209 protein-coding genes, 1 tRNA gene, 1 other RNA gene and 2 pseudogenes (1 of these 213 cut by a window edge) are annotated in these 228,565 nt (G+C 62.0%); 104 read left to right on the plus strand and 109 right to left on the minus strand.

Annotated elements, in window-relative coordinates:
* Positions 1-309: 309 nt before the first annotated feature.
* The 5 genes from pdxH to dinG all read right to left on the minus strand — a co-directional run bounded on the left by pdxH (position 310) and on the right by dinG (position 7,807).
* Positions 310-957 carry a pyridoxamine 5'-phosphate oxidase gene (gene pdxH, locus IDM28_RS17390; protein WP_188036552.1) on the minus strand — a complete coding sequence of 216 codons (648 nt, stop codon included), beginning with the start codon at positions 955-957 and terminating at the stop codon, positions 310-312.
* Between the two features lie 19 nt (positions 958-976).
* On the minus strand, positions 977-1,966 hold the full coding sequence (locus IDM28_RS17395) for an OmpA family protein (RefSeq protein ID WP_150570555.1): 990 nt from the start codon (positions 1,964-1,966) through the stop codon (positions 977-979).
* Positions 1,967-2,064: 98 nt separating this feature from the next.
* On the minus strand, positions 2,065-3,210 hold the full coding sequence (locus tag IDM28_RS17400) for a serine hydrolase domain-containing protein (RefSeq protein ID WP_101321809.1): 1,146 nt from the start codon (positions 3,208-3,210) through the stop codon (positions 2,065-2,067).
* A 133-nt stretch (positions 3,211-3,343) separates the two neighbouring features.
* Positions 3,344-5,581, minus strand: a complete 2,238-nt coding sequence (locus IDM28_RS17405; RefSeq protein WP_188036553.1) for a beta-agarase — start codon at positions 5,579-5,581, stop codon at positions 3,344-3,346.
* 81 nt (positions 5,582-5,662) lie between these two features.
* Positions 5,663-7,807, minus strand: coding sequence for an ATP-dependent DNA helicase DinG (dinG, locus tag IDM28_RS17410; protein ID WP_101321811.1), 2,145 nt, complete (start codon positions 7,805-7,807; stop codon positions 5,663-5,665).
* 97 nt (positions 7,808-7,904) lie between these two features.
* Between dinG and IDM28_RS17415 the strand changes: the two genes are divergently transcribed.
* Positions 7,905-8,369, plus strand: coding sequence for a CopD family protein (locus IDM28_RS17415; protein ID WP_101321812.1), 465 nt, complete (start codon positions 7,905-7,907; stop codon positions 8,367-8,369).
* A 41-nt stretch (positions 8,370-8,410) separates the two neighbouring features.
* Here the strand turns inward: IDM28_RS17415 and IDM28_RS17420 are convergent.
* From IDM28_RS17420 to IDM28_RS17430, 3 genes and pseudogenes are all read right to left on the minus strand, one after another.
* Positions 8,411-9,167: pseudogene (locus tag IDM28_RS17420) on the minus strand (collagen-like protein).
* Entirely contained in the window at positions 9,160-9,435 is a 276-nt protein-coding gene (locus IDM28_RS17425) for a DUF1145 domain-containing protein (RefSeq protein ID WP_101321814.1), read from the minus strand. Before IDM28_RS17425 ends, IDM28_RS17420 begins: the two are co-directional and overlap by 8 nt.
* A gap of 228 nt (positions 9,436-9,663) precedes the next feature.
* Positions 9,664-10,356: an OmpA family protein gene (locus IDM28_RS17430; RefSeq protein ID WP_103438335.1), complete on the minus strand. Its 693-nt coding sequence runs from the start codon at positions 10,354-10,356 to the stop codon at positions 9,664-9,666.
* A 158-nt stretch (positions 10,357-10,514) separates the two neighbouring features.
* Between IDM28_RS17430 and IDM28_RS17435 the strand changes: the two genes are divergently transcribed.
* The 10 genes from IDM28_RS17435 to pdeM all read left to right on the plus strand — a co-directional run bounded on the left by IDM28_RS17435 (position 10,515) and on the right by pdeM (position 21,951).
* Entirely contained in the window at positions 10,515-11,009 is a 495-nt protein-coding gene (locus tag IDM28_RS17435) for a DUF6231 family protein (protein ID WP_150572240.1), read from the plus strand.
* A 4-nt stretch (positions 11,010-11,013) separates the two neighbouring features.
* On the plus strand, positions 11,014-11,490 hold the full coding sequence (locus tag IDM28_RS17440; RefSeq protein WP_188036554.1) for a YchJ family protein: 477 nt from the start codon (positions 11,014-11,016) through the stop codon (positions 11,488-11,490).
* Between the two features lie 2 nt (positions 11,491-11,492).
* On the plus strand, positions 11,493-11,966 hold the full coding sequence (locus tag IDM28_RS17445) for an LEA type 2 family protein (RefSeq protein WP_101321818.1): 474 nt from the start codon (positions 11,493-11,495) through the stop codon (positions 11,964-11,966).
* Between the two features lie 6 nt (positions 11,967-11,972).
* A complete protein-coding gene (locus IDM28_RS17450; protein ID WP_101321819.1) occupies positions 11,973-12,176 on the plus strand; it encodes an SEC-C metal-binding domain-containing protein in 204 nt (67 codons plus the stop codon).
* A 118-nt stretch (positions 12,177-12,294) separates the two neighbouring features.
* A complete protein-coding gene (locus IDM28_RS17455) occupies positions 12,295-14,733 on the plus strand; it encodes a penicillin acylase family protein (protein WP_188036555.1) in 2,439 nt (812 codons plus the stop codon).
* A gap of 115 nt (positions 14,734-14,848) precedes the next feature.
* On the plus strand, positions 14,849-15,859 hold the full coding sequence (locus IDM28_RS17460) for a ligase-associated DNA damage response exonuclease (protein WP_188036556.1): 1,011 nt from the start codon (positions 14,849-14,851) through the stop codon (positions 15,857-15,859).
* Positions 15,856-17,514 (plus strand): ATP-dependent DNA ligase, encoded by a 1,659-nt coding sequence (locus tag IDM28_RS17465; protein ID WP_188036557.1) that lies wholly within the window; start codon positions 15,856-15,858, stop codon positions 17,512-17,514. Before IDM28_RS17460 ends, IDM28_RS17465 begins: the two co-directional genes overlap by 4 nt.
* Before the next feature lie 99 nt (positions 17,515-17,613).
* The gene (locus IDM28_RS17470; protein ID WP_188036558.1) at positions 17,614-18,729 is read left to right on the plus strand and encodes a succinylglutamate desuccinylase/aspartoacylase family protein; all 1,116 of its coding nucleotides are present in this window, start codon (positions 17,614-17,616) and stop codon (positions 18,727-18,729) included.
* 61 nt (positions 18,730-18,790) lie between these two features.
* A complete protein-coding gene (locus tag IDM28_RS17475) occupies positions 18,791-21,268 on the plus strand; it encodes a ligase-associated DNA damage response DEXH box helicase (RefSeq protein ID WP_188036559.1) in 2,478 nt (825 codons plus the stop codon).
* Positions 21,269-21,294: 26 nt separating this feature from the next.
* Positions 21,295-21,951 carry a ligase-associated DNA damage response endonuclease PdeM gene (gene pdeM / locus IDM28_RS17480; RefSeq protein WP_188036560.1) on the plus strand — a complete coding sequence of 219 codons (657 nt, stop codon included), beginning with the start codon at positions 21,295-21,297 and terminating at the stop codon, positions 21,949-21,951.
* Here the strand turns inward: pdeM and IDM28_RS17485 are convergent, their stop codons facing one another.
* Positions 21,952-22,182, minus strand: coding sequence for a hypothetical protein (locus IDM28_RS17485; protein WP_101321826.1), 231 nt, complete (start codon positions 22,180-22,182; stop codon positions 21,952-21,954).
* Between the two features lie 97 nt (positions 22,183-22,279).
* Positions 22,280-22,846, minus strand: a complete 567-nt coding sequence (gene dcd / locus IDM28_RS17490) for a dCTP deaminase (RefSeq protein WP_101321827.1) — start codon at positions 22,844-22,846, stop codon at positions 22,280-22,282.
* A gap of 325 nt (positions 22,847-23,171) precedes the next feature.
* On the opposite strand from dcd, the gene IDM28_RS17495 reads away from it, so the two are divergent.
* Positions 23,172-23,381: a cold-shock protein gene (locus tag IDM28_RS17495; RefSeq protein WP_101321828.1), complete on the plus strand. Its 210-nt coding sequence runs from the start codon at positions 23,172-23,174 to the stop codon at positions 23,379-23,381.
* A gap of 108 nt (positions 23,382-23,489) precedes the next feature.
* Here IDM28_RS17495 and apbC read toward each other — a convergent pair whose 3' ends face one another.
* Positions 23,490-24,584, minus strand: a complete 1,095-nt coding sequence (gene apbC / locus IDM28_RS17500) for an iron-sulfur cluster carrier protein ApbC (protein WP_101321829.1) — start codon at positions 24,582-24,584, stop codon at positions 23,490-23,492.
* A gap of 158 nt (positions 24,585-24,742) precedes the next feature.
* Here apbC and metG point away from each other — a divergent pair, with 158 nt between their 5' ends.
* The 3 genes from metG (at position 24,743) to IDM28_RS17515 (ending at position 27,805) form a co-directional block, all read left to right on the plus strand.
* Positions 24,743-26,785 (plus strand): methionine--tRNA ligase, encoded by a 2,043-nt coding sequence (gene metG / locus IDM28_RS17505; RefSeq protein ID WP_188036561.1) that lies wholly within the window; start codon positions 24,743-24,745, stop codon positions 26,783-26,785.
* A 97-nt stretch (positions 26,786-26,882) separates the two neighbouring features.
* Positions 26,883-27,521 carry an endonuclease III gene (gene nth / locus IDM28_RS17510; protein ID WP_103438356.1) on the plus strand — a complete coding sequence of 213 codons (639 nt, stop codon included), beginning with the start codon at positions 26,883-26,885 and terminating at the stop codon, positions 27,519-27,521.
* A gap of 104 nt (positions 27,522-27,625) precedes the next feature.
* Positions 27,626-27,805, plus strand: a complete 180-nt coding sequence (locus tag IDM28_RS17515) for a PA3496 family putative envelope integrity protein (protein WP_101321832.1) — start codon at positions 27,626-27,628, stop codon at positions 27,803-27,805.
* Positions 27,806-27,841: 36 nt separating this feature from the next.
* Here IDM28_RS17515 and IDM28_RS17520 read toward each other — a convergent pair whose 3' ends face one another.
* Complete coding sequence (locus IDM28_RS17520) at positions 27,842-28,468, minus strand: response regulator transcription factor (RefSeq protein ID WP_101321833.1); 627 nt, start codon at positions 28,466-28,468, stop codon at positions 27,842-27,844.
* A 369-nt stretch (positions 28,469-28,837) separates the two neighbouring features.
* Here IDM28_RS17520 and IDM28_RS17525 point away from each other — a divergent pair, with 369 nt between their 5' ends.
* Positions 28,838-29,320 (plus strand): hypothetical protein, encoded by a 483-nt coding sequence (locus IDM28_RS17525; protein ID WP_150572233.1) that lies wholly within the window; start codon positions 28,838-28,840, stop codon positions 29,318-29,320.
* Between the two features lie 31 nt (positions 29,321-29,351).
* On the opposite strand, the gene IDM28_RS17530 is transcribed toward IDM28_RS17525, so the two are convergent.
* Both IDM28_RS17530 and IDM28_RS17535 read right to left on the minus strand, forming a co-directional pair.
* Positions 29,352-30,569, minus strand: coding sequence for an argininosuccinate synthase (locus IDM28_RS17530; protein WP_101321835.1), 1,218 nt, complete (start codon positions 30,567-30,569; stop codon positions 29,352-29,354).
* Positions 30,570-30,706: 137 nt separating this feature from the next.
* The gene (locus IDM28_RS17535; RefSeq protein WP_188036562.1) at positions 30,707-31,642 is read right to left on the minus strand and encodes a flagellar protein MotY; all 936 of its coding nucleotides are present in this window, start codon (positions 31,640-31,642) and stop codon (positions 30,707-30,709) included.
* Positions 31,643-31,772: 130 nt separating this feature from the next.
* Between IDM28_RS17535 and pyrC the strand changes: the two genes are divergently transcribed.
* Positions 31,773-32,819, plus strand: coding sequence for a dihydroorotase (pyrC, locus tag IDM28_RS17540; RefSeq protein ID WP_101321837.1), 1,047 nt, complete (start codon positions 31,773-31,775; stop codon positions 32,817-32,819).
* 56 nt (positions 32,820-32,875) lie between these two features.
* Positions 32,876-33,478 carry a ribonuclease T gene (gene rnt / locus IDM28_RS17545; RefSeq protein WP_189691781.1) on the plus strand — a complete coding sequence of 201 codons (603 nt, stop codon included), beginning with the start codon at positions 32,876-32,878 and terminating at the stop codon, positions 33,476-33,478.
* 85 nt (positions 33,479-33,563) lie between these two features.
* Here rnt and IDM28_RS17550 read toward each other — a convergent pair whose 3' ends face one another.
* A complete protein-coding gene (locus IDM28_RS17550) occupies positions 33,564-34,166 on the minus strand; it encodes a peroxiredoxin (RefSeq protein WP_101321839.1) in 603 nt (200 codons plus the stop codon).
* 210 nt (positions 34,167-34,376) lie between these two features.
* Between IDM28_RS17550 and IDM28_RS17555 the strand changes: the two genes are divergently transcribed.
* Together IDM28_RS17555 and bfr are read left to right on the plus strand one after the other, a co-directional pair.
* On the plus strand, positions 34,377-34,598 hold the full coding sequence (locus IDM28_RS17555; RefSeq protein ID WP_101321840.1) for a bacterioferritin-associated ferredoxin: 222 nt from the start codon (positions 34,377-34,379) through the stop codon (positions 34,596-34,598).
* A gap of 202 nt (positions 34,599-34,800) precedes the next feature.
* A complete protein-coding gene (gene bfr / locus IDM28_RS17560; RefSeq protein WP_103438360.1) occupies positions 34,801-35,274 on the plus strand; it encodes a bacterioferritin in 474 nt (157 codons plus the stop codon).
* 89 nt (positions 35,275-35,363) lie between these two features.
* Here the strand turns inward: bfr and grxD are convergent, their stop codons facing one another.
* Positions 35,364-35,702 carry a Grx4 family monothiol glutaredoxin gene (gene grxD / locus IDM28_RS17565; protein ID WP_101321842.1) on the minus strand — a complete coding sequence of 113 codons (339 nt, stop codon included), beginning with the start codon at positions 35,700-35,702 and terminating at the stop codon, positions 35,364-35,366.
* Between the two features lie 108 nt (positions 35,703-35,810).
* A complete protein-coding gene (locus tag IDM28_RS17570) occupies positions 35,811-37,919 on the minus strand; it encodes a molybdopterin-dependent oxidoreductase (protein WP_188036563.1) in 2,109 nt (702 codons plus the stop codon).
* 362 nt (positions 37,920-38,281) lie between these two features.
* Here IDM28_RS17570 and argF point away from each other — a divergent pair, with 362 nt between their 5' ends.
* A complete protein-coding gene (gene argF, locus IDM28_RS17575) occupies positions 38,282-39,202 on the plus strand; it encodes an ornithine carbamoyltransferase (RefSeq protein ID WP_101321844.1) in 921 nt (306 codons plus the stop codon).
* Positions 39,199-40,308, plus strand: a complete 1,110-nt coding sequence (locus IDM28_RS17580; RefSeq protein WP_150570567.1) for an ABC transporter ATP-binding protein — start codon at positions 39,199-39,201, stop codon at positions 40,306-40,308. The genes argF and IDM28_RS17580 overlap by 4 nt, the downstream gene beginning before the upstream one ends.
* 49 nt (positions 40,309-40,357) lie before the next feature.
* Here IDM28_RS17580 and ybaK read toward each other — a convergent pair whose 3' ends face one another.
* Positions 40,358-40,828 (minus strand): Cys-tRNA(Pro) deacylase, encoded by a 471-nt coding sequence (gene ybaK / locus IDM28_RS17585; protein ID WP_101321846.1) that lies wholly within the window; start codon positions 40,826-40,828, stop codon positions 40,358-40,360.
* A gap of 304 nt (positions 40,829-41,132) precedes the next feature.
* On the opposite strand from ybaK, the gene IDM28_RS17590 reads away from it, so the two are divergent.
* The 11 genes from IDM28_RS17590 (at position 41,133) to IDM28_RS17640 (ending at position 53,395) form a co-directional block, all read left to right on the plus strand.
* Positions 41,133-41,984 carry an MIP/aquaporin family protein gene (locus IDM28_RS17590; RefSeq protein ID WP_103438365.1) on the plus strand — a complete coding sequence of 284 codons (852 nt, stop codon included), beginning with the start codon at positions 41,133-41,135 and terminating at the stop codon, positions 41,982-41,984.
* 68 nt (positions 41,985-42,052) lie between these two features.
* Positions 42,053-43,552, plus strand: a complete 1,500-nt coding sequence (gene glpK, locus IDM28_RS17595) for a glycerol kinase GlpK (RefSeq protein WP_188036564.1) — start codon at positions 42,053-42,055, stop codon at positions 43,550-43,552.
* A gap of 147 nt (positions 43,553-43,699) precedes the next feature.
* Positions 43,700-44,455 (plus strand): DNA-binding transcriptional repressor GlpR, encoded by a 756-nt coding sequence (glpR, locus tag IDM28_RS17600; RefSeq protein WP_101321849.1) that lies wholly within the window; start codon positions 43,700-43,702, stop codon positions 44,453-44,455.
* A gap of 175 nt (positions 44,456-44,630) precedes the next feature.
* Positions 44,631-46,169: a glycerol-3-phosphate dehydrogenase gene (gene glpD, locus IDM28_RS17605; protein WP_150570568.1), complete on the plus strand. Its 1,539-nt coding sequence runs from the start codon at positions 44,631-44,633 to the stop codon at positions 46,167-46,169.
* Positions 46,170-46,559: 390 nt separating this feature from the next.
* On the plus strand, positions 46,560-47,474 hold the full coding sequence (locus IDM28_RS17610) for a glutamate/aspartate ABC transporter substrate-binding protein (RefSeq protein WP_101321852.1): 915 nt from the start codon (positions 46,560-46,562) through the stop codon (positions 47,472-47,474).
* A gap of 97 nt (positions 47,475-47,571) precedes the next feature.
* Entirely contained in the window at positions 47,572-48,318 is a 747-nt protein-coding gene (locus IDM28_RS17615; protein ID WP_188036565.1) for an amino acid ABC transporter permease, read from the plus strand.
* The gene (locus IDM28_RS17620) at positions 48,318-48,989 is read left to right on the plus strand and encodes an amino acid ABC transporter permease (RefSeq protein ID WP_101321854.1); all 672 of its coding nucleotides are present in this window, start codon (positions 48,318-48,320) and stop codon (positions 48,987-48,989) included. The genes IDM28_RS17615 and IDM28_RS17620 overlap by 1 nt, the downstream gene beginning before the upstream one ends.
* Positions 48,986-49,720, plus strand: coding sequence for an amino acid ABC transporter ATP-binding protein (locus tag IDM28_RS17625; RefSeq protein ID WP_101321855.1), 735 nt, complete (start codon positions 48,986-48,988; stop codon positions 49,718-49,720). The genes IDM28_RS17620 and IDM28_RS17625 overlap by 4 nt, the downstream gene beginning before the upstream one ends.
* Before the next feature lie 68 nt (positions 49,721-49,788).
* On the plus strand, positions 49,789-51,693 hold the full coding sequence (locus tag IDM28_RS17630) for an ATP-binding protein (protein WP_188036566.1): 1,905 nt from the start codon (positions 49,789-49,791) through the stop codon (positions 51,691-51,693).
* Positions 51,694-51,706: 13 nt separating this feature from the next.
* Positions 51,707-53,035 (plus strand): sigma-54-dependent transcriptional regulator, encoded by a 1,329-nt coding sequence (locus tag IDM28_RS17635; protein ID WP_101321857.1) that lies wholly within the window; start codon positions 51,707-51,709, stop codon positions 53,033-53,035.
* A 33-nt stretch (positions 53,036-53,068) separates the two neighbouring features.
* Positions 53,069-53,395 (plus strand): GlpM family protein, encoded by a 327-nt coding sequence (locus IDM28_RS17640; RefSeq protein ID WP_178080841.1) that lies wholly within the window; start codon positions 53,069-53,071, stop codon positions 53,393-53,395.
* 13 nt (positions 53,396-53,408) lie between these two features.
* Here the strand turns inward: IDM28_RS17640 and IDM28_RS17645 are convergent, their stop codons facing one another.
* Complete coding sequence (locus tag IDM28_RS17645) at positions 53,409-54,407, minus strand: alpha/beta fold hydrolase (RefSeq protein WP_150570569.1); 999 nt, start codon at positions 54,405-54,407, stop codon at positions 53,409-53,411.
* 207 nt (positions 54,408-54,614) lie between these two features.
* On the opposite strand from IDM28_RS17645, the gene metR reads away from it, so the two are divergent.
* Entirely contained in the window at positions 54,615-55,532 is a 918-nt protein-coding gene (gene metR / locus IDM28_RS17650) for a transcriptional regulator MetR (RefSeq protein WP_101321860.1), read from the plus strand.
* Here metR and IDM28_RS17655 read toward each other — a convergent pair.
* On the minus strand, positions 55,516-55,929 hold the full coding sequence (locus IDM28_RS17655; RefSeq protein ID WP_188036567.1) for an NUDIX hydrolase: 414 nt from the start codon (positions 55,927-55,929) through the stop codon (positions 55,516-55,518). The two genes, metR and IDM28_RS17655, sit on opposite strands and share 17 nt — an antisense overlap.
* 122 nt (positions 55,930-56,051) lie before the next feature.
* Between IDM28_RS17655 and IDM28_RS17660 the strand changes: the two genes are divergently transcribed.
* The 5 genes from IDM28_RS17660 to IDM28_RS17680 all read left to right on the plus strand — a co-directional run bounded on the left by IDM28_RS17660 (position 56,052) and on the right by IDM28_RS17680 (position 66,717).
* The gene (locus IDM28_RS17660) at positions 56,052-60,332 is read left to right on the plus strand and encodes a DEAD/DEAH box helicase (protein ID WP_188036568.1); all 4,281 of its coding nucleotides are present in this window, start codon (positions 56,052-56,054) and stop codon (positions 60,330-60,332) included.
* A gap of 87 nt (positions 60,333-60,419) precedes the next feature.
* Positions 60,420-62,039: an FMN-binding glutamate synthase family protein gene (locus tag IDM28_RS17665; RefSeq protein ID WP_101321863.1), complete on the plus strand. Its 1,620-nt coding sequence runs from the start codon at positions 60,420-60,422 to the stop codon at positions 62,037-62,039.
* 130 nt (positions 62,040-62,169) lie between these two features.
* Positions 62,170-65,289, plus strand: a complete 3,120-nt coding sequence (locus tag IDM28_RS17670) for a transglycosylase domain-containing protein (RefSeq protein ID WP_188036569.1) — start codon at positions 62,170-62,172, stop codon at positions 65,287-65,289.
* A gap of 136 nt (positions 65,290-65,425) precedes the next feature.
* Positions 65,426-65,956: a PadR family transcriptional regulator gene (locus IDM28_RS17675; RefSeq protein ID WP_188036570.1), complete on the plus strand. Its 531-nt coding sequence runs from the start codon at positions 65,426-65,428 to the stop codon at positions 65,954-65,956.
* Positions 65,956-66,717, plus strand: coding sequence for a siderophore-interacting protein (locus IDM28_RS17680; protein WP_188036571.1), 762 nt, complete (start codon positions 65,956-65,958; stop codon positions 66,715-66,717). The genes IDM28_RS17675 and IDM28_RS17680 overlap by 1 nt, the downstream gene beginning before the upstream one ends.
* A 175-nt stretch (positions 66,718-66,892) precedes the next feature.
* On the opposite strand, the gene IDM28_RS17685 is transcribed toward IDM28_RS17680, so the two are convergent.
* Both IDM28_RS17685 and IDM28_RS17690 read right to left on the minus strand, forming a co-directional pair.
* Entirely contained in the window at positions 66,893-67,537 is a 645-nt protein-coding gene (locus IDM28_RS17685; RefSeq protein ID WP_188036572.1) for a Pr6Pr family membrane protein, read from the minus strand.
* On the minus strand, positions 67,538-67,759 hold the full coding sequence (locus tag IDM28_RS17690; protein ID WP_101321868.1) for a VF530 family DNA-binding protein: 222 nt from the start codon (positions 67,757-67,759) through the stop codon (positions 67,538-67,540).
* 128 nt (positions 67,760-67,887) lie between these two features.
* On the opposite strand from IDM28_RS17690, the gene IDM28_RS17695 reads away from it, so the two are divergent.
* From IDM28_RS17695 to IDM28_RS17715, 5 genes are all read left to right on the plus strand, one after another.
* Positions 67,888-69,930 carry a TonB-dependent receptor gene (locus IDM28_RS17695; RefSeq protein WP_188036573.1) on the plus strand — a complete coding sequence of 681 codons (2,043 nt, stop codon included), beginning with the start codon at positions 67,888-67,890 and terminating at the stop codon, positions 69,928-69,930.
* Positions 69,931-70,184: 254 nt separating this feature from the next.
* Positions 70,185-71,531, plus strand: a complete 1,347-nt coding sequence (locus tag IDM28_RS17700) for a carbohydrate porin (RefSeq protein ID WP_188036574.1) — start codon at positions 70,185-70,187, stop codon at positions 71,529-71,531.
* 25 nt (positions 71,532-71,556) lie between these two features.
* Positions 71,557-73,968 carry a glucose/quinate/shikimate family membrane-bound PQQ-dependent dehydrogenase gene (locus tag IDM28_RS17705; RefSeq protein WP_188036575.1) on the plus strand — a complete coding sequence of 804 codons (2,412 nt, stop codon included), beginning with the start codon at positions 71,557-71,559 and terminating at the stop codon, positions 73,966-73,968.
* A gap of 163 nt (positions 73,969-74,131) precedes the next feature.
* Positions 74,132-76,552, plus strand: a complete 2,421-nt coding sequence (gene lon, locus IDM28_RS17710) for an endopeptidase La (RefSeq protein WP_188036576.1) — start codon at positions 74,132-74,134, stop codon at positions 76,550-76,552.
* 121 nt (positions 76,553-76,673) lie between these two features.
* The gene (locus IDM28_RS17715; protein ID WP_150570578.1) at positions 76,674-77,066 is read left to right on the plus strand and encodes a protease inhibitor I42 family protein; all 393 of its coding nucleotides are present in this window, start codon (positions 76,674-76,676) and stop codon (positions 77,064-77,066) included.
* Between the two features lie 6 nt (positions 77,067-77,072).
* Here the strand turns inward: IDM28_RS17715 and IDM28_RS17720 are convergent, their stop codons facing one another.
* Complete coding sequence (locus IDM28_RS17720; RefSeq protein ID WP_188036577.1) at positions 77,073-78,011, minus strand: alpha-xenorhabdolysin family binary toxin subunit B; 939 nt, start codon at positions 78,009-78,011, stop codon at positions 77,073-77,075.
* A 14-nt stretch (positions 78,012-78,025) separates the two neighbouring features.
* Complete coding sequence (locus tag IDM28_RS17725; protein ID WP_188036578.1) at positions 78,026-79,222, minus strand: alpha-xenorhabdolysin family binary toxin subunit A; 1,197 nt, start codon at positions 79,220-79,222, stop codon at positions 78,026-78,028.
* A gap of 258 nt (positions 79,223-79,480) precedes the next feature.
* On the opposite strand from IDM28_RS17725, the gene cmoA reads away from it, so the two are divergent.
* The 4 genes from cmoA (at position 79,481) to IDM28_RS17745 (ending at position 83,414) form a co-directional block, all read left to right on the plus strand.
* Entirely contained in the window at positions 79,481-80,224 is a 744-nt protein-coding gene (cmoA, locus tag IDM28_RS17730) for a carboxy-S-adenosyl-L-methionine synthase CmoA (RefSeq protein ID WP_188036579.1), read from the plus strand.
* The gene (gene cmoB / locus IDM28_RS17735) at positions 80,221-81,177 is read left to right on the plus strand and encodes a tRNA 5-methoxyuridine(34)/uridine 5-oxyacetic acid(34) synthase CmoB (protein ID WP_188036580.1); all 957 of its coding nucleotides are present in this window, start codon (positions 80,221-80,223) and stop codon (positions 81,175-81,177) included. Before cmoA ends, cmoB begins: the two co-directional genes overlap by 4 nt.
* A gap of 180 nt (positions 81,178-81,357) precedes the next feature.
* Positions 81,358-82,032 carry a heavy metal response regulator transcription factor gene (locus IDM28_RS17740; protein ID WP_101321878.1) on the plus strand — a complete coding sequence of 225 codons (675 nt, stop codon included), beginning with the start codon at positions 81,358-81,360 and terminating at the stop codon, positions 82,030-82,032.
* Positions 82,029-83,414: a heavy metal sensor histidine kinase gene (locus IDM28_RS17745; protein WP_150572215.1), complete on the plus strand. Its 1,386-nt coding sequence runs from the start codon at positions 82,029-82,031 to the stop codon at positions 83,412-83,414. Before IDM28_RS17740 ends, IDM28_RS17745 begins: the two co-directional genes overlap by 4 nt.
* Positions 83,415-83,420: 6 nt before the next feature.
* On the opposite strand, the gene pdxJ is transcribed toward IDM28_RS17745, so the two are convergent.
* The 10 genes from pdxJ to rpoE form a co-directional block, all read right to left on the minus strand.
* Positions 83,421-84,143, minus strand: a complete 723-nt coding sequence (gene pdxJ / locus IDM28_RS17750) for a pyridoxine 5'-phosphate synthase (RefSeq protein ID WP_219855757.1) — start codon at positions 84,141-84,143, stop codon at positions 83,421-83,423.
* A gap of 61 nt (positions 84,144-84,204) precedes the next feature.
* Positions 84,205-84,888, minus strand: a complete 684-nt coding sequence (gene recO / locus IDM28_RS17755; protein ID WP_101321881.1) for a DNA repair protein RecO — start codon at positions 84,886-84,888, stop codon at positions 84,205-84,207.
* A gap of 54 nt (positions 84,889-84,942) precedes the next feature.
* On the minus strand, positions 84,943-85,845 hold the full coding sequence (gene era / locus IDM28_RS17760; protein WP_101321882.1) for a GTPase Era: 903 nt from the start codon (positions 85,843-85,845) through the stop codon (positions 84,943-84,945).
* Positions 85,838-86,527, minus strand: coding sequence for a ribonuclease III (gene rnc, locus IDM28_RS17765; RefSeq protein ID WP_101321883.1), 690 nt, complete (start codon positions 86,525-86,527; stop codon positions 85,838-85,840). Before rnc ends, era begins: the two co-directional genes overlap by 8 nt.
* A gap of 176 nt (positions 86,528-86,703) precedes the next feature.
* Complete coding sequence (gene lepB / locus IDM28_RS17770) at positions 86,704-87,558, minus strand: signal peptidase I (RefSeq protein WP_101321884.1); 855 nt, start codon at positions 87,556-87,558, stop codon at positions 86,704-86,706.
* 5 nt (positions 87,559-87,563) lie between these two features.
* Positions 87,564-89,363: a translation elongation factor 4 gene (lepA, locus tag IDM28_RS17775; RefSeq protein ID WP_103438390.1), complete on the minus strand. Its 1,800-nt coding sequence runs from the start codon at positions 89,361-89,363 to the stop codon at positions 87,564-87,566.
* A gap of 192 nt (positions 89,364-89,555) precedes the next feature.
* A complete protein-coding gene (locus tag IDM28_RS17780) occupies positions 89,556-90,956 on the minus strand; it encodes a DegQ family serine endoprotease (RefSeq protein ID WP_371918946.1) in 1,401 nt (466 codons plus the stop codon).
* Positions 90,957-91,158: 202 nt separating this feature from the next.
* A complete protein-coding gene (locus tag IDM28_RS17785) occupies positions 91,159-92,124 on the minus strand; it encodes a MucB/RseB C-terminal domain-containing protein (RefSeq protein WP_101321887.1) in 966 nt (321 codons plus the stop codon).
* Between the two features lie 12 nt (positions 92,125-92,136).
* Positions 92,137-92,727 (minus strand): RseA family anti-sigma factor, encoded by a 591-nt coding sequence (locus tag IDM28_RS17790; protein WP_101321888.1) that lies wholly within the window; start codon positions 92,725-92,727, stop codon positions 92,137-92,139.
* Between the two features lie 31 nt (positions 92,728-92,758).
* Positions 92,759-93,340: an RNA polymerase sigma factor RpoE gene (rpoE, locus tag IDM28_RS17795; protein WP_011535354.1), complete on the minus strand. Its 582-nt coding sequence runs from the start codon at positions 93,338-93,340 to the stop codon at positions 92,759-92,761.
* 438 nt (positions 93,341-93,778) lie between these two features.
* On the opposite strand from rpoE, the gene nadB reads away from it, so the two are divergent.
* A complete protein-coding gene (nadB, locus tag IDM28_RS17800) occupies positions 93,779-95,383 on the plus strand; it encodes an L-aspartate oxidase (RefSeq protein WP_188036581.1) in 1,605 nt (534 codons plus the stop codon).
* Positions 95,384-95,389: 6 nt separating this feature from the next.
* On the opposite strand, the gene IDM28_RS17805 is transcribed toward nadB, so the two are convergent.
* Both IDM28_RS17805 and IDM28_RS17810 read right to left on the minus strand, forming a co-directional pair.
* Positions 95,390-95,839, minus strand: coding sequence for a protein YgfX (locus IDM28_RS17805; protein ID WP_188036582.1), 450 nt, complete (start codon positions 95,837-95,839; stop codon positions 95,390-95,392).
* Positions 95,823-96,077 carry a succinate dehydrogenase assembly factor 2 gene (locus IDM28_RS17810; RefSeq protein ID WP_101321895.1) on the minus strand — a complete coding sequence of 85 codons (255 nt, stop codon included), beginning with the start codon at positions 96,075-96,077 and terminating at the stop codon, positions 95,823-95,825. The genes IDM28_RS17805 and IDM28_RS17810 overlap by 17 nt, the downstream gene beginning before the upstream one ends.
* A 133-nt stretch (positions 96,078-96,210) precedes the next feature.
* On the opposite strand from IDM28_RS17810, the gene IDM28_RS17815 reads away from it, so the two are divergent.
* Together IDM28_RS17815 and IDM28_RS17820 are read left to right on the plus strand one after the other, a co-directional pair.
* On the plus strand, positions 96,211-97,152 hold the full coding sequence (locus tag IDM28_RS17815; protein WP_188036583.1) for a YgfZ/GcvT domain-containing protein: 942 nt from the start codon (positions 96,211-96,213) through the stop codon (positions 97,150-97,152).
* 51 nt (positions 97,153-97,203) lie between these two features.
* Positions 97,204-98,010: an HDOD domain-containing protein gene (locus IDM28_RS17820; protein ID WP_101321897.1), complete on the plus strand. Its 807-nt coding sequence runs from the start codon at positions 97,204-97,206 to the stop codon at positions 98,008-98,010.
* A gap of 21 nt (positions 98,011-98,031) precedes the next feature.
* On the opposite strand, the gene IDM28_RS17825 is transcribed toward IDM28_RS17820, so the two are convergent.
* The gene (locus IDM28_RS17825; RefSeq protein WP_188036584.1) at positions 98,032-99,435 is read right to left on the minus strand and encodes a sensor histidine kinase; all 1,404 of its coding nucleotides are present in this window, start codon (positions 99,433-99,435) and stop codon (positions 98,032-98,034) included.
* Positions 99,428-100,099 carry a response regulator gene (locus IDM28_RS17830; RefSeq protein WP_101321899.1) on the minus strand — a complete coding sequence of 224 codons (672 nt, stop codon included), beginning with the start codon at positions 100,097-100,099 and terminating at the stop codon, positions 99,428-99,430. The genes IDM28_RS17825 and IDM28_RS17830 overlap by 8 nt, the downstream gene beginning before the upstream one ends.
* 210 nt (positions 100,100-100,309) lie before the next feature.
* On the opposite strand from IDM28_RS17830, the gene IDM28_RS17835 reads away from it, so the two are divergent.
* The 5 genes from IDM28_RS17835 to IDM28_RS17855 all read left to right on the plus strand — a co-directional run bounded on the left by IDM28_RS17835 (position 100,310) and on the right by IDM28_RS17855 (position 105,748).
* Positions 100,310-101,599, plus strand: coding sequence for an OprD family porin (locus IDM28_RS17835; protein ID WP_101321900.1), 1,290 nt, complete (start codon positions 100,310-100,312; stop codon positions 101,597-101,599).
* A 31-nt stretch (positions 101,600-101,630) separates the two neighbouring features.
* Positions 101,631-102,611 (plus strand): Bug family tripartite tricarboxylate transporter substrate binding protein, encoded by a 981-nt coding sequence (locus tag IDM28_RS17840; protein ID WP_150570590.1) that lies wholly within the window; start codon positions 101,631-101,633, stop codon positions 102,609-102,611.
* A gap of 130 nt (positions 102,612-102,741) precedes the next feature.
* Positions 102,742-103,200, plus strand: a complete 459-nt coding sequence (locus IDM28_RS17845) for a tripartite tricarboxylate transporter TctB family protein (protein ID WP_188036585.1) — start codon at positions 102,742-102,744, stop codon at positions 103,198-103,200.
* A gap of 3 nt (positions 103,201-103,203) precedes the next feature.
* The gene (locus tag IDM28_RS17850) at positions 103,204-104,718 is read left to right on the plus strand and encodes a tripartite tricarboxylate transporter permease (RefSeq protein ID WP_101321903.1); all 1,515 of its coding nucleotides are present in this window, start codon (positions 103,204-103,206) and stop codon (positions 104,716-104,718) included.
* Entirely contained in the window at positions 104,711-105,748 is a 1,038-nt protein-coding gene (locus IDM28_RS17855; protein ID WP_150570591.1) for an AbrB family transcriptional regulator, read from the plus strand. The genes IDM28_RS17850 and IDM28_RS17855 overlap by 8 nt, the downstream gene beginning before the upstream one ends.
* Before the next feature lie 42 nt (positions 105,749-105,790).
* On the opposite strand, the gene ung is transcribed toward IDM28_RS17855, so the two are convergent.
* On the minus strand, positions 105,791-106,480 hold the full coding sequence (gene ung, locus IDM28_RS17860; protein ID WP_101321905.1) for a uracil-DNA glycosylase: 690 nt from the start codon (positions 106,478-106,480) through the stop codon (positions 105,791-105,793).
* Positions 106,481-106,610: 130 nt separating this feature from the next.
* Between ung and IDM28_RS17865 the strand changes: the two genes are divergently transcribed.
* On the plus strand, positions 106,611-107,717 hold the full coding sequence (locus IDM28_RS17865) for an enoyl-CoA hydratase/isomerase family protein (RefSeq protein WP_188036586.1): 1,107 nt from the start codon (positions 106,611-106,613) through the stop codon (positions 107,715-107,717).
* 9 nt (positions 107,718-107,726) lie between these two features.
* Here the strand turns inward: IDM28_RS17865 and IDM28_RS17870 are convergent, their stop codons facing one another.
* Positions 107,727-108,170, minus strand: coding sequence for a hypothetical protein (locus tag IDM28_RS17870; protein WP_181107702.1), 444 nt, complete (start codon positions 108,168-108,170; stop codon positions 107,727-107,729).
* Between the two features lie 212 nt (positions 108,171-108,382).
* Between IDM28_RS17870 and IDM28_RS17875 the strand changes: the two genes are divergently transcribed.
* From IDM28_RS17875 to IDM28_RS17895, 5 genes are all read left to right on the plus strand, one after another.
* Complete coding sequence (locus IDM28_RS17875; protein ID WP_188036587.1) at positions 108,383-109,873, plus strand: diguanylate cyclase; 1,491 nt, start codon at positions 108,383-108,385, stop codon at positions 109,871-109,873.
* Positions 109,866-110,087: a cysteine-rich CWC family protein gene (locus tag IDM28_RS17880; protein ID WP_188036588.1), complete on the plus strand. Its 222-nt coding sequence runs from the start codon at positions 109,866-109,868 to the stop codon at positions 110,085-110,087. Before IDM28_RS17875 ends, IDM28_RS17880 begins: the two co-directional genes overlap by 8 nt.
* Before the next feature lie 32 nt (positions 110,088-110,119).
* Entirely contained in the window at positions 110,120-110,809 is a 690-nt protein-coding gene (locus IDM28_RS17885; protein ID WP_188036589.1) for a 16S rRNA pseudouridine(516) synthase, read from the plus strand.
* Between the two features lie 335 nt (positions 110,810-111,144).
* A complete protein-coding gene (locus tag IDM28_RS17890) occupies positions 111,145-112,029 on the plus strand; it encodes an alpha/beta fold hydrolase (RefSeq protein WP_188036590.1) in 885 nt (294 codons plus the stop codon).
* A gap of 154 nt (positions 112,030-112,183) precedes the next feature.
* Positions 112,184-112,257: transfer RNA gene (locus tag IDM28_RS17895), tRNA-Gly, on the plus strand.
* A 49-nt stretch (positions 112,258-112,306) separates the two neighbouring features.
* On the opposite strand, the gene IDM28_RS17900 is transcribed toward IDM28_RS17895, so the two are convergent.
* Positions 112,307-112,474 (minus strand): hypothetical protein, encoded by a 168-nt coding sequence (locus tag IDM28_RS17900; RefSeq protein WP_188036591.1) that lies wholly within the window; start codon positions 112,472-112,474, stop codon positions 112,307-112,309.
* On the opposite strand from IDM28_RS17900, the gene IDM28_RS17905 reads away from it, so the two are divergent.
* The 3 genes from IDM28_RS17905 to IDM28_RS17915 all read left to right on the plus strand — a co-directional run bounded on the left by IDM28_RS17905 (position 112,473) and on the right by IDM28_RS17915 (position 115,764).
* Entirely contained in the window at positions 112,473-114,176 is a 1,704-nt protein-coding gene (locus tag IDM28_RS17905) for a SulP family inorganic anion transporter (RefSeq protein ID WP_188036592.1), read from the plus strand. The genes IDM28_RS17900 and IDM28_RS17905 overlap by 2 nt on opposite strands.
* Before the next feature lie 154 nt (positions 114,177-114,330).
* Positions 114,331-115,347, plus strand: a complete 1,017-nt coding sequence (locus IDM28_RS17910; protein ID WP_101321913.1) for a DUF4917 family protein — start codon at positions 114,331-114,333, stop codon at positions 115,345-115,347.
* 51 nt (positions 115,348-115,398) lie between these two features.
* Positions 115,399-115,764, plus strand: coding sequence for a FecR/PupR family sigma factor regulator (locus IDM28_RS17915; protein ID WP_188036593.1), 366 nt, complete (start codon positions 115,399-115,401; stop codon positions 115,762-115,764).
* On the opposite strand, the gene IDM28_RS17920 is transcribed toward IDM28_RS17915, so the two are convergent.
* From IDM28_RS17920 to IDM28_RS17930, 4 genes are all read right to left on the minus strand, one after another.
* Entirely contained in the window at positions 115,753-116,217 is a 465-nt protein-coding gene (locus IDM28_RS17920; protein ID WP_101323096.1) for a helix-turn-helix transcriptional regulator, read from the minus strand. The genes IDM28_RS17915 and IDM28_RS17920 overlap by 12 nt on opposite strands.
* 47 nt (positions 116,218-116,264) lie before the next feature.
* The gene (locus IDM28_RS23935) at positions 116,265-116,540 is read right to left on the minus strand and encodes a hypothetical protein (RefSeq protein ID WP_101321915.1); all 276 of its coding nucleotides are present in this window, start codon (positions 116,538-116,540) and stop codon (positions 116,265-116,267) included.
* Between the two features lie 175 nt (positions 116,541-116,715).
* Entirely contained in the window at positions 116,716-117,942 is a 1,227-nt protein-coding gene (locus IDM28_RS17925; protein WP_188036594.1) for a class I SAM-dependent methyltransferase, read from the minus strand.
* A gap of 97 nt (positions 117,943-118,039) precedes the next feature.
* Positions 118,040-118,657, minus strand: coding sequence for a hypothetical protein (locus IDM28_RS17930; RefSeq protein WP_188036595.1), 618 nt, complete (start codon positions 118,655-118,657; stop codon positions 118,040-118,042).
* A gap of 219 nt (positions 118,658-118,876) precedes the next feature.
* On the opposite strand from IDM28_RS17930, the gene bglX reads away from it, so the two are divergent.
* The 6 genes from bglX (at position 118,877) to IDM28_RS17960 (ending at position 127,338) form a co-directional block, all read left to right on the plus strand.
* Positions 118,877-121,168 (plus strand): beta-glucosidase BglX, encoded by a 2,292-nt coding sequence (bglX, locus tag IDM28_RS17935; RefSeq protein ID WP_188036665.1) that lies wholly within the window; start codon positions 118,877-118,879, stop codon positions 121,166-121,168.
* 101 nt (positions 121,169-121,269) lie between these two features.
* Positions 121,270-123,027 (plus strand): ATP-binding protein, encoded by a 1,758-nt coding sequence (locus IDM28_RS17940; protein WP_188036596.1) that lies wholly within the window; start codon positions 121,270-121,272, stop codon positions 123,025-123,027.
* On the plus strand, positions 123,021-124,355 hold the full coding sequence (locus IDM28_RS17945) for a sigma-54-dependent transcriptional regulator (RefSeq protein ID WP_188036597.1): 1,335 nt from the start codon (positions 123,021-123,023) through the stop codon (positions 124,353-124,355). The genes IDM28_RS17940 and IDM28_RS17945 overlap by 7 nt, the downstream gene beginning before the upstream one ends.
* A gap of 269 nt (positions 124,356-124,624) precedes the next feature.
* The gene (locus IDM28_RS17950) at positions 124,625-125,944 is read left to right on the plus strand and encodes an MFS transporter (RefSeq protein WP_150570604.1); all 1,320 of its coding nucleotides are present in this window, start codon (positions 124,625-124,627) and stop codon (positions 125,942-125,944) included.
* 309 nt (positions 125,945-126,253) lie between these two features.
* Entirely contained in the window at positions 126,254-126,619 is a 366-nt protein-coding gene (locus tag IDM28_RS17955) for a heme utilization protein (protein ID WP_150572201.1), read from the plus strand.
* Between the two features lie 107 nt (positions 126,620-126,726).
* Complete coding sequence (locus tag IDM28_RS17960; RefSeq protein WP_101321922.1) at positions 126,727-127,338, plus strand: flavin reductase family protein; 612 nt, start codon at positions 126,727-126,729, stop codon at positions 127,336-127,338.
* Here IDM28_RS17960 and IDM28_RS17965 read toward each other — a convergent pair whose 3' ends face one another.
* Together IDM28_RS17965 and IDM28_RS17970 are read right to left on the minus strand one after the other, a co-directional pair.
* Complete coding sequence (locus IDM28_RS17965; protein ID WP_188036598.1) at positions 127,339-127,572, minus strand: hypothetical protein; 234 nt, start codon at positions 127,570-127,572, stop codon at positions 127,339-127,341.
* A 42-nt stretch (positions 127,573-127,614) separates the two neighbouring features.
* Entirely contained in the window at positions 127,615-127,911 is a 297-nt protein-coding gene (locus IDM28_RS17970) for an antibiotic biosynthesis monooxygenase family protein (RefSeq protein ID WP_188036599.1), read from the minus strand.
* A gap of 202 nt (positions 127,912-128,113) precedes the next feature.
* On the opposite strand from IDM28_RS17970, the gene IDM28_RS17975 reads away from it, so the two are divergent.
* Positions 128,114-129,025, plus strand: coding sequence for an AraC family transcriptional regulator (locus IDM28_RS17975; protein WP_188036600.1), 912 nt, complete (start codon positions 128,114-128,116; stop codon positions 129,023-129,025).
* Positions 129,026-129,037: 12 nt separating this feature from the next.
* Here the strand turns inward: IDM28_RS17975 and IDM28_RS17980 are convergent, their stop codons facing one another.
* The gene (locus IDM28_RS17980) at positions 129,038-130,675 is read right to left on the minus strand and encodes a 5-guanidino-2-oxopentanoate decarboxylase (RefSeq protein ID WP_188036601.1); all 1,638 of its coding nucleotides are present in this window, start codon (positions 130,673-130,675) and stop codon (positions 129,038-129,040) included.
* Positions 130,676-130,789: 114 nt separating this feature from the next.
* Here IDM28_RS17980 and IDM28_RS17985 point away from each other — a divergent pair, with 114 nt between their 5' ends.
* Positions 130,790-131,662 carry a LysR substrate-binding domain-containing protein gene (locus IDM28_RS17985; protein ID WP_150572107.1) on the plus strand — a complete coding sequence of 291 codons (873 nt, stop codon included), beginning with the start codon at positions 130,790-130,792 and terminating at the stop codon, positions 131,660-131,662.
* Between the two features lie 6 nt (positions 131,663-131,668).
* Here the strand turns inward: IDM28_RS17985 and IDM28_RS17990 are convergent, their stop codons facing one another.
* Complete coding sequence (locus tag IDM28_RS17990; RefSeq protein WP_188036602.1) at positions 131,669-132,538, minus strand: oxaloacetate decarboxylase; 870 nt, start codon at positions 132,536-132,538, stop codon at positions 131,669-131,671.
* A gap of 368 nt (positions 132,539-132,906) precedes the next feature.
* On the opposite strand from IDM28_RS17990, the gene IDM28_RS17995 reads away from it, so the two are divergent.
* The gene (locus IDM28_RS17995; RefSeq protein WP_188036603.1) at positions 132,907-134,358 is read left to right on the plus strand and encodes an MDR family MFS transporter; all 1,452 of its coding nucleotides are present in this window, start codon (positions 132,907-132,909) and stop codon (positions 134,356-134,358) included.
* Between the two features lie 70 nt (positions 134,359-134,428).
* Here IDM28_RS17995 and IDM28_RS18000 read toward each other — a convergent pair whose 3' ends face one another.
* Complete coding sequence (locus IDM28_RS18000) at positions 134,429-135,061, minus strand: TetR family transcriptional regulator (protein WP_101321929.1); 633 nt, start codon at positions 135,059-135,061, stop codon at positions 134,429-134,431.
* A gap of 256 nt (positions 135,062-135,317) precedes the next feature.
* Here IDM28_RS18000 and IDM28_RS18005 point away from each other — a divergent pair, with 256 nt between their 5' ends.
* The 6 genes from IDM28_RS18005 (at position 135,318) to IDM28_RS18030 (ending at position 144,307) form a co-directional block, all read left to right on the plus strand.
* A complete protein-coding gene (locus tag IDM28_RS18005; RefSeq protein WP_101321930.1) occupies positions 135,318-136,472 on the plus strand; it encodes an efflux RND transporter periplasmic adaptor subunit in 1,155 nt (384 codons plus the stop codon).
* A 3-nt stretch (positions 136,473-136,475) separates the two neighbouring features.
* Positions 136,476-139,628, plus strand: a complete 3,153-nt coding sequence (gene ttgB / locus IDM28_RS18010) for a multidrug efflux RND transporter permease subunit TtgB (RefSeq protein ID WP_150572109.1) — start codon at positions 136,476-136,478, stop codon at positions 139,626-139,628.
* Positions 139,625-141,079 carry an AdeC/AdeK/OprM family multidrug efflux complex outer membrane factor gene (locus IDM28_RS18015; protein ID WP_101321932.1) on the plus strand — a complete coding sequence of 485 codons (1,455 nt, stop codon included), beginning with the start codon at positions 139,625-139,627 and terminating at the stop codon, positions 141,077-141,079. Before ttgB ends, IDM28_RS18015 begins: the two co-directional genes overlap by 4 nt.
* Before the next feature lie 233 nt (positions 141,080-141,312).
* A complete protein-coding gene (locus IDM28_RS18020; protein ID WP_101321933.1) occupies positions 141,313-142,566 on the plus strand; it encodes an OprD family porin in 1,254 nt (417 codons plus the stop codon).
* A gap of 154 nt (positions 142,567-142,720) precedes the next feature.
* Positions 142,721-143,680 (plus strand): LysR family transcriptional regulator, encoded by a 960-nt coding sequence (locus tag IDM28_RS18025; protein WP_101321934.1) that lies wholly within the window; start codon positions 142,721-142,723, stop codon positions 143,678-143,680.
* A 102-nt stretch (positions 143,681-143,782) separates the two neighbouring features.
* Entirely contained in the window at positions 143,783-144,307 is a 525-nt protein-coding gene (locus tag IDM28_RS18030) for a DUF962 domain-containing protein (protein ID WP_150570611.1), read from the plus strand.
* Between the two features lie 51 nt (positions 144,308-144,358).
* Here IDM28_RS18030 and pcaC read toward each other — a convergent pair whose 3' ends face one another.
* The 9 genes from pcaC to pcaR form a co-directional block, all read right to left on the minus strand.
* The gene (pcaC, locus tag IDM28_RS18035) at positions 144,359-144,751 is read right to left on the minus strand and encodes a 4-carboxymuconolactone decarboxylase (RefSeq protein WP_101321936.1); all 393 of its coding nucleotides are present in this window, start codon (positions 144,749-144,751) and stop codon (positions 144,359-144,361) included.
* Positions 144,752-144,761: 10 nt separating this feature from the next.
* A complete protein-coding gene (pcaD, locus tag IDM28_RS18040) occupies positions 144,762-145,553 on the minus strand; it encodes a 3-oxoadipate enol-lactonase (protein WP_188036604.1) in 792 nt (263 codons plus the stop codon).
* Positions 145,554-145,563: 10 nt separating this feature from the next.
* Positions 145,564-146,928 (minus strand): 3-carboxy-cis,cis-muconate cycloisomerase, encoded by a 1,365-nt coding sequence (locus tag IDM28_RS18045; RefSeq protein ID WP_181107724.1) that lies wholly within the window; start codon positions 146,926-146,928, stop codon positions 145,564-145,566.
* A gap of 9 nt (positions 146,929-146,937) precedes the next feature.
* Positions 146,938-148,227 carry an MFS family transporter gene (locus tag IDM28_RS18050; RefSeq protein WP_101321939.1) on the minus strand — a complete coding sequence of 430 codons (1,290 nt, stop codon included), beginning with the start codon at positions 148,225-148,227 and terminating at the stop codon, positions 146,938-146,940.
* A 196-nt stretch (positions 148,228-148,423) separates the two neighbouring features.
* Positions 148,424-149,629, minus strand: coding sequence for a 3-oxoadipyl-CoA thiolase (gene pcaF, locus IDM28_RS18055; protein WP_181107725.1), 1,206 nt, complete (start codon positions 149,627-149,629; stop codon positions 148,424-148,426).
* On the minus strand, positions 149,626-150,405 hold the full coding sequence (locus tag IDM28_RS18060) for a CoA-transferase subunit beta (RefSeq protein ID WP_101321941.1): 780 nt from the start codon (positions 150,403-150,405) through the stop codon (positions 149,626-149,628). The genes pcaF and IDM28_RS18060 overlap by 4 nt, the downstream gene beginning before the upstream one ends.
* A complete protein-coding gene (locus IDM28_RS18065; protein WP_101321942.1) occupies positions 150,402-151,262 on the minus strand; it encodes a CoA transferase subunit A in 861 nt (286 codons plus the stop codon). The genes IDM28_RS18060 and IDM28_RS18065 overlap by 4 nt, the downstream gene beginning before the upstream one ends.
* 177 nt (positions 151,263-151,439) lie before the next feature.
* Positions 151,440-152,786: an MFS transporter gene (locus IDM28_RS18070; protein WP_188036605.1), complete on the minus strand. Its 1,347-nt coding sequence runs from the start codon at positions 152,784-152,786 to the stop codon at positions 151,440-151,442.
* A gap of 286 nt (positions 152,787-153,072) precedes the next feature.
* Positions 153,073-153,942, minus strand: coding sequence for a pca regulon transcriptional regulator PcaR (pcaR, locus tag IDM28_RS18075; protein ID WP_101321944.1), 870 nt, complete (start codon positions 153,940-153,942; stop codon positions 153,073-153,075).
* 553 nt (positions 153,943-154,495) lie between these two features.
* Here pcaR and IDM28_RS18080 point away from each other — a divergent pair.
* Entirely contained in the window at positions 154,496-154,696 is a 201-nt protein-coding gene (locus IDM28_RS18080) for a hypothetical protein (RefSeq protein ID WP_101321945.1), read from the plus strand.
* A 299-nt stretch (positions 154,697-154,995) separates the two neighbouring features.
* A complete protein-coding gene (locus IDM28_RS18085; protein WP_101321946.1) occupies positions 154,996-156,468 on the plus strand; it encodes an inorganic phosphate transporter in 1,473 nt (490 codons plus the stop codon).
* 69 nt (positions 156,469-156,537) lie between these two features.
* On the opposite strand, the gene IDM28_RS18090 is transcribed toward IDM28_RS18085, so the two are convergent.
* A complete protein-coding gene (locus tag IDM28_RS18090; protein WP_188036606.1) occupies positions 156,538-158,013 on the minus strand; it encodes a helicase HerA-like domain-containing protein in 1,476 nt (491 codons plus the stop codon).
* 166 nt (positions 158,014-158,179) lie between these two features.
* Between IDM28_RS18090 and IDM28_RS24280 the strand changes: the two are divergent.
* The 5 genes and pseudogenes from IDM28_RS24280 to IDM28_RS18110 all read left to right on the plus strand — a co-directional run.
* Positions 158,180-159,196 (plus strand): annotated as a pseudogene (locus IDM28_RS24280) (cache domain-containing protein); the annotation flags it as partial.
* A gap of 93 nt (positions 159,197-159,289) precedes the next feature.
* Positions 159,290-160,054: a methyl-accepting chemotaxis protein gene (locus IDM28_RS24285; RefSeq protein WP_371411621.1), complete on the plus strand. Its 765-nt coding sequence runs from the start codon at positions 159,290-159,292 to the stop codon at positions 160,052-160,054.
* A 198-nt stretch (positions 160,055-160,252) separates the two neighbouring features.
* Complete coding sequence (locus IDM28_RS18100; RefSeq protein ID WP_188036666.1) at positions 160,253-161,374, plus strand: glycosyltransferase family 4 protein; 1,122 nt, start codon at positions 160,253-160,255, stop codon at positions 161,372-161,374.
* A complete protein-coding gene (locus tag IDM28_RS18105) occupies positions 161,367-162,131 on the plus strand; it encodes a DUF2334 domain-containing protein (protein ID WP_188036608.1) in 765 nt (254 codons plus the stop codon). Before IDM28_RS18100 ends, IDM28_RS18105 begins: the two co-directional genes overlap by 8 nt.
* Positions 162,128-163,123: a lysylphosphatidylglycerol synthase transmembrane domain-containing protein gene (locus tag IDM28_RS18110; protein WP_101321951.1), complete on the plus strand. Its 996-nt coding sequence runs from the start codon at positions 162,128-162,130 to the stop codon at positions 163,121-163,123. The genes IDM28_RS18105 and IDM28_RS18110 overlap by 4 nt, the downstream gene beginning before the upstream one ends.
* On the opposite strand, the gene IDM28_RS23940 is transcribed toward IDM28_RS18110, so the two are convergent.
* Positions 163,026-163,265 (minus strand): hypothetical protein, encoded by a 240-nt coding sequence (locus IDM28_RS23940; protein ID WP_101321952.1) that lies wholly within the window; start codon positions 163,263-163,265, stop codon positions 163,026-163,028. The two genes, IDM28_RS18110 and IDM28_RS23940, sit on opposite strands and share 98 nt — an antisense overlap.
* 15 nt (positions 163,266-163,280) lie before the next feature.
* Positions 163,281-164,132, minus strand: coding sequence for a formyltetrahydrofolate deformylase (purU, locus tag IDM28_RS18115; RefSeq protein ID WP_101321953.1), 852 nt, complete (start codon positions 164,130-164,132; stop codon positions 163,281-163,283).
* A 300-nt stretch (positions 164,133-164,432) separates the two neighbouring features.
* Between purU and mvaT the strand changes: the two genes are divergently transcribed.
* On the plus strand, positions 164,433-164,810 hold the full coding sequence (gene mvaT, locus IDM28_RS18120) for a histone-like nucleoid-structuring protein MvaT (RefSeq protein ID WP_101321954.1): 378 nt from the start codon (positions 164,433-164,435) through the stop codon (positions 164,808-164,810).
* A gap of 66 nt (positions 164,811-164,876) precedes the next feature.
* On the opposite strand, the gene sbcB is transcribed toward mvaT, so the two are convergent.
* From sbcB to IDM28_RS18135, 3 genes are all read right to left on the minus strand, one after another.
* A complete protein-coding gene (sbcB, locus tag IDM28_RS18125) occupies positions 164,877-166,307 on the minus strand; it encodes an exodeoxyribonuclease I (protein WP_188036609.1) in 1,431 nt (476 codons plus the stop codon).
* An 89-nt stretch (positions 166,308-166,396) separates the two neighbouring features.
* Positions 166,397-166,759 (minus strand): PilZ domain-containing protein, encoded by a 363-nt coding sequence (locus tag IDM28_RS18130; RefSeq protein ID WP_101321956.1) that lies wholly within the window; start codon positions 166,757-166,759, stop codon positions 166,397-166,399.
* A 124-nt stretch (positions 166,760-166,883) separates the two neighbouring features.
* Complete coding sequence (locus IDM28_RS18135) at positions 166,884-167,264, minus strand: hypothetical protein (protein ID WP_101321957.1); 381 nt, start codon at positions 167,262-167,264, stop codon at positions 166,884-166,886.
* Positions 167,265-167,446: 182 nt separating this feature from the next.
* On the opposite strand from IDM28_RS18135, the gene pyk reads away from it, so the two are divergent.
* Positions 167,447-168,901 carry a pyruvate kinase gene (gene pyk, locus IDM28_RS18140; RefSeq protein ID WP_101321958.1) on the plus strand — a complete coding sequence of 485 codons (1,455 nt, stop codon included), beginning with the start codon at positions 167,447-167,449 and terminating at the stop codon, positions 168,899-168,901.
* A 297-nt stretch (positions 168,902-169,198) separates the two neighbouring features.
* Here pyk and IDM28_RS18145 read toward each other — a convergent pair whose 3' ends face one another.
* Positions 169,199-170,119, minus strand: a complete 921-nt coding sequence (locus IDM28_RS18145) for an iron-sulfur-binding ferredoxin reductase (RefSeq protein WP_150570619.1) — start codon at positions 170,117-170,119, stop codon at positions 169,199-169,201.
* Between the two features lie 236 nt (positions 170,120-170,355).
* Between IDM28_RS18145 and IDM28_RS18150 the strand changes: the two genes are divergently transcribed.
* Positions 170,356-171,879 (plus strand): fumarate hydratase, encoded by a 1,524-nt coding sequence (locus tag IDM28_RS18150; RefSeq protein WP_101321960.1) that lies wholly within the window; start codon positions 170,356-170,358, stop codon positions 171,877-171,879.
* Positions 171,880-172,003: 124 nt separating this feature from the next.
* Here the strand turns inward: IDM28_RS18150 and IDM28_RS18155 are convergent, their stop codons facing one another.
* The 6 genes from IDM28_RS18155 to colR all read right to left on the minus strand — a co-directional run bounded on the left by IDM28_RS18155 (position 172,004) and on the right by colR (position 176,433).
* Positions 172,004-172,594, minus strand: coding sequence for a GNAT family acetyltransferase (locus IDM28_RS18155; protein WP_150570620.1), 591 nt, complete (start codon positions 172,592-172,594; stop codon positions 172,004-172,006).
* Between the two features lie 131 nt (positions 172,595-172,725).
* Positions 172,726-172,953 (minus strand): hypothetical protein, encoded by a 228-nt coding sequence (locus IDM28_RS18160; protein WP_101321962.1) that lies wholly within the window; start codon positions 172,951-172,953, stop codon positions 172,726-172,728.
* Positions 172,953-173,651, minus strand: coding sequence for a lipopolysaccharide kinase InaA family protein (locus tag IDM28_RS18165; RefSeq protein ID WP_188036610.1), 699 nt, complete (start codon positions 173,649-173,651; stop codon positions 172,953-172,955). The genes IDM28_RS18160 and IDM28_RS18165 overlap by 1 nt, the downstream gene beginning before the upstream one ends.
* Before the next feature lie 5 nt (positions 173,652-173,656).
* Positions 173,657-174,337: a class I SAM-dependent methyltransferase gene (locus IDM28_RS18170; protein ID WP_150570622.1), complete on the minus strand. Its 681-nt coding sequence runs from the start codon at positions 174,335-174,337 to the stop codon at positions 173,657-173,659.
* A gap of 115 nt (positions 174,338-174,452) precedes the next feature.
* Positions 174,453-175,760 (minus strand): sensor histidine kinase, encoded by a 1,308-nt coding sequence (locus IDM28_RS18175; RefSeq protein WP_188036611.1) that lies wholly within the window; start codon positions 175,758-175,760, stop codon positions 174,453-174,455.
* Positions 175,750-176,433 carry a two-component system response regulator ColR gene (colR, locus tag IDM28_RS18180; protein ID WP_101321966.1) on the minus strand — a complete coding sequence of 228 codons (684 nt, stop codon included), beginning with the start codon at positions 176,431-176,433 and terminating at the stop codon, positions 175,750-175,752. Before colR ends, IDM28_RS18175 begins: the two co-directional genes overlap by 11 nt.
* A gap of 178 nt (positions 176,434-176,611) precedes the next feature.
* Here colR and IDM28_RS18185 point away from each other — a divergent pair, with 178 nt between their 5' ends.
* Positions 176,612-177,328 (plus strand): phosphatase PAP2 family protein, encoded by a 717-nt coding sequence (locus IDM28_RS18185; RefSeq protein ID WP_101321967.1) that lies wholly within the window; start codon positions 176,612-176,614, stop codon positions 177,326-177,328.
* A gap of 205 nt (positions 177,329-177,533) precedes the next feature.
* Here IDM28_RS18185 and groL read toward each other — a convergent pair whose 3' ends face one another.
* The 5 genes from groL to IDM28_RS18210 form a co-directional block, all read right to left on the minus strand.
* Positions 177,534-179,177, minus strand: coding sequence for a chaperonin GroEL (gene groL / locus IDM28_RS18190; protein ID WP_101321968.1), 1,644 nt, complete (start codon positions 179,175-179,177; stop codon positions 177,534-177,536).
* A 48-nt stretch (positions 179,178-179,225) separates the two neighbouring features.
* Positions 179,226-179,519, minus strand: a complete 294-nt coding sequence (locus IDM28_RS18195) for a co-chaperone GroES (RefSeq protein WP_053280666.1) — start codon at positions 179,517-179,519, stop codon at positions 179,226-179,228.
* 263 nt (positions 179,520-179,782) lie between these two features.
* Positions 179,783-180,244: an FxsA family protein gene (locus tag IDM28_RS18200; RefSeq protein WP_101321969.1), complete on the minus strand. Its 462-nt coding sequence runs from the start codon at positions 180,242-180,244 to the stop codon at positions 179,783-179,785.
* Between the two features lie 65 nt (positions 180,245-180,309).
* Positions 180,310-181,053 carry a HugZ family protein gene (locus IDM28_RS18205; protein ID WP_188036612.1) on the minus strand — a complete coding sequence of 248 codons (744 nt, stop codon included), beginning with the start codon at positions 181,051-181,053 and terminating at the stop codon, positions 180,310-180,312.
* Positions 181,054-181,142: 89 nt separating this feature from the next.
* A complete protein-coding gene (locus tag IDM28_RS18210) occupies positions 181,143-182,150 on the minus strand; it encodes a DUF481 domain-containing protein (RefSeq protein WP_150570625.1) in 1,008 nt (335 codons plus the stop codon).
* A gap of 153 nt (positions 182,151-182,303) precedes the next feature.
* Here IDM28_RS18210 and IDM28_RS18215 point away from each other — a divergent pair, with 153 nt between their 5' ends.
* Positions 182,304-182,657: an MGMT family protein gene (locus IDM28_RS18215; protein WP_101321972.1), complete on the plus strand. Its 354-nt coding sequence runs from the start codon at positions 182,304-182,306 to the stop codon at positions 182,655-182,657.
* A gap of 43 nt (positions 182,658-182,700) precedes the next feature.
* Positions 182,701-184,248: an AmpG family muropeptide MFS transporter gene (locus IDM28_RS18220; protein WP_101321973.1), complete on the plus strand. Its 1,548-nt coding sequence runs from the start codon at positions 182,701-182,703 to the stop codon at positions 184,246-184,248.
* A 47-nt stretch (positions 184,249-184,295) separates the two neighbouring features.
* On the opposite strand, the gene IDM28_RS18225 is transcribed toward IDM28_RS18220, so the two are convergent.
* The 3 genes from IDM28_RS18225 to IDM28_RS18235 form a co-directional block, all read right to left on the minus strand.
* On the minus strand, positions 184,296-185,540 hold the full coding sequence (locus IDM28_RS18225; protein ID WP_150570626.1) for an MFS transporter: 1,245 nt from the start codon (positions 185,538-185,540) through the stop codon (positions 184,296-184,298).
* Between the two features lie 183 nt (positions 185,541-185,723).
* Entirely contained in the window at positions 185,724-186,566 is an 843-nt protein-coding gene (locus tag IDM28_RS18230; RefSeq protein WP_188036613.1) for a mechanosensitive ion channel family protein, read from the minus strand.
* A gap of 109 nt (positions 186,567-186,675) precedes the next feature.
* Complete coding sequence (locus tag IDM28_RS18235) at positions 186,676-187,161, minus strand: YajQ family cyclic di-GMP-binding protein (protein WP_101321976.1); 486 nt, start codon at positions 187,159-187,161, stop codon at positions 186,676-186,678.
* A gap of 103 nt (positions 187,162-187,264) precedes the next feature.
* On the opposite strand from IDM28_RS18235, the gene IDM28_RS18240 reads away from it, so the two are divergent.
* Genes IDM28_RS18240 through IDM28_RS18250 form a run of 3 tightly spaced genes read left to right on the plus strand, consistent with a single transcriptional unit; the run spans position 187,265 to position 190,820 of the window.
* Positions 187,265-188,182: a putative 2-dehydropantoate 2-reductase gene (locus IDM28_RS18240; protein WP_188036614.1), complete on the plus strand. Its 918-nt coding sequence runs from the start codon at positions 187,265-187,267 to the stop codon at positions 188,180-188,182.
* Between the two features lie 39 nt (positions 188,183-188,221).
* The gene (locus tag IDM28_RS18245; RefSeq protein ID WP_101321978.1) at positions 188,222-190,252 is read left to right on the plus strand and encodes an ATP-binding protein; all 2,031 of its coding nucleotides are present in this window, start codon (positions 188,222-188,224) and stop codon (positions 190,250-190,252) included.
* A gap of 1 nt (position 190,253) precedes the next feature.
* The gene (locus IDM28_RS18250; protein WP_101321979.1) at positions 190,254-190,820 is read left to right on the plus strand and encodes a cob(I)yrinic acid a,c-diamide adenosyltransferase; all 567 of its coding nucleotides are present in this window, start codon (positions 190,254-190,256) and stop codon (positions 190,818-190,820) included.
* 116 nt (positions 190,821-190,936) lie between these two features.
* Here the strand turns inward: IDM28_RS18250 and IDM28_RS18255 are convergent, their stop codons facing one another.
* The 3 genes from IDM28_RS18255 to secA all read right to left on the minus strand — a co-directional run bounded on the left by IDM28_RS18255 (position 190,937) and on the right by secA (position 196,061).
* Positions 190,937-191,881, minus strand: coding sequence for a Nudix family hydrolase (locus tag IDM28_RS18255; protein WP_101321980.1), 945 nt, complete (start codon positions 191,879-191,881; stop codon positions 190,937-190,939).
* 65 nt (positions 191,882-191,946) lie between these two features.
* Positions 191,947-193,164, minus strand: coding sequence for a bifunctional glutamate N-acetyltransferase/amino-acid acetyltransferase ArgJ (gene argJ / locus IDM28_RS18260; RefSeq protein ID WP_101321981.1), 1,218 nt, complete (start codon positions 193,162-193,164; stop codon positions 191,947-191,949).
* Positions 193,165-193,325: 161 nt separating this feature from the next.
* Entirely contained in the window at positions 193,326-196,061 is a 2,736-nt protein-coding gene (secA, locus tag IDM28_RS18265) for a preprotein translocase subunit SecA (protein WP_101321982.1), read from the minus strand.
* A gap of 361 nt (positions 196,062-196,422) precedes the next feature.
* Here secA and IDM28_RS18270 point away from each other — a divergent pair, with 361 nt between their 5' ends.
* Positions 196,423-196,884 carry a DUF721 domain-containing protein gene (locus IDM28_RS18270; RefSeq protein ID WP_188036615.1) on the plus strand — a complete coding sequence of 154 codons (462 nt, stop codon included), beginning with the start codon at positions 196,423-196,425 and terminating at the stop codon, positions 196,882-196,884.
* A 60-nt stretch (positions 196,885-196,944) separates the two neighbouring features.
* Here the strand turns inward: IDM28_RS18270 and lpxC are convergent, their stop codons facing one another.
* From lpxC to rsmI, 18 genes are all read right to left on the minus strand, one after another.
* Entirely contained in the window at positions 196,945-197,856 is a 912-nt protein-coding gene (gene lpxC / locus IDM28_RS18275; protein ID WP_101321984.1) for a UDP-3-O-acyl-N-acetylglucosamine deacetylase, read from the minus strand.
* Positions 197,857-197,968: 112 nt separating this feature from the next.
* Positions 197,969-199,165 carry a cell division protein FtsZ gene (gene ftsZ, locus IDM28_RS18280; protein ID WP_101321985.1) on the minus strand — a complete coding sequence of 399 codons (1,197 nt, stop codon included), beginning with the start codon at positions 199,163-199,165 and terminating at the stop codon, positions 197,969-197,971.
* Positions 199,166-199,220: 55 nt separating this feature from the next.
* Positions 199,221-200,480, minus strand: coding sequence for a cell division protein FtsA (gene ftsA, locus IDM28_RS18285; protein WP_101321986.1), 1,260 nt, complete (start codon positions 200,478-200,480; stop codon positions 199,221-199,223).
* Positions 200,481-200,494: 14 nt separating this feature from the next.
* Positions 200,495-201,364 carry a cell division protein FtsQ/DivIB gene (locus tag IDM28_RS18290; protein WP_101321987.1) on the minus strand — a complete coding sequence of 290 codons (870 nt, stop codon included), beginning with the start codon at positions 201,362-201,364 and terminating at the stop codon, positions 200,495-200,497.
* A gap of 5 nt (positions 201,365-201,369) precedes the next feature.
* On the minus strand, positions 201,370-202,326 hold the full coding sequence (locus IDM28_RS18295; protein WP_150570636.1) for a D-alanine--D-alanine ligase: 957 nt from the start codon (positions 202,324-202,326) through the stop codon (positions 201,370-201,372).
* Complete coding sequence (murC, locus tag IDM28_RS18300; protein ID WP_101321989.1) at positions 202,323-203,777, minus strand: UDP-N-acetylmuramate--L-alanine ligase; 1,455 nt, start codon at positions 203,775-203,777, stop codon at positions 202,323-202,325. Before murC ends, IDM28_RS18295 begins: the two co-directional genes overlap by 4 nt.
* Complete coding sequence (gene murG, locus IDM28_RS18305) at positions 203,770-204,849, minus strand: undecaprenyldiphospho-muramoylpentapeptide beta-N-acetylglucosaminyltransferase (RefSeq protein ID WP_150570637.1); 1,080 nt, start codon at positions 204,847-204,849, stop codon at positions 203,770-203,772. Before murG ends, murC begins: the two co-directional genes overlap by 8 nt.
* Entirely contained in the window at positions 204,839-206,056 is a 1,218-nt protein-coding gene (ftsW, locus tag IDM28_RS18310) for a putative lipid II flippase FtsW (RefSeq protein ID WP_101321991.1), read from the minus strand. The genes murG and ftsW overlap by 11 nt, the downstream gene beginning before the upstream one ends.
* Positions 206,053-207,399, minus strand: a complete 1,347-nt coding sequence (murD, locus tag IDM28_RS18315; protein WP_188036667.1) for a UDP-N-acetylmuramoyl-L-alanine--D-glutamate ligase — start codon at positions 207,397-207,399, stop codon at positions 206,053-206,055. Before murD ends, ftsW begins: the two co-directional genes overlap by 4 nt.
* A gap of 6 nt (positions 207,400-207,405) precedes the next feature.
* Entirely contained in the window at positions 207,406-208,488 is a 1,083-nt protein-coding gene (gene mraY / locus IDM28_RS18320; RefSeq protein WP_101321992.1) for a phospho-N-acetylmuramoyl-pentapeptide-transferase, read from the minus strand.
* Positions 208,488-209,855 (minus strand): UDP-N-acetylmuramoyl-tripeptide--D-alanyl-D-alanine ligase, encoded by a 1,368-nt coding sequence (locus IDM28_RS18325; RefSeq protein WP_101321993.1) that lies wholly within the window; start codon positions 209,853-209,855, stop codon positions 208,488-208,490. Before IDM28_RS18325 ends, mraY begins: the two co-directional genes overlap by 1 nt.
* Positions 209,848-211,335: a UDP-N-acetylmuramoyl-L-alanyl-D-glutamate--2,6-diaminopimelate ligase gene (locus tag IDM28_RS18330; RefSeq protein WP_101321994.1), complete on the minus strand. Its 1,488-nt coding sequence runs from the start codon at positions 211,333-211,335 to the stop codon at positions 209,848-209,850. Before IDM28_RS18330 ends, IDM28_RS18325 begins: the two co-directional genes overlap by 8 nt.
* Positions 211,335-213,083, minus strand: coding sequence for a peptidoglycan D,D-transpeptidase FtsI family protein (locus IDM28_RS18335; RefSeq protein WP_181003854.1), 1,749 nt, complete (start codon positions 213,081-213,083; stop codon positions 211,335-211,337). The genes IDM28_RS18330 and IDM28_RS18335 overlap by 1 nt, the downstream gene beginning before the upstream one ends.
* On the minus strand, positions 213,083-213,376 hold the full coding sequence (gene ftsL / locus IDM28_RS18340; protein WP_101321996.1) for a cell division protein FtsL: 294 nt from the start codon (positions 213,374-213,376) through the stop codon (positions 213,083-213,085). The genes IDM28_RS18335 and ftsL overlap by 1 nt, the downstream gene beginning before the upstream one ends.
* Positions 213,373-214,320 carry a 16S rRNA (cytosine(1402)-N(4))-methyltransferase RsmH gene (rsmH, locus tag IDM28_RS18345; protein WP_410524683.1) on the minus strand — a complete coding sequence of 316 codons (948 nt, stop codon included), beginning with the start codon at positions 214,318-214,320 and terminating at the stop codon, positions 213,373-213,375. The genes ftsL and rsmH overlap by 4 nt, the downstream gene beginning before the upstream one ends.
* A complete protein-coding gene (mraZ, locus tag IDM28_RS18350; RefSeq protein WP_101321998.1) occupies positions 214,317-214,772 on the minus strand; it encodes a division/cell wall cluster transcriptional repressor MraZ in 456 nt (151 codons plus the stop codon). Before mraZ ends, rsmH begins: the two co-directional genes overlap by 4 nt.
* Before the next feature lie 307 nt (positions 214,773-215,079).
* An RNA gene (rnpB, locus tag IDM28_RS18355) (RNase P RNA component class A) lies at positions 215,080-215,439 on the minus strand.
* Between the two features lie 67 nt (positions 215,440-215,506).
* The gene (rsmI, locus tag IDM28_RS18360; protein ID WP_101321999.1) at positions 215,507-216,382 is read right to left on the minus strand and encodes a 16S rRNA (cytidine(1402)-2'-O)-methyltransferase; all 876 of its coding nucleotides are present in this window, start codon (positions 216,380-216,382) and stop codon (positions 215,507-215,509) included.
* 187 nt (positions 216,383-216,569) lie between these two features.
* On the opposite strand from rsmI, the gene IDM28_RS18365 reads away from it, so the two are divergent.
* The 5 genes from IDM28_RS18365 (at position 216,570) to IDM28_RS18385 (ending at position 220,292) form a co-directional block, all read left to right on the plus strand.
* The gene (locus IDM28_RS18365) at positions 216,570-218,384 is read left to right on the plus strand and encodes a penicillin-binding protein activator (RefSeq protein ID WP_188036616.1); all 1,815 of its coding nucleotides are present in this window, start codon (positions 216,570-216,572) and stop codon (positions 218,382-218,384) included.
* Positions 218,384-218,755: a YraN family protein gene (locus tag IDM28_RS18370; RefSeq protein ID WP_101322001.1), complete on the plus strand. Its 372-nt coding sequence runs from the start codon at positions 218,384-218,386 to the stop codon at positions 218,753-218,755. The genes IDM28_RS18365 and IDM28_RS18370 overlap by 1 nt, the downstream gene beginning before the upstream one ends.
* 88 nt (positions 218,756-218,843) lie before the next feature.
* Positions 218,844-219,437, plus strand: a complete 594-nt coding sequence (locus IDM28_RS18375; protein ID WP_101322002.1) for a phosphoheptose isomerase — start codon at positions 218,844-218,846, stop codon at positions 219,435-219,437.
* Positions 219,434-220,012 carry a BON domain-containing protein gene (locus IDM28_RS18380; RefSeq protein ID WP_101322003.1) on the plus strand — a complete coding sequence of 193 codons (579 nt, stop codon included), beginning with the start codon at positions 219,434-219,436 and terminating at the stop codon, positions 220,010-220,012. Before IDM28_RS18375 ends, IDM28_RS18380 begins: the two co-directional genes overlap by 4 nt.
* A 61-nt stretch (positions 220,013-220,073) precedes the next feature.
* Positions 220,074-220,292: a YgdI/YgdR family lipoprotein gene (locus tag IDM28_RS18385; protein ID WP_101322004.1), complete on the plus strand. Its 219-nt coding sequence runs from the start codon at positions 220,074-220,076 to the stop codon at positions 220,290-220,292.
* Positions 220,293-220,344: 52 nt separating this feature from the next.
* Here IDM28_RS18385 and IDM28_RS18390 read toward each other — a convergent pair whose 3' ends face one another.
* The 7 genes from IDM28_RS18390 to rplM all read right to left on the minus strand — a co-directional run bounded on the left by IDM28_RS18390 (position 220,345) and on the right by rplM (position 225,210).
* On the minus strand, positions 220,345-220,776 hold the full coding sequence (locus IDM28_RS18390; RefSeq protein WP_101322005.1) for a ClpXP protease specificity-enhancing factor: 432 nt from the start codon (positions 220,774-220,776) through the stop codon (positions 220,345-220,347).
* Between the two features lie 10 nt (positions 220,777-220,786).
* A complete protein-coding gene (locus tag IDM28_RS18395; protein WP_101322006.1) occupies positions 220,787-221,410 on the minus strand; it encodes a glutathione S-transferase N-terminal domain-containing protein in 624 nt (207 codons plus the stop codon).
* A gap of 118 nt (positions 221,411-221,528) precedes the next feature.
* Positions 221,529-222,308, minus strand: a complete 780-nt coding sequence (locus tag IDM28_RS18400) for a cytochrome c1 (RefSeq protein WP_101322007.1) — start codon at positions 222,306-222,308, stop codon at positions 221,529-221,531.
* On the minus strand, positions 222,308-223,519 hold the full coding sequence (locus IDM28_RS18405; protein WP_101322008.1) for a cytochrome b: 1,212 nt from the start codon (positions 223,517-223,519) through the stop codon (positions 222,308-222,310). Before IDM28_RS18405 ends, IDM28_RS18400 begins: the two co-directional genes overlap by 1 nt.
* Positions 223,519-224,112 carry a ubiquinol-cytochrome c reductase iron-sulfur subunit gene (gene petA / locus IDM28_RS18410; protein WP_101322009.1) on the minus strand — a complete coding sequence of 198 codons (594 nt, stop codon included), beginning with the start codon at positions 224,110-224,112 and terminating at the stop codon, positions 223,519-223,521. The genes IDM28_RS18405 and petA overlap by 1 nt, the downstream gene beginning before the upstream one ends.
* 262 nt (positions 224,113-224,374) lie before the next feature.
* Positions 224,375-224,767 (minus strand): 30S ribosomal protein S9, encoded by a 393-nt coding sequence (rpsI, locus tag IDM28_RS18415; protein ID WP_101322010.1) that lies wholly within the window; start codon positions 224,765-224,767, stop codon positions 224,375-224,377.
* Between the two features lie 14 nt (positions 224,768-224,781).
* Positions 224,782-225,210: a 50S ribosomal protein L13 gene (gene rplM / locus IDM28_RS18420; protein WP_101322011.1), complete on the minus strand. Its 429-nt coding sequence runs from the start codon at positions 225,208-225,210 to the stop codon at positions 224,782-224,784.
* Positions 225,211-225,471: 261 nt separating this feature from the next.
* On the opposite strand from rplM, the gene IDM28_RS18425 reads away from it, so the two are divergent.
* Both IDM28_RS18425 and IDM28_RS18430 read left to right on the plus strand, forming a co-directional pair.
* Entirely contained in the window at positions 225,472-226,512 is a 1,041-nt protein-coding gene (locus IDM28_RS18425; protein WP_101322012.1) for an NADP(H)-dependent aldo-keto reductase, read from the plus strand.
* A 236-nt stretch (positions 226,513-226,748) separates the two neighbouring features.
* Positions 226,749-227,645, plus strand: coding sequence for a GlxA family transcriptional regulator (locus tag IDM28_RS18430; protein WP_178080845.1), 897 nt, complete (start codon positions 226,749-226,751; stop codon positions 227,643-227,645).
* Positions 227,646-227,773: 128 nt separating this feature from the next.
* Here IDM28_RS18430 and zapE read toward each other — a convergent pair whose 3' ends face one another.
* Positions 227,774-228,565, minus strand: the 3' portion of a protein-coding gene (gene zapE, locus IDM28_RS18435) for a cell division protein ZapE (protein ID WP_101322014.1). Its footprint extends 303 nt past the window's final position; 792 of the gene's 1,095 nt are visible here — the last part of the coding sequence; its start codon lies beyond the right edge, outside the window; the stop codon is at positions 227,774-227,776.

Raw genomic sequence — 228,565 nt, forward strand, 5'->3', positions numbered from 1 at the left:
GGAGGCCGAGCGCAGGTCTTGCGAAGGGAGGTGCCGGCCATGGATGGCCGGCAAGCGCTGCGGGCCAGGATGGCCCGTACAGCGCGGTCCGCCCGGGAGCAAGGCCGGAGCGAGGGAACCCCGTAGCGCAGCGCAGGGGCCGGATGTGGAGCCAAGCCCTTTTTTGGTTACTTTTTTGGGGTGTTTGCCAAAAAAGTGACTCGCCGTAAGGGCGAAAGGGGCCCAATCAGCCACCACAAAAAACGGATAAGCCCACAGTAACCGCGAACAACCCCGAGCTGCCAAAGCACCCCAGGCCGCCTACCAACCTCAGGGAGCCAACCGCTCCCGAGCCCAATGCCCCGCCACCAGACGATAATTCAGCCGATCATGCAACCGGCTAGCCCTACCCTGCCAAAACTCAACCCGCTCCGGCAGCAAACGATACCCCCCCCAATGCTCAGGACAATGCGGCTGAGTCTGCGAAAACCGCGCTTCAGTAGCCTTGACCAAAGCCTCCAGCTCTTCACGCCCAGCAATCACCCGACTCTGCGGCGAAGCCCAAGCCCCCAGGCGACTCCCCAGCGGGCGCACCTGGTAATAATCATCGGACTCCTGCGCAGTAACCTTCTCAACCCGCCCCTCAATCCGCACCTGACGCTCCAGCGCCGGCCAGAAGAAGGTCATCGCCGCAAACGGGTTAGCCTGCAAATGCTGCCCCTTCGCGCTGTCATAGTTGCTGAAAAAGGTGAATCCCTGAGCATCCAGGCCCTTCAACAGCAACACCCGGCAATGCGGACGTCCATCGGCATCGACCGTAGCCAGCGTCATGGCATTGGCCTCGACCGGCGCCTGTTCGGTTTTTACAGCATCGGCAAACCACTGGTGGAACAGCGCAAACGGCTCATCCGGCGCCTGGCTTTCGGCCAGGCCATCACGGGTGTAGTCGCGGCGCATATCGGCCAGAGATTGAGTCATGACAGCACTTCCTTGACGATCAGTTGGTCTTCGCAGGGCTGTTGGCAGCGACTTTCTTGTCGGCCGTGGTTTTTTTCGCGGCCGGCTTGGCGGCCGGCTTCTTGGCAGCAGTCTTGGCTGCTGCCTTCTTGACCGGGGCTTTGGCCACGGCTTTCTTCGCCGCTGGCTTGGCAGCGGCCTTGGCTGCAGGCTTGCTGGCTGCAGGCTTGGCCACCGGTGCCTTGCTGTCTTGAGTGGCGACCACAGCGGCCGGGGCCGGCGCCAGGTTCGGCTGCTGGTATTTGGCCAACAGGGCCAGCATGGTGTTCTGCGGCGTCATCAGCAATTCGACGCGGCGGTTCAAGGCGCGGCCTTCGAGGCTGTCGTTGGCGGCGCGTGGCATCACCGAGCCCATACCTTTGAGGCTCAAACGGTCGCGTTGCAGACCACTCAGGCGGAAGATAGCCGAGACCGAGGCAGCGCGCTCAAGGCTGAGCTTCTGGTTAACGGCAGCGGCACCGCTGCTGTCGGCGTGACCGAGAATCAGCACGGCAGTTTTCGGGTCGACTTCAATGGCCTTGGCCAGACGGGTGATCGGCCCCAAACTCGCCGGCAACAGCATGTTCGGGCGGTCCGGGTTGTACGAGCTGTCGACCGGAATGGTCACGGCCAAGAGGTCTTCGCGGCGCTCCACTTCAAACTTGCTGTCCTTGACCGCTTCACGCAGCTTTGGCTCGTACTGGTCAAGCCAGGCCTGGGTGGCCTTGTGATCAATCTTGGGAACGACCGGGCCCTTGGCCTGGGTCTCTTCAGAGCCGAACGGCCACCACCAGCGGCTGCTGCTTTCGGACTTGGCGTCGGCTTTGGCAACTTTCTCGGTCACCGCCTGCTTCACTTCCTGATCGGCAACCTTGTCCGAGCCAAACGGCCACCAGCTGTGTCCGCTAGTCGAGGAGGCATCCTGCGATTGGCTGGCACAACCGGTCATGGCCAGGCACAGGGCGAGTGCTAAGGTTTTTTGTGAAGACATCAGCGATACACCATGAAATTGAAGGAAATTTTGCCTGCAGTAGCACGCATTGGCATTGAGCATAGTCAAACCGCACGGGCATTACCCGCACTAGCCGATCAAAGGCAACTGGCGAGCACCCGCACCAGCTTCTGCGCTCTTGGGTCCATCAGCACGTAAGGGCCGAGGGTATTGGTGACGAAGCCAAAGGCAACATCGTGCTCGGGGTCGGCGAAACCGACCGAACCACCGGCGCCCGGGTGACCGAATGCGCCAGCACCGAGGCCGAAGGTGGCGTTGGCTACGGTTGGCTGGTCCAGCATGCAACCCAGGCCGAAACGGGTCTGGGTCAGCAAGGTACGGTCTTCACCGAGACTGTGCTCGCGGGTCAGTTCATCCAGCAACTCCGATTCGAGCAAGCTGCCGTCGAGCAGGCCAGCATAAAAACCGGCGAGGCTGCGCGCGTTGCCGTGGCCGTTGGCCGCAGGCTGCTGCATGCGTCGCCATTCGGGCTTGTTGGTACTGGTCAGGATTGCTGGTGGGTTGGTGAACGCTCGGGTTGAAAGCGCCTCTGGCTCGCGCATGGTGACCTGCAGCAGGCGCTGCGCAGCCGCATCGCCTGAATTGCCCTTGCCGCGGGCGATATGCGCCACACGGTGGAATTCTTCATCTGCCAGGCCAATGTGAAAATCCAGCCCCAACGGCTTGGCCGTGCGGGCGACGATCGACTCACCCGGACCGCGGCCGTCAGCTCGGCGAATAAGCTCGCCGATCAGCCAGCCATAGGTGATTGCCGCGTAGCCATGCTCGGTACCTGGGGTCCACCACGGCGTTTCTGCGGCCAGCGCGGCAGTCATCGCTTCCCAGTCGTACAACGCCTCGGCGGGGAGCAGCTCACGGATGGCCGGCAGGCCAGCGCGGTGGCTCAGTAACTGACGCAGGGTCACGGCTTCTTTGCCGGCTTGAGCGAACTCCGGCCAGTAGCGTGCTACCGGGGCATCCAGCGCCAGCTTGCCCTCGCCCACCAGTTGCAGGGCAGTCACGGCGGTGAACGTCTTGGTGCAGGAGAACAGATTGGCGATGGTGTCGCTATGCCAAGCCTGCTGCCCATCCTTGTCGGCACTGCCGGCCCACAGGTCGATCACGGTGTCGCCACCGACCTGGATGCACAACGCCGCACCGCGCTCCTGGGAATCCTCGAACAAGGCGGCGAATGCTTCACGCACCGCCTCGAACTTCAGCTCATAGTGACCCTGAATCTGCACCGCCAGCTCTCCGTACGACTCGAGTTTGCAAAGGCGTGCATTGTTTCAGTAGTTGACCATTTTGCCTACTGAATGTGGCCGGATGGTTGTCAGGAAACGTCGCCAAACAGCTCTGCAACCAGCCCCAAGCGCCTCATGGCACCGGCTTGCTGACCACCGTGCGCAGCTCGTCGATTACCTGCTGATTACTCCGCCGCACCGCCTCGACAAAGCCCGGATAGGCCACATCGGTGATCGCCACCAACCCAAGATGGCCGTTTTCGCCATCGAGCAGGCGGCCACTGGCAGGCTGATCCAGATACTGGAACCAATGCGCACCGACGATCATCGGCTGGGCCATGGCGGCCTTGAGGAAGTTGGCATAGGCCGGGCCACGGTCCTCCTCGCGCGCCAGTTCCACCGGCCCCGGCCAGAACGGCCCACGGTCGCGCGAACCGAACTGGAATTCGGACACCAGCACCGGCTTATCCATCTCGGCCAGGCGAGCAAAGTCGTAGCCGTCGCCAGGCTTGAGGGTATAGAAGTTGAAACTGAGCACATCGCAGAACTCGGCGCAGGCCTTGACCGCCTGTGGGCTGCTCAGGGCAAAGCGGCCTCCGAGCAACAGGTGGTTGGGCGCATGCCAGTTGAGCGAATCGGCGATGGTCTTGAAATAGGTGTCGGCGAACACCTGTTGGAAGTACTGGTAATCGCGTTCGATTTCCGGGTGTTCGGGGTTGGGCAGCGGTGCTTCGAAGCCTGGGTCTTCCATTAGCTCCCACGCCTGCAGCTCGATGCCCCAGGCCTTGGACAGCCCTTCCTGATTGCGGTACTTGTCGCGCAGCTGCTTGAGGAACGCGCGCTTGGCCGGCACGTCGGTGGTCAGGCGCAGGGTGCCGAAAGCGAGGCCATAGCGGGCCCGCGGATCATCACCGGGTGCGGCCCAGGCCAGCTCGTTGTCGGCAAAGTAACCGATCAGCCACGGGTCATCGCGGTGATCACGGGCAGCAATCGCCACAGCACGTTCGGTGGCCATGGCAAAGCGTGGGTCGAACGGATCGGGCATGCGCCCCCACCAGTCCATGCCCGTGCTGATGCTGGCGTAGTCGCCAACGATCGACAACGGCAGGGTGTAAGGCACCCGTTTGGCCAGGTCCAGTTCAGGATCGCTCCAGTTGCCGAGGGTATTGAAGCCCCACGCCTGCAAGCGATCCAGAGCATGCGCCTGCCAGCGGCCGGCATCGATCGCCATCGGCGGGCACGCCTGGCTGGCCGGTTCGGCGGCGGCCGGGGCACAGCTGTGGCCATGGCTGCGTTGCAGGTTGGCTGCGTAGAAGTCGAACCAGCGGCCCTGCTTGAATGCGCGCCCCTGCGAAGACGCATTGCCATCATCATTGTTGCCTTCCCCGTAGAACGCGGCGAAGGGCTCGTTGACGCCGGGCAACGCGGTAAACATGTCCTCGCGACCAGCAACATAGGTACGCCCGCCATCAGCGGCCACAGCGTTTACGCCCAACGAGAAGAACGGATGGCCGTCAGGCGTCACCAGGAACCAGCGGCCATCGCGTTTCTCTGTACGGAAGAAGCCCTGAGCCTCGAATGCAGGCCCGGCCAGCAGCCCACCGTACGGGTCAAGCGCTTGCTTGCCGCGCTCTGCCAGCCAGGCCTTGAGCTGCGCCTGCTCGCGGCTATCGGCAGCTTTGAGCTGGTCATCGCTGACGATTCGCTCCGGCCAGCGGCCCCGCGTCGACTGGCCATAAGCGTCGATCAGGCCGGCATAGGCTGCCTTGAAGGCGAGATCGTCATCTTGTAGGCCGACCTTCTCGATCAGCAGGCTTTGCGCCACGTTGGGCTTGGGGATGCTCAGAGTCACCGAGCTGATCTGCTTCAGGTCCACCTCACCGACGCTGCTGGTCAGCAGCAAGCGCTGGCCGTCGTAGGTCCATGGCATCGGTGGGCCGGCACGCATGCCTTGGCTCAGCGGCGAGCTGGCGGTAAGCGGCACCATTACCGTTTGCGCAGGCCCGGCCGGCAGGTCGATGCGGCTGGTGAGGGTGCGGCCATCGCTGCTCTGCACTGTGACGTCGACCGTCAGCGCCCAATCCATCGCACTTTGCAGGCGCAAGGTGAGGGCCTTGCCGGCCGACCAGTCCCACGCCCCACCTTGCGGGCTCAGGCCCAGGCTTGGCCGTTCGACCGGATTGAACACGACGCGGCGCAGTACCTCGCCCTCTGCGGTCTGTTCGGCGTTGTATTGCGGCATGCCGGCGTCGGCGGTGATGACATTGACCACCGAGGCCGGCCGCACGAAGCTGAACAGCGTCTGCTGCCCAGCCAGCAAGGGTGAGCAGAACAGCAGCGTGAAGACTGCGGACAAGGTGCGTCGAATCATAGAACTGGAGCTCTCCTTCAGGGCCGCGGGGAGCCCGTGACTGAGTAATGGACAACAGGCCGGAGCTGCACGCTCCAGCCGTCAGGAAATTTCCCGCCGGAACGGCGGTAGCGCGTTGAGGATAGCCTTGCCGTAGCGCTGAGTGACCAGGCGCCGATCGAGCAAGGTGATCACGCCGCGGTCCTGCTCGGTGCGCAGCAGGCGACCACAAGCCTGGATCAGCTTAAGCGAGGCGTCGGGTACGGCGATTTCCATGAATGGATTACCTCCGCGCGCTTCGATCCACTCGGCCAGAGCGGCTTCGACCGGGTCATCCGGCACCGAGAACGGGATCTTGGCGATCACCACGTGCTCGCAGTATGCGCCAGGCAGGTCGACCCCTTCGGAGAAACTGGCCAGACCGAACAGCACGCTGTGCTGGCCGTCGTCGACCCGCGCCTTGTGCTTGTTCAGGGTTTCTTGCTTGGACAGGTTGCCCTGAATCAGCACCAGCTTGCGCCAGTCACGATCAAGGCCATCGAATACGTCCTGCATCTGCTTGCGCGACGAGAACAGTACCAGCGCCCCCCGCGCCTCTTCGAGCATCGCCGGCAGTTCGCGGATGATCGCGGCGGTGTGCCCGGCAGCATCGCGCGGATCGGCGCCCAGATCAGGCACCCGCAGCAACCCGGCATCGCCGTGCACGAACGGGCTCGGCACCACACAGGTTACTGCGTCCCTTGGCAGGCCGGAGCGCATGCGGAAGCGGTCGAACTTGCCCAGCGCGGTCAGCGTTGCCGACGTCACCAAGGCGCCGTGGGCAACGCTCCACAGGCTGCGCCGGAGCATCTCTGCTGCGAGGATCGGGCTGGCGTTTACCTCGATGTCGAACAGCGCACCGGTCTCGGCCAGGGTCAGCCAACGCGCCATCGGCGGGCTGTCTTCCGGGTCCTCGGCGGTGAACGCCGTCCACAGCTCCCAGTTGCCCTGAGCCCGAGTCACCAGGCTGCCGAACAGCGGGTACCACTCTTCGGCCTGGTGGCTGGCGATACCGATGTTCTTCTCGCCATCCATGCCTTCCTTGAGCAGGTCTGCAAGGCGCGTGAACAGGTCGTTGAGCTGGGAAAAACCCTTTTTCAGCTCGATGCCGACTTCGCGGATATGCTCCGGCACCACCCCGCCCTCAAAGCGGTAGCGTGGCCGCTCGCGGCCTTCGGTGTCTTCACCGGGCTTGAAGTCTGCAATCTGCTCGCAAAGGGTAAACATGAACTGCTGCTGGGTGCGGATTTCACGCGCCAGCTCCGGCACCTGTTCGATGTACTTGCCCAGATCGCCCGGCAGCGGGTGCTGGGCGAGCAGCTTGGTCAGGTTCTTGGCCGTCTGCTCAAGCCAGTCGGCGGTCGAGCGCAGCCGCGAATAATGGGCAAAATGACCAATCGCCTTGTCCGGCAGGTGATGGCCTTCGTCGAACACATAAATGGTGTCGCGTGGGTCAGGCAGCACCGCGCCGCCGCCCAGGGCCAGGTCAGCCAGGACCATGTCGTGGTTGGTGACGATCACATCGACCTTGCCCATGCCTTCTCGGGCTTTGTAGAACACGCACTGCTGGAAGTTCGGGCAGTGACGGCCGGTACATTGGCTGTGGTCGGTGGTCAGGCGCGCCCAGTCCGGGTCTTCGATGGTTTCCGACCAGCTGTCACGGTCGCCATCCCAGCGGTTGCCGGCGAGCTTCTCGATCATGCTGTTGAACAGCTTCTGGCTGCGCTCGTCGACTTCGATATGGAAGCCTTCTTCCTCGAACAGCTGCGCAGTGGCCGACTGGGCGTGGCCTTCCTGCAACAGTACGTCGAGCTTGGACAGGCACAGATAGCGACCACGGCCCTTGGCCAGGGCAAAGCTGAAGTTCAGACCACTGTTGCGCATCAGGTCAGGCAGATCCTTGAAGACGATCTGCTCCTGCAGCGCCACGGTGGCGGTGGCAATCACCAGGCGCTTGCCGGCGACCTTGGCGGCGGGGATGGCCGCCAGGGCGTAGGCGACCGTCTTGCCGGTACCAGTGCCCGCCTCGACGGCAACCACGGCGGGGTCACCCGAGCGTCGACCTTCGTCGTCGCAGGCAATATCGCCGAGCACTTTCGCTACTTCGGCAATCATCAGGCGCTGGCCGTAACGTGGCTTGAGGCTCTTGGCTTCGAGAAAACGCGAATAGGCGCCCTGGATGGTGGCTTTGAGTTCGTTGCTGATCATGGTCTGCAGGCGCCCGAAGGGCTGGATATATTTTCAGTGTTTTGCATGGGCGGCTATCATACCCCGCTCGCGCCCTTTATGCCGCATGGAGATCCCGATGCTGAGCTTCACCCTACCCTACACCCTGCATGTGCTAGCCGCCCTGGTCTGGGTCGGCGGGATGTTTTTCGCCTGGCTGATCCTGCGCCCGGCAACGGTTGCAGCCCTGGAGGGGCCGGCACGGTTGCGCTTGTGGCTGGAAGTTTTCCGACGCTTCTTTGTCTGGGTCTGGGTCGCTGTGGCGATTTTGGCGATCAGTGGTATCGGCATGTTGCACATGCGCTTCAGCGGTTTCGAAACTGCGCCCAAGTACGTGCAACTGATGATGGGCGGGGCGATCGTGATGTTTGCCTTGTTCCTGCGCGTGCAGGCCTTGCTGCTGCCTGACTTGCGTGCCGCGGTGCAGGCCGAGGATTGGCCGGCAGGTGCTGCTGCGCTGGGGCGGATTCGCCGGCTGGTGGGTATCAACCTGCTGCTGGGGCTCGCCGTGGTAGCGGTTGCCAGCCTGCGTCTGCCGCTCTGAACGGTGCGCCGCGCAGGCAAACTGCGCGGCGGCAAGCCCGGTTACAGGCGTCGCAGAATCAACTCACCCTCTGCGCCCGCCAGGCCGGCCTGGCCTTCAACGCCCGGCCGGCCCTTGGCCCCAGCGTCGGTGCTATACACCAGGCAACCCTTGCTGGCGCCGCCTGCGCCAGGTTTGCCCGCTGCGCCAGGTTTGCCCGGCAGGCCCCCATCCAGGCGTACGACAATGCGCTGCTCGGGAGTCAGCCGGCACCGCCAGACGAATCCGCCCACCCGCTGCACCGTCATGGCCGTTGCCACCATTGTCGCCATCAGCGCCGCGGCTGGCCTGGCCCCAGGTGCAGCCACCGGCCTTGCCATTGGCGCCATCCAGGCCGACATAGCCCGGCGCACCGGCACCACCACGGGCGTCGATCGACAACTGCTCGGCGTCCAGCGCATGCAACTGCAGGTCAAGGCTGCGGCCGCTGCGCGCGGCGCGTTCATAGCTACCCGGCGCGCCATTGGCGCTGATCTCGCTGCCGCTGGCGAAGCGCGCCGAGGCTGCTTCGATGGTCAATTCCGTGTCGGCCGGAGCGACGGCAATGCGCGCATCTTGGCCAAGTTCCAGTTGCTCGACCTTGAGCGAGGTGAGTGACGCCGGCAACAGCAAGGTCGCCGAATCCGCCACCCGCAGGTGTTGCAGATGAACAGTGCCGGCCTTGTTGGCCAGGCGCATCACCGAGTTGGCAGCAACATCCAGGCTGTCTGCCTGGGCCCATGGGCTGGCCAAGGCCACCAACAACATCAATTTACGCACGGCGGGGCGCCTCCTGAGGCTTGGGAATCGACATCACGTGAAAAATTCCTGTCAGCAAAATCTGCAGACGATCGAACCAGCGGTGGCTACGGTTGCGCAGGCTGGCGTTGAAAAACAGTACTTCGAGCATATGCAGGCCAAGCAAAAGGATGCCCGCTGCATTGATCAGGAGATTGAACGGCAGCGGCTGCGGCATCAGCAGATTGACCAGCACCACCCACCAGAACACAACCGTCAGGGCCTTGCCCAGCCCCAGGATAAATTTCATACCCCGCCCTCCTTTGCCAGTCAGTTAAGCCTGTTGGGGCCGCTGTGCGGCCCTTCGCGGGTGAACCCGCTCCCACAGGTACAGTTGCGCAATCCTGTGGGAGCGGGTTCACCCGCGAAGACCGCACAGCGGTCCACTGGCAAGCCGACATCTTCGTCCACAGTAACTTCATTGATGGGCGCCCGCCAAGCATTGCCTCAGGCCCGGCACCCAGTTGCACACCGACGGTCAACGCTCGATCTTGATCTCGGTCCGGCGGTTCATGGCACGCCCCTCAGCAGTAGCGTTGTCGGCCACTGGCTGGGTTTCGCCGGCACCGACTACCGACACCACGCTGCTGCGCGGCACGCCGCTTTCGACCAGATAGTCAGTAACCGAATGCGCGCGGCGCTCGGACAACTTCTGGTTGTACGTGTCGGAGCCAACGCTGTCGGTGTGCCCGGTGACACTCAGTCGGGTGCTCGCCGCTTCCTGCTTGAGGCGGGTGGCGATGGTATTGAGGCGTTCCTTGTCGGCCGCAGTCAGCCGCGCAGAGTCGAACTCGAAGTGCACGTCACGGATGACGATGACTTCTTCCTTGACCACGACCACCTCTTCTACCACTGCTACCGGTTCAGGCGGGCAGCCATTGGCATCGACCTGTACCCCACGCGGGGTGCCCGGGCACTTGTCGCGGCTGTCCGGCACGCCATCGCCGTCTTCGTCACCGTCGCCATTGGCCCAGCAGTAGCCGGCGGCCAGGCCACCGCCAAGCAGCGCGCCCCAACCGGCCCAGCTCGAGCTTTCGATAGCGCCAAGGGCGGCGCCGCCCACACCCCCGACGGCAGCACATGTCGGCCAGTCGGTTTTCTGCAAACCTGCACAACCAGTCAACACACTGGTCAGCAGCACCAAGGGTATCGCCGTGCGAACTATGCTCATCTGTTGCATCTCCTAGGGGGAATCGGCATAAGGCCGATCTGTGCCAGTAAAGACCGCGCATTCCCGATCTGCCAGCAATGAGCCATGCTGGTGTGCCACAGCCCTTTGCCGGCAAGCTCTAGCCAGCTAGGCTTGGCGACCCTGAACGGAGATAGGCAATGACCGACGGTTTTTCCCAACGCACGCCGCAACAAGCCCTCGCCGCCTTGCTCGAACGCGTGCAACCGCAGCGCCTGCTGCTGGTGGGCACGCGCTTCCCGGCGCTGGATGCCTTTGCCCAGGCGCACCCACAGGTGGTCATCGAAGTGGCAGCGCCAGGCGTACTGCCGGATCCACTCGCCGCCCAGCGTTTCGACCTGGCGGTGCTGGTCGACTGCCTTGAGCACTTGCCCAAGCGCACCGGCCTGGAACTGCTGGCAGGCATCCGCAATCTGAATGCCAGCCGCCTGGCGGTGCTGGCCGACTTGAGCGCCTGCGGCTGGCAGGACACCGAGTTTTTCTCGCTGGCGATGTCGGCCAGCGAGAAATTCGGCCGCGAGCAGCAGGTGTTGAGCCTGTTCACCTATGATCTACATGACTACAAGCAGGTCCCTGACTGGCTCAACGCCAGGTTCTGGGCCAACCCTGAAAACTTTGGCAAGTACTGGTGGTGATGTGATGAGTGTTTCGGTTTGCCCTTGCGGCAGTGGCAACCTGCTCGACGCCTGCTGCGGGCATTATCATGCCGGCACCCCGGCGCCAGACGCCCAGGCATTGATGCGCTCGCGCTACAGCGCTTACGTGCTGGGCCTGATCGAGTACCTGGTCGCAACCACCCTGCCGGCTCAGCAAGATGGCCTGGACCGCGCTGCAATTGCTGCCTGGAGCGCGCAAAGCACCTGGCTGGGGCTTGAGGTGGAAAGCGCCGAGGTGCTTGGCGGTCAGCCTGAGCATGCGTTTGTCACCTTCATCGCGCGCTGGCACGACGCTCAAGGCGAACACGCCCACCGTGAGCGTTCGGCATTCGTCCAGCGCGATGGCCGTTGGTACTTCATTGACCCAACGGTCGGCCTCAAGGCCACGCGCAACGACCCCTGCCCCTGTGCCAGCGGGCAGAAGTTCAAGAAGTGCTGTTCCAGTTACGTCGGTACTTGACCGTGAACGCCCTCGCCCGCCTGCTCCTGACCAGCTGCGTCCTGCTGCTGACCGGCTGCGCAGGCTGGAGCGGCGAGCAATGGCGCGAACCACAGGTACATCTGGTCAGGGTCGAAACAGTCAAGGCGCGCCTGCTGCAACAGGAGTTCGTCATTCACCTGCGGGTCGACAACCCCAATGACAGCCGCCTGTTCATCCGCAACCTGAATTACTCGGTGCGGCTCAACCAGTTGCTGCTGGTCGACGATGAGGCGAGCATCTGGCGCAGCGTCGCCGCCCATGAGGGGCGGACCTTCAAGATCACCGCCCGCACCAACCTGTGGAAGCAGCTCAAACCGCTGGCCAAGCTGCTCAAGAGCAGGCAACCGCTGCGCTATTCACTGCAGGCCGAGCTGAATACCGGGCTGATCATCTGGCGGGGCCTGCACTTGTCGCGCAGTGATGAGATAATGCCCGGCGATTTCTTACCGGAGTAACCTGCAATGACTCAGCAACCGCATGTTCATGGCCCTGACTGCAACCACGATCACGATCATCAGCATGATCATGACCACGGCCATGTGCACGGTCCACACTGCAACCACGGCCACCAGGAGCCGGTGCGCAACGCTTTGAAAGACGTTGGCCGCAACGACCCGTGCCCGTGCGGCAGCGACAAGAAGTTCAAGAAGTGCCACGGCGCCTGATCTTCGCGCGCTGACCCCTGCCGCAAGCAACTGCAGCCTTTGGCCGTGATTGCTTGCGGTTGATGCTTTCCGATCCAGCCAAATCCCTTTTTTGTCACACCTTGCAGGAGCCTCTTCAATGGCCGCCCCCGCTTTTCCTCCTTTGCGTCCGCGCTTCGCCAGCCTGGCGCTGCTAGGTCTGCTTGGTCTTGGCGGCTGCCAGATGAGCGCCGTGCAAGACAGCGTGCCGCCGACCACCGGCGTGCAACCGCTCAAAGGCCTCGCGCAGAACGTTTCGCTGCGGCGCAATGCCATGGGCGCACCGCTGATCGAAAGCAGCAGCTTCCACGATGCGCTGTTCACGCTGGGTTACGTGCACGCCGGCGACCGCATCGAGCAGATGCTCGGCATGCGCCTGCTGGCTCAGGGCCGCCTGGCGGAACTGGCCGGGCCAGAAGCGCTGGATATCGACCGTTTGATGCGTGCAGCCAATCTCAAGCAGAGTGCCAATGCCCTGTACGCCGACGCTTCGCCGCGGCTCAAGCGCTTCTTTGAAGTGTATGCGCGTGGGGTCAACGCCTACCTGTACCGCTACCGCGACAAGCTGCCGGGTGAGCTCGCCCGTAGCGGTTATCGCCCTGAATACTGGAAGGCCGAAGACAGCGCGCTGATCTTCAGCCTGTATGCCTTCAGCCAGTCAGTCAATCTGCAGGAAGAACTCAGCGCCCTGACCCTCGCGCAAAAAGTCGGCAGCGACAAGCTCGCCTGGCTGCTGCCGGGTGCGCCTGACGAGCCGCTGGCCGAAGGCGAAGTCGACAAACTCAAGGGCATCAACCTGGCCAGCCAACTGCCTGCCCTGCCTGCCCTGGCCAGTGCCAGCCAGAAGCTCGCCGACCTGGGCCTGCTTGGCAGCCCGGGCTCGGTCAACCTGGCCCTCGGCCCACAGCGCAGCCGCAGCGGCAAAAGCCTGCTGGCCAGTGACAGCCGCGCCGCCTGGGCCTTGAGCCCGGTACAGATCCACACCGGCAAGTATCAGGTTGCCGGGCTGTCGTTGCCTGGCCTGCCAATCGTGCTGGCCGGCTACAACGGCAAACTGGCCTGGAGCAGCAGCGCGGTCATGGCCGACAACCAGGATTTGTACCTTGAGCAACTGCGCCGCCAAGGCAGCCAGCTGACTTACCTTGCCGATGGCAAATGGCTGCCAACGCGTGCCCGCAGCGAGACCTTCTTCGCCCGCGGCCAGCAGCCACTGCGCGAAGTGCTTTACGACACTCGCCACGGCACCCTGCTCGGCCAGCCTGCTGGCAACGGCCTCGGCCTGGCCCTGAGCCTGCCGCAGCTGAAGGGTGATCGCAGCCTCGACGCCTTGTTCGACCTGACACGCGCCACCTCGGTGGAGCGCGCCTTCGACAGCACCCGCGAGGTCGGCGCAGCGGCGCTCAACTTCGTCTTTGCTGAGCCGCAGCACATCGGTTGGCAGGTCAGTGGGCGCTACCCGAACCGCCGCGAAGGCCAGGGCTTGCTGCCCTCGCCCGGCTGGGATGGGCGCTATGACTGGGACGGCTATGCCGACGCCATGCTCCACCCGTACGACCAGGACCCACCGTCCGGCTGGCTCGGCCATGCCAACGAGCGCAGCCTGGCCAAGGGTTACGGCATGCAGTTGTCCAACACCTGGTACTACCCCGAGCGCGCCGAACGTCTCGGTCAGCTGGCTGCCAATGGCCGCCACGACAGCCGCAGCGTGATGGCCCTGCAAAACGATCAGGTCAGCTTGTTTGCCGACAAGCTCAAGCAGATGTTCAGCGCACCCGGCATGGCCCAGCCGCTCAAGCAGGCGATCGCGGCACTGCCACCGGCCCAGCGCGACAAGGCCAATGCCGCGCTGGCTCGGCTGCAAGCTTTCGATGGTCGCCTGAGCCCAGTGTCGGCAGATGCCGCGCTGTATCAGCTGTTCCTCCAGGAAGTGGCCCGACAGACCTTCCTCGACGATCTTGGGCCTGAATCCGGCCCTGCTTGGCAAGCCTTTGTCAGCAACGCGCAGTTGTCCTACTCGGCGCAGGCTGATCACCTGCTGGGCCGCGATGACAGCCCGTTCTGGGATGACCGCACCACCGCGCAAAAGGAAGACAAATCGGCGATCCTGGCCCGCAGCCTGGCCGCCGCGATCGACACTGGCACGGCGCTGCTCGGCGCCGACCGCAAGGCCTGGCAGTGGGGCAAGCTGCACCAGTACCGCTGGCCAGCACCGGCCTATCACGGCCTGGGTGACGCTATCAGCCGCGCGCCAATGGCGGCTGGCGGCGACCTCAGCACCCTGGCCCTGACGCCATATGCCTGGGGCAGCAACTTCGACACGCAACTGCCAGCCTCGGCGCGGATGATCGTCGACTTTGGCCAGGCCGAACCGCTGCAACTGCTGACCAGCAGTGGTCAGTCCGGCAACCCGGCCAGTCGTCACCACAGCGATGGCCTGGACGCCTGGTTCAAAGGCCGCTTCATGAGCCTGCCGCTGCAACCGCAGAACTTCGCCCGTGCCTACGGTAGCCAGCGCCTGACCCTGGTACCGGGCAAGTAAGCCCACGTCCGACTGCCCGCACAGCCCTGGCTGTGCGGGCAACCTCAGCCAGACAATCCGAACTTCGTCGCGCCAGCAACGCTCCTAGCTATAACTCCCTAGCCAGCGGCCTGCCATGGACCTTGTGATTGCTCGCCCCGAAGGCCTGTACTGCCCACCCGGTGATTTCTACATCGACCCGTGGCGCCCGGTTGATCGCGCGGTGATCACCCACGGTCACGGTGATCACTCACGCTCGGGCAACAATCACTACCTGACCGCGGCGCCCGGTGCCGGCATCCTGCGCAGCCGGCTCGGCCAGCACATCAATCTGCAGACCCTGCCCTACGGTGAACGCCTGGAACACCACGGCGTGAGCTTGAGCTTCCACCCGGCCGGGCATGTGCTCGGCTCGGCGCAGGTGCGCCTTGAGTACCAGGGCGAGGTATGGGTCGCCTCTGGTGACTACAAAGTGGAGCCCGACGGCACCTGCGCGCCGTTCGAGCCGGTGCGTTGCCACACCTTCATCACCGAATCGACATTCGGCCTGCCGATCTACCGCTGGCCGCCGCAAGCGGTGATTTTCGCCGAGATCAACCAGTGGTGGCGGGCCAATCGCGAACAAGGCAAGGCCAGCGTGTTGTTCTGTTATGCCTTCGGCAAGGCCCAGCGCATCCTCCATGGCCTCGACGCCGGCATCGGGCCGATCCTGGTGCATGGCGCGGTCGAGCCGTTGAATCGGGTCTATCGCGAAGCTGGCGTGGCCCTGCCAGAGACCCATTACGCCGGCGACTTTGCCCGCAACGACCCGCTACTGCGCGAGGCATTGATCATGGCGCCGCCGTCGGCTGGCGGCAGCAGTTGGATGAAGCGCTTCGGCGAGTACAGCGATGCCTTCGCCAGCGGCTGGATGCGCCTGCGCGGTACCCGCCGGCGGCGCGGGGTCGATCGCGGTTTTGTGCTGTCTGATCACGCTGATTGGCCGGGGCTGTTGTGGGCCATCGCCCAGACCGGTGCCGAGCGGGTCATGGTCACCCATGGTTCGGTCAATGTGCTGGTGCGCTATTTATCCGAGCAAGGCCTGGACGCGCGGGCCTTCGTTACCGAATACGGCGAAGAAGACGACACCCGCGAGGTTCAGCCATGAAGGCTTTTGCCGAGCTGTACCTGCGCCTGGACGGCACTACCTCGAGCAACGCCAAGTTGCTGGCCTTGCGCGAATACTTCAGCCAGGCGCCAGCCCAGGACGCTGCCTGGGCGGTGTACTTTCTTGCCGGCGGCCGGCCGCGGCAACTGGTGCCAACCCGCTTGTTGCGCGAGCTGGCCATTGAATTGTCAGGCCTGCCCGACTGGCTGTTCGAAGAGAGCTATCAGTCAGTGGGCGACCTGGCCGAAACCATTTCGTTACTGCTCCCCGACAGCGCCCATGCCAGTGATCAGGGTCTGGCTGAGTGGATCGAGCAGCATCTGCTGCCATTGCGCGGCCAGCCCCAGGAAGAGGTACGCGCGCGCCTGCCAGCGCTGTGGGCGCAACTTGACCGGCAGAGCCTGATGCTCTGCCTGAAACTGATCACCGGCAGTTTCCGCGTGGGCGTGTCGAAACTGCTGGTCACCCGCGCACTGGCGCAGTTGGCCGATCTCGACGCCAAGCGCGTGGCCCAGCGCATGGTCGGCTATACCGACCTCAGCCATAAACCGAGCCCCGCCAGCTACCTCAAGCTGATCGCCGCCGAGTCGGCCGACGAGCACAGCCAGCGCGGCGGCCAGCCGTATCCGTTCTTTCTGGCCCATGCGCTGCAAGCGCCGACCGAACAATTCGACGCCCTGCTCGGCCCGGTCAGCGACTGGCAGGCGGAGTGGAAGTGGGACGGCATCCGCGCGCAGGTGGTCAAACGCGAGGGCCAGTTGTGGATCTGGTCACGAGGCGAAGAGCTGGTGACCGATCGCTTCCCCGAGCTGCACAGCCTGGCCAGCAGCCTGCCGGACGGCACCGTGCTGGATGGCGAGATTCTGGTGTGGAAACCGGGCTCCAGCAGCGACGATGTCGCCGTGCAGCCCTTCGCCCTGCTGCAACAACGGCTCGGCCGCAAGACCTTGGGCAAGAAGCTGCTCGGCGATGCTCCGGTGGTGCTGCAGGCCTACGACCTGCTCGAATGGCAGGACCATGACTGGCGCAGCCGCCCGCAGCACGAACGGCGCGCCCAGCTGGAGCGGGTAGTCGCCGAGTACCCGCAAGTGCCGCTGCTGCTGTCACCACTACTGACCGGCGACAGCTGGGCCGACCTGGCCGAGCAGCGCGAACAGTCGCGCAACCTCGGTGTAGAGGGGCTGATGCTCAAGCAGCGCGATGCGCTCTACGGGGTTGGCCGGACCAAGGACATGGGCCTGTGGTGGAAGTGGAAGATTGACCCGTTCAGCGTCGATGCCGTGCTGATCTATGCCCAGCGTGGCCATGGCCGGCGCGCGAGCCTGTACAGCGATTACACCTTTGCCGTGTGGGACGCACCGGCAGGCACGCCTGGACGTGCGCTGGTGCCATTCGCCAAGGCCTACTCAGGCCTCAGCGATGCAGAAATGCGCAAGGTCGATGCAATCGTGCGCAAAACCACCGTAGAAACCTTCGGCCCGGTGCGCAGCGTCACTCCGACGCTGGTGTTCGAACTGGGCTTTGAAGGCATCGCGCTGTCCAAGCGGCACAAGAGCGGCATCGCCGTGCGCTTCCCACGGATGCTGCGCTGGCGCCTGGACAAGCCGGTCGAGGAAGCCGACGACCTGGCCACCTTGCAGGCCCTGCTGAGCTGAAAACCGTGATCGGGATCTGCCTGCGCGCATGCGCAACGCCGAAGTTTGTGCTTCTATCTTCAGTCGCAGCCCGATCATCAACCAGCGCCCAGGACCCCCATGCACCACTCGACCCACAGCTTGCTCAGCCCCGCGCCCGGCATCAGCCGGCACCTGCACAGCTTCCAGTTCGGCCCAGCCGGCGCCGGCAAAGTCTACATACAGGCCTCGTTGCACGCCGACGAACTGCCGGGCATGCTGGTCGCCTGGCACCTCAAGCAGCGCCTGCTCGAACTGGAACAGCAAGGCCTGTTGCGTCAGCAGGTCCTGCTGGTGCCAGTGGCCAACCCATTGGGCATCGAGCAAGTGCTGCTGGATGCACCCATGGGCCGCTTCGAGCTGCACAGCGGGGAGAACTTCAACCGCAACTTCGTCGACCTTTCGGACACCATCGGCGACCAGCTCGAAGGGCAATTGACGCAGGACCCGCACCACAACCTTGAGCTGATCCGCGAGCACCTGCGCCGGGGCCTGGACGCGCACCCGGTACGTACCGCGCTGCAGTCCCAGCGCTTGTGCCTGCAAAGACTGGCGTGCGATGCCGACATGGTCCTCGACCTGCACTGCGACTTCGAAGCAGTCGAACACCTGTACACCACGCCGCAGGCCTGGCCGCGGGTCGAGCCGCTGGCGCGCTACCTCGGGGCGCAAGCCAGCCTGCTCGCGACCGACTCGGGCGGGCAGTCGTTCGATGAGTGCTTCAGTCTGGTCTGGTGGCAATTGCAGCAGCGCTTCGGCAAGCGCTACCCGATCCCCGACGGTGGCATTTCGGTCACGCTGGAGCTGCGCGGGCAAGCCGACGTCTGTCACGCGCTGGCGGCCAAGGACTGCCAGGCGATCATCGACTTTCTGACCCACGCGGGCGTTATCGAAGGGCAACCGGCCGAATTACCGGCGCTGCTCCATCCGGCCACGCCACTGGCCGCAGTGGAACCCGTCAGCACCCCCCAGGGCGGGCTGCTGGTATTCCACGCAAAACCCGGCCAATACCTGCAAGCCGGGCAACTGATTGCCGAGGTGATCGACCCACTCACCGATCAGGTCAGTTCGCTGCGCAATCAACAGGCCGGGCTGCTGTATGCCCGTAGCGTTCGGCGCATGGCAACCAGCGGCATGGTCGTCGCCCATGTCGCGGGCGAGCAGATTTGCCGCAGTGGTTACCTGTTGGGCAACTAACAGGTAAACCAATCGGCACGCACGGCGGTCTGTAGAAGCACAGCCTTTGACGGATCCACGCATGCCCGCCACGACCGACCTTGCCAACGCCTGGTTTGCCACGCGTGGATTCAAACCCTTCGCCTTTCAGCGCCAGGTCTGGGCCGCCGTCGAGCGTGGCGAGTCGGGACTGGTGCATGCCAGCACCGGCTCTGGCAAAACCTACGCGGTATGGCTGGCCGCCCTGCGCGCCTATGCGCGCACGGCCAACCCGAGCGGTAAGCCGGCGCCGCTGCAGGTGCTGTGGATCACGCCGATGCGTGCGCTGGCAGCGGATACAGCACGTGCCCTGCAGGCACCGCTGGATGACCTGGAACTGAACTGGAACGTCGGCGTGCGCAGTGGTGATACCAGCTCTGCCGAGCGCGCCCGCCAAGCCCGGCGACTGCCCAGCACGCTGGTGACCACTCCAGAAAGCCTGACCCTGTTGCTGACCCGCGCCCAGGCCAATGAAGACTTTGCGCAGCTGCGCATGGTGGTGGTCGACGAATGGCACGAGTTGCTTGGCAACAAGCGTGGCGTGCAGCTCCAGTTGGCGTTGGCGCGCTTGCGCCGCTGGCATCCCGGGATGGTGGTGTGGGGGCTGTCGGCGACCTTGGGCAATCTTGAGCACGCCCGCGATGTGCTGTTGCCCGCCGGTGGCTCACTGGTCAAAGGGCGTCAGGACAAACGTTTTGTCGTCGACACGTTATTGCCGGAGGCAATCGAGCGCTTCCCTTGGGCCGGCCACATGGGCCTGAAAATGCTCAAGCAGGTCAGTGCCGAAATCGACGCCAGTGAAAGCTGCCTGGTCTTCACCAATACCCGCGCGCAAGCCGAGCTGTGGTATCAGGCACTTCTCGAGCACCGCCCTGACTGGGCCGGCTTGATCGCCCTGCACCATGCCTCGTTGGCTCGGCAGACCCGCGACTGGGTAGAGCGCAGTCTCAAGCAAGGCTCGCTCAAGGCAGTGATCTGCACGTCAAGCCTGGACCTCGGGGTGGATTTTCTGCCAGTAGAGCGGGTACTGCAGATTGGCTCGGCCAAGGGTATCGCGCGTTTGATGCAGCGTGCGGGTCGATCCGGGCATGCGCCCGGGCGCGCCTCGCGGATCACCCTGGTGCCGACCCACAGCCTCGAGCTGGTCGAGGCCGCCGCTGCTCGCCATGCCTTGGCCGCCGGCCAGATCGAGGCACGCCAGTCGCCGCGGCTGAGCATGGATGTGCTGGTGCAGCATCTGGTCAGCATGGCGCTGGGCAGCGGCTTTCGCCCGGCAGAACTGCTCGAGGAAGTGCGCAGCACCTGGGCCTTTCGCGAACTGCGCGACAGCCAATGGCAATGGGCACTGGATTTTGTCTGCCATGGCGGCAGCTCGCTGACGGCCTACCCTGACTACCAGCGCGTCGAAGCCCACGCCGACGGCATCTGGCGTGTGGCCAACGAGCGCCTGGCGCGGCGCCATCGGATGGGCATCGGCACCATCGTCAGCGATGCCAGTATTCAGCTCAAATACTGGAGCAAGGGCGGCGGCGGCAAACAGCTGGGCAGCGTCGAAGAATCATTTATCGCGCGCCTCAAACCCGGCGATACGCTGGTGTTTGCCGGCCGCGTGCTGGAGCTGGTGCGGGTCGAGAACATGACCGCCTATGTACGCCGCAGTACCGCTCGCAAGGCGGCGATTGCCCGCTGGAATGGCGGCCGTATGCCGCTGTCGAGCGAACTGGCGGACGCCTTGGTGGAGCGCCTGGATGCCGCAGCCCATGACCACTTCGACGGCCCGGAAATGCGCGCCGTGCGACCTCTGCTGGAGTTGCAGGCGACTTGGTCGGCGCTGCCCACCCAGCACACCCTGCTGGCCGAGACATTCACTTCAAGACAAGGCTCGCATCTGTTTCTGTACCCATTCGCCGGACGCATGGCCAACCTGGGCCTGGCCAATCTGATAGCGTGGCGCGTGAGCCGGGTGCAGCCATTGTCGGTGTCGATTGCGGTCAATGATTACGGCTTCGAGCTGGTCAGCCCCAGCACGGTCGACTGGGCCACGTATCTGCCGCGGGCGTTGAGCACGGATGATCTGCTCGAAGATGCACTGGCCAGCTTAAATGCGGGCGAAATGGCGCTGCGGCGCTTTCGCGAAATCGCGCAGATTTCCGGGCTGGTCTTCGGCGGCTACCCGGCCGCGCAGAAGAGCACTCGACAGATTCAGGCCTCCAGCGGATTGTTCTACGAGGTATTTCGCAAGCACGACGCCGACAATCTGTTGCTCGGCCAAGCGCGGGATGAGGTGCTGCGCGAAGAACTGGAAATCGAGCGGCTGCATCGGCAGTTGCTCAAATTGAGTACGCTGCGTCTGGATCTGCACGACCTGCGTCGCCCCGGACCATTGGCTTTCGCGCTGTTGGTAGAAGGCATGCGCGAGACCCTGAGCACAGAAAAACTGGCCGACCGGATTGCACGGATGGTGGCTGATCTGGAAAAAGTCGCCGACGCACCCAAGGGGCGAACCCGGCGCGGGAGCTGAGCCTCGCCCTGAATACAAGGACTTCTATGCAGCACCTGGAAATCGAACACTGCGGCGAAACGCTCTGGCTGCTGCCGGACAAGGCCATGTATTGGCCAGCGCGGCGGGCCTTGTTGGTCGCTGATGTGCACATCGGCAAGGCGGCAAGCTATCGCGCATTGAATCAGCCAGTGCCGCGCGGCACCACCGATGCCACCCTCGCCCGCCTTGATGCGTTGCTTACCGAGCACGCTTGCGAGCAATTGATTGTACTCGGCGATTTCTTGCACGCCCGCCACGCTCAGGCGCCGGCGATCATCGCCAAGCTCAAGGCCTGGCGCAAGCGGCATGCTCAGGTGCAGATGATTCTGGTGCGCGGCAACCATGACCGCCATGCCGGCGACCCACCGACGGAACTGAACATCGAGATCAAGGAAGAACCGTGGCTATACGGCCCGTTTGCCCTGCAGCACGAGCCCACGGCAAACCCTCCGCACACGGTGCTGGCAGGGCACGTACATCCGGTTTACGTACTGCGCGGCAGAGCCCGGCAGCGGTTGCGCTTGCCGTGCTTTCTAATCAACAAGGAGGTCTGCCTGTTGCCCGCATTCGGCGAATTCACCGGGGGCTGGACGGTCGAACCCGACGCAGCCACCCGCGTGTTTCTGGCAGGGGCTGAGCGGGTCTGGGCAGTGCAGCGTTAATTACGCAACAGGAGTAGGCGGTATGTCGTCCGGCAAGGTCGGTACACCCGGCTCGGTCGGTTGATGCTCACCCGGCTGAGGCGGCTGCGGGCTGTCCGGGTCCGGCTGGCCGGGCACTCCTCCTGCCTGCACAGGCAGTGGTGGCTGCGCCAACAGCGACCAGGCCAGCAGGCCGATCTGGTTAGGCTGGAGATGAGCCAGCTGGGCACTGACAGTGGTATGGAGTTTCATAGGCAGCTCCTCACGGGGGCCGGCGTACGTCATGCACGCCGCAACTGTTACCCCGTTGGAGTGCCTTGCGGGCAACTAATTCCCCGCGCTCGTCGGCTCAGGTCCGCGGCAGGGTGACCCCACGCTGGCCCTGGTACTTGCCGCCACGGTCTTTATAAGAGACTTCGCACTCTTCATCGGACTCGAGGAACAGCATCTGCGCCACGCCTTCGTTGGCGTAAATCTTTGCCGGCAAGGTGGTGGTGTTGGAGAACTCCAGGGTCACGTGGCCTTCCCACTCTGGCTCGAGCGGCGTGACGTTGACGATGATGCCGCAGCGCGCGTAGGTGCTTTTGCCCAGGCAGATGGTCAGGACGTTGCGCGGGATGCGGAAGTACTCGACGGTGCGCGCCAGGGCGAACGAGTTCGGCGGGATGATGCAGACGTCGCTTTTGACGTCGACAAAGCTGCCGGCGTCGAAGTTTTTCGGGTCGACCGTGGCCGAATTGATGTTGGTGAAGACCTTGAATTCGTCTGCGCAGCGCACGTCGTAGCCGTAGCTGGAAACGCCGAAGGAAATCACCCGGCTGGCTTCGTCACCGCGCACCTGGCGCTCGACGAAGGGTTCGATCATGCCGTGTTCCTGCGCCATGCGGCGAATCCACTTGTCTGATTTGATGCTCATGGCGGGTGTCCTGAAGGCTGCAAGGTAAAAAACGAGAAGCGCATCTTACCGGTCCCGGCCTCCGGGTTAAAGTTCCCCGGCCGTATCCCACGCCGGACGGGGCTTGCAGCCGCCGCCGATCCGATTTTGAGCAAAGCCGCGTTTGACCATTGGCAGGCTGAAGAAAGTGGGGTATGGTGACGTCACTGTGCTGCACGTGACACCGAGAACTCTAGTTAGATGCACGATCCCAATCTGCCCATCGCTGAATTTTCCGACTCTTTGCACTCAGTCCGGCCAGGGCATTTCCTGCGCCGATAATTACTTTGTCCAAGGAGACAGACACATGTCCAACCGTCAAAACGGTACCGTCAAGTGGTTCAACGATGAAAAAGGCTACGGCTTCATCACCCCTCAATCGGGTGACGACCTGTTCGTGCACTTCAAAGCCATCCAAGCTGACGGCTTCAAGACTTTGAAAGAAGGCCAAGCCGTAACTTTCGTCGCTACCCGCGGCCAGAAAGGTATGCAGGCTGAAGAAGTTCAACTGGGTTAATTCCAGCTGGCTTCAAAAAAACCCGCTTCGGCGGGTTTTTTTATGCCTGCAATTTAGCTATCAGACCAGCGCGAACGGCATCCCCACTTACGCAGGGATGCCGAGATATCAGTCTTCGCTGATGGTGATGCTCGGCATGGCCGGAGCGGCTGCTTCCTGCAGCACGATACGTGCACCGACCTGCCGCGCCAGTTCCTGGTAGACCATGGCAATCTGACTTTCCGGCTCGGCAATCGCAGTCGGCTTGCCGCTGTCAGCCTGCTCGCGAATCAGCATCGACAGCGGCAGCGACGCCAGCAAGTCGACACCGTATTGCGAGGCCAGCTTGGCACCGCCGCCCTCACCGAACAGGTGCTCGGCATGGCCACAGTTAGAGCAGATATGCACGGCCATGTTCTCCACCACGCCAAGTACCGGGATGTTGACCTTGCGGAACATCTCCACACCCTTGCGCGCGTCAAGCAGGGCCAGGTCCTGCGGCGTGGTCACGATCACCGAACCGGCCACCGGGACTTTCTGCGCCAGGGTCAGCTGGATATCGCCAGTGCCCGGCGGCATGTCGATCACCAGGTAGTCCAGATCATCCCAGGCCGTCTGGGTCACCAGTTGCAGCAGGGCGCCGGAGACCATCGGCCCGCGCCAGACCATCGGCGTGTTGTCGTCGGTCAGAAATGCCATCGACATCACTTCGACGCCGTGCGCCTTGATCGGCACAAACCACTTCTGCTCACGAATCTGCGGTCGAGTACCTTCGGCGATACCGAACATCACGCCCTGGCTTGGGCCGTAGATATCGGCATCGAGAATACCCACCCGCGCCCCTTCGCGCGCCAGCGCCAAGGCCAGGTTGGCCGAAGTGGTCGACTTGCCTACGCCACCTTTGCCCGAGGCAACAGCGATGATGTTCTTCACGTTGGCCATGCCGGGCACTTGCGCCTGGGCCTTGTGTGCGCTGATCACACAATCGATCGAGACGTTGGCGGCAGTTACGCCCTCTATGTTCTCGACAGCGGTCTGCAATACCTGCGCCCAGCCATTCTTGAACAGCCCGGCGGCGTAGCCCAACTGCAGCTGCACGCTGACCTGGCTACCCTGGATGTCGATCGCGCGTACGCAACCGGCGCTGACCGGGTCCTGGTTCAGGTAGGGATCGGTGTACTGGCGAAGCGCGGCTTCGACATCGGCACGTGTGACGGCACTCATGGAGGCTCCCATAGGCAAGATCTGAAGGTGAGACAGGCGCCTATGCTAACCCGTCAATCGTCAGCAGGTACGTCGATGGGGTGAAATATATTCGCTGTCGCTTTATAGTGGCCGATCAACTTTGTATCCCGTCTAGCCAGAGTAATAGCCGAGCCACCATGTCCGAGCCACGTCAGATTCTCGTCACCAGCGCCCTGCCCTATGCCAACGGTTCCATTCACCTTGGCCATATGCTCGAGTACATCCAGACGGACATGTGGGTTCGCTTCCAGAAGCTGCGCGGCAACCAGTGCACTTATGTCTGCGCCGACGACGCCCACGGCTCGGCGATCATGCTGCGTGCCGAAAAAGAAGGCATCACCCCCGAGCAGTTGATCGCCGACGTGCAGGCCGAGCACAGCAGTGACTTTGCCGAATTCCTGGTCGACTTCGACAACTTCCACTCGACCCACAGCGATGAAAACCGCGAACTGTCGAGCATGATCTACACCCGCCTGCGCGACGCCGGACACATCGCCAACCGCTCGGTCACGCAGTACTTCGACCCGGAAAAAGGCATGTTCCTGGCCGACCGCTTCATCAAGGGCACCTGCCCCAAGTGCGCGGCTGAAGATCAGTACGGCGACAACTGCGAGAAGTGCGGCGCAACCTACGCCCCGACCGAACTGAAGAACCCCAAGTCAGCGATCTCTGGCGCCACGCCAGTACTCAAGGACTCCAAGCACTTCTTCTTCAAGCTGCCTGACTTCCAGGCCATGCTGCAGCAGTGGACCCGCAGTGGCACCCTGCAGGACGCCGTTGCCAACAAACTCGCCGAGTGGCTCGACTCCGGTCTGCAGGAGTGGGACATCTCCCGCGACGCACCGTATTTCGGCTTCGAAATCCCGGATGAGCCAGGCAAGTACTTCTATGTCTGGCTGGACGCGCCCATCGGCTACATGGCCAGCTTCAAGAACCTCTGCGCACGCCGCCCGGAGCTGGACTTCGATGCGTACTGGAAGGCCGACTCGACCACCGAGCTGTATCACTTCATCGGCAAGGACATCGTCAACTTCCACGCCCTGTTCTGGCCGGCCATGCTCGAAGGCGCAGGCCTGCGCAAGCCGACCGCAATCAACGTGCACGGCTACCTGACGGTCAACGGCGCGAAGATGTCGAAGTCGCGTGGCACCTTCATCAAGGCGCGTACTTACCTCGACCACCTGGCGCCGGAATACCTGCGTTATTACTACGCCGCCAAACTTGGCCGCGGCGTCGATGACCTCGACCTGAACCTGGAAGACTTCATCCAGAAGGTCAACTCCGACCTGGTCGGCAAAGTGGTGAACATTGCCAGCCGTTGCGCAGGCTTCATCCACAAAGGCAATGCCGGTGTGATGGTCGGCGGTGATGCCGCGCCTGAGCTGACCGAAGCCTTTGCCGCCGCCGCGCCATCGATCGCCGAAGCCTACGAGGCACGCGACTTTGCCCGCGCCATGCGCGAAATCATGGCCCTGGCCGACCGCGCCAACGCCTGGATTGCCGACAAGGCGCCGTGGTCGCTGGCCAAACAGGAAGGCAAGCAGGACGAGGTTCAGGCCATCTGCGCCCAAGGCATCAACCTGTTCCGCCAGCTGGTGATCTTCCTCAAACCGGTATTGCCAGTGCTGGCAGCAGACGCCGAGGCCTTCCTCAACGTCGCCCCGCTGCGCTGGGACGATCACCAGTCACGCCTGGAAAACCATCAGCTGAATGCGTTCAAGCCACTGATGAGCCGCATCGAACCGGCCAAGGTCGAAGCCATGATCGCCGCCAGCAAGGAGGACCTGCTCGCCTCCCAGGCCCCCAGCGCCCCTGCTGGCAATGGCGAGCTGAGCAAGGATCCGCTGGCTGCGGAAATCGAATTCGACACCTTCGCCGCCGTCGACCTGCGCGTGGCCCTGATCGTCAAAGCCGAAGCAGTACCGGGTGCCGACAAGCTGCTGCAACTGACCCTGGACATCGGCGACGAGCGTCGCAACGTGTTCTCCGGGATCAAGTCGGCCTACCCTGACCCGTCGTTGCTGGAAGGCCGCCTGACCATGATGGTGGCCAACCTCAAGCCCCGCAAGATGCGCTTCGGCATCTCCGAGGGCATGGTCATGGCAGCCGGCCCTGGCGGCGAAGAGATCTACCTGCTCAGCCCTGACAGCGGCGCCAAGCCAGGCCAGCGCATCAAGTAACCGAGCAACAACGCCCCGGCCAAGTGCCGGGGCGTTGTTTTGGCCAACGTGGCCAGCGACCATCGCCTCCCCGCCTCAAACGAGAGCCTAGCCTTTCATGAATGCCGCCAAACGCCTGGAGATCTTTCGTCGGCTGCACGAAGACAACCCAGAGCCCAAGACCGAACTCGCCTACACCACACCGTTTGAATTGCTGATTGCGGTGATCCTGTCAGCCCAGGCCACCGATGTCGGCGTCAACAAGGCCACGGCGCGCCTGTATCCGGTTGCAAATACGCCCGAGGCGATCTACGCCCTGGGCGTCGACGGGCTAAGCGCCTACATCCGCACCATCGGCTTGTACAACAGCAAGGCGAAAAACGTCATCGAAACCTGCAGGCTGCTGATTGAGCTGCATGGCAGCGTAGTCCCCGACAACCGCGAAGCACTCGAGGCGCTGCCAGGCGTGGGCCGCAAGACCGCCAACGTGGTGCTCAATACGGCGTTCAGGCAACCCGCCATGGCCGTCGACACGCATATTTTCCGCGTCAGCAACCGCACCGGGATCGCCCCTGGCAAGACCGTGCTGGAAGTGGAAAAAAAGCTGATGCGCTTCGTTCCCAAGGATTACCTGCTCGATGCTCATCACTGGCTGATCCTCCACGGCCGCTACGTATGCCAGGCGCGCAAGCCGCGCTGCGGCAGCTGCCGTATCGAGGATTTGTGCGAATACCGACTAAAAACCTCGGACGATTGAGCCGATATCCAGAACACCCCCTCCCTGATTGAAAAAATCTTTTTTACCAGACCAGAGATTCTCGTTATAAGGTCGGCCAATGGCCCCTTGGCTTGGAGTAACTCATGAGCACTGACAAAGAAGACCTGGTGATCGATGACGATCTGGTACTGAGCACCGATGACGAGCCGGAGCCGCGGGTAGAAGTTGCCAAGACCAACCTGGACAAGCGTCGCACCATTGACAACTTGCTGGAGGAGCGACGCCTGCAGCGGCAACTCGCCGATTACGACTACGACCTGTAAAACCACGATCTGTAAACAGGCCGGCACCAAGCCTGCTCAGGCCAGCCCATGACGCTGGGCAAGCTCGATCAGATCGACCAGTGAGCGAGCATTGAGCTTGAGCAGCAGCCGGGTTTTATAGGTGCTGACGGTCTTGTTGCTGAGGAACATGCTTTCGGCGATATCCTTGTTGCTCTTGCCCCTGGCCAATTGCTGCAGCACCATCATCTCACGCGCAGAAAGGCGCTCGACCATTTCGGTCTCGGTCCCACGACTGATGGCGCTGCGAGCCTTGTGCAGGGCTTGATTGGGGAAATAGCTGTAGCCCGAGAGCACCGCCTTGATTGCACTGAGCAATTCGGTCAGTTCCTGCTGCTTGCAGACATAGCCGGCCGCGCCGGCCTGCATGCAGCGCATGGAGAAATGCCCTGGCGCCTGCGACGTCAACACCAGTACCTTGCTGCTGGGGCTGGCGAGGCCGATGCGGCCAATCACCTCAAGCCCATCGAGCTTGGGTATACCGATGTCCAGGACCACGATATCTGGCAGGTAGTCCCGGGTCAGCTGCAGCGCATCTACGCCGTTGTCGGTTTCTGCCACAACGTCATAACCATGCCGCTCCATCAGCATGCGCACAGCAAGGCGAATGACCGGGTGATCATCCACGATAAGCACTTTATTCATGCGACATCCATTGATTTATTTTTTTATCCAGCCGCCACCATAACCGAGCGCAACGGCAAATAGCGCGGGGGGTGGGGCCCGTAGGACACGCAGAGATGAAACCTACATTAATCAAGGAAATTTCCTACAAACAGGCATCTTAGGAAATCATGCCCCCTGCCCTCTATTCCAGACGGCAGCCTGGCGACACGAGCGCTCTTCAAGCCAGCATCATCGCTGACGCATGCAGGATCAATCAGCCCACAACGCAGGACTCGACATCAATGCTCTGATGACGCGGCGGCACTCTAACCAAGCGAGGAACTCGGCTACCTTTTCGGCGCACGCTGCGACGGGTAAACAGGAGCTATATCGACGGGGGCTGCCAACATGAAAAATGAAAAAAGTCTGAGTCCTTTGACGCTCATAGCAATTTTTGCAGGCATCGTCGAGGCATCGGCGTTGGCCTCGCTGCCGTTCCTGAGCGAGGCCAGCCAGATGATCTACACATGGTTTCTGGTCGGCTTTCCATTTTTTCTCACGGTACTGTTCTTTCTGACCCTGAACTTCAATCACCAGACCCTTTACCAGCCCGCTGCACATGAAGCGGCGCAGCAGCAGCCGACAATCGAAGCGGAGCGAATGCATGGGCAGGCCTCGGCGACCATTGCGTTTTCCGGTCCGGACGCAGGTGTTCTGATAGAACAGCATATCCACCGCACGCTGGCCGACCCAGAGCCGAGCGCGCGCAGCTGGACGCTGTACAACCTGGACGCGCACAAGCAGATCTATCTGGCTGTCGAGGCGCTCGCCGACACCCCTCAGTCAGTGCTGTTCGAGGTCGCAGGCGGGCAAAAAAAACCCCGGCGCTAGGCCGGGGTTGATCACGCCAACTGGCAGTCGATCACAGCAGCGAACGACCTTTGTTAGCGGCGATCCTCATACGCAGTGCGTTGAGCTTGATGAAGCCAGCCGCGTCAGCCTGATTGTACGCACCGCCATCTTCCTCGAAGGTAGCGATGTTGGCATCGAACAACGAATCGTCGGATTTGCGCCCGACTACGGTGACGTTGCCTTTGTACAGCTTCAAGCGCACTACGCCGTTCACGTTGACCTGCGAAGCGTCGATCATCTGCTGCAGCATGATCCGCTCCGGGCTCCACCAGTAGCCGGTGTAGATCAGGCTGGCGTACTTGGGCATCAGCTCGTCTTTCAGGTGAGCCACTTCACGGTCGAGGGTGATCGACTCGATGGCGCGGTGAGCGCGCAGCATGATGGTGCCGCCAGGGGTCTCGTAGCAGCCACGCGACTTCATGCCGACGTAACGGTTCTCGACGATGTCCAGACGGCCGATGCCGTTGGCGCCGCCGATGCGGTTGAGGTCGGCCAGCACGGTAGCTGGCGACTTGTCGACGCCGTCGATGGCAACGATGTCGCCATTGCGGAAGGTCAGCTCGAGGTAGGTCGCCTGGTCAGGGGCGTTCTCCGGGGAGACGCTCCACTTCCACATGTCTTCTTCGTGCTCGGTCCAGGTGTCTTCCAGCACGCCGCCTTCATAGGAGATGTGCAGCAGGTTGGCGTCCATCGAGTAAGGCGACTTCTTCTTGCCGTGGCGCTCGATCGGGATGCCGTGCTTCTCGGCGTAATCCATCAGCTTCTCGCGGGACAGCAGGTCCCACTCGCGCCATGGTGCAATGACCTTGACGCCAGGCTTGAGCGCGTAGGCGCCGAGCTCGAAACGAACCTGGTCGTTGCCCTTGCCGGTCGCACCGTGGGAAATGGCGTCAGCGCCAGTTTCGTTGGCGATCTCGATCAGACGTTTGGCGATCAGCGGACGCGCGATGGAAGTACCCAGCAGGTACTCGCCTTCGTAGACGGTGTTGGCGCGGAACATCGGGAACACGAAGTCACGCACGAATTCTTCGCGCAGGTCATCGATGTAGATTTCTTTCACGCCCATCGCCTGAGCCTTGGCGCGGGCCGGTTCGACCTCTTCGCCCTGGCCGAGGTCAGCGGTGAAGGTCACCACTTCGCAGTTGTAGGTGTCCTGCAGCCACTTGAGAATCACCGAAGTATCAAGGCCGCCGGAATACGCCAGTACGACCTTATTTACGTCCGCCATGCCATCACTCCACGGGGTTTACGGAAAGCCGTCGATTCTACCGACCTCGCGGGCAAATTTACAGTGGGGCGACAGCTTCTGACGACAAAGCGACAAGAACTTTCGATACAGCGACCAACGGTCGCGGATCTGGCTGTTTACAGTTGCTTGGCCGCAGGCGCAGGGGCCACAGGAGCGCCAGCCGGGGAAGGCTCGAGCGCGCTTTCCGCCGGTTTGGCCACTGGCGTGACGCGATCCAGTTCGATGTTGACGCGACGGTTACGCGCCCGATTGGCCGCGCTGTTGTTCTTCGCCAGCGGGTAGCGCTCGCCATGGAAGCGCACGATGATCTGCGTTTCAGGCACACCATGTGCTACCAGGTACTCGGCAACCGCCAGCGCCCGGCGCCGCGAGTCCTCGCGATTGGCCAGACGATTGCCGCCGTTGTCGGAATGACCGTTGAGTTCGATGTGATTGACCGTCGGATCGGCCTTCAGGTAATCGAGAATCACGTCCAGCCGAGCCCGGCCATTGCTGTCCAGTTCAACCCCACGCGGGAAGGCGACCTGCGTCTGGCGAATCTGGTCGTAGTTCATCGGCAACAGCTTGCTCGCGCACAGCTGATAGTCGTTGAACGCCTTGGCAAAGCTGACGGGCAACACTCGCACTTCCATTGCTCGTCCACCCTCGCCGGCATGGTTGCGCACGACCGTGCTGCGCCCATCCATCAGGCCGTTGATCAAGCGACTGGCCTGGCCTTGCGAGGACGTGAACAACACCCCACTGCGGGCCAGACGTACGGCACCGAGACTGACATCACTGCGCCCCGGCTGCCATGGCGCAGCGGCGGCGAGCAAGGTGGCAGAGCCGGCGCCGAGCAGGTTGGTGTCCGAGCGCAGGCGGAAGGTTGGTTGCTCGCCTGCGCGACGCACGAACTCGCCACTGCCAAAGCTGTCTATCGGCTGGACCAGGCGGCATTCGAACTGATCGCCTTCGACCGTCCAGGCGATGTTCTCCATCCGGGTCTGGAAGGTCAATGCGCCTGCCGGCAGGCTGGCAAACAAGGTGAACAGGGCTAGGTAACGCTGGCGCACGGGCGGCTCCACAAATTCTGACGGCTTACCTGCAGGCTATCGGTCGCGCGCCGGAAAACTTGATAGCCGTGCTCGACCAAGGGTTTTCCGGTAGCATTCGCACTTGAGTTCGACCCGCCTGGAATCCCCAATGTCCGACCGCCTGACCCTCCTGCGTCCCGATGACTGGCATATCCATCTGCGCGATGGTGCTGTCCTGCCCCACACCGTTGGCGACGTAGCGCGTACCTTCGCCCGCGCCATTGTCATGCCCAACACGGTTCCGCCGGTGCGCGATGCCGCCGAAGCGGGTGCCTACCGCGAGCGGATCCTTGCCGCGCGCCCAGTTGGCAGCCGCTTCGAGCCGCTGATGGTGCTGTACCTTACCGACCGTACCAGTGCCGATGACATCCGCGCGGCCAAGGCCAGTGGTTTTGTCTACGCCGCCAAGCTGTACCCGGCTGGCGCCACGACCAACTCCGATTCCGGCGTGACCAGCATCGACAAGATCTTCCCGGCCATCGAAGCCCTTGCCGAAACCGGCATGCCGCTGCTGGTGCACGGTGAAGTGACGCATGCCGATGTCGATGTGTTCGACCGCGAAAAACGCTTTATCGACGAGCACATGCGCCGTCTGGTCGACCGCTTCCCGACGCTCAAGGTGGTGTTCGAACACATCACCACGGCCGATGCCGCGCAGTTTGTCAGTGAAGCACCGGCCAATGTCGGTGCGACCATCACCGCTCAGCACTTGCTGTACAACCGCAATCACATGCTGGTCGGCGGTATTCGCCCGCACTTCTATTGCCTGCCGATCCTCAAGCGCAACACCCACCAGGTGGCGCTGCTGGACGCGGCTACCAGCGGCAATCGCAAGTTCTTCCTTGGCACCGACTCGGCGCCCCACGCCCAGCACGCCAAGGAAGCCGCCTGCGGCTGCGCCGGTTGCTACACCGCGTATGCGGCGATCGAGATGTACGCCGAAGCGTTCGAGCAGCGCAACGCGCTGGACAAGCTGGAAGGTTTTGCCAGCCTGCATGGCCCAGCGTTCTATGGCCTGCCGGCAAACACCGACCGGATTACCCTGGTCCGTGAAGAATGGACTGCGCCAAGCAGCCTGCCGTTTGGCGACAACCTTGTGATTCCGCTGCGCGCCGGTGAAAAACTGCGCTGGCGCCTGCTGGAGGAAAACGCGTGAGCGAAGATCTGTACGAAGACGACCAGGAAGCTTCCAGCGGTGGCCCACGCCACCCGATGGCCGAGCGCTTCCGCGGTTACCTGCCGGTTGTTATCGATGTCGAGACCGGTGGCTTCAACAGCGCTACCGATGCCCTGCTGGAGATCGCTGCGGTCACCATCGGCATGGACGAGAAGGGTTTCCTGTTCCCTGAGCACACGCACTTCTTCCGCGTCGAGCCGTTTGAAGGCGCCAACATCGAGGCGGCGGCACTGGAGTTCACCGGGATCAAGCTTGACCACCCACTGCGCATGGCAGTGAGTGAAGAGAGCGCGCTGACCGAAATCTTCCGCAGCGTTCGCAAGTCGCTCAAGTCCAACGGCTGCAAGCGGGCGATCCTGGTCGGCCACAACAGCAGCTTTGACCTGGGCTTCCTCAATGCTGCGGTTGCGCGCAATGACCTCAAGCGCAATCCGTTCCACCCGTTCTCCAGCTTCGACACTGCTACCCTGGCCGGGCTCGCCTACGGGCAGACCGTACTGGCGCGAGCATGCCAGAGCGCCGACATCGATTTCGACGGCCGTGAGGCGCATTCGGCGCGTTATGACACCGAGAAGACTGCCGAGCTGTTCTGCGGCATCGTCAACCGCTGGAAGGATCTGGGCGGCTGGCGCGATTGATGATCAGCTTGCCGCTGCTGCGTCCCGAGACGCGCAGCGGATATAAAAAAACCGGCCACCAGGGCCGGTTTTTTATGCGTGGCGATTACAGCTTGCCGGCATTCTCGCTCAGGTAGGCAGCAACGCCTTCTGGCGAAGCGTTCATGCCCTTGTCGCCTTTTTTCCAGTTGGCAGGGCAGACTTCGCCGTGCTCTTCGTGGAATTGCAGAGCGTCAACCAGACGCAGCAGCTCATCCATGTTACGGCCCAGCGGCAGGTCGTTGATGATCTGCGAGCGGACAACGCCGTTCAGGTCGATCAGGAAGGCGCCACGGAAGGCTACGCCGCCTTCGGACTCAACGTCGTAGGCCTTGCAGATTTCGTGGGTGATGTCAGCCGCCAGGGTGTACTTGACCTGGCCGATGCCGCCGTTGTTGACCGGAGTGTTACGCCAGGCGTTGTGAGTGAAGTGCGAGTCGATCGACACGCCGATCACTTCGACGTTGCGCGCAGCGAAGTCCGGAATGCGGTTGTCCAACGCGATCAGCTCGGACGGGCAGACGAAGGTGAAGTCCAGCGGGTAGAAGAATACCAGGCCGTACTTGCCCTTGATCGCCGAAGCGAGGTTGAAGCTGTCGACGATTTCGCCGTTGCCCAGCACAGCTGGAACGGTGAAGTCGGGGGCTTGTTTACCAACGAGTACGCTCATCGTTATCTCCTGATGAAGGTGAAAAAACGTTGCCCGGCGGCAAACCCGCCAAGCATCCAGCAAAGGCTGACCATCATACACAGGTTAAGGTGACAGGCCGAATCCAACCGCCGGTCGCCCTTGCGCATTTAGTTTCAGAAACCGCTTTGACAAGCATTCTCATTACTATTACTCTCCAACGCATCGACTCAACGACGATGGTCAGCCTCTATGTATGTGTGTCTTTGTGTCGGCGTCACCGACGGACAGATTCGCGATGCGATCTACGAGGGATGCTGTAGCTACAAGGAAGTCCGGGCGGCCACCAACGTGGCGAGCCAATGTGGCAAGTGCGCGTGCCTTGCCAAGCAGGTGGTGCGTGAGACGTTGACCGACCTCCAGGTCAGCCAGCAGCCCGCCCTGCCCTACCCCGTCGAATTTAATGCAGTCTGATTTCCCCCGTATTTTGAAGAACCGGACCTTGTGTCCGGTTTTTTTATGCCTTTAATTCAATAAGTTAGCGTGCCAACGCGGTTCACAAACATTCTTATTCCGATTAAATTTCATTTATTATTCAACAACTTAGGTTTGACACTGGAAGTTGTCCGGCTCAGACTTCGGGTATTGACACACTCAACACGGCAGGAATACGGACATGAAAGGCGACGTCAGCGTCATCCAGCATCTCAACAAGATCCTCGGGAACGAGCTGGTCGCTATCAACCAGTACTTCCTGCACGCGCGTATGTATGAAGACTGGGGCCTCAACGCCCTGGGCAAGCGCGAGTACAAAGAGTCCATCGAGGCGATGAAGGACGCAGACAAGCTGATCAAGCGCATCCTGTTCCTCGAAGGCCTGCCTAACGTGCAGGACCTGGGTAAGCTGCTGATCGGCGAGCACTCCAAAGAGATGCTGGAATGCGACCTGAAGATCGAGCAAAGCGGTCTGATCGATCTCAAGGCAGCTATTGCGCACTGCGAAACTTCTGGCGACTTCGGCTCGCGGGAAATGCTGGAAGACATCCTTGAATCCAAGGAAGAGCACATCGACTGGCTGGAAACCCAGCTGAGCCTGATCGACAAGATCAGCATCGAGAACTACCTGCAGTCGCAGATGGGCGAAGAGTAACGCTCAAGCCCATACGAAAAAGCCCCGCCAAGTGCGGGGCTTTTTCATGCCTGGGCAAACAACTTTGGCTGCTTGCCCAGCAAGGTCAATCAGGCTTCGGAAGCCTTGGCAGCATTGGCAGCCGCTTCCTTGACCAGCTTTTGCAGCTCACCGTTCTCGAACATCTCGATCATGATGTCGCTGCCGCCGACCAGTTCACCGGCAACCCACAGCTGTGGGAAGGTCGGCCAGTTGGCGTACTTGGGCAGGTTGGCGCGGATTTCCGGGTTCTGCAGGATGTCGACATAGGCGAATTTCTCGCCACAGCCCATGACAGCCTGGGCCGCCTTGGACGAGAAGCCGCACTGAGGCGCGTTCGGCGAGCCTTTCATGTAAAGCAGAATGGTGTTGTTGGCAATCTGCTCTTTGATTGTTTCGATGATATCCATGAAGCACCTCGTCTGAACTTTCCGACTCGATGGTCGGCACGGTCAGCCATTGTATCGGAAAGCCCGGCCGTGGGTCGACCTGCACGCGGTCGGATCAGCAGTGCGCGTTCAAACGGCCGCGACCCGCACCGGCACACCATTCAACGCTGCATTACCCGACACGGCGTCACGCTGCAGCTCGTCGGTAAGATCATTGGCACTGACCCCTGGCTGCTCAGCGGCGATCTGCAATTGCGCGCCCTGGCGGCGATGGCCGAAGCCATGGGGCAGGCTGACCACGCCGGGCATGATCTCGCTGCTGGCCTGCACGTTCACCTCGACCACACCCGTGCGCGATTGAATGCTTACGCGCTGGCCATCACTCAACTGACGCTGCTGCATATCATCGGGATGCATCAGCAGCTGATGGCGCGGCTTGCCTTTTACCAGCCGATGAAAGTTATGCATCCACGAATTGTTGCTGCGCACGTGCCGGCGACCGATCAACAGCAGCTCGTCCGGCGCTGCCGGGGCCTGTCTGGCAAGGCGCTGCAAGTCTTCAAGCAGTTGCGTCGGCGCTGCCTCGACCACTTTGCCGGGGGTAGCCAGGCGTGCTGCCAGGTTGGCGCGCAAGGGCCCCAGGTCCAGGCCGTGTGGATGCTGATCCAGGGCGTCCAGTGACAACGCCCACGGCGACGCCTGGCCATAGCGGCCGTGGCGCAACGCCAGGTCGATCATCTGCGCCGGGGGCATGGTCGGCTTCAGTTCCTTCTGCGCACGCCTGGCGAACGCCCTGGCCAGACCAACGAAGATCTCCCAGTCGTGCAGTGCACCGGCAGGCTTGGCCAGCACTGCCCGATTGAAACGGGTGACATTGCGCACCGCCAGCAGGTTGAAGGTGGTGTCGTAGTGGTCGTTTTCCAGTGCCGTGGTCGACGGCAAGATCAGGTCAGCGTGGCGCGTGGTTTCGTTGAGGTACAGGTCGATGCTGAGCATGAACTCAAGGCCGCCCAAGGCCTGGTCCAGTTGACGGCCATTGGGCGTCGACAGTACCGGATTGCCCGCCACGGTGATCAGCGCCCGCACCTGGTCAGCACCGGGCACGAGCATCTCCTCGGCCAAAGCTGCCACGGGTAGCTCGCCGGCGTATTCCGGCAACCCGGAGACGCGGCTCTGCCAGGCATTGAAATGGCCGCCTGAGGTTGTAGCGACCAGATCCACCGCAGGCTCGGTGCACAACGCCCCACCGACTCGATCAAGATTGCCGGTCACCAGATTGATCAGCTGGATCAGCCAATGGCAAAGGCTGCCGAAGGCCTGGGTCGAGACGCCCATGCGGCCATAACAGACCGCCCGTTCGGCTGCAGCGAAATCCCGCGCCAGTTGCCGAATCTGCTCGGCAGGCACCCCGCATACTGCGCTCATGCGCTCAATATCGAACGGCGCAATCGCTGCGCGGACCTGCTCCAGGCCATTGACCGGCAGGTGCGAGCTCTTGGCCAGATCCTCTGCAAACAGGGTATTGAGCAAGCCACACAACAATGCAGCGTCAGTGCCCGGGCGAATGAACAGGTGCTGATCGGCAATGGCGGCCGTTTCGCTGCGGCGCGGATCGATCACCACCAGTTGCCCGCCGCGGGCGTGCAGTGCTTTGAGGCGCTTGTGCACGTCCGGTACGGTCATGATACTGCCATTGGAGGCCAGCGGATTGCCGCCCAGAATCAGCATGAAGTCGGTGTGATCGATGTCCGGGATCGGCAGCAACAGGCCGTGGCCATACATCAGATGGCTGGTCAGGTGCTGCGGAAGTTGGTCCACCGAGGTTGCCGAAAAGCGGTTGCGGGTCTTTAGCAGGCCAAGGAAGTAGTTGCTGTGGGTCATCAGCCCGTAGTTGTGCACGCTGGGGTTGCCCTGATACACCGCCACCGCGTTGCGCCCGTGCGCCTGCTGAATGCTCCAGAGTTTCTCTGCAGCCAGTTCGAATGCAGTCTCCCAGGCGATCGGCTGCCAGCGCTCGCCAACCCGTTGCAGCGGTTGTCGGAGGCGATCCGGATCGTCCTGTATATCCTCCAACGCGACAGCCTTGGGGCAAATATGGCCGCGGCTGAACGTATCGAGCGGATCGCCTTTGATCGAGACGATGCGCGCAGCCGCGCCGACAGGCTGGTCGATCTCGATATTCAGGCCACAGATGGCCTCGCACAGGTGGCACGCGCGATGATGCACAGTGGTGGCCATGGTCGACTCGCTCCGCTCAAGGGAAGCAGCCACTATGGGCCGGGCTGAGAGCGCTCGCCAGCGCACTTCGCCGGCTGAATCTTGCGCCATCAGGCAGGCGATTAACGACAGCAGGTTTGCCAAGCCCCTCACCCGCCGTGTAAAACCTCTGTAATGAATAAAAAACGGTGCCGGGCCATAGGCTTAGGACATCCGTTGATACAGGCGCACGGTGAACCCCCCTTTGTTTCACGCGACATTTAATTATAGTATTGCGCCTTTCCCTATTTCGTCCGCTCCGTGCGGCTTACGCCGCAGGTCCCCCCCGTTGTCAATTAAAGCCAACGCTGGCCTGCGTACCGTTGCAATTAAGGTAGTCAATCATGAGCGCTAGGCACTTTCTCTCCCTGATGGATTTCACTGCTGACGAATTGCTCGGCGTGATCCGTCGCGGCATCGAGCTGAAGGACCTGCGTAACCGCGGCGTGCTGTTCGAGCCACTGAAGAACCGGGTACTGGGGATGATCTTCGAGAAAGCCTCGACCCGGACCCGCCTGTCGTTCGAAGCCGGCATGATCCAGCTTGGTGGCCAGGCGATCTTCCTGTCGCCGCGCGACACTCAGCTGGGCCGTGGTGAACCGATCGCCGACAGCGCCATCGTCATGTCGCGCATGCTCGATGCGGTGATGATCCGTACCCACCACCACAGCATCCTCACCGAATTTGCGGCCAACTCGCGGGTGCCGGTGATCAACGCCCTGTCCGATGAGTCGCACCCGTGCCAGCTGCTGGCCGACATGCAGACCTTCCTCGAACACCGTGGCTCGATCCAGGGCAAGACCGTGGCCTGGATCGGCGACGGCTACAACATGTGCAACTCCTACATCGAAGCCGCCCAGCAGTTCGACTTCCAGCTGCGCATCGCCTGCCCGGAAGGCTACGAGCCTGATCCACGCTTCCTCGCCCTTGCCGGTGAGCGGGTGCAGATCGTGCGCGACCCCAAGCAAGCGATTGCCGGCGCGCACCTGGTTACCACCGATGTCTGGACTTCCATGGGCCAGGAAGAGGAAACTGCACGGCGCCTGGCGCATTTCGCACCGTATCAGGTCACCCGCGAACTGCTCGACTTGGCTGCACCCGACGCCTTGTTCATGCACTGCCTGCCCGCCCACCGTGGCGAGGAAATCAGCCTGGACCTGCTCGACGACCCACGTTCGGTCGCCTGGGACCAAGCTGAAAACCGCCTGCATGCACAAAAGGCCCTTCTCGAATTTCTTGTCGAACCGGCTTACCACCACGCATGAGTCATCCGTTATTGCTCAACCTGCGCAACCTCGCCTGCGGCTATGGCGACCAGCGCATCGTCCAGAACCTCAATCTGCACCTCAACGCAGGCGACATCGGTTGTCTGCTCGGGTCATCGGGTTGCGGCAAGACCACCACGCTGCGGGCGATTGCCGGCTTCGAGCCGGTACACGACGGTGAAATCCAGCTCGCTGGCGAAGTCATCTCGCGGGCGGGTTTTACCCTGTCACCAGAGAAGCGCCGGATCGGCATGGTGTTCCAGGACTACGCGCTGTTTCCGCACCTGACCGTCGCGCAAAACATTGCCTTCGGCATCAGCAAGCACCCGCGCCAGGCAGCTGTGGTTGAAGAGATGCTCGAGCTGGTCAAGCTCGTCGGGCTCGGTGGGCGTTACCCGCACGAGCTGTCCGGCGGCCAGCAACAGCGCGTTGCCCTGGCCCGAGCACTGGCGCCGGAGCCGCAACTGCTGTTGCTCGACGAGCCGTTCTCCAACCTTGACGTGGAACTGCGCAGGCGCCTCAGCCATGAGGTGCGCGACATCCTCAAAAGCCGTGGCACCAGCGCCATTCTGGTTACGCATGATCAGGAAGAGGCGTTTGCCGTCAGCGATCATGTCGGCGTGTTCAAAGAAGGTCGGCTGGAGCAGTGGGATACCCCCTACAACCTGTATCACGAACCGCAGACGCCGTTTGTGGCCAGCTTCATCGGGCAGGGCTATTTCATTCGTGGGCAGATGAGCAGCCATGAAGCGGTGACCACCGAGCTCGGCGAGCTGCGTGGCAATCGCGCCTACACCATGGCCGTTGGCAGTTCGGTTGACGTGTTGCTGCGCCCGGACGACATCGTCCATGCGCCAGACAGCCCCCTGCGCGCCAGCGTGGTTGGCAAGAGCTTCCTCGGTGCCTCAACCTTGTATCGCCTGCAGTTGGCGACCGGCAGCCAGCTGGAAGCGATTTTCGCCAGCCACATCGATCATCAGGTCGGCCAGGACGTCGGCATTGCAGTGAAGGCCGATCACCTCGTGCTGTTCCCGGTGCCGGGCAGCGTCGCCACCCAGCACGCTCGTCAGGAAAACGGCGTTCGCCGTTACAGCTCGGCGAACTGAGAAACGGCTTGGGACACGATAACGGGTGACGGCAGCATCACCCGGCTTCTCAGCCCCGGCCGATCTCGGCAAATTTCCCTTGGGTATGCTCGGCCAATACCGCAGCAGCTAATTCGACCTCAAGTCCGCGCCGGCCAGCACTTACGTGAATGGTTGCGAACTGCTGCGCTGATTGATCGATAAAGGTGCGCAGGCGCTTCTTCTGCCCCAGTGGGCTGATCCCGCCGACCAGATACCCCGTGGCCCGCTGCGCCGCTGCGGGGTCAGCCATTTCACACTTCTTGACCCCCGCCGCGTGGGCCAGAGCCTTCAGGTCGAGCGTGCCCACCACTGGCACTACGGCCACCAACAACTCGCCCTTTTCACTGCTGGCGAGCAGCGTCTTGAACACCTGCACAGGATCGATGCCGAGCTTTTCAGCGGCTTCCAGGCCATACGAGGCCGACTTCGGATCATGTTCGTAACTGTGCACGCGGTGTTCAGCGCGGGCTTTTTTCAGCAGGTCGAGAGCGGGGGTCATGCGGGGCTCCGAGCAGAGAAGTTCGGCGGCTACTTTAGGTGAAAAGCCGCGAGCCAGCCAGCTGGTCGGCAAATTGCCAGATGCTGTCGGAATAGTCAGAGACCTCGCTGCGGGTCAAATTGTGGCTGACCGTTCACTTTCGACCTTTGACATGAGCGTTTCTTGCCTATATTTTTTCGTTTCTGAATAAATGGCGCACTCTTAAAGTGCGCTTTCGCTTATCCGCCCGGGGTCAATGGGGATCGACTCTGGGCCTTGCTGTCGAGCGCTCAGCGCCTCACAACAACAAGAACCGAGGTCATACATGACGACTGCACTACGCGAACCCACCCTTCGGGGCCAATGCATGGCCGAGTTTTTCGGCACTGCGCTACTGATATTTTTCGGCACCGGTTGCGTCGCCGCGCTCAAGGTCGCGGGCGCCAGCTTCGGCCTGTGGGAAATCAGCATTATCTGGGGGGTCGGCGTGAGCATGGCGATCTACCTCACTGCCGGTGTATCCGGCGCCCATCTGAACCCGGCAGTGAGCATCGCCCTGAGCCTGTTCGCCGGTTTCGAAAAGCGCAAACTGCCGTTCTACATCCTCGCCCAGGTAGCTGGCGCCTTCTGTGCCGCCGCGCTGGTGTACAGCCTGTACAGCACGCTGTTCTTCGATTACGAACAATCCCACGCCATGGTCCGCGGCAGCCAGGCCAGCCTGGAGCTGGCGTCGGTGTTTTCCACCTATGCGCACCCGGCGCTGTCGATCGGCCAGGCGTTTCTGGTTGAAATGATCATCACCGCGATCCTGATGGCAGTGATCATGGCCTTGACCGACGACAACAATGGCCTGCCGCGCGGAGCCATGGCACCGCTGCTGATCGGCTTGCTGATCGCGGTGATTGGCAGCGCCATGGGCCCGCTGACCGGCTTTGCGATGAACCCTGCCCGAGATTTTGGTCCAAAGCTGATGACGTTCCTGGCAGGCTGGGGTGATATCGCCTTCACTGGCGGACGTGACATTCCGTATTTCCTGATTCCGATATTCGCGCCCATTGTGGGTGCATGCCTGGGCGCCGCCGCCTACCGTGGCCTGATCGCCCGCAACTTGCCCACCGCGCAGGTTGCACTCGGGCAAACAGACGATAATTCCCAGAGCGATGCGCGGGCCTCCTGACCGGAGAGCCGCTGCCGACAGCCAGGCACAGCGCCTGGCCTCCCCCTATTTTGTGCAAGGCCACTGACATGAAAGACACCCAGGACAAGAACTACATCATCGCCCTGGACCAGGGCACCACCAGTTCGCGAGCGATCATCTTCGACCGTGACGCAAACGTGGTGGGCACCTCCCAGCGTGAGTTCGTCCAGCATTATCCGCAGGCTGGCTGGGTCGAGCACGACCCGATGGAAATCTTCGCCACCCAGAGCGCGACCATGGTCGAGGCCCTGGCCCAGGCCAGCATCAGCCACGCCCAGGTCGCCGCTATCGGCATCACCAACCAACGTGAAACCACGGTGGTGTGGGACAAGGAAAGCGGCCGCCCGGTGTACAACGCCATCGTCTGGCAGTGCCGGCGCAGTACCGAGATCTGTGCCCAGCTCAAGCGCGATGGCCATGAAGACTACATCCGCGAAACCACCGGCCTGGTCACCGACCCGTACTTCTCCGGGACCAAGCTGAAGTGGATCCTGGACAACGTCGAAGGGGTGCGCGAGCGCGCCGAGCGTGGTGAATTGCTGTTCGGCACCATCGATACTTGGCTGATCTGGAAATTCACCGGCGGCAAGGTACATGTCACCGACTACACCAACGCCTCGCGTACCTTGATGTTCAACATCCACACGTTGCAGTGGGATGAAAAGATGCTCGAGCTGCTCGGTGTGCCACGCCAGATGCTGCCAGAGGTGCGCGGCTCCTCCGAGGTGTATGGCCAGACCAAGAGCGGCATCGACATCGCCGGTATCGCCGGCGACCAGCAATCGGCTCTGTTCGGCCAGATGTGCGTCGAGCCAGGCCAGGCCAAGAACACCTATGGCACCGGCTGCTTCCTGCTGATGAACACCGGCGACAAGGCGGTCAGCTCCTCCCACGGCCTGCTCACCACCATCGCTTGCGGCCCCCGTGGCGAAGTCGCCTACGCGCTGGAAGGCGCAGTGTTCAACGGCGGCTCGACCGTGCAGTGGCTGCGCGATGAACTGAAGATCGTCAACGATGCGCTCGACACCGAGTACTTCGCCAGCAAGGTCAAGGACAGCAACGGTGTCTATCTGGTGCCGGCCTTCACCGGGCTGGGCGCGCCCTACTGGGACCCGTACGCACGCGGCGCACTGTTCGGCCTGACCCGCGGGGTCAAGGTCGATCACATCATCCGCGCCGCACTGGAGTCGATCGCCTACCAGACCCGCGACGTCCTCGATGCCATGCAGCATGACTGCGGCCAGCGCCTGAGCGAACTGCGCGTGGATGGCGGCGCGGTGGCCAACAACTTCCTCATGCAGTTCCAGGCCGACATCCTCGGCAGCTGTGTCGAGCGGCCAAAGATGCGCGAAACCACCGCCCTCGGCGCTGCCTACCTGGCCGGACTGGCCAGCGGCTTCTGGAGCAGCCTGGATGAGCTGCGCGACAAGGCTATCATCGAGCGCGAGTTCAGCCCGCAGCTGGATGAAGCGCAGAAAGAGAAGCTCTATGCCGGCTGGCAGAAAGCGGTCGAGCGTACCCGTGACTGGGAAGATCATGAGGCCTGATTGAAACTGTAGCGTTTCAGGCCCTGCCCGCTGCGGTCGCCATGTTCAGCACATGGCGACCGACTTGTTTGTACTGTGCGCACTGGCTGTCATCCCTTTCCTACGGCATCATTGCAGCATTTGTCCGGCAGCCCCCAAGGACCGCCCATGAATCTGCCCCCGCGCCAACAACAAATCCTCGAACTGGTGCGCGAACGCGGCTACGTCAGTATCGAAGAAATGGCCCAGCTGTTCGTCGTTACCCCGCAAACCATTCGCCGCGATATCAACCAGCTTGCCGAGAGCAACCTGCTGCGGCGCTACCATGGCGGCGCGGCGTATGACTCGAGCATCGAAAACACCGCCTACGCCATGCGCGCCGACCAGATGCGCGACGAGAAACAGCGCATCGCCGAAGCCGTGGCCCGGCAGATCCCGGACCATGCCTCGGTATTCATCAACATCGGCACCACCACCGAGTCGATTGCCCGCGCCCTGCTCAATCACAATCACCTCAAGGTCATTACCAACAACCTGCACGTCGCGTCGATCCTCAGTGCCAAGGATGACTTCGAAGTGCTGGTCGCTGGCGGCACGGTGCGCCGTGACGGCGGCGTGGTCGGCCAGGCGAGTGTCGACTTCATCAGCCAGTTCAAGGTCGATTTCGCCCTGGTCGGCATCAGCGGCATCGATGAAGACGGCAGCCTGCTGGATTTCGATTATCAGGAAGTGCGTGTTTCCCAGGCGATCATTGCCAATGCGCGGCAGGTCATCCTCGCTGCCGACTCGAGCAAGTACGGGCGCAACGCGATGGTTCGGCTCGGCTCGATCAATCTGGTCGATTGCCTGGTGACCGATCAGCCGCCCTCGCCCGCCTTGAACCAACTGCTCAACGACAACAAGGTCCGCCTGGAAGTGGTGTGACCTGCGCGCGGCGTCGCACTGAGCGCCGCGCCATGTTCGCTATTGTTCATTTCGCCGCGCCTATTGAAGTTTTCTATGAAGACTCGCTGGCGAATGCTTGCTTGTTGCGCTAGTATTTTCGCAAACGAACATCGATGTTCATTTTCGATGGTAGCAGCCTCAGGAGGCCTTGCCCGTGTCCCAGCCCGTTTCCTCCCAGCCCGTCCCTGCCGATTGCTACGATGTTGCCGTGATTGGCGGCGGTATCAATGGTGTGGGCATTGCCGCTGACGCTGCCGGGCGCGGCCTCAAGGTGTTTCTTTGTGAAAAGGACGACCTGGCGCAACACACCTCCTCGGCCAGCAGCAAGCTGATCCACGGCGGCCTGCGTTACCTCGAGCACTACGAATTCCGCCTGGTCCGCGAAGCACTGGCCGAGCGTGAAGTGCTCCTGGCGAAAGCACCGCATATCGTCAAACCGATGCGTTTCGTGTTGCCCCATCGGCCGCACCTGCGCCCGGCGTGGATGATCCGCGCCGGTCTGTTCCTCTATGATCACCTCGGCAAACGCAAGCGCCTGGGCGCCTCGCGCAGCCTGCGCTTTGGCCCGAACAGCCCATTGCAGGCTTCGATCAGCCGCGGTTTCGAATATGCCGACTGCGCCGTCGACGATGCGCGCCTGGTAGTGGTCAATGCGATGGCCGCCCGCGAACATGGCGCGCAGATCGCGACCCGTACCCGTTGCCTGCGGGCCGAACGCGTCGACGGTATCTGGCAGGTGCTGTTGCAGCATGCCGATGGCAGCCAACAGACCATCCACACCCGGGCGCTGGTCAATGCGGCCGGCCCATGGGTCGCCAGCTTTATCAAGGATGACCTAAAGCTCGATGCGCCGTATGGCATCCGCTTGATCCAAGGCAGCCATATCATCGTGCCACGCATGTACGAAGGCGAGCATGCCTACATTCTGCAGAACGAAGACCAGCGCATCGTCTTTGCAATTCCGTATCTGGAGCGCTTCACCCTGATCGGCACAACTGACCGGGAGTGGAGCGGCGACCCGTCCCAGGTCAGTATCAGTGAGGCAGAGACCGATTACCTGCTGAATGTGGTCAACCAGCATTTCAAACAGCAGCTCGGCCGCGCCGATATCCTGCACACCTATTCCGGTGTGCGGCCATTGTGCAACGATGAGTCCGACAACCCTTCAGCGGTCACCCGCGACTACACCCTGGCCCTGTCTGCCGACCACGGCCAGGCACCGCTGCTGTCGGTGTTTGGTGGCAAGCTCACCACCTACCGCAAGCTGGCCGAATCCGCCATGGCCGAACTGAAACCGTTCTTTAGCCAGATGGGCTCCAGCTGGACCGCGTCGGCGACATTGCCGGGCGGCGAGAACATGACAACAGTGCAAGCACTGGTCGACGCGCTCCGAGTCCGCCACCCGTGGCTGGCGGTAGATATCGCCAGGCGCTGGGCAGTGACCTATGGCGACCGTGTCTGGCGCCTGCTCGAAGCCGTACATGGCCCGGAAGATCTCGGCAAGGCGATCGGCGGCGGGTTGTTCGGCTGCGAAATTGATTACCTGCGCGCACAAGAGTGGGCCGTCAGTGCCGACGACATCCTCTGGCGGCGCACCAAGTTGGGCCTGTTCATCAACGCCGTCGAACAGCAAGCATTGGTGAATTACCTGCAGCAGGCCAGGCCGACCTCGGGCCAATCAGACGCCGCCTGAGTCGGCAGGCACCTGCGGCCGGGTAGCCACTCCTCAAAGTGGCTGCCCGCTGTATCCACGCCTGTTGCCCTTACCCCTCGTATGCACGCTCCTGTGCACTGATCTGCTCCAGTCTGCGCTCTCATCCCACCAGGATTCTCAATATCCGCTCCATTCGGATTTCCGAACAGCCTCGCCTCACTCATTCGGTAACCCGTCGGTAGCCTCGGGAAAATCTCGCATCACAAAAGATTAATACCCAGGCTTTTCGGGACGTTATGATCAATTACAGGGCTTGGCACGAGTCATGCTCTACACTTGGTAGCCGAATGCACTGCTTTTGCAGTATTCGTGGAACGAAGAGTCCGCCAACGGCTCCATAAAAAAAACAAACATGTCGAGGAAAATTTGATGCGTATCGTTCGTCAATTGCTGGGCGCCGCCATCGCGGCTGCTGTTATCGCTTCGCCGGCCATGGCTGCAGAGCTGACCGGCACCCTGAAGAAGATCAATGACTCGGGCACCATCACCCTGGGCCACCGCGACGGTTCCATTCCGTTTTCCTACATTGCCGATGCCTCGGGCAAACCGGTCGGCTACTCTCACGACATTCAACTGGCCATCGTCGAGCACCTGAAAAAAGAGCTCAACAAGCCGGACCTGAAAGCCAGGTACAACCTGGTTACTTCCCAGACCCGTATCCCGCTGGTGCAGAACGGCACCGTCGATGTCGAGTGTGGCTCGACCACCAACAACGTCGAGCGCCAGCAGCAGGTCGACTTCTCGGTAGGCATCTTCGAGGTGGGCACCCGTCTGCTGTCGAAGAAAGATTCCTCCTATAAGGATTTCGCTGACCTGAAAGGCAAGAACGTGGTGACCACCGCGGGTACCACTTCCGAACGCATCCTCAAGGCAATGAACGCCGACAAGCAGATGGGCATGAACGTGATTTCCGCGAAGGATCACGGCGAAGCCTTCCAGATGCTCGAATCCGGCCGTGCAGTCGCCTTCATGATGGATGACGCGCTGCTCGCCGGTGAAATGGCCAAGGCCAAGAATCCAAACCTCTGGGCCGTGACCGGCACCCCGCAATCCTACGAAATCTACGGCTGCATGGTGCGCAAGGGTGATGCACCGTTCAAGAAAGCCGTCGATGATGCGATCGTTGCGCTGTACAAGTCGGGCGAGATCAACAAGATCTACGACAAATGGTTCACCCAGCCAGTCCCACCAAAAGGCCTGAACCTGAACTTCCCGATGAGCGATGAGCTGAAAGAGCTGATTGCCAATCCTACCGATAAAGCGGCAGACGAAAAGAAGTCCTGACCCGCAGCTAGTTAGTGTCTAACCTTTCATCCGAGGGCGCTCGCGCCCTTGGATGTTCGAAGGTGCCCGTGAAACAACGATCCGAGGGGAAATCCCGATGAATTACAACTGGGACTGGGGCGTGTTCTTCAAGTCCACTGGCGTCGGCAGCGAAACTTACCTGGACTGGTACATCACCGGCCTGGGCTGGACCATCGCCATTGCCATCTGCGCCTGGATCATTGCCTTGCTGCTGGGCTCGCTGCTCGGCGTCATGCGCACCGTACCGAACAGGCTGGTATCAGGGATCGCTACCGCCTACGTCGAATTGTTCCGCAACGTGCCGCTGCTGGTGCAGCTGTTCATCTGGTACTTCCTGATCCCTGACCTGTTGCCCGAAGGCTTGCAGGAATGGTTCAAGCAAGACCTCAACCCGACTACCTCGGCATTGATCAGTGTGATCATCTGCCTTGGCCTGTTCACCGCAGCGCGAGTCTGCGAACAGGTGCGTACCGGTATCCAGGCACTGCCACGCGGGCAGGAATCTGCCGCTCGGGCAATGGGCTTCAGCCTGGCCCAGATCTATCGCAACGTACTGCTGCCGCAAGCGTACCGGATCATCATTCCGCCGCTTACCTCTGAATTTCTCAACGTCTTCAAGAACTCCTCGGTCGCCTCATTGATCGGCCTGATGGAGCTGTTGGCGCAAACCAAACAGACCGCTGAATTCTCGGCCAACCTGTTTGAGGCCTTCACCCTGGCCACCTTGATCTACTTCACCCTGAACATGGGCCTGATGCTGCTGATGCGCATGGTCGAGAAGAAAGTGGCCGTACCTGGCCTGATTTCCTTAGGAGGCAAGTGATGGAACTGGACTTCTCGGACATCATCCCCGCGCTGCCGGGCCTGTGGAACGGCATGCTGATGACCCTGCAACTGATGGTCATGGGTGTGGTCGGCGGTATTGCCTTGGGCACCGTGCTGGCCCTGATGCGGTTGTCATCGAGCAAGCTGATGGCAAATATTGCGGGCGCTTACGTCAACTACTTCCGCTCGATCCCGCTGCTGCTGGTGATCACCTGGTTCTACCTGGCAGTGCCGTTCGTGCTGCGCTGGATCACCGGCGAAGACACACCAATCGGTGCGTTCACCTCGTGCGTCGTGGCCTTCATGATGTTCGAAGCGGCATACTTCTGCGAAATCGTCCGCGCCGGTGTGCAGTCGATTGCCAAAGGCCAGATGGGCGCTGCCCAGGCGCTGGGCATGACCTATGGCCAGACCATGCGCCTGATCATCCTGCCGCAGGCGTTTCGCAAGATGACCCCACTGCTGCTGCAGCAGAGCATCATCCTGTTCCAGGACACTTCGCTGGTTTACACCGTGGGCCTGGTCGACTTCCTCAACTCGGCCCGTGCCAGTGGCGACATTGTCGGCCGCGCGAATGAATTCCTGCTCTTCGCCGGTCTCGTCTACTTCATTATCAGCTTCTCCGCTTCATGGCTGGTCAAGCGCCTGCAAAAAAGGATCACCGTATGATTTCCATCAAGAACGTCAACAAGTGGTACGGCGACTTCCAGGTGCTCACCGACTGCACCACCGATGTCAAAAAGGGCGAAGTGGTCGTGGTCTGCGGGCCTTCCGGCTCGGGCAAGTCGACCCTGATCAAGTGCGTCAATGCGCTGGAGCCGTTCCAGAAGGGTGACATCGTCGTCGATGGCACCTCGATCTCCGACCCGAAGACCAACTTGCCCAAGCTGCGCTCGCGAGTCGGCATGGTGTTCCAGCACTTCGAGCTGTTCCCGCACCTGACCATTACCGAGAACCTGACCATCGCGCAGATCAAGGTGCTTGGCCGCAGCAAGGAAGAAGCCACCAAGAAAGGCCTGGCCCTGCTTGAGCGCGTTGGCCTGTCAGCCCACGCCCACAAGCACCCTGGCCAGCTCTCCGGCGGTCAGCAGCAACGTGTGGCGATTGCCCGCGCCCTGTCGATGGACCCGATCGTCATGCTGTTCGACGAACCAACCTCGGCACTTGACCCGGAAATGGTCAGCGAAGTGCTCGACGTAATGGTCCAGCTTGCCCACGAAGGCATGACCATGATGTGCGTGACCCACGAGATGGGCTTTGCTCGCAAAGTGGCCGATCGGGTTATCTTCATGGACAAGGGCAACATCGTCGAAGACTGCACCAAAGACGAATTCTTCGGTGATCAGACCGCCCGCGACCAGCGCACTCAGCACTTCCTCAGTAAAATTCTGCAACACTAAGCCGGCCGCAGCGCCCCTGGTTCGGTCCGATCCGGGCTGGGGGTGCTGGTCGTGACAAGGCCACTGTGATGAAATGCGACCCCTCGCTCCTGCGCCCTGCCCTGCCTGCCGTGAAATCCCGTCTGATCCGCCAACTGCTGTTACCACCTCTGATCATCCTGCTGATGGTCGGCCTGGGCCTGATCGGCTACGTACTCAGTGACAACAGCGGTATTCGTATCCTCAGCGAAAACGGCGAACGGCAACTCGAGCTGCACGCGCGCACAGTCGAGAGTGAAATCAGCAAGTACACCTATCTGCCGAGCCTGCTTGAGCTGGAAGACAGCGTATCGCAACTGCTCAGCGAGCCTGAGGGCGGTGCGCGGCAGAGCGTCAACGAATACCTTGAAGGGCTCAACCGTCGTAGCCGCAGCCGGGCCATCTTCGTCCTCGATACCAGTGGCCGAGTCCAGGCGACCAGCAACTGGCGCGACGCTGATTCATTTCTGGGTGAAGACCTGTCTTTCCGTGCCTATTTCCAGGACGCGGTGCGGGGCGAGCCTGGGCGCTTCTACGGCATCGGCAGCACCACCGGCGAAGCCGGCTACTACCTGGCTCACGGCCTGGAAGAGCACGGCAAGATCATCGGCGTGGCCGTGATCAAGGTCCGCCTGGACACCCTCGAAGAGCGCTGGCAGCGTGCCCGCCTCGAGGCTTTTGTCAGTGATGAAAACGGCATCATCATCCTTTCCAGCGACCCCGCGAGGCGGCTCAAGGCAGTCCGTGCACTGAGTCCGCAGACTAAAGAACGCCTGGCGCGCAGCCTGCAATACTACTGGTGGCCACTGAACGAGCTGGAGCCGCTGGCCCGCGAAACCCTCGCCGATGGCGTCGAGAAACTGACCTTCCCGGCCAATAGCGAAACCGCCCAGGGCAAACTGCACGAGGTCACCTACCTGGCGCAGACCCGTCGCCTGGCTGATACGCCGTGGCACTTCACCCTGCTCACGCCACTGCAGGACCTGCGCCGCGAGTCGATGATCCAGGGCGTGCTGGTCGCGGTGGCCTTCGCCTTGCTGACCATCCTTGGCATTGCCTGGAACGAACGGCGCAAGGTCATCGCCACGCGCCTGGCCGCACGTGAGGCGCTGGAAGAAGCCAACAGCCACCTTGAACGCAAGATTGCCGAGCGCACGGCGGACCTGCGCGCCAGCAACGAACGCCTCAAGGGCCAGATTCGCGAGCGCCGGCATGCCGAACAGACCCTGCGCCAGGCGCAGGACGAGCTGGTCCAGGCCGGCAAGCTGGCGGCCATCGGGCAGATGTCGACCAGCATCGCCCACGAACTCAACCAACCGCTGGCAGCGCTGCGCACGCTGTCGGGCAATACCGTGCGTTTCCTTGAGCGCGGCGCACTGGAAACTGCCAGTGCCAACCTGCAGACCATCAACGGCCTGATCGACCGCATGGGGCGGATCACCGCCAGCCTGCGCTCGTTCGCCCGCCGCGCCGATGACGGTGGCCAGGCTTCGCTGGCACAGGCCGTGGAGGCCAGCCTGCAGGTCTTGGCCAACCGGATTGCCGGCAGCCATGTGCAGCTGCACAATCTGTACGAGGATCAGTTGCTGGCCATCGATCAGACCCGCCTCGAGCAGATTCTGGTCAACCTCATCGGCAACGCGCTGGACGCCATGGCCAGCCAGCCGCAGCCGCAGCTGTGGCTGGAAGGTGAACTCCAGGCCGACAAATACCGCTTGCTGGTGCGCGACAATGGTCACGGTATCGATGACGATACGCGCAAGCACCTGTTCGAGCCGTTTTTCACGACCAAACCGGGCGAACACGGCCTGGGCCTGGGCCTGACCTTGTCGGCAAGCCTCGCAGCTGCCGCCAAAGGTTCACTCAGCGTCGAGCACCCCGTCAGCGGCGGTACGGCGTTCGTCCTCGCCCTGCCGCTGGTCAACGCCCCCACACAACCGCCACAGCAGCCATGAGCGAAGGGTCCCCATGAACCAAGCACCCTTGACCGTCCTGATCGTCGAAGATGACCCGCATGTACTGCTCGGCTGCCAGCAGGCGCTGGCTCTGGAAGACATCGCCTGCGAAGGCGTGGGCAGCGCCGAGCTTGCCCTGGAGCGCATCGGCGACGACTTCGCCGGCATCGTGGTCAGCGACATTCGCCTGCCCGGCATCGATGGCCTGGAGCTGCTGAGCCGGCTCAAGGCCCGTGACCGCGGCCTGCCGGTGGTGCTGATCACCGGCCACGGCGACATCGACATGGCTGTCGGCGCAATGCGCAACGGCGCCTACGACTTCATGGAGAAACCGTTCTCGCCCGAGCGTCTGGTCGAAGTGGTACGCAGGGCCCTGGAACAACGCGGCCTCGCCCGCGAGGTGGTGTCATTGCGCCGCCAGTTGGCAAGCCAGAGTACGCTGGAGGGCCGCATCATCGGCCGCTCGCCGGCCATGCAGGAGCTGCGCGAACTCATCGCCAATGTCGCCGATACCTCGGCCAATGTGTTGATCGAAGGTGAGACCGGCACCGGCAAGGAACTGGTCGCCCGCTGCCTGCACGACTTCAGCCGGCGCCAGGCGCAACCGTTCGTCGCGCTCAACTGCGGCGGGTTGCCGGAGAACCTCTTCGAAAGTGAAATTTTCGGCCACGAGGCCAATGCCTTCACCGGTGCTGGCAAGCGCCGCATTGGCAAGATCGAGCATGCCAACGGCGGTACGTTGTTCCTCGACGAAGTCGAGAGCATGCCGATCAACCTGCAGATCAAGCTGCTGCGCGTGCTGCAGGAGCGGACCCTGGAGCGGCTGGGCTCGAACCAGAGCATTGCAGTGGATTGCCGCCTGATTGCCGCGACCAAGTCTGATCTGAATGCGTTAGGCCAGAGCGGCCAGTTCCGCAGCGACCTGTATTACCGGCTCAATGTGGTTACCCTTGAGCTGCCGCCGCTGCGCGAACGACGTGAGGATATCCTGCAGTTGTTCGAGCACTTTCTACAGCAATCGGCGCTGCGCTTTGACCGCGAAACACCTGAGCTGGACAGCCACACCCTGTCGCGGTTGATGTCCCACGACTGGCCAGGCAACGTTCGCGAGCTGCGCAACGTCGCCGAACGCTATGCGCTTGGCTTGCCGGCATTCAAGAAAACCGCCAGCGGCGGCGCCAGCCAGGGCCTGGGTTTTGCCGAAGCGGTGGAGGCATTCGAGCGCAACCTGCTCAGTGATGCGCTGCAACGCAGCGGCGGCAACTTGAGCCAGGCCAGCCTGGAGCTGGGCATGGCCAAGACCACGCTGTTCGACAAGGTGAAAAAATACGGCCTCGGCTGACCTCAATCGCTACGGGAAAATTCTGTGGACCTGATATTGAAAGCGGCACTCGGCGCGGGTGTGGTGATTCTTCTGGCAATCCTGTCAAAGACCCGCAATTACTACATTGCCGGGCTGGTGCCGCTGTTTCCGACCTTCGCCCTGATCGCTCACTACATTGTCGGCAAGGGCCGCTCGATCGAGGACCTGAAAACCACCATCGTGTTCGGCATGTGGTCGATCATCCCCTACTTCGTCTATCTGCTGACGCTGTATGTGCTGGTCGAGCGCATGCGCCTGGAGGCATCGCTGGCGCTGGCCACGCTGGCCTGGCTGATCGCCGCGACCTTGCTGGTGACCGTATGGGTGCGCCTGCACTGAGCACTCCCCGTTATTACAGTGTGGCGAGGTGAGAGGGTTTCTCACGCTGGGCTTTCAGGTATGGCAAGACCGCCCCCAGCAGAGGCGCCTTGAACGGCGCTTGAAAACGATGCGCAAGCCCCGGAATCAAGCGCAACTGGCTGCCCTGGATATGCGCCGCCAGGTGCACTCCGTGCATCACCGGTAGCAGCGGGTCTGCGGTACCGTGCACCACCAACGTCGGCACGCGCAGCTGATTGAGCAGCTCGACTCGGCTCGGCTCAGCCAGAATCGCCAGAATCTGGCGCTTGGCGCCTTGCGGATTGAATGCCCGATCATAGGCCTGCGCCGCCTGTTGAATCAGCTCCTGGCGCTCATCCTGCACCTGCGGGCTGCCCAATGCGGCGAGCATGTCAGCCTGCTGCTCAATGGCCACAGCACGGCTCGGAGCACTGCGCCGCGCCAGCAACTGCAGCAACGCTGCGCTGGGTTGCGGTAGGCCGGCGGCGCCGGAGCTGGACATCACCAGGGTCAGGCTGCGCACCCGCTGCGGCTGCATGGCGGCCATATGCTGGGCAATCATGCCGCCCATGCTCACCCCCAGTACATGAAACTGCTCGATGTGCAGTGCGTCCATCAGTTGCACGCCATCCTCGGCCATATCGGTCAAGCTGTAAGGCGCCGATACGCTCAGACCAAGTTTGTAGCGCAGCGCCTCGAACGTCAGGTTGGCCGAGGCCGGCGCTGTATTCCAGCGGGTCAGACCAACGTCGCGATTATCGTAGCGGATCACCCGAAAGCCCTGTCGGCACAGGGCTTCCACGACATCGTCGGGCCAGTGGATCAGTTGACCGCCCAGCCCCATGACGAGCAACAGCGCAGGATCTGACGGCGCGCCGACGCTTTGATAGACCATGCTCAGCGCCCCCAGGTCAGCGCGCTGCAGTGCCACACTGGCATCGCAGCGCGCCATGGCAATGGTGCTCGGCGCAGCGCCCCATAGCATCAACACAAACAATAAAAAACGCATCAAGCAACACCAGCACGCAAAGCCCCATTAGTCCGCCAGTCTGATCAACTTGATTGAAAAGCGCTGCCACACTTGCGTGACAATTTGATGAACCCTGCCAGGCGGCCACTCAGGCAACATTAAGACCGCCTGGGCCACACCTGCAGATCGACAAACCGCGCCAACATGAGCCAAACTCACGCACTATCGCGTTTAGCTCCGGAGTTGGTCGTGCTTGAAATTCGTCACCTGAAAACCCTTCATGCACTGCGCGAATCAGACAGCCTGGTCGAGGCCGCCGAGCGCTTGCACCTGACCCAGTCGGCACTTTCGCATCAGTTCAAGGAACTTGAAGAGCGCCTGGGCATGCCGCTGTTCGCGCGCAAGACCAAGCCGATTCGCTTTACCAGCGCTGGCCTGCGCCTGCTGCAACTGGCGGACGCCACCCTGCCCTTGCTGCGCGGTGCCGAACGCGACATCGCGCGGCTGGCCGGTGGTACTGCAGGGCGCCTGCACATGGCGATCGAATGCCACAGCTGCTTCCAATGGTTGATGCCGACCATCGACCAGTTCCGCGATGCCTGGCCGGAAGTCGAACTGGACCTGGCCTCTGGCTTTGCCTTTGCCCCGCTGCCGGCGTTGGCCCGTGGCGATCTCGACCTGGTGGTGACCTCCGACCCGCTCGACCTGGCCGGGATCACTTACGTGCCGCTGTTCACCTACGAGGCAATGCTGGCGGTAGCCAACCAGCATGCGCTGGCGAGCAAGCCGTACATCGTGCCGCAGGATCTGGTCGACCAGACCCTGATCACCTACCCGGTGGAACGTGACCGTCTCGACATCTTTACCCGCTTTCTCGAACCCGCCGACATCGAGCCCGCCGCCATCCGCACCTCGGAGCTGACGGTGATGATGATGCAGCTGGTGGCCAGCGGTCGTGGCGTCTGCGGCATGCCGCACTGGGCCCTGCACGAATACAGCTCGCGCGGCTATGTGAAGGGCAAGCGCTTGGGCGAAAAGGGACTGTTTGCCACGCTCTACGCCGGGGTGCGCACCGACATGCTCGATGCGCCGTACATGCGTGACTTCCTGCTAACCGCCAAGGACACCTCGTTCGCCACCCTTGATGGGGTCAGCGCGGTGCGTTGAGCAACCGGCGGTACAGCGGCAGAATCAGGTCGCGGGTCAGCGGCGCCAGCAGTGGTGCCGACGGTTGCTCGGCGGTCATCCACAGCACTTCTTCGATCTCCGCTGCGGGCGCTACGGTGGTGGCACAGTCGACGCGAAACAGCTCGCACTGAACCTCGAAGCCCGGTTCGTTCGCCGCCGGCGCGCTGAACTGGCCCAGGTACTCGGCCGCAGCGACATCGATGCGCAGGCCGAGCTCTTCTTCCAGCTCACGGCCCAATGCTGCCAGCGGCGTCTCCCCTGCATCGATCTTGCCGCCTGGCTGCATGAACGCCTGAGTGCCGCGCTTGCGCACCAGCAGCGTGCGCCCTTGCGGGTCGATGAGCAGAGCGGCGGCGATGCGGATGATGTTCGGCATGGATAACTCGGGGCAGGATTAAGCCGGCGAGGATAGCCGATCCAACCTCCCCGCGTATCAAGCAAACGCCGCTAGACGAACGGCCCCTTGCCAAGTGCGCGTTCGAGCGCCATAACCAGAACATGAACCTGCCTACCTCGCAGCACCCTGCCCTCGCGCTGTTTCATCCCGCCGTCAGCAGCTGGTTCCGCCAGCGCTTCGCCACGGTTACCGACGCCCAGGCCCGCGCCTGGCCGCTGATTCATGCCGGCCAATCGGTACTGCTGACAGCGCCGACCGGCTCGGGCAAGACCCTCAGCGCCTTTTTGGCGGTACTCGACGAGCTGTTCCGCGAGGGTCTGGCCAATGACGGTCAATTGGCTGAGCAGACTCAGGTCATCTACGTGTCGCCACTCAAGGCACTGTCCAACGACATCCGCCTGAATCTGCAGGCGCCGCTCGAAGGCATCAGCCAGGTGATTCAGGCGCAGGGGCTACAGGCGCCGCAGATCACCACCGCGGTACGCACCGGCGACACCCCGCAAAAAGAGCGCGCAGCGATGCGCCGGCGCGCGCCGCATATTCTGGTGACCACGCCTGAATCGCTTTATGTGCTGCTCGGCTCGGCGTCCGGGCGCGCAGGTCTGGACAGCGTGCACACGGTCATCGTCGACGAGATCCACGCCGTGGCCGGCAACAAGCGCGGCTGCCATCTGGCGCTGACGCTGGAGCGCCTGCAAGCCCTGACCGGCAAGCCATTACGCCGCATCGGCTTATCAGCTACACAGCGCCCGGTCGAACGCGTGGCGCAGTTTCTGGTCGGCCAGCAGCGGCCCTGCGCCATCGTCGATGTCGGCCACGCGCGCCAGCGCGACCTGGCCATAGAGATGCCGCCGGTGCCGCTCGGCGCGGTGATGTCCAGTGATGCCTGGAACCTGGTCTACGACCGCCTGGCCGAGCTGGCCCGCGCCCACCGCACGACTCTGGTGTTCGTCAATACGCGCCGACTGGCCGAGCGCCTGACTCGCCACCTTGGCGAGCGGCTTGGCCAGCAGGTGGTTGCCGCGCACCACGGCAGCCTGGCCAAGGAGCACCGCCTGCTGGCCGAGCAGCGCCTGAAGGCTGGCGAGCTGCAGGTGTTGGTCGCCACCGCATCGCTGGAACTGGGCATCGATATCGGCGAGGTCGAGCTGGTCTGCCAGATCGCGTCGCCGGGTTCGATCGCGGCGTTCATCCAGCGCGTTGGCCGCTCTGGCCACCAGGTCGACGGCACGCCCAAGGGGCGCCTGTTCGCCACCTCGCGCGACGACTTGATCGAATGCGTGGCGATGCTGGAATGCGTGCGCCGCGGCGAACTGGATGAGCTGCACATACCCAAGGCGCCGCTGGATGTGCTGGCCCAGCAGATCGTTGCCGAAGTCAGCAACCAGCCCTGGTCGGAGCAGGACTTGTTCGATTGTCTGCGCCAGGCCGCACCATTTGCCGCGCTGGAATATGAGCACTACCAGGCGCTGCTGCGCTTGCTTGCCGAGGGCTACAACGGCCGCCTCGGCGTGCGCGGTGCGTATGTTCACCGTGATGCGGTCAGCGGCATGTTGCGCGGCCGCCGCGGCAGCCAGCTGACGGCCTTGACCAGTGGCGGCACCATCCCCGAGAACGCCGACTACAGCGTGCTGCTCGAGCCCCAGGCGCTGAACATCGGCAGCGTCAACGAAGACTTCGCAGTCGAGAGCATCACCGGCGATATCTTCCAGCTCGGCAATGCCTCCTACCGCATCCTGCGGGTCGAGGCCGGCAAGGTACGGGTCGAGGATGCGCGCGGGCTCCCGCCGACCATCCCGTTCTGGCTCGGTGAGGCGCCCGGGCGCAGCGATGAACTATCGGCGGCAGTCGCACGCCTGCAAAGCCAACTCGATCAGCAGTTGCAAGCCAGCCAGGGTGCGTTTGAACCGGTCAGTCAGTGGCTGGCAACTACGTACCAGCTAGATGACGCCTGCGTCAGCCAACTGATCGATTATCTGGGGCGCACCTGGCAGGTGCTGGGCGCTTTACCGTCCCAGCAGACGCTGATCATGGAGCGCTTTTTCGATGAGTCCGGCGGGACTCAGCTGATCATCCACTCGCCCTACGGCAGCCGCATCAATCGCGCCTGGGGGCTGGCCCTGCGCAAGCGCTTTTGCCGCACTTTCAACTTCGAGCTGCAGGCGGCGGCCAGTGAAGACGCGATCGTGCTGTCGCTGTCTGCTGGCCACAGCTTCGAGCTGGATGAAGTGTGGCGCTATCTCTCGAGCAACAGCGCCGAGGCGATCCTGATCCAGGCAGTGCTCGACGCGCCCCTGTTTGGCGTGCGCTGGCGCTGGATTGCCTCGGTCGCGCTGGCCTTGCCGCGCTTTGTCGGCGGGCGCAAGGTGGCCCCGCAAATCCAGCGGATGAAGAGCGAAGACCTGGTCGCAGCAGTATTCCCCGACCAACTGGCCTGCCTGGAAAACATCGCCGGCGAGCGGCAGATTCCTGAGCATCCGCTGGTTGCCCAGACCTTGCACGACTGCCTGCACGAAGCCTTGGACAGCGACGCCTGGCTGGCCCTGCTCAAACGCATGGAAGGCGGCCAGTTACGCCTGATCAGCCGCGACCTGCCGGCACCTTCGCCGTTGGCAGCGGCCATTCTCAATGCCCGGCCCTATGCGTTTCTGGACGATGCACCGCTGGAAGAGCGGCGCACTCAGGCGGTGCTCAACCGGCGCTGGAGCGAGGTCGACAGCGCCGATGATCTCGGCGCGCTGGATGCCGACGCCATCACCGCGGTGGCCCAGGAAGCATGGCCGCAACCGAGCAACAGCGACGAGATGCACGAGGCGCTGATGAGCCTGGGTTGCATCAGCCAGGCCGAGGCAGCGGCCAATCCGGGCTGGCTGGCGCTGCTGCAGCGGCTGGCCAAGAGCGGTCGCAGCAGCCGTCTGGACGGCCCCGAGCAGCCGCTGTGGGTGGCCCGTGAGCGCTTGAACCTGTTCAACGCGCTATACCCGCAGGCACTGTTCGAGCCGGCCGTGACCTTGTTACCGGGCTTCGATACACCGGTCGATGCCGACAGCGCCCTAGGCGAGCTGCTGCGCTCTCGCCTGAGCGGATGCGGCCCGCAAAGCCGTGAGCAGATAGCCGCATCACTGGGCCTGCCGCCGGCGCAGATCGAGCAGGCCCTGGCCGCCCTTGAACAACAAGGTGTGCTGTTGCGCGGCTATTTCAGCCCAGGCGCGCAGGCACTGCAGTGGTGTGAGCGGCATCTACTGGCGCGCATCCATCGCTACACGGTCAAGCGGCTGCGCCGGGAGATCGAACCGGTCAGCCTGCAGGACTACATGCGCTTCCTGTTCGACTGGCAACACCTGGCGCAGGATCAGCGTATGCGCGGCCGCGAGGCGCTCGGCGAAATACTCGGCCAACTGCAAGGGTTCCCCGGCGGCGCCGGTGCCTGGGAGGCCGACCTGCTGCCGGCGCGCATCAGCGATTACAGCCCGCAATGGCTGGATGATGCCTGCCGCAGCGGCCAATGGGCCTGGAGCAGGCTAGCGCCGACTGCGGCCAGCAGCACCTTGGCGAGTACGCCACTGGCACTGTTGCCACGCGAGCATCTGAGTCTATGGCGCAGCCTGACCAGCACACCTGAGGTCGCCAGCCTCGGGCCGCGGGCGCAGCGTGTGCATGCCGCACTGCAGGCGCAAGGGGCGTTGTTTTTCGAGGAGCTCTCACAGGAGGCGCATCTGCTGCCCAGCGAGCTGGAAACCGCATTGCAGGAATTGGTCGGGGCCGGCCTGGTCGGCGCCGACAGTTTCATCGGCTTGCGCTGCCTGATCACCCCCGCTGCCAAGCGCAAACCGCGTATCAGCCGGCGTGGTCGGCCAGCGTTGTTCAGCGACATGGCCCATGCCGGGCGCTGGGCACTGCTCCGGCGCACCAGCGACGAACCCGATCACGACCTGCGCCTCGAATACATTGCGCGGGCGCTGCTGCGCCGCTACGGGGTGATCTGCTGGCGTCTGCTGACGCGTGAATCGGACGCGCTGCCAAGCTGGCGTGAGCTACTGCGCTGCTACCAGCGCCTGGAGGCCCGCGGCGAAATCCGCGGCGGGCGGTTTATTGCCGGGCTGGCCGGCGAACAATTTGCCCTGCCGGACGCAGTCGGGCTGCTGCGCCAGGTCAGGCGCAGGCCGCTGGATGGCGAGCTGGTGCTGATCAGCGGCAGCGATCCACTGAATCTGCTTGGCACCCTGCTGCCAGGCGGAAAACTGCCGGCAGTGGCCGGTAATCGGCTGCTGTACAAGGACGGTGTGCCCGTGGCAACGCAGGTCGGCGGGCGCTATGTGGTTCTGCTCGAGGCAGCTGCCGAGGAGCAGGATGGCTGGCGGCAAAAGCTGCTGCGCGGCTGACTGCGCTGGCCATGTGCCGGGCGTTAGCGCTATGGTCGTGGTTTGCCCCAGGCCCTGAGCCTGACCGAGCCATCGCAAGGATTTCGTATGAGCCTGTCACTTCTCAGCCGCTATGCATTTTTCGCCGCATGCGTCCTCTTCACCCTCGCCAGCCTGCCGTTCATCCATCATGAATGGCTCTGGCCGCTCACCCTGACCAGCGCCGTACTGAGCCTGATCGGCGTGTTCGACCTGCTGCAAAAGCGCCACGCGGTGCGCCGCAACTACCCGATCCTGGGCAATATTCGCTACCTGGTCGAGGCCATTCGCCCGGAAATCCGCCAGTACCTGCTGGAATCCGACAGCGACGCCCTGCCGTTCTCCCGCGCGCAGCGCTCGCTGGTTTATGCGCGGGCCAAGAACGAGGCTTCGGACAAACCCTTCGGCACCCTGATCGACGTTTACCAGTCGGGCTTCGAGTTCATCGGCCATTCGATGCGCCCGGCGCCGCTGGCGGACCCTGCGAGCTTTCGGATCATCATCGGCGGCCCGCAGTGCACCCAGCCGTACTCGGCATCGATCTTCAACATCTCGGCGATGAGCTTTGGCTCGCTTAGCGCCAACGCGATTCGCGCACTCAACCAGGGCGCCAAGCTGGGCAACTTTGCCCATGACACCGGCGAGGGCAGCATCAGCCCGTATCACCGCGAACACGGCGGCGACCTGACCTGGGAGCTGGGCAGTGGCTACTTCGGTTGCCGCACCGCCGATGGCCGTTTCGACCCCGAGCGCTTTGCCGAGCAGGCGCGCAATCCGCAGGTGCGGATGATCGAGATCAAGATGAGCCAAGGCGCCAAGCCGGGCCATGGCGGGATCCTGCCCAAGCACAAGGTCACCGCCGAAATTGCCGAAACCCGCGGCATTCTGATGGGTGAAGACTGCATTTCACCGTCCCGTCACAGCGCCTTCTCGACGCCTATCGAGTTGATGCAGTTCATTGCCCAACTGCGCCAGTTGTCCGGCGGCAAGCCGGTTGGTTTCAAGTTCTGCCTGGGGCACCCGTGGGAATTCATGGGCATCGCCAAGGCCATGCTCGAGACCGGCATCCTGCCCGACTTCATCGTCGTCGACGGCAAGGAAGGCGGCACCGGCGCCGCGCCGGTGGAATTCACCGACCATATCGGCGTGCCCCTGCGTGAGGGGCTGCTGTTCGTGCACAACACCCTGGTCGGGCTGAACCTGCGAGACAAGATCAAGCTCGGCGCCAGCGGCAAGATCGTCAGCGCCTTCGACATCGCCAGCGTGCTGGCCATCGGTGCCGACTGGGCCAACTCGGCGCGTGGCTTCATGTTTGCCATCGGCTGCATTCAGTCGCAAAGCTGCCACACCAACAAGTGCCCGACCGGGGTCGCTACCCAGGACCCACTGCGCCAGCGGGCGCTGGTGGTGCCGGACAAAGCCAACCGCGTCCTCAACTTCCACCACAATACCCTGCGCGCGCTGGCCGAAATGCTCGCGGCGGCAGGCCTGGAGCACCCGGCGCAGTTGGAGGCCAAGCACTTGGTACGGCGGATTTCGGCAACCGAAATCAAGCTGTTCTCGCAGATGCACGTGTTTCTCAAACCGGGCGAGCTGCTCACCGGCGAGGTCGACGGGCAGTTCTATTCGCGGATGTGGCAACTGGCTCGGGCCGACAGCTTCGAGCCCCACAGCGAGCAGGCCGCCTAAGCGTTTGCAGCAGGTGTCGGCAGTGTCAGCGCGGCATGCCGCCGATGCCGCTCACAAAATTTTCACCTGCTGCGGTCAGCGTCTAAGCTTCAGACACGCAAGACGAAATTACTTGGCCGGATAGATGACTATGGGCGCACAGTGGCAATCGGAACCCTCCAGCACCCAAGCACCTGAAGCAGGTCTGGATAATGCTCCGCCGCCAAAACCACCTCGTCAGCGCAGGTTGTGGTGGCGGTTGATCATTCTCGTCGTGCTGCTGGCGATGATTGCCATCGGCTTTGCGGCCTATGACGAAATGCAGACCTCGAACCTGCAATCGCGCGAGTTCAGCCGCCTGGCCGCGACCTTGACCTACAGCTTGGAGCCAGGCCCCAGCGATGCCATCGTCTACCCCGGTGAAGGGCCTTTCGACAAGCGCCTGGGCTACAGCGCGCTGGGTGAGTTTCTGCCGCGTCTGCTCAAGCGCGATTACCTGATCAGCGAGCAGGTCCGGTTTTCTCCGGCATTGATGGACTATGTCGACCACGGCCTGTTCGTGCCTTTTGTCGAGAAAATCCAGGCGGGTTTGACCATCACCGATTGTCGCGGCGACATGCTCTACCAGTACAACTACCCGCAGCACCTGTACCCGGACTTTGCCGCGATACCACCGGTGATGGTCAAGAGCCTGCTGTTTATCGAGAACCGCGACCTGCTCGACCCGGCCGACCCGCGCAACAACCCGGCAGTGGACTGGCCACGCTTCGCCAAGGCCGCCTACAGCCAGATTGCCAAGTACTTCGCCCTGCCCGGCCAGTCGGCCGGCGGCAGCACGCTGGCCACTCAGCTGGAGAAATACCGCCACTCACCGGACGGCCTGACCGTTTCGGGGAGCGAAAAACTGCGGCAGATGCTCTCGGCCAGCGTGCGCGCGTACAAGGGCGGCCCTGATACCACCGAGTCGCGCCAGCGCATCGTGCGTGATTACCTCAACAGCGTGCCGCTGTCGGCAGTACCTGGACACGGCGAAGTGCACGGCATGGCCGAAGGTTTGCGCGTCTGGTATGGCGCGGACTTCGATCAGGTCAACCGCGCCCTCGCCTCGACTGCCACCGATGCCGACAGCCTTGCCGAGCGGGGCTTGGCCTTGCGCCAGGTGCTGTCGTTGATGATCGCCCAGCGCCGCCCTTCGCATTACCTGTCCAAAGGCCGCATCGAGCTGGCCGAACTGACCGACTCGCATATTCGCGTGCTGACTGCGGCGAATATCATCGAGAGGCCACTGGCGGATGCCGCGTTGGCCAGCAAAGCGCGCTATCGCGATTGGGTAGCGCAGCCGACCATCGTCCCGATCATCACCAACAAGGGCATCAGCCTGGCCCGCAACCGCCTGGCCGGGATGCTCAACCGGCCTCTGTATGACCTCGACCGCCTCGACCTGTCGGCCACCAGTACCCTGCAGGGTGATCTGCAGAACCAGGTCAGCGACTATCTGAAAAAACTCTCCGACCCAGCTTTTGCCGGGGAGATGGGCCTGATCGGCGAGCGCCTGCTGACCAGCAAGACTACCGATCAGGTGCGCTACAGCTTCACTCTGTTCGAACGTACCGCCGATGGCTCGCGGGTTCGTGTGCAAACCGACAGTACCGACCAGGCCTTCGATATCAACGAAGGCAGCAAGCTCGAGCTGGGCTCCACCGCCAAGCTGCGGGTGCTCACCACCTACCTGCAGATCATCGCCGAGCTGCACGACAAGTATGCCGGCAAGCCAGTCAGCGAGCTGAAGAAGGTGGATGTCGCCGAGCTTGACCGGTTGACCCAATGGTCGCTGGAATGGCTGACCCTCAACAGCAAGAATCAAAACCTCGATGCGATGCTCGACGCAGCGCTTGAGCGCAAATACTCGGCCAGTACCGGTGAGGCATTCTTTACCGGCGGTGGCATGCATGTGTTCAACAACTTCCGCAAGGAAGACAACGGTCGCAACCCGACCCTCAAGGACGCACTGCGCGAGTCGATCAACCTGCCGTTCATTCGCCTGATGCGCGACATCGTCCGCTATGTCACCTACCAGCAACCGTTCAACCGCGCGATGCTGCTCAAAGACGATGGCGACCCGCGCCGGCAGGAATACCTGGCACGCTTTGCTGATCGCGAAGGCAGCAACTACCTCATGCGCTTCTGGAAAAAGTACCAGCGCAAGACCTCGCAACAGCGCCTGGATACCTTCCTCGACAGCATGCGAGTCACCCCGCAGCGGCTGGCAGCGGTGCACCGCTATCTGTTTCCGGAAGCCTCCCAGGAAACCTTCAACGCCTTCGTCCGCGCGCACAGCAAGGGCGACAAAAAAGCCTTGGCCAAGCTCGACGATGGTCGCCTGTCGCAGATGTACGACAGTTACGGCCCCGGCAAATACGACCTGCCCGACCAGGGCTTTATCGCCAAGGTGCACCCGCTTGACCTGTGGCTGCTCGGTTACCTGCTGAAAAACCCCGGCGCGAGCCTGAGCGAGATGCTCAATGCCGGTCGGTTCGAGCGCCAGGAAGTCTATGGCTGGTTGTTCAAGAGCCGCCACCAGGGTGCTCGTGACAGTCGTATCCGGACCATGGTCGAGATCGAGGCGTTTCTCGATATACATCAACGCTGGAAGCAGGTCGGCTACCCGTTCGATCATCTGGTGCCATCCCTGGCCACCGCCATCGGCAGCTCGGGCGATCGTCCGGCAGCGCTGTCCGAGCTGGTCGGGATCATCCAGAACGACGGTGTGCGCTTGCCAACACTGCGCCTCGACACCCTGCACTTTGCCGCCAACACGCCGTATGAGACCAAGCTGATCAGCGATCCGGACCGCGGCAAGCGGATTCTGCCGGTTGAAGTCGCACGCGCGCTTAAAGGCGCCATGTCGCAAGTGGTAGACGCCGGTACGGCAAGGCGTATCTCCGGCAGCTTCAAGCTGCACGATGGCACGCCACTGGTGATGGGCGGCAAGACCGGTACCGGCGACAACCGCATCGAGAGCTTTGGCGCTGGCGGTCGGCTGATCGGTTCGCGCTCGCTGAACCGCACCGCAACCTTCGTGTTCTTCCTGGGCGACAACCACTTCGGCACCCTCACCGCCTTTGTGCCTGGGCGCACGGCAGAGGCCTTCACCTTCACTTCGGCATTGCCAGTGCAGGCGCTGAAAGGGATGGCACCGATCCTGATGCCGTATCTCGAACCAGGCAGTAGCACCGAGTGCAAACCACCTCAGTTAGCGGCCAACCACTGACAGCACAGTCACCGCCCGGACAGCCCGGGTGGTGACTGATCGAATAACCAAATGAGAATCATCACTATCTTTGGCTTGTCTTAAGATATATCTTGAGTAGTATCTAACGATATATCGCAGACGGAGCCTTTAGACCATGCGTGATCACGATCCCTTCGACCGCCGCCCCGCCCGCGGCGAACGCGGCCCGCGGGTATTTGCCCCCGGCGACCTGAAATTGCTGCTGCTGGCCATGCTTGCCGAACAGGCCGGCCATGGCTACGACCTGATTCGCCAGATCGAGACGTTGTTCGATGGCAGCTACAGCCCGAGCCCCGGCGTGATCTATCCAACCCTGAATTTCCTTGAAGAAGCCGAACTGATCAGCGGCCAGGTCCAGGGCAGCAAACGCCTTTACGCCATTACCGATGCCGGGCGCACTGCCCTGACCGAGCAAGCCGTCGCCATCGATGGTGTGCGCATGCGCATCGAAGTCAGCAAGCGGGCACTGCGTGGCCATGATCGCCCACCGGAAATTCATGAGGCCGTGGGCAACTTGCGCCATGCCCTGCATATGCACAGCGGCCGCTGGAACAGCGCCGAGATCGAGCGGGTCAGCAATCTGCTCAACGACACCGCCAAGGCCATTGCCGCCGGCCCGGCCGATTCCGTCACGGAGAACACTTGATGAACAACAGCATTCACCGCGTCAATCACGAAATCAAACAGCGTCGGCTGCAGGTACTGCGGGTGACCGATCTGACTCCGCGCATGCGCCGCATCACTCTTGGCGGGCCGGAGCTGGCAGGCTTTGTCAGCCTCGGCAGCGACGACCATATCAAGCTGTTGTTCGGCGTGACTGCTGCCGAACAGGCGGCCATCGATGCGCGCCAGTCGGGCCGCGACGGTGGCGCTCGGCCGACCATGCGCGAGTACACCCCGCGCCGCTATGACCAGGCCAGCGGCGAGCTGGATATCGACTTCGTCCTGCATGGCGACGGCCCTGCTTCGACCTGGGCTGCTCAGGCTCAACCGGGCCAGGTGTTGAACATCGCCGGGCCAAGGGCTTCGCTGGTGGTGCCGGACGTTTTTGACAGCTACCTGCTGATTGGCGACGAGACGGCGATCCCGGCCATCGCCCGGCGCTTGCACGAGTTGCCGGCAGGTCGCCGGGTGCTCGCGCTGATTCAGATTGCCGACGACCAGGAACGCCAGCCGTTGCCGAGCCAGGCTGAGGTCGAGGTGATCTGGGTGCAACGTGACAAGCAGGACCTGCTGGCAGTGATCAGCGAGTTGCCTTTGCCGGAGGGCGAGTTGTACAGCTGGGTCGCGCTGGAGAAGTCTTTGACTCGACAGGCCAAGACCTTGCTGCTGGAAAAAGGCGTTCACGAGGATGCCTTGAAAGCCGCCGCCTACTGGCGCGCCGATGGGAGTACTGACGACGAGTAGTCTCAGTCGAGATACGGGGCTGCGGCCCTCTAGGAGCGGCCTGGTGTCGCGATAGGCCAGCGAAGCTGGCCCGGCGATATCAGCGGCGAAGCGGAAAATGTGGGGCCGCTTCGCAGCCCTTTCGCGACACAAGGCGGCTCCTACAGGAACCGCGCATGACCCAGGAATGACATGGTCAGGGTAGCGGCTGCGTCCTTCGCCGCCCCTGCCAGCGATCCAGCGCCAGCAATACCAGCCCGATCGCCCAGAACGCGACCAACACTACCAGCGCATTGATCATCACCTGCCCATAACCAAGGCTGGCGACATCAATGAACGGATAGGGATAAACCCCGATCTGCTGCCCACGCCACAACGTATAGGCGAAATACACCGCCGGATACAGGCTCCACCAGCCCAAGTCAGACAGGCGCAGCTCCCCCTTGGGCACCACTCGCCACCAATACACTACAAACAGCAGCGGCATCACATCGTGCAGCAACTCGTCCGCAAGCCATTGCCAGCCCTGGGGATGCCACAAGTGGCGCAGCAGCAAGCTGTAGGCAATCGACACCAGCACAATGCTGGCAGCAATGCCTGAGCTGACCCGCGCAGACAAGAACCAACGCCGTGCCGCCGCGGCGTGGCCAAACGCCGCGTAGCTCAGCACGGTCGCCACCAGCGTATTGCTTAAGACGGTGAAAAAGCCGAACAGATTGATCAACCCGCCAATCAGGCTGGCCTGCTCCTGCCAGCGCGCCAGCAACACCAGGTACAGCTGCACACTCAAGCCGAACCAGCCCAGCAGCGCTGCCAGGCTCAGCCATGGATGACGAGCCATTCAGCCTTTGCGCTGCAGCTTGATGTACAGGTACTCGACCTTCTCTCGTGCCCACGGCGTCTTGCGCAAAAAGGCCAGGCTCGACTTGATCGACGGGTCGCTCTTGAAGCAGCGCACGTCGATGCGTTCGGCCAGGCCTTGCCACTGGTAGTGAGCGACCAGCTCGGTGAGGATCTGCTCGAGCGTCTTGCCGTGCAATGCGTTGTGGTTGGCCGTGCTCATGCGGAGCTCCTGCGGTGAAAAGAGGCGCAGATTACACGAGTGTAGAAGCAAAAACCTCTGGCCAGCACTCAACAAAGCAATGTTATAGTGTAACAATACTAATACCTTGCCAAGGAACGCTTGATCTCATGTTGCCGCTACCGCTGCGCCTTTCCCCGCTTGCCGCTGCCCTTTGGCTGGCCTCCCCCGCCAGCCACGCCGTTGAACTGCAGCCACAGGTTATTACTGCCAATCCGCTGGGCAACGCTCAACTTGCCGCGCCCAGTACAGTGCTCGAAGGCGACGCGTTGCTGCACCAGCAGCACGCCAGCCTCGGTGAAACCCTCAACAAGCAGCCCGGGGTCGCCTCAACCTGGTTTGGCCCGGGCGCCAGCCGCCCGGTGATCCGCGGCCTGGACGGTGATCGCATTCGTATCCTGCGCAATGGCGTCGGCGCGCTGGATGCTTCGTCGCTGTCGTATGACCATGCGGTGCCACTGGACCCGGTCACCGTCGAGCGGGTTGAAATCGTCCGCGGCCCAGCGGCGCTGCTGTATGGCGGCAATGCCATCGGCGGCGTGGTCAACACCTTCGACAACCGCATCCCCGATGCCCCTATCGACGGCATTCACGGTGCGGGTGAGCTGCGCTACGGCGGCGCCGACACCACCCGCAGCAGCGCCGGCAAGCTCGAAGCCGGTGACGGCAACTTCGCCTTGCACCTGGATGCCAACAGCCGCCAGTTCAATGACCTGCGCATTCCTGGCTATGCGCGCAGCGGCAAGGTCCGCGACAGTGCCGAGCCGGGCAGCAAACACCGCCTGGAGAACAGCGACGGTCGCCAGGACGGCGGCGCTATTGGCGGCGCCTATCACTGGGAGCACGGTTACAGCGGGTTATCCTACAGCCGTTACGACAGCAACTACGGCTCGGTTGCCGAGCCCGGCGTGCGCCTGGACATGCAGCAGGACCACTACGGTTTCGCCTCTGAACTGCGCGATCTGGACGGCCCGTTCAGCTCGGTCAAGGTCGACGCTGGCTACACCGATTACCAGCACCGCGAGATCGAAAGCGGCGAAGTGCACACCACCTTCAAGAACAAAGGCTACGAGGCGCGCATCGAGGCCAGGCATCAACCGCTGGGGCCAGTGGAAGGGGTGATCGGCGCGCAGGTCAGCCGCAATCAGTTCTCCGCGTTGGGTGAAGAAGCCTTCGTGCCCTACACCGACACCGACAGCCTGGCGCTGTTTCTGTTAGAGCAGTGGCAGGCCAGCGAGCGCCTGAACCTGAGCTTCGGTGCACGTCTGGAACACACCCGGGTCGACCCGGATGCCAAGGGCAACGAGGACTTCGCCGCCGCTGACAGCACCAGTACCTTCAATGCCGTGAGCCTGTCTTCAGGCGCGGTGTATCAGCTTGACCCGATCTGGTCGCTGGCGGCCAACCTCGGCTACACCGAGCGCGCGCCGACCTTCTATGAGCTGTATGCCAATGGTGCGCACGTGGCGACCGGCGCCTATGAAGTGGGTGATGCCAGCCTGAACAAGGAAAAAGCGATCGCCGCCGACCTGGCCCTGCGGTTTCACAATGGCACGCACAAGGGCAGTGTCGGCGTGTTCTATAGCCACTTTCGCAATTACATTGGCCTGATCAGCAGCGGCAATCTGCGTGAAGGGCATCATCATGATGGCGATGATGATCACGACCATGACCATGACCACGGTGATATTCCCGAATACCTGTACCAAGGCGTGCGTGCGCGCTTCTATGGCATCGAGGCGCAGGATCGCTGGCAGTTGCTGGAAAACCGCTACGGCAGCTTTGCCCTGGAACTGTCAGGCGACTACACCCGCGCCAATAACCTGGACACGGGTGAGCCGCTGCCACGGATTGCGCCGCTACGCCTCAACAGCGGCCTGCTCTGGTCGCTGGAGCGCTGGCAGGCGCGCGTCGATGTACAACATGCAGCCTCGCAGCAACGCAAGCCGTCCAACGAAACCAGCACTGACGGCTACACCACCTTGGGCGCAAGCGTCGGCTACCGCTTCGATGTCGGCCAGAGCCAATGGCTGGCGTTTGTCCGCGGCGAGAACCTGACCAATCAGACGGTGCGCTACGCCAGTTCGATCTTGCGCGACATTGCCCCAGCGCCTGGGCGTAGTGTCGAGGTTGGCCTGCGTACAAGCTTCTGAGGAACTGCACTGAGGCCATTATGGCTGGCTCGATTGAGCTGGCCATGGTGACCACAGCCATAGCGCTAGGCCCATTGTTGCTGCAGCAGTAACAATCAAGTGCGACATTTTGTCTTTTTTTATTACCCCTTCCGCTATATCCTGCCGCCGCACTGAATCGCTTCAGCCCATATTCCCACAGCCATACGCCATCGAAGAGCGTGCTTTTCGATGCGCTTGGGTATTTTTCGTCAATCCAAAGATAGCGCTATCTCATGTTCCAGCTACCCCGTAGTCGTTATGCCGCCTTAGGCCTGTCCACACTCCTCTGTGGCGTTACGCCCGCCACGCTTGCCGGTGAAATGTTCGCCAGTGACTCGCCGTGGATGCTTGGCGACTGGAACGGCAGCCGCAGTGACCTGCGCGAGCGCGGCTACGACTTCACCCTCGGCTACACGGGTGAAATGGGCAGCAACCTGCATGGCGGCTACGACCATGACCGCAGCGCGCGCTACAGCGACCAGTTCACCTTTGGCAGCCACCTTGATCTGCAGAAGATCCTCGGCTGGAACGCCACCGAGGTGCAGTTGACCGTGACCGAGCGCCACGGCCAGAACATCAGCAATGACCGCATCAACGACCCGCGCGTAGGGGGTTTTACCTCCGCCCAGGAAGTCTGGGGTCGCGGCCAGACCTGGCGCCTGACTCAGCTGTGGGTCAAGCAAAAGTACTTCGATGGCGTCCTCGACGTGAAATTCGGCCGCTTCGGCGAAGGCGAAGACTTCAACAGCTTCCCCTGCGACTTCCAGAACCTGGCGTTCTGCGGCTCGCAGGTCGGCAACTGGGTTGGCGGCATCTGGTACAACTGGCCGGTCAGCCAATGGGCCCTGCGCGTGCGTTACAACCTGAGCGATACGCTGTACGCCCAGGTCGGCGTGTTCGAGCAGAACCCTTCCAACCTCGAGTCGGGCAATGGCTTCAAGCTCAGCGGCAGCGGTACCCAGGGCGCGGTGATGCCGATCGAACTGGTCTGGAGCCCACAGGTCAATGGACTTGCAGGGGAATATCGCGCCGGCTACTACTACAGTAATGCCAAGGCTCAGGACGTACTGCGCGACAGCAGTGGCCAACCCGCCGCCATCAGCGGCGCTGCCTACCGCAGCCGCTCGAGCAAACACGGTTTCTGGCTCGGCGCGCAGCAGCAGGTGACCTCGCAGGCGTCCGACCAGTCACGCGGCCTGAGCTTGTTTGCCAATGCCACATTGCACGACAAGAAGACTAATGCCATCGACAACTACGTTCAGGCAGGTGTGCTGTACAAGGGGCCATTCGATGCCCGGGCCAAGGACGACATCGGTTTCGCCCTCGCCCGCGTGCACGTCAACCCCGGCTACCGCAAGAACGCCCGCCTGGCCAATCAGGCGGCCGGCATCAGTGATTACGACAACCCAGGCTACCTGCCTGTGCAAGACACCGAATACAGCGCCGAGCTCTACTACGGCGTGCACCTGGCCGACTGGCTCACCGTGCGTCCCAACCTGCAGTACATCCGCCATCCAGGCGGGGTATCGGCAGTCGACGACGCACTGATCGCCGGCCTGAAGATTCAAAGCAGTTTCTGACCTCAACTTTCACGGAGTACCTTTGATGAGCACTGACGGTGCCAAAACCGGAACCCGCTGGCTACCGCGCCTGCTAGGCGTGCTGCTGGTGCTGATGGGCCTGGCCCTGCTGGCCGGCGGTATCAAGCTCAGCCAGCTGGGCGGATCGCTTTACTACCTGCTGGCCGGCATCGGCTTTGCCGTCAGCGGCATCCTGCTGTTGGCCAAACGGCAGATCGCCCTTGGTGTCTACGGCGTGGTGCTGCTGGCCAGCACCGCCTGGGCGCTGTGGGAAGTTGGCCTGGACTGGTGGCAACTGGTGCCGCGCCTGGCGATCTGGTTCGCCCTTGGCGTAGTCCTGCTGCTGCCGTGGGCACGCCGCCCGCTGCTTGGCCCGGCCTCCCGAGCCAACACCGCGCTGCTCAGCGTTGCAGTAGTTGCCGCCGGCGCCACCGCACTGGCCAGCCAGTTCACTCACCCGGGCGAGATCCGCGGCGAGTTCAACCGCGACAGCAGCGAAATGGCCAGCACCGCCCCGGCCATGCCTGACGGCGACTGGCAGGCGTATGGCCGTACCGAGCACGGCGACCGCTACTCGCCGCTGCGCCAGATCACCGCGCAGAATGCCTACCGCCTGGAAGAAGCCTGGCGCATCCGCACCGGCGACCTGCCCACTGAAAACGACCCGGTCGAACTGACCAACCAGAACACGCCGCTGAAGGTCAACGGCATGCTCTACGCCTGTACTGCGCACAGCAAGCTGCTGGCGCTGGACCCGGACACCGGTGCCGAAATCTGGCGCTTCGACCCGCAAGTAAAGAGCCCGGTGGGTACCTTCAAGGGCTTCGCCCACATGACCTGCCGGGGTGCGTCCTATTATGACGAGAACCGCTACGTCAGCCGTGACGGCAGCCCGGCGCCGAAAATATCCGATGCTGGCCAGGTCGTTGCCCAGGCATGCCCGCGCCGCCTGTACCTGCCGACCGCCGATGCGCGCCTGATCGCCATCAACGCCGACACCGGCAAAGTCTGCGAAGGCTTCGCCAACCAGGGCGTCATCGATCTGACTACCGGCATTGGCCCGTTCACCGCAGGTGGTTACTACTCGACGTCGCCTGCAGCGATTACACGCGATCTGGTGATCATCGGCGGCCATGTCACCGATAACGAGTCGACCAACGAACCGTCCGGGGTGATCCGCGCCTATGACGTGCACGATGGTCATCTGGTATGGAACTGGGACAGCAACAACCCGGATGACACCAAGCCACTGGCACCTGGCAAGACCTACAGCCGCAACTCGGCCAACATGTGGTCGATCGCCAGCGTCGATGAAGACCTGGGCATGATCTACCTGCCACTGGGCAACCAGACCCCTGACCAGTGGGGCGCGGATCGCACCCCGGGCGCCGAGAAGTACAGCGCCGGTATCGTTGCCCTGGACCTGGCCACCGGCAAGGCCCGCTGGAACTACCAGTTCACTCACCACGACCTGTGGGACATGGACGTCGGCAGCCAGCCGACCCTGATGCACCTGAAGACCGATGACGGCATCAAGCCAGCGGTGATCGTGCCAACCAAGCAGGGCAGCCTGTATGTACTTGACCGTCGCGACGGCACGCCGATTGTGCCGATCCGCGAGATCCCGGTGCCGCAGGGCGCGGTCAAGGGTGACCACACCGCCCCGACCCAGGCCCGCTCCGACCTCAACCTGCTGGGCCCGGACCTGACCGAACAGGCCATGTGGGGCGCCACCCCGTTTGACCAGATGCTCTGCCGTATCCAGTTCCGTGAACTACGCTACGAAGGCCAATACACCCCGCCGTCGGAACAGGGCAGCCTGATCTACCCCGGCAACGTCGGTGTGTTCAACTGGGGCAGCGTGTCGATCGACCCGGTGCGCCAATTGATGTTCACCTCGCCCAACTACATGGCCTTCGTGTCGAAGATGGTGCCGCGCGAGCAAGTCGCTGCCGACAGCAAGCGCGAAAGTGAAACCAGCGGCGTGCAGCCCAACAGCGGTGCTCCGTACGCCGTAATCATGCACCCCTTCATGTCGCCACTGGGCGTGCCGTGCCAGGCACCGGCCTGGGGTTATGTAGCCGCCATCGACCTGTTCACCAACAAGGTGGTGTGGAAGCACAAGAACGGCACCACCCGTGACAGCACGCCGATCCCGATCGGTATGCCGGTCGGTGTGCCGAGCATGGGCGGCTCGATGGTCACTGCGGGCGGTGTCGGCTTCCTCAGCGGCACACTCGACCAGTACCTGCGTGCCTATGACGTGCACAACGGCGCCGAACTGTGGAAGGCGCGCCTGCCAGCAGGTGGCCAGGCCACGCCGATGACCTACACCGGCAAGGACGGCAAGCAGTATGTGCTGGTCACCGCCGGCGGCCACGGCTCGCTGGGCACCAAGATGGGTGATTACATCATCGCTTACAAACTGGCCGACTAATACTCGCGCCAGTGCATCATCTGCATAAAAAAAGCGGAACCTGTATGGTTCCGCTTTTTTTTGGTCCCTTATAAATAGCGCGCTAACCTCTTCATCTACGCTGGCTTGAAACCCATTGGCCTTTACCCCATCTAAGCACCATAGTCATTAACTCAGGTGCCTCATGAGCGACCAGCAGGATCATTCGGAACAGCCCGACGAACATAGCGAAATCGAACACCTCGAAGGCGCCGCAATCCCTGGCCATGCCCTGGCCCTGCCCGGCCAACAGCTGCCAGACAAGGTCTACGTCATCCCGATTCACAACCGCCCATTCTTCCCGGCCCAGGTGCTGCCGGTGATCGTCAACGAAGAGCCATGGGCAGAAACCCTCGACCTGGTGGCCAAGACCGATCACCACTCGCTGGCGCTGTTCTTCATGGATACGCCGCCCGAAGATCACCGTCACTTCGACACTTCGGCATTGCCCGAGTACGGCACCCTGGTCAAGGTCCACCACGCCAGCCGCGAGAACGGCAAGCTGCAGTTCGTTGCCCAGGGCCTGACCCGGGTGCGCATCCGTACCTGGCTCAAACACCATCGCCCACCTTATCTGGTCGAAGTCGAGTACCCGCGCCAGTCGACCGAGCCGACCGATGAGGTCAAGGCGTACGGCATGGCCTTGATCAACGCGATCAAGGAGTTGCTGCCGCTCAACCCGTTGTACAGCGAAGAGCTGAAGAACTATCTCAACCGCTTCAGCCCCAACGACCCGTCGCCGCTGACCGACTTTGCTGCGGCACTGACCTCGGCCACCGGCAAGCAGCTGCAGGAAGTGCTCGACTGCGTGCCCATGCTCAAACGCATGGAAAAAGTCTTGCCGATGCTGCGCAAGGAAGTGGAAGTCGCCCACCTGCAGAACGAGATCTCGGCAGAGGTCAACCGGCAGATCGGCGAGCACCAGCGCGAGTTCTTCCTCAAGGAACAGCTCAAGGTCATCCAGCAGGAACTTGGCCTGACCAAGGACGACCGCAGCGCCGACCTTGAGCAGTTCAAGCAGCGCCTGGAGGGCAAGACCCTGCCTGCCACCGCGAAAAAACGCCTTGATGAAGAGCTGGGCAAGCTGGCGATCCTGGAAACCGGCTCGCCGGAATACGCCGTTACCCGCAACTATCTGGAATGGGCCAGCGCCCTGCCCTGGGGCGTTTACGGCAAGGACAAGCTCGACCTCAAGCATGCACGCAAGGTGCTTGATCAGCATCACGCCGGGCTGGATGACATCAAGGAGCGGATTCTCGAGTTCCTCGCCGTCGGCGCCTGGAAAGGCGAGATCAGTGGCTCGATCGTGTTGCTGGTTGGCCCGCCCGGGGTGGGCAAGACCAGCATCGGCAAGTCCATCGCCGAATCGCTCGGCCGGCCGTTCTACCGCTTCAGTGTCGGCGGCATGCGCGACGAGGCCGAGATCAAGGGCCACCGCCGCACCTACATTGGCGCCCAGCCGGGCAAGCTGGTGCAGGCGCTGAAAGACGTTGAGGTGATGAACCCGGTGATCATGCTCGACGAGATCGACAAGATGGGCCAGAGCTATCAGGGCGACCCGGCCTCGGCGCTGCTGGAAACCCTCGACCCGGAGCAAAACGTCGATTTCCTTGATCACTATCTGGACTTGCGCCTGGACCTGTCCAAGGTGTTGTTCGTGTGTACCGCCAACACCCTCGACTCGATTCCGGGGCCTCTGCTCGACCGCATGGAAGTGATCCGCCTGTCTGGTTACATCACCGAAGAGAAGCTGGCCATCGCCAAGCGTCACCTGTGGCCCAAGCAGCTGGAGAAAGCCGGTGTCGCCAAAACCAGCCTGAGTATCAGCGACGCTGCGCTGCGCCTGGTAATCGATGGCTATGCCCGCGAAGCGGGTGTGCGCCAATTGGAAAAGCAATTGGGCAAGCTGGTGCGCAAGGCGGTCATGAAGCTGCTTGAAGACCCGCAGGCCAAACTCAAGATAGGCCCCAAGGATCTTGAAGCGGCACTGGGTATGCCGGTGTTCCGCAGCGAACAGGTGCTGGCTGGCAAAGGTGTGATAACCGGCTTGGCCTGGACCAGCATGGGCGGTGCCACGCTGCCGATCGAAGCCACGCGCATTCATACGCTCAACCGCGGCTTCAAGCTGACCGGCAAACTGGGTGATGTCATGAAGGAATCTGCTGAAATTGCCTACAGCTACGTCAGCGCCAATCTTAAGCAGTTTGGCGGCGACCCCGGTTTCTTCAACGAGGCTTTCATTCACCTGCATGTGCCTGAGGGTGCCACGCCCAAGGACGGTCCGAGTGCCGGCGTAACCATGGCCAGCGCACTGTTGTCGCTGGCTCGCGATCAGGCGCCGAAAAAAGGCGTGGCCATGACTGGCGAGCTGACCCTGACCGGCCAGGTCCTGCCGATCGGCGGTGTGCGCGAGAAGATCATCGCCGCCAAGCGGCAAAAACTCTTCGAGCTGATCCTCCCCGAAGCCAACCGCGGCGACTTCGAGGAACTGCCGGAGTACCTGCGCGAAGGGCTTACGGTGCATTTCGCCAAACGCTTTACCGACGTGGCCAAGGTATTATTCTGATCTGAGGGCGTTCGACCCCGTGCTGCCAGTCACGGGGTCGAACAGCCGAAAACACCAGCAGGCTGGACAGACCTGCAAGTGCTTCGGTTATGCTCGGTCATCGCCCGTTTCCGGAGCCAACATGACAGCCACCCGCCTCCTTGTCGCCTCAAGCCTGACCCTGATCACCGCCTGCGCCCAGCAGCCCCCGCAGAACGTCGACCTGGACGCGAAACATGAATGTCCTGTCCGCCTGCAACTGGGTCAGAGCCTGACGTTGAGCCTCCCGAGCAACCCGACCACCGGCTACCGCTGGCGGGTCGACAACGCTGCACCTGAAGTCCTCCGAGCGCTGAGCCCGGAGGTGTACAGCCAGCCGGAAGCGGCCGGCCTGGTCGGCAGCGCTGGCGTCTCGACCTGGCGCTTCCAGGCCAAGGCTGTCGGAGCAGCCCAGCTGACTCTGGTCTACCAGCAGCCCTGGGCACCAGAAGTACGGCCAGTGCAAACCTTCGATTGCGCCATCTCGGTCAGGTGATACTGATCACCCACCCTCGAATTGCCGGCGCACCTGCAACAGGTAGTCGTGGATGTTGCGCAACGCCGTCAGCAGCTCACGTCGCTCGACGGTATTGATTGCCAGTTGCTCCAGAGGCTGCCAACCGCTGGTGAGTTTGGCCGCCTCCTGCAACCATTGACCGTGCAGCGTGCCCAGTTCATCCAGCCCGTCGTACTGCGCAAGTTCCTCCTGACTCCTGGCCAGACGCGCCTGAGTCTTCGCGAGACTCTCGTGCTGTTCCTTCAGACGTTTGTCCAGGACACCCACCGCCTTGACCAGATCGGCAAACTTGCGTGCGGCAGCCAGTTCGTCGATCCCTTCGTTGAGTCTGCGAATGCCGGCCTTGATCACGGCTGGATCGAGGCTTGGGTCCTTGAGCAGAGCCAGGGCGGCATCAACATCCTGCTCTTTGGGAATAAGGCCTTTGAACGCCTTGCTCATCGAGGGCTTTTCCAAGGCATCAATGAGCTGGTGAATGTCGTGCAGGCGCTGCTGCTGTTTCGCCAGCATTTCTTCAAGACCACTGATCGCTGATTGTTGCGCGCTGATCGACGACCTGAGCTCCCCCCGTAGCACTGCAGCGTCAGGTAACGGGTGACTGCAGACGTCGGCGATGGCGCCGCTTGCCTGGGCCATCGCCTGCTGCACAGTACCTCGCGCCCGCAGCAACTCCTGCCCGTTCTCTTCACCTTCATCCTCCTGGGCGTCCTCCAGCGGCTCCTTTAATGCAACCCACGCCGCGAGGATTTTTGTCCGAAGTACCTTGTTCCCGTGTTCGATACGTTTCGACAGATCGCCAATCTGCTCGCGCAGGGCGGGCAGCATCAATGTGGCTTCACCGTGAGCGATATCGTTGACTCGCGTCTCGACCTTCAGCATGTTCGCAATATCGGGCAACAGCGACGCCGTGTTTTTCATGTCCATAACCCAACCTTCCCTTAAGAGACTATCGTTTCATTGAACAACTTTGAAATTGTCTTGGAGATTCCCAGGATGTCTTTCCAAGGACTGATCACTCGCTGAAACTGCCGCACAAATTTTTTCAGCATTACCTGGGTGTCAACTTTTTCGAGCTGCGCCAACGATTGCTCAACGTAGACTTCCAGCAACACCCAGACATCTTCGAGATTCTTGACGGCGGTCCTGACCTCGACCAGACGGAACTGCAAGTCCATGATCAGTCTCTTGGTCAATTCAAAGCTTTCAGACTGCGCGAGCAACTTGCTCTTACGAACAGCCGACGCTTCCCGTCTGGCGATCAGCGTATTCTTCTCGGCCCGCACTTCCTCGGCTTGAGCACCGTAGATGCCACCGGTAATCAAGAGCCCTACCGGCCCGAAAACAAGGCCATAAAAGGAAGCGCCGACCAGACCGTTATACTCGTCAAGCTTGCGCTCGATCGCGTTATCCAGCTCCGTCAACTCCAGGTCGATTTTCTGCACTTCAAGGGAAACGTCTTTCTTGTTCATCGCCTTGAGCAAACCGTCCGCAGTCGGCTTAAGGTGACTGCCAATGACATCTGCAAACCTATCGGTGAGCGCTTTGACATGCCGGATCGACTTCAATCGCTCCTTGATCTGCGATTCAATGTCTTTCAGGTAACTGTCCACGCCCTCCTTAAAGGTCGCCGTGTCCTTGCGGGACAGCGGAACAGGCGGTGCTTTTTCCAGATCAATATCATTGAGTGACGTGTTTTCCAACGATGCCCACGCGTCAGTCGATTTCAACTCGGCAATAAAAGCTACCCCTTCAGTGAACAAGGTCTCGGCGAATACCTGCAGTTCGCTGCCCATCTTCTTGCACGCATCTTCGATGTCATCCCATCCGTTGACATGCCTGCGCAGGTTGTCGTAGAAACGGTGCACGTCGTCAATCTCTAACCCCACGGCGGCAAAATCCAGCGTACCGGCCAGTTCCTCGCGAGAGGAGGGCAATCGGCGCACGGCCGCTTCGTAACGCTTTATCATCAGCAGGTTGTCCTTGCTGAAAATGAAAGCCGGTTCGTCTTTCTTCAAATCGAAGATCTGTTGGGGAATCCGCTCAGCCCGCTCACTCGGCGTCAGTTCTTCAAACGTCGGGGGGCGAACCGCGTCTGCTGCGCCAGACTTCACCGGGGTTTCAGTGCTCTCACTCATCGCTGCTCTCCACGCAATGTCAATTGGCAACACGGGATCATGGCCTTGACTGCGACTAAGAGCCTAAGCCTGTGACCACCCGACCGAAGTCGGCACAACGTTGAAGCACTGACAGAAATGTCAACGTTCGACGCCAGAACGCTGAGAAATGGAATCGTTGCCACCGGTCCCCGATTTGCGCTGTCTGGCCCTGCTACATAGGCAGCGACGACCGCGTTAGCTAGAATACTGCCCCACCTTTTTTCCCAAGAGCCCGCAGTGAGCCAGACACCCGACCGCCTGTTTGCAAGGCCCCTGGACCAGGTGCCCGACTTCGCCTTCAACGAGGACGTGGTGCGGGTGTTCCCGGACATGATCAAGCGCTCGGTGCCCGGTTACCCGACCATCGTCGAAAACCTTGGCGTGCTGGCCGCGCGTTTTGCCCAGCCACACTCCGCGCTGTATGACCTCGGCGCCTCGCTGGGTGCGGTTACCCAGTCGTTGCGCCGCCACGTGCGCAGCGACGGCTGCCGGGTGATCGCCGTGGACAACTCGGCAGCCATGGTCGAACGCTGTCGCCAGTACCTCACCGCGCAAGACTCGATGTTCCAGGAACTGCTCCCGGTCCAGGTGCTCGAGGCGGATATTCTGGCCCTGCCATTCGAGGCAGCCTCGGTGGTGGCGATGAATTTCACCCTGCAGTTCATCGCCCCCACCCAGCGCCTCGAACTGCTCAGCCGCATCCGCCAGACACTGCTGCCGGGCGGGGCGTTGATCCTCTCGGAAAAACTCTGCTTCGCCGATGACCAGGAACAGGCACTCCTGAACGAACTGCACCTGGACTTCAAACGCGCCAACGGCTACAGCGAACTGGAAATTGCCCAGAAGCGCAGCGCCATCGAACACGTGATGAAACCCGACACCCTCGAAACCCACAAGGCGCGCCTGCATGCGGCCGGTTTCAGCAAGGTCGTGCCGTGGTTCCAATGCCTAAACTTCGCCTCACTGATAGCCCTGCCATGATCGATTTGTCCCCCCTGGTCCGCCGTCTGGCGGGCACCCCCCTGGCCACCTGGTCACAAGGCCTGCAAGCCCAACTGGCCAGCAAGATGGAAAAAGGCCACGGTGACCTTGAGCGCTGGCATGGCGCCCTCGAGGCGCTGCCTGAGCTGGTGCCGAGTGAAGTTGACCTGGTCAATGGCCTGAGTCTGCACAGCCCCTGCGACGAGGCGACGCGCGCTCAGCTGCAGCAGGCCTTGATGGGCCTGTCGCCTTGGCGCAAGGGCCCGTTCGAGTTGTTTGGCGTCCATGTCGACACCGAATGGCATTCGGACTGGAAGTGGGCGCGGGTCAGCCCGCACCTGGACCTGACCGGCAAGCGTGTGCTGGATGTCGGCTGCGGCAACGGCTACTACCAATGGCGCATGCTCGGCGCCGGCGCTGACATGGTGGTCGGAGTCGACCCCAACTGGCTGTTCTTCTGCCAGTTCCAGGCGGTGCACAAGTACCTGCCCGAGCTGCCGGCGTGGCACCTGCCATTCGCCCTTGAGGACCTGCCGGCCAACCTCGAAGGCTTCGACACGGTGTTTTCGATGGGTGTGTTCTATCATCGTCGTTCGCCCATCGAGCACTTGCTGGCGCTCAAGGACTGCCTGGTAAAAGGCGGTGAGCTGGTGCTGGAAACTCTGGTCATCGAAGGCGACGAGAATCAAGTGCTGGTTCCCGAAGACCGCTATGCGCAGATGCGCAATGTCTGGTTCTTGCCTTCGGTACCGGCACTGGAGCGCCTGCTGCGGCGCGCCGGCTTCAGTGACGTGCGCTGCGTCGACGTCAGTGTCACCAGTGTCGAGGAGCAGCGCAGCACCGAGTGGATGCGCTATCAGTCTCTGAGCGACTTTCTCGACCCGCAGGACCACAGCCGCACCATCGAAGGCCTGCCCGCCCCGCGGCGGGCGACGATCCTGGCGCGCAAGTAAACCCGGCCGCAACCATCCTGTCTGCTCAGCGCGTCGTCTGGCTAACCGCCAGATGACGCGCTGATGACAAATCCGTTATTCACGCCGATCCACCCCAGGCTTGGCGTACTATCGCGCGCTTGACCTTGATCCAGCTTCAGGGTCGACAATCCCTCTCCCGAATTCTGCCTGAGCCCGAGCATGCGCCTACTGATCATCGAGGACGAACTGCGGACTGCCGATTACCTTCAGCAAGGACTGCGCGAAAACGGCTATGTCGTGGATTGCGCACACACTGGCATCGACGGCCTGCACATGGCCCGCCAGCAGGCCTATGACCTGGTCATTCTGGACGTCAACCTGCCGGAACTGGACGGCTGGGCCGTACTGCAACGGCTACGCGCCGAGTCGGCCACGCGAATCATGATGCTCACCGCTCACGGTCGCCTGTCTGACCGGGTCAAGGGCCTGGATCTGGGCGCGGATGACTACCTGCTCAAGCCATTCGAATTTCCCGAATTGCTGGCGCGGATCCGCAGCCTGTTGCGGCGCAATGATCAGCAGGTACAGCCGAGCACATTGCGCGTCGCCGACCTGGAGCTGGACCCTGGCCGCCACCGGGCCTGGCGTGGCAGCACACGTATCGACCTCACTGCCAAGGAGTTCTCGCTGCTGCACCTGCTGATGCGCCAGAGCGGCGAGGTGCTGTCACGCACGCAGATCATCTCGCTGGTGTGGGACATGAACTTCGATTGCGACACCAACGTTGTCGAGGTGTCGATCCGGCGCTTGCGGGCCAAGATCGACGATCCCTTCGAAGACAAACTGATCCACACCCTGCGCGGTGTTGGCTACGTGCTCGAGGCGCGCCGTTGAAACCCGCCAGCCTGTCTCTGCGGCTTGGTCTGAGCGTGACCCTGATGGGCGCCGCGCTGGTGCTGCTGTTGGCCTGCCTGGCGGTGTTTGCCCTCGACCATGAACTGGACAGCCGCGCGCGCAAGGACCTCGCGCGCAAGATGCTGCAGGTAGAACACAACCTGCGGGTCGACCTGCGTAGCGCTGACCTGGCCAGCCGCGCCCACCCACTGCTCGACCTGGTCATGGGCCATGACAACCTAAGCCTCAGCGTGATGGCTCTGAATGGCCGCCATGCAGCCCTGCTCAGCCTGGGCCCGGCGCTGCAGTCACAGCGCCTGCGCGAGCTGCCGTGGAGCGACGGCCAGACCTTTCAGGAATGGAAGGACAGCAGCGGAGCGCAGTTTCTCAGCGTGACGCAGGCGATGCGGCTGCGCGATGACACCCCGGTGCGGGTAATGATGACCCTCAATCGCGCCGACGATCACTACCTGTTGCACGCCTACCTGCGCTCGACTCTGCTGGCCTTGCCGTTGTTACTGCTGCTGATTGGCGTCTGTGCCTGGAAGCTGGTGCAGCGCAGTTTGAAACCACTGAGGCGGTTTCGCCGGATCGCCGGCCAGGTGTCTGCGCAAGCGCTCGACCATCGACTGCCCTCCAGCGGCCTGCCGCAGGAACTGGCCGACCTCGCCCGCTCGATCAATGTGATGCTGGATCGGCTCGATCAGGGTGTGCGCCAGTTGTCGCAGTTTTCCGACGACCTCGCGCATGAGCTACGCACGCCCCTGAGCAACCTGATGGGCAAGGCCCAGGTTACCCTCGCCCGCCCACGCGACAGCGGCGATTATCGCGAGGTGCTGGAAGACAGCATCGAAGAACTGACTCGGCTCAACCGCATCATCAACGACATGTTGTTTCTCGCGCAGGTCAGCCAGCCGCAGGCCCAGGTCGAGTTCAAACCGCTGGCGCTGGCCGACGAAGTCGTGCGCGTCAGCGAGCTGTTTGCCATCAGCGCCGAAGTGAAGGATATCGAGATCAGGCATCAAGGCTGGGCCACCGCCCTGGGCGACCGGCTGATGTGCCAACGGGCCTTGTCCAACCTGCTCAGCAACGCACTAAGACATGGCCCCGAGGGCAGCGTCGTAACCATTGGCATTGGCCGCCATGCACAGCAGGCCTGGGTATGGGTTGAGAACCACGGGCCGGGGATCGCTGACGAGCACCTGCCACACCTGTTCGAAAGGTTCTACCGGGCCGACAGCGGTCGCTCGCGGCTCGATGGCGGCACTGGCCTGGGGCTGGCGATCGTGCAGTCGATCATGCAACTGCACGGCGGCCGGGTCGAGGTCAGCAGCCAGGCGCATGGGCCAACCCGGTTTACCTTGCTGTTTCGTGCCGAGTGACGCCGATCAGCGCGAGGCCTGCAGGATCAACGCCTTCATTTCAGCCACGGCGGCCTTGAAGCCGACAAACAGCGCATGCGCCACCAGCGCGTGACCGATGTTCAGCTCGTTGATGCCCTTGATCGCCGCGACCGCCTCGACGTTGTGGTAATGCAGGCCGTGGCCGGCGTTGACGATCAGGCCCTGGCCGACGCCAAACGCGACGCCGTCGGCGATGCGCTTGAGCTCATCGGCCACCTCGGTTGGGGTCAGCGCATCGGCATAGCGACCGGTGTGCAGCTCGATGGCCGGCGCGCCGACCCGTCGCGAAGCTTCGATCTGGCGCTCGTCGGCATCGATGAACAACGACACTTCAGCGCCGGTGCGGGCCAGGCGCTCGACGGCCGCCTTGATCCGCGCTTCCTGACCGGCCACATCGAGGCCGCCTTCGGTGGTCAGTTCCTGACGGGTTTCCGGGACCAGGCAGATGTGCGCCGGGCGAATCTGCTCAGCGAACAGCATCATCTCTTCGGTAACGCCCATCTCGAAGTTCATCCGCGTCTGCAGCACGTCCTTGAGCAACAGTACATCGCGCTCCTGGATATGCCGGCGGTCTTCACGCAGGTGTACGGTAATGCCGTCGGCGCCCGCTTCTTCGGCGTCCAGCGCGGCCTTGACCGGATCTGGATAGCGGGTGCCGCGGGCCTGGCGCAAGGTCGCCACGTGGTCGATGTTGACGCCGAGAAGCATGCGGTTGCTATGAGTCACGAAAGGCTCTCCTGAAGATGTAGCCGCACAGCATACGACGTGCTCAGCGCTTGCGAAACAACTCCCGACTCACCAACGGTTTTGGCCCCAGGTGGACGGCCAGGGCCTGGCGCATCAGTCGCTTGGCTGCCAGCAATGCGCCAGGCGCTTCCCACTCGGCGTGGGCCAGTGCGAGCAGTTCATCGCCCCTGAACAACCCGGGCTGGAACAGCTCCACCCGCTCAAGCCCGGCGTCGACCTGCAGGCGGTACAGACCAGTGGCGGCGATAGGCTCGGCGTTGACGTCGTGATCCAGGGCAAAGGCGTAACCGAGCTGCTCCAGCAGGCGCCATTCAAAGGCCCGCAGCAACGGCTCCAATGGCCGGCCCTGGCCCAACGCCTGCAGGGTCAGGGCATAGTGCTCGAACAGCGCTGGGTATGGCGCCTCGGCCGGCAGCAGGCGCATCAGCAGTTCATTCAGGTACAAGCCGCTGAACAGTGCATCACCATTGAGCCAGGCGGCAATGCCGGCGCTGTCGAGGCGGTTGACGTTCTTCAGCTCGCCGCGTCCACGCAGCTCGACTTCCAACGGCACGAACGAGCGCACCAGGCTGCCACCCTTGCCCCGCGCCCGGCGCAGCACCGCACGCACGCGACCTTGCGGCGTGAAAAAGTCCACCAGCGCGCTGGTCTCGCGGTACGCACGGCTGTGCAGCACGTACGCCGGCTGACCTTGAGGTTGTTCCATGGGGAAGGCCCGGATGCAGAACGGCCCGGAACAATCCGGGCCGTTGGGGGTGTGTTACAGGTCGCCGTAGCCCAGCGAGCGCAGGGCGCGCTCATCATCGGACCAACCGCCTTTGACCTTGACCCAAAGGTTGAGCATGACCTTGGCGTCGAACAGCGTTTCCATGTCCTTGCGCGCGTCGGAGCCGATGCGCTTGATACGCTCGCCTTTGTCGCCAATGATGATCTTCTTCTGGCCATCACGCTCGACGAGGATCAGGGCATGGATGTGCAGCACATGGCCTTGCTGCTTGAACTCTTCGATCTCGACAGTGATCTGGTACGGCAGCTCGGCACCCAGTTGGCGCATGATCTTCTCGCGGACCAGTTCGGCGGCGAGGAAGCGGCTGCTGCGGTCGGTGATCTGGTCTTCCGGGAAGAAGTGATCGTTCTCCGGCAGCTGCTTGGCGATCAGTGCTTCCAGCGCTTCGAGGTTGTGCCCCTGCTGGGCGGAGATCGGCACGACTTCGGCGTTCGGCAGTTGCTCCTGCAGCCATTTCAGGTGCGGGATCAATTCGGCCTTCTCGTCCATCCGGTCGGTCTTGTTGACCGCGATGATCAGCGGACCGGTAACGTACTGGACACGCTCGAGCACCAGTTGGTCCTCGTCGGTCCAGCGGGTACGGTCAACCACGAAGATCACCACGTCGACGTCCTTGAGGGCGGCCGAAGCGGTGCGGTTCATGTAGCGGTTGAGCGCCTTGTCGTTGGCCTTGTGCATGCCTGGGGTATCGACGTAGATCGCCTGCACGTCACCCTCGGTCTTGATCCCGAGCATGTTGTGGCGGGTGGTCTGCGGCTTGCGCGAGGTGATCGCCAGCTTTTGCCCGAGGATATGGTTGAGCAAGGTCGACTTGCCAACGTTGGGGCGACCGACAATGGCTACGTAGCCGCAACGGGTTGGGTTGTTCTCAGTCATTACCATTCTCCACGCCCAGGGCGATCAGTGCAGCGGCGGCGGCGACTTGCTCGGCAATACGCCGGCTTACGCCCTGGCCACGGCTCTTGTTGTTCAGCAGGACCACTTCGCATTCGACGAAGAAGGTCCGGCAATGAGGTTCGCCCTGGATATCGACCACTTCATAACGCGGCAAATCGCAACCACGCGACTGCAGAAACTCCTGCAGGCGGGTTTTCGGGTCTTTATTGGTGTCGACCAGTGTCAGGCTCTCGAACTCATCGGTCAGCCAGGCCAGAATGCGCTCGCGCGCGGTCTGCATGTCGGCATCCAGATAGATGGCGCCAATCAGCGCCTCGAGGGCATCGGCGAGGATCGATTCGCGGCGAAAACCACCGCTTTTCAGCTCACCCGAACCCAGTCGGAGGAATTCTCCCAGGTCGAATCCACGCGCCAGCCGCGCCAGAGTTTCACCCTTGACCAGGCGTGCGCGCAGGCGCGACAGCTGGCCTTCGCGGGCCTGCGGGAAGCGCTCGAACAGCGCCTCGCCGGCGACGAAATTGAGGATGGCGTCGCCAAGAAACTCCAGGCGCTCGTTATTGCGCCCGGCATAGCTGCGATGGGTCAGGGCCAGCAACATCTGGTCCTGATCCTTGAAGGTATAGCCGAGCTTGCGCTCCAGGCGTGCAAGGGAAGCAGTCATGCGGCCACCCGTTTGTTGTTCAACGCGTTGTTCAAATCAACATCCTGAAAAGACGGTATGGCTGTGAATCGCTGCCAGTTGGTAGCGCCCCCGTGTTTCAAGACGCTCTCGACCTTGAGTACACAGCCTATGTCAGAAAAGCATTCGGCGCTGTCTGCAGACAGCGCCGATGGGTATCAATGGATCAGGCCGACCCGCGACAGGTTGGGCAGGTGGCTGAGCTTGGGCTCTGGCCAGCTCATCCAGACTGCAAACGCCTTGCCGACGATATTGCGGTCCGGAACCATGCCATGCAGTTCCTTGGGAATGTTTGGATCATCCCAGAAACGGCTGTCGTTGGAGTTGTCGCGGTTGTCGCCCATCATGAAGTAATGGCCGGCGGGTACCGTCCATTGCTGGTCAGGCGGCATGCGGTAGCGGCTCATTTCCTTGCGGATCATGTGCTCGGCCGCGCCCAATTGCTCCTTGTACAGCTCAGCGCTGCCCAAGGTGCCTGGTTCGCTACCGACCAACTGCTCGGCGACCTGCTTGCCATTGACGAACAGGCGCTTGTCGCTGGTGTAGCCGATCTGGTCGCCCGGCAGGCCAACCACACGCTTGATGTAGTTGACGTTGGGGTCGCTCGGATAGCGGAACACCATCACGTCGCCCCGCTGCGGCTGACCAATCTCGATGACCTTCTTGTCGATCACCGGCAGGCGAATGCCGTAGGAGAACTTGTTCACCAGGATGAAGTCGCCCACTTCCAGCGTCGGTTTCATCGAACCGGAAGGAATCTGGAACGGCTCTACCAGGAACGAGCGCAGCACCAGCACGATGAACAGCACCGGGAAGAACGACTTGCCGTACTCAACCAGCAACGGCTCCTTGTTCAGCTTCTCGACCACGGCCATTTCTGGCTGGCTGACGCTGCCCTGATAGGTGGCAATCGCCGCCCGCCGGCGCGGAGCCAGGAACAGCAGATCGATCAGAGCCAACAAGCCACAGACGGCAACGGCGATGACGAGCAACAGCGGGAAATTTAGCGACATAGGACCTAGCTATCCAACCTGAGCACGGCGAGGAAGGCTTCTTGTGGAATTTCCACGTTACCGACCTGTTTCATGCGTTTCTTACCGGCTTTCTGCTTTTCGAGCAGTTTGCGTTTACGGCTGACGTCGCCGCCATAACACTTGGCCAGTACGTTCTTTCTGAGCGCCTTGACAGTGGTCCGGGCGACGATCTGCCCGCCGATGGCGGCCTGGATCGCGACGTCGAACATCTGCCGAGGAATCAGTTCTTTCATTTTCTCGGTCAGCGCGCGCCCTTTGTAGTGGGCGTTGTCGCGGTGCACGATCAGCGCCAGCGCATCAACCTTGTCGCCGTTGATCAACACGTCCAGCTTGACCAGGTTGGCCGACTGGTAACGATCGAAATGGTAGTCCAGCGACGCGTAACCGCGGCTGGTCGACTTCAAACGGTCGAAGAAGTCCAGTACCACCTCGTTCATTGGCAGATCGTAGCTTACCTGCACCTGAGTACCGAGGAACTGCATGTCACGCTGAACACCGCGCTTCTCGATGCACAGGGTAATGACGTTACCCAGGTGTTCTTGCGGCACCAGGATATTGGCGCGCACGATTGGCTCACGGAAGTCTTCGACTGCTGATACATCCGGCAGTTTCGACGGGTTGTCGACGTGAATGGTTTCACCGGTCTTGAGCTTGATCTCGAAGATCACGCTCGGCGCCGTGGTGATCAGGTCCAGGTCATATTCGCGCTCGAGGCGCTCCTGGATGATCTCCATGTGCAGCATGCCGAGGAAGCCACAACGGAAGCCAAAGCCCAGTGCATCCGAGCTTTCAGGCGCGTACTGCAGCGACGAGTCGTTCAGGGTCAGCTTTTGCAGCGCATCGCGGAAGTCTTCGAAATCATCGGAAGACACCGGAAACAGGCCAGCGTAGACCTGTGGCTGAATACGTTTGAAGCCTGGCAGCACTTCCACCTCGGGGGTGGAGCTCAAGGTCAGGGTGTCGCCGACCGGCGCGCCGAGAATTTCCTTGATGCTGGCAATGATGAAGCCCACTTCGCCTGCTTTGAGATCGGCGGTCTGGGTGTGCTTTGGCGTGAACACGCCGACGCTGTCGACCAGGTGAACCTTGCCGGTCGACTTGACCAGAATCTTGTCGCCCTTTTTCACGCGGCCGTGGCGCACGCGAACCAGGGACACGACGCCCAGGTAGTTGTCGAACCAGGAGTCGATGATCAGCGCTTGCAGTGGTGCATCGATGTCACCGGTTGGCGCCGGGATCTGCTGCACAAGGCGCTCGAGCACCTCGTCCACGCCCATGCCGCTCTTGGCGCTGCAGGCTACGGCGTCGGCCGCGTCGATACCGATGATCTTCTCGATTTCGTCCTTGACGCGGTCCGGATCGGCCTGGGGCAGGTCCATCTTGTTCAGTACCGGCATGACCTCAAGGCCCTGCTCGATAGCGGTGTAGCAGTTGGCCACGGACTGGGCTTCGACACCCTGGCCAGCATCGACCACCAACAACGCGCCTTCACAGGCGGCCAGCGACCGGCTGACTTCATAGGTGAAGTCTACGTGGCCGGGAGTGTCGATGAAGTTCAGCTGGTAGGTCTTGCCGTCCTGCGCCTTGTAATGCAGCGTGACGCTATGGGCTTTGATGGTGATGCCGCGCTCGCGCTCCAGATCCATCGAATCGAGCACCTGGGCTTCCATTTCGCGCGCCGAGAGGCCACCGCACATCTGAATGAAACGGTCGGCCAGCGTCGACTTGCCGTGGTCGATGTGGGCGATGATGGAGAAATTGCGGATATGACTCAAATCACTCACGGGTCACTACTCGAAATGGCTGCGAGCCGGACGCCCGCCGAAAAATAGCCGGGAATTGTACCTTAAGCCGCAGCCTTGTGGGAGATTCCTGATCGGCTGCAATCCCGCGTCGCTTGGCAGGCCGCCATGAAATTTTCATCCGTTTACAAAAAAGGGCAGCCGAAGCTGCCCTGTATCGCGCTGCCGCTATGCTTATTCAGCCAGCTTGAAGGTGATGAAGCTGGCGCGCCCTTGGCGCAGCACTCGCATCGACACCGAGCGATTCTTCGGCAGGTCCTTGGCGATCTCGGTGAACTCTTTGGCCGAGCCAATGGCCTGGTTGTTGAGGTGGCTGATGACGTCACCCGGACGCAGACCGATCAACGCCGCCGGACCATCCAGCACTTCCTTGATGACCACGCCCCCCTTGAGTTCGAGAGCTTTTTTCTGCTCGGCGGTCAGGTCCGAAACCGCTACACCGAGGCGGTTGCTGCTGCGCTCGGCACTGCCCTGGCCAGGTGTGGTGATATCGGCATCTTCATCAGGCAAAGCGCCGACAGTAACGTCGAGGTTCTGCCGCTTGCCGTTGCGGATGATCTCAAGCTTGGCCTTGGCGCCATCCTTGAGGCTGCCGACCAGGTGCGGCAGGTCGGCCGACATGACGATCGGCTGGCCATTCATGCTGAGGATGACATCACCGACCTGCAAACCGCCCTTGGCCGCTGGACCGTCTTCCAGCACCTGAGCTACTAGGGCGCCGGCAGGCTTGTCCAGACCGAACGACTCGGCCAGGTCCTTGTTGACCTCCTGGATTACCACACCTAACCAACCGCGGTTGACCTTGCCGTCTTTCTTGAGCTGATTGGAGACGTCCAGCGCCACGTCGATCGGGATCGCGAACGACAGGCCCATGAAGCCGCCAGAGCGGGTGAAGATCTGCGAGTTGATGCCGACCACTTCGCCTTTCATGTTGAACAGCGGGCCGCCGGAGTTACCCGGGTTGATGGCCACGTCGGTCTGGATGAACGGCACGTAGGTGTCGTTGGGCAGGGTCCGGCCTTTGGCGCTGACGATGCCTTTGGTTACCGAGTGATCAAAGCCGAACGGCGAGCCGATAGCCAGTACCCATTCGCCGACTTTGAGTTTCTCCGAATCGCCCAGCTTGACGATCGGCAGATCCTTGCCTTCAACCTTGAGCAAAGCGACGTCGGTGCGCGGGTCAGTGCCGACCAACTTGGCCTGCAGCTCGCTGCGATCGGACAGGCGCACGATGATCTCGTCAGCGTCGGCGACCACATGGTTGTTGGTCAGCACATAACCATCGCTGGAAATGATGAAGCCCGAACCCAGCGATTGCGCTTCACGCTGGCGGTCGCCGCGCGGCGAACGCGGCTGTTGTGGCATGTTGCGCTCGAAGAATTCACGGAACATCGGCGGCAGGCCTTCAAGATCAGGCATCTGCCCGGCAGCAATGCGCCGATCAGGCAGCTTCTGCTTGGTACTGATGTTCACCACCGCCGGCGAAGCCTGCTCGACCAGCGTAGTGAAGTCCGGCAGTGCTTCTTCAGCCTGGGCCGTCAGCACCTGGCCGAGCATCAGCACGGCGGCGAACATGGAGAGATAGGGTTTCAAGCGTGGTATTGACATACGGCTCCCGTCACAACGAGCGTAAATTGCATTAAGACCCCTGCAGATGCAGGAAAGGCCAGACCCCGAGGACTCTGACCTATAGAAAATTTACGAAGGGATTGCAAATGACATTGCGTTAATTTCATTTCAGCCGATTACGTGAAGGGCTGCAAACGCAGGCGCGCCGCTACTGGCTGGCCTGGGCATCCTGAGCACGCATGGACAATGCAACGCGCTCGGCAGTACCCAACGGGATCTCGCCAACCACCGTGACGATGACCTTACCCTTGGGAGTATTGAGGTAGCGCGAGACAGCCACGGTCGGACCAAGCTGCACGCGGGTATCGTTACCTGAATCATCCTTGACCGGCTCCAGAAATACCGAAAAACGAGTCAGCCCATCGTCATACATCAGACTGCTGACAGTGGTCTTGCGCGAAACATCACTGCGTACCGAGCTGTTGACCAACTCGAAACCGGGCGGCAACCAATCGGAGCGCCAACCACCTACTGCCGGCAACGGCGAAGCTGCAACTGCATGCTCTACAGGCTTGCACGCATCACTTGGGCGCATCGCTTGCTCGGTTGGCGGTGTGGTATCCAGACGAGTCATCTGGAAACGCTCCAGCAATTGACCCTTGTCGTTGAGCATCAACGAGCGCAGGGGCAATGCGGTCTGGCGGTCCAGATGCAATTCGAAGGCGTAGCGATGCTGGTCACGGGGGGTCAGGGTGATAATCACCGCATCGCGCCCGGCAACCCGCGACTTGCCGGCAACGCTCAAGTCGTACCAGCTCATCAGTTTGAGGGGGTCCAGCACTCGCGGGGCAGAGCTGGGCGGCGTCGAAACGCCACTCACCAGATCGCCACTGACGCACTGCACCTGACCGTCCACGCGGACGATCTCCTGAGCCGTACCATCGAGCTGCAACAGCCGCTCGCTGACCGATCCATTGGCAACGCGGTGCCAGATGTCGTGGGAAGAGAAGCTGCCGTTGCGTTCGTAAACGAACGAACCCTGGTAGCTCTGGGATTGCTCAGCTCGTGCCAGCTTGTTCAGCCACTCATTCGCCTGAGGCGAAGAGTTGGCTGCCAACGCTGGCACCATCATGCAACTGCCTACCAGCAGTGACAGAAGAGGTAGCGCGCGCATGATGCTCCTTAACTAGCGGTTTTCCAGGCTAGCGGCGCGGGCGTATGGCAGTGCAGTTTCAGTGCCCTTGAGCGCTGATTCCTGAGCGTGCTGCTTCAAGTAGCCCGGCAGACGCTTGTCCCAGCCTTCCTGGCTCTGCAAGACACCATTGGCCATCGGCCCGGTGGTCTGCTCGCTGCTCTCGCTGTAGCCAGCCAGAACTGCCGGACCTTGCGTTTGCGGCATGGTCAGACCTTGCTGAGCAGGCTGTTGCGCAGCCAGTTCGCTACCGGTGATTTCGTCCTGGTTATACAGTCGCACGCCGGCCAGTACTGCAACGGTTACCGAGGCAGCTACGGCCAAACGGCCGATGCTACGCCAAGGGCCTTGCTTGACCTTGGCTGGCACAGCCTCATCGGCCAGTGCAGCAGAGACCGCCGCAGCGATGTCCAGCTTGGGCAGCAGCAGTTCCTTGTGCATGGCTGCACGGGCAACCTGGTAACGCGACCAGGTAGCACGGGTGTCGGCGTCATCAGTGGCGCTCAAAACACGACGCAGCTCCAATTCATCCGCTTCGTTGTCCATTACAGCGGACAGCGATTCCTGCAAAGCTTCACGACTCATGGCGGTTCCTCTCTTGGCTGTAGCCGCTGTCTCAGGATTCCTGCAGCAACGGCTGCAAGGCTTTATCAATGGCCTCCCGAGCGCGGAAAATCCTTGAGCGCACGGTCCCCACCGGACATTGCATGACGCTCGCAATGTCTTCATAACTCAGACCATCAAATTCGCGCAAAGTTAGTGCCGTGCGCAGATCTTCTGGCAGTTGCTGGATGGTCCGATGGACGGTACCTTCGATCTCATCCCGCAACAACGAGCGTTCTGGGGACTCGAGATCCTTGAGACCATGATCGCCGTCATAGAACTCCGCATCCTCGGAGCTCACATCACTGTCGGGTGGCCTTCTACCGCGGGACACCAGATAGTTTTTCGCCGTGTTGATGGCGATGCGGTACAGCCAGGTATAAAACGCGCTGTCACCGCGGAAATTGCCTAGCGCCCGGTAGGCCTTGATAAAGGCTTCCTGCGCCACATCCTGGGCTTCATGGGTGTCGTGTACAAAGCGCACGATCAACCCGAGAATCTTGTGCTGATACTTCAGCACCAACAGATCGAACGCTCGCCTGTCGCCGCGCTGCACGCGCTCGACAAGCTGCTGATCCTCTTCCTGGGTTAGCATGAATACTCCTCAGTGAACTTGAAGGAGCATTGCAACAGCCACCGTTCAGGCTTGCAAACATAGACTCGGGCTTTGCGCAAAAGTTCTCCCCTCCAAGCAAGTTTCCTGCGGCCTCTGGTCGGCTCGCACGAAAAAGACGCAGTACGGTCACGGCCGGCCGCGTCATTGATCTGGTCTTGATTTACGCAGGTATCAGCCCATTTCGAGCTACTGCCCTGCGTCGCCTTGGCATTCGTGGCGTATGGGCAGCCTTCATAGGATTTCCAGCCAGACTGGAAAGTTCCCGGAAGATCGCCGTTGCGTGACAAGCGCCATTGGAAATCAGGCACCCGGGGCTGCTATAAAGGCATCCCGGCAACGTTTTCACGATAGTTTCACAATGCCATCTGCGCATCGCTATTGTGCCGTTCCCCTCCCCTAGATTACTAGTGCCCCGACATGAGCAAACAATTCCAATACGATGTCCTGGTGATCGGCAGTGGGGCCGCAGGCCTCAGCCTGGCACTCAACCTTTCGGATCACCTGCGCATCGCTGTGCTGAGCAAGGGTGACCTGGCCAATGGCTCGACCTTTTGGGCCCAGGGCGGCGTTGCCGCCGTGCTTGACGACACCGACACTGTGCAGTCGCATGTCGAGGACACCCTCAATGCCGGCGGCGGACTGTGCTCGGAAGAAGCGGTGCGGTTTACCGTTGAGCATAGTCGCGAAGCGATTGATTGGCTGATCGAACAAGGCGTGCCATTTACTCGCGACGAACACCCACCGGGTGATGACCGCAGCTTCGAATTTCACCTGACCCGCGAAGGCGGCCACAGCCACCGGCGCATCATCCATGCGGCCGACGCTACGGGTGCGGCGATCTTTACCACCCTGCTGCAGCGCGCCCGGCAACGGTCCAACATCACCCTGCTGGAGCAGCGCGTCGCCGTCGACCTGATCACCGAGCGCCGCCTTGGCCTGGACGGCGAGCGCTGCCTCGGCGCCTACGTACTGGACCGCAACAGCGGCGAGGTGGATACCTTCGGCGCGCGCTTCACCGTGCTGGCAACCGGCGGTGCGGCCAAGGTCTACCTCTATACCAGCAACCCCGACGGCGCCTGCGGCGATGGCATTGCCATGGCCTGGCGCGCGGGCTGCCGGGTCGCCAACCTTGAATTCAACCAGTTTCACCCGACCTGCCTGTACCACCCGCAGGCCAAGAGCTTCCTGGTCACCGAGGCGCTGCGCGGCGAGGGCGCCCTGCTCCGCCTGCCCAATGGCGAGCGCTTCATGCCGCGCTTCGACCCACGCGAAGAACTGGCACCACGGGATATCGTCGCGCGCGCTATCGACCACGAAATGAAGCGCCTGGGTGTGGACTGCGTTTACCTGGACATCACCCACAAGCCAGCCGAGTTCATCAAAAGCCACTTCCCGACCGTGTACGAGCGCTGCCTGACCTTCGGCATCGACATCACGCGCCAGCCGATTCCGGTGGTCCCGGCTGCGCACTACACCTGCGGCGGGGTGATGGTCGACGATCGCGGTCACACCGACGTGCCCGGCTTGTATGCCATTGGCGAGACCAGCTTCACTGGCTTGCACGGCGCCAACCGGATGGCCAGCAACTCGCTGCTGGAGTGCTTTGTTTATGGCCGCTCGGCGGCTGCCGACATCGAAGCGAGCCTTGACCGGGTCGAAATGCCGCAGGCTCTGCCTTGCTGGGATGCCAGCCAGGTTACCGATTCGGACGAGGACGTGATCATTGCGCACAACTGGGACGAGCTGCGGCGCTTCATGTGGGACTACGTCGGGATCGTGCGCACCAGCAAGCGCCTGCAACGGGCTGAACACCGTGTACGCCTGCTGCTGGATGAGATCGACGAGTTCTACAGCAACTACAAGGTCAGCCGCGATTTGATTGAGCTGCGCAATCTGGCCCAGGTAGCCGAATTGATGATTCGCTCGGCGATGCAGCGCAAGGAAAGCCGCGGCCTGCACTACACCCTGGACTATCCGGCGATGCTGCCCGAAGCGCGCGATACCATTCTCAGCCCGCTCTGAGCGGGCTCAAGAAGGCTGCGCCCAGCGCCTGCGACTGAACTTCAAGCGCAGGCGCAGGCGCCGGTGTTGCTCCAGCGCCAGCGCGTCAGGACAAACACACTGACTTTCGCTGAGGCGCCGCCCCGCTCGCACGAAACGCAATACCACCAGCCCCGGCAGAGCCATGCTGTCCGGCAGCAGGCGCACCGCCTGCCAGCCCTGGCTGCGGCTGTACAGCTGCCAGCCTTGGCTGTCGCGGCGCAGGCCGGTGATGGCGTCAGGATGAGTAAGCAGGATGCGCCGGGGAATGACCCAGCAGGCGTGTCTAAGGCAGCCCGCGGCGAGTGGCAGCAGCCACCAGCGCGGCTCGCTCAGCCAAAGCGCCAGCAATGCCAGCGCCAGACTCGCCAGATAGGCCGTCAGCAGTCGGCGTGAGCCCTGCCAACGGCACTGGAACTGCTCACTTGGGTTGGACACGGTCCAGAATGATCCGAACCATGCGCTGCAGCTCAGGGTCTTCAGACTCGCTGCGCTCCATGAACCAGCCGAACATGTCCTGGTCTTCACAAGCCAGCAAGCGCACGTAAAGCTCGCGGTCCGCTTCGTTCAGGGTGGCGTAGACTTCCTGGGTGAAGGGCACCAGCAGCACGTCGAGCTCCAGCATGCCGCGGCGGCTGTGCCAGAAAAGCCGGTTGATTTCAGTTTGTTCGACCATGGGACCCTCCTCGAATGGGCGGCGAGTATACCGCGCCGGGCACACGGCGGCACAAGGCGTTGGTCTAGTCACCTACCTATTTTGTTACCAGCGTTCTATGATGGCTACCAGTCTCAAGCAACCGCGATGACCCATGGCCGACTCTGCTTTCTATTGCTCCCTTGCCCACGAGGGCATCCTCGCCGTTCGCGGCTCCGACGCTGGCAAGTTTCTGCAAGGCCAGCTGACCTGTAATCTCAACTACCTAAGCCAGGAGCAATCGAGCCTGGGCGCGCGCTGCATGGTCAAAGGCCGTATGCAGTCGAGCTTCCGTATCGTGCCCGAGGGCAACGGCTTGCTGCTGGCGATGGCCCGCGGCCTGATCGATGCACAGCTGGCCGACCTGAAAAAATACGCGGTATTTTCCAAGGCCACGCTGACCGACGAAAGCGCCAGCTGGGTCCGCTTTGGGCTGGAGCACGCTGAGCAGGCCTTGCTCGCACTTGGCCTGGATGTGCCCGCTGAAGATGGCGCAACGGTCCGTGAAAATGGCCTGATCGCTATCCGCGTTTCCCCCGGCCGCGTCGAACTGTGGGTTCCGGCTGAACAGGCCCACAACGTGCAGCAGCAACTCGCTGGTACGCTCAGCGAAGGCAGCCTCAACGATTGGCTACTGGGGCAGATCCGCGCTGGCATTGGCCAGGTTTTCGAGCAGACCCGTGAACTGTTCATTCCGCAGATGATCAATCTGCAGGCGGTGGGCGGCGTGAGTTTCAAGAAAGGCTGTTATACCGGCCAGGAAATCGTCGCGCGCATGCAGTACCTGGGCAAGCTCAAACGCCGTCAGTACCGACTGGCTCTGGCCGTTGCCGATGTGCCTGCGCCCGGCAGCCAGATCTTTTCGCCCACCCACGGTTCTGCGGTTGGCGAAGTCGTGCTGGCAGCTGCCTGTGAACAAGGCTGCGAACTGCTCGCAGTGATCAGCGCCGACGCGGTAGAAGATGACAACCTGCACCTGCTCAGCCTCGAAGGGCCACGCCTGACCTTGCTGAGCCTGCCTTACGAACTGGACCGCGACCGGGAAATCCAGCGCTGACCAGCCTGCCCCGCACCGTGCGGGGCTGCCACACTGCGGTAGAGAATCTCCATGAACAGACTGGCCGAGATGGTCCAGGCGCAATTACTCACTGCCATCGCCAATGACGACCTGGTCCTGCCGACCCTGCCGGAAGTGGCACTGAGCATCCGCGAGGCTGCTGAAGACAGCGAGATCAGCGTTTCGGCCCTGAGCAGGGTGATCGGCCGCGATGCCGCGCTATCTGCGCGCTTGATCAAAGTGGTCAACAGCCCCCTGTTGCGCGCCGCCGTCGAAGTCACCGATCTGCACACGGCGATTACCCGGCTGGGCATCAACTACAGCTGCAACCTGTCGATCGGGCTGGTAATCGAGCAGATCTTCCATGCCCGCTCGCCTGCGGTGGAGCAAAAGTTGCGCGATATCTGGGCCACCAGCCTGGAAGTTGCCGGCATCAGCTATGAGCTGTGTCGCCGCTACACTGACCTCAAGCCCGATCAGGCGACCCTCGGTGGCCTTGTTCATCAGATCGGCGCGCTGCCGGTGCTGATCTATGCCGAAGAGCACAACGAGTTGCTGTCCGACCCGGTCTGCCTGAACTATGTGATCGAGCAGATCCAGCCGGTCCTGGGTGACAAGATCCTCAGTGACTGGGAGTTCCCCGAGCAACTGGTCAAGCTGCCTGGGCTAATCCAGGATCTGGATCGGCGCACCGACAAGGTCGATTACATCGACGTGGTGCAAATCGCCCGCTGCCTGAGCCAGCGCGGCCGCAGCCGGCCCCTGGCGGCACTGCCCGCCTATCGGCACCTCGGCCTGCCGCAGGGCACGGAACTGGAAGTAGCAGAGCTGCTCGAAGCGCGAAGCATGTTGCGCTGAGGGCTAGTGGCCGGGAAAGGGCTAAAGGTTCACGCGATCCAAGCCCTGGTCAGCAATAAAGCTGACCCTGACCTTCAAACCTCCATTTTCGCCGTCATGCAAACTGATCTGGGCCAGATGGGCCCGACAGATTTCCCCGACAATCGCCAACCCCAGCCCACTGCCTTGAGCACTACGCCGGTAAAAGCGCTCGAACACCCGCTCACGCTCAGCTTCAGGAATGCCCGGGCCATCATCTTCGACCTCGAGCACCGCCGGCGCCAACACACGCAAGATCACATTGCCGCCAACCGGCGTGTGCGCCAGCGCGTTATCGATCAGGTTGCTGAGCAGCTCGTTGAGCAAAGTCGGCTCGCCCTTGAGCCAGACCGGCGACTCAGCTTCCAGCGCCAACAACACACCACGGGCATGCGCCAACGGCGCCATGGCCATCCCCAACTCCCGGCTCAGCTGGCTCAGATCAAGCCGCTGCGCCCCGCCCTCGGCAATCGCCCGCGCGCCGTTTTCAACGCGCGCCAACGACAGCAACTGGTTGGCCAAATGGGTCAGCCGGTCAGTACCTTGGGCAGCCGACTCAAGGGTCTGCCGCCACTCCTGCGGGTCCTGCGAGCGCAGGCCCAACTCGACCCGCGCCTTGAGCGCTGCCAGCGGCGTACGCAGTTCATGCGCGGCATCGGCAATAAACTGCGCCTGGCGCTCGAACTGTGCGCGCAGCCGCTCGGTAAAGTGATTGAGCGCACGCACCAATGGCCCCAGCTCATGCTGCACCTGCACTGTTGGCAAGGCGCGCAGGTCGTCCGGCTGGCGCTCCTCTACCGCACTGCGCAAGCGCTCGAGCGGGCGCAGCGCTGCACTGACCGCGAACCAGACCATGACCAGCGCCGCCAGCGCCAGCATCCCCAGCCGCAACAGGGTATCGGCCATCAGCCCGCGGGCCATGCTCACCCGCGCCTCTTCGGTTTCAGCCACGCGAATCTCGGCCATGCCGTTCATGTTTGGCTCGCTGACCGCCTTGAGCAGGCTGACCACACGTACATCCTGGCCAAGGTAGGAGGCATTGTAGAAACGCGCCAAGGCCGGATAGTCGTCAGTGCGAGGCGTGCCGGGCGGTGGTGGTGGCAGCTTTTCGTACCCCGAGATCAAGCGCTGGTTGATGTCCAACACCTGGTAGTAAATGCGTCCGGCACTGTCGTAGGCGAAGGTGTCCAGCGCCACATAGGGCACATCGGCACTCAGTGTGCCGTCGCGCTGGGACAAGCCCGCAGCAATGGTCCGCGCCGACGCCAGCAGCGTACGGTCATAGGCAGTGTCCGCGGCCTCGCGGCCGTTCCAGTAGGCGCTCAGGCCGCTGGCCAGCATCAGTACCACCAGCAGCAGCGCAAGATTGCCCAGCAGCCGCCCGCGCAGGCTGGCGCCATCACGCATCACGGTGCTCCAGCAGGTAGCCAAGACCGCGGAACGTGACGATGGCAACCGCATGGCCGTCGAGTTTCTTGCGCAGCCGGTGCACGTAGATTTCGATGGCATCAGGGCTGGCTTCTTCGTCGAGGCCAAACACCTGCGCCGCCAGTTGCTCCTTGCTCATCACTCGTCCGGGCCGGGCAATCATTGCCTGCAGCACACTTTGCTCGCGCGAGGTCAGGGTCAGGTGCTCGTCACCCAGGCTGAAACGGCGGGTGTCGAGGTCGTAGACCAGCGGACCACAGCGCTGCTGGCGTTCGCCACCAAGCACACTGCGCCGCAGCAGGGCCTTGACCCGCGCCTCCAGCTCAGTCAACTCGAACGGCTTGGCCAGGTAATCGTCGGCGCCCAGGTTGAGCCCGTGCACACGATCCTTGACGTCACTGCGGGCAGTCAGCATCAGCACCGGCAAGGTCTTGCCGCGGCCGCGCAGCCGCGCCAGCACTTCAAAACCGTCCATCCGCGGCAGGCCGACATCGAGCACCGCCACCGCGTATTCCTCGCTGGTCAGCGCCAGGTCAGCGGCGATGCCGTCGTGTAGCACGTCCACAGTCAGGCCCTGACTCTTGAGCGCCTGAGCCACGCTTTCGGCCAGTTGCAGGTGGTCTTCAACCAGCAGCACTCGCATCGGTTTCTCCCTTCGGTGAAGTGGGGGCGCGTTAGTTGGCGCGGAGTGTACCGCCGTCGGCACCCCTGTGAAGCCCCAATATGACAAACCTTTCATGTTGAAAGGTTAGCGAAAGGTTGGCCGCCTAGCATCGGATCAAGAATGCCCCGAGCGTTCATAAGCACCAGCAAGGTGCAGACCAATAAAAACAATAAACGGAGTCACTCGACGATGCTGTCATCACAGCCGCAGGCGTTCGCGCCTACCCGTTCCATTCGTCCACGCCCCACTGCCATTGCCAGCGCCCTTGCGCTCGCCGGTATCGCACCTGTCAGCCAGGCGGCCTTCTTCGAAGACAGCAGCGCCACCTTCGAAACCCGCAACATGTACTTCAACCGTGATTTCCGTGATGGCACCAGCAGCCAGCAGTCCAAACGTGACGAGTGGGCGCAGGGCTTCATGCTCAATTTCGAATCCGGGTACACCGAAGGCACTGTCGGCTTTGGCCTGGACGCACTGGGCATGGTCGGGATCAAGCTCGACTCCAGCGAAGACCGCACCGGCACCGGGCTGTTGCCGACCCATGATGACGGCAAGGCTGCCGACGAGTACTCCAAGCTCGGTCTGACCGGCAAGGTGAAGATTTCCAAGACCGAGCTCAAAGTGGGTTCGCTGATCCCTGAACTGCCGACCCTGCAGCCCAACGATGGGCGGATTCTGCCGCAGACCTTCGAGGGTGGCTTGCTGACCTCCAACGAAATCAGCAACCTGACCGTTACCGCCGGACGCCTGGAAAAAGCCAAGGACCGCAACGACACCAACTGGGAAGACATCGCCCTCAACAACAAGAACGGCCGTTTCGGCGGAACCTTCGCCGCCGACAACTATGACCTGGCCGGCCTTGACTACAAATTCACCGACCGCATCACCGGCAGCTATCACGTTGCCCAACTTGACGACATCTACCGTCAGCACTTCGTTGGCATGGTCGCGACCCAGCCGTGGGGCCCGGGCACCTTTGGCGCCGACCTGCGCCTGGCGATAAGTGACGATCAGGGCCAGGCCCGCGCCGGCAAGATCGACAACACCACCGCCAACGGCATGCTCAGCTACGCCCTCGATGGCCACAAGCTCAGCGGCGCCTATCAGCACGTCTCGGGCGACAGCGCCTTCCCCTACGTCGATGGCGCCGACCCGTATCTGGTCAACTTCGTCCAGATCAACGACTTTGCCGGTGCCGACGAGCACTCCTGGCAGCTGCGTTACGACTACAACTTCGCCTCTCTGGGCATTCCCGGCCTGACCTTCATGACCCGCTACCTCAGTGGCGACAACGTCAGCCGCGCCGATGGCAGCGAGGGCAAGGAGTGGGAACGCAACACCGAGTTCAAATACGTAGTACAAACCGGACCGTTGAAAAACGTCGCGGTGCGTCTGCGTAACGCCACCTTCCGCTCGAATTTTGCCCGCGACGCCGACGAAGTGCGGCTGCTGGTGAGCTACAGCGTGGCCCTGTGGTAACCCATAACAACAATATTTACGGAGATAGACGATGACCTTTTCCCTGCGCCGCCTCGTCCTCGCTACCGGTTGCCTGCTGTTGGCCGGTCAAGCCCTGGCTGCTGAACCGAAACGCCCTGAATGTATCGCTCCAGCATCGCCCGGCGGCGGCTTCGACCTGACCTGCAAGCTGGTGCAAAGCGCCCTGGTCAACGAGAAGATTCTCAGTAAACCGATGCGCGTCACCTACATGCCTGGCGGCGTTGGTGCGGTTGCCTACAACGCCGTGGTTGCCCAGCGCCCGGGCGATGCCGGCACCCTGGTGGCCTGGTCCAGTGGCTCGCTGCTGAACCTGGCCCAAGGCAAGTTCGGCCGTTTCGATGAAAACGCAGTGAAGTGGCTGGCGGCCGTGGGCACCAGCTATGGCGCGATCGCGGTGAACAAGGACTCGCCTTACAAAAACCTGGCTGACCTGGTTGCTGCGCTGAAAAAAGACCCGAGCAAAGTGGTGATCGGCTCCGGCGGCACCGTCGGCAGCCAGGACTGGATGCAGACCGCGCTGATCGCCAAGGCCGCCGGGATCAACCCGCGTGACCTGCGCTACGTCGCCCTGGAAGGCGGCGGCGAAATCGCCACTGCACTGCTCGGCGGGCACATTCAGGTCGGCTCCACCGATATCTCCGACTCCATGCCGCACATCCAGAGCGGCAACATGCGCATCCTTGCCGTATTCGCCGAGAACCGTCTCGATGAGCCGGAAATGAAGGACATCCCAACTGCCAAGGAACAGGGCTACGACATCGTCTGGCCAGTGGTACGTGGCTTCTACCTCGGGCCAAAAGTCAGCGACGAAGACTACGCCTGGTGGAAAGCCGCGTTCGACAAGCTGCTGACCTCCGAGGAGTTCGCCAAGCTGCGTGACCAGCGCGAGCTGTTCCCGTTCGCCCTGACCGGGCCGGAGCTGGACGCCTACGTCAAGAAACAGGTTGCCGACTACAAGACCCTGGCCCGGGAATTCGGCCTGATTCAGTAACAACGTACTGCTGCAGCACCTGTTGAAGCAGGTCAGCCCGCGCAAGCGTCGGTGTCATCACCAACGCCTGCGCGGGTAGAACCGCTCGCGCAATAAACTGCAGCAAGGCAGCCCTCTCGAGGATTTCCCCATGATCCTGCAACGCATTTTTGCCCTGATCCTGCTGGCGGTGTGCGCCGTCCTGGCAGTGATGGCCTGGCCTTACCAGGCCGCGTTTTCCTACGAACCGGTGGGCCCGCGCGCCTTCCCGTTGTTGATGCTTGGCCTGATGGGCCTGGCGTTGCTGTACCTGGCGATTCGGCCGACGCCGATCTTGCATAAAGAGGACGAGCCGCCGCTGGATCGCCCGACCCTGATCAAGATTGCGATCTGCACCGGTCTGTTGATCCTGTTCGCCGCCACCTTCGAAAGCCTGGGCTTCATCGTCAGTGCGGTATTGATCGGCGTGCCGATGGCGCGCCTGTATGGCGGCCGCTGGCTGCACAGCGCAGTGGTGGTGGTGGCGATGAGCGTGCTGCTGTACTGGCTGTTCGATCGCGTGATGGACGTACCCCTGCCCCTTGGCCTGCTTGACGTGCTGGAGAACTGACAGATGGATACTTTAGGCTATCTCAGCCAGGGCTTCGGCGTCGCCTTGAGCCCGTACAACCTGGTTACCGCCCTGTGCGGCACCCTGATCGGCACCGTGGTCGGCCTGCTGCCGGGCCTGGGCCCGATCAACGGCGTGGCGTTGCTGATCCCGATCGCCTTTGCCCTCGGCCTGCCGCCTGAATCTGCCTTGATTCTGCTGGCCGCGGTGTACCTGGGTTGTGAATACGGCGGCCGGATCAGCTCGATCCTGCTCAACATCCCGGGCGAAGCCTCGACCGTGATGACCACCCTCGACGGTTACCCAATGGCTCGCCAGGGTCTGGCTGGGGTCGCGCTGTCGCTGTCGGCGTGGAGCTCGTTCATCGGTGCCTTCATCGCCACCTGCGGCATGGTCCTGTTCGCGCCGTTGCTGGCGAAGTGGGCGATTGCCTTCGGACCCGCTGAATACTTCGTGCTGATGGTGTTCGCCATTGTCTGCCTGGGCGGTATGGCCGGCGACAAGCCACTGAAGACATTTATCGCGGCGTTGATCGGTCTGTTCCTGTCGGCAGTCGGTATCGATGCCAACAGCGGCGTTTACCGCTTCACCGGCGACAGCGTGCACATGGCCGACGGCATTCAGTTCGTGGTGCTGGTGCTGGGCCTGTTCTCGATCAGCGAGATCCTCCTGCTGCTGGAGAAAACCCATCATGGCCACCAGGCGGTAAAAGCCACCGGGCGCATGCTGTTCAACTTCAAGGAAGCGGCTTCGGTATTCGCGGTGAACATCCGTTGCGGCCTGCTCGGCTTCATCATGGGCGTACTGCCCGGCGCCGGCGCCACCCTGGCCAGCGCGGTTGCCTACATGACCGAGAAGAAGATCGCTGGCACCAGCGGTAAGTTCGGCAAAGGCGATGCACGTGGCCTGGCAGCACCGGAAACCGCCATCGGCGCTTCCTGCTGTGGCGCACTGGTGCCAATGCTGACCCTCGGCGTACCCGGTTCTGGCACCACTGCGGTAATGATCGGTGCACTGACCCTGTACAACATCACCCCAGGGCCGATGCTGTTCGAACAGCAACCCGACATCGTCTGGGGTCTGATCGCCTCGTTGTTCATCGCCAACATCATGCTGGTGATCCTCAACATCCCGATGATCCGCATCTTCACCCGCATCCTCGCCGTGCCGAACTGGGCGCTGGTGCCGGTAATCGCCATCATCACCGCGATCGGCGTGTACGCTGTGCATGCGACCACCTTTGACCTGTTCCTGATGGTCGGTATCGGCATCATGGGTTACATCTTGCGCAAGCTGGACTTCCCGCTGTCGCCGATCCTGCTCGGGTTCATCCTCGGCGGGCTGATGGAGCAGAACCTGCGCCGCGCCTTGTCCATCTCCAACGGTGAGCTGGGCATTCTCTACTCGAGCCCGATCAGCATGAGCGTATGGGGCCTGACCATCTGCATGATGTGCCTGCCGCTGCTGCGCAGCTGGCGCCGCCGCAGCCTGCAACGTCGGGCTGTTGCGGATGCCTGATCGATCGTTGCCGCTGTTCTGGGCAACCGGGCTGGTCGGCCTTGTTGGCGGATTTCTCGCCAGCAAGGTCGGCTGGCCTTTGCCGTGGATGGTCGGCTCGTTGCTGGCGATCATCCTGGTGCGTTGCCTGACCCCCTGGCAGTTGCCGGAAATCCCCAACGGACGTAAATGCGGCCAGTGGATCATCGGCGTCGGTATCGGCCTGCACTTCACCCCGGCGATCCTCGAACAAGTGTCCGGGCATTTCGGCTTGATTCTGTTTGGTGCGCTGTTCACCACCGCTTCCAGTGCCATCAGTGTATGGCTGCTACGGCGCAGCGGTGAGGATCGCGCCACCGCCTTTTTCGCCAGTATGCCGGGCGGTTCCGGCGAAATGGTCAACCTCGGCGCACGCAATGGCGCGGTGCTCAGCCAGGTCGCCGCGGCGCAGAGTCTGCGTGTGCTGGCGGTGGTGCTGTGCGTGCCGGCACTGTTCAAGTTGCTGCTCGGTGATGGCGTGCCGGTCAGCCATGCCAGCAGTGTCAGCTGGGGCTGGCTGGCGTTGATCACGCCGCTGGCGGTGTTGGTAGGTTATGGCTGGCAGCGCTTGCGCCAACCCAACCCATGGTTGTTCGGGCCATTGCTGGTGGCGGCAACGGTAAGCCTGGCGGCTGATTTGCAGATCACCCTGCCGGAGGGCGCCAGCCAGATGGGCCAGTGGTTGATCGGCAGTGGCCTCGCCTGTCACTTCAACCGGGCATTCTTCCGCCGCGCGCCGTCGTTTCTCGGCCGCACCTTGCTGGCTACCGCCTTGAGCATGGTGATTGCAGCGCTTGCGGCGTGGGGTTTGAGCAACCTGAGCCAGCTGGACTTGCGTTCACTGACGTTGGGCATGATGCCTGGGGGGATCGCCGAGATGAGCCTTACGGCGGAGACCCTGCAGTTGTCGGTACCGTTGGTGACAGCGATGCAGGTAATGCGTTTGTTGTTTGTGCTGTTTCTGGCAGAGCCATTGTTTCGGCTGTGGAATGCGCGGGATCAAAACCAGTAAGGGGGCGCAGCACACGCCCCCAACCACGCCCCCTCAACAGAGTCACTGAGGCAGCGCCCACTCCACAGGTTTCATGCCGTGCTGCTGCAGAAAGCGGTTGGCATGGCTGAAATGCCCGCAGCCGATAAAGCCCCGGTAGGCCGACAACGGCGACGGATGCACCGACTTGAGCACCAGGTGCTTGGTGCCGTCGATCAACTTCTGCTTGCTCTGGGCATGTGCGCCCCATAGCAGAAAGACCACATTCGATTGCCGCTCGCTGACCAGCTGGATGATCCGGTCAGTGAACGACTCCCAGCCTTTCTTGGCATGCGATGCGGCATTGCCCCGCTGCACGGTCATGGTCGTGTTGAGCAGCAGTACGCCCTGCTCTGCCCAGCTCTGCAGATAGCCATGGGCAGGAATCGGCAGGTTCAGGTCACGCTGCAACTCTTTGTAAATATTCACCAGCGATGGCGGTGTCGGAACGCCCGGCTGTACCGAGAAGCACAGGCCATGCGCCTGACCTGGGCCGTGGTAGGGGTCCTGGCCGAGGATGACCACTTTGACCTGGTCCAGCGGCGTGCTGTTAAGGGCGTTGAAGATCAGCGGGCCAGGTGGATAAATCTCTTTGCCGGCGGCGTACTCCTGGCGCAGGAACTCGCGCAGCTGCTGCATGTAGGGCTGTTCGAACTCGGCGCGCAGCGCCTCCTTCCAACTGGGCTCAAGCTTGATGCGGTCGTCGTCGGTCATCGGTGTGGTCCTGAAACTGAGGGGCGCGACACTAGGAAAGCTGCCCGAGCTTGTCAATCGATCCGACCGACGACCGGCAGCCTGCGGCAGAGCCGACCATACTGAGCCGATGACCTGTGCGAGGTAGTTCATGGCCGTAACCAGCGAAGTACTTACCGGAGTGGACGGTGCGCGAATCGGCATCGCCACGCTGGATGCAGCGAAATCCCTCAACGCGTTGAGCCTGGCGATGATCGAGCAGCTCGAGGCGCTGCTCCAGGCGTGGGCGAGGGATCCTGGTGTCGTCTGCGTGCTCTTGCGGGGCAGCGGTGCCAAGGCATTTTGCGCGGGTGGCGATGTTCGCGCGCTGGTCGACCAATGCCGCGCACAACCCGGCCAGGTGCCAGCAATGGCCAGACAGTTCTTCGCTGCCGAGTACCGCCTGGACTATGCCCTGCACTGTTATCCCAAGCCTTTGCTGTGTTGGGGTCATGGCCATGTGCTGGGCGGCGGCATGGGCCTGCTACAGGGCGCTGGGGTACGCATCGTGACCCCGAGCAGTCGGCTGGCCATGCCGGAGATCAGCATAGGCTTGTACCCGGACGTAGGCGCCAGTTGGTTCCTCAGCCGTCTGCCAGGCAAGCTGGGGTTGTTTCTCGGCCTGACAGGGTCGCCGATCAACGCCCGTGATGCGCTGGACCTGGGTCTGGCGGATCGTTTTCTTGGCGAGCAGCAGCAGACGGCATTGATTGATGAGCTGCTGCAGTTGAACTGGCAGGAACAGACCGTCTTGCAGTTGAACAGCCTGCTCAAGTGCCAGCAGCACCGCGCCCTTGCTGACCTGCCACAGGCCCAATGGCTGCCGCGGCGAGCGTTGATCGACGAGGTGCTGGATGTGGCCGACCCTATTGCCGCCTGGCGTGCGATCGCCAGCCTGCGCCAGCACGGCGACCCGTTGTTGGCGGCTGCAGGGCAGCGCCTGCACGACGGTTGCCCGCTCAGCGCACATCTAGTGTGGGAGCAATTGCAGCGAGCCCGGCACATGTCGCTGTTGCAGGCGCTGCAGATGGAATATGCGATGAGCCTGAATTGCTGCCGGCATCCTGAATTCAGCGAGGGCGTGCGTGCGCGGTTGATTGAAAAAGACAACACGCCGCGCTGGCACTGGCCTGATGTGGCTCAGGTGCCAGCGGCGGTGGTTGAGGCGCACTTTGCCAAAGCCTGGGAGGGCCGCCATCCGCTGGCCGATCAAGTTTAGGACAGGACCTCAGCGATGCCGATTGCGATCATCGCGCCCGCCATCCGGGCGGCGATCACGGTCGCCATGGCCCCTTGAATGCCAACGCCCTTCCTGCGATCGGCGGTTATCGTTGCGGTAATCATGCCGCTCTCGATCACGACGGTATTCGTAGCGCTGCCGATTACCGTAATCGTTGCGTGGATTGCCATACCACTGCTGGTTCATCCCTGGATGCGGCTGCGGCCGATAGTGCGGCGCCGGTGCCGGGCGGTAGTAGCGCGGTGCAGGCTGATAGTAGTAACGGGGCTGCGGCACCACGTAATAGTCACGCTCATAGCGCTGATAGCCGGGATACCCGTAACGCTCGCCACTGTAGTACTGCGAGCGAGAATACCCGCCACCGGCGTAATAAGGGGTACAGGCACTGGTCAACATTGCGAGCAGGACGATGATTGGGATTCGATAGGACATGGCGGCCTCCTGGACCGCTGGGGTGCCCGGCACAGCGGCGCTGGCGGGCGTCGATCGGCAAACGAATATCGACATGGGTTAAGACACTCGCCAGCCGATCCAGTGCCGTATGTGTAAAGATTTGCAACAACTCAGGTAACCCTGAAAAACATGCAGTTATTTTCCCGCCAGCTCTCTAGAATGTCGCCACTGGCACACATCACGGGAAGATCATGCCGTCACGTTCCGCCCTGTTCTCGCAGCGCTCGCTGATCATCGCGCTGCTGATACTGCTGGCCTGCGGTTTTCTTGCCACGTCTCTGCTCGGCTACTTTTCCTCGCGTGGCGCAATCCGTGATGGCATCGTCAATACCGAACTGCCGCTGACCTCAGACTCCGTCTACTCGGAAATCCAAAAGGATCTGATCCGCCCGGTGCTGATCTCATCGATGATCGCGCAGGACACCTTTCTGCGCGACTGGGTGCTGGCCGGCGAGCAGGAGCCAGAGCGGATCACTCGCTATCTGGATGAAATCCTCAGCCAGCAGAACACCTGCACCGCGTTTTTCGTCTCCGAGCGCAGCCGTACCTATTACCAGGCCAAGGGCGTACTCAAGCAAGTCAAGCCGGATGCCTGGCGCGATGCCTGGTATTACCGCGTGCGCGAATCGCAGGCGCCGTACGAGATCAACGTCGATCTGGATATGGCCAACCATGACAAGCTCACGGTGTTCATCAATTACCGCGTGCTCGATTATGACCAGCGCTTCATCGGCGCAGCCGGGGTCGGCCTGAGTGTCGAGTCGGTGGTCAAATTGATCGACGCTTATCAGCAACGCTATCAGCGCGCCGTGTTGTTCACCGATGCCAACGGCAAAGTCATCCTGACCGGCTCGGACGGCAGCATGCATGGCCTGCGCGCAGGCCAGCAACTGGCCGACAGCAAAGCGTTCGAGACGCTGCTGGCGCGCATGCCGGTACCCTCGCCTGGCAGCCACGAATATCAGGACGAGGCAGGCCACAGCCACTTTCTCAACGTGCGGCCCATCCCCGAACTGGACTGGTACCTGTTGGTCGACAAACGTGAGAGCGGCGCGCTGGACCGGGTGCGCCAGTCGCTGTACCTGAACCTGGCGATCTGCGCCATGATCACCCTGGTGGTGTTGTCGCTGCTGCATGCGATGGTCAAGCGCCATCAGCAAAGCATCGAGTCGCTGGCCACGCTGGACAGCCTGACCGGCCTGCCCAACCGCCGCAGCTTTGACCTTTTGGCCGGGCAGGCACTGCAGCAAGCCAAACGCGAGAATGCGCCACTGGTTGCCCTGCTGATCGACCTTGATCACTTCAAGCTGCTCAATGACACCCATGGTCACCTGGCCGGCGATGAAGTGCTGCGCCAGTTTGCCAACGTACTGCAAGGCAGTCTGCGCCAGTCGGATATCCTTTGCCGCTGGGGCGGTGAAGAGTTTATCGTGCTGCTGCGCGAGACCGAGGGCCGCCAGGCCATCGATGTCGCCGAGAAGGTGCGCCGCCGCACCGAGCAGTTGATCTTCAGCTACAACGACCAACCGCTGCGCCTGACCACCAGCATCGGGCTCAGTGCACTGCAACCCGACGACAGTTTGCACAGCTTGCTGACCCGTGCCGACCATGCCCTTTATCGAGCCAAGCAGGGCGGACGCAATCGAGTCTGCAGCGAGATGCCCGGAGCAGTCCATGCCTGACCCACAATCCTGCCCCGCCTGCGGCGCAAGCAACGGCTGCAGCCTGGCTGATCCACGCAGCGCCACGCAGAACTGCTGGTGCTTCAGCGTCAGCATCGAGCCGGCGGTACTCGCCGCCCTGCCCGCCGAACTGCGCAACAAAGCCTGCCTGTGCCCCCGCTGCGCAGCCGTGGACGACCAGCTCAAAGCGGCGCAACAGCCGCCAATTGGGTAAACTGCGCGGCCAATTCCTGTGCTGTTGCCGCCATGCGCCTTGATCGCTTCCTCGCCAATCTGCCCTGCTACAACCGCCAGCAGGTGCGCCTGCTGCTGGCCCTGCAGCGTGTGCGCGTGGATGGCCAGGTCAGCACCGACCCACTGCACGAGGTTCGCGAGTTCAGCCGAGTCGAGGTCGATCAGCAGGTGCATCAGGTCGGTCGCTCGGCGCGCTACCTGATGCTGCACAAGCCGGCCGGCTGTGTCAGCGCCACTCATGACCCGCAGCACCGGACCGTGCTCGACCTGCTCCCGGCCGAGCTGCGCGCTGACCTGCATATCGCCGGGCGGCTGGACTTCAACACCACCGGGCTGCTCCTGCTGACCAATGACGGCCAGTGGTCACGGCGCTTGACGCAACCAAGCACAAAACTGGCGAAGGTCTATCGCGTCGAAACCGAAGACGAGATCGGCGCGCACTACCCGGCCAAGTTCAGCGAGGGCTTCTACTTCGCCTTTGAAGACCTCACCACCCTGCCCGCCCAGCTGGATGTGCTCGGCCCTCGGCTGGCCAGGCTGGCGATTGTCGAAGGTCGCTATCACCAGGTGAAGCGCATGTTTGGCTACTTCCAGAACAAGGTCGTTGGCCTGCATCGCGAGTCGATGGGCGGCATTCATCTCGACCCCACGCTGGCCCCTGGCGAATTCCGGCCACTGACAGCCGACGAAATCGCTCTGTAAACAGCAAGTAGCTCCAGAGCAGACCGCCGAGCGATTTTATTCGCCAATTGCTCAATGGCACTTGCGGGAATGACGTCGGGCTGCTTGAATCGAAATCGTCAGTCCGCATGTGACTCACCAGTCACACCTGCAGTCCAAGACACCTTTTTGCTGGCCACCCCAGGTCTCGCTACCTTGGGGGCACAGCAGATTGCCCCGCCTACAACAACAGCGTCGACACGTGTGCGAAGGATCGACACCGGGCTCTGCAACCTCTTCAGGCGTATGCCTACCTGTCATAAAGAACGTGCACCCTAGGTGACGCGAATACCCTTTTTGCGCCAGGAGTCGATGACATGAGGCCAGAAATCGCTGTACTTGATATCCAAGGTCAGTATCGGGTTTACACGGAGTTGCATCGCGCCGACGGCGCCGAGAAGACGATCATCCTGATCAATGGATCGCTGGCGACCACGGCTTCGTTCGCCCAGACAGTGCGCAGCCTGCACCCGCAATTCAATGTGGTGCTGTATGACCAGCCCTATGCCGGCAAGTCCAAACCGCATAATCACCACGAGCGGCTGCTGACCAAAGAAACCGAGGCACACATCCTGCTGGAGCTGATCGAGCACTTCCAGGCCGACCATGTCGCTTCGTTTTCCTGGGGTGGCGCCTGCACCCTGCTCGCCTTGGCGCACCAGCCCCGACCGGTGAAGAAGGCCATCGTCAGCTCGTTCTCGCCGGTGATCAACGAACCGATGCGCGAATACCTCGAGCGCGGCTGCGAATACCTCGCCGCCTGCGATCGCTACCAGGTCGGCAATCTGGTCAACGACACCATCGGCAAGCACCTGCCGTCGCTGTTCAAACGCTTCAATTACCGGCACGTCAGCAGCCTCGACAGCCACGAATATGCGCAGATGCTGTTTCACATCAATCAAGTGCTGCAGCATGACCTGGAGCGGGCACTGAAGAGCGCGGCCAACATTGCCATCCCGGTGCTGTTCATCAACGGAGATCGCGATGAGTACACCACCGCCGATGACGCCCGCCAGTTTGGCCGTCATGTCGACCAGAGCCACTTCAGCGTGATCAACGGCGCCGGGCATTTCCTCGACATGGAACACAAGACCGCCAGCGATGCACAACGCAGCGCCATGCTTGGTTTCCTCAAACCAAGTCAACGCGAGCCGCGCCCGCGCAGTCACTATGTGCAGAGCCAGCATGCATTGGCGATCTGAGCCTGCCGGCGTGCTTTTGCCCGTGCCAAAGCCACGCGCAACAAGCCGCCGGACAGCTAAATTTCAAGGCTGGGCTTTTATTCACCAGAGGGTTCTGGTACAAAGTCGAGCTGCAAAGCGCACGCCGCTTCGCTGGCAAGGATGTACGCGTAAAGCGGGTATAGTTTAATGGTAGAACAGTAGCTTCCCAAGCTTCCGACGAGGGTTCGATTCCCTCTACCCGCTCCACCTCGTCCACCGTTGCACCGCATGACATTTGCGCAATGTCATCGCCTGTCTAAAGGAGCCCCGGCTCCTTTTTTCGTTTCTGCCCTTCCATCGATTTGCTGCAGACCTTGCCGGCCCTTGGCGGCTGCAACGCGCTGCGCGCAAAAAGCTTGCACACCAAACGCAGCAGGCGGATAAGCTCGAGCATTGTGTGAAACATTTCCAAAGGACTGCGCATGTTTCTCTCCCGCTGGCTCCCGGGCCTGGCCAACCTGCTGCACTATCGCCGCGAGTGGCTGCACGCCGACATACAGGCTGGCTTGTCGGTCGCTGCGATCCAGATCCCGATCGCTATCGCCTATGCGCAGATCGTCGGCCTGCCGCCGCAGTACGGGCTGTATGCCTGTGTGCTGCCGATGATCGTCTACGCCCTGATCGGAAGCTCTCGGCAGTTGATGGTCGGCCCCGACGCCGCCACTTGCGCCATGATCGCCGGGGCCGTGGCGCCGTTGGCGCTGGGTGATCCACAGCGCATTGCCGAGCTATCGGTGATCGTCACCGTGCTGGTCGGGGTCATGTTGATTGCCGCCGGGGTGGCGCGCGCAGGGTTCATTGCCAGTTTCTTCTCGCGACCGATCCTGATCGGCTACCTCAATGGTATCGGCCTGAGCCTGATCGCCGGGCAGCTGAGCAAAGTGGTTGGCTTCAAGATCGAAGGTGACGGATTTATCCTCAGCCTGATCAACTTCGCCCAGCGCCTGGGTGAAATCCACTGGCTGACACTGGTGATTGGCCTGGCCGGGTTGGGCCTGCTGATCGGATTGCCACGGCGCTACCCGCGCCTGCCGGCAGCGCTGGTGACCGTAGTGCTGTTCACCTTGATTACAGGGGTATTTGGCCTGGACCATTTTGGCGTCGCCATCCTCGGCCCGGTGCCCGGCGGCATGCCCCAACTGGCCTGGCCGCAGAGCTCTCTGGCAGAAACCAAGAGCCTGCTGCGCGATGCCCTCGGGATCGCCACCGTGAGCTTTTGCAGTGCCATGCTCACGGCACGCAGCTTCGCCGCGCGGCATGGCTATGCGATCAATGCCAATCACGAGTTCGTTGCCTTGGGCGTGAGCAATCTGGCTGCCGGGTTCTCCCAAGGCTTTGCCATCAGCGGCGCCGACTCGCGCACGGCAGTCAACGACATGGTCGGTGGCAAAAGCCAGCTGGTAGGCATCATCGCCGCGCTGGTGATTGCATTGATTTTGCTGTTCTTCACTGCGCCCATGGCCTGGATTCCGCAGACGGTGCTCGGCGCCGTGCTGCTGATGGCCGGCTGGGGGCTGATCGATGTGCGTTCGCTGGGCAAGATCTACCGGCTCAGCCGCTTCGAGTTCTGGCTGTGCCTGCTGACCACGATTGGTGTGCTTGGTCTGGGCGTGCTGCCCGGGATCATATTCGCGGTGACCTTGGCCATCCTGCGCTTGCTCTACAGCATCTATCAACCCACCGATGCCGTGCTGGGCTGGGCACCGGGGATCGAAGGCCAGGTCGACGTGCGCCAACACCCCGACGCGCGCACGGTAGCGGGCCTGGTGGTGTATCGCTTCGATGACGCGATCCTGTTCTTCAACGCCGACTACTTCAAGATGCGCCTGCTTGAGGCAGTGCAACGCGACAGCCAGCCGCGCGCGGTGCTGTTCGATGCCGAAGCGGTGAGCAGCATCGATGTCAGCGGTATCGCCGCCCTGCGTGAAGTACGCGACACCCTCGCCGCGCAAGGTATTCATTTCGCCATTGCGCGGGCACGTGGGACGTTTTTGCGCATGCTGGTGCGCTCAGGCATGGCCCGGGAAATGGAAGACAAGCTGCTGTTTGGCTCAGTGCGCGCCGGTATTCGTGCTTATCGCGTGTGGAGCAACCGCGAACGTCAGGCCACCGCGCAGCAGCCCTAGCCGGTGACGCAGCGTTAACTGCTGCAACCGGCGGTGCACTGGGAAGCTGCAATACCCTCACAGTTGCGCAGCGCACGGTGCCGCAGGGCGAATACAGCACATCGCCGGAGCATGCTAAAGTCGCGGCGTTTCCCTGCCAAACCACGGACCCCGCATGCCCCCAGTTGACGCCCATCTGACTTCCTGGCCCGAGCTCGAGCAACGCCAGCCGTGCCAGGCCCTGCTCCTGGGCAACGGCGCCAGCCGTGCACTGTGGAAGCCGTTTGGTTATTTTTCGTTGTTCGAGCAGGCACAGAAGGTTCGTCACAAAGGCCTGGGCGTCAGTGACCAGGCCTTGTTCAAAGCCTTGGCCAGCGAGCTGTTCGAGCCGCTGCTGAGCACGCTCAATACTACCGTGCGGGCCAACGCCGCGCTGGCGATCAATTCGACTGCGCCGCTCAATCGCTATTACTCGATCAAGGAAGCATTGATTCATGCGATCCGCTCGGTGCACATCCCGTGGCCGCTGCTGCCCAGCGCCAACCTGAGTGCGATCAATCAGGCGCTCAGGGCCTACCGCAGCGTCTACACCAGTAACTACGATCTGCTTGTGCCTTGGGCAGTACGACAGGCGCCCGAAGGATTTGCTGCGCTGTTCGACGAAGAAGGGTTTTTCGATGTCCGCCGCACTCACGCCGAGGGCACCCGGGTATTGCACCTGCACGGCGGCCTGCACCTGCTCAAGCTGCCAGACGGCAGCACGCGCCAGCGCAGCGCCGAAAACGGTGAGTTGCTTGACGGCTTTGCCGTAAATATTCCCGGCGAGGTGCCGCTGTTCATCAACGAAGACCGCAGCGAGCACAAGCTGCGCGCCATTCGCAGTTCGGATTACCTGAGCTGGGGCCTTGGCCAGCTGGCAAGCGAACGAGAGGGCCTGTGCCTGTTCGGCCAGCATCTGGACAGCACGGATCAACACCTGCTCGATGCCATCCGCCAGGCCCGCCCGGCTCATCTGTGCATTGCCATTCGGCCATTGAGCGAGGCGTCGATCATCAACCAGAAGCAGCACTTTCTGCAGCGTTTCGGCGATATGCACGAGACCTCGTTGCATTTCTTCGACGCCAGCAGTCATCCGCTCGGCGCCCCAGACCTGGCAGTCGAAGTGCCTGCCGACTTTGCCCGCCGGCGCTGACCGGCGAGCGCACGGTAGCAGTAAACAGTAACGAGCGCAGGAACCCGGCAGATGAACCCGCTAGACGATTTCGAGGCAGACTCGATCGATGCTCAGGCCGCAGGCTGGCTGGTGCGCAATCGCTATGACTCATCAAGGCATAATCGCAAGGCGTTCAAGCAGTGGCTGCGCGACCCAGAGCATGCCCGCGCCTATCGCCAGCTCGAACACCTGTGGCAGGACCTGGAAGCGCTCAAGCACGCCGCCCATCCGCCCGCGCCTGTGGCGCAGCGATCACCAAGGCGGCTGGTGATGATTGCTGCAGTGGGGGTGGCCTGTGCCGTTATGACCGCAAGCCCGGAAGCCCACGGGCTCTTTCTACAGAGCGCAGACCACCGGGCAAGTCAGTTGCCCGCAGTGGCTAGTTCAGCTGATTAAATGGCTAGGCGCGTTGACCATAATTCGCTCATGAGCGCGGACCACGTTGAGCCTCATCGCTACTTTCGCTACATCGACGATTTCCTGAGCGAAAGAGTACGTTTGCCGCGCCTGCATCCAGGAAAGGACTTCGGCCAAGTGCCAGATTGATGGGTTTCCTTCGTGGACTGGTGGAGGAAAACTCAAATAGTGCACCAACATGAGTTTGCGCATGTTCTGCCGCGACACGCCGACAACCTCCGCGACATCGGTTAACCCAACCAGGTCGGGAGTTACTTCCACAAGATGGGCTTGAGGGACAGCTCGCTGCACGTCCGCAAGGGCGCTATGCACTGCATCCTGAGCGGATCCCGCCTCGCGTGCGAACTCCAGCGCCAGCCGGCCTGGCTGGCCGACTCCGACAATAGCGTCATCACATCCCGACGCGCCTAGACGCTCCAGCAGACCATCCATGTCCTGATCGTGGGTTAACTGGTATCTGAGCGTGAAGATATATTCCGTCACTTTGACTCTCTCCCTGCGTGATCAATGCTGCGACGATGAACAACGCAGTTGTCGACGATTCGTCGTATCTGACGCGCAAACGTGTCTGGATTCTTGGGTGTGCTCCAGATACTTGCCACGCAGAATTCACCGCACCGACACTCATCGCTGTTGTAAGGACAGTAGATTTTGCCCCAGCAATGGCCGCCACCCGCTACCACTCTCCAGCCTTGCGCCTCTGCGTATCTCAGAGCCTGCTCAATCTCTTTCTTGGAATGCGCGTGGCGAGGCATCAGTTGATCTCCAGTATGTGAACATGCACCAGGGTTGTCAACCGACAACCAGGGTGCTCGACAATCATTGCCGTGATCACATTACAGTGAGAAAAACCGATGCAAGGTCGTAGCAAGTCAGCTCAGGAACGGTCCTACGCAGTGTCAGGATGCTTCGGACACAGCCAATTGTTGGTTATTCCCCCACAACAGCAATCAACCCATCGGCCTGCAACAACGTCTCCAGGCAGTGCTCCTTGACCCCATAAAAGCGCTTGAGCTCGGCAATTTTCTCCAGCAACACCGTGGCATCCACCGGCTGCTTGCGCTTGACCGCAAGGATCATCTTGTTCTTGTTGGTGTGTTCCAACGAGATGAACTCGAACACCTTGGTCTCGTAGCCGCAGGCTTCCAGGTACAGCGCGCGCAGGCTGTCGGTGAGCATCTCGGCCTGCTGGCCGAGGTGCAGGCCGTATTGCAGCATCGGCTGCAGCAAGCCGGGGCTTTGCAGTTGTGGGCGGATCTGTTTGTGGCAGCAGGGCGAGCACATGATGATCGCGGCGTTGCAGCGGATGCCGGTATGAATGGCGTAGTCGGTGGCGATGTCGCAGGCATGCAGGGCGATCATCACGTCGATGGCGGCGGGCACCACGCTGCGCACGTCACCGCACTCGAACACCAGGCCCGAATGCTCCAGGCGTGCCGCTGCGGCGTTGCACAGCTCGACCATGTCCGGGCGCAACTCGACGCCGGTCACCTGCGCCTGGCGGCCAAGGGTGTTGCTCAGGTAGTCGTGCATGGCGAAGGTCAGGTAGCCCTTCCCTGAACCAAAATCGGCGACTTTCAGCGGCTGCTCGGCAGCCAGTGGTGCGCTGGTGAGGGCGTGGTCGAAGACTTCGATGAACTTGTTGATCTGCTTCCACTTGCGCGACATCGACGGGATCAACGCGGACTGCGCGTCGGTAACGCCCAGATCACGCAAAAACGGCCGGGTCAGTTGCAGGTAGCGTTTCTTCTCGCGGTCATGCCCTGCCGGGGCTGCCTCGCGTGCTGGCTGCGCGAGATGGCGCTGCAGCATCGGCTTGCCCTTCTTGCTGAAGGCCAACTGCACTTCACCTTCGCTGGTGAACAGGTGGGCGTTGCGAAAGCTCGCCGGCAGCAGCTCGGCGACCAGCGCCTGAACCTGCTGGTTGGGCAGATTGCGGGTGATGTCGCGGGTCTCATAGCGATAGACCAGGGACAGACTGGGCTGGCCTTTGATCAGCAGCGGCTTGGCAATGATCCGCTGCAGGCTTTGCTCGGCGCCAACATGCTTGGCCAGCACCAGCTTGGCCAGGCTGCCGGCCTCCAGCGAGTCGGCCAGCAGACGCAGAAACTGGGCAAGCGGATCAGCCGCAGACGAAGTGGAAGGCGTGGCAGGCATGGGACGGTGGGGCCTCGAATAACCGGGAGCGCAGTGCGCAGTGGCCGGCATTCTACGTTGCCGCCCGGCCTTCGCGAAGTTTTCTCGACAGCCGTGGTTAGTCCAGGATCACCAATCGATTGGGCAGTTGGTTACGTCGCTGGGTGGCCGGCAATGGTCGACTGAGCTGCTCGGCACAGGCGTCGATGCACTCGACAAAGCCCTGTAGGGTCTGACCCTGGCGCACCTGCTCGGTAAAGCGGGCGATCAACGCGGCGCGTACACGCGGGTCGAAGTGCTGTTCAATGCCGCGGTCGGTCAGAATCGTGACAAAGTTCTCGGCCTGACTGACAAAGATCAGCAAGCTGCTGGTGCCGTGATCACGTTGCCGTTCAAGGGCTCGAAATTGCTGGCGTGCAAGGCTCAGCGCAGTGCGCTGGCACAAGCACCTGGGCATCAGCCGATGCCCCAGCCGTGGGTGGCGCAGCAGCAGGCACAGGGCGACGAAGATCACCAGTTGCGCCACCAGCAGGCCGCGCACGCCTGGCCAGCCCAGCAGCAGGTGCAGCAGCCCCGGCACCAGCAATGCCAACAGCGCCGCACAAAACAGCGGCAGGTAGGCAAACTCGTCCGCCCGCCGCGCCAGCACGCTGACCAGCTCGGCGTCGGTACGCCGTTCGGCTCGGGCTATCGCTTCGGCGACCAGCCGCTGCTCATATTCGGTAAACACACTCATGCCGTTGGTCTCTCGATCGTTCTTATAGTTGTTGTCCCGGCACCGGGCTGGCGCGAGTGTATCTCAACAACTACCAGACATCAGGCATAATCCACCGCAGCCGCCAATGCTGTAGGGCAGATCAATAAACGATCGCCTTTGGCCAAGAACAATAGCCGCCTGAACCCTTCGGCCACACGCATTCGTGTGGCCATGACCCAGGCCTCGAATACGGAATTGATGATGAAACTGTCCATGCTCGGCCTGGCCATGGCCTTCGCCAGTCAGGCAACGTTTGCCGCCACTGCTGCCCCGCCCCTGCAGGACAAGCAGGCATTCATCGAGCACTTGATCAGCCAGATGAGCGTCGACGAGAAAATCGGCCAGTTGCGCCTGATCAGCATCGGCCCGGAAATGCCGCGCGAGAAGATCCGCGAGGAGATTGCTGCCGGGCGCATCGGCGGCACCTTCAACTCGATCACCCGCGACGAGAACCGGCCGATGCAGGACGCCGCCATGCGCAGCCGCCTGAAGATCCCGATGTTCTTTGCCTATGACGTGATTCACGGCCACCGCACCACCTTTCCGATCAGCCTGGGCCTGGCGGCCACCTGGGACATGCAGGCCATCGCCAAGGTCGGCCGCACCTCGGCCGCTGAAGCGGCTGCCGACAGCATCGACATGACCTTTGCACCGATGGTCGACATCGCCCGTGACCCGCGCTGGGGCCGCACCAGCGAAGGCTTTGGCGAAGACACCTACCTGACCTCGCGGATCGGCCAGGTCATGGTCGAATCGTTGCAGGGCAGCAGCCCGGCCAACCCGGACAGCATCATGGCCATCGTCAAGCACTTCGCCTTGTATGGCGCGGTGGAAGGCGGGCGCGACTACAACACGGTCGATATGAGCCTGCCGAAAATGTACAACGACTATCTGCCACCGTACCGCGCCGGCCTCGATGCCGGCGCAGGCGGCGTGATGGTCGCGCTGAACTCGATCAACGGCGTACCGGCCACCTCCAATACCTGGCTGATGAACGACCTGCTGCGCAAGGACTGGGGCTTCAAGGGCGTCACCATCAGTGACCACGGCGCGATTCAGGAACTGATCCGCCACGGCGTGGCCCAGGACGGCCGCGAAGCGGCCAAGCTGGCGATCAAGACCGGCATCGACATGAGCATGAATGACTCGCTGTATGCCGAAGAACTGCCGGGTCTGGTGAAATCGGGCGAAGTGACCCAGGCCGAACTGGACCAGGCCGTGCGCGAAGTGCTTGGTGCCAAGTACGAGATGGGCCTGTTCAAAGACCCGTACCTGCGTATCGGCCAGGCCAAGGATGACCCCAAGGACGTGTATGCCGACCAGCGCCTGCACCGTGACGCGGCTCGGGATGTGGCCCGACGGAGCCTGGTGCTGCTGGAAAACCGCGAGCAGACCCTGCCGCTGCGCAAGGCCGGCACCATTGCCGTGGTCGGCCCACTGGCCGATGCACCGATCGACATGATGGGCAGCTGGGCCGCCGCTGGCCGGCCAAACCGCTCGGTCACCGTGCGCGAAGGCCTGCGCCGCGCCGTTGGCGACCAGGCCAAACTGATCTACGCCAAGGGCGCCAACGTCAGCGGCGACAAAGCGATGGTCGATTACCTGAACTTCCTCAATTTCGATGCTCCGGAAATCGTCGACGACCTGCGCCCTGCTGCGGTGTTGATCGACGAAGCGGTCAAGGCCGCACAACAGGCTGACGTGGTCGTGGCGGTAGTCGGTGAATCGCGCGGCATGTCGCACGAGTCGTCAAGCCGCACCACCCTGGAAATCCCGGCGGTGCAGCGTGACCTGATCAAGGCGCTGAAAGCCACCGGCAAGCCACTGGTGCTGGTCCTGATGAACGGCCGGCCGTTGTCGATTGACTGGGAGCGGGAACAGGCCGACGCCGTGCTGGAAACCTGGTTCAGCGGCACCGAGGGCGGCAACGCCATCGCTGACGTGTTGTTTGGCGACTACAATCCGTCGGGCAAACTGGCGATCACCTTCCCGCGTTCGGTCGGGCAGATCCCGATGTACTACAACCACCTGCGCATCGGTCGGCCGTACACACCAGGCAAGCCGGGCAATTACACCTCGCAATACTTCGAAGAGCCCAATGGCCCGCTGTACCCGTTCGGTTACGGCTTGAGCTACACCAGCTTCGAACTGTCCGGGTTGAGCCTGAACAGCAAAACCCTCAAGCGTGGCGACACCTTGCAGGCCAAGGTCACCGTGAAAAACACCGGCAAGCGTGACGGCGAGACTGTGGTACAGCTGTATCTGCAGGACGTCAGCGCGTCGATGAGCCGCCCGGTCAAAGAGCTGAAGAATTTCCACAAGTTGCTGCTCAAGGCGGGTGAGTCGCGCACTGTCAGCTTCAACATCAGTGAGGATGACCTGAAGTTCTACAACAGTCAGTTGCAGCGGGTCGCCGAGCCCGGCCAGTTCAACGTTCAGGTCGGCCTGGACTCTGAAGCGGTGCAGCAGCAGAGCTTCGAACTGCTGTAACCCGGCCCCTGGCGCCGCGGCACCTTCACTGCATGATTACACCGCAATGAAGGCCGCCAGCGGCGGCCTCTGGCTCAGCTGACCCCCTCAGGAACCGCCCCATGCCTTCTTCGTTTCGAGCCTTGCGTCTGGGCCTGGTCGTGCTGCTGATCCTGCTCGGCACTGCCCTCAGTGCTGGCTGGGCGATGCATCACGCAAAACGCCATTCGATGCAGACCGACGCCGAGCGTGCGGCGCAGCAACTGGGCCTGTATGCCAACTCGCTGCACACCCTGATCGAACGCTATCGCGCCCTGCCTGCAGTGCTGGCGCTGGACCCGGAGCTGATCGCCGCGCTGGCAGGGCCGGTCGAGCCGGCGGTTCAGCATGCGCTCAATATCAAGCTGGAGCGGATCAACGGCGCGGCCGATTCCTCGACCCTGGAGCTGCTCGATCACACCGGTCTCGCCGTCGCCGCCAGCAACTGGCGCCTGCCGAGTACCTATGTAGGCTCCAACTACGGCTTCAGGCCTTACTTCAAACAGACTCGTAGCCAAGGCAGCGGGCGCTTCTATGCTGTCGGCGTCACCAGTGGTATCCCGGGCTATTTCCTCTCCAGCGCGGTCAAGGACCTGCAAGGACGTTTCCTCGGGGCGATGGTGGTCAAGCTGGAATTCCCCGAACTTGAGCGCGAGTGGCGTCAGGGCAGTGATGTGCTGCTGGTCAGCGATGCCCGCGGGATCATCTTCATTGCCAATCAGGACGGCTGGCGCTACCGCGAACTGAGCCCGCTGTCCGGGGCTGACCGAGCCGAACTGGCCGCCACCCGCCAGTACGACAAGCAGCCACTGCTGGCGCTGCAACACCAGGCACTGACCCGCTTCGACGATCACAGCCAACTGAGCCGGGTGCAAGGCCCTGACGGCCCGGTCGAATACCTGTGGCAGAGCCTGCCATTGCCCAGCGAGGGCTGGACCCTGCATTTGCTGCGCAAGCCGCAGGTCAGCGAAGACGTGCGCAATGCCGGGCTGGCCGCTGCAGCCATCTGGCTGAGTCTGGTGTTCGCGATCCTGTTCGTCAGCCAGCGTATGCGTCTGGCCCGCTTGCGTCAGCGCAGCCGCGAGGCGCTCAAGCGTCAGGTCGAAGAACGCACCCGGCAATTGCGCACGGCCCAGGAGGGCCTGGTGCAGGCGGCCAAGCTGGCCGCGCTGGGGCAGATGTCGGCGGCGCTGGCGCACGAGATCAACCAGCCGTTGACCACCCAGCGCATGCAACTGGAGACCCTGCGGCTGTTGCTCGACCACGGTCGCCATGACGAAGCGCGTCAGGCGCTGGAGCCACTGGAGCAGATGCTCACGCGTATGGCGGCGCTCACCAGCCACCTGAAAACCTTCGCCCGCAACAGCCCTGGCGGCCTGCGCGAACGGCTGGATCTGGCTACGGTGGTCGATCAGGCGCTGCACTTGCTGGACACCCGCATCCGCAGCGAAGAGGTCGAAGTAGCGCTGTACCTGGCCCGCCCGGCGTGGGTGCGCGGCGATGCCATTCGCCTTGAGCAGGTGCTGATCAATCTGCTCCACAATGCCCTCGATGCGATGGCCGACAAACGCTACAAACGGCTGGAGATTCGCATCGAGAACCACGCCAATGACTGGCACCTGAGCGTGCTCGATTCCGGCGGTGGGATCGACTCGGCCGACCTGGGCAAAGTCTTCGACCCCTTCTTCACCACCAAGCCGGTGGGCGAAGGGCTGGGCCTGGGCCTGGCCATTTCCTATGGCATCGTCCGCGAAGCCGGCGGCCAGTTGCAGGTCGACAACCTGCCCGGCGGCGCTCGTTTCAGCCTAAGCCTGCCACGCGATCTGGAGCCTGCATGTTGAATTCAGTGATAGTCGTCGATGACGAAGCCAGCATCCGCACTGCGGTGGAACAATGGCTGGGCCTGTCAGGCTTTGCCGTGCAACTGTTCGCGCGCGCCGATGAGTGCCTGGCGCAACTGCCCGAGCACTTCCCCGGGGTGATCATCAGCGATGTGCGCATGCCCGGCATGGACGGCCTGCAACTGCTGGCCGAGCTGCAGGCACGCGACCCGGACTTGCCGGTGATTCTCCTGACCGGCCACGGTGATGTACCAATGGCGGTCGAGGCCATGCGCAGCGGCGCCTATGACTTTCTGGAAAAACCGTTCACCCCGCAGCATCTGCTCGGCAGCCTGCGCCGTGCCCTGGAAAAACGCCAGTTGGTGCTGGAGAACCGCCGCCTGCATGAGCAGGCCGACCTCAAGGCGCGCCTGGAAACTACGCTGCTGGGGATGTCCCAGGGCCTGCAGCAGCTGCGCCGGCAAGTTCTCGACCTGGCCAACCTGCCGGTCAACGTGCTGCTGCGCGGCGAAACCGGCAGCGGCAAGGAGCGGGTTGCCCGCTGCCTGCATGATTTTGGCCCGCGCGCGGCCAAGCCATTTGTCGCGCTCAACTGCGCGGCAATCCCCGAAGCGTTGTTTGAGGCCGAGTTGTTCGGCCATGAGAGCGGCGCCTTCACCGGCGCTCAAGGCAAACGCATCGGCAAGCTGGAATATGCCAACGGCGGCACGTTATTTCTCGACGAGATCGAAAGCATGCCGCTGGCCCAGCAGGCCAAGCTGTTGCGGGTGATCCAGGAGCAGAAACTCGAACGCCTGGGCGCCAACCAGAGCATCAGCGTCGACCTGCGCATCATTGCCGCAACCAAGCCGGATCTGCTCGCAGAAGCCCGCGCCGGGCGTTTTCGCGAAGACCTTGCCTACCGCCTGAACGTGGCTGAACTGCGCCTGGCGCCGCTGCGCGAGCGGCGTGAAGATATTCCGCTGCTGTTCGACTTCTTCGCTCGCACAACGGCTGAGCGTCTGCAACGCAGTGTGCCGCCGTTGACCGGTGCGCAGTTGGCGCAGCTGCTCAGCCATGACTGGCCAGGCAATGTCCGCGAGCTGGCCAACGCTGCTGAACGGCATGCCCTGGGGCTGGGGTCGAGCGGGCCTGAAGGCGATGCCGTTGGCCCGTCGCTGGCTGAGCAGATAGAGGCATTCGAGGCACAGTGTTTGCGGGCGGCGCTGCGCCAGTCTGCGGGTGAGATCAAGGCAGTGATGGAGGCGTTGCAACTGCCGCGACGCACGCTCAACGAGAAGATGCAGCGGCATGGGCTGGTGCGGGAGGATTTTCTCGAGCGGGGATAGGCGGAATCTTGCTTATTGGCTGCTATGGATAGGCGTGAATCTGCCTATTCCGAGTGAGATCGGGGGCTGCTCTGCAGCCCTTTCGCGACGCAAGGCCGCTCCTACAGAAAAGCCACAAGCCTTCTGGCGCCGCCGTCTGTGGGAGCGGCCTTGCGTCGCGAAGGGGCTGCAAAGCAGCCCGAAAATTCTAACTGGCACACCTCCTGCACTACCCCTTCTCAAGCAGCGCTCCGGCGCGCTCCACAAAAACAACGAGAAGGTTACCTCTGATGGATAACGCCACCTCCCTGCCAACCGGGGCGGCCACAGCGCCAGCCGCCGAAAAAACCACCTCCAGCCGCCTCAAGTCGATCTTCAGCGGATCGATCGGCAACATGGTCGAGTGGTATGACTGGTACGTATACGCCGCATTCTCGCTGTACTTCGCCAAGGCCTTCTTCCCTGCCGGCGACACCACTGCACAATTGCTCAATACCGCTGCGATTTTCGCCGTGGGCTTTCTCATGCGCCCAATCGGCGGCTGGTTGATGGGCATCTACGCCGATCGCAAGGGCCGCAAGGCGGCGCTGATGGCGTCGGTACTGCTGATGTGCGCAGGTTCGCTGGTGATTGCGCTGACCCCAGGCTATGAAACCATCGGCGTCGCTGCCCCCATCCTGTTGGTAATCGCGCGCTTGATGCAGGGCCTGTCGGTAGGCGGTGAATACGGCACCTCGGCAACGTATCTGAGCGAGATGGCGAGCAAGGAGCGGCGCGGCTTCTTCTCCAGCTTCCAGTACGTGACGTTGATTTCCGGCCAGTTGATTGCCCTGGCGGTGTTGATCGTCCTGCAGCAGACCCTGACCACCGAGCAACTGTACTCGTGGGGCTGGCGTGTGCCGTTCGTGATCGGCGCGCTGTGTGCAGTGGTTGCGCTGTACCTGCGTCGCGGCATGGAAGAAACCGCCTCGTTCACCAAGAAAGAGAAGTCCAAAGAGAGCCTGATGCGCACTCTGATGCGCCACCCCAAGGAACTGTTGACCGTGGTCGGCCTGACCATGGGCGGCACCCTGGCCTTCTACACTTACACCACCTACATGCAGAAGTACCTGGTCAACACCGTGGGCATGAGCATCAGCGACTCGACCACCATCTCGGCCGCTACGCTGTTCCTGTTCATGTGCCTGCAACCCGTGATCGGCGCGCTGTCGGACAAGATCGGCCGACGCCCGATCCTGATCGCCTTCGGCGTGCTCGGCACGATCTTCACCGTACCGATCCTGACCACCCTGCACACCATTCAGACCTGGTGGGGCGCGTTTTTCCTGATCATGGCAGCGCTGATCATCGTCAGTGGCTACACCTCGATCAACGCGGTGGTCAAAGCCGAGCTGTTCCCGACCGAAATTCGTGCTCTGGGCGTTGGTCTGCCGTATGCGCTGACCGTATCGATCTTCGGCGGCACCGCTGAATACGTCGCGCTGTGGTTCAAGAGCGCCGGCATGGAAAGCGGCTACTACTGGTACGTCACCGCCTGTATCGCCTGCTCGCTGCTGGTGTACGCGACCATGAAAGACACCAAGACCCACTCGCGGATCACTACTGACTGATCCCGCAGCGGCAATACAGAAAGGGCGCACCGGTAATCGGTGCGCCCTTTTTCATGTTCACCGCTCAATGTCTTCGCGCCAGTTTCAGCCTGTTAATTCCTCATTAATCTCAGACACCTAGTCTGCACAAGCTGACCAATCACTCGAACCTGCTAGGGCCACAAGCCTGCAGGCCGTGCAAGTCGCACAAATATACATCGATTAATACGATTCAAATGTGCATATTTTTGCGCTTTTTAATCAAATTAATCGGAGTAGGATTTAATTCATGGAAACAAAACAACCTGAAACCTACCGGAGCAACCAACCATGAAAAACAAACTGATTCTCGCCGTCGCCCTCTCCGTCCTGGCTACCGGCGCTTTCGCTGAAGATGGCTTCGACCGTACCAGTGCTCATTCCTTTGCTGCCGCCAGCACTCAATCGGCAGCGTACGCAGAGGATGGTTTTGACCGCACCAACGGCGCACGCTTCGCTGAAGACGGCTTCGACCGCACCAACGGCGCACGCTTCGCCGAAGACGGCTTCGACCGCACCAACGGCGCACGCTTCGCCGAAGACGGCTTCGACCGCACCAACGGCGCACGCTTTGCCGAAGACGGCTTCGACCGCACCAACGGCGCACGCTTCGCAGAAGACGGCTTCGACAACACCAAAGGTCATCGCTTCAGCTAAGCCCTGCTGCGGGCACCCAGCCCGGCCTTGCCGGGCTTGATCATTTGCAGCAGCGCGCAGAACCGGCACACTAGGCATCTTGTCCATCCCAGAGCGGCCCTGATCAGATGTACTACTACGAACCTGCAAAAGGCCACGGCCTGCCCCACGATCCCTTCAACGCCATCGTCGGCCCGCGGCCGATTGGCTGGATCTCCTCGCACGATAGCGAGGGCCGGCTCAACCTGGCGCCCTACAGCTTCTTTAACGCCTTCAACTACATTCCGCCGATCATCGGCTTCTGCAGTGTTGGCCGCAAAGACAGCCTGAACAACATCGAACAGACCGGCGAATTCGTCTGGAACCTGGCCACCCGACCGTTGGCCGAGCAGATGAACCAGAGCTGCGCTGCGGTTGCAGCCGATGTCGACGAGTTTGTCCTGAGCGGGCTGACGCCGACGGCATCGCGCATTGTCGGTGTACCGCGAGTGGGCGAAAGCCCGGTGGCGTTCGAGTGCAAGGTAAGCCAGATCATCCAGCTCAAGCGCGCCGATCAGGAACTGGTACCCAGCTGGCTGATCCTTGGCGAGGTGGTGGCTGTACACATCGCCGAGCACCTGCTCAAGGACGGCATCTACGACACGGCTGCCGGTGAGCCGATTCTGCGCGGTGGCGGCCCGCAGGATTACTTCGAGCTGGGCAATCTGTTCAAGATGGCGCGGCCGCGCAACGACGGCTGATCACCAGATCAGCTCGCCCTCATCGCTCACGCCCTGCAAGCGTTCGAGCTCGGCGCAAGCGGCCTCATCGGCCGCGATTGCGCCCTTGAACAGCTGGCCATCAAGCACCTTGTGAAAACGCGGCGTACCCATCCCGGCGAGTGCCTTGACTGCGATGGCAGCGTGATAACCACCGCCCTCAACCGGGACCATCGCTGAAACCGCCTCAAACTGGGCAAACTCTCTACGTGCCATGCTGCGTTTCCTTGTCGAAAAGGCGGCATTGTAACCTGCTGATCACTCGCTGAAGGTATGCAGATCCAGGCTTGCCAGCACCTGCGCCTGCACCAGTTCGCCGAGCAGGTCGAGATTGGCCGAGTCGAAGTAGCCAGTCATTGCCTGCTGATCGTGCCAACTGCCGCTGAGCAGCCACAGGTCGTCATCGGCCTGCGAGCGCTGCACGCTGAAGCTCAGGCAGCCGGGCATGCGCAGCGACGGTTCGAGCAGGTCCCGCAGACGCGCGCCAAGCTCGCACGAGCGGCCGTTGCTGGCACGGATAAAAGCCAAGTGGGTGACCGGTTGACGTGGTGTCATGAATGCGCTCCTTGAAACAGGCCAGACGGAAGATCCAGGCGACCAAGGTTATGCCCCGCTTGACCTGCGCCGTTAGGCCATTACTGCGAGCCGCTTGCCTGATCCTGCGCCGCGGCAGGATCAGGCAAGCGACCGACAGCATTCGACTAGCGCCCAAGCTTGCCCAAACCTATCCTGCTCCCCTCAGCAGAGGAAACCCGTCATGACCACCTCATCGCCACTGGACCCCACGCTTGAAGCCCGCCGCGAGGAACTCGCCGGGTTGATCCTGCGCCATGCCGGAGGCGGGCCGTCGGCGATCGACGCGCTATACCTCAGTCGTTACGAGGAAAACCTGCGCGCAATGCCGACCCTGGCGCAGCCTGCATTGTGCATTCTGGCCCAAGGCAGCAAGACGCTGTTTCTGGGTGATGAAAGCTACACCTACGACCCTCTGCATTACATGGTGGTGTCGGTAACCCTGCCAATCACCGGCGCCAGCCTGGATGCCAGCCCGGACAATCCTTGCCTGGGCCTGCGCCTGGACCTGGACCCTGCCGAGATCAGCCAGTTGATTGCCGAGAGCGGGCCGATGCTGGTGCCCAGCCAACCGTCGGGCCGTGGCCTGTTCGTCGAGCGCAGCGATGGCGAGCTGCTCGATGCCCTGCTGCGGCTGGTGCGGCTGCTCGATTCACCACGCGATATTGCAGTACTGGCGCCGCTGGTGCGGCGCGAGCTGCTGTATCGAGTATTGCGCGGCCCGCAGGGCTATCGGCTGTATGAAATCGCCCTGTCCAACAGCCAGACCCATCGCGTGTGCCAGGCCATCGCCTGGCTCAACCGGCATTATCAGCAGCCGCTGCGTATCGAAGAGCTGGCCCGCGAGGTCAACCTGAGCACCTCGACACTGCACCACCGCTTCAAGGCCGTGACCTCGATGAGCCCGCTGCAATATCAAAAACAGCTGCGCCTGCAGGAGGCGCGCCGGCTGATGCTCAATGATGGTGTCGAGGCGGCGGTGGCGGGCTACCGTGTCGGCTATGAAAGCCCATCGCAGTTCAGCCGCGAATACAGCCGGCTGTATGGTGCGCCGCCGATTCGCGATGTCGCCCGCTTACGCGCCAGCGCCAGCTGAGCACTGCCCGAATCAATCACGCACGGCCTGCTGCCATTGCGCCTGATCGACCTGCAGCAGCGTGGGCTTGTTGCGCTCGACGGCGCGGGCCAACGCCGTCTGCAACTGCGCGACGTCGTTGACCTGCTCGGCGGCCGCGCCCAGGCCCTGCGCCACGGCGATGAAGTCTGGGGTATGGATATCCACCCCGACCGGCTTGATATCGCGGTTGAGCATGTACTTCTTGATCTCTTCATAGCCGTGGTTATTCCACAGCAGGACAATCAGCGGCACCTGCGCCTCCACCGCGCTGGCCAGTTCCGGCAGGGTGAACTGCAGGCCACCATCGCCAATCAGGCAGACCACTGGCGCGCGTTGTTTGATCACCGCCGAGCTGCCCAGCCAGGCCCCCATCGCTGCTGGCAACGCATAGCCAAGCGTGCCGTAGCCGGTCGAGGCATTGAACCAGCGGCGCGGCGCAGGCATGTCGAGAGTCAGATTACCGGTGTAGACCGGCTGGGTTGAGTCACCGACCAGCACCACCTCTGGCAGCGTCTGCAACAATGTCTTGAGCAAGCGGGTCTGGCTCAGGCTGGGCTGGTCCCAGCTGGCCGCCAGGGCCTGGCGCAGTCGCGCGGCCCGTGCGGTGCCCCAACTGGCCTGACGCTGCGCTGCTGGCTGCAGCCGCACTGCAGCCAGCAAGGCCTGCGCGGCCTGCTCGGCATCGGCCACCAAGGCAAGCTCCGGCAAATAGTTGCGCACAGTCTGGTCCGGATCGATGTCGATCCGCAGCAGGCTGCCGGGAATCTTGAAACCACCCTGGAAGGTCACGTCGTAGTCGGTTTCTGCCAGCTCAGTGCCAATCGCCAGCACAACATCGGCTTCGCCGATCAGTTCACGGGTAACGGGCAGCGACTGGGTCGAACCAATCTGCAAGGGATGATCTGCCGGCACTAGACCTTTGGCATTGATGGTCAAAGCTACCGGCGCCTGCAGATGTTCCGCCAATGCGGCCAATGCCGCGCCGGCCGCGAGCGCACCGCCGCCGGCAAGGATCAATGGCCGTTGCGCCTGGGCCAGAAGTGTTGCCATCTGCGCAACGGTGGTCGGCGCCGCTGCTGCGCGGCTGACCCGGATCGGTCGGCCTGGCAACAAATGATCGGCCGGCTCGACCAGCACATCCAGCGGGATCTCGATATGCACAGGCCGTGGCCGGGCGCCATCGAACACGGCGAACGCACGCGCCAGCACCTGCGGCAAGTCATCGGCGCTCATCAGGGTTTGCGAAAATGCGCTGACTCCAGCGACCAGCCCGCGCTGATCGGGCAACTCGTGCAGCTTGCCGCGCCCGCCACCCAGGGCATTGCGCGACTGCACACTGGAGATCACCAGCATTGGAATCGAGTCGGCATATGCCTGGCCCATGGCGGTGGTGATGTTGGTCATGCCTGGGCCAGTGATGATAAAGCACACGCCAGGCACGCCGCGCGTGCGTGCATAACCGTCGGCCATGAACCCGGCGCCTTGCTCATGGCGCGGGGTGATGTGGCGAATCGTGGAGCCCGCCAGGCCGCGGTAAAGCTCGACGGTATGCACGCCGGGGATGCCGAAGACATGGTCGACGCCATAGCCTTCGAGGAGTTTGACCAGTACTTCGCCACAGGTTGCCATCGTCCGATACCCGCTTGTTGTTCAAATAATGAGCGTATTGAACCCGCGGGGCCGCTATCGTCACAATGCAAAAAAACACATACTAGCCATGACCTCAGAACATGGCTGCACACGATGAATCGACTCCCTCCCCTGTCAGCCCTGCAGACTTTTCTGATCACCGCGCAGCACTGCAACTTCACCCACGCCGGCCAGCAGTTGAATATCAGTCAAGGTGCGGTGAGTCGGCAGATCGCCGGGCTCGAAGCGCATTTGGGCTACGCCTTGTTCGTTCGTCAGGCACGCGGCCTGCGCCTGACACGCGAGGGCCAGGACTGGTTGCCGCGGGTACAGCAGATGTTCGCGCTGCTCGAACAGGGGGTGCGCGAAGTCGCCGTGCGCAGTGCAGTGCTGCAGATCAAGGCGCCGACCTGTGTAATGCGCTGGCTGTTGCCGCGCTTGATCGAGTGGCAGGCGCTGCGCCCGGACATCCCGGTCGAAGTCACCAGTTCGGTCCAGCACGGGGTCGACTTTCAGCATGAAGAGTTCGATGCTGCGGTGCTCTACGGACCTGCACCCGAGCCTGGCCCGCACACGCGAAAACTGTTTGATGAGCAACTTACGCCGGTCTGCGCGCCTTCGCTGTTGAACGGTCATTTGCCCCTGCAGCAACTTGCCGACCTGCCTGCACACATGCTGCTGCACCCGTCCCGCGACGAGCACGACTGGCGCCTGTGGTTAGCGACGGCAGGCTCGACTGAAGTGCATGGCCGACGCCAGCATTTCGAGACGCTGGACATGGCCGTGGCGATGGCTGCGCAAGGTACCGGGGTGGCGATTGGCGACTGGGCATTGATTGCCGATGATCTGCGCGAAGGCCGCTTGTGCATGCCGTTTGCCCTGAAGGTGAGCACCGGCAGCAGCTATTATCTGACCAGCCCGGACAGGCCAATGCCTGCGGGACTGATCGAGTTGCTGGAGTGGCTGCAAACACGCGCCAGGCAATAGCCGCGGTTACTCCTCGACGCTCATGTATTCCTTGGCCCAGCGGATATAGTCCTCAGGCTGGGTATAGGTGTGCGAGAGCTCGGTAGCGCTGAGGTTTTCCGACTTGTTCTGCTGGCCACGCTGCAGGCGCAGGCAATCGTAGGTGGCCTTGATCGCAGCAAAGTAGGCGGCATGGCCATCGACCACGATGCGCACGCCCAAACGCGCCAGACGCTCGTCATCGCCCAGGTTCGGGTTGCCGTAAGTCACCAGCATCAACGGCACGCTGAGGTGCTCGGAGATCTGCTCAAGGTGGTCGAAGTCCTTGACCCCGACCATGCAGATCGCGTCGGCACCGGCCTTCTGGTAGCTCTGGGTACGGACGATGATCTCTTCGGTGCTGAGTACGCCGGCGTTGGTCCGCGCGATGATCGACAGCGATGAATCGACCCGGGCTTCGAGGGCCGCGCGGATCTTGCCGACGCCTTCGTCGACCGAGATCAGGTCGGTGGACTTGCGCCCGAACTGAGCTGGCAGCAGCGTGTCTTCAATGGTCAGTGCCGCCACGCCCGCGCGCTCGAGTTCGATCACGGTGCGCATGACGTTGAGGGCATTGCCATAACCATGGTCGGCGTCGGCCATGACCGGCAGTTGCGCAACGCGGCCGATGCGGGTGGCTTGCTCGACGAACTCGCTCAGGGTGATCAAGGCAAAGTCAGGCGCAGCCAGTACCTGCAGGGAGGCGACCGAACCACCGAGAATACCCACCTCAAAGCCCAGCTCTGCCGCGATGCGCGCCGACATGGGGTCAAACACGGAAGCTGTGTGGAAGCACGAACCGGAAGCGAGCAGCTCGCGGAAGGCAAAACGTAAATCCTGGTGGGAAGCCCTGGGCATGATCACTCCGCAATAAAGTTGTAATTGAACTGGCTGAAAACCGACCCTTGAATGTGGGGTCTACCTGACCCGTTCCAACCGTCGCCATCTGGGCGGTCATGCTCGACATGCAGGCAGAGGAATAAAAGGCGTGGGCTACAGCGGCGCGGGATACTGCGACTATTTGCTGCACCATGCTGGTGCAAAGCCCCGTAATCAGCCACTGCGGCTCCGCCACGATATCACGCAGCCACTTCGGTTCGGTCGAAAGCGCGTATGCCGATCGTGCATAGGTGATGCACATACTGGATAGGAAGCTACCTAAGTCAGGTTACACTTGGCTTGCGCCTGATGGCCCTGACCTGGACATTTTCATACAAGGTATGACCGTGACTGCCGCACTCCCTCCTGCTGCCCTGCGCCGCGTGCTGACCGCCCTGATGCTGGCGATCTTTCTTGGTGCCCTCGACCAGACCATCGTTGCCGTGTCGCTGCCGGCGATCTCGGCGCAGCTCAATGACGTCGAGCTGCTGGCCTGGGTGATTGCCGGGTATATGGTAGCGATGACCGTTGCGGTGCCGATCTACGGCAAGCTGGGTGACCTGTACGGGCGCCGCAGAATGATCCTCACCGGCACCGCGCTGTTCACCCTGGCCTCGGTGTTCTGTGCACTCGCGCAGAATATCGAGCAGTTGATCCTGGCCAGGGTGCTGCAGGGCATCGGCGCCGGCGGCATGGTCTCGGTAAGCCAGGCGATCATTGGTGATTACGTGGCACCGCGCGATCGCGGCAAGTATCAAGGTTATTTCAGCAGCATGTACGCCCTGGCCAGCGTGGCCGGGCCGGTCCTGGGCGGCGGCTTGACCGCTTACTTGTCGTGGCACTGGGTGTTCTGGATCAATCTACCGCTGGGGCTGCTGGCGCTGTGGGTCATCGGTCGAGCGCTGAACGGCATGCCGAGCCGCCATCGCGCGGCGAAGGTGGATTATCTGGGGGCACTGCTGCTGATCGTCGGCCTGGGCAGCCTGCTGCTGGGCATCACCCTGATCGGCCAAGGGCATGCCTGGCTGTCGACGCCGGTAGTGGCTTTGTTCGGCTGCGCCAGCCTGGGTCTGCTGCTGTTGATTGTTCAGGAACGCAGCTGCGCCGAGCCGCTGCTGCCGCTCAAGCTGTTCGGAAACCGCGTCGCGCTGGCCAGTTGGGGGGTGATCTTCTTTGCCAGCTTCCAGTCGATCTCGCTGACCATGCTGATGCCGCTGCGTTTTCAGAGCATTACTGGCGCCAGCGCCGACAGCGCTGCGCTACACCTCTTGCCGCTGGCTATCGGCCTGCCGCTGGGGGCATTTTGCGGCGGTCGGCTGACCAGCCGTACTGGTCGCTACAAGCCGCAGATCCTCGCCGGCGCCATGTTGATGCCTATGGCAATCCTGGTAATGGCGCTGACTCCACCTGACTCAGCGCTGCTCAGTGCGCTGGCGATGATCCTGGTCGGGGTTGCTGGCGGCCTGCAGTTCCCGACATCGCTGGTGGCCAGCCAGAGTGCAGTGCAAGCGCAGGATATCGGCGTGGTGACCAGTACTACCAACCTGTTCCGCTCGTTGGGCGGCGCGGTGGGTGTGGCGTGCATGTCCAGCGTGCTGCTGGCATTGCTGCATATGGGCGGGATTGAGTTGCTCGGCAATCCATTGCTGGCGAATGTGCAGACGGGAACGGCCGACCCGCTGCACCAGGCGCAGCTGCTGCAGACCTTCAGCTACCTGATGATGGGCAGTGCCACCGTTGCGCTGCTGGGTCTGATTGCCGCAGTGGCATTGCCCGACCGACAACTGCGCGGGCATTGAACCCGCGCCCGGCTGTTAATCGCCGGTTAATCCGTGCCTCACAAGCTCGCGCACAATCCTTCACAAAGTCTCATTTGCGCAAGGCCGGGCTCAGGCGCAGCATGTCCAGGCCCGTGTCGACCCAGCGTTCGGCATTGCCCAGCAGATCGAAGCTGTCTGGCAGCAACAACCAGCGGCCGATCAGACCGTCGATGTAGGCAAAAATCGCTACCGCAGCATGGTCGACCAATAGGTCGGCAGGCAACTGTTCGCGCCGTACTGCATTGCCCAGCGCCAGCACGATACTTTGGTGGCAATCGGCAATGGCCCCTTGGCGCTGCTGGCGGATTTCACACATCTCATCGGTGAACTCGCACTTGTGATGCAGGATCTCATTGATACGCCGGGTCCGCGCGTCCAGCACCAGGTCGTTGAGCACCTGCAACAGCAGTGTGCGCATGCAGCCGAGCGGATCGAGCTCATCCTCACTCTCGCTGGCGCGAGCCAGATGGTCGTGGCTCTCGTGGACACTGTCGAGCAGTGCTTGGACCAGCTCGGCCTTGTTGCTGAAGTGCCAATAGATAGCGCCACGGGTGACCCCCGCCTGCTGCGCAATATCAGCCAGGGTAGTGCGCGCAACCCCGCGCTTGTAGAAAGCCCGCTCCGCAGCCGCAACAATCTGGGCGCGGGTTTCCTGGGCTTCCTCTTTGGTTCGACGGACCATGGCAGCTCAACCTCATCAAAACCCCAGCGCATGACCTGTGCCAGGGTGGCCAGCGTGGAACACCTCTGGATGGGCGTTTCTCAACACGATTCTGGTCTGTGCTGTGGCAACAGACCGCTACAAATGACTATTTACAAACAACCATGAATGTAAGTATATTCGTTAGTAAGCTACTTATCCAGCCGAATGATTTATTCTGACAAGACTCTTCCATTACTCTTGAGCATCTCCCAGCTCTAGCGACCCGAGGATCCTCATGCAATTCAAGCCAGCTGTCACAGCCCTGGTTTCCGCCGTCGCCCTGGCAACCCTGCTCAGTGGCTGCAAGAAAGAAGAAGCCGCGCCTGCACCGCAGGCTCCTCAGGTCGGCGTTGTAACCCTGCAGCCGCAAGCCTTCACCCTGACCTCGGAACTGCCGGGACGCACCACTGCATTCCGCGTTGCCGAAGTGCGCCCGCAGGTCAATGGCATCATCCTCAAGCGCCTGTTCAAAGAAGGCAGCGACGTCAAGGAAGGTCAGCAGCTCTATCAGATCGACCCTTCTGTTTACGAAGCGACCTTGGCCAACGCCCAGGCCAACGTGCAAGCGACCCGCTCGCTGGCCGATCGCTACAAGCAGCTGATCGATGAGCAGGCCGTATCCAAGCAGGAATACGACGATGCCAATGCCAAACGATTGCAGGCTGAAGCAACGCTCAAGAGTGCCCAGATCGACCTGCGCTACACCAAGGTGCTGGCGCCGATCAGCGGCCGTATCGGTCGCTCGGCGTTCACCGAAGGTGCATTGGTGAGCAACGGCCAGACCGACGCCATGGCCACTATTCAACAGCTTGATCCGGTCTACGTCGACGTCACCCAGTCCACCGCCGAGCTGCTCAAGCTGCGCCGCGAGCTGGCCAGTGGGCAACTGCAGAAATCCGGTGAGAATTCCGCTCAGGTCGAGCTGATTCTTGAAGATGGCAGCACCTTCGCGCAAAAAGGCCGCCTGGAGTTCTCCGAGGTGTCGGTCGATGAAACCACCGGTTCCGTGGTGCTGCGTGCCGTGTTCCCCAATCCCGACCACACCCTGCTGCCGGGCATGTTCGTCCACGCTCGCCTGCAGTCCGGGGTCAATGCCAATGCCATCCTGGCGCCGCAGCAAGGCGTCACCCGCGACCTCAAAGGCACGCCTACGGCACTGGTCGTGAACAAGGACAACAAGGTCGAACTGCGCGAGCTCAAGGCCAGCCGGACGCTGGGCAGCGACTGGCTGATCGAGGAAGGCCTCAACCCGGGCGACCGTCTGATCACCGAGGGCCTGCAGTACGTGCGCCCTGGCGTCGAGGTCAAGGTCAGCGAAGCGACCAACGTCAAGTCTGCGGCTAACCCCAACCAGGCCAACGCGGCGAAAGCTGACGCCAAAGCGGAGTAAACCATGTCGAAGTTCTTTATCGATCGCCCGATCTTCGCATGGGTGATTGCCCTGGTGATCATGCTGGTCGGCGCCTTGTCGATCCTCAAGCTGCCGATCAACCAGTACCCAAGCATTGCCCCGCCTGCCATCGCGATTGCCGTGAGCTACCCGGGTGCCTCGGCGCAAACCGTGCAGGACACCGTGGTCCAGGTGATCGAGCAGCAGCTCAACGGTATCGACAACCTGCGCTATGTGCAGTCGGAGAGCAACTCCGACGGCAGCATGACCATTACCGCCACCTTCGAGCAGGGCACCAACGCTGATACCGCGCAGGTGCAGGTGCAGAACAAGCTCAACCTGGCCACCCCGCTGCTGCCGCAAGAAGTGCAGCAACAGGGTATCCGCGTGACCAAGGCAGTGAAGAACTTCCTGATGGTGATCGGCTTGGTGTCCGAGGACGGCAGCATGACCAAGGATGACTTGGCCAACTACATCGTCTCGAACATGCAGGATCCGGTTTCGCGCACCGCGGGTGTGGGTGACTTCCAGGTGTTCGGCGCCCAGTACGCCATGCGTATCTGGCTCGATCCGGCCAAGCTGAACAAATTCCAGCTGACCCCGGTCGACGTGCGCACCGCAGTCACCGCGCAGAACGTGCAGGTTTCCAGCGGTCAGCTGGGCGGCCTGCCAGCACTGCCGGGCACTCAGCTCAACGCCACCATCATCGGCAAGACCCGCCTGCAGACTGCCGAGCAGTTCGAGAAGATCCTGCTCAAGGTCAACAAGGACGGCTCCCAGGTGCGCCTGGGCGATGTCGCCAAGGTCGGTCTGGGCGGCGAGAACTATTCGGTAAGCGCCCAGTTCAACGGCAAGCCGGCTTCGGGCCTGGCGGTCAAACTGGCCACCGGCGCCAACGCCCTGGATACCGCCAAGGCGCTGCGCAAGACCATCAGCGACCTCGAGCCGTTCTTCCCGCCTGGGATGAAAGCGGTGTTCCCGTATGACACCACGCCGGTGGTGACCGAGTCGATCAGCGGGGTTATCCACACCCTGATCGAAGCGGTGGTGCTGGTGTTCCTGGTGATGTACCTGTTCCTGCAGAACTTCCGCGCCACAGTGATCACCACCATGACGGTGCCGGTGGTATTGCTCGGCACCTTCGGCATCCTTGCCGCAGCCGGCTTCAGCATCAACACCCTGACCATGTTCGCCATGGTTCTGGCCATCGGCTTGCTGGTGGACGACGCCATCGTTGTGGTGGAGAACGTCGAGCGGGTGATGTCCGAAGAGGGACTACCGCCTAAAGAGGCGACCAAACGCTCGATGGAGCAGATCCAGGGCGCGCTGGTCGGTATTGCCCTGGTGCTGTCGGCGGTACTGCTGCCAATGGCCTTCTTCGGCGGCTCGACCGGTGTGATCTACCGGCAGTTCTCGATCACCATCGTCTCGGCCATGGGCCTGTCGGTACTGGTCGCGTTGATCTTCACCCCGGCCCTGTGCGCCACCATGCTCAAGCCGGTGAAAAAGGGCGAACACCATGTCGCCAAGCGTGGCTTCTTCGGCTGGTTCAACCGCAACTTCGACCGCAGTGTGCAGGGCTACGAGCGTAGCGTCGGCACCATTCTGCGCAACAAGGCGCCATTCCTGCTCGCTTACGCCCTGATCATCGTCGGCATGATCTACCTGTTCATGCGCATCCCGACGGCGTTCCTGCCTGAAGAAGACCAGGGCGTATTGTTTGCCCAGGTACAAACCCCGGCCGGTTCCAGTGCCGAGCGCACCCAGGCCGTCGTCGACCAGATGCGTGAGTACCTGCTCAAGGACGAGGCCGACACCGTGTCGTCGGTGTTCACCGTTACCGGCTTCAACTTCGCCGGCCGTGGGCAGAGCTCGGGTATGGCCTTCATCATGCTTAAACCGTGGGGTGAGCGTACGGCTGAAAACAGCGTGTTCGGCCTCGCTGGCCGGGCTCAGCAGCACTTCTTCACCTTCCGTGATGCGATGGTGTTTGCCTTTGCCCCGCCTGCGGTACTGGAGCTGGGTAACGCCACCGGCTTTGACGTGTTCCTGCAGGACCGTGCCGGTCTTGGCCACGAAAAACTCATGGAAGCGCGCAACCAGTTCCTGGCCAAGGCGTCGCAGAGCAAGATCCTCACCCAGGTACGCCCGAACGGCCTGAACGATGAGCCGCAGTATCAGCTGATTATCGATGACGAGCGCGCCAGCGCGTTGGGCGTGACCATCTCTGATATCAACAGCACCTTGTCGATCGCTCTGGGCGGCAGCTACGTCAACGACTTCATCGACCGCGGTCGGGTCAAGAAGGTCTATATCCAGGGCGACGCGAGTGCGCGGATGAACCCTGAGGACCTGAAGAAGTGGTACGTGCGCAACAGCCAGGGTGAGATGGTACCGTTCTCCTCCTTCGCCTCCGGCGAATGGTCATTCGGCTCGCCAAAACTGTCGCGTTACAACGGCGTGGAAGCGGTCGAAGTTCTGGGGGCACCGGCACCTGGCTACAGTACCGGTGAAGCCATGGCTGAGGTCGAGCGCATTGCCGGCGAACTGCCTACCGGCATTGGCTACTCGTGGACGGGTATGTCCTACGAGGAGAAACTCTCCGGTTCGCAGATGCCAGCCTTGTTCGCCCTGTCGCTGCTGTTCGTGTTCCTCTGCCTGGCAGCGTTGTACGAAAGCTGGTCGATCCCAATCGCGGTCGTGCTGGTAGTACCGCTGGGTATCATCGGTGCACTGGTTGCCACCAGCCTGCGCGGGTTGTCCAACGATGTGTACTTCCTGGTTGGCCTGTTGACCACCATTGGCCTGGCGGCGAAGAACGCGATCCTCATCGTCGAATTCGCCAAGGAGCTACATGAACAAGGCAAAAGCCTGTACGACGCGACCATCGAAGCGTGCCGCATGCGTCTGCGCCCGATCATCATGACCTCGCTGGCGTTCATCCTCGGCGTGGTACCGTTGACCATCGCCAGCGGCGCAGGCTCGGGTAGCCAGCACGCCATTGGTACCGGTGTGATCGGCGGCATGATCAGTGCGACCGTGCTGGCCATCTTCTGGGTACCGTTGTTCTTCGTCGCCGTGTCGTCGCTGTTCGGCAGCAAAAAGCCGGAAGCCGATGCCACCCCTGAAACTCCACGTATCGAGGCTGGGCAATGACCAAGTCTTTGCTGTCCCTGGCGGTCACCGCGCTGATTCTCAGCGGCTGCTCGCTGATTCCTGATTATGAAACCCCGGATGCTCCGGTGGCAGCGCAGTGGCCGCAAGGCCCTGCCTACTCGCCGACCGAGTCGGCAGAAGTGGCAGCAGCCGAGCAAGGCTGGCGCCAGTTCTACACCGATCCGGCGCTGCAACAGCTGATCCAGACGTCGCTGGTGAACAACCGTGACCTGCGTGTGGCGGCGTTGAATATCGACGCCTACCGTGCGCAGTACCGCATCCAGCGTGCTGACCTGTTCCCGGCAGTTTCGGCAACCGGCAGCGGCAGCCGTCAGCGCGTCCCTGCCGACATGTCGCAAACCGGCCAGGCCGGCATTACCAGCCAGTACTCGGCCACCGTCGGCGTCAGCGCCTACGAGCTGGACTTGTTTGGCCGCGTGCGCAGTCTCAGCGAGCAGGCTTTGGAGACTTACCTCTCCAGCGAGCAGGCGCGGCGCTCGACGCAGATCGCGCTGGTCGCCAGCGTGGCCAATGCCTATTACACCTGGCAGGCCGATCAGGCGCTGCTGAAGCTGACCGAAGAAACCCTCAAGACCTACGACCAGAGCTTCAACCTGACCCGTCGCAGCAATGAGGTTGGCGTGGCCTCGGCGCTCGATCTGAGCCAGGCGCGCACTGCTGTAGAAGGCGCCCGGGTCAAGCTTGCGCAGTACCAACGCCTGGTCGCCCAGGATCTCAACAGCCTGACCGTGCTGCTCGGTACCGGCATCCCGGCCAACCTGCCGACACCGCTCAAGCTCGACGCCGACCAGTTGGCCGAAGTGCCAGCGGGCCTGCCGTCCGACTTGCTGCAGCGCCGGCCGGACATCCAGGAAGCCGAGCATCTGCTCAAGGCGGCCAACGCCAATATCGGCGCCGCCCGTGCAGCGTTCTTCCCGAGCATCAGCCTGACCGCCAATGCCGGCACCCTCAGCCCGGACATGAGCGGGCTGTTCAGCGGTGGTTCGGGTACCTGGCTGTTCCAGCCGCAGATCAACCTGCCGATCTTCAACGCCGGCAGCCTGCGCGCCAGCCTGGATTACTCGAAAATCCAGAAGGACATCAACATCGCGCGTTACGAAAAGACCATCCAGACCGCCTTCCAGGAAGTCTCCGATGGCCTGGCCGCACGCAAGACGTTTGAAGAGCAGTTGCAGGCGCAGCGCGATCTGGTTGCAGCCAACCAGGATTACTACCGCCTGGCCGAACGCCGCTACCGCATCGGGATCGACAGCAACCTGACCTTCCTCGATGCCCAACGCAACCTGTTCAGCGCCCAGCAGGCGTTGATCAGCGATCGGCTGTCGCAGCTGACCAGTGAGGTCAACCTGTACAAGGCACTGGGAGGCGGCTGGTACGAGCGCACCGGCGAGGCCAACCAGCAGGCGTCGCTGCAATCGCCTAAAGGCTGATCGCCAAGGCACTGCAACAAGCCCACCCTCGCGGTGGGCTTTTTTGTGGCCGCAGCCAACTCACTTCGGCATTATGCGAAAATTAACTAGCTGGAACATTCCGTTCGATAACCGCCCAATACCGCCTGCGACGAATTGCCCCGGCCCTGACATGCGCCGCAACATCTTCCCCGTACCCGGACACGATGTTTCCAAGCACCGGCTCAACCATAAAAACAAGAGATCTCCAACAGATGAGCACTTCGCACTCCGCACGCCAGCTGCTGCCCGGCCTGTTGGCCATGACCTGCGCCCTGCCCGCCTTCGCCGCCGAAAGCGGTTTTCTGGAAGACGCCAAGGCCAGCCTCAACCTGCGCAACTTCTACATCAACCGCAATTTCGTCGACCCTGCCAATCCGCAAGGCAAGGCCGAGGAGTGGACGCAGAGCTTCATCCTCGATGCGCGCTCCGGCTTCACCCAAGGCACGATCGGCTTCGGCGTCGACGTCCTCGGTCTGTATTCGGTCAAACTCGACGGCGGCAAGGGCACCGGCAACACTGCCCTGCTGCCGATCCACGACGATGGCCGCCCAGCAGATGACTTCGGCCGCCTCGGGGTTGCCTTCAAGGCGCGTCTGTCGCAAACCGAGCTGAAAGTCGGCGAGTGGATGCCGGTACTGCCGATCCTGCGTTCGGACGATGGCCGCTCACTGCCGCAAACCTTCCGCGGTGGCCAGATCACCTCCAAGGAAATCGACGGTCTGACCCTGTACGGCGGCCAGTTCCGCGGCAACAGCCCGCGTAACGACGCCAGCATGGAAGACATGTCGCTGAACGGCCGCGGGGCGTTTGTCTCCGACCGCTTCAACTTCGCTGGCGGTGAGTACACCTTCAACGACAAACGCACGATGATCGGTCTGTGGGATGCCCAGCTCAAGGACATCTACCGCCAGCAATACCTGAACCTGAGCCACAGCCAGCCCATCGGCGAATGGACCCTCGGTGCCAACCTGGGTTACTTCATCGGCAAGGAAGATGGCGCCGAACGTGCCGGCGAACTGGACAACCGCACCGCCTCGGCCATGCTCTCGGCGCGTTACAAAGGCAACACCTTCTACGTCGGCCTGCAGAAGGTCAGCGGCGATGATGGCTGGATGCGGGTCAACGGCACCAGCGGCGGCACCCTCGCCAACGACAGCTACAACTCAAGCTTTGACCAGGCCAAGGAGCGCTCCTGGCAGGTGCGTCACGACTTCAACTTCACCAGCGTCGGCGTGCCTGGCCTGACCTTGATGAACCGCTATATCAAGGGTGACAACGTGCACACCGCAACCGTCGATGACGGCAAGGAATGGGCCCGTGAGAGCGAACTGGCCTATGTAGTCCAATCGGGCACCTTCAAGGACCTGACCATGAAGTGGCGCAACTCGACCATGCGCCGCGACTACAGCACCAATACCTTTGACGAGAACCGGGTGATCGTCAGCTATCCGCTGAACCTGCTGTAAAGCTGCACGCGGCCTCTGCGTGATCAACAGCATCGCGCAGAGACCGTAGCGCTTATATATAGAACGCAAAGATCTATATATCAGCGCCGACCATCATTGACGTAATATGTAACAAAAGCTAAAAAGATCCATCCCGCCCGCCGCAGAGCTCGACATGGATCTTCGCCAACTGCGCTACTTCATTGCCCTCAACGAATACCGCAGTTTCGTCCGTGCCGCCGAAGCCATGGGCATTACCCAACCCGCATTCAGCCGGGCCATTCAAGGCCTTGAGCAAACCCTCGGTTGCCCATTGGTTGACCGCGCCAGCAAGGCGCTGCAGCCAACCCCGCAAGGCCTGGTGGTACTGCAGCATGCCCGCCGGCTGGTCCAGGGCGCTGCCCAACTGAGCATCGATGTCTCACAGATGACCAAGCTCGACGCGGGTGAGCTGCAGTTTGGCTGTGGCTCGGCACTGGCTGTGCAACTGGTGCCCGACGCCTTGCAGCAGTTCATCAAGTTGCATCCCGGTATTCGCACCGCGCTGCAGGTCGACAACGGCGAACGCCTGGGTCAAGCCTTGCGCCGCGAGCAGATCGAGTTTTTTATCGATGATGTACGCCCATTCGAGGCCGATCCGTACTTTCATACCGAACCTCTCAAACCACGCCCGGGGCTGTTCTTCTGCCGTGCCGGCCACCCCTTGCTGAGCAAGGACAGCTTGTCTACCAACGACCTGTTCGCCTACCCGCTGGCCAGCGCCCTGCTCGCTCCCGGTGTGCGCAAGCGTCTGGCCAACCTCAGCGGGCGCAGTGACTTCAGCGCGCATTTGCAGACCGAGCATCTACCGGTGCTGCGCAGCGTAGTGCTGGGCAGCGACACGATTGGCGCGGCCAGCGAGGAGGCAGTGGCTGAAGACCTCAGTGCGGGGCGCCTGGTGCGGCTGCACTGGCGCAACCTGCCACCGGGCCTGGAGGTGCTCAGCGTGCGTTGCGGTATCGTCAGCCGCAGTGGCTACCGGCTGTCAGCTGCAGCCAGGGCGATGATCGATATGCTGATCAGTCTGGATCAACCAGAGCTGCCTGCCCAGCGGGCACCTGACGTCGGTCTGCGCGCCACTCATTCGCCGCACTGATAACAGCGCATCAACCGTACTCGGTTCCGGCGTTCGGCTTCAGGGGCTATGCTGGCAGACACTGATTGACCATCAGCAAGGCGCCGCCACGGAGCGATAACAATGAAAAGCCTCGTCGAACACCTCAGCCAGTACGCCAACTACCATCGCGACCCGCGCAACATCGCTACCCATTTCGTCGGTATCCCGCTGATCGTGCTGGCGGTGACCGTGCTGCTGTCGCGGCCCGGTTGGGAGCTGGCGGGCGTGTGGCTATCACCGGCCTTGCTGGCAGCGGCGGCGTCGGTGTGGTTCTACCTGCGTCTGGACCTGCGCTTCGGCCTGGTGATGGGGCTGCTGCTGGGCTTGTGCCTGTGGCTCGGTCAGGCGCTGGCGGTGCAGAGCACCGGCGTGTGGCTGAGCGCCGGGCTGGGCACGTTCGTGCTGGGCTGGATCATCCAGTTCGTCGGGCATTACTACGAGGGGCGCAAGCCGGCGTTTGTCGATGACCTCAGCGGCTTGATCATCGGGCCATTGTTCGTGGTAGCGGAAGCGGCGTTCATGCTCGGGCTGTGCCCGCAATTGAAACAGGCCGTGGAGGCGAATGCCGGGCCAGTCGCCATCCGCCAGAAAAAGGCGGCGGCGTAACAGCCGGTGCAGCTTGCCTCAGGGTGAGGCAAGCCAGCTCAGGTCAGGCGTTTACTGACGCGACTCGACGCCCAGCTCATCCCACACCGACTCGGCCAGGTGGAAAGTGGCATTGGCCGCCGGAATCCCGCAATAGATCGCGCTCTGCATCAGCACTTCCTTGATTTCTTCACGGGTCACACCGTTGCTCGCAGCGGCACGCAGGTGCAGCTTGAGCTCGTCGGTGCGGTTCATGCCGATCAGCATGGCGATGGTGATCAGGCTGCGGGTGTGCCGTGGCAAGCCAGGACGGGTCCAGATATCACCCCAGGCGTGGCGGGTGATCATCTCCTGGAACTCGCCGTTGAAGTCGTTGAGTTTCTCCAGGCTGCGGTCCACATGGGCATCGCCGAGGACGGCGCGCCGCACCTGCATGCCAGCGTCGTAACGTTGTTTTTCGTCCATGGTGCGCTCCTCAGCGGGCCAGCAGAAAGTCGAGTACACGGGCCGTGAACGGCGCGCCAATTTCGACGTTGGAAAGGTGTGCCGCGGGGAATTCGACGTACTCCGCGCCGGCGATGGCGTTCTGCATGAAGCGGCCGTGCTCAGGCGTGGTGACCACATCGGCGGTGCCGGCAACGATCAGGGTCGGCACCTTCACCGCCGTCAGTTGCTCGCGGTAATCGGCATCGCGCACAGCGGCGCAGTTGGCGGCGTAGCCTTGCGGCGAGGTCTGCGCGAGCATCTCGGTGATGCGCTGCGCCTGCGCTGGCTGGGTCTGGGCGAAATCTGCAGTGAACCAGCGGGCGATCGACGCATCACGCAGGTCGAGCATGGCCTGACGGCCCTGCTTGAGGACCATTTCGATACGGGGATTCCACACTTCATCGCTGCCGATCTTGGCCGCAGTGTTGCACAGGGTCAGGCTGAGCAGACGCTCGCCGGCATTGATCCCCAACCACTGGCCGATCAGCCCGCCCATCGACAGGCCGACAAAGTGCGCCTGACGGATGTCCAGCGCATCCAGCAGCGTCAGTACATCGGCGCCCAGTTGCTCGATGCGGTACGGGCCGTCTGTCACCAGCGAGCCACCGTGGCCGCGGGTGTCGTAGCGCAGCACCCGGAAATGCTCGCTCCAGGCCGGGATCTGCGTGTCCCACATGCCCAGGTCGGTGCCCAGCGAATTGGACAGCACCAGCACCGGAGCGCCTTCGGGGCCATCGAGTTGGTAGTTCAGTACGCCATCAGCCAATTGCAAATGCGCCACAGCGGTCTCCTCAGGCAATGAATTGTTGGTGTTCAGCCACGGCACGCGCCACCCAGACGCGGGCCTGACCAAGGTAATGAGCGGGGTCGAGCAGGCGGTCGAGCTCTTCGCCGGACAACTCGGCGCTGATCTGCGCTTCGTCGCCGAGCACGGCGCGCAAGTGGCGCTGTTCGGCAACCGCACGCTGGCAGCACTGTTCGAGCAGATGATGCGCGCGGTCACGGCCCAGGCGCTGCGCCAACACAATACTCACCGCCTCGGCCAGCACCAGGCCTTGGGTCAGGTCGAGGTTGCGGCGCATGCGCTCGGCATCGACCTGCATGCCGTCGGCAATCACTTGGGCCTGGCGCAAGGCGCCAGACACCAGGCAGCAGATATCCGGCAAGGTCTCCCATTCGGCGTGCCACAAGCCGAGGCTGCGCTCGTGCTCTTGCGGCATGGCAGCAAACAGCGTGCTGAGCAGGCCCGGCACGCGTGTGGCCGCGCCGATCAGCACCGCGGCGCCGACCGGATTGCGCTTGTGCGGCATGGTCGACGAGCCGCCTTTGCCAGGCGCCGAGGGTTCGAACACCTCGCCGGCCTCGGTCTGCATCAGCAGGCTGATATCACGGCCAAACTTGCCCAGGCTGCCAGCCACCAGGCCTAGCACCGAGGCGAACTCGACCAGCCGATCACGCTGGGTATGCCACGGCTGCTCAGGCAGGGTCAGCTTGAGCTGCTCGGCCAGCGCTTCGGCCACCGGCAGCGCTTTGCTGCCCAATGCCGCAAGGCTGCCCGAGGCGCCGCCGAACTGCAGGCACAGCAAGCGCGGACGCAGCTCCTTGAGCCGTTGCCGATGGCGGGTCAGTGCGCCGAGCACCCCGGCCAGCTTCATGCCCAGAGTGACCGGCGTGGCGTGCTGCAGCCAGGTTCGGCCAACCAGCGGCGTGTCGGCATGCTGCAGCGCCTGGCGAGCGAGGCTGTCGGCCAGGCGGGCCAGATCGGCCTCGATCAACGTCAATGCATCGCGCAGTTGCAGGACCAGACCGGTGTCCATGGCGTCCTGGCTGGTGGCGCCAAGGTGCACATAACGCTCGGCCTCGGGTACGCCGCTGGCGACCACCTTGCCCAATGCCTTGACCAGCGGAATCGCCGAATTGCCCGCAGTGGCGATGGCATCGGCCAGCGCATGGGCATCGTAGCGTTCCGCCTTGCACGCCGCCTCGATCGCCGGCACCGCCGTGTGCGGCACCAGCCCGGCGCTGGCCTCGGCGCGCGCCAGGGCTGCTTCGAAGTCGAGCATGCCCTGCAGACGGCCACGGTCAGAGAAGATCTCGCGCATGGCCGGCGCGGTGAAGTAGGCGTCGAACAGCTGGTTGTCCGCTCGGTGGGTCATTATCGATCCTTAGTCATCGTGGTGCAGGTACGCCGCTTGCTTGGGCAGGCGCAGGCTGAACAGGAAGGCAATCGCCATCATTGCCGTGACGTACCAGTAGAAGGTGTTTTCCATGCCCAGAGTCTTCAAGCCCAGGGCAACGTACTCGGCCGAGCCGCCAAACAGCGCGTTGGCCACCGCATACGCCAGGCCGACGCCAAGGGCGCGTACCTGCGGCGGGAACATCTCGGCCTTTACCAGGCCACTGATGGAGGTGTAGAAGCTGACGATACACAACGCCAGGGTAATCAGCACGAAGGCCATGAACGGGCTGGTGACGGTTTTCAGCGCCATCAACAGCGGCACGGTGAACACGGTGCCCAGGGCGCCGAACAGCAGCATCGAGTTGCGCCGGCCGATCCGGTCGGAGAGCATGCCGAACACCGGCTGCAGGATCATGAACAGGAACAGCGCCCCGGTCATGACGAAGCTTGCGCTCTTGGCGTTCATCCCGGCGGTGTTGACCAGGTACTTTTGCATGTAAGTGGTGAAGGTGTAGAAGATCAGCGAGCCACCGGCGGTGTAACCGAGCACGGTGATGAACGCCGCAGCGTGGTTGCGGAACAGGCCTTTGACGCTACCTGCATCCTTGTCCTGACGCGCCTCGGCAGTGCTGGTTTCGTGCAGCGAGCGGCGCAGCATGAGCGAGATCAAAGCCGCAACGGCACCGACCACGAACGGGATGCGCCAGCCCCAGGCACGCAGCTCATCTTCGCTGAGCAACTGCTGCAGGATTACCACCACCAGCACTGCCAGCAACTGGCCGCCGATAAGGGTCACGTACTGGAACGAGGCAAAGAAGCCGCGCTGGCCGCGCAATGCCACTTCGCTCATGTAGGTAGCCGTAGTGCCGTATTCACCGCCTACCGACAGGCCCTGGATCAAGCGCGCCAGCAACAGCAGCGCCGGCGCCCAGGCGCCGATACTGGCGTAGGTAGGCAGGCAGGCAATGATCAACGAGCCGAAGCACATCATCAGCACAGAGATCATCAATGAATGCTTGCGGCCTTTGCGGTCGGCCAGCCGACCGAAGATCCAGCCACCGATTGGCCGCATCAAGAAGCCCGCAGCGAATACCCCGGCCGTGTTCAGCAGCTGCACCGTGGGGTCATCGGAGGGGAAGAAGGCTGGCGCAAAATAGATTGCGCAGAAGGCGTAGACGTAGAAGTCGAACCACTCCACCAGGTTGCCTGATGATGCACCGACAATGGCGAAAATGCGCTTGCTGCGCTCTTCACCGGTGTAATGAATTGAGGTCATGGTGGGATTACTCCTGAGGGTTACCGTTGAATCTAGACATACTCAGTAACACTCATGTTCCGCCAGCCCGGCTTTGGTCGGGGTTGAAAGGCAGTCTGGCCGCGTTGCGAACCCAGACCAGCAGTGCTCAGGTTGCGTGGACCTGAGCACTGCTGGCACGCTGGCACAAAACGGCCAGGCTGCATGTTGCGCTTGCTCAGACCCGCTCGATAGCCAACGCCAGGCCTTGGCCGACGCCTACACACATGGTCGCCAGGCCTTTGCGCCCGCCGGTTTTTTCCAGCTGATGCAGCGCTGTCAGCACCAGGCGTGCGCCGCTCATGCCCAGTGGGTGGCCAAGGGCGATAGCACCACCGTTCGGGTTGACCTGCGGCGCGTCATCCGCCACACCCAGCTCACGCAGGACGGCCAGGCCCTGGCTGGCAAAGGCTTCGTTCAGCTCGATGACATCAAAATCTGCCACGGCGATGCCCAGGCGCTCGGTCAGCTTGCGCACCGCAGGCACCGGGCCGATGCCCATTACCCGCGGGGCAACGCCAGCGCTGGCCATGCCGAGCACGCGCGCGCGTGGGGTCAGGCCGTGCTTCTTGACCGCTTCGGCCGAGGCCAGAATCAGCGCCGCAGCACCGTCGTTGACGCCCGAGGCGTTGCCGGCGGTGACGGTCTTGTCCGGGCCGTTGACCGGTTTCAGCCGGGTCAGCGCTTCAAGGGTGGTGTCGGGGCGCAGGTGTTCATCCTGCTCGACCACGGTCTCGCCCTTCTTGTGGGCGATGCGCACCGGCACGATCTCTTCCGCGAAGAAACCCGCTGCCTGTGCGGCACCGGCCTTCTGCTGGCTGCGCACGGCGAAGGCGTCCTGATCGGCACGCGATACCTGATAATCGTCGGCAACGTTGTCGGCGGTCTCGGGCATCGAATCGACGCCGTACTGGCTCTTCATCAGTGGATTGACGAAGCGCCAGCCGATGGTGGTGTCTTCCAGCTTCATGTTGCGCGAGTAACCGCTCTCGGCCTTGCCCATGACGAACGGCGCACGCGACATCGACTCGACGCCGCCGGCAATCGCCAGCTCCATTTCGCCGCTGGCGATGGCGCGGAAGGCAGTGCCGATGGCGTCCATGCCCGACGCGCACAGGCGGTTCAGGGTTACCCCGGGAATGCTCGCCGGCAAACCGGCCAGCAGCAGCGCCATGCGCGCAACGTTGCGGTTGTCTTCACCGGCCTGGTTGGCGCAGCCGAAGAACACCTCGTCGACCTGATCCCATTGCACCGACGGGTTGCGCTCGATCAGCGCCTTGAGCGGCACTGCCGCGAGGTCGTCGGCACGCACGCTGGCCAGGGCGCCGCCGAAGCGGCCGATGGGGGTGCGGATGGCGTCGCAGATGAATACTTCACGCATCACGCTTCTCCTGGCTTCTGGCCGTGGGCGGCAGCGGTGCGCTCTTCCAGATCACGCAGCGCGGTCAGTTCCAGCTCGGTCGGCGCAGCGGTAGTCTGCGCGTCGTCGGCAAAACGAATGGCCCAGCCGGTGGCGGCGATGATCTGCTCGCGGGTCACGCCTGGGTGAATCGAGGTGACCACGAATTCGTTACTGCCAGCTTCCGGCTCCATGATGCACAGGTCGGTGATGATCCCCACCGGGCCTTCACCGGGCAGGCCGAGACGCTTGCGCGAGTCGCCGCCTTCACCGTGGCCGACCGAGGTGATGAAGTCGAGCTTGTCGACGAATGCACGCGGCGACTGCTTGAGGATGATCAGCACCTGTTTGGCGGAACCGGCGATTTCCGGTGCGCCGCCGGCACCTGGCAAGCGCGTGCGCGGGGCGTGGTAGTCACCGACGACGGTGGTGTTGATGTTGCCGAAGCGGTCGACCTGAGCAGCGCCAAGGAAGCCCACGTCAATGCGCCCGCCCTGCAGCCAGTAGCGGAAGATCTCGCCAGTCGGCACCACGGTGTCGGCCGTTTCGGCCAGCTCGCCATCACCAATCGACAGCGGCAGTACGGTTGGCTTGGCGCCAATCGGGCCAGATTCGTAGATCAGCACCACGTCAGGCGACGAGGTCAGGCGCGCCAGGTTGGCGGCCTTGGACGGCAGGCCGATACCGACGAAGCATACCGCGCCATTGCGCAGCCGGCGGGCGGCGGCGACGGTCATCATTTCGGAAGTGGAGTAGCTCATTGTGCGGCCTCCGTGGTGCTGGCCAGCTTGGCCTTGAATTCGCTGAAGTCGGCGGTGCCGCGGATGTATTGGTCGATCCAGGCGGTAAATGTCGCGCGGTCACGGGCGATCGGGTCCCAGGCCTGGTAGAAGCGGTTGTCGCGCTCGTAGTAACCGTGGGCGTAGGACGGATGCGCGCCACCTGGCACCAGGCACACGGCAGAAAGCGCCCAGGTCGGCAGCACGCAGGCGTTCATCGGCGCCTGCAGGTCGTCGACGATTTCTTCGACGGTGACGATGCAACGCTTGGCGGCGAGGGCTGCTTCTTTCTGTACGCCGAGGATACCCCACAGCAGGACGTTGCCCTTGCGGTCGGCCTTCTGCGCGTGAATCACGGTCACGTCAGGGCGCACCGAAGGCACCGCTGCCAGGACTTCGCCGGTGAACGGGCAGGTAACGCTCTGGATCAGCGGGTTGACCTTGGGCAGGTCGGAACCGGCATAAGCACGCAGTACCGCAAAGGGCAGGCCCGAAGCGCCGGCGACGTAGGCGTTGGCCAGGTCGGCGTGGCTGTGCTCTTCGATCTCGATCGCGTGCGGCCATTGTTTTTCCACGGCGTCACGCAGGCGGTGCAGCGAACCGACACCTGGGTTACCGCCCCAGGAGAAGATCAGCTTGCTGGCGCAACCGGCGCCGATCAACTGATCGTAGATCAGGTCCGGGGTCATCCGCACCAGGGTCAGGTCACGTTTGCCCTGGCGAATGATCTCGTGGCCCGCGGCGGTCGGGATCAGGTGGGTGAAGCCTTCGAGAGCGACGGTGTCGCCGTCCTGGATGAACTGCTTCACGGCCTCGTGAAGCGAGAGGATTGCTGCCATTGGAGACTCCTGGTCAGGATGCTGCGTTGAGCTCAGATTAAGCAAGCTGGACACGTCGCACAATCCGATAATCGATTACTCGTTCGATTATCGAACATTTTGTTGTTGTGCTATCCATTGCTGTTCAATGCCGCAAAGCCGCTGTACGAGCGGCCTGCGGTCGTTGCCCAAGCTGCATCAGGTTGCGTCGGCGTGGCTTACCAAGCCTTTGATGATCACAGCGACCGTGGCCAGCGCCGCAGGCACCAGCAGCGCAGTCAGCACCTGCTCGAAGTTCCAGCCCAAGCCGAGCAAGGTCGCCCCGCTCCATGCCCCGAGAATCGCCCCGAAGCGGCCGATGCCGAGCATCCACGATACCCCGGTAGCCCGCGCCTGGGTCGGATAGAAGCGCGCGGCGAGGGACGGCATGGCCGATTGCGCGCCGTTGACACACATACCCGCGACCAGCACCAGGGTTGCCAGAATGGTGATGTTGCCCAGGCTCTGGCCAACCGCGTAGGCAAACACCCCGGCCAGCAGGTAGAACACGCCGATGACCTTGTGCGGGTTGTAACGGTCCATCGCCCAACCGACACCGACCGCACTGAGCACACCGCCAAACTGGAACAGCGCGCCGATGAACGCCGCCTGCTCCAAGCTCGCGCCACTGTCGCGCATCAGCGTCGGCAGCCAGCTGGTCAGCAGATAGACGATGACCAGACCCATGAAGTAGGTCATCCATAACAGCATGGTGCCCACCCCATAGGTGCCGGAGAAGATCACCGCAAACACGCTGCGCGCGGCGACCACTTTCTGTTCCGGCACACTGAAGCTGGCAGCCTTGGCCACGATTGCCGGCGCAATCGGCGCCAGGGTCTTGCGGATCTTCTCGATACTGCGGTTGCGCACAACCAGAAAACGCGCCGACTCCGGCAGCCAGAACAGCAACACCACTGCCAGAATCAGCGGCAGCACGCCGCCAACAACCAGCAGGCTGTGCCAGCCATAGGCCGGGATCAGTTTCGCCGACATGAAGCCGCCCCCGGCCATGCCCAGGTTGAAACCGCAGAACATGCTGGTCACCAGCAGCGACTTGAGCCGTTCCGGGGTGTATTCAGACAGCAGCGTGGTCGCGTTGGGCATGCCAGCGCCGAGGCCAATGCCGGTCAGAAAGCGCAGGATCAGCAACTGGTCGACATTGGTCGCGTAGGCCGAAGCCAGGCTGAAGCCGCCGAACACCAACACGGCAGCGACCAGCACACCCTTGCGGCCGAAGCGGTCAGCCAACGGGCCTGAGCCCAGCGCGCCGAATACCATGCCGATCAGCGCGGCGCTCATGACCGGCCCGAGGCTGGCCCGGTCGATACCCCACTCTTGTGACAGCGCCGGAGCGATAAAGCCCATGGCGGCAGTATCAAGGCCATCGAGGAAGACAATCAGGAAGCACAGGATCACTACCCGCCATTGATAGCGCGACAGCGGCTGCTGATTGATAAAGGACTGAACGTCGAGGCAGCTGCCGACGTTGGTTTGCGGTTTGTTCATTGTTGTTATCCAGAAAATCGGCGCAAGCAAAACCCTGGCGCACTGTTGCCGCGGGTTGCGAAGAGACGGTTACGGCCTGGCGTCAGCCTGGATACAACGACACTGGATGCGAGTACGCCCGCAGCTCAGAAAAGACAGTGATCATGGTGTTGCCTCGCATGTTGTTCTTGTTCGGTCGGCACAGCCGACCGTTGCGAGAAACATTAATCAGCACGCGATGGCTGCGCAATTCGTTGGCCGCAAGTATGGGCGTTTATCGAACAGTAGATTGCGCAGCTCTCGCGGTTCAGCCAAACAGTTGGGTGCACAGATCCCGACTCGAGGCGAGCAGGATCGGCAAGAACCGCTGCTCAAGCTCGCTGCGGGTGACCCGGCCGACATGCGTACTGACGTTGAGCGCCGCGAGTACCTGCCCCGAGGCATCGTAGATAGGCACGGCAATCGAACGCAGGCCCTGCTCCAGCTCCTGATCAACCACACACCAGCCCTGCGCGCGAACCTGCTGGATGCAGGCAAGCAGCGACTCCTTGTCATGCAACGTGCGGCTGGTACGGGCCTTGAGATCGGCGCGATCGAAGTATTCGTGCAGGCTGGCGTCGTCCAGCGCGGCCAGCAGAATCCGCCCCATCGAGGTGCAATAGGCGGGCAGCCGGCCACCCACCGAGAGGTCGACCGAGATCAACCGCTCGACCGTGGCCGAGCGGGCGATATAGAGGATGTCATCGCCTTCGAGGGTGGCCATGTTGGCGGCTTCGTGCAGTTGGTCGCTGATGCGGTCCAGATAAGGCTGGGCCGACATCGCCAGCGGCGTCGAAGACAAATAGGCATGGCCAAGCGTGAGCACCTTGGGCAGCAAGGAATAGGTCCGCCCATTGGTGGTGGCGTAACCCAGCTTCATCAGCGTGTGCAGGCAGCGCCGCACCGCTGCACGGGGGATCTCGGTACGGTGGCTGATCTGCGCGATGGTCAGGTGCCGCTTGCGCTCCTGGAACGCCTGAATCACCGCCAGGCCGCGCGCCAGTGAGGTCATGAAGTCCGGATCACCGGTGAAGGCCTGAATGCGTTTGGCCGGTGAGGCAACGATGGGCGGCGCCATCGCTGCAGAGCCAGTGCGCTCGGGCATCGGGGAAACGGTGGGCAAGCTTTCGTCGCTCATGGCTGACCTCGAAAAATAATGGGCGCTTCGTGCGATTATCGAACGAACGGCCGATAATCGCAATTGACCGCTGACACTTTTGCTTATACCTTTCCCCTGCCACATGTGGCTTCTTTGGAGAGACTGGTCAGGTACCCACCGTAGAAGTCCCCAGGCACGGCCTCGCTGACGCGGGGCCGTTTATTATTCCTTCTGTGCTGCAATACGAACTTAATCGTTTATCTCCACTCCAAGTTCTTGCAGTACAAATGATGAGATCACCTGCTACTTGCTCATCGTCAAAGTCTTGCTTCACTATCAGTGAAGACCGATGATCAAACTTCAGCCGGTTGCTACAATTGAATCATTTGAATCACTGCTCGAGCATGCCAGATCGGCGATAGCCGGCTCCCCGCCTCCCTATATAGCCTTGATCCTAACATCGCATGCTCTGATGCCCTTGCTTGCTTGAACCCTGTCGCTGCGACAGCACACTCGCTCTGGTTGCGTGGCCGCATGCCCGATACTGCATGTCGAAGCCGGAGTCTTTACTCTAACTAGTCAGGTATTTACTGTGACGAAAGATGAACTGCGCGCCGAGCTCGAGCGCCAGGCCGAACGCTTCAAGGATGTGTACGGTGGTGAAGTCACCACCTACGCCGCTCAATCCGAACCCGAGCGCAAACCATGGCGCAAACGCGCGACTGTCCAGGACCAGGTATTCGCCCAGGAACTGGAAAAGATGGAAAAGGACCTGCGCGGCGACGAGGCCTGAGCATTCAGGCAAGGCATTGACTGTGTCGAGTAGCGCCAAGGCAGCGTCCTAACTGCCCATGAAATGGAATTACACAAATTTCATACAGACGTTTGAATGAGTGTGACGGTACGCGCTTTGCGTGAATTCGCCGGCGTTTAGGGCAATTGGCGGAATTTACACCAAAAAATATCGCTCCTTGTGCAGCGCACTGGTAACCGTACCGGGCTTTTTTTGCTGCCATCGGTCTGCCGGGGGTGCATCGGCTGCCATGGTTTTCTGGCATAATCCGGCCCCCCTACGACCGCCAGAAAACCTTCATGATCGATTTATTCAGCGGATTGGATGCCTGGGTAGTAGTGAGCCTGGTGCTCGCGCTCACCTTTGTACTCGCATTCGAGTTCATCAATGGCTTTCATGACACCGCCAACGCGGTAGCTACTGTCATCTATACCAAAGCCATGCCCCCGCACCTCGCCGTGTTCTTCTCCGGCGTGTTCAACTTCCTCGGCGTGCTGCTTGGCGGCGTTGGCGTGGCCTATGCCATCGTCCACCTGTTGCCGGTGGAACTGCTGATCAATGTGAACACCGGTCACGGCCTGGCCATGGTCTTCTCGTTGCTGGCCGCGGCCATCGCCTGGAACCTGGGCACCTGGTACTTCGGTATCCCGGCCTCGAGTTCGCACACCCTGATCGGCTCGATCCTCGGTGTCGGCCTGGCCAACGCGCTGATCAGCGACATCCCGCTGGGTGATGGCGTCAACTGGCAGAAGGCAATCGACATCGGTATGTCGCTGGTGCTCTCGCCACTGGCCGGCTTTGCCGTGGCGGCGCTGGTTCTGCTGGGGCTGAAGTGGTGGCGCCCGCTGTCGAAGATGCACAAGACACCGGAGCAGCGCCGCAAGCTCGACGACAAGAAGCATCCACCGTTCTGGAACCGCCTGGTACTGGTGATCTCGGCCATGGGCGTGAGCTTTGTGCATGGCTCCAACGACGGCCAGAAAGGTATCGGCCTGATCATGCTGGTGCTGATCGGCATCGTCCCGGACAAGTTCGTACTCGACCTGAACAGCACCACCTACCAGATCGAACGCACCCGGGATGCAACCCTGCACCTGAGCCAGTTCTACCAGCGCAATGAAGCGATGCTGGGCGAGTTCCTGGCGCTGGGCAAAGCCCAGGCGGGCGATCTGCCGGAGAAGTTCAGCTGCAACCCGCAGCAAACCGAACCGACCATTGCCGCGCTGCAGTCGTCGCTGCAAGGCGTGACCGACTACCGCGCGCTGGGCGCCGAGCAGCGCGTCGAAGTGCGCCGCTACCTGCTGTGCCTGGACGACACCGCGAAAAAGGTCGGCAAGCTGCCGGGCCTTGAGCCGCGTGAGAAGTCCGACCTGGAAAAACTGCGCAAAGACCTCACCGCCACCACTGAATATGCACCGTTCTGGGTGATCGTCGCGGTTGCGCTGGCCTTGGGCCTGGGCACCATGGTCGGCTGGAAACGCGTGGTACTGACTGTCGGCGAGAAGATCGGCAAGCAGGGCATGACCTATGCCCAAGGCATGTCGGCGCAGATCACCGCGGCCTGTGCGATCGGCATGGCCAACGTGTTCAGCCTGCCGGTATCGACCACCCATGTATTGTCTTCGGGCGTAGCCGGGACCATGGTCGCCAACAAGAGCGGCCTGCAAGGCGGCACCGTCAAGACCATCCTGCTTGCGTGGGTACTGACCCTGCCGGCAACGGTCGGTCTGGCTGCCGGGCTGTTCTGGCTGGCCACCAAGGCGATCAGCTGAAGCACATTGTGATGATCTGAAAAGGCGCCTGCGGGCGCCTTTTTCGTTGTTGCCGACCGCAAGCGAGGATCAACGCCGCTTGTTGCCCAGCAACGAGCCCATCAGCCCACGCATCAGCTGCCGGCCTAGTTGGTTGGCCGCCTGACGCACTGCCGACTTGATCGCCTGCCCCGCCGCACCTTGCAAAAACTCCCCTGCCTTATCGGCGAAGCTGTCCTGCTCAGGCCTGGCCTGCGGCACCGGCTCGGCCGGTTCACCTTTACGCTGGGTGAGCATTTCATAGGCAGACTCACGGTCAATCGGCTGGTCGTAACGGCCCCGCAGGCTGGAGGCTGCGAGCAATGCATCGCGCTCGGCACTGCTCAACGGCCCGATCCGCGACTGTGGTGGGGCGACCAGCACGCGCTGGACCATCGCCGGCGTGCCCTTGTCTTCCAAGGTGCCGACCAGCGCCTCGCCTATGCCCAACTCGGTGAGCACGCCAAGGGTGGAAAAAGCGGGATTCGCTCGAAAGCCATCGGCAACCGCCTTCAACGACTTCTGCTCCTTGGCGGTGAATGCTCGCAGGCCATGCTGAATACGCAAGCCGAGCTGAGCCAGCACTGCATCAGGCAGGTCCGCGGGCGACTGGGTGACAAAGTACACCCCAACGCCCTTCGAGCGAATCAGCCTCACCACCTGCTCCAAGCGATCCTGCAGCGCCTTGGGTGTGCCATTGAACAGCAAGTGCGCCTCATCGAAGAACAGCGCCAGCAGTGGTTTTTCCGCATCCCCGCGCTCGGGCAACTGCTCGAACAGCTCAGCCAGCAGCCACAGCAGGAAGGTCGCGTAGACCTTGGGCGCTTCATGCACCAAGCGGCTGGCGTCAAGTAGATGAATGCGCCCACGGCCATCAGCCGTCGGCTGCAGCAGGTCTTCAAGCTGCAAGGCCGGCTCGCCGAACAATGCCTCGGCGCCCTGCTGCTCAAGGGTCGCCAGGCGCCGTAACAACGCCTGGGTGGAGCTGCTGGTCATCAGCGCACTGTCGTCACCAAGCACCTGCGGATTGTCCTTGAGGTGATTGAGCAGGGCTTTGAGGTCTTTCAGATCGAGCAATAGCAAACCATCCCGATCTGCCACCTTGAACGCTGCGTACAAGGCAGCCTGTTGGCTGTCGCTCAGCTCCAGCAGGTTGCCCAGCAGCAGGGGACCCATTTCACTGAGCGTGGTACGCAACGGATGGCCAGACTTGCCGGCAATATCCCACAGGGTCACCGGATACGCCTTCGGGCTGTGCCCCAGCCATGGCATCCCGGCAATGCGTTCGGCAACCTTGCCCTGCGGCGTCGCGGTGGCACCGAGGCCGCACAGGTCACCCTTCACGTCGGCAGCGAATACGGCCACGCCCGCGTCACTGAAGACTTCTGCCAGGCGCTGCAGGGTTACGGTCTTGCCTGTGCCGGTGGCACCGGCCACCAGACCGTGGCGGTTGGCCAGGCGCATGGCCTGGCTGACAGGCTGGCCGTCAGCTCCCGCCCCTACAACGATTTGCGAAGAATCTGACATGTTGTTTCATCCTCTCCTCAAGCTTTGCCGAATAACGGCCGATATGTCTTGGTGATAATTGCCTTAAAGACAGGAACATCCCAAAAGTGACTTGCGGGACTAGTTGCACTGTTTTCAGCGCTTTGTGCGAACGACCCGATATCACCTTAGCGGAACCGATCACGCCATGAACAAAAGCCTTCGTTTCAGCCACAAGATCCTTATTGCCGCATCGCTTATCGTGATACTCGCGTTCAGCTTGTTCACCCTTTACAACGATTACCTGCAGCGTAATGCGATTCGCCAGGATCTGGAAAACTATCTGACAGAGATGGGCGCATCGACCTCGACCAACGTGCGCAATCTATTCGATGGCCGGATCAAGCTGGTAGAAAACCTGGCGCAGAACATCGCCCAGGCGCCCGCCGACGCAGAGACCTTGCTCGGCCAGAATGCCCTGATCTCAAGCTTCCTCACAGTCTATGTGGGCAAGGTCGATGGCGGTTTCAGCGTGCGCCCCGACTCGCCGATGCCGGCTGGGTACGATCCGCGTGTGCGGCCCTGGTACAAGGATGGCATGGCTGCTAACGGCGCGATCCTGACCGAGCCGTACATCGACATGGCCACCCAGAAGATGGTCATCGGCATCATCAGCAAGGTTTCGACCAGCGTCGGCGTGGTTGGCGGCGACCTGGCGCTCGACGGCCTGGTCGAGATCATCAACTCGCTGAACTTCGGCGGCATGGGTTACGCCTTCCTGGTCAACGACCAAGGCAAGATTCTGGTTCATCCGGACAAAGACCTGGTCATGAAGCCGCTGTCGGATCTGTTCCCGCAGAACACACCACGGCTTTCCGCTGAACTGACCGAAGTCAGCGCTGACGGCAAGGACCGCCTGGTCACCTTCACCCCAATCAAAGGCCTGCCTGCGGCCAACTGGTACATCGGCTTGTCGGTCGACAAAGACAAAGCCTTCGCCATGCTCAGCACCTTCCGCACCTCGGCGGTGATCGCCACGGTCGTCGCGGTTGTGATCATCATTGCCCTGCTCGGCCTGCTGATTCGGGTGCTGCTGCAGCCACTGCACACCATGACCCGCGCCATGGAAGGCATTGCCCAGGGCGAAGGTGACCTGACCAAGCGCCTGACCATTCACAGCCAGGATGAATTCGGCGTACTCGGGAGCGCCTTTAACCGCTTTGTCGAACGTATTCACAGCTCGATCCGCGAGGTGTCCTCGGCGACGGAACAGGTCAACGAAGTGGCATTGCGAGTGATCAGCGCCTCCAACTCGTCGATGACCAACTCCGACGAGCAGTCCAACCGCACCAACAGCGTTGCCGCCGCCATCAACGAGCTAGGCGCTGCCGCCCAGGAAATCGCCGGCAATGCTGCCCAGGCCTCGCAGCACGCGACCTCGGCGCGGCATCTTGCCGAAGAAGGTCAGCAGGTGGTCGACCGCAACATTGCCGCGATGAACCGCCTGTCGGAGTTGATCGTTGGCTCCAGCGCGCAGATCGAAACGCTGAACAGCAAGACCGTCAACATCGGCCAGATCCTCGAAGTGATCACCAGCATTTCGCAGCAGACCAACCTGCTCGCGCTCAACGCCGCCATCGAGGCTGCCCGCGCGGGCGAAGCAGGCCGCGGCTTTGCCGTCGTCGCCGATGAGGTGCGCAACCTCGCCCACCGCACCCAGGAGTCGGCGCAGCAAGTTCAGGGCATGATCGAAGAGCTGCAGGTCGGCGCCCGAGAGTCGGTCGAGACCATGGGCCAGAGCCAGCGTCACAGCCAGGACAGTGTGCAGATTGCCAACCAGGCCGGGGAGCGCCTGGAAAGCGTGACTGTGCGTATCGGCGAGATCGACGGCATGAACCAGTCGGTGGCCACGGCAACCGAGGAGCAGACGGCGGTGGTCGATTCGATCAACATGGACATCAGCGAAATCAACATGCTTAACCAGGAAGGTGTGGAAAACCTGCAGGCTACTCTGCGCGCCTGCTCGGATCTGGAGCAGCAAGCCAGCCGCTTGAAACAGCTGGTGGGCAGCTTCCGCATCTGACCTCCGGGTGCAACCCTCCCCGCCGCCATTTCGATACTGGCGCCGGGGGCCTTGGCCACGGGCTTGCCGGCAATAATGCCGATGCGCGCCCGGGCCAACCTCGATCGAACAAACTATTCTTCCTGAAGGTCAACCTCTAGGCATGTCATCGCCGCTTTGTTACCGCGCATGACAGACCTGAAGTCGATCCCCGGAGGGATGCTGATCGTGCACATTGCCGACATCACCATGTTCTACGCACCCGCCAGTGGTGGCGTGCGTACCTATCTTGATGCCAAACACCGCCGTCTCGACGCCATGACTGGCGTTCACCACAGCCTGCTGATCCCTGGCGCCAGCGCCAGCCACGCCGATGGCGTCTACCGGGTGCCGTCCCCGCCACTGCCGTTCGGCAAGGGCTATCGCTTCCCGGTCCGCCTGGCGCCGTGGTGCAAGGTGTTGCGCGAGCTGCAGCCTGATCTGATCGAAGTCGGCGACCCGTATCTGACTGCCTGGGCAGCGCTGGAAGCGCGGCGCAAGCTGGATGTGCCGGTAATCGGCTTCTATCACTCCGACCTGCCGCTGCTGGTGGGCAATCGCATGGGCAACTGGTTCACGCCCAACGTCGAGGCCTACGTCAGCAAGCTCTATGGCAACTTCGACCGGGTCCTGGCGCCAAGCCAGGTGATGGCCGACAAACTGCGTCGGCTGGGCGTGCGCGACGTGCATGTGCAGCGGCTGGGCGTAGACTTGAGCACGTTCAACCCTGAGCAGCGCGACAACCGCCTGCGGGCGGAACTGGGGATCCCCGACACCACCCGCCTGCTGGTGTTTGCCGGGCGCGGCTCGCGCGAGAAGAACCTGCCGGTATTGCTCGACTGCATGCGTCACCTCGGCCCTCACTATCACCTGCTGCTGGTGGGTTCGGCCATGCCCAGCAACGTGCCTGCCAACGTCAGCGTGATCAATCACTTCTGCCCCTTGCCGGAAGTCGCGCGGCTGATGGCCAGTGCCGACCTGCTGGTGCATGCCGGTGATCAGGAAACCTTTGGCCTGGTCATTCTCGAAGCCATGGCCTGTGCCACCCCGGTTGTCGCAGTGCGCGCCGGCGCGTTCAGCGAAATAGTCACCGAGCAATGTGGCCGCCTGTGCCCGCCAAACGACGGCCAGGCCATGGCTGCCATAGTACGCGAGGTATTCGAGGACGGCGTGCGCCGGCTTGGCCAGCAGGCACGCCGGCATGTCGAGCAGCACTACTCTTGGGACAACGTGGTCAACGGCCTGCTGCAGCACTACCAAGCCGTGCTCGGCCATCAGCCACTGGTGCGTGCACATGCTTGAAGAGACTACCGGGCAGCGCAGCGTGATGCTGGTGCTGCACGACGTGGCGCCGGAGACCTGGCCCGACTACCAGCCGTTTGTCGAGGCGGTCGACCAGCTGGGCAACGTGCCGATTACCTGGCTGGTGGTGCCCGACTTTCATCAGCGCAATGCTCTCGAGCGATCGCCGACCTTCTGCCGTCTGCTAGATTGGCGCCTGCAGCAGGGAGACGAGCTGGCGCTACATGGCTATTACCACGCCGACCTCGGGCCGACGCCACGCACGCCGCGGGACTTCTTCATGCGCCGGATCTATACGCATGAAGGTGAATTTTATGCGCTGGAACAAGCTCAGGCGTTGCAGCGCCTGCAAGCGGGCCTGCAGCTGTTCAATAGCCAGGGCTGGCCGGTGGCGGGCTTCGTCGCCCCGGCCTGGCTGATGAGCGAGGGCACCCGCCAGGCCCTGCGCCAGTTGCCATTGCGCTACACCAGCACGCCTCAGCACCTCTATCGGCTACCAGAATTCACCGCGATAGACGCGCCTGGCTTGGTCTGGAGCGCCCGTAGTGCCTGGCGTCGGGGCTTGTCGCGGGCACTGTGCAATTCGCAGCTGCAACGCTGGCAAAGTGCGCCAACCTTGCGCCTGGGCCTGCACCCAGTCGACATGCGCCATCGCAGCTCTCGCGATTACTGGCTGCAAACGTTGAAAACGCTCATCGAACAAGGCCGCGAGCCTCTGACCAAGTCAGCCTGGCTGGACCGCCAGGTCGCGGCATGAAGCGCTATGCCTGGCTTGGGCTGGCCCTGGTGCTGGCCCTGCTGGTGCCGGCATTGCTCGGCGGCGCCGAGCTACTGCCCAGACTGCAGAGCTTCTCCCCGAGCCTGATGGCGACCCTGCTGGGGATGATCCTGCTGTGCTGGATCATCAATGCGGCACGTCTGCGCCTGCTGCTGGGTGAGCAAGGTGCGCAATTGGGGCGTTGGCGCAGTCTAGGGGTGATCATGGCCACCGAGTTTGCCATCTGCACCACCCCAGGCGGTAGCGGTGGGCCATTGGCGCTGATGGCGCTGTTGGCGCGCGAGCGCATCGGTGCGGCCCGCAGCGGCGCGGTATTCGCTATCGATCAATTGAACGACCTGCTGTTTTTCTTCTGCGCCATGCTCGCCGTTGCCGGCTACGCGCTCAGCCACAGCCTGGGCCGCAGCCAACAAGGCATGCTCATGGGCAGCGCAATGATGCTGTGTGCTGCCTTGGTGCTGATCGTACTGTTGCTGCGCTATCGGCGGCAGATCATGCGGCTCAATGGCCGCCTGCTGCGCAGGGTCGGCATGGGCGAAAAACGTCGGCGCCGCTGGGCGCGCAAGCTGCTGAGCTTCATCAAGGCTTTGGCGCAGACCTGGCGGCTGCCAAAACGTACGTTAGCGCTGGTATTCAGCCTGACGTGCCTGCACTGGAGCCTGCGCTTCAGCGTGCTGTATCTGGTGATTCGCGGGCTTGGCGTGGAGCTGGCGTGGATACCCAGCTTTCTGGTGCAGATGCTGGCGCTGAGTGCTGGTCAGTTCAGCCTGTTGCCGGGCGGGGCCGGCGCTGCCGAACTGACATCGGCGAGCTTGTTGACACCACTGGTAGGCAGCTCGACGGCGGCAGCGGCGATCTTGCTCTGGCGCGCTGTTACTTATTACTTTTACCTACTGGCCGGGGGGCCGGTGTTTGTCTGCCTGCTGGGGCGACCGCTACTCCAGCGCTGGCGCCGTCAGCAAATGGATTGAGCAGCTGCCGCCAGAGTTCGGCGGCACCGACAAACTCGGTGCCATGCTCGTCGCTCATGGCGTCAGGATCGAAGCGAGCCAGGCAGCCCTCACCCAGCGTCGGCAGCGCACTGGCCGCGGCCTTGTCGAGTGGATCCGCCATTGGCCTGCCCTCCTCTCAGTCGAACACCACGGTCTTGTTGCCGTGCACCAGCACGCGGTCTTCGAGGTGATGACGCAGGCCACGGGCAAGCACCATCTTCTCCACATCGCGACCGAAACGCACCATGTCTTCGATGCTGTCGGCATGGCTGACGCGGACCACGTCCTGTTCGATGATCGGGCCGGCATCCAGCTCTTCGGTGACGTAGTGACAGGTCGCACCGATCAGCTTGACGCCACGCAGGGCGGCCTGGTGGTAAGGCTTGGCACCGACGAACGAAGGCAGGAAGCTGTGATGAATGTTGATCACTTTTTCGGCATAGGCCTGGCACAGCTGTGGCGGCAGGATCTGCATGTAGCGCGCCAGCACCACGACATCGGCACCATGGCTTTCGACCAGACGCGAGACTTCGGCAAACGCCGGCTGCTTGTCTTTCGGGTCGACCGGCACATGGTAGAACGGGATGCCATGCCATTCGACCATGCTGCGCAGGTCATCATGGTTGGAAATCACGCAAGGGATATCACAGTCCAGCTCATCGGTATGCCAGCGATGCAGCAGATCCGCCAGGCAGTGCGATTCGCGGCTGGCCATCAGCACCACGCGCTTCTTTTGCGCCGAGTCGGTAACCCGCCAGATCATCGAGAATTCTTCGGCAATCGGCGTGAATGCTTCACGGAAGGCCTCGATCCCAAACGGCAATGACTCGGCGCGGATCTCATGGCGCATGAAGAACCAACCGCTCTGCTCGTCCGAGTGGTGGCTGGCTTCGTTAATCCAGCCGTTGTACAGAGCCAGGAAATTACTGACTTTCGCCACGATGCCGACACGGTCGGGGCAGGCAATCACCAGTCGATAGGTGCGCATGAATGAGACTCCAGGAACTTCGCAAAGGCGCATATTCTAGCGAGCTGGCAGAAAAAACACAGTAATCATCAGCAGCTGCCGTACGGGCCGCGCCGCGCAGCAATTGTTCAGCCATCGCTGCGGCGCCGAGCATGACAGCGGCGGACGCCGCCAGTGATATGTAAATTTTTCTTAACCTGAATACATTGTTAACACTCGCCTATTTAAGCGAGCGTGCCTTGATTATTGTTTACTTGAGACTAGCGGCTGTCTATTATTAGCCCACTGACTCCCTGTACATGCACTATTAAGGAACACTTCATGTCTCTGATCAACGAATACCGCGCCACAGAAGAAGCCATCAAAGAACTTCAAGCTCGTCTGGCCAACCTGTCGCAAGACGACAAGCTGAAGAAAGAGCTGGAATTCGAAGGCAAGCTGCGCACCCTGATGGGCGAATATTCCAAATCGCTGCGTGATGTGATTGCCCTGCTCGACCCGGAATCGAAACTGAGCAAGGCCCCACGTGGCGGCGTCAAGACCACCACTACCAAGCGTGCGCGCAAGGTCAAGCAATACAAGAACCCGCACAATGGTGAAGTTATCGAAACCAAAGGCGGCAACCACAAGACCCTGAAAGAATGGAAAGCCAAATGGGGTGGCGATGTGGTTGAAGGCTGGGCAACCCTGCTGGACTGATAAGTCCGCTTTGCTGCCTTGAATAAAACGCCGGCTATTGCCGGCGTTTTTTATTGTCTGGACACATTACAGTACAAACGACTGCTGCAGTTTCTCGGCATGCTGCTGCCAGGCAAGCAGTACCTGCCGCCCGCCTTCGTCAGCTGTTGCCCATGCGCTTTGCAGGGCCTTTTCGAAACCCTCCAGGGTAATCGGCGCGCCCGCCGCAGGGTCGCCAAGACGTTGCTGGCAGAACTGCAGCCAGCGCTGTCGCTCTGGCTCATCCAGGGTCTCGGGGAAGTTTCGCGCCCGGTAGCGGAATAACAGTTCAGGCAGCCGTGGATCATCGAACATCCATTGTGATCGGCCAAGTTGCGCCGGGTCGACCACGCGCACCTGTTCGCACAGACGGCGGTCACGGTCGCCAATAAAGCCTGCATATAACTGCTGCTCGGGGTCGTCGCTTGCGCCAAATTCTTCGGCGCTGTAAATCGCGGCGAGTTTGTCTTGCCAGACGTTTTGTTGCTGTGCCAGTTGCTCGCCGCGTGCTTGCAGCAGGGACAGATCAATCCCCAATCGTTGTTGGTCAACCGGGCGCAATACCGACAGCGGTGCCAGTACCGGGCAGCGGTTGACTTGCACCAACTTGAGCGGCACCGGTAATTGCATGTCGGACAATTCGTCACGCCGAGTGTACAAACGCTTGCGTAATGTTTCGGCGCTTTCATGCAGTAGCGGAGAGGTTTCCAACTGCAGGTCGCACACAATCAGTGCGTTGCGGTTACGTGGATGCCAGGCCAGCGGCAGTACCACGCCGAGGTAATTTCGCTCAGCGGAGAAACGCCCGGAAATATGTACCAATGGCTGCAATAGCCGAATCTGCTCCATGACTTTATGCTTGCTGCGCAACTGAAATAACCAGTCATACAACTTTGGCTGTTTATCCCGAATCAATCGCGCCAGAGCGATGGTCGCCCGCACGTCGGAAAGCGCTTCGTGAGCATGCCCATGATCGATGCCATTGGCTTTGCTGAGCAATTCCAGACGCAGGCTGGTGCGCCCGTCCTGCTGCGGCCAGACGATGCCTTCAGGGCGCAGGGCATAGGCCGTGCGCACCACATCGATCAGATCCCAGCGGCTGTTGCCGCCCTGCCACTCGCGAGCATAGGGGTCAAAGAAGTTGCGATAGAGGCTGTAACGGGTCACCTCGTCGTCAAAGCGCAGGGTGTTGTAGCCGGCGCCGCAGGTGCCAGGGCGCACCAGTTGCTGATGCACACGGGTCATGAACTCGGCTTCGCACAGGCCATTGCTGGCCAGTTGCTCAGGGGTGATGCCGGTGACCAGGCAGGCCATCGGATGCGGCAAAATATCTGCCGACGGTTGGCAGAACAGATTGACCGGTTCTTCGATCTCATTGAGGTCGAAATCGGTGCGCAGCCCCGCCAGTTGCAACGGCCGGTCGCAACGCGGGTTGATACCAGTGGTTTCGTAGTCGTGCCAGAAGATGCTGGAGCTCACGGGTTCGTCCTGTAGCTAGGTCGACCGTGAGTCTAGCGGCCCGGGCGGGCAGTTCGCACCTCTAATGCAGGCAGAATGTGTCGCCAGGGTCAGGCAGAAGCGTTGGCGGCAGGGCGGAAGCTGAAGAAGTCACGCAATGAATGCACGAATTCATCGTACTCGCGCGGTGCCTGTAGCAGCATGAAGCCTGAGTCGTAATGCATGGGCGTCTGGTCTTCGCGGCACCACAGGCAGCTTGCCGACAGGTTGATAAACTGCCAGGCGCCGCCGGGCAAGGGCACGCGCAGCTGCAGTTCGTAGTCGGGCCCGACCAGCACCGGCAGCGAGCTGATCAGCATCAAACCGTCTTCGGAGGCATTGCCAAGGTAGCCGATCTGCTGATCGGTAAAGCGGTTGTAGACCTTGAGTACACAAGGCAACTGGTGACGCTGGATGTGGCGCTGGATAAACATGATGACAGGTAGTGTCCCGTTTCCGCGGCCAGGAATACGAGGTACTGGCGGTTGCTGTTACAGCTAAGATACAGCTTAGCCCAGCCGCTGTGGCGAATCTCGTGAAATCAATGACACCTTGGTGTTAGCGCCAAGGCGTGGTGTGCACCGGACTGGCCACGGCAGGCTGGCGATAGTGGCCGAGCTTTTCCAGCGTCAGCAGACGCGCACGGGCGCGGTAGGCGTACTCGTTTTGCGGGTAGCGCTGAACCAGGTACTCGTAGGTCTGCGCAGCATCGACGTAGAGCTTCTGCCGCTCCAGGCATTGGCCACGCAGCAGGGCCACTTCAGGATGGATGAACGGCCGCGCGCGGCTGGTCCGATCGACCTGGGACAGCTCGAGCATCACCCGCTGGCAATCGCCGCGATCATAGGCGCGGTAGGCGTTGTTCAGGTGATGGTCCATCGACCAACGGGTGCAGCCAACGACGCTGGCGGCAATCGCCAGAACGATCAGGGTTCGCATGGGGATTCTCCTTTGATAGGCAGTGTATCGGCCCGACGCGGCAAATCTTCACACGCTTTTGCAAGCAAAGCGCGACCGTACAAATGCCACCCCCCGCAAGACGCAAGGTAGTGCAACGGAACAATGACTACAGCGCAATTGAGGAGTAGCCTCTCGCTGCGCTTCACTACAGGAGTCTATGCATGACCATCCGCCGTACCAAAATCGTTGCCACCCTTGGCCCTGCCAGCAACTCGCCAGAAGTGATCGAACAACTGATCCTTGCCGGCCTCGACGTTGCCCGCCTGAACTTCTCCCACGGCACGCCGGACGAGCACAAGGCTCGCGCCCGCCTGATCCGTGAGATCGCCGCCAAGAACGGCCGTCACGTCGCACTGCTGGGCGACCTGCAGGGTCCGAAGATCCGCATCGCCAAGTTCAGCAACAAGCGCATTGAATTGAAGATCGGTGACAAGTTCACCTTCTCCACCGTGCACCCGCTGACCGAAGGCAACCAGGATATCGTCGGCATCGACTACCCCGACCTGGTCAAGGATTGCGGCGTGAACGACGAGCTGCTGCTCGACGATGGCCGTGTGGTCATGCGCGTCGAGACCGCTACCGCCGACTCCCTGCACTGTGTGGTGCTGGTTGGCGGCCCGCTGTCTGACCACAAAGGTATCAACCGCAAAGGTGGCGGCCTGACCGCACCGGCCCTGACCGAGAAAGACAAGGCCGACATCAAGCTGGCTGCCGAGATGGACCTGGACTACCTGGCCGTGTCCTTCCCGCGTGATGCCAAGGACATGGAATACGCACGCAAACTGCGTGACGAGTCCGGCGGCAGCGCCTGGCTGGTGGCCAAGATCGAACGCGCCGAAGCGGTTGCCGACGACGAAACCCTCGACGCCCTGATCGCTGCCTCCGACGCCGTAATGGTTGCCCGTGGCGACCTCGGCGTGGAAATCGGCGATGCCGAGCTGATCGGTATCCAGAAGAAGATCATCCAGCACGCCCGCCGCAACAACAAAGCGGTGATCGTCGCGACCCAGATGATGGAGTCGATGATCCAGAACCCGATGCCGACCCGCGCCGAAGTTTCCGACGTGGCCAACGCCGTGCTGGATAACACCGATGCGGTGATGCTGTCGGCTGAAAGTGCTGCCGGTGCTTATCCGATCGAAGCCGTACAGGCCATGGCGCGGATTTGTCAGGGCGCTGAAAAGCACCCGACCAACCAGCGCTCCAGCCACCGTCTGCACACCACCTTCGAGCGTTGCGACGAGAGCATCGCCCTGGCGGCGATGTACACCGCCAACCACTTCCCCGGCGTCAAGGCGATCATCGCCCTCACCGAAAGTGGCTACACCCCGCTGATCATGTCGCGCCTGCGCTCGCATGTGCCGATCTACGCGCTGTCTCCGCACCGCGCGACCCAGGCACGTGCCTCGATGTTCCGTGGCGTCTACCCGATCGCGTTCGACCCGGCCTCGCTGCCGGCCGACAAGGTCAGCCAGGCGGCCGTCGACGAGCTGCTGCAGCGCGGTTTGGTTGAGCAAGGCGACTGGGTGATCCTGACCAAAGGCGACAGCTACCACACCATCGGTGGCACCAATGGCATGAAGATCCTGCACGTCGGTGATCCGCTGGTTGGTTGATGCCTAAGTTGTAGCAACTTCAGGTCATCAGGAAAGACCGCTCCCCGGAGCGGTCTTTTTTTGCCTGCGTCAGGCCATGGCGCTGCCAGAACGTCAGGGGGGGGTCAGAGACCGAGTGCAACGTGCCGGGTAAGGAGCTTGCGCCTGGCACCGTTTAATTCATTTATCAGGCAGCTTTTGCTGGGTCGGCCGTTGCTTGGTGGGTCCTCGATGTAGCAGCGCTGGTTGGCCAGGTTGATTTCACTGATACCCGGCGTTACCGGATCGCTACCATGCAGCTGTATACACCTCAGTGACTCAGGCGTGTTCGACGAACACATCGGCCAGGACCTGGTTACGCGGTACGCCGGCGATGAACAAGCGTTTGGCAAAACGCTCGACGCTGCTCGGCGAGCCGCAGAGCAATGCCATGGTCTGCCGCGATGTCGGCCGCAATTGAGCCAACGCACTGTCCAGATGCTCGGCGAGCACCTGTTCAACTGCAAGCCCGGGCAAACCCTGCAGGGCGTCGGCAAGATAATGGCCGGCGTCACTGGCAGCTACATGCAATACTTTGATTTCACCCGTGTGCCCCTGACGCAGGGCCTCACGGGCAACGGCCCAGAGCGGCGCAAGGCCGGTGCCGGAGGCCAACAACCAGAGCGGCCGGGCCTGCCAGTCCGGGTCGTAATGCAGGGCACCATCACGCAGCTCGCCCAGGCGCAGACTGTCTCCCACCTGTAACCGCCGTAGCTGATCGCAAAAAGCTCCAGGGCGCCGGCAGTCGATGTGAAACTCCAGAAAATCGTCTTCACCCGGCAGGCTCGCCAGCGAATAAGGCCGTGCGACCCCGCCGAGCCACAACAACAGATGCTGACCGGCGCGATAGCGCAACGCCCGCTCCGGCAACAAACGCAGGCGCAACACCTCGCCCAGCCAGTCCATCGCGCAGACGCTGGCAGGCAGACCGTCCAGACGCGGGTCGAACAATGCCACCTGCAGGTCACCAAGCACGCTGCACTGACAGGCCAGGCGCCAACCTTGCTCACGCTTGGCCACGGGCAGCGCATCGGGCAAAGCGTCCGCTACAGCGCCATCCACACAGCGCACCATGCACGCATGGCAGCTGCCGGCGCGGCAACTGTAGGGCACATTGAAGCCTGCGCCATTGAGGGCATCGAGCAAATTGCTGGCGGCAGGCACGCTGATTCGCTGCGCGCCTACGTAGACATCGGGCATGGTTCAGAGGCCTCCGGGGTTATACGGGTATTGTACAGAACACACGCAACATCACTGCCAACCCGCTTCAGACCTTGGTCCCGCGCATGCGGTGGTGTGTCGCACCGGTATGCGCGCTATACTGCCGCGCCTTTTTTGCGTCGGCCTGACCTGCCGCCGCGTTGCCAGGCGTTTCGCCACGCTGGTGGTCGAAAAGCCTTTTACCGATGTTCCCGTCTTCAAGAGGAGCGCGCTGCATGACCGTGATCAAGCAAGACGACCTGATTCAGAGCGTCGCCGATGCCCTGCAATTCATTTCGTACTACCACCCCGTTGACTTCATCCAGGCGATGCACGAAGCCTACCTGCGTGAAGAATCGCCGGCTGCCCGTGACTCGATCGCGCAGATCCTGATCAACTCGCGCATGTGTGCCACTGGCCACCGCCCGATCTGCCAGGACACCGGTATTGTCACCGTGTTCGTGCGCGTGGGTATGGACGTGCGCTGGGATGGCGCCACCATGAGCGTCGACGACATGATCAACGAGGGCGTGCGCCGCGCCTACAACCTGCCGGAGAACGTCCTGCGGGCTTCGATCCTGGCCGACCCGGCCGGGGCGCGCAAGAACACCAAGGACAACACCCCAGCCGTCATCCACTACTCGGTAGTGCCAGGCGACAAGCTGGAGGTCGACGTCGCAGCCAAGGGCGGCGGCTCCGAGAACAAGTCGAAGATGGCCATGCTCAACCCGTCCGATTCGATTGTCGACTGGGTACTCAAGACCGTGCCGACCATGGGCGCTGGCTGGTGCCCGCCTGGCATGCTCGGCATCGGCATCGGCGGTACTGCCGAAAAAGCTGCGGTCATGGCCAAGGAAGTGTTGATGGAATCCATCGACATCCATGAGCTCAAGGCCCGTGGCCCGCAGAACCGCATCGAAGAGATCCGCCTGGAGCTGTTCGACAAGGTCAACCAGCTGGGCATCGGCGCCCAGGGCCTGGGCGGCCTGACTACCGTGCTCGACGTCAAGATCATGGACTACCCGACCCACGCCGCTTCGCTGCCGGTGTGCATGATCCCCAACTGCGCGGCTACCCGTCACGCCCACTTCGTGCTTGACGGCTCCGGTCCTGCAGAGCTTGAAGCGCCGTCGCTGGACGCCTACCCGGAAATCGTCTGGGAAGCCGGCCCGAGCGCGCGCCGCGTCAACCTCGACGAGATCACCCCGGAAGAAGTCGCCAGCTGGCAGCCAGGCGAAACCATCCTGCTCAACGGCAAGATGCTCACCGGCCGCGACGCCGCGCACAAGCGCATGGTCGAGATGCTCAACCGCGGTGAAGAGCTGCCGGTCGATCTGAAAGGCCGCTTCATCTACTACGTCGGCCCGGTCGATCCGGTCGGTGACGAAGTGGTCGGCCCGGCCGGCCCGACCACCGCCACGCGGATGGACAAGTTCACCCGGCAGATTCTCGAGCAGACCGGCCTGTTGGGGATGATCGGCAAATCCGAGCGCGGCCCGACTGCGATCGAAGCAATCAAGGACAACAAGGCGGTGTACCTGATGGCCGTCGGTGGCGCTGCCTACCTGGTCGCTCAGGCGATTCGTAAATCGCAAGTGCTGGCCTTTGCCGAACTGGGCATGGAAGCGATCTACGAGTTCGAGGTCAAAGACATGCCGGTTACCGTTGCGGTCGACAGCAATGGTGAGTCAGTGCATATCACTGGGCCTGCGTTGTGGCAGAGCAAGATTGCCCAGAGCCTGGCGGTTGAAGTGAAGTAACCTTCACTGCGTCAATAAAACGCCCGGCATTTGCCGGGCGTTTTGTTTTTCACATGTCAGGCCTTGGCGCAGCCTGGGTTGCCGAAGGTATTGCTGACGCTCCACAGAGCCTCATAGAAACACTTCACTTCAACAATGCCTTGAGCCAGAACGCCATGATCTTTTCACTCGTCTGCTGCTCATCCAGGTCACGCCAGACGCAGCCTGAACGCAATGACGGATCTCGCAAAAAGCCGCGGTTGCGCCAGAAGCCATGCAACGGTCGGTAGTCGGCGGGCCGCAACGGATGAACGCCAGGCCGCTCCACGCTGCAGAACGCGCAGAAATCGAAATCGGCCAGCTTATGGGCGTAGGACTCGCGCTCGATAAAAAACCGCACACCCAGGCCTTGCCCGCGATAAGCCGGCAACACCAACGATTGAGCGAAGTAGAAGATTTTGGCCGGATCCTGGCCGCGCGTCACAAATGGCTCCTGTAGCGCTTGCGCCGCATCGGCCAGAGGCAGGCCAATGGATGCACCCACTACCTGCCCATGCGCTTGAGCGAGTACCAACAAGCTGCGCTCGGAACGGGTAAGGTCTGCCAGATAGTCAGCGTCTTCTTCTGCGGTCCCGTCATACAGAAAGGGGTACTCTCGCAACACCTCCAGGCGTAATTGCCCAAGCTCTGCGATAAAGGGTGCGATAGCGGCGCCGTGCAGCAGGCGGATTTCCATAGTGAGTGCTTCGTCCTGACGTTAGGGATAGGCACACGGACGGACCGGGCTCGAAGCAAGACCGTATCACCCCTCCCCCGTGTGCGCCTTTCCCCTGCACGACAGTTACATCACCAACACCGCAGTGTGTTTCAACCGAACGGTCGCACGCCCTGGCGCAGGCCAAACAACAGCAGCAACAAGTCCTGATCCGGCTGTACCGTGACCTGGGCTTTCACATTGCGCGGTGGCGGGCATTGGCTGAGCAGATCCGATTTGCTGAAAACCGTAGGCCGCGGCTGCTCCCAAGCGGCGAACGCAACCGTGGTCACTACCAGCGACGACACCAGGAACAAAGTTCGAGCGATTTCTAGTTTCATTACCCTAAACCTTTGACTGCGCTGCCAAACGCCGTCTGATAAAAGTAGAGCAATGTTTGCCATTCAGTATCGTTGAGTGACGAATGGCGCCGTAGCTGACCGAGGTCGTTGAGTGCTGCGCGCTGGCGACTGATCCGTCGGCGGCACTTTTCCAGGTCAAGCAAGGCGACTTCGGCGGTGGCCTGCTCGCCTTCGCCATTGACCTTGATGAATACATGCTTGCCATACAGGCAACCGTGCTGCCAATGGCCGTGGTGCATGCGCGCGAGGTTCTCGGCCAGGTCCTTGAGCATGCGTTCGTGGAGGACTGCTGGATACGCTTGGCGAGCGCCGTTGGCGTACCAGGTCTCCATGTCGACAAAACCATCCAGCGCTTCGCTGACCAGCAATGCCCGCCATTGGTGCTCGCCATCGCGCTGTGCACCGCAGTAGACGATACGTGGCACGCGCACGCCAAGCTGCTCGAAGCTGTGCAGCGCATCCAGCTCACGCAGCACTGTCGGCCGGCCAAACGGGTGCAGCAGGCTGCGGTAGGTATGGCCGATCTGGCGCTTGGCATACAGCAGTTGGCCGCTGGCGTCGTTCAGGCGCTGCACTCCGCTTTCGCCACCGCGGCGCTGATTGGGCTCCTCGACCCACTCGCCCTGCTGCTGCCAGTAGAAATCGAATTGCGATCCACGGCCCTGAGTCACCACCATATTCTCTACCCCTTGCGTAACACGTAGACCCGCCACATGGCGTAGAGCGGCAGGAAATCCAGGCGCTCCTGGATACGAAAGCCGGCCGCAAGAAACTCCTGCTCAACTGTGTCAGCAGGTAACACGAAACGATTCTGGTAACTGTCCTTGTCGGCTCTGTTGTTGCGGCGCTTTTCCAGCTTTTTGCGCCGCCAGGCCTTGAAGTTGCCATCCACCCACAACGAAACGATCACGCTGTCGCGACTAACCCGATGAAATTCCGAGAGAATCGTGCGCCGATGGCTGGCTTCACCGATGTGGTGAAACAGCCGCATGCAGAAAATGCTGTCTACTGCGTTGTCCGGCAGATCAATGGCGAAAGCAGAAGTCTGCAAGGGCCGTACCCGCGCCACTACGGCTGGCGGTTGCGCGGCACAGGCTGTCTCGATCATCGCCTTGGAGTTGTCTGCACCGATGATCACCCGATTGGCTTTTTCGGCCAGCAATGGCCAGAAGCGCCCTGCCCCACTCGGCAGATCCAGCACCAGACCAGGGTCGCCAGCCAGTGTCAGCGCACGCCGAGCCAACTGCTCGTCGCGCAGATGGGACAGCCGCCGGGCAAAACCGTTCTGGTGCTTGTAAAGGTAATCCTGCGCGTGTTGTTGGTCGTACTTTTCGGAAAACTCGAGTTTTATCGGGCTGCGCATCGGGCATCTCCTGAGCTGATGCGCGCAATTTAGAAAGACGCGCGTCGGGCTCAGGTGATGCAGATGTGAAAAACTTGTAAGCCTTTTCCTACATCATTACAAGCGATTACCGATATCAGGCGATGTCGTCGGGCGGCGTATCTACACCACCGGGGCTAAGATCGACCTGGAAGCGGCAGCCATGTGGCGCCGTTGCCGTCAGCGTCACCTGCCAGCCCTGGTCGTCACAAATGCGCTGCACCAGCGACAGGCCCAAGCCCAGGCCTTCGCCACGACGTTCACCGCCGCGCACGAATGGCTTGAACATTTCTTCGCGCTGTTCTTCGGGGATGCCCACACCGCTATCCTCGACGCTGAAACCCTGGGCGTCGAGCGTCAAGCGGATGTAACCAGAATCGGTGTAGTGCGCTGCGTTGCGCAACAGGTTACCCATCACTGATTGCAGGAAGGTCGCGTTGTACAAGACCGGGCTGGCGTTGGCACGCCAGTCGTAGTGCAGGGTCAGGCCCTTTTGCTCGATAGTGTCGCGCCAGACACCGATCAAGTCATCGCCGACTTCGCGCAGGCTGGCCCGCGAGGCCACGGCGCCCTCGTCATGCTGCGCCCGGGCGAGCATGAGGAAAGTCTTGACCAGCTCCTGCATCTCTTCGGTGGCGCGGGCGATGCGTTCCACTTGGGCCCGCGAACGGGTGTCCAGGCTCGGGTTCTCGATCAGCAGTTCACAGGAGGTCGCCAGGACCATCAATGGCGTGCGCAATTCATGACTGACGTCACTGGTGAACAGCCGCTCGCGGTTGAGGGCATCGCGCAAACGACCAAGGGTATCGTCGAACGCCACTGCCAGCTGCCCTACCTCATCGGCGGCATAGTCCGGCGCCAGCGGCGGGGCCAGGCCCAGCAACTGGTCACGATGGCGCACCTGCCGTGCCAGGCGGATGACCGGCGCCATCACTCGGCGCGCCAGCAGCCAGCCGAGGAATACTGCCAGTACCAGGCTGAGCACAAAACCTACCACCACCACGGCAAACAGCAGTCGCTCGCGCTCTTCGAAATCGCTCTGGTCCTGCAGCAGTACATAACGGCGGCCGTCTACAACCTCGACCATCGCGTGGTAAGAAAGCTGATCGCGAAATACTTCATGAAAGCCAGGTTCGAGGTGATGCAGGTCCTTGGGTAGCTCGAAGTCATCGCGCCCGCCGCTGAAATAGAACAGCTGGTCGGGCCGTGGTCGATGGCTCCAGTCACTGACGCTGTCCATGCGCAGCAGGCGCTGCAGGTCACCGCCGAGCACGGTTGAAATCAGCCGCTCCTCGACCAGATGGACCGTCGCCACGATGCCGAAGGCGAAGGCGCCTGCGACTAATGCACTCATCAAGGCAAAGGCGATGATGATGCGCTGGGCGAGGCTTTGCTTAAACTCCATCGCGACCCTCGGCGAGGCGGTAGCCAACGCCATGCACGGTGTGCAGCAGGGGCTTTTCGAACGGTTTATCGATCACTTGGCGCAACTGGTGCACATGGCTGCGCAGGCTGTCACTATCGGGACAGTCATCGCCCCACAGGGCTTCTTCGAGAACTTCCCGGCGCAGTACGTGGGGGCTCTTCTGCATCAGTACCGCGAGCAGCTTGAGGCCGACCGGGTTGAGTTTGAGCAGCTTGCCCTCGCGGGTGACCTCAAGGGTGTCGAGGTCGTAACTGAGGTCTGCCACCTGCAGCGTACGCCGGCCACCGCCCTGCGCGCGGCGCAGCACTGCTTCGATACGCGCCGCCAGCTCCGACAGCGCGAACGGCTTGAGCAGGTAGTCGTCGGCGCCCGAGCGAAAGCCCTGCAGACGATCATCGAGCTGATCGCGAGCCGTGAGCATTATCACCGGGGTATCGCGCCGGGCATCTTCGCGCAGGCGCTTGCACAGGGTGTAGCCATCGATGCCGGGCAGCATGATGTCGAGCACAATCAGGTCATAGTGCTCAGTTGCGGCCAGGTGCAAACCGGACAGACCGTCCTGGGCGCAATCGACCGTGTAGCCTTTCATACCCAGATAGTCAGCCAGGTTGGCGAGGATATCGCGGTTGTCTTCAACCAAAAGAATGCGCATCGGTTTCTCCTGTGCGGCGCTTTCGCAGTGCGCGGCAGGCGCAGCTTACGGACATCGCTGGCGCGGCGCCAGCCTTGCCGGCTGATCACTGCTGCTGACATATTTTTCACCAAAACTTCACAGCGCAAATATAGCCCCAGGCAGACAATCGCCGCCTTTTTCTGCGCCTGGAGTCACCATGCCCCCCGCCGTCCGCCCGCGTCCGCTGAATCTGTGGTTATACCTGGGGATCCCCTTGGGCTGCGCACTCGCACTGCTGCTGCTCGAATCGACATCACTGGATATGTCCCTGGCCGCCCTCGCCTTCGATCCGGGCGCCGGGCAGTTCATCGGTCGCCACAGCTATGTCCTGGAAAACATCCTCCATGATGGGGTCAAGCAGGTGGTCATTGGCTTGGCGCTGGTGGCGGTGCTGGCGTTTTTTGCCAGCCTGTTCTGGCAGCGGCTGTTTGCCTGGCGCAGAGAGCTGGGCTGCCTGGTGCTTTCGCTGGCCCTGTCGACCAGTTTTGTCACCCCGCTCAAGGTTGCCACGGCGGTGCAATGCCCGTGGAGCCTTAGCCAGTTTGGCGGTGAGCAGACCTACAGCAAATTGCTCGAAGCCAGGCCGCAAACCGACAAACCCGGACGCTGCTGGCCCGGAGGCCATGCGGCGACCGGTTTTAGCCTGTTTGCGTTGTTTTTTGCATTGCGTGATCGCCGACCGCGGTTGGCCCGAGGCGCTTTGCTGCTGGCGTTTACCCTCGGCAGCGTGCTGTCGCTTGGGCGGATGCTGCAGGGCGCGCATTTCTTTTCACACAATGCCTGGACAGCGGTGTTCTGCTGGTTGATCGGCTTGGCGTGTTACTACCTGGTGCTCTACCGTCCAAGCCTCTCCAGGCAAACGCGCTCTGTGTAGGAGCGGCCTTGCCGGGGCGCCGGACCGGTCGGAAAGGGTCGCGTAGCGGCCCCAGATTCCCAGCTTCGCCGCTGAAATTGCCGGGCCAGCTCTGCTGGCCTTTCGCGACACAAGGCCGCTCCTACAGTCCGGTGCCGTTCTAAGTACCCATAAAAAAGCCCCGCACTAGGCGGGGCTTTTCGGTACAGCAGGCGCTAAGGCAGGCTTACATCATGCCGCCCATGCCACCCATGCCGCCCATGTCTGGCATACCACCGCCAGCTGGCTTGTCTTCCGGAGCATCAGCAATCATCGCTTCGGTAGTGATCATCAGACCACCGATCGAAGCAGCAGCTTGCAGTGCCGAACGGGTGACTTTGGCTGGGTCGAGGATACCCATTTCGATCATGTCGCCGTATTCACCGGAAGCGGCGTTGTAACCGTAGTTGCCCGAACCCTGCTTGACCTTGTCGGCCACGACGCTTGGCTCGTCACCGGCGTTGGCAACGATCTGACGCAGTGGCGATTCAACCGCACGGCGCAGCAGAGCGATACCGACGTTCTGGTCTTCGTTGTCGCCTTTGAGGTCGATGATAGCGCTCAGGGCACGGACCAGAGCAACACCACCGCCAGGTACCACGCCTTCTTCAACGGCTGCACGGGTAGCGTGCAGGGCGTCTTCAACGCGGGCTTTCTTCTCTTTCATTTCAACTTCGGTGCCAGCACCGACCTTGATCACGGCAACACCGCCAGCCAGCTTGGCCAGACGCTCTTGCAGTTTTTCACGATCGTAGTCGGACGAAGTCTCTTCGATTTGAGCGCGGATTTGCTTAACGCGAGCCTGGATGTCGTCTTCAACACCAGCGCCATCGATGATGGTGGTGTTTTCTTTCGACAGGATGACGCGCTTGGCGTTACCCAGGTTTTCCAGGGTAGCCGATTCCAGCGACAGGCCGATCTCTTCGGAGATGACGGTACCGCCAGTCAGGACAGCGATGTCCTGCAGCATGGCTTTGCGACGGTCGCCGAAGCCTGGTGCCTTGACCGCTGCAACCTTGACGATGCCGCGCATGTTGTTGACTACCAGGGTAGCCAGGGCCTCGCCTTCAACGTCTTCAGCAACGATCAGCAGTGGACGGCCGGCCTTGGCAACGGCTTCCAGAACTGGCAGCAGCTCACGGATGTTGGAGATCTTCTTGTCGACCAGCAGCAGCAGTGGGCCGTCGAGCTCGGCGACCATGGTGTCTGGCTTGTTGACGAAGTACGGCGACAGGTAGCCACGGTCGAACTGCATGCCTTCGACAACCGACAGTTCGTTTTCCAGGCCCGAGCCTTCTTCAACGGTGATGACGCCTTCTTTACCGACTTTTTCCATGGCTTCGGCGATGATTTCACCGATGGAGCTGTCGGAGTTGGCAGAGATGGTACCGACCTGAGCGATGGCCTTGGAATCGGAGCAAGGCTTGGACAGGTTCTTCAGTTCGGCAACGACGGCGATGGTGGCCTTGTCGATGCCGCGCTTCAGGTCCATCGGGTTCATGCCGGCAGCGACGGCTTTCAGGCCTTCGTTGACGATGGCTTGAGCCAGAACGGTCGCAGTGGTGGTGCCGTCACCGGCAGCGTCGTTGGCCTTGGAAGCAACTTCCTTGACCAGCTGAGCGCCCATGTTTTCGAAAGCGTCTTTCAGTTCGATTTCTTTGGCAACCGATACACCGTCTTTGGTGATGGTTGGCGCGCCGAAGCTCTTGGCCAGGACAACGTTACGGCCTTTCGGGCCGAGGGTGGCTTTGACAGCGTCAGCCAGAACGTTGACACCAACGAGCATTTTCTTGCGGGCGGAATCGCCGAATTTTACGTCTTTAGCAGCCATGATCGTTTAATCCTTGAAATACTTTGGAGTAACGGGAAGTCGGGAAAATCAGCCTTCGACAACAGCGAGAATCTCGTTCTCAGCCATCACCAGCAGATCTTCGCCATCGACTTTCACGGTGTTGCTGCCCGAGTACGGGCCGAAGACCACTTTGTCACCCACTTTCACGGCCAGCGCGCGAACTTCGCCGTTGTCCAGGATGCGACCGGTACCGACGGCAACGATTTCACCGCGGTTTGGTTTTTCAGCGGCCGAACCTGGCAGAACGATACCGCCAGCGGTTTTCGATTCTTCTTCGCTGCGGCGGATTACGACGCGGTCATGCAGAGGACGAAGCTTCATTGTCGATCTCTCCCAATTAGTGGTTTTCATCGGCCGGTGTCGAGACCGGCGGGTTGATGCATTCCGGCGTTGCCGGTAGGGGCCCGCATTCGGCGAACCCCTTTGTCTTGTCTGGCGTTGCCACCAGAAACCTTGCGGTGACCACATAGATGAGGCCGAGCGAAACGATTACAAGGGCTTACCTGTGAAATTTTTTTCAACAGCTACCCGCGCAAATGCAAACGGCCCCTCACGGGGCCGCTTTGCACACAAACTGCACAGGGTTACTGATCGCGACGCTGGTACTCGCCTTCGATCACGTTTGGCCGGTGGCCACCTTCGGGCGGCCGTGCTGCGAATGGATCATCCTGGAATGCACGCTGCCGCATTGCCTGCGCCTCGGCCCGCTGACGCAACTTGCGCGCGGCAAAATGACGGGTGAACGGCATCAGGCAGATCAGGCCGAGCACGTCACTGATGAAGCCCGGAATCAGCAACAGCACACCTGCCACTGCCAGCATCAGGCCCTGGAACATGTCTTCAGCGGGCAACTCGCCTCGCTGCAGACTCTCACGGGCACGCAGTGCGGTGGCGATACCGGCCACCCGCATCACCAGCAAGCCCAACGCGGAGCCGCCGATAATCAGCAGCAACGCCGGAAAGAAACCGATCGCGGCGCTGACTTTGACGAACACGAACAGCTCGAGCACCGGAAACAGCAGCAACAACAATAAAAAAACACGCATCAAGGGTTCCTCGACGGAAGACAACCTTCCACTAGGACAACAGATGGATGCGCAAGGTCGCTATTTCAACCCTGAGTTTCATCCACAGCCGGCCATTTGTCGGCGCGGGCCAGTAATACCAAGGCTTCGCGCACTTGTGTCGGCGTATTGCAAGTCTTCGGGAATGGCAGCCAATAGATAGCCTGACCAATGCGCAGATGCAGCCCTTCGCTGTCGATACCTGCCAATTCAGCGGCAGGCGTACCTGGCAGATCGCTCAGGGCGACATAGTGAGCGATGGCCGCTGCGTGGTCGCTGTTCATGTGTTCGACCATGCTGGCCTCGGCGGCGCCGGCAAACGGGTTGGCCATCGTCACCTGATCGAGCCAGTGAATCGCACCAAAACCGCCAATGTAGCGATGGCGTACCGGCCGCAGGCACCAGAAGTCGAAGTCATGGGCCTTGTGGTAATTGGCGGCGTCCGGGAAGTAGCGATAGTAGCGAGCCGCCGCCGCTTCGATGGCTTCGCCGTCGATCAGCTTGTGCGCCTCAGCCATCACCGTCAGCCGGCCGACTGCCTGCACATCGAGCGCCTCGCGCTCGCCCACCAGCAACGAACACTTGGGGTCTTTCTGCAGATTGTGGGTGTGCTGGGCGATGCGGCTGATCAGGATCAGCGGCTGACCCTCGGCATCCAGGCAGTACGGCACAACGGAGCCGAACGGGAAGCCGGGCATCGACTTGGAATGGGTCGAGAGGACGCCGCGGTATTCCTTGAGCAGGAGTTCGCGGGCGGGACGAAGGGCGGTGTTGGTAACGACGTTACTCACAACAGATGCTCCTGGCGGCAGGCGGGTCAGCTGACAAGATAAGCATTTATCAGCCGTGACCGCCACGCCAGAAGTGCAACAGAGCGGTTTTACCAGGCGACGCCAAAGCCCGCTGTGTAGCGGGTCTTGTCCAGGTCACTGTTGCTGGTGCCCTGGATCATTTCCTTCTCGGCCTTGAGATTGAGCGAGGCCCACTCGGTGACCTTGTAGCGCAGGCCGACTTCGGCATCCAGCGAGTAATCGGCAACCCCACCCAGCGGTTTGCCCAGTTCACCATTGGTGAACAGCTGGACGTTCTTGCCGATCAGGTAGCGGGTGTAATCCCACTTCATGGCAGCCGAGTAGAAATTGTCCTTGCCGCCATCGCGGTACTGATAGTCGGTGCGGTTGAGCAGCGAGCCGAGCGAGAACGCCCCCAACTCGTCGTCCCAGAACTGGTAGCCCGGGCCGGTACCGACCGTGCGCTGGCGGGCCAGGTCTTCAATATGATCACGCTTGTATTCGAGACGCCCCTGCCAAAACCACTTGTCGGTGATGAAGCGGTCAAGCGCGTATTCACCACTCCAGTTGTTGGTGGTGGTGACGTCGTCCTTGCTCTCGCGGTTGTATTCGCCCTGGGCATTGTGCCGCCAGCGGCCATGACGCGCCGAGGTCTTGAAACCGACATCGTAATCGTCGGTGTCGTTTTCGGCGCGCTTGAAGTCCATGGCCAGGTCGACGTTACCTTTCCAGACCAGATCCTCAACTACTGGCCGCGGCTTCATGATCTGCTCGATGCTGGCCAGCTCGACGGTTTTCGGCGCCTCGCCATTGGCCAGGGTCACCTTGCCCGGCTCGGCTGCCTGCAGCGACTTGGCCTTTTCGCCGGTGTAGGCATCCTGTTTGACCAGCAGCTCCTGATCGCTTTCGAGGGTCTGAACCTGTTTCCAGTCCAGCGCGATGGAGCCACCATAGGGCGTTTCCAGCAGCAGCTTGCCGCCATCGAAGACTTTGATCTTGCCACTGAGCTTGTCACCGTTCTTCATCCAGACGGTGTCGGCGAACGCTGGGGTACACAGGGAAGCGGCGAGAAGGCAGAGCAAGGTTCTAGAATACATAAGCTGACTACGGGCTCGGTTTGCGGAAAAAAGCCGGGCATTATCCAGATACGCGCGACCAGAGCAAGGACAGACCAAACCGATGCCAATGAGTTCAACTCTCATCTATAAGCCACTTCGCCGGCAATCTCGCCGATCGCCGGGCTGCGCCTGATGTCTGGCGCTGCACGCCTTTCGGCAGAGGATGCCGAAGCCCGACGAACGGCGCTCTATACCGCCCTCGGGCAAGTGCCCGAGGGTAAGGTCGTCAGTTATGGCCAGTTGGCGGATTTGGCTGGCCTTGGCCGAGCCGCGCGCTGGGTCGGGCGCACGCTGGGCCAACTGCCGCAGGGCAGCCGCCTGCCCTGGCACAGAGTGATCGGCGCGAGTGGTCGACTGAGCCTGCAGCCGGGCACACCTTCAGGCGACGAACAACGCGCTCGGCTACGCGCCGAAGGCGTCAATGTAGCCAATAATCGTGTGGATATGTTGCGCCATGGCTGGCGCCCGATGGAGCACAGCGGTTAGAGTGCGCGCTTTGTTTTCGTAACCTTGAGGCAGATGTTGGCCCATGCCCCGTAAAACCTGGCGCGCTGCGCTCGCTGCCTATGCCAGCCCGTCAACTCTGGTGCTGTTGCTGCTGGGCTTCGCTGCCGGCCTGCCCTACATGCTGGTGTTCTCAACCCTTTCAGTGTGGCTGCGCGAGGCCGGTGTGGCCCGCGAGACAATTGGCTATGCCAGCCTGATCGGCCTGGCCTATGCCTTCAAGTGGGTCTGGTCGCCACTGCTCGACCAATGGCGCCTGCCGCTGCTCGGCGGGCTTGGCCGACGTCGCTCCTGGCTGCTGTTGTCGCAAGTACTGGTGGTCATCGGCTTGGTCGGCATGGGCCTGTGCGATCCGCAAAAACACCTGTCCTGGCTGATCGCCCTGGCGGTGCTGGTGGCCTTCGCCTCGGCAACCCAGGACATCGCCGTCGACGCCTACCGCCTGGAAATCGCCGATGACCAGCGCCAGGCTGCGCTTGCCGCCAGCTACATGGCCGGCTACCGGGTTGCCGCACTGCTGGCTACTGCCGGCGCACTGTTCTTCGCTGAATGGTTCGGCTCCACTGGCTTCAGCTATCTGCACCAGGCCTGGACCGGCACCTATGTGCTGTTCGGCGTGATCATGCTACCGGCCGTGTTCACCACGCTGATCATGCGCGAACCGCCAGTGCCGCTGCGCACGCAGCTGTCGGCTGCTCGCTATGGCTTGAGCCATCAGTTGGCGTCAGTGTTCGTGCTGATCATTCTGCTGGTGTCGGTGCCGGCCAGCTTCACCCAGCTGTACAACACCGACTGGGCCAGCGTGGTATTTGGCGACTCGACCGTGGTGCAACTGGTGCTGGAGGACCGCGCCTTCATGCGCCTGGTCCTCTACGCACTGTTGACCTGGGCCTGCCTGTCGTCGCTCGGCCGCCGTGGCCTGGCGCCGGTGCTGACGCCGGTAAACGACTTCATCGCCCGCTATCGCTGGCAGGCGTTGCTGCTGCTCGGGCTGATCGCTACCTATCGCATGTCCGACACGGTCATGGGCGTTATGGCCAACGTGTTCTACATCGACATGGGCTTCACCAAGGACCAGATCGCCAGCGTCAGCAAGATCTTCGGCCTGATCATGACCCTGCTTGGCGCCGGCGCCGGCGGTTTGCTGATCGTGCGTTTCGGCATCATGCCGATCCTGTTCATCGGCGGCGTTGCCTCGGCCAGTACCAACATCCTGTTCCTGATGCTGGCCGACATGGGCCCGAACGTGGAGATGCTGGTGGTCACCATCTCGCTGGACAACTTCAGTTCCGGGATGGCCACTTCGGCGTTCGTTGCCTACCTGTCGAGCCTGACCAACCTGAAGTTCTCGGCCACCCAATACGCCCTGCTGAGCTCGATCATGCTGCTGTTGCCGCGGCTGATCGGGGGTTACTCAGGTGTAATCGTGGAGAAGTTTGGCTACCACGATTTCTTCCTGATTACCGCGCTGCTGGGCGTGCCTACGTTGATCCTGATCCTCCTGCAGTGGCGCCAGGAGGCACGGCGCGGCAAGCTGGAGCCGGTGCCTGGCCCTACCGCGGACCAGCCCTGACAGAGCGTTGCGCCGCTGTCGCCTGCACCGGCACAGCGGCGCTCGCTTCACTGCGCGACGGTCGCGCCAGCGCCCTTGCCACCCACCACAAACCACAGCGGCACCAGCGCCAGCGCCCCGGCTATGCCGGCGAGGACGGCGAAGTGCAGCAAGCTGGCGCCAGCGCCAATCATCGCCAGCAGCGCGCCCCCCAGACCCAATACGGCAATGGTGATCATGCCGAGCATGGCTGAAACCAGGCCCTTGCTCTGCTCGCTGGCGAACAAGGTCATGCGGTACAGCACGGCATTGGCCACGCCCAGCCCCAGCGCATACAGGGTCATGCCCGCAACCACGCTGGTAACTGACGGCCACAGCCAGGTAGCCAGCATCATCAGGCCCAACCCCGCCAGATACGGCCACAGTGCGCCGCGCACCAGCGCAGGCAATGGGTAGCGCTCAGCGATGCTGTTGATGATCAGGTTGCCCGCGATCAAGCCACCGAACACCGGCAGTTGCCACAAGGCATAGGCCATCTTGCTCAGCCCCTCGTCGTGAATCAGCAGCACCGGCGACAGGCCGATCCAACCGATCAGCGGCAAGCCGACCAGGCCCAGCGCAGCGCTGCCGGCGACGAAGCGACGATTGCTCAGCAACTGGACATAACCAGACAACAGCGGCAGCAGGTGAATCGGCGTAAACGGCAGGCGGCTACCGTCGCGGCGCTCGACGCCGAGGGTTTCCGGCATGAAGCGATACAGCAGCCCGAGGGTCAGCAGCGCACCCACGGCAAAAGCCACGAACAACCAGCGCCAGTCCAGCCACTGCAGCATCAACGTGCCCACCAGCGGCCCGAGCAAGGGCGAAAGCAAGGCGATATTGGCCAGCAAGGCCATCATGCGTACGGCATCGGCCTCGCTGAAAGCCTCGTTCAATGCCGGGTAGCTGACGGTGACGACAAAGCCCAGGCCGATCCCCTGCAACAGCCGCAGCAGGTTGAACAGGCCGATGTCCTGCACCCAGAAGGTCGCCAGGCAGGCTACACCAAAGATCACGCAGCCAGCGAGCAGCAAGGGCCGCCGGCCATAGCGGTCGGCCAGCGGACCGATCAGCCATTGCAGGACCACCCCACCCAGCAGGTACAGGTTCAGCGCGTGCGGGATAAATTCCGGACTGGCGTTCATCTCGGTGACCACATCCGGCATGGCCGGCATGACCGCATCGCTGGCCAGGTAGGTGAGCAGCTCGAACAAGGCCAGGGTCAGACCAAACAGCAAGGCACGGGCCGGGGTGATATACAGCAGTGGTTTCATGGCAGACATCAGTGGATACGAAAGGGGTCAGGTTATATGCCAGAAATGGCACGTCCTGGCTGTGAACAAGTGTAATTAGGGACAAAACAAAACGCGGGCTTGCCCGCGAATGCCCAGCGCCAGCAACATCGTTGCGGCGGGTACACCCGCGGAACAAGCCCGCGCAGTTACAGCGAACGCGGTTTACTGCGCGGCAGTCTCCTGCACCACGCGGATCACCCGTTGCGGGAACGGGATATCGATCCCTTCTGCCTTGAGCCGGTCGCGAGTGCGCTCGTTGAGCATGAACATCACATCCCAGTAGTCGGCCGTTTTCGTCCACAGACGCAGGGATACCGTGATCGAGCTGTCGCCCAAGGTGGAGATCACCGCCTGCGGCGCCGGGTCCGGCAGCACGCGCGGGTCGTTGGCCAGCTCCAGCAGCACGTTGCGGGCCTTCTGCAGGTCAGCTTCGTAATCAACGCCCACATCGAACACCACCTTGCGCGTCGGCTGACGGTTGGTGTTGGTGATGATGCCATTGGACAAGCTGCCGTTGGGCATGATTACGGTCTTGTTGTCACCGGTGCGCAGCACCGTGTGGAAGATCTGGATGCTGTCGACAGTACCGCTGACGCCTTGCGCCTCGATCCAGTCGCCGGTGCGGAACGGGCGGAACAGCAAGATCAGCACACCACCTGCGAAGTTGGCCAGGCTACCCTGCAACGCCATGCCAATGGCCAGGCTGGCAGCACCGATCGCCGCGACGAACGAGGTTGTTTCGATGCCGATCGTCGAAGCGACGCTGACCAGCAGCAAGATCTTGAGGATGATATTTGCCAAGGTACTGATGAAGCCCTGCAAGGCCGGATCGGCGTTGCGCAGCCCAACCAGCTTGCCCAGGCGGGCGCTGAGCTTGTTGGTAACCCACCAGCCAACCGCCAGGGTCAGCAGCGCCAGCAGCAGGCGGCTGCTGTATTGCATGATCAATGGCAGCCAGGTTTGCGATTGGCGGACCAGTTGATCGACCTCATTGGTCAAATCCATAACTTTCTCCTGATGCCAAACGGCATGTACACAGTGAAGCAGGCCGCAGACAGGCCGCGGCGAGGAGCCCCATGGACCTCAGTGTGGCAATGGGGTTCCTGCAGCCAGGTCAATCGCGGAAGTTGTTGAACTGCAGCGGCATGTCGAATTCCTTGGCGCGCAGTGCGGCAATCGCTTCTTGCAGGTCGTCACGCTTCTTGCCGGTGACGCGTACCTGCTCACCCTGGATGGCGGCCTGGACCTTGAGCTTGGCGTCTTTGATGTGGGCGACGATCTTCTTCGCCAGCTCCTTGTCGATGCCTTCGCGGAAGGTCGCTTCCTGTTTCATTTCCTTGCCCGAGGCATAGGCGTCCTTGACCTCCAGGCACTTCACTTCGATCTTGCGCTTGACCAATGCGCTGCGCAGGATTTCGACCATCGCCTCGAGCTGGAACTCGGCTTCGGCGGTCATCAGCACGGTCTGGTCCTTTTCCTTGAATTCGAAGCTACCCTTACCTTTGAGGTCGTAGCGGCGGTCCAGCTCCTTGATGGCGTTGTCGACTGCGTTCTGCACTTCGTGCTTGTCCAGTTCCGATACCACGTCGAACGAAGGCATGGTTGTTCTCCAGTATGAAAGCGCCGCGCTCAGCGTGAAGATGGAGCGCGCAGGGTTTGATGGTTAAAATGCGGGACACATTATAACGGGTTGCGAAACGTAGATGAGCAGCACCTGGCATATTCTCGGCGCCGGCAGCCTGGGCAGCCTCTGGGCCTGCCGGCTGGCCCGCGCAGGTAAGGCGGTCCGTTTGATCTTGCGCGACCCGCAGCGCCTGGCGGCGTACCAGGCCGTCGGCGGCCTGACCTTGATCGAGCAAGCGCACAGCAGCTTTTTTGCCATCCCCGCCGAAGCCGATGAAGCGCACGCGCCGATTCATCGCTTGCTGGTGGCCTGTAAAGCCTACGATGCCGCCCCTGCCCTGGCCAGGCTGGCCCCGCGCCTGGCTGTGGGCGCCGAGCTGATTCTGTTACAGAACGGCCTTGGCAGCCAGGACGAGGTGGCCGATCAGGTGCCCCATGCGCGCTGTATCTTTGCCTCCAGTACCGAAGGCGCGTTTCGTCCGGCGGACTGGCAGGTGCAGTTTGCCGGGCATGGCTTCAACTGGTTGGGCGACCCGCTCAACCCCGCCCCGGCCGAGTGGTTCAGTGACCTCGAGGAGGCCGGCATCCCCGCCCAGTGGACGCTGGACATTCTCAGCCGGCTGTGGCGCAAGCTGGCCCTGAACTGCGCGATCAACCCGCTGACCGTACTGCACGACTGCCAGAACGGTGGCCTGCTCGAACACTTGAGTGAGGTGGATGCGCTGTGCGCCGAGCTGGCGCAACTGCTGCACTGCTGCGGCCAGCCGCAAGCGGCCGAGGGCTTGAACGAAGAAGTGCAGCGGGTGATTCTGGCGACTGCAGCCAATTATTCTTCCATGTATCAAGACGTGCGCCATGGCCGCCGCACCGAGCTGCATTACCTGCTCGGCTACGCCTGCCGCGCCGCCCACCGCCGCGGCCTGGGCCTGGTGGAGCTGGAACACCTGCGCCAGCGATTGGTCGATAACCTGCAGGCACGCGGCCTGCCCAGTGACTGATCGCTGCCCTCTGACCCGAATACGGACACTGCCTTGCCCATGAAACTGCGCCAACGCCTGGATAACCTCCCGGTCGGGCAGAAACTGCTTGCGGCCCTGCTGGTACTGCTGATCACCATCCTGCTGGTGGCCAACCTGGCCTTTATCAGCGCAGCCTACTGGATCACCCAGGAAAGCATGGCGCCACAGGCGCTGCAAACCATCGGCAGGCTGGTCGCCAACCCGCAGCTGTCGGCCCGCGCCGGTGATTCCAGCGATAACGCCAACGCCCTGCTCAAGGAACTCGACAGCTACACCCCACTGCGCGCCGCAGCGGTCTACGGCAGCGACGGGCGCATGCTCGCGCAACTGCAGCACGGCGAACCGCTGGCCCTGCCCAAGCGCTATCGCAACATCGACGGTTGGCGTCTGATGGAGTTTCGCAGCACTCAACTGATTCGCCTGCCGCGTCCGGGCAACCCGCCGGCGTTTCTCCTTCTGGTAGCCAGCAGCGAGCTGCCGACCGCGTTCTACACCGGCACGCTGACCGCCAGCCTGGCGATTCTGGTGTTCAGCATCCTGCTCTGGCTGGTGATCGCCCGGCAGATCAAACGGCTGATCACCCAGCCGATCAATCAGCTGGAAGAACTCAGCCGCCAGGTCACCCGCGAAGAGAGCTATGCCATGCGCGCGCAGCGCGGCAACGACGATGAGATCGGCAGCCTGGCCAACGCCTTCAATACCATGCTGTCGCGCATCGAGGCCCGCGAGCAGCAGCTCAAGCGCACCCGCGACGAATTCCAGACCGCCTACGACCAGGCCCAGGGCCTGGCCGAAGAAACCCGCAATACCAACCGCAAGCTGGAGCTGGAGGTTCAGGTTCGCAGCAAGATCGAGAAGAAGCTCACGGGTTTCCAGAACTACCTCAACAGCATCATCGATTCGATGCCATCGGCGCTGATAGCACTCGATGAGCAGTTGTACGTGACTCAGTGGAACCAGGAAGCCAGCGCCCTCTCCGGCACGCGCCTGGACGAGGCGCTGAACCAACCGATCTTTATCGCCTTCGAGCCGCTCAAGCCGTTCTTGCCGCAACTTAAAGACACCGTCGAAAAGCACCGGGTGACCAAGATCGAGCGGGTCACCTGGCCCAAAGGTGACGACGCCCGCCATTACGCGCTGACCTTCTACCCACTGACCGGCGGTGGCGGCCGCGGCGTGGTGATCCGTATCGATGACATCACCCAGCGCCTGTCGCTGGAAGAGATGATGGTGCAGTCAGAGAAGATGCTCTCGGTGGGCGGCCTCGCCGCAGGCATGGCCCACGAGATCAACAACCCACTCGGGGCGATCCTGCACAACGTGCAGAACATCCGCCGGCGCTTGTCGCCCGACCTGCCGCGCAACCAGGAACAGGCCGCCGAGCTTGGCCTGGACCTGGCCGAGATCAACCGCTACCTGCACAGCCGCGAAGTGCCGCAGTTGCTCGACGGCATCCAGCAGGCGGGAGCCCGTGCGGCCAAGATCGTCACCCACATGCTCAGCTTCAGCCGTCTCAGCAATCGCCAGCTGGCCCCCTGCAGCCTGCCCGCGCTGATCGACCAGGCGGTGGAAATTGCCGGCAACGACTTCGATCTTGCAATAGGTTTCGACTTCAAGGGCCAGGCCATCGTCCGCCAGTTCGACCCGCAACTGGGGCCGGTGCCATGCACCGCCAACGAGCTTGAACAAGTACTGCTCAACCTGTTGAAGAACGCCGCCCAGGCGATCCACCTGCGCCCGCAACCGAGCGAGCCAGGCCGTATCATCCTGCGCACCCGGCTCAATCCGCCGTGGGCGGAAATTCAGGTAGAGGACAACGGCATCGGCATGCCCGAAGCGGTGCGCAAGCGTACCTTCGAGCCGTTCTTCACCACCAAGGAGATCGGCCAGGGCACAGGCCTGGGCCTATCGGTTTCGTATTTCATCATTACCAACAACCACAAGGGGCAGATGGAGGTGCAGTCCTCGCCCGGCCAGGGCACCTGCTTCACCCTGCGCCTGCCCCTCGGCTCGCCCGTGCCTGCGGCACCGGCCCCAACGGAGACATGACATGGGCTTTCGCCTGTCGAAAATCTACACCCGCACCGGCGACAAAGGCGAAACCGGCCTCGGTGACGGCCGCCGTGTGCCCAAGGACCACCCTCGGATCGAGGCGATTGGTGAGGTCGACACCCTCAACAGCCAGCTAGGCGTGCTCTTGGCAGGGCTGAGTGAGGCCGGGCTGAGCGAGTTGAGCGAGGTGCTCGCGCCTTGCCAGCACCGCTTGTTCGACCTTGGTGGCGAGCTGGCGATGCCTAGTTATCAGGCGCTGAACCAGGCTGAAGTCGAGCGCCTGGAAGCGGCCATCGATCTCTGGAACGACGAACTTGGGCCGCTGGAAAACTTCATCCTGCCCAGCGGCTCGGCCTTGATCGCGCAAGCCCACGTGTGCCGCAGCCAGGCGCGCACCGCCGAGCGCCGCTGCCAGGCGTTGAATGCGCTGGAGCCGCTGGAAGGGGTTGGCTTGGCGTATATCAATCGGGTGTCGGATTTGCTGTTTGTTGCAGCGCGTATCATTGGCCGCCGTCAGGGCGTTGCAGAAGTGCTGTGGCAGGCGGCGAAAAAGCCTGAGGCTTGATCCTGCAATCCAGTTGCTGATTTGGGGCTGCTTCGCAGCCCTTCGCGGGCAAGCCCGCTCCCACAGGACCTTGTGGGAGCGGGCTTGCCCGCGAAGGGCCGCAAAGCGGCCCCTGTTTAAAGCTCAGGCCAGAACGCGCGGATACCCGCCACACCTTGGGCGCCTGCCTGCCAGGCAAGCTCACGGTCTGCCGCGCTGACGCCGCCCAACAAGAACACCGGGAAGCTGACGCTGTCAATCAACGCCGCGGCCTGCTCCCAACCCAATGGCAGTGCATCGGGGTGGGTTTGAGTCGCCTGGACTGGCGACAGAGTGACGAAGTCGACCCCCATCTGCGCCGCCAGGGCCAACTCTTCGGCATTGTGGCAAGACGCTGCCAACCAACGGTGCTCCGGGAACGGCCGGCCCTTGGCGGCGTACTTGCGCAATTGCGCGGCAGTCAGGTGCCAGCCGGCCGAGGGGAAGTCGCCCAACCATTCCAACGGACCTTTGAGCATCAATTGAGCTTTGCCCGCACACAGTCCAGCCGCATCTACCGCGACATCACGGTACTTGGGGTCGTACATGTCCGGCGCGCGCAGCTGAACCAGCTTGATGCCGTTGGCCACAGCCTTCTGGATACCGCGCAACATCGGCGGCACTTCGAGGCCATCAGGGGTGATCAGGTACTGATCCGGCAAGCGTGCAGCGGCGACGATGGGCTTGTTTGCCGCAGGGAACTGGTACTGGTGCAGGTCACGCGGCGCGACCCATTCCAGCGGCTGACCTTCGGCGCCATGTGGCTCGCCGCTGAATGCGTCAACCTCACGCACGTCGAGCAGGATTTGCTTGTCCGGGTAGTCATGGCTGATCTTGATCAGCGGCCGTGATCCGCTGACCTCGATGCCGAGCTCCTCGCGCAGCTCACGGGCCAGCGCTGCTTCGACGCTTTCGCCGGCCTCGACCTTGCCCCCGGGAAACTCCCACAGGCCGCCCTGATGCTGGCTATCGGCGCGACGGGCGATGAGGATCCGCCCGTCGCCACCGCGGATAACCGCCGCTACTACATGAATCCGCTGCACCTTGTACCCTCCGTTGCTGCGTCAGGCGCCCCGGCCAGTGGCCAGACCAGGGCGCAGGCCAATGATCAGGTCCGGTATTCGGCGTTGATCTTGACGTACTCGTGGGACAGGTCGGTGGTCCAGATGGTCTCGCTGCACTGGCCGCGACCCAGTTCGATGCGGATGGTGATCTCTTCTTCAGCCATCACCTTGGAGCCTTGCTCTTCGGTGTAGCTTGGGCTGCGCCCGCCTTTGCTGGCGATGCACACGTCACCGAGGAAAACGTCGATCAGGCTGACGTCCAGCTCAGGCACGCCAGCGCGGCCGACGGCAGCGAGGATACGGCCCCAGTTGGGATCGGAGGCGAACAGCGCAGTCTTGATCAGCGGCGAATGCGCCACGGCATAACCAACGTCGAGGCATTCCTGATGATTGCCACCACCGTTGACCTGCACGGTAACAAACTTGGTCGCGCCTTCGCCGTCACGCACGATCGCCTGAGCGACTTCCATGCACACTTCGAACACTGCCTGCTTCAAGGCGTCGAACAGCTCGCCCTTGGCTTCGGTCACTTCAGCGACCTTGGCCTGGCCGGTGGCAATCAGCATGCAGCAGTCGTTGGTCGAGGTGTCGCCATCGATGGTGATGCGGTTGAACGACTTGTTGGCGCCGTCAAGGATCAGGTCCTTGAGCACCGCCGGAGCGACCTTGGCGTCGGTAGCGATATAGCCAAGCATGGTCGCCATGTTCGGGCGAATCATGCCGGCGCCTTTGCTGATGCCGGTGACGGTGATGGTCTGGCCATCGAACTGGAACTGACGGCTGGCACCCTTGGGCAGGGTGTCGGTGGTCATGATGCCGGTAGCGGCTTCAGCCCAGTGATTTTCCGAAAGGTTGTCCAGTGCAGCCTGCAGCGCGGCCTCGATCTTCTCGACCGGCAGCGGCTCACCGATCACACCGGTGGAGAACGGCAGCACTGCCTGGGCGTCAACGCCGGTCAGCTCGGCCAGCTTGGCACAGGTGCGCTCAGCGGCGGCCAGGCCTGGTGCGCCGGTACCGGCGTTGGCATTGCCGGTATTGGTCAGCAGGTAACGCACGGTGCCCTGCACGCGTTGCTTGGCGAGGATCACCGGCGCCGCGCAGAACGCGTTGAGGGTGAACACGCCAGCCACGCTGGAGCCTTCGGCGCAGCGCATTACCACGACGTCCTTGCGCCCAGGGCGCTTGATGCCCGCCGAAGCGATGCCAAGTTCAAAACCGGGAACCGGGTGCAGGGTGGGCAAAGGACCAAGACCAACAGCCATTAGAGCGCTCCTAGATAAAAACAGATAGGTTCCATGAAACAAAGCCGCCCCAACTGACACCTTTACGGTGGCTGTAGGAGCGGCCTTGTGTCGCGATGAGCTGCAAAGCAGCCCAAAAATCTCAAGCCAGCAGCGGCCTTAGATCACTTGCATCACTCGCATCACTCAATGGTGCCGTGGCAATGCTTGAACTTCTTGCCCGAACCACACCAGCATGGCTCGTTGCGACCCAGCTTCTGGTCGTTGCGAACCGGCGCGGCGGCAACGGCGACTTCAACGCCCTCTTCGCTCAGCTGCTCGCTTTCCAGGCCTGGTGCCGGCGCATGTTCAAACTGCATACGCTGGGCCAGCTCTTCGGCGTCGCGACGCAGACGGGCTTCTTCTTCGATCGGGTCTTCGCGGCGAACCTGTACGTGCGACAGCACACGGATGGCATCGCGCTTGATCGAATCGAGCAGTTCCTGGAACAGCGTGAACGACTCGCGCTTGTACTCCTGCTTCGGGTTCTTCTGCGCATAACCACGCAGGTGAATACCGTGACGCAGGTGGTCCATGGTCGACAGGTGGTCTTTCCACAGGTCGTCCAGCACGCGCAGCAGGATCTGCTTCTCGAAGGTGCGCAGAGCCTCTTCGCCGGCCTGATCTTCTTTCTCGGTGTATGCGCTGGTGATCTCGCTCAGGAGCTTCTCACGCAGGGTTTCTTCGTACAGGTGGTCGTCTTCATCCAACCATTGCTGGATCGGCAGCTTGATCGCGAAATCGCTGGCCAGCGCCGCTTCGAGACCGGCCACATCCCACTGCTCAGGCAGCGATTGCGGCGGAATATGCTGGCTGATGGTGGTATCGAGGACTTCCTTACGGAACTCTTCGATGGTGCCGCCCAAGTCCTGCGCAGCCAGCAGGCTGTTGCGCATGTGGTAGATCACTTTGCGCTGTTCGTTGGCCACGTCATCGTATTCGAGCAGTTGCTTACGAATATCGAAGTTGCGCCCTTCGACCTTGCGCTGAGCTTTTTCGATGGCGTTGGTCACCATGCGGTGCTCGATGGCTTCACCGGACTGCATGCCCAGGGCCTTCATGAAGTTCTTCACCCGGTCAGAGGCAAAGATGCGCATCAGGCTGTCTTCCAGCGACAGGTAGAAGCGGCTCGAACCCGGGTCACCCTGACGACCGGAACGGCCGCGCAGCTGGTTGTCGATGCGGCGCGACTCGTGGCGCTCGGAAGCGATCACGTGCAGGCCGCCGGCCTCGATCACTTGCTGATGACGCTTCTGCCAGTCGGCCTTGATGTGCGCAATCTGCTCGGCGGTCGGGTTTTCGAGTGCCGCGACTTCCGACTCCCAGTTGCCGCCCAGAAGGATGTCGGTACCACGGCCGGCCATGTTGGTGGCGATGGTCAAAGCGCCTGGCGCACCGGCCTGGGCAATGATCTCGGCTTCTTTTTCGTGGTACTTGGCGTTGAGCACCTTGTGCTCGATGCCTTCCTTGTTGAGCAAGGCCGACATATGCTCGGAGGTCTCGATGGTCGCCGTACCGACCAATACTGGACGCCCGCTGGACATGCTTTCCTTGATGTCGGCAATGATCGCCAGGTACTTCTCTTCGGCGGTCAGGTACACCAGGTCGTTGAAGTCTTTACGCGCCAACGGCTTGTTCGGCGGAATGACCATCACGTTGAGGTTGTAGATCTGAGCGAATTCGAACGCTTCGGTGTCTGCAGTACCGGTCATGCCGGACAGCTTGTTGTACAGACGGAAGTAGTTCTGGAAGGTGGTCGAAGCCAGGGTCTGGCTTTCGGCCTGGATGTTCAGGTTTTCCTTCGCTTCGATGGCCTGGTGCAGGCCCTCGGAGAGGCGACGACCCGGCATGGTCCGACCGGTGTGCTCGTCGATCAGCAGCACCTGACCGTCCTGGACAATGTACTCGACGTTGCGGTGGAACAGCTTGTGCGCGCGCAGGCCGGCATAGACGTGGGTCAGCAGGCCCAGGTTGTGCGCCGAATAGAGGCTCTCGCCTTCAGCCAGCAAGCCGGCCTGGGTGAGCATCTCTTCGATGTACTGGTGGCCGGCTTCGTTGAGCTCGACCTGACGGCTCTTCTCATCGATCGAGAAGTGGCCTTCCTGGGTGACCTGGCCTTCGACTTCTTCGATGTGCTGGGTCAGCTGCGGGATCAGGCGGTTGATTTCGATATACAGCTTGGAGCTGTCTTCAGCCTGGCCGGAGATGATCAGCGGGGTCCGCGCTTCGTCGATCAGGATCGAGTCGACTTCGTCGATCACGGCGAAGTTCAGCTCACGCTGGAACTTCTCGTCGACGCTGAAGGCCATGTTGTCGCGCAGGTAATCGAAACCGAATTCGTTGTTGGTGCCGTAGGTGATGTCGGCAGCATAGGCGGCGCGCTTGTCTTCCGGCGGCTGAAAGGCCGAGACGATGCCAACCGAGAGACCGAGGAATTCGTACAGCGGGCGCATCCAGTTGGCGTCGCGGCGGGCCAGATAGTCGTTGACCGTGACCACGTGCACGCCCTTGCCGGACAATGCGTTGAGGTACACCGCCAAGGTACCGACCAAGGTCTTGCCTTCACCGGTACGCATCTCTGCGATCATGCCTTCATGCAAGGTCATGCCGCCGATCAGCTGGACGTCGAAGTGGCGCATACCCATCACACGCTTGCCGGCCTCGCGGGCTACAGCAAAGGCTTCCGGCAGCAGTTGGTCGAGGGTTTCGCCTTTGGCCAGACGCTCTTTGAACTCGGCGGTCTTGCCGCGCAGTTGCTCATCGGAGAGGGCCAACATTTTCTCTTCGAAGGCATTGACGGTGGTCACCGTCTTGAGCAGGCGTTTGATCTCGCGCTCGTTCTTGCTTCCAAAAAGTTTCTTTAACAAAGGCGCAAACATATCGGCAGGATCTTCCACACTTAGGGATGGAGGGCGGCCCCATGAGTCGCCCGAGCAGCCCTTGGGCCGCATGCGAACGAGCATTCTACCCGGAAACGATGGTGAGGAAAGTGGTCGATTGCCACGATGCTGGCACAGCGCTAGGGTGGGGACGGTTCTTAGATGAGGGTGATTATTACAAGTTCAAGGTTTGCTGAAGATGAAAGCTGCCGAGAATCGCTATTATCCTGCACAACATGCCTTGCCCCCGGCCATTGCGTGCTGATCCAGGGCAACTGCATCATCTGTCGCCACCGGCAATCAATCAGCGCTGCGCACGCAGATGCTAAGATGGCCATTCTGTAACTTCCTGCGTACCGTCATGGCTTACAAACCCTCGCCCGCCCGGCTGCCGGCCGCGCTCCTGCGTGAAGTCCGACCGCTACGGCTGCTGCTCAATCAGGCTGAACGCCTGGTGCATCTGCAGCGTTTGCTCGAAAGTCAGCTGCAACCGGCGGCCCGTGAGCACTGCCACGTGGCCTCCTGGCGCGACGGTGTGTTGCTGCTGGTGGTCACCGATGGCCACTGGGCCACGCGCCTGCGCTATCAGCAAAAACGCCTGCAACGGCAACTGATCGAACTTGAAGTGTTCGTCAACCTGCGGCGGATCCTGTTCAAGGTGCAGCCACCAGTGATCCCGGCCAAACGCGGCGGGCACCCGACCCAGCTCTCCGGCGATGCCGCGCAGAGCCTGCGCGAAACGGCCGCAGGCATTGACGACCCCAAGCTCAAGGCAGCTCTGGAACGTCTGGCCAGCCATGCCCAGCACAAGGATCAGCGTTGAATCTGGCGCAATAAAAAGGCCACCCGAAGGTGGCCTCAATGAACTAGAGAGTGTTCGAACTTACACAGCCGCAACAGGGCGCATGTAGGAGATCGGTGCCGTACTGGCATCTTCGAAGGTGACCACTTCCCAGGCATCTTTTTCTGCAATCAGCTTGCGCAGCAGCTGGTTGTTCAGCGCGTGTCCGGACTTGTAGCCCTTGAACTCGCCGATCAGGCTGTTGCCGAGCAGATACAGATCGCCGATGGCATCGAGAATCTTGTGCTTGACGAACTCGTCTTCGGAGCGAAGGCCGTCTTCGTTGAGCACGCCAGTCTCATCGACAACGATGGCGTTATCGACGCTGCCACCCAGTGCCAGATTCTGCTCGCGCAGGTACTCGATGTCGCGCATGAACCCGAAGGTCCGTGCACGGCTGACTTCTTTCACGAACGAGGTGCTGGAGAAGTCGACGCTGGCACTTTGGGTCTGGTCCTTGAGGACCGGGTGATCGAAGTCGATCTCGAAGCTCACCTTGAACCCTTCGAAAGGCAGGAAGGTTGCGCGCTTGTCGCCATCCTCCACTGACACTTCCCGCAGGATGCGGATGAACTTCTTGGCTGCGTCCTGCTCTTCCAGGCCGGCAGACTGAATCAGGAATACAAAGGGACCGGCGCTGCCATCCATGATCGGCACTTCCGAGGCGGAGAGCTCGACGTAGGCGTTATCGATGCCCAGACCCGCCATGGCGGAGAGCAAGTGCTCGACCGTATCGACCTTGACGTCACCGTTGACCAACGTCGTCGACATGGTTGTCTCGCCAACGTTGGCCGCACGAGCCGGAATCTCGACCACAGGATCGAGGTCGGCGCGGCGGAAGACGATGCCGGTATCCACAGGCGCAGGCTTGAGGGTCAGGTAGACCTTCTCACCGGAGTGCAGACCGACACCTGTGGCACGGATAATGTTCTTCAGGGTGCGTTGTTTAATCATGGCATTGGCCGCTTCAGCGCAAATTGCGAATTGGTATCAACAAAGGCTGAGGATGATAACAGACCCGTCCTTTGCTGAATACCAATCACCTTTATAGCCCTGATAAATTCCATCAATCAGCCTGACGACGGAGGAAGGCTGGGATGTCCAGGTAATCCAAGTCATCTTGCGGGTTGAGTTTAGCGGCTGCGGCGGCACCTGCATGGGCCTGGTTACGCATCACGGTTGGACGCTCCAGGTCACGGTAGTTGACCGCAGGCTGCTCCTGGCGAGCTGGAGCCGGGTTCGATGCTTCGTAGGCCGCTTGAGCGGTCTGCAAAGTATTGTCGACAACCTTGACCGGCTTCTCGATGCGTGCACCCAGGCCAGTGGCTACAACGGTTACGTGCAGCTCGTCGCGCATGTCCGGGTCGATCACGGTACCGACCTTGACCATCGCGTGGTCGGAGGCGAAGGCTTCGATGATGCTACCGACGTCGGAGTACTCGCCCAGCGACAGGTCAGGACCTGCGGTGATATTCACCAGGATACCGCGGGCACCCTGCAGGTTGACGTCTTCGAGCAGCGGGTTGCGAATGGCCGCTTCGGTGGCCTCGCGCGCACGGTTCGGACCGCTGGCGCAGCCAGTGCCCATCATCGCCATGCCCATCTCGCCCATCACGGTGCGCACGTCGGCAAAGTCGACGTTGATCATGCCGGGACGCTTGATGATGTCGGAGATACCGCGCACGGCACCTGCCAGCACATCGTCAGCCTTGGCAAAGGCCGACAGCAGGCTGGCGTCCTTGCCGAGAATGGTCAGCAGCTTCTCGTTGGGGATGGTGATCAGCGAGTCGACGCTTTCAGCCAGCATGCGGATGCCTTCATCGGCGATCTGCATACGCTTGCGGCCTTCGAACGGGAATGGACGGGTCACCACCGCAACGGTGAGGATGCCCATTTCCTTGGCCACTTCGGCGATGATCGGCGCTGCACCGGTACCGGTACCGCCACCCATGCCAGTGGTGATGAAGACCATGTTGGTGCCCTGCAGCACCTCGGCAATGCGCTCACGGTCTTCCAGCGCGGCCTGACGACCGACTTCCGGATTGGCACCGGCACCAAGGCCCTTGGTAACACCAGTACCCAGTTGCAGAATGGTCCGTGCGCCAATGCTTTTCAGCGCCTGGGCATCAGTGTTGGCGCAGATGAACTCGACGCCTTCAATGCTGCTTTTGACCATGTGATTGACGGCGTTGCCACCACCACCACCGACGCCGATCACCTTGATGACCGGGCTTTGCGGGACGTTGTCTACGAGCTCGAACATTTTCCCTCTCCTTACAGTTCTCTAGTTGTTTCGCCTACCACTACTGCTTTGAAACTTAGAAGTTGCCCTGGACCCAACGCTTGAGACGCTCAAGCACTGGAGCCTTCGGTTCCTCGCCATAGCTGTTGCTGCTGTTGCTATTGCCGGTCAGGGTCAGGTCCTCGGACTGCTTGAGCAGACCGTAGGTGAGCAGGCCCACACCGGTGGAGTAAATCGGGTTGCGTACCACGTCGCTGAGGCCACGCACGCTGTGCGGGACGCCGAGGCGTACGGGCATGTGGAAAATCTCTTCGGCCAGTTCCACCGCGCCTTCCATCTTCGCCGTGCCGCCGGTGAGGACGATGCCGGCTGGGACCAGGTCTTCGTAGCCGCTGCGACGCAGCTCAGCCTGAATCAGGGTGAACAGCTCGTCGTAGCGCGGCTCGACCACCTCGGCCAGGGCCTGACGCGACAGTTCGCGCGGCGGCCGGTCGCCAACGCTTGGCACCTTGATGGTTTCGCCGGCACCGGCCAGCTTGGCCAGGGCGCAGGCGTAGCGAATCTTGATTTCTTCGGCGTACTGAGTCGGTGTACGCAGGGCCATGGCGATGTCGTTGGTGACCTGGTCGCCGGCAATCGGGATCACTGCGGTGTGGCGGATCGCGCCTTCGGTGAAGATGGCGATATCGGTGGTGCCACCGCCGATGTCGACCAGGCACACGCCGAGTTCTTTCTCGTCATCGGTCAGCACCGAGTAGGCCGAGGCCAGTTGCTCGAGGATGATGTCGTCGATTTCCAGGCCGCAGCGGCGTACGCATTTCTCGATGTTCTGCGCCGCGTTGACCGCGCAGGTCACCACGTGCACCTTGGCTTCCAGACGCACGCCCGACATACCCAGCGGCTCGCGAACGCCTTCCTGGTTGTCGATCACGTAGTCCTGCGGCAGGGTGTGCAGCACGCGCTGGTCAGCCGGAATCGCCACCGCCTGGGCAGCGTCGAGCACGCGCTCGAGGTCGGCCGTGCTGACTTCGCGGTCGCGAATCGCGACGATGCCGTGCGAGTTGAGGCTGCGGATGTGATTGCCGGCCACACCGACAAAGGCCGAGTGAATGCGGCAGCCCGCCATCAACTGGGCTTCTTCGACGGCACGCTGGATCGACTGCACGGTCGACTCGATGTTCACCACCACGCCCTTCTTCAGGCCGCGGGAGGGATGAGTGCCGATCCCGACAATCTCCAGGGTGCCGTCTTCGCCGACTTCACCGACCAGCGCCACCACCTTGGAAGTGCCAATGTCCAGCCCGACGATCATTTTGCCGCTATGCGCGTTTGCCATGGTCCTGCCTCTCTCTAATTCTTCGCAACGGCGGGTTGGGCCGTCGTCGGTGCAATCGGTTCCCGCCAGCCAACAGCCAGGCCGTTGGCGTAGCGCAGATCAATGCGGGCGATATTGGTGATCTGCTCTTTGAGTGTCTTGTCGTATATGGCAATGAAACGGCGCATCTTTTCGACCAGATGGTCGCGCCCGAGCAGCAGTTCGATACCTGGGCCGGCACTGCCGGCACCGGTGGTCAGGAACCAGCTGCCACGTTCACGCAGCTCCAGCCGCGCAATCGAGAAGCCCATCGGGCGCAGCATCTGGCTCAACACCTGATACTGCTGCATGACTTGTTGCTGAGCGCGCTGCGGGCCGAACAGCTGCGGCAGGTGCTCGTAGTTGGCCAGCTCGCGCGGGGTGAACGCTTCGCCCTGGTTGTTGAGCAACGCCTGATCCCCCCAGCGCGCCACGGGCAGTTGCTCTTCCAGGCGAATGACCACTTCGTCCGGCCAGACCCGGCGCACTTCGGCGTGGGCTATCCACGGCATCTGTTCAAGCTCGGCACGCATCGCGCCCAGGTCGACACTGAAGAAGCTGGCCGCTACAAACGGGGCGATACGTTGCTGCACCGCCTGCTGGCTGATGTAGCTGAGGTCACCCTGCACGGCGATCTTGGTGATCGGCCGGTCAGCGTAAGGCATCAACCGCACAGCGCCTTCGTAGGCAGCAAAGCCCGCAGCCACCAGCAGCACCGGCCACAGCAAGCGCTTGAGCACGCTGAAGTTGGCCTTGGGCAGGCGCGCAGACATCGGCTCCTGGGCCACCATTCGGCTGGCACCGCGCGGCACCGGCTTGTTACGGCCGGGTGCAGGAGGCTGCTGACGAAGCATCGCGCCTTGCATGCTGATTAACCTCGCGTCTCGACGCTGGCAGCCAGGATCGCCAGCACCAACTGCTGGAAGTCCAGGCCGGCCGCGCGGGCCGCCATGGGCACCAGGCTATGATCAGTCATGCCTGGCGCGGTGTTTACTTCGAGCAGCCAGAAGCGGCCCTGCTCGTCCTGCATTACATCCAGCCGGCCCCAGCCTTCGATGCCGATGGCATCACAGGCGCGCGCGGTCAGATCGATCAGTTCTTGTTCCTTGACACTATCCAGCCCGCACGGAATGCGGTACTGGGTGTCATTGGCGATGTATTTGGCGTCGTAGTCGTAGAACACATGCGGCGTACCGAGGGCGATCGGCGGCAGCACCTGGCCACGCAATACGGCGATGGTGAACTCCGGGCCGTGGATCCATTGCTCGACCAGGACTTGCGAGTCGTACTTGGCGGCGTCTTGCCAGGCGGCGACCAGCTCTTGCGTGCTGTTCACCTTGGCCATGCCGATACTTGAGCCTTCATGGGCCGGTTTGACGATCAATGGGAAGCCCAGTTCCGTACCGGCTGCAATACAGTCCTGTTCAGTCGCCAATACCGCATGACGCGGGGTTGGAATACCCAGGCTCTGCCACACCTGCTTGGTGCGCAACTTGTCCATGGCCAGCGCCGAGGCAAGGATGCCGCTGCCGGTGTAGGGAATGCCCAGGCACTCGAGCAGGCCCTGCATGCTGCCGTCTTCACCGCCACGGCCGTGCAGGATGATGAAGGCGCGATCGATCTTCTCGCGCTGCAGACGCTCGAGCAGATCATCACCCACATCGATGGCCACGACGTCGACACCGGCGCTTTGCAGCGCGCCGATTACCGCCTCACCAGACTTGAGCGAGACTTCGCGCTCGGCGCTCTTGCCACCGTACAGCACCGCCACGCGGCCAAAGGCGGTGACGTCGAGCGTCGAGTGCAGTTGGGCGTAAGTAGCGGTCATTGTGGCTTCTCCTGTTTGGCGACGGCACCGGCAAACAGCGGGCTCTTCATCAGTTGTGGGGCGAGGCCACCAATGTCACCGGCGCCCTGGCACAGCAGGATGTCGCCGGCACGCAGCAGGGGCTTGACCAACGGCGCCAGCTCGACGCCGCGCTCGATGTAGATCGGGTCGAGCTGACCACGCTGGCGGATGCTGTGGCACAGCTGACGGCTGTCGGCGCCCGGGATCGGCTCCTCACCGGCTGGGTAGACTTCCATCAACAGCAGCACGTTGGCGTCGGCCAGGACCTGAACGAAGTCGTCATACAGGTCACGGGTGCGGCTATAGCGGTGCGGCTGATAGACCATCACCAGGCGCCGGCTCGGCCAGCCGCCGCGCACGGCCTTGATCACGGCAGCCACTTCGGTTGGGTGGTGACCGTAGTCGTCGACCAGCATCACGTCGCCGCCTTCGACCGGCAGTTCGCCATACACCTGGAAGCGTCGACCGACCCCCTGGAAGCCCGACAGTCCCTGAACGATGGCGGCATCGCTGATGCCTTCGTCAGTGGCGATGGCAATGGTCGCCAGCGCGTTGAGGACGTTGTGGTTGCCAGGCATGTTGACCGACACATCGAGCGGCTCGCAGTCGCGACGCAGCACGGTGAAATGGGTCTGCATGCCCTGCTGGCGCACATTGATGGCGCGGATGTCCGCCTCATCGCTGAAGCCGTAGGTCACGGTCGGACGCTTCACCAGCGGCAGGATCTCGCGCACCACCGGGTCATCCAGGCACATCACTGCCAGCCCGTAGAACGGCAGGTTGTGCAGAAACTCGACAAAGGTCTTCTTCAGTTTGTTGAAGTCGCCTTCATAGGTGGCCATGTGGTCGGCATCGATATTGGTGACCACGGCAACCATCGGTTGCAGGTGCAGGAAGCTGGCATCGCTTTCATCTGCTTCGGCAATCAGGTAACGGCTGGCGCCGAGCTGGGCATTGGTGCCCGCTGCGGTCAGACGACCACCGATGACGAAGGTCGGATCCAGCCCACCGGCGGCGAACACCGAGGCCAGCAAGCTGGTGGTGGTGGTCTTGCCATGGGTGCCGGCCACGGCAATGCCATGGCGATAGCGCATCAGCTCGGAGAGCATCTCCGCACGCGGTACTACCGGGATGCGACGCTCCAGCGCAGTGGCGACTTCCGGGTTGGCCGGGTTGATCGCACTGGACACCACCAGCACATCGGCATTGGCGGCGTTCTCGGCACGGTGGCCGACAAAGATCTGTGCGCCGAACGACTGCAGGCGTTGGGTGACCGGCGACTCTTTGAGGTCGGAGCCAGACACTTCATAGCCTAGGTTGAGCAGGACTTCGGCAATGCCGCACATGCCCACACCGCCGATACCGACGAAGTGGATACGGCGAATACGGCCCATCTTTGGTTGCGGCATGGCTTTCTGCGCTTCAACCATGGGCCACCTCCAGGCAGATATCGACTACGGTGCTGGTTGCAGCAGGCTTGGCCAGGCGCCGTGCGGTGCCGGCCATGGTGTTGAGTTTCTCGGGTTGCATCAGCACCTCGTTCAGGCGGTCAGCGAGTTGCGCTGCGCCAGTTGTCGCTTGTGGCAGCAGGAAGGCAGCGCCTTCCCGGGCCAGATAATGGGCATTGTGGGTCTGGTGGTCGTCGATGGCGTGCGGCAATGGCACCAGCATCGAGGGCAGGCCTGCCGCCGCGAGTTCGCTGACGGTCAGGGCACCGGCCCGGCACACGACCAGATCGGCCCAGCCGTAGACATGGGCCATGTCCTTGATGAACGGCTCGACCTGCGCCTCGACGCCAGCCTCGCGATAACGCTCGGCGGTGATCGGCGCATGTTGCTTGCCAGCCTGGTGGAACACTTCCGGACGCAGCTCAGGGGCTACTTCCGACAGGGCCTTAGGCAGCAATTTGTTCAATGGTTCCGCACCCAGGCTGCCGCCCAGCACCAACAGCCGTGCCCGGCGCTCGCCGAGTGGGGCGCGCTGGGCCTCGAGGAACAGCTCCGGACGTACCGGGTTACCCGTGGTACGGCGCTTGTCGCTGGCGGCGAAGGTGTCCGGGAAGGCTTCGCAGACCCGCGCAGCCAGTGGTACCAACAGACGGTTGGCAGTGCCGGCGCGGGCGTTCTGCTCGTGAATCACCAGTGGCACGCCGCACAGCTTGGCAGCGACGCCGCCGGGGCCGGTGACATAGCCACCAAAGCCGATCACGCACACTGGCTTGAGCTGGGCGATGATCTTGCGCGCCTGCAGTACGGCCTTGATCAGGGTGAACGGCGCCTTGAGCAGCGACAGCTTGCTCTTGCCACGCAGGCCGCTGACCTGAATCAGGTGCAACGGCAGACCCGCTTGTGGCACCAGCTCGTTTTCGATGCCGCGCGGGGTACCCAGCCAGTGCACGCTATAGCCGCGCGCCTGGAATTCGCGGGCGCAGGCCAGCGCCGGGAACACGTGGCCACCGGTGCCGCCGGCCATGATCAGTACGTTTTTACCGTCAGCGGCCATGATTGCTGGTCTCCTCGGCAAAATCGCTTTCGTTGAATTCATGCTCTTCGCTGCCCAGGTGGGTGCGACTCTCCCACTCGATGCGCAGTAACAAGCCAACGCAGGCGCAACAAATCACCAGCGAGCTGCCGCCGTAACTGAGAAACGGCAGGGTCAGGCCCTTGGTCGGCAGCAGGCCGACGTTCACGCCGATGTTGATCAGGAACTGACCAATCCACAGGAATGCCAGGCCGAACGCCATATAAGCAGCGAAGTACTGCTTGGCCTTCTCGGCCCACAGGCCGATGTACAAGGCACGTACGGTGACGAACACGAACAGCGCCACGGTGCACAGGGTGCCGACCACGCCGAGCTCTTCGGCCAGTACCGAGAAGACGAAGTCGGTATGCGCTTCGGGCAGGTAGAACTGCTTCTGTACGCTGTTGCCCAGGCCAACCCCCAACCACTCACCGCGACCAAAGGCGATCAGCGCCTGGGTCAACTGGTAGCCGGAACCGAACTGATCGGACCACGGGTCGGTAAAGGTGATCAGCCGCGCCATCCGATACGGCTGGGCCTGCACCAGGACGAACACGGCCACCACCGCCAGCACCACCATCAGCGAGAAGCGGAACAACCCCACCCCGCCTAGGAACAGCATCGCGGCAGCCGCGCCCATCATCACTACAGTGGCGCCGAAGTCCGGCTCCATCAGCAGCAGCCCGGCCATCGGCAACAGCACGATGAACGGCTTGAAGAAGCCCATCCAGCTTTCACGCACTTCCTGCTGACGGCGTACCAGGTAGCCAGCCAGATAGATCACCACGAAGACCTTGGCGATCTCCGACGGCTGCACGTTGAAGAAGCTGAAACCAATCCAGCGCATCGAACCGTTCACTTCACGGCCAATACCGGGCACCAGTACCAACACCAGCAAGCCAAAGGCGCCGATCAGCATCATGAAACCCATGCGCTGCCAGGTGGCGATCGGCACCAGCATGGTCACGCCGCCGGCGGCCAGGCCGATGGCCACGTACACCAGGTGGCGGTACATGTGGTAGAGCGGGTTGCCCGACTGGGCCGCAGCCACTTCCGACGAGGCCGAGGTGATCATCACCAGGCCCAGGCCGAGCAATGCCAGGCAGCCGGCAAGGAAAGCGAAATCGAGATCGATGCCACGGCCACTGATCAGTGGCGACGGATACGGTTTGAGGATGCCGAAGATCATGCCAGGCCCTCCACCGCTTGCGCGAACAGTTGCCCGCGCTGCTCGAAGTTCTTGAACATGTCGAGGCTGGCACAGGCTGGCGAGAGCAGCACGGCATCGCCGGGCTGCGCCAGCGCAGCGCACTGCAGCACAGCTTCATCAAGGGTGTTGACGTAAATCTGCGGTACTTGCTCGGCCAAGGCCTGACCCAGACGCTGAGCGTCACGGCCCAGCAACACTACTGCGCGGCAGTAGCGTGCGACGGGTTCGCGCAAGGCGGCAAAGTCAGCGCCTTTGCCGTCGCCGCCGGCGATCAGCACCAGCTTGCCGTCGATGTCGGCGCCCAGCCCTTCGATGGCGGCCAGGGCCGCACCGACGTTGGTCGCCTTGGAGTCGTCGTACCAGCTGACAGCGTTGTGCTCGCGCACCCACTGGCAGCGGTGCGCCAGGCCGGCGAATTCGCGCAGCGCTGCAAGCATCGGCTCGAACGGCAGGCCCGCGGCATGCCCTAGGGCCAGTGCGGCCAGCGCATTGCTCTGGTTGTGCGCGCCACGGATCTTCAGCTCGCGCACCGGCAGCAGGTTCTGGAATTCGAAGGCCAGGTATTTTTCGCCATCGACTTCGCGCAGGCCAAAAGCCTTGAAGTCCGGCGTATTCAAACCAAAGCTTAAGCATGGCCGGCCTTCAACCGGCAGTGGCCGGCTCAGCGCGTCCTGACGGTTGACCACAACCTGGTGGGCACCGCGGAAGATCCGGTGCTTGGCCAGGTGATAGGCCGGCAGGCCGCTGTAGCGGTCCATGTGGTCTTCGCTGATATTGAGCACGGTGGCCACTTCGGCGTTGAGCTGGTCAGTGGTTTCCAGCTGGAAGCTGGACAGCTCCATCACGTACAGCTCGATGCTGTCGTCGAGCAGGTCCAGCGCCGGCGTTCCGAGATTGCCGCCAACCGCCACACGCTTGCCGGCCTTGGCCGCCATCTCGCCCACCAGCGTTGTCACCGTGCTTTTCGCATTGGAGCCGCTGATCGCGATGATCGGCGCCTTGGCGTTACGGGCAAACAGCTCGATATCACCAGACAACTTTACTCCGCGCGCGGCAGCAGCCTGCAAGGCAGGCGTCGCCAGCGCCAGGCCCGGGCTGACGTACAGCTCGTTGGCGCGGCAGAGGAAGTCGACATCCAGTTCACCACAGCGTACTTCCACCTGCGGGTAGTCCCGGCGCAAGGTGTCCAGTTCCGGCGGTTGCTCGCGCGTGTCGGCGACCGCAAAGGCAATGCCCCGGCTCGCCAGGAAGCGAACCAGGGACATGCCGCTCTTGCCGAGGCCGACAACGATGCGGAATTGGTCGGAAGCGATCAATGACACGCTCATCTACCTCAGCTTCAGGGTGGCAAGGCCGACCAGCACGAGAATCACGGTGATGATCCAGAAACGGACAATCACCCGTGGCTCGGGCCAACCCTTGAGTTCAAAGTGGTGGTGAATCGGCGCCATACGAAACACCCGCTTGCCGGTCAGCTTGAAGGAGGCGACCTGGATCACCACCGACAGGGTTTCCATGACAAACACACCGCCCATGATGAACAGGACGATTTCCTGCCGAACGATGACGGCGATGGTGCCCAGGGCAGCGCCCAGCGCCAGTGCGCCGACGTCGCCCATGAACACCTGAGCCGGATAGGTGTTGAACCAGAGAAAGCCTAGGCCGGCACCGATCAACGCGCCGCAGAACACGATCAGCTCGCCAGCGCCTGGCACATAAGGGATCAACAGGTACTCGGCGAACTTCACGTTACCCGACAGGTAGCAGAAGATCCCCAGCGCGCCGCCGACCATGACCGTTGGCATGATCGCCAGGCCGTCGAGACCGTCAGTCAGGTTTACCGCGTTGCTCGAGCCGACGATGACGAAATAGGTCAGCACCACGAAACCGATGCCCAGGGCGATGGTGACGTCCTTGGCAAACGGTACGATCAAGGTGGTTTCGACGCTGGTCGGCGCGGTCATGAAGAGGAACACCGCCGCGCCCAGGCCGAACACCGATTGCCAGAAGTACTTCCAGCGGCTTGGCAGGCCACGCGAATTTTTCTCGATGACCTTGCGGTAGTCGTCGACCCAGCCAATCGCGCCGAACAACAGGGTGACGATCATCACGACCCACACGTAGCGGTTGCTCAGGTCAGCCCAAAGCAAGGTACTGATGGTGATTGCAGACAGGATCAACGCGCCGCCCATGGTCGGTGTACCCGACTTGGACAGGTGCGATTGCGGACCATCGTTGCGCACTGCCTGGCCGATCTGACGGATCTGCAGGGTGCGAATCATCCAGGGGCCCAGCCACAGCGACAGCGACAAAGCAGTCAGAACACCCAGAATCCCGCGCAGGGACAGGTACTGGAAGACCGCAAAGCCTTTATGGAACTGCTGTAGATACTCAGCCAACAGCAAAAGCATTAATGTTTCTCCCCGCTGACACCGCACAGTGCAGCCACGACGTTTTCCATCGCAGCGCTGCGCGAGCCCTTGATCAAGATTGTGGTGTCGCTGGCGGTTTCGCTGCTAACAGCGTCGATCAGCTCAGCCTGAGTTGCGAAATGTCGGCCTTCGGCGCCAAACGCCCGGACCGCATGGGTCATGTTGCTACCTACCGCGTACAAGGCATCGACCTTGCCGCGTGCGTAGTCGCCCACCAGCTGGTGGCCTTCCTGCGCCCATTGACCCAGTTCGCCGATATCCCCGAGCACCAGAACGGTGCGCCCGGAAAAGCCGGCGAGTATATCAATGGCCGCACACATCGAGGTGGGATTTGCGTTGTAACTGTCATCGATCACGCGCACGCCGTTGGCAGTGATCTGCGCGACCGTACGGCCCTTGACTGGCTGCACCGCGTTCAGGCCAGCGGCAATACCGGGCAAGCTCACGCCCAGGGCATGGGCAGCAGCCGCTGCAGCCAGGGCGTTGCTGACGTTGTGGGTGCCGAGCAGATTCAACTGCACCGCCACCGAACCGGCGGCACTATGCAAGGTGAACGCCGGGCAGCCACGGGCATCGCGACCGATATCGCTGGCGTAAAAATCCGCCTGCGGGTTGTTCAGGGCGAAGCTCAGCACGCGTTTGTCGCCAGCACGTTTGTGCCAGATGGCAAACGCCTTGTCGTCCAGGTTGAGCACCGCAGTGCCGCCCTCGCCCAGGCCTTCAAGGATCTCGCCCTTGGCCTCGACGATTTTTTCCGGGCCGCCAAACTCGCCAACGTGGGCGGTGCCGGCGTTGTTGAGGATGACCACCTGAGGCTGGGTCAGGCCAACGGTGTAACGAATCTCGCCAAGGCGCGACGCACCCAGTTCGATGACTGCCGCGCTGTGCTCACTGGCGATTTCCAGCAGGGTCAGCGGTGCACCCAGATCATTGTTGAGATTGCCGCGGGTCGCCAGCACCGGGCCACGGGTGCGCAGGATGCAGGCAAGCATCTCTTTCACAGTGGTCTTGCCGCTGGAGCCGGTGATGGCTGCTACTGGCTTGTCGAACCCGGCACGGTTGAGCGCGCCCAGTTGACCCAGCGCCACACGGCAATCAGCGACAACCAGTTGCGGCAGATCGACGCCTTCGACCTCACGTTCGACCAGCGCCGCGACGGCGCCCTTGGCCTGTACATCAGCCAGGTAATCATGGCCATCGAAGCGCGGGCCGGTAAGGGCAACGAACAGTTGGCCGGCGCCGACGCTGCGGCTGTCGATGCTGACGCCATCGAAGCTGACATCGCTGCCAACCAGGCGCGCCTGCAGCGCTGCGGTCAGTTGGCTCAGGCTCAAGGGCTTAAGCATGTGGGCTCCCCCAGGTTGCCAGGGCTTTCTCGGCTTCAACCAGATCGGAGAACGCATGGCGCTCACCGTGAATTTCCTGATAGTCCTCGTGGCCTTTACCGGCCAGCACGATCACGTCGTCGGCCGCAGCAGAGGCGATCAACTGCGCGATCGCGGCGCCGCGGCCAGCGACGAAGCTGACTTCTGCCGGTTTGGCAAAGCCCGGGCGAATATCGTCGAAGATGGCCGCAGGCTCTTCAGTGCGTGGATTGTCGTCAGTGACCAGCACGCGGTCAGCCAGCCGCTCGGCGACTTCAGCCATCAACGGGCGCTTGCCGCGGTCACGGTCACCGCCGCAACCAAACAGGCACAGCAGTTTGCCGTGGGCGTGTGGACGCAGGGCTTCGAGTACTTTTTCAAGGGCATCCGGGGTGTGCGCGTAGTCGACCACCACCAGCGGTTTGTTACCGCCGCCCAAGCGCTGCATACGGCCGACCGGCCCTTGCAGGGTTGGCACGACCTTGAGAATTTCGTCCAGCGAATAATCCAGCGACATCAGCGCGGCAATTGCGGCGAGCACGTTGCTCAGGTTGAAGCGACCGAGCAGCTGGCTGCGCAGTATGCTTTCACCCTGTGCCGTAACCAGCACCGCACGCACGCCGTCGTCGTCGAATTTGGCTTCGCGGCAGTACAGCGAAGCTTCTGGATTTTCCAGGCTGTAGCTGAGCAAGCGAGTCTCGACGTGATCGGCGATTGGCTTGCGAGCAAAGTCCTCGGCCAGCCGCCGCCCGAACTCATCATCCAGATTGACCACCTGGCTACGCAGGTTCGGCCAGGCAAACAGCTTGGCCTTGGCCGCTTCATACGCCTGCATGCTGCCGTGGTAATCGAGGTGATCACGTGACAGGTTGGTCATCACGGCGATGTCGAAGGCCAGGGCGGCAACGCGGCCCTGTTCCAGGGCATGCGACGACACTTCCATGGCCACGGCTTTGGCGCCGGCTTTTTTCAGGTCGTACAGGGTTGCCTGTACTGCAATCGGGTCAGGCGTGGTCAAGCGGCCGCTCTGCAGCGCGCCGGAGAAACCGGTGCCCAGCGTGCCGATCAGGCCACAGCGTTGGCCGAGGGCGTCCAGCGCCTGCGCCAGCAACTGGGTCACGCTGGTCTTGCCATTGGTGCCGGTGACGCCGATCAGGTTGAGCTGACGGCTCGGTTCACCGTAGAAACGCCCGGCAATCTCCGACAGCTGCGCGATCAGGCCCTTGACCGGAATCAGTGCAACGTCGGTCAGCGGCAGCACGGTGGCGCCCTGCTCTTCATAAGCGACGGCAGCCGCGCCGCGCTGCAAGGCGTCGGCGATATGGTCACGACCATCGACCAGCGCACCTGGCACGGCCAGGAACAGATCGCCCGGGCGCACGGCCCGGCTGTCCAGGGTCAACTCGCGGATCATCGGATCGCGGCTGGCATGGGCAAACAGCTTGCTCAATGGCATCGTCATCAACCACGCCCTCCTTTGGCTACGGCGGCATTCACTTGCGCCGGTACGGCAGGCGCAACGGGTGCAGGCGGTGGCAGGTTATCTGGTGGTACGTTCATCAACCGCAGGGTCCCGGACATGACTTTGCTGAATACCGGTGCCGAGACCAGGCCACCGAAGTAGCCGCCTTTGCTCGGCTCATCGATGACCACGACGATGGCGTAACGCGGATCGCTCATCGGGCCGAAGCCAGCGAACAGCGAGCGGTAGGCGTTTTCGGTGTAGCCCTTGGAGCCGACGGTGGCCTTACGCGCCGTACCGGACTTGCCACCGACGTGATAGAACGGCACCTGCGCGCGGTAGACACCGCGCGGGGCTTCGATCACCTGCTGGAGCATGCCCTGGATGGTCTCGGCGGTTTCCTTGGGCACCACTTGGGTGAAGTCAGGGGTCTTGTCGACCTTGACGATGCTCAACGGCACCATCTTGCCGTCGTTGGCCAGTGCGGCGTAAGCGTGTACCAGCTGCAATGCGGTCACGGACAGGCCGTAGCCATAGGACAGGGTCGCCGTCTCGGCCTTGCGCCATTCGCGGTGGTTAGGCAGGTTGCCGACGCGCTCGCCAGGGAAGCCCAGGCCGGTGTACTGACCCAGACCCAGCTGCGACATCACCCGGTAGATGGCTTCGCCGCCGATGTCGAAGGCGATCTTGCTCATGCCGACGTTACTGGAGTTGATCAGGATCCCGGTCAGGTCGAGCACCGGGCCCTCGCTGCGCGAAACGTCCTTGATCGTGTAGCGACCGATCTGCAGGCTGCCCGGATACACTTCGACTTTGTCGGTCGGTTTCCAGCGGCCGCTCTGCAATGCAGCGCTCATCGACAGCGGCTTGACCGTCGAGCCCGGCTCGAACACATCGATGATGGCCCGGTTGCGCATCGCGGCCGGGACCATGCTGCGGCGGTTGTTCGGGTTGTAGGTAGGCTGGTTGACCATGGCCAGCACTTCGCCGGTCTTGACGTCCATGATCACCAGGCTGCCGGCCTTGGCTTCCTGCTCGGCAATGGCGTTGCGCAGTTCGCGCGTAGCCAGATACTGCAGGCGCAGGTCGATCGACAACGCCAAGGTCGAACCGGCCTTGGCGTTTTTGGTGACCTGAATGTCTTTGATCAAGCGGCCACGCCGGTCCTTGATCACCTGGCGCTTGCCAGGCACACCAGCGAGCCATTCGTCATAGGCCAGCTCGACACCCTCGCGACCGTGGTCGTCAAGGTCGGTAAAACCAACCATGTGCGCGGTGACATCACCGGCCGGGTAGAAGCGGCGGAACTCTTCGAGGCCGTACACACCCGGCACTTTCAGGTCGAGCACCTGCTGGCCTTGCTCAGGGGTAAGCCCGCGCACCAGATAGATGAATTCTTTGTTGGCCTGCTGGGTGAGGCGCTCGGTCAGTTGTTGCGGATTTTGCCCAAGCACAGCCGCCAGTTGCGCCCAGCGCTCCTTGTACGGCTGCATTTCCTTTGGGTTGGCCCACAGCGTGGTGACTGGCGTACTGACCGCCAATGGCTCGCCGTTACGGTCAGTGATCAGCCCCCGGTGTGCCGGAATCTGAATGTGGCGCAGGCTGCGCGCGTCGCCCTGGCCCTTGAGGAAGGCACGGTCGACGACCTGCAGGTCGATGATGCGCCAGCAGATGGCACCGACCATCAGCGCCAGCAGGCCGATCACGACGCGGAAGCGCCAAGGGTAGAGTGCGCCTTCGAGTTTCATCATGGCGCCACCATCCGCACTTCGTCGGCGGCCGGAACACGCATTTTCAGCTGTTCGCTGGCCAGGCTTTCGATGCGGCTGTGGGCAGTCCAGGTGCTCTGCTCAAGGATCAGCCGGCCCCATTCTGCCTGCGCCTTGTCACGCTCGTTCAGTTCGCCAAACAAAGTGTTGAGCAATTGCCGGTTCCAGTGCGCGCTGTAGGACACCGCCACCGCTGAAACCAGCACAGCGATAAACAGCAGCAGCATCAGCGAGCTGCCGCCGGGCAATGGCTTGGCGAAGAGCTTGCTCAACGGAGCTTCTCCGCAACGCGCATGACTGCGCTGCGTGAGCGGGGGTTGGCCTTGAGCTCGGCCTCGGAGGCGAACTGCGCCTTGCCGATCAAGCGCACTTTTGGCTCGAAGACGGTGTGCTGCACGGGCAGGTTGCGCGGCAGGTTGTCCGCCTCGCCCTTGACCAGCTTGCGCATGAACAGTTTGACGATGCGGTCTTCCAGCGAGTGGAAGCTGATCACCACCAGGCGGCCACCGATCTCCAGTGACTCCAGCGCAGCCTCAAGGCCCGCCTCCAGGTCACCAAGCTCGTTATTGACGTGGATGCGCAGGCCCTGGAAGGCGCGGGTCGCGGGGTTCTTGCCCTTTTCCCAGGCCGGGTTGGCGACCTTGAGCACTTCAGCCAGGTCGGCCGTGCGGGTGAACGGCTGCTTTTCGCGGCGCTCGACCACGGCTCGGGCCATACGCCCGGAGAAGCGCTCTTCACCGTACTGCTTGAATACACGGGCGATCTCTTCAGCCGGGGCGGTGGCGATGAACTCGGCGGCGCTCATGCCTTGCGCAGGGTTCATGCGCATGTCCAGCGGGCCGTCGTTGAGGAAGCTGAAGCCGCGCTCGGGGTCATCAAGCTGCGGTGAAGACACACCCAGATCCAGCAGCACGCCGCTGACCTTGCCGGCCAGGCCGCGCTCGGCGACTTCTTCGCCCAGCTCGGCAAAGCTGCGCTGCACAATGACGAAGCGGCCGTCTTCGGCCGCCAGCGCTTGCCCCGTGGCAATCGCTTGTGGGTCTTTGTCGAACCCGAGTAGCCGCCCCTGCGGCCCCAGCTTGCTGAGGATCAGGCGGCTGTGGCCACCGCGGCCGAAGGTACCATCGAGGTAGCAGCCATCGGCGCGCAGGGCCAGTGCCTCGACAGCTTCGTCGAGCAGCACGGTGATGTGGTTGAAGCCGCTATCTATGGTCACAGGATCAGGTCACGCAATTCGTCAGGCAAAGCGCCCGGTTGTTGAATAGCTGCAAGATCGTCTGCCGAAACCGCGTTCCAGGCATCCTCATCCCACAGCTGAAATTTGTTCAGCTGCCCCACCAACATCGCCTTCTTGTCCAGATTGGCGTACTCACGCAGGCGCGGCGGTACCAGAAAACGGCCACTGCCATCGAGCTCCAGGTCTACCGCATTACCGATCAGCAAGCGCTGCAGGCGGCGGTTTTCCTCACGCAACGACGGCAAGGCACGCAACTTGGCTTCTATCTGTTCCCACTCATCGAGGGGATATACACATAAGCAGCGATCGACTGCATCGATGGTCACGATCAACTGGCTCTGACAACGCGAATCCAACTCGTCACGGTACCGACTCGGCATGGCGAGTCTGCCCTTTGCATCAAGGCTGACGGCATTGGCTCCGCGGAACACGGCTGCGATTCCCCACAATGTTATCGTTTTTGGGCCAGAAAACCCACTTCAACCCACTTTCTGCCACTTGCGCACACTATAGGAATCCGCCCGGTACACCGTCAAGGCGCGCTCGTAGGGAAATCCCTTACACGGCGGAGATTTAGCTCAACAAAGAGATGAAGGAAGATAAAAAGAAGGAAAAATGGCGGGCAAAAAATGTGCGAACTCAGTCAGATAGCGACCGAAGTTAAAGTGATTTATTAAGAGTAAGATTTTTTCGGTATTACCAAGTGCTTCTGCTGTCGATTACAGCAGGGAGGGAGAGGTGGAGAGTCGATCTATAAGCCGGGTTTTGTCGAGGACAGTCATTCCTCTACGACGGCCATCACTGGACGCCTCTAGCAACCTACCCGGTTCCGACGCGGGCCACGCCTAATGGAACCCTATTTGGTCTTGCTCCGAGTGGGGTTTACCTAGCCACGAACTGTTGCCAGTCGCGCGGTGCGCTCTTACCGCACCTTTTCACCCTTACCGGCACCGAAGTGCTTAGGCGGTTATTTTCTGTGGCACTTTCCGTAGGCTCACGCCTCCCAGGGGTTACCTGGCACTCTGCCCTATGGAGCCCGGACTTTCCTCCCCCCTCTTTTGCGGAACAAAAGAAGGCAGCGACTGTCCAATCGACTCTCCGCCGACAAGGGTAACGTCAGGCGCGCTCAAGAACAAGCTTTAGAGCAACAGGATGTCGCTAATGCTCAATCGGCTTTCTGCTTTTCCAGGGCCGCCTGATACAGCAGGTTCTTGCGCACCCCGGTAATTTCCGCAGCCAGCGCCGCTGCGCGCTTGAGTGGCAATTCAGCCAACAGCAAGTCCAGAACGCGCTGCGCCTCGGTGCTGATCGCCTGCTCGTCTTCGGGCGCACTCCAGCCCCCCACCAACACCACGCATTCGCCGCGCTGCTGATTACTGTCGGCGGCAACAAACGCGTGCAACTCGCCCAGCGGCAGGCCCTTGAGTGTTTCGAACGCCTTGGTCAGCTCACGCCCAAGCAGCGCCGGGCGATCCGCACCGAACACCGCCTGCATGTCATCGAGGCATTCCAGAATGCGGTGCGGGGCCTCATAGAAGATCAGCGTGCGCGGCTCTTCCTTGACCTGTTCCAGGCGGGCACGCCGCCCAGCAGTCTTGGCAGGCAGAAAGCCTTCGAAGATAAACCGGTCGGACGGCAGGCCAGCGGCCGACAACGCAGCAATCAGCGCGCAGGCGCCGGGCACCGGAACCACTTTCACGCCGGCAGCGCGAGCCTGGCGCACCAGGTGATAACCCGGGTCGGAAATCAGCGGCGTGCCAGCGTCAGAGACCAGCGCAATATCGTCGCCCGCCAGCAAGCGAGTCAGAAAACGCCCGCCCTCGTCGCGCTCATTGTGCTCATGGCAGGCAGCCAGCGGCGTGCTGATACCGAAGTGCTGCATCAGGCGCATTGAATGGCGGGTGTCTTCGGCGGCGATCAAGGCTACATCCGCCAGCACCTTGAGCGCGCGGGCACTCATGTCATCGAGGTTGCCGATCGGCGTAGCCACCACGTACAGCGTGCCTGTGGTGGATTTCGAAGCCCCTGCTACATCTGTCACTGCGCGCACCTGTCTTTCGGATCAAAGGCGACATTGTAGCCCGAGCACCGGTTACAGGGCGCAAACATCTTCACCGGCGGCCCGCTTCAAGCCACCTATAGTGAAGGTTGCACGTCAGCGACATCGCGCCCCGGCCAGTGGTTGGGTACAATCGTCGGCCAACCAGATCGAGTAACAGGACTTTTACATGATCGCTTGTCTGCGGCTGCTCACAGCCCTCTGCCTCGCTGCCTTGCTGGCAGCTTGCGCAAGCTCGCCCTCATCCAGCCTGGGCGAACTCCCGCGCACCCCGGACGCCAGTATCGAGCAACTGCTCGAGCAGGCAGCCACCAGCAAGTCGCCCGAGGACGCAGCCCTGCTGCGCCTGAGCGCTGCCGACCTGGCCTACAAGCAAAAGGACTATCCACGCGCAGCGCGGATTCTCGAACAGGTACCACTGGACCCGCTCAAGCCTGCTCAGCAGGTGTTCGCCAGCACCTTGAGCGCTGAGCTGGCCATGAGCCGCAACCAGCCCAAAGCTGCCCTGACCGCCCTCGCCCACCCTAGCCTGCAGCGTCTGGGCGAGATGCCGGCTGAGCTGCAAGTGCGCACCTACAGCGTGCATGCCGCCGCCCTCGAAGCCGATGGCCAGACCTTGGCCGCAGCGCAGCAGCGGGTGCAACTGGCCCCTCTGCTCAGCGGCCAGGCGGCCAGCGCCAACAACGACGCGATCTGGGCACTGGTCGCTGCCTTGCCTGCCGAGCAGCTGCAATCGACTGGCAACGACACCCTGGCCGGCTGGACCAGCCTGGCCCTGGCGGTAAAAAGCGCCGGCACGCTGGAGCAGCAGCAGGCTGCGATCGACGCCTGGCGCAACCAGCATCCAGAGCACCCCGCAGCCAAGCAACTGCCGACCGCGCTGACCAAACTCAAGGAACTGGCCAGCCAGCCCCTGACCAAGATCGCCCTGCTGCTGCCTCAGGAAGGCTCGCTGGCCGGCGTCGCCCGCGCCTTGCGTGACGGTTTCATGGCCGCGCACTTCCAGGCCCAGCAGGCAGGCCAACAGGCACCTGCGATCCAGGTCTATGACAGCTCGCGGATCAGCTCGCTGGACGATTTCTACCGCCAGGCTCAGGCCGATGGCGTGCAACTGGTAGTCGGCCCGCTGGAAAAACCACTGGTGAAAAAGCTCGCCGCCTACCCGCAGTTGCCACTGCCGACCCTGGCCCTGAACTACGCCGAAGCAGGCCAGAACGCACCGCCGCAGCTGTTCCAGTTTGGCCTTGCCGCAGAAGACGAAGCCCGTGAAGTGTCGCGCCGTGCACGCGCCGACGGCCTGGTCCGCGCTGTAGCGCTGGTGCCGAGCGGCGAATGGGGCGACCGCGTGCTGGCCGCCTTCCGCAAGGACTGGGAAAGCAACGGCGGCACCCTGCTGGCTGCCGAGCGTATCGCCCAGCCGGTCGCCCTCGCCCAGCAAATCGCCGAGCTGTTCCAGCTGCGCCAGAGTGAAGGCCGTGCCAAGAGCCTGCAAAGCACGGTCGGTGGCAACATTGCCGCACAACCGTCACGCCGCCAGGACATCGACTTCATCTTCCTCGCTGCCACCCCGCAGCAGGCGCAACAGATCAAGCCGACGCTGAACTTCCAGTACGCAGGGGATGTGCCGGTCTACGCTACCTCCAACCTGTACAGCGCCAGCGGTGACGTCAACCAGTACAACGACATGACCGGCATCCGCTTCTGCGAAACGCCGTGGCTGCTCGACAGCAGTAACAGCCTGCGCCAACAAGTCGTGCAGCAGTGGCCACAAGCCGCTGGCAGCCTCGGCCGGCTTTATGCGATGGGCGTTGATGCGTATAGCCTGGCACCGCGTCTGGGCCAACTGAAGGCACTGCCTGACAACCGCGTACAGGGCCTGTCCGGCAGCTTGAGCATGAACCCGAGCCAGCGCATCGAGCGTCAACTGCCATGGGCAGAGTTCGCCGGCGGCCAGGTCAAACGCCTGCCGGACACGCCGCGCTGATGCAGGCGGCATCGCCTGGTCGCGCCGGCCAGGATGCTGAGGACTACGCCCTGGAGTATCTTTTCGGGCAAGGTCTGCAGTTGCTGGCGCGCAATTGGCGATGCAAGGGAGGCGAGCTTGATCTGGTCATGCTCGACGCCGATACAGTAGTATTCGTCGAAGTCCGCTATCGGCTGCACGCAGACTTCGGCGGCGCCCTCGGCAGTATCGATGGGCGCAAGCAGCAACGCCTGGCGCTGGCCGCCAGCATGTTTCTGCACAAGGAGTTTCGCTGGGCCAATCACCCCTGCCGCTTCGATGTCATCGCTCTACAAGGCAGCGGCCATGCAGGGCAACCGCTGCAATGGCTGAAAAACGCCTTCGAATGCTGAACCCACTGCGAATTTTTTGCTCTATGTTTCGCGGGCTGGTCCCTGTTGCGCGTCGCGCGGGCCACCGCCCCTCTTAAGGTCACACCAGATGGACATGCAATCCCGAATTCGCCGGCTGTTTCAGGCCAGCATCGACACCAAGCAACAGGCAATGGACATGTTGGCGCCGCATATCGAGCAGGCCAGCCTGGTCATGGTCAATGCCATGCTCAATGAGGGCAAGATGCTCGCCTGCGGCAACGGCGGCTCAGCCGGCGATGCTCAGCATTTCTCGTCCGAGTTGCTCAACCGTTTCGAGCGTGAACGCCCGAGCTTGCCGGCGATCGCGCTGACCACCGACAGCTCGACGATCACCTCGATTGCCAACGATTACAGCTACAACGAAGTGTTCTCCAAGCAGATCCGCGCCCTCGGCCAGCCCGGCGACGTGCTGCTGGCGATCTCTACCAGCGGTAACTCGGCGAACGTGATTCAAGCGATCCAGGCCGCACATGATCGTGAAATGATTGTCGTAGCAATGACCGGGCGCGACGGCGGTGGCATGGCCTCGCTGCTGCTGCCCGAAGATGTCGAGATTCGCGTACCGTCGAACGTGACTGCGCGCATCCAGGAAGTCCACCTGCTGGCGATCCACTGCCTGTGTGATCTGATCGACAGCCAACTGTTCGGGAGTGAAGAATGATCCCCAAGCGTTTTGGCCTGATGGCCCTGACTCTGTGCCTGAGCCTCTCCGGCTGCAGTTCGGTATTGACCTCTACCCGCGACAATCCTATCGAGGACGATCGCGGCACCCGCACCATCGGCAGCAAGATTGACGATTCACTGATCGAAACCAAGGTCTCGGTCAACATCGCCAAGGCCAACCCTGACCTGGACAAAGGCTCGCACATCGTTGTCAGTAGCTATAACGGCGTTGTCCTGCTGGCCGGGCAAACCCCGCGTGCTGACCTCAAAAGCCTCGCCGAGCAGACCGCCGGCCAGGTGCAGCGGGTCAAGAAGGTGCATAACGAAATCCAGGTGATGCAGCCGTCTTCGATTCTGGCGCGCAACAACGACGCCTGGCTGACCACCAAGATCAAGGCGCAGATGCTTGGCGACGCCAATGTGCCTGGCTCGCGCATCAAGGTCATCACCGAAAACGGTATCGTCTACCTGCTCGGCCTGGTTACCCAGGGCGAAGCCAACGCCGCGACCAGCGTGGTGCAAAGCGTTTCCGGCGTGCAGAAAATCGTCAAACTGTTCGAATACATCGACTAAGTCGCACCCGGCGGGAGGGCTGCGTCCTCCCGCCCTCCTCACCCGATCCAGGAAATACTCCATGACCAAGTTTCTGCTGCCCGCGCTGCTGATCGGCGCCTGCGCATCCCTGGCTGGCTGCTCCAGCCCGAGCATCATCACCCTGAATGATGGCCGTGAGCTGCAGGCATTGGACCAGCCCCACTTCGATCGCGCTTCTGGCTTTTATGAATTCGAACAGCTGGACGGCAAGCGCACGCGCATCAACAAGGATCAGGTTCGCACCATTACCGACCTGTAATTGCTGATCCAACGCTTACGAAAAAGGCGATCCTCTCGGATCGCCTTTTTTGTTACTTGACCACCTTCAGACTCGGTCGTCCGCTAGGACGCGGCGGCTGGCCACCACCTTCGGGCGGGCCGTCGTTATCCGGCTCGTCAACTTCATCCTCAAGCTCTTCATCATCCAGCAGCGAAGGCTCAAGCTCGAACACCATGCCCTGACCGTTCTCGCGGGCGTAGATGCCCAGGATCGCACCAGTGGGCACGAACAACGAATGCGCGACGCCGCCGAAGCGGCCTTCAAAGCTCACTGCGTCGTTATCCATGTGCAGGCTGCGCACCGCACTGGGCGACACGTTCAGGACAATCTGACCATCACTGGCGAAGCCCTGGGGCACCTGGACAGCCGGAAACTCGGCATTGACCAGCATATGGGGCGTGCAATCGTTGTCGACGATCCACTCGTACAGTGCTCTAACCAGATAGGGGCGACTGGAGTTCATCAACGGCTCCTTAAAGCTTGCGCATTTCACGTTCAGCAGCAGACAGGCTCGCCTGGAATGGCTCGCGGGCGAACTGTCGCTCCATATAATCAAGCAGCGGCTTGGCTTGCCGCGGCAGTTCGATACCCATCACCGGCAAACGCCAGAGTATGGGCAGTAGACAACAATCGACCAGGCTTTGCTCATCACTCATGAAGCAGGCCATCTCGGCAAACAATGGCGCAACCCCGGTCAGGCTCTCGCGCAGTTCCTTGCGCGCCTTTGCCTGCGCAGCCTCGGTGCTGCGCTTGTCGAGCAGCACGTCGGCCAGCGAGCACCAGTCGCGCTGGATGCGGTGCACCAGCAGGCGGCTGTTGCCGCGTGCGACCGGATACACCGGCAGCAGTGGCGGGTGCGGATAGCGCTCATCGAGGTATTCCATGACCACGGTCGACTCGTACAGCGCCAGATCGCGATCAACCAGGGTTGGCACACTGGCGTAAGGATTCACTTCAACCAGCTTGGGTGGCACACGCCCAGGATCGACGTCGATGATCTGCACGCTGACGCCCTTTTCGGCGAGCACCAGGCGGACCCGGTGCGAGTAATGATCAGCGGGATCGGAATAGCAGGCTAACCTGTTGGTTACGCCCATGCAGCGCCTCCTCGTGGGGATGCTTGTAAAACACAAATGCAAACGCGCCCTGAGGGGCCCAATGCAGTTGCACGGGGCGCCTCAGGGCGCGTTCAACTAACCAGAAATTACTGCGTGATCAGTGCACGTCCTTCCAGTATTCGCGCTTGAGCAAGTAGGCGAACACGAAGAAGAAAGCCAGGTACAGCAACACATAGGTACCGATGCGCTGGCTCTCCAGTTTGACCGGGTTGGCCGAATAGGCCAGGAAGGTCACCAGGTTCTTGACCTTCTCGTCGAACTGCTCGGGCGTCAGGGTACCGGATTTCGGCTCGATGGTCAGCTGATCACATGCTTCATGGGTCAATGGGCTGCCCGTCAACGGGTCATATTGCTTCTTGCCGTCGACGACGCTCTGCACCTGCTTGCAGCCAATCACCTGATTACCCTGCAGGCCAACCAGCACGTTAGGCATGCCGACGTTGGGGAAGACCTTGTTGTTGACCCCGTATGGCCGCGACTTGTCCTCATAGAAGCTACGTAGGTACGAGTACAGCCAATCGGTACCACGCACCCGCGCAACCAGGGTCAGGTCTGGCGGCGCAGCGCCGAACCAGGTCTTGGCATCAGCCGGCTGCATGCCGATCTGCATGTGGTCGCCGATCTTGGCACCGGTGAACACCAGGTTTTCCAGCATCAGCTCATGGGGGATACCCAGGTCATCAGCGACCCGCTCATAGCGCTGGAACTTGGCGCTATGGCAGCCCATGCAATAGTTGGCAAAGGTCCGCGCACCATCCTGCATGGCGGCTTTGTCACTCAGGTCGATATCGACCTTGTCCAGCTCCAGGCCGTGTTCCGCGGCAAAGGACAAGGCAGGCATCACTGCCAGGAACAGTACTGCAATAAGCTTTTTCATCAGCCAGTCACCCTTTCCGGAACCGCTTTGGTCTTCTCCAGCCTTGTGTAGAACGGCATCAGCAGGAAGTAGGCGAAATACAGCACGGTACAGACCTGCGACAGCAGGGTCCGCCCCGGAGTAGGCGCCAACACACCCAGCACACCGAGAATCACGAAGCTGACGCAGAACACCAGCAGCCAGATCTTGCTCAGCCAGCCCTTGTAGCGCATGGAACGTACCGGGCTGCGGTCAAGCCAGGGCAACACGAACAACACGGCAATGGCGGCGCCCATGGCGATCACGCCGAACAGTTTGTCGGGCACCGCGCGCAGGATCGCGTAGAACGGTGTGAAGTACCACACCGGAGCAATGTGCTCGGGTGTCTTGAAGGCATTGGCTTGCTCGAAGTTTGGTTTTTCGAGGAAGTAGCCGCCCATTTCCGGGAAGAAGAACACCACCGAACAGAACACGAAGAGGAACACCACCACGCCGACGATATCCTTGACGGTGTAGTACGGGTGGAACGGGATACCGTCGAGGGGGATGCCGTTTTCGTCCTTGTGCTTCTTGATGTCGACGCCGTCAGGGTTGTTCGAGCCGACTTCGTGCAGCGCCAGGATATGCAGCACCACCAGGCCGAGAATGACGATCGGCAAGGCCACCACATGCAAGGCGAAGAAGCGGTTCAGGGTGATCCCCGAGATCAGGTAGTCGCCGCGAATCCACTGGGTCAGGTCATCGCCGATCACCGGGATGGCGCCGAACAGCGAGATGATTACCTGCGCACCCCAATACGACATCTGGCCCCAAGGCAGCAGATAGCCCATGAACGCTTCAGCCATCAGCGCCAGATAGATCAGCATGCCGAACAGCCAGACCAGCTCACGCGGCTTCTGATAAGAGCCGTAGAGCAGCCCGCGGAACATGTGCAGGTAGACCACGATGAAGAACGCCGAGGCGCCGGTGGAGTGCAGATAGCGCAGGATCCAGCCGTACTCGACATCGCGCATGATGTACTCGACCGAGGCGAACGCCTCTTCGGCCGAAGGGGTGAAACTCATGGTCAGCCAGACGCCGGTAACAATCTGGTTGACCAGCACCAGCAACGCCAGCGAGCCAAAGAAGTACAGGAAGTTGAAGTTCTTCGGCGCGTAGTATTTGCTCAGATGCTCTTCCCACATTTTGGTCGCGGGGAAGCGCGCATCGATCCAGTCCATGAACTTGCTCATCATGCGTTCTCCTGATCGACGCCGATGACGATGATGTCGTCCGTCTCGTATGAGTGCGGAGGCACTGGCAGGTTGAGAGGTGCCGGCTGGGACTTGTAGACGCGGCCAGCGAGGTCGTAATGAGAGCCGTGGCAGGGGCAGAAATAGCCACCGACCCACTTGGGCCCCAGATCGACCGGCGCCACTTCAGGACGGAAGGTCGGCGAGCAGCCCAGGTGGGTGCACAGGCCAACCAGCAGGAGGATTTCCGGCTTGATCGAGCGCACCTCTGGGTCGACGTAAGTCGGCTGCACCGAGGCCTGCGATTCCGGATCAGCGAGCTCGCCGACGATTTTCTTGAGATTGCCGAGGATCTCTTCTGTGCGTCGCACGATGAATACTGGCTGCCCGCGCCACTCAGCAACCATCTGCTGGCCGGGTTCAATCTTGGCAATATTGACCTTCACCGGTGCACCGGCGGCTTTCGCCTTGGCACTGGGAAACCATGACCCCACGAACGGTACCGCAGCCCCCACAGCCCCCGCTGCACCCACCACGGACGTGGCGGCTACGAGGAAGCGGCGCCGGCCTGCGTTGACGCCGTCATTACTCATTCAGTCCTCTCCCATCAGCTGCTCTGGCCTGTTGAACCAGGCCTGTATTTTGTGAATGTCTGTGGCACTAAATTTTGGTCGCCATGGTAAGAAACAAATCCACACACTGACAAGGTGATTAGCCCCGGCCGGGCTACAACCCACGCTTTGCTTGATCTGCGTCTATAAGGCGACTTGCCGCGGACATGCTGACAGGTTAGTTCAAGGCAAAAAAAAAGCCCGGTTCCAAGGAACCGGGCTTCTTTCGACTGCCGAAGCGAAATTAACGCTTGGAGTACTGAGGACGCTTACGTGCTTTACGCAGACCCACTTTCTTACGCTCGACTTCACGAGCATCGCGGGTTACGTAGCCAGCGCGACGCAGAGCAGGGCGCAGGGCTTCGTCGTAGGCCATCAGAGCGCGGGTGATACCATGACGGATCGCACCGGCTTGACCGCTGACACCACCACCGGAAACGGTGACGTAGATGTCGAACTTGGCAACGTTCTCGGTCAGCTCGAGGGGTTGACGAACAACCATGCGAGCGGTTTCGCGACCGAAGAAAGTGTCCAAAGGACGGTTGTTGATGGAGATGTTACCGGTACCTGGACGCAGGAAAACGCGAGCGGTTGCGGTCTTGCGACGGCCAGTGCCGTAATTTTGAGTCGCCGACATAATGAACTATCCCGTTAGATCTTCAGTTCTTGAGGCTGCTGAGCAGTGTGTGGGTGAACAGCGCCCGCGTACACTTTCAGCTTGCGGTACATGTCGCGACCCAGCGGGTTCTTAGGCAGCATGCCCTTGACCGCGGTCTCGATGATACGCTCAGGGGCCTTGGCGATCAGCTTGTCGAAGCTGATTTCCTTGATGCCACCTGGGAAGCCGGAGTGGGAGTAGTACATTTTGTCAGTAGTTTTAGCACCAGTGACACGTACCTGCTCGGCGTTGATTACGACGATGTAGTCGCCGGTGTCAACGTGAGGGGTGTATTCAGCTTTGTGCTTGCCACGCAGACGAAGAGCGATTTCGGTAGCCAGACGACCCAGGGTCTGACCAGCGGCGTCGACGACGAACCAGTCGCGCGTAACTGTTTCTGGTTTAGCAGTAAAAGTTTTCATTATCTCTAAAGCCTCAGAGGCCGCCCAAGCAATAAAAAATAGACGGCGAATCTTACTGGATAGTGCGCAACTTGACAAGCAAGCACGCAGCCGAATACGGACGCTATTGGGGGCTCGGGTCGGGCACGTCCAATATCCGGCGGGTTTCTCTCGTAATGCAGTGCATCACTTCCGCAAAACGGAGAGGGGCAGGATTATCCAGATTGCAGAAAAAAATTCAACCTGCTTTTATGGTCTTTTTCGCCAGAGAGAAGCTTCCAGATGGAATACCGCAAGCTCGGCCGTACCGACCTCAACGTCAGCGCCCTGTGCCTGGGCACCATGACCTGGGGCGAGCAGAACGATCAGGACCAGGCGTTTGCCCAGATCGCCCGGGCCAAGGCCGGCGGGATCAACTTCATCGATACCGCCGAAATGTACCCGGTGCCGCCGCGCCCGGAGACCTACGCCGCCACCGAACGAATCATCGGTAACTGGTTCAAGGCCAACGGCGATCGCGACCAGTGGACACTGGCGAGCAAGGTTGCCGGCCCAGGCAACGGCATCAGCCACATCCGCGACGGCCAGCTCAAGCACAACCGCCAGCACATCGTTGCCGCGCTGGACGCAAGCCTTGAGCGCCTGCAGACCGATCACATCGACCTGTATCAGCTGCACTGGCCAGAGCGCAGCACCAACTTCTTCGGCAAGCTCGGCTACCAGCATCTGCCGCAGGACCACTTCACGCCACTGGAAGAAACCCTCGAGGTGCTCGACGAGCAGGTTCGTGCCGGCAAGATCCGTCACATTGGCCTGTCCAATGAAACGCCATGGGGCACGATGAAGTTCCTGCAGCTGGCCGAGAGCCGCGGCTGGCCGCGGGCGGTATCGATCCAGAACCCCTACAACCTGCTCAACCGCAGCTTCGAGATCGGCCTGGCCGAAGTGGCGATCCGCGAGCAATGCGGGCTGCTGGCCTACTCGCCGCTGGCATTCGGCATGCTTGCCGGCAAGTATGAAAACGGCGCCAGACCTGAAGGCGCGCGGTTGACGCTGTTCAACCGCTTTGCCCGCTACTCCAACCCGCAGACCGTGGCCGCCTGCAGCCGTTACGTGCAGATAGCCCGCGAGCATGGCCTGGACCCGGCCCAGATGGCCTTGGCGTTCGTCACCCGCCAGCCGTTCGTGACCAGCAATATCATCGGTGCGACCAGCCTTGAACAACTGGAAAGCAACCTCGCCAGCGCCGATCTGAACTTGAGCGATGAGCTGCTGGCAGCCATCGAAGCGGTGCACCAGGATCAGCCAAACCCGGCGCCGTGATGCAGCCGTAACAAAGCGGCAGCGGGTCAGCCCGCTGCCGCAGGCAGCTGGATCGGGACGGGGTAGACACAATCGCCAAAAAATAAGACGATCCAGCCGGTGATTGACCACTCTACCCTATAAGAACAATGACAATGATCTTTACCCAACCCACCGCTTCATTGCGGCGCGTCAGCATTCTGGCCGTCGATAATGTGTTCGCCTCGACCCTGATGCAGGCCAAGGATTTCTTCCACCTGGCCAGCCTGCGCTACGGCAAGCAAATGGGCCTGGGCCTGCAACCGATGTTCGAAATCTGCCTGGTCAGCCCCGACGCTGCACCGGTGGACAGCTTCAGCAACGTGCAGGTGCCGGTAGACGGCGGCCTGGGCGATGCCGATGTGATCATCCTGCCGGCGTTCTGGGATGACTTCGACAACCTTCAGCAGCGTTATCCGCAGGTCTTGCCATGGCTACGCGAGCAGCATGCGCGTGGCGCGGTGCTCTGTGGCGAAGCCAGCGGCGTGTACTGGCTGGCCGAAGCGGGCTTGCTCGATGGCAAGGAGGCGACCACCTACTGGCGCTTCTTCACTGACTTCGCCGAGCGCTTCCCGGCTGTGCGGCTGAACCAGGACAAGCACCTGACCGATGCCGACAACCTGTACTGCGCGGGCGGCGCGACCTCGGCCTGCGACCTGTACATCTACCTGATCGAGCGCTTCTGCGGGGCCAATGTCGCCCGCGCGGTAGCCCGCGACATCCTCTATGAAGTGCAACGCAACTACACCCCAGGGCGTATGGGTTTTGGTGGGCAGAAGCTGCATCAGGACCTGATCATCCTGCAGATTCAGCACTGGCTTGAAGAGCATTTCGCGGACAAATTCCGCTTTGAAGACGTCGCCCGCAACCATGGCATGAGCATTCGCAATTTCATGCGCCGGTTCCAGACGGCTACCGGCGACAAGCCCCTGCACTATCTGCAACGGCTGCGCATCGAAACCGCCAAGGGCTTGCTGTCGAGTACCCGCAAGAGCATCAAGACCATCAGTTATGAGGTGGGCTACGACGATGCGAGCTTCTTTGCCCGGCTGTTCCGCCAGCATACCGAGCTTTCGCCGAACCAGTATCGGCAGCAGTTCATGCAAGAGGCTTGAGGGGCATGGGGGCTGCCTTGCAGCCCTTCGCGGGTGAACCCGCTCCCACAGCTCACATGGGGCGCTGCGAATCCTGTGGGAGCGGGTTCACCCGCGAAGGGCCGCAAAGCGGCCCCAACTACACCGAATTAAGGCTTATGCGCTCGCGCCAGAAACTCGTGCGACTGCATCTCCAGCAAACGGCTCAGCGTACGCTGGAACTCGAAGCTCAGCCGCCCGCCGGTGTACAGATCCTTCAACTCAACCTCAGCTGAAATGATGAGCTTGACGTTACGGTCGTAAAACTCATCGACCATGTTGATGAAGCGCCGGGCGATATCGTCGGTAGCCACACCCATCTGCTCGACATTGCTCAGCAGCACGGCATGGAAGATCTTGCCCAGCTCGATGTAGTCGTTCTGGCTGCGCGGCCCGTCGCACAAGGCGCGGAAGTCGAACCAGGCGACATCGTCACAGGTACGCAGGGCGTGAATCTCGCGATTCTCGATCATCAGCACGTCGTTCTCGACCGCCTGCGTGCACTCCGGGGTCAGCGCCTTGAAGCTCTGGCGCAGGCTCTCGTGCGCAGCGGCATCGAGCGGGAAGTGGAACAGTTCGGCCTGCTCGAGGTGACGCAGACGATAGTCGACGCCGCTGTCGACGTTCACCACATCGGTGTACTGCTTGATCATGGCGATGGCTGGCAGGAAGCGCGCACGCTGCAAGCCATCCTTGTACAGGCCGTCAGGCACGATGTTGGAGGTCGCGACCAGTGATACGCCGTTCTTGAACAGCTCTTCCATCAAGGTGCCGAGGATCATCGCATCGGTAATGTCAGAGACGAAGAACTCATCGAAACAGATGACCCGGGCTTCGTTGGAGAAGCGCTTGGCGATCACCGTCAGCGGGTTCTTCTCGCCCTTGAGCGTGCGCATTTCTTC

Source organism: Pseudomonas sp. EZ-C24 (genome assembly GCF_014525325.1).
In the GTDB taxonomy this organism is placed as follows: domain Bacteria; phylum Pseudomonadota; class Gammaproteobacteria; order Pseudomonadales; family Pseudomonadaceae; genus Aquipseudomonas; species Aquipseudomonas shirazensis.

Bases quoted from the DNA above. Each gene is read 5' to 3' on its own strand.
- IDM28_RS18200 (WP_101321969.1), bottom strand. From the start codon at position 180,244: ATGCGTGTTTTTTTATTGTTGTTGCTGCTGTTTCCGGTGCTCGAGCTG.
- IDM28_RS17450 (WP_101321819.1), top strand. From the start codon at position 11,973: ATGACTCAGCAACCGCATGTTCATGGCCCTGACTGCAACCACGATCAC.
- ttgB (WP_150572109.1), top strand. From the start codon at position 136,476: ATGTCGAAGTTCTTTATCGATCGCCCGATCTTCGCATGGGTGATTGCC.
- lon (WP_188036576.1), top strand. From the start codon at position 74,132: ATGAGCGACCAGCAGGATCATTCGGAACAGCCCGACGAACATAGCGAA.
- IDM28_RS18030 (WP_150570611.1), top strand. From the start codon at position 143,783: ATGAAAAGCCTCGTCGAACACCTCAGCCAGTACGCCAACTACCATCGC.
- IDM28_RS17870 (WP_181107702.1), bottom strand. From the start codon at position 108,170: ATGTCCTATCGAATCCCAATCATCGTCCTGCTCGCAATGTTGACCAGT.
- glpR (WP_101321849.1), top strand. From the start codon at position 43,700: ATGAATCTGCCCCCGCGCCAACAACAAATCCTCGAACTGGTGCGCGAA.
- ftsA (WP_101321986.1), bottom strand. From the start codon at position 200,480: ATGGCAAACGCGCATAGCGGCAAAATGATCGTCGGGCTGGACATTGGC.
- IDM28_RS18375 (WP_101322002.1), top strand. From the start codon at position 218,844: ATGGACATGCAATCCCGAATTCGCCGGCTGTTTCAGGCCAGCATCGAC.
- IDM28_RS18325 (WP_101321993.1), bottom strand. From the start codon at position 209,855: ATGCTTAAGCCCTTGAGCCTGAGCCAACTGACCGCAGCGCTGCAGGCG.
- IDM28_RS17880 (WP_188036588.1), top strand. From the start codon at position 109,866: ATGCCTGACCCACAATCCTGCCCCGCCTGCGGCGCAAGCAACGGCTGC.
- IDM28_RS23940 (WP_101321952.1), bottom strand. From the start codon at position 163,265: ATGGCGGATCCACTCGACAAGGCCGCGGCCAGTGCGCTGCCGACGCTG.
- IDM28_RS17485 (WP_101321826.1), bottom strand. From the start codon at position 22,182: ATGAAACTCCATACCACTGTCAGTGCCCAGCTGGCTCATCTCCAGCCT.
- IDM28_RS18085 (WP_101321946.1), top strand. From the start codon at position 154,996: ATGATCGATTTATTCAGCGGATTGGATGCCTGGGTAGTAGTGAGCCTG.
- recO (WP_101321881.1), bottom strand. From the start codon at position 84,888: ATGGAACAACCTCAAGGTCAGCCGGCGTACGTGCTGCACAGCCGTGCG.
- IDM28_RS17465 (WP_188036557.1), top strand. From the start codon at position 15,856: ATGAAGGCTTTTGCCGAGCTGTACCTGCGCCTGGACGGCACTACCTCG.
- IDM28_RS17455 (WP_188036555.1), top strand. From the start codon at position 12,295: ATGGCCGCCCCCGCTTTTCCTCCTTTGCGTCCGCGCTTCGCCAGCCTG.
- lepB (WP_101321884.1), bottom strand. From the start codon at position 87,558: ATGTCGCTAAATTTCCCGCTGTTGCTCGTCATCGCCGTTGCCGTCTGT.
- IDM28_RS17915 (WP_188036593.1), top strand. From the start codon at position 115,399: ATGAACCCGCTAGACGATTTCGAGGCAGACTCGATCGATGCTCAGGCC.
- pdxJ (WP_219855757.1), bottom strand. From the start codon at position 84,143: ATGCTTCTCGGCGTCAACATCGACCACGTGGCGACCTTGCGCCAGGCC.
- IDM28_RS17900 (WP_188036591.1), bottom strand. From the start codon at position 112,474: ATGCGCAGTCCTTTGGAAATGTTTCACACAATGCTCGAGCTTATCCGC.
- cmoB (WP_188036580.1), top strand. From the start codon at position 80,221: ATGATCGATTTGTCCCCCCTGGTCCGCCGTCTGGCGGGCACCCCCCTG.
- IDM28_RS18110 (WP_101321951.1), top strand. From the start codon at position 162,128: ATGAAGCGCTATGCCTGGCTTGGGCTGGCCCTGGTGCTGGCCCTGCTG.
- IDM28_RS18090 (WP_188036606.1), bottom strand. From the start codon at position 158,013: ATGTCAGATTCTTCGCAAATCGTTGTAGGGGCGGGAGCTGACGGCCAG.
- IDM28_RS17875 (WP_188036587.1), top strand. From the start codon at position 108,383: ATGCCGTCACGTTCCGCCCTGTTCTCGCAGCGCTCGCTGATCATCGCG.
- IDM28_RS17960 (WP_101321922.1), top strand. From the start codon at position 126,727: ATGTACTACTACGAACCTGCAAAAGGCCACGGCCTGCCCCACGATCCC.
- IDM28_RS17890 (WP_188036590.1), top strand. From the start codon at position 111,145: ATGAGGCCAGAAATCGCTGTACTTGATATCCAAGGTCAGTATCGGGTT.
- IDM28_RS17905 (WP_188036592.1), top strand. From the start codon at position 112,473: ATGTTTCTCTCCCGCTGGCTCCCGGGCCTGGCCAACCTGCTGCACTAT.
- IDM28_RS17680 (WP_188036571.1), top strand. From the start codon at position 65,956: ATGAACAACAGCATTCACCGCGTCAATCACGAAATCAAACAGCGTCGG.
- IDM28_RS17670 (WP_188036569.1), top strand. From the start codon at position 62,170: ATGGGCGCACAGTGGCAATCGGAACCCTCCAGCACCCAAGCACCTGAA.
- IDM28_RS18145 (WP_150570619.1), bottom strand. From the start codon at position 170,119: ATGCCCGATGTCTACGTAGGCGCGCAGCGAATCAGCGTGCCTGCCGCC.
- IDM28_RS18290 (WP_101321987.1), bottom strand. From the start codon at position 201,364: ATGCAAGGCGCGATGCTTCGTCAGCAGCCTCCTGCACCCGGCCGTAAC.
- IDM28_RS17685 (WP_188036572.1), bottom strand. From the start codon at position 67,537: ATGGCTCGTCATCCATGGCTGAGCCTGGCAGCGCTGCTGGGCTGGTTC.
- IDM28_RS17520 (WP_101321833.1), bottom strand. From the start codon at position 28,468: ATGAATAAAGTGCTTATCGTGGATGATCACCCGGTCATTCGCCTTGCT.
- IDM28_RS18390 (WP_101322005.1), bottom strand. From the start codon at position 220,776: ATGAACTCCAGTCGCCCCTATCTGGTTAGAGCACTGTACGAGTGGATC.
- IDM28_RS17955 (WP_150572201.1), top strand. From the start codon at position 126,254: ATGAAAAACAAACTGATTCTCGCCGTCGCCCTCTCCGTCCTGGCTACC.
- IDM28_RS17715 (WP_150570578.1), top strand. From the start codon at position 76,674: ATGACAGCCACCCGCCTCCTTGTCGCCTCAAGCCTGACCCTGATCACC.
- IDM28_RS24285 (WP_371411621.1), top strand. From the start codon at position 159,290: ATGACCAACTCCGACGAGCAGTCCAACCGCACCAACAGCGTTGCCGCC.
- IDM28_RS17430 (WP_103438335.1), bottom strand. From the start codon at position 10,356: ATGAGCATAGTTCGCACGGCGATACCCTTGGTGCTGCTGACCAGTGTG.
- ftsW (WP_101321991.1), bottom strand. From the start codon at position 206,056: ATGATCTTCGGCATCCTCAAACCGTATCCGTCGCCACTGATCAGTGGC.
- IDM28_RS17615 (WP_188036565.1), top strand. From the start codon at position 47,572: ATGAATTACAACTGGGACTGGGGCGTGTTCTTCAAGTCCACTGGCGTC.
- IDM28_RS17415 (WP_101321812.1), top strand. From the start codon at position 7,905: ATGCTGAGCTTCACCCTACCCTACACCCTGCATGTGCTAGCCGCCCTG.
- IDM28_RS17780 (WP_371918946.1), bottom strand. From the start codon at position 90,956: ATGTTCGCCGCCGTGCTGATGCTCGGCCAGGTGCTGACGGCCCAGGCT.
- bglX (WP_188036665.1), top strand. From the start codon at position 118,877: ATGATGAAACTGTCCATGCTCGGCCTGGCCATGGCCTTCGCCAGTCAG.
- era (WP_101321882.1), bottom strand. From the start codon at position 85,845: ATGACTGAGAACAACCCAACCCGTTGCGGCTACGTAGCCATTGTCGGT.
- IDM28_RS18230 (WP_188036613.1), bottom strand. From the start codon at position 186,566: ATGGATTTGACCAATGAGGTCGATCAACTGGTCCGCCAATCGCAAACC.
- IDM28_RS17940 (WP_188036596.1), top strand. From the start codon at position 121,270: ATGCCTTCTTCGTTTCGAGCCTTGCGTCTGGGCCTGGTCGTGCTGCTG.
- IDM28_RS18050 (WP_101321939.1), bottom strand. From the start codon at position 148,227: ATGACCTCAATTCATTACACCGGTGAAGAGCGCAGCAAGCGCATTTTC.
- IDM28_RS17830 (WP_101321899.1), bottom strand. From the start codon at position 100,099: ATGCGAGTGCTGCTGGTTGAAGACCACCTGCAACTGGCCGAAAGCGTG.
- murC (WP_101321989.1), bottom strand. From the start codon at position 203,777: ATGGTTGAAGCGCAGAAAGCCATGCCGCAACCAAAGATGGGCCGTATT.
- nth (WP_103438356.1), top strand. From the start codon at position 26,883: ATGAATGCCGCCAAACGCCTGGAGATCTTTCGTCGGCTGCACGAAGAC.
- IDM28_RS17460 (WP_188036556.1), top strand. From the start codon at position 14,849: ATGGACCTTGTGATTGCTCGCCCCGAAGGCCTGTACTGCCCACCCGGT.
- IDM28_RS18385 (WP_101322004.1), top strand. From the start codon at position 220,074: ATGACCAAGTTTCTGCTGCCCGCGCTGCTGATCGGCGCCTGCGCATCC.
- rnc (WP_101321883.1), bottom strand. From the start codon at position 86,527: ATGACTGCTTCCCTTGCACGCCTGGAGCGCAAGCTCGGCTATACCTTC.
- IDM28_RS18245 (WP_101321978.1), top strand. From the start codon at position 188,222: ATGAAACTGCGCCAACGCCTGGATAACCTCCCGGTCGGGCAGAAACTG.
- IDM28_RS17975 (WP_188036600.1), top strand. From the start codon at position 128,114: ATGACCACCTCATCGCCACTGGACCCCACGCTTGAAGCCCGCCGCGAG.
- ftsZ (WP_101321985.1), bottom strand. From the start codon at position 199,165: ATGTTCGAGCTCGTAGACAACGTCCCGCAAAGCCCGGTCATCAAGGTG.
- IDM28_RS17525 (WP_150572233.1), top strand. From the start codon at position 28,838: ATGAAAAATGAAAAAAGTCTGAGTCCTTTGACGCTCATAGCAATTTTT.
- pyrC (WP_101321837.1), top strand. From the start codon at position 31,773: ATGTCCGACCGCCTGACCCTCCTGCGTCCCGATGACTGGCATATCCAT.
- pdeM (WP_188036560.1), top strand. From the start codon at position 21,295: ATGCAGCACCTGGAAATCGAACACTGCGGCGAAACGCTCTGGCTGCTG.
- IDM28_RS17570 (WP_188036563.1), bottom strand. From the start codon at position 37,919: ATGGCCACCACTGTGCATCATCGCGCGTGCCACCTGTGCGAGGCCATC.
- IDM28_RS18235 (WP_101321976.1), bottom strand. From the start codon at position 187,161: ATGCCTTCGTTCGACGTGGTATCGGAACTGGACAAGCACGAAGTGCAG.
- IDM28_RS18135 (WP_101321957.1), bottom strand. From the start codon at position 167,264: ATGCGAACCCTGATCGTTCTGGCGATTGCCGCCAGCGTCGTTGGCTGC.
- dinG (WP_101321811.1), bottom strand. From the start codon at position 7,807: ATGATCAGCAACGAACTCAAAGCCACCATCCAGGGCGCCTATTCGCGT.
- IDM28_RS18025 (WP_101321934.1), top strand. From the start codon at position 142,721: ATGGATCTTCGCCAACTGCGCTACTTCATTGCCCTCAACGAATACCGC.
- IDM28_RS18270 (WP_188036615.1), top strand. From the start codon at position 196,423: ATGGCTTACAAACCCTCGCCCGCCCGGCTGCCGGCCGCGCTCCTGCGT.
- IDM28_RS17555 (WP_101321840.1), top strand. From the start codon at position 34,377: ATGTATGTGTGTCTTTGTGTCGGCGTCACCGACGGACAGATTCGCGAT.
- IDM28_RS17440 (WP_188036554.1), top strand. From the start codon at position 11,014: ATGAGTGTTTCGGTTTGCCCTTGCGGCAGTGGCAACCTGCTCGACGCC.
- IDM28_RS18295 (WP_150570636.1), bottom strand. From the start codon at position 202,326: ATGACCGCTACTTACGCCCAACTGCACTCGACGCTCGACGTCACCGCC.
- IDM28_RS18210 (WP_150570625.1), bottom strand. From the start codon at position 182,150: ATGTATTCTAGAACCTTGCTCTGCCTTCTCGCCGCTTCCCTGTGTACC.
- IDM28_RS18240 (WP_188036614.1), top strand. From the start codon at position 187,265: ATGAGCAGCACCTGGCATATTCTCGGCGCCGGCAGCCTGGGCAGCCTC.
- ung (WP_101321905.1), bottom strand. From the start codon at position 106,480: ATGACCGACGACGACCGCATCAAGCTTGAGCCCAGTTGGAAGGAGGCG.
- IDM28_RS17405 (WP_188036553.1), bottom strand. From the start codon at position 5,581: ATGATTCGACGCACCTTGTCCGCAGTCTTCACGCTGCTGTTCTGCTCA.
- bfr (WP_103438360.1), top strand. From the start codon at position 34,801: ATGAAAGGCGACGTCAGCGTCATCCAGCATCTCAACAAGATCCTCGGG.
- IDM28_RS18155 (WP_150570620.1), bottom strand. From the start codon at position 172,594: ATGGAAATCCGCCTGCTGCACGGCGCCGCTATCGCACCCTTTATCGCA.
- IDM28_RS18365 (WP_188036616.1), top strand. From the start codon at position 216,570: ATGATCGCTTGTCTGCGGCTGCTCACAGCCCTCTGCCTCGCTGCCTTG.
- IDM28_RS18370 (WP_101322001.1), top strand. From the start codon at position 218,384: ATGCAGGCGGCATCGCCTGGTCGCGCCGGCCAGGATGCTGAGGACTAC.
- ybaK (WP_101321846.1), bottom strand. From the start codon at position 40,828: ATGACCCCCGCTCTCGACCTGCTGAAAAAAGCCCGCGCTGAACACCGC.
- IDM28_RS18060 (WP_101321941.1), bottom strand. From the start codon at position 150,405: ATGAGCTACTCCACTTCCGAAATGATGACCGTCGCCGCCGCCCGCCGG.
- dcd (WP_101321827.1), bottom strand. From the start codon at position 22,846: ATGAGCATCAAATCAGACAAGTGGATTCGCCGCATGGCGCAGGAACAC.
- groL (WP_101321968.1), bottom strand. From the start codon at position 179,177: ATGGCTGCTAAAGACGTAAAATTCGGCGATTCCGCCCGCAAGAAAATG.
- argF (WP_101321844.1), top strand. From the start codon at position 38,282: ATGAGCGCTAGGCACTTTCTCTCCCTGATGGATTTCACTGCTGACGAA.
- IDM28_RS17810 (WP_101321895.1), bottom strand. From the start codon at position 96,077: ATGGTCGAACAAACTGAAATCAACCGGCTTTTCTGGCACAGCCGCCGC.
- IDM28_RS18045 (WP_181107724.1), bottom strand. From the start codon at position 146,928: ATGACCCACCGAGCGGACAACCAGCTGTTCGACGCCTACTTCACCGCG.
- IDM28_RS18220 (WP_101321973.1), top strand. From the start codon at position 182,701: ATGCCCCGTAAAACCTGGCGCGCTGCGCTCGCTGCCTATGCCAGCCCG.
- IDM28_RS17610 (WP_101321852.1), top strand. From the start codon at position 46,560: ATGCGTATCGTTCGTCAATTGCTGGGCGCCGCCATCGCGGCTGCTGTT.
- IDM28_RS17970 (WP_188036599.1), bottom strand. From the start codon at position 127,911: ATGACACCACGTCAACCGGTCACCCACTTGGCTTTTATCCGTGCCAGC.
- IDM28_RS18175 (WP_188036611.1), bottom strand. From the start codon at position 175,760: ATGGAGTTTAAGCAAAGCCTCGCCCAGCGCATCATCATCGCCTTTGCC.
- IDM28_RS17660 (WP_188036568.1), top strand. From the start codon at position 56,052: ATGAACCTGCCTACCTCGCAGCACCCTGCCCTCGCGCTGTTTCATCCC.
- metG (WP_188036561.1), top strand. From the start codon at position 24,743: ATGTCCGAGCCACGTCAGATTCTCGTCACCAGCGCCCTGCCCTATGCC.
- IDM28_RS17665 (WP_101321863.1), top strand. From the start codon at position 60,420: ATGAGCCTGTCACTTCTCAGCCGCTATGCATTTTTCGCCGCATGCGTC.
- IDM28_RS17620 (WP_101321854.1), top strand. From the start codon at position 48,318: ATGGAACTGGACTTCTCGGACATCATCCCCGCGCTGCCGGGCCTGTGG.
- apbC (WP_101321829.1), bottom strand. From the start codon at position 24,584: ATGAGTGCCGTCACACGTGCCGATGTCGAAGCCGCGCTTCGCCAGTAC.
- IDM28_RS18020 (WP_101321933.1), top strand. From the start codon at position 141,313: ATGAGCACTTCGCACTCCGCACGCCAGCTGCTGCCCGGCCTGTTGGCC.
- IDM28_RS17695 (WP_188036573.1), top strand. From the start codon at position 67,888: ATGTTGCCGCTACCGCTGCGCCTTTCCCCGCTTGCCGCTGCCCTTTGG.
- murG (WP_150570637.1), bottom strand. From the start codon at position 204,849: ATGGCCGCTGACGGTAAAAACGTACTGATCATGGCCGGCGGCACCGGT.
- IDM28_RS17705 (WP_188036575.1), top strand. From the start codon at position 71,557: ATGAGCACTGACGGTGCCAAAACCGGAACCCGCTGGCTACCGCGCCTG.
- IDM28_RS17690 (WP_101321868.1), bottom strand. From the start codon at position 67,759: ATGAGCACGGCCAACCACAACGCATTGCACGGCAAGACGCTCGAGCAG.
- IDM28_RS17425 (WP_101321814.1), bottom strand. From the start codon at position 9,435: ATGAAATTTATCCTGGGGCTGGGCAAGGCCCTGACGGTTGTGTTCTGG.
- IDM28_RS18165 (WP_188036610.1), bottom strand. From the start codon at position 173,651: ATGGTGGTGACTCAGGGCCGTGGATCGCAATTCGATTTCTACTGGCAG.
- IDM28_RS17945 (WP_188036597.1), top strand. From the start codon at position 123,021: ATGTTGAATTCAGTGATAGTCGTCGATGACGAAGCCAGCATCCGCACT.
- IDM28_RS17720 (WP_188036577.1), bottom strand. From the start codon at position 78,011: ATGGACATGAAAAACACGGCGTCGCTGTTGCCCGATATTGCGAACATG.
- IDM28_RS17910 (WP_101321913.1), top strand. From the start codon at position 114,331: ATGCCCCCAGTTGACGCCCATCTGACTTCCTGGCCCGAGCTCGAGCAA.
- IDM28_RS18160 (WP_101321962.1), bottom strand. From the start codon at position 172,953: ATGAAACTAGAAATCGCTCGAACTTTGTTCCTGGTGTCGTCGCTGGTA.
- mvaT (WP_101321954.1), top strand. From the start codon at position 164,433: ATGTCTCTGATCAACGAATACCGCGCCACAGAAGAAGCCATCAAAGAA.
- IDM28_RS17785 (WP_101321887.1), bottom strand. From the start codon at position 92,124: ATGCGCGCGCTACCTCTTCTGTCACTGCTGGTAGGCAGTTGCATGATG.
- IDM28_RS18005 (WP_101321930.1), top strand. From the start codon at position 135,318: ATGCAATTCAAGCCAGCTGTCACAGCCCTGGTTTCCGCCGTCGCCCTG.
- IDM28_RS17395 (WP_150570555.1), bottom strand. From the start codon at position 1,966: ATGTCTTCACAAAAAACCTTAGCACTCGCCCTGTGCCTGGCCATGACC.
- IDM28_RS17630 (WP_188036566.1), top strand. From the start codon at position 49,789: ATGAAATGCGACCCCTCGCTCCTGCGCCCTGCCCTGCCTGCCGTGAAA.
- IDM28_RS18195 (WP_053280666.1), bottom strand. From the start codon at position 179,519: ATGAAGCTTCGTCCTCTGCATGACCGCGTCGTAATCCGCCGCAGCGAA.
- IDM28_RS18400 (WP_101322007.1), bottom strand. From the start codon at position 222,308: ATGAAAAAGCTTATTGCAGTACTGTTCCTGGCAGTGATGCCTGCCTTG.
- IDM28_RS18225 (WP_150570626.1), bottom strand. From the start codon at position 185,540: ATGAAACCACTGCTGTATATCACCCCGGCCCGTGCCTTGCTGTTTGGT.
- IDM28_RS17725 (WP_188036578.1), bottom strand. From the start codon at position 79,222: ATGAGTGAGAGCACTGAAACCCCGGTGAAGTCTGGCGCAGCAGACGCG.
- IDM28_RS17530 (WP_101321835.1), bottom strand. From the start codon at position 30,569: ATGGCGGACGTAAATAAGGTCGTACTGGCGTATTCCGGCGGCCTTGAT.
- glpK (WP_188036564.1), top strand. From the start codon at position 42,053: ATGAAAGACACCCAGGACAAGAACTACATCATCGCCCTGGACCAGGGC.
- IDM28_RS17825 (WP_188036584.1), bottom strand. From the start codon at position 99,435: ATGCGTGATGGCGCCAGCCTGCGCGGGCGGCTGCTGGGCAATCTTGCG.
- IDM28_RS17475 (WP_188036559.1), top strand. From the start codon at position 18,791: ATGCCCGCCACGACCGACCTTGCCAACGCCTGGTTTGCCACGCGTGGA.
- IDM28_RS18425 (WP_101322012.1), top strand. From the start codon at position 225,472: ATGGAATACCGCAAGCTCGGCCGTACCGACCTCAACGTCAGCGCCCTG.
- mraY (WP_101321992.1), bottom strand. From the start codon at position 208,488: ATGCTTTTGCTGTTGGCTGAGTATCTACAGCAGTTCCATAAAGGCTTT.
- colR (WP_101321966.1), bottom strand. From the start codon at position 176,433: ATGCGCATTCTTTTGGTTGAAGACAACCGCGATATCCTCGCCAACCTG.
- IDM28_RS17850 (WP_101321903.1), top strand. From the start codon at position 103,204: ATGGATACTTTAGGCTATCTCAGCCAGGGCTTCGGCGTCGCCTTGAGC.
- rplM (WP_101322011.1), bottom strand. From the start codon at position 225,210: ATGAAAACTTTTACTGCTAAACCAGAAACAGTTACGCGCGACTGGTTC.
- IDM28_RS18070 (WP_188036605.1), bottom strand. From the start codon at position 152,786: ATGAACAAACCGCAAACCAACGTCGGCAGCTGCCTCGACGTTCAGTCC.
- pdxH (WP_188036552.1), bottom strand. From the start codon at position 957: ATGACTCAATCTCTGGCCGATATGCGCCGCGACTACACCCGTGATGGC.
- IDM28_RS18380 (WP_101322003.1), top strand. From the start codon at position 219,434: ATGATCCCCAAGCGTTTTGGCCTGATGGCCCTGACTCTGTGCCTGAGC.
- pyk (WP_101321958.1), top strand. From the start codon at position 167,447: ATGACCATCCGCCGTACCAAAATCGTTGCCACCCTTGGCCCTGCCAGC.
- IDM28_RS17495 (WP_101321828.1), top strand. From the start codon at position 23,172: ATGTCCAACCGTCAAAACGGTACCGTCAAGTGGTTCAACGATGAAAAA.
- secA (WP_101321982.1), bottom strand. From the start codon at position 196,061: ATGTTTGCGCCTTTGTTAAAGAAACTTTTTGGAAGCAAGAACGAGCGC.
- IDM28_RS18250 (WP_101321979.1), top strand. From the start codon at position 190,254: ATGGGCTTTCGCCTGTCGAAAATCTACACCCGCACCGGCGACAAAGGC.
- IDM28_RS18150 (WP_101321960.1), top strand. From the start codon at position 170,356: ATGACCGTGATCAAGCAAGACGACCTGATTCAGAGCGTCGCCGATGCC.
- IDM28_RS17625 (WP_101321855.1), top strand. From the start codon at position 48,986: ATGATTTCCATCAAGAACGTCAACAAGTGGTACGGCGACTTCCAGGTG.
- IDM28_RS17920 (WP_101323096.1), bottom strand. From the start codon at position 116,217: ATGGATGGTCTGCTGGAGCGTCTAGGCGCGTCGGGATGTGATGACGCT.
- rpsI (WP_101322010.1), bottom strand. From the start codon at position 224,767: ATGTCGGCGACTCAAAATTACGGCACTGGCCGTCGCAAGACCGCAACC.
- IDM28_RS17980 (WP_188036601.1), bottom strand. From the start codon at position 130,675: ATGGCAACCTGTGGCGAAGTACTGGTCAAACTCCTCGAAGGCTATGGC.
- IDM28_RS17580 (WP_150570567.1), top strand. From the start codon at position 39,199: ATGAGTCATCCGTTATTGCTCAACCTGCGCAACCTCGCCTGCGGCTAT.
- purU (WP_101321953.1), bottom strand. From the start codon at position 164,132: ATGCGCACCTATCGACTGGTGATTGCCTGCCCCGACCGTGTCGGCATC.
- IDM28_RS23935 (WP_101321915.1), bottom strand. From the start codon at position 116,540: ATGCCTCGCCACGCGCATTCCAAGAAAGAGATTGAGCAGGCTCTGAGA.
- IDM28_RS17815 (WP_188036583.1), top strand. From the start codon at position 96,211: ATGGCCGACTCTGCTTTCTATTGCTCCCTTGCCCACGAGGGCATCCTC.
- pcaC (WP_101321936.1), bottom strand. From the start codon at position 144,751: ATGGACGAAAAACAACGTTACGACGCTGGCATGCAGGTGCGGCGCGCC.
- IDM28_RS17950 (WP_150570604.1), top strand. From the start codon at position 124,625: ATGGATAACGCCACCTCCCTGCCAACCGGGGCGGCCACAGCGCCAGCC.
- IDM28_RS17925 (WP_188036594.1), bottom strand. From the start codon at position 117,942: ATGCCTGCCACGCCTTCCACTTCGTCTGCGGCTGATCCGCTTGCCCAG.
- IDM28_RS17590 (WP_103438365.1), top strand. From the start codon at position 41,133: ATGACGACTGCACTACGCGAACCCACCCTTCGGGGCCAATGCATGGCC.
- IDM28_RS18105 (WP_188036608.1), top strand. From the start codon at position 161,367: ATGCTTGAAGAGACTACCGGGCAGCGCAGCGTGATGCTGGTGCTGCAC.
- argJ (WP_101321981.1), bottom strand. From the start codon at position 193,164: ATGGCTGTTGGTCTTGGTCCTTTGCCCACCCTGCACCCGGTTCCCGGT.
- IDM28_RS18185 (WP_101321967.1), top strand. From the start codon at position 176,612: ATGCCCCCCGCCGTCCGCCCGCGTCCGCTGAATCTGTGGTTATACCTG.
- IDM28_RS17655 (WP_188036567.1), bottom strand. From the start codon at position 55,929: ATGCCGAACATCATCCGCATCGCCGCCGCTCTGCTCATCGACCCGCAA.
- IDM28_RS17740 (WP_101321878.1), top strand. From the start codon at position 81,358: ATGCGCCTACTGATCATCGAGGACGAACTGCGGACTGCCGATTACCTT.
- IDM28_RS18065 (WP_101321942.1), bottom strand. From the start codon at position 151,262: ATGGCAGCAATCCTCTCGCTTCACGAGGCCGTGAAGCAGTTCATCCAG.
- pcaR (WP_101321944.1), bottom strand. From the start codon at position 153,942: ATGAGCGACGAAAGCTTGCCCACCGTTTCCCCGATGCCCGAGCGCACT.
- IDM28_RS17635 (WP_101321857.1), top strand. From the start codon at position 51,707: ATGAACCAAGCACCCTTGACCGTCCTGATCGTCGAAGATGACCCGCAT.
- IDM28_RS17845 (WP_188036585.1), top strand. From the start codon at position 102,742: ATGATCCTGCAACGCATTTTTGCCCTGATCCTGCTGGCGGTGTGCGCC.
- IDM28_RS18395 (WP_101322006.1), bottom strand. From the start codon at position 221,410: ATGGGCGTAACCAACAGGTTAGCCTGCTATTCCGATCCCGCTGATCAT.
- rnt (WP_189691781.1), top strand. From the start codon at position 32,876: ATGGCCGAGCGCTTCCGCGGTTACCTGCCGGTTGTTATCGATGTCGAG.
- IDM28_RS17470 (WP_188036558.1), top strand. From the start codon at position 17,614: ATGCACCACTCGACCCACAGCTTGCTCAGCCCCGCGCCCGGCATCAGC.
- IDM28_RS18100 (WP_188036666.1), top strand. From the start codon at position 160,253: ATGCTGATCGTGCACATTGCCGACATCACCATGTTCTACGCACCCGCC.
- grxD (WP_101321842.1), bottom strand. From the start codon at position 35,702: ATGGATATCATCGAAACAATCAAAGAGCAGATTGCCAACAACACCATT.
- IDM28_RS17965 (WP_188036598.1), bottom strand. From the start codon at position 127,572: ATGGCACGTAGAGAGTTTGCCCAGTTTGAGGCGGTTTCAGCGATGGTC.
- IDM28_RS18335 (WP_181003854.1), bottom strand. From the start codon at position 213,083: ATGAAACTCGAAGGCGCACTCTACCCTTGGCGCTTCCGCGTCGTGATC.
- rpoE (WP_011535354.1), bottom strand. From the start codon at position 93,340: ATGCTAACCCAGGAAGAGGATCAGCAGCTTGTCGAGCGCGTGCAGCGC.
- IDM28_RS17990 (WP_188036602.1), bottom strand. From the start codon at position 132,538: ATGCCCAGGGCTTCCCACCAGGATTTACGTTTTGCCTTCCGCGAGCTG.
- IDM28_RS18405 (WP_101322008.1), bottom strand. From the start codon at position 223,519: ATGAGCAAGTTCATGGACTGGATCGATGCGCGCTTCCCCGCGACCAAA.
- petA (WP_101322009.1), bottom strand. From the start codon at position 224,112: ATGAGTAATGACGGCGTCAACGCAGGCCGGCGCCGCTTCCTCGTAGCC.
- IDM28_RS17675 (WP_188036570.1), top strand. From the start codon at position 65,426: ATGCGTGATCACGATCCCTTCGACCGCCGCCCCGCCCGCGGCGAACGC.
- IDM28_RS18015 (WP_101321932.1), top strand. From the start codon at position 139,625: ATGACCAAGTCTTTGCTGTCCCTGGCGGTCACCGCGCTGATTCTCAGC.
- IDM28_RS17865 (WP_188036586.1), top strand. From the start codon at position 106,611: ATGGCCGTAACCAGCGAAGTACTTACCGGAGTGGACGGTGCGCGAATC.
- IDM28_RS18330 (WP_101321994.1), bottom strand. From the start codon at position 211,335: ATGACGATGCCATTGAGCAAGCTGTTTGCCCATGCCAGCCGCGATCCG.
- IDM28_RS17820 (WP_101321897.1), top strand. From the start codon at position 97,204: ATGAACAGACTGGCCGAGATGGTCCAGGCGCAATTACTCACTGCCATC.
- IDM28_RS17930 (WP_188036595.1), bottom strand. From the start codon at position 118,657: ATGAGTGTGTTTACCGAATATGAGCAGCGGCTGGTCGCCGAAGCGATA.
- IDM28_RS17855 (WP_150570591.1), top strand. From the start codon at position 104,711: ATGCCTGATCGATCGTTGCCGCTGTTCTGGGCAACCGGGCTGGTCGGC.
- nadB (WP_188036581.1), top strand. From the start codon at position 93,779: ATGAGCAAACAATTCCAATACGATGTCCTGGTGATCGGCAGTGGGGCC.
- IDM28_RS18130 (WP_101321956.1), bottom strand. From the start codon at position 166,759: ATGTTTATCCAGCGCCACATCCAGCGTCACCAGTTGCCTTGTGTACTC.
- IDM28_RS17790 (WP_101321888.1), bottom strand. From the start codon at position 92,727: ATGAGTCGTGAAGCTTTGCAGGAATCGCTGTCCGCTGTAATGGACAAC.
- IDM28_RS17885 (WP_188036589.1), top strand. From the start codon at position 110,120: ATGCGCCTTGATCGCTTCCTCGCCAATCTGCCCTGCTACAACCGCCAG.
- IDM28_RS18170 (WP_150570622.1), bottom strand. From the start codon at position 174,337: ATGCGCAGCCCGATAAAACTCGAGTTTTCCGAAAAGTACGACCAACAA.
- IDM28_RS17435 (WP_150572240.1), top strand. From the start codon at position 10,515: ATGACCGACGGTTTTTCCCAACGCACGCCGCAACAAGCCCTCGCCGCC.
- IDM28_RS17985 (WP_150572107.1), top strand. From the start codon at position 130,790: ATGAATCGACTCCCTCCCCTGTCAGCCCTGCAGACTTTTCTGATCACC.
- IDM28_RS17515 (WP_101321832.1), top strand. From the start codon at position 27,626: ATGAGCACTGACAAAGAAGACCTGGTGATCGATGACGATCTGGTACTG.
- IDM28_RS17840 (WP_150570590.1), top strand. From the start codon at position 101,631: ATGACCTTTTCCCTGCGCCGCCTCGTCCTCGCTACCGGTTGCCTGCTG.
- IDM28_RS17700 (WP_188036574.1), top strand. From the start codon at position 70,185: ATGTTCCAGCTACCCCGTAGTCGTTATGCCGCCTTAGGCCTGTCCACA.
- IDM28_RS18000 (WP_101321929.1), bottom strand. From the start codon at position 135,061: ATGGTCCGTCGAACCAAAGAGGAAGCCCAGGAAACCCGCGCCCAGATT.
- IDM28_RS17835 (WP_101321900.1), top strand. From the start codon at position 100,310: ATGCTGTCATCACAGCCGCAGGCGTTCGCGCCTACCCGTTCCATTCGT.
- lpxC (WP_101321984.1), bottom strand. From the start codon at position 197,856: ATGATTAAACAACGCACCCTGAAGAACATTATCCGTGCCACAGGTGTC.
- IDM28_RS17550 (WP_101321839.1), bottom strand. From the start codon at position 34,166: ATGAGCGTACTCGTTGGTAAACAAGCCCCCGACTTCACCGTTCCAGCT.
- IDM28_RS18215 (WP_101321972.1), top strand. From the start codon at position 182,304: ATGTCTGGCGCTGCACGCCTTTCGGCAGAGGATGCCGAAGCCCGACGA.